This window comes from Tessaracoccus sp. MC1756, from assembly GCF_014164735.1.
Lineage (GTDB): Bacteria > Actinomycetota > Actinomycetes > Propionibacteriales > Propionibacteriaceae > Arachnia.
Genome location: NZ_JACJFZ010000005.1, coordinates 1 through 218,248 on the forward strand (window position 1 = coordinate 1; position 218,248 = coordinate 218,248).

Genomic DNA, 218,248 nt, shown 5'->3' on the forward strand with positions numbered 1-218,248 from the left:
GCACCCATCACCGGCGTGCACTCCAGCGCCGAAAGGCCCTCGAGCGGATCCGTCACCTGGACATCAGTCAGGGTGACGTTGCCGGTGTTGGTCACCAGGAACGTGTACGTGATCACGTCATCGACCGCGTCATAGGTGGCCACGTCGGCCGACTTGACGATGGAGATCGCGGGCGACTGGGTCGCCGGGACGGTCTCGTCGTCGGTGTCAGTGACATCCTCGCCCACCGGCGGGGTGCCGACGGTGGTGGCGGTGTTGTCCACAGAACCCGCGTCGAGATCAGCCTGGGTCACCGAGTAGGTGGCCGAGCACTCGAGCGACTCCCCCGGAGCCAGCGTCGTCGGCTGCGCCGGGACGCACGTCAGGTCTGAGAGGTTCGGCAGCGGATCCGTGATCGTCACGTTCGTGAGGGTCACGTTGCCGGTGTTGGTGGCCACGAACGTGTAGGTGATCACATCACCCACCGCGTCGTAGCTCTCAACGTCAGCCGTCTTGACCAGCAGGATCGCCGGCTCGACGGCAGCCGTGACTGTCTCATCGTCGGTGTCGGTCACCGGCTCACCCGCGGGCGGGGTGCCCTCGGTGGTGGCCAGGTTGTAGACCGAGCCGGCGTCGAGATCAGCCTGCGTCGCCGCGTAGGTCGCGGTGCAGGTCATAGTGGCACCCGGAGTCAGGGTGGAACCCTGAACCGGGGCGCAGACCAGCGCCGAGAGGCCCTCCAGCGGATCGGAGATCGTCACATTGCTCAACGTCACGTTGCCGGTGTTGGTGGCCACGAAGGTGTAGGTGATCTCGTCGCCCACGGCGACGTAGGTCGCCACATCCGCCGTCTTGACCAGGTCGATGTCGGGCAGTTGGCTGGCCGGCACCGTCTCGTCGTCGGTGTCGGTCACCGGCTCACCCGCGGGCGGGGTGCCCTCGGTGGTGGCGGTGTTGTCCACAGAACCCGCGTCCAGATCAGCCTGGGTCACAGTGTAGGTGGCCGAGCACTCGAACGAGGCCCCGGGCGCCAGCGTCGTCGGCTGGGCCGGGACGCACGTCAGGTCCGACAGACCCTCCAAGGGATCCGTGATGACCACATCGGTGAGCGTCACGTTGCCGGTGTTGGTCGCCACGAACGTGTAGGTGATCACATCACCCACCGCGTCGTAGCTCGCCACATCGGCGTCCTTGGTCAGCTCGATCGCAGGCGACTGGGCGGCCGGGACGGTCTCATCGTCCGTGTCGGTCACCGGCTCACCGACCGGCGGCGTGCCGACGGTGGTGGCTGTGTTGTCCACCGAACCGTTGTCCAGGTCGGCCTGGGTCACCGTGTAGGTGGCCGAGCACTCGAACGAGGCCTCGGGCGCCAGCGTGGTGGGCTGCGCCGGGACGCACGTCAGTGCCGAAAGCCCCTCCAGCGGATCAGAGATCGTCACATCGGTGAGCGTCACGTTGCCCGTGTTGGTGGCCACGAACGTGTAGGTGATCACATCACCCACCGCGTCGTAGCTCTCAACATCCGCCGTCTTGACCAGATCGATGTCGGGCAGTTGGCTGGCCGGCACCGTCTCGTCGTCGGTGTCGGTCACATCGTCGCCGACCGGCGGGGTGCCGACGGTGGTGGCAGTGTTGTCCACAGAACCCGCGTCCAGATCTGCCTGCGTCACGGCATAGGTGGCGCTGCATTCCATGGTCGCGTTCGGAGCGAGGGACGAGCCTTGAACCGGAGTACAGACCAGCGCCGAGAGGCCCGGCAGCGGGTCAGAGACGGTCACATCGTCAAGCGTCACGTTGCCGGTGTTGGTCACCTCGAAGGTGTAGGTGATCACATCACCCACCGCGTCATAGGACTCCACATCGGCGGTCTTCACGATCATGATCGACGGTTCGGTGGCCGCAGTCACGGTCTCGTCGTCGGTATCGGTCACCGGCTCACCCACGGGCGGGGTGCCCTCGGTGGTGGCGAGGTTGTAGATGGAACCACGGTCGAGGTCGCCCTGGCCGATGGTGTAGGTCGCGGTGCAGGTCATGGTGGCATCCGGAGCCAAGGTGGAACCCTGGACCGGGGCGCAGACCAGCGCCGAGAGACCCGGCAGCGGATCGGCGATCGTCACATTGCTCAACGTCACGTTGCCGCTGTTGGTCGCCACGAAGGTGTAGGTGATCACATCACCCACCGCGTCGTAGGTGGCAGGATCAGCCGACTTGACCAGGGTGATCGCAGGAGATGCATCGGCCGGGACGGTCTCGTCCGCGGTGTCCGTCACAACGTCGCCCACCGGCGGGGTGCCGGTGGTGGTGGCGGTGTTGTCCACCGAACCGTTGTCCAGATCGTCCTGGGTCACCGAGTAGGTGGCCGTGCAGGTCATGGACGCTTGCGGAGCCAACGTGGTCGGCTGCGCCGGGACGCACGTCAGGTCTGAGAGGTTCGGCAGCGGATCCGTGATCGTCACGTTCGTGAGGGTCACGTTGCCGGTGTTGGTGGCCACGAACGTGTAGGTGATCACATCACCCACCGCGTCGTAGCTCTCAACGTCAGCCGTCTTGACCAGCAGGATCGCCGGCTCGACGGCAGCCGTGACTGTCTCATCGTCCGTGTCGGTCACCGGCTCACCCGCGGGCGGGGTGCCCTCGGTGGTGGCCAGGTTGTAGACCGAGCCGGCGTCGAGATCAGCCTGCGTCGCCGCGTAGGCCGCGGTGCAGGTCATGGTGGCACCCGGAGCCAACGTCGTCGGCTGCACCGGGACGCAGGTGAGCTCGGACATGCCGGGAAGCGGATCAGAAATCGTCACATTGCTCAACGTCACGTTGCCGGTGTTGGTGGCCACGAACGTGTAGGTGATCACGTCGCCCACCGCGTCGTAGGTCGCCACGTCGGCGTCCTTGGTCAGCTCGATCGCAGGCGACTGGGCGGCCGGCACCGTCTCGTCGTCCGAGTCGGTCACCTCGTCACCGACCGGCGGGGTGCCGGTGGTGGTGGCGGTGTTGTCCACCGAACCATTGTCCAGGTCGGCCTGGGTCACCGTGTAGGTGGCCGTGCACTCGATCGAGGCCTCGGGCGCCAGCGTGGTGGGCTGCGCGGGATCACACGTGAGGCCCGAGAGACCCGGGAGCGGATCCGTGATGACCACGTCCGTGAGCGTCACGTTGCCCGTGTTGGTGGCCACGAACGTGTAGGTGATCACATCACCCACCGCGTCGTAGGTCGCCACGTCGGCGTCCTTGGTCAGGTCGATCGCAGGCGACTGGGTGCCGGGCACCGTCTCGTCGTCGGTGTCGGTGACATCCTCGCCCACCGGCGGCGTACCGACGGTGGTGGCGGTGTTCTCGACAGAACCGTTGTCGAGATCTGCCTGGGTGACGCTGTAGGTGGCAGAGCACTCCATGGTCTCCTGCGGAGCCAAGGTGGCGCCCATCGCCGGCGTGCACTCCAGCGCCGAAAGGCCCTCGAGCGGATCAGTAACCTGGACATCAGTCAGGGTGACGTTGCCGGTGTTGGTCACCAGGAACGTGTACGTGATCACGTCATCGACCGCGTCATAGGTGGCCACGTCGGCCGTCTTAACGATGGAGATCGCGGGCAACTGGGTCGCCGGGACGGTCTCGTCGTCGGTGTCAGTGACATCCTCGCCCACCGGCGGGGTGCCGACGGTGGTGGCGGTGTTGTCCACAGAACCCGCGTCGAGATCAGCCTGGGTCACCGAGTAGGTGGCCGAGCACTCCATCGAGGCCCCGGGCGCCAACGTCGTGGGCTGGGCCGGGTCACAGGTCAGTGCCGAGAGGTTCGGCAGCGGATCAGAGATCGTCACATTGCTCAGCGACACGTTGCCGGTGTTGGTGGCCACGAACGTGTAGGTGATCACATCACCCACCGCGTCATAGCTCGCCACATCGGCGTCCTTAGTGAGCGAGATGGCCGGGAACTTGTCGCCGGTGACCGTCTCGTCGTCCGTGGCCGTCACAGCCTCACCCGCCGGCGGCGTGCCGGTGGTGGTGGCGAGGTTGTAGATGGAACCACGGTCAAGGTCGCCCTGGCCGATGGTGTAGCTCGCGGTGCAGGTGATGGTGGCATCCGGAGCCAGGGTGGAGCCCTGGACCGGGGCGCAGACCAGCGCCGAGAGGCCCGGCAGCGGGTCGGAGATCGTCACATTGCTCAACGTCACGTTGCCGGTGTTGGTGGCCACGAACGTGTAGGTGATCACATCACCCACCGCGTCGTAGGTCGCCACGTCGGCGTCCTTGGTCAGCTCGATCGACGGCGACTGGATAGCCGGCACCGTCTCGTCATCGGTGTCGGTCACCGGCTCACCGACCGGCGGGGTGCCGACGGTGGTGGCGGTGTTGTCCACAGAACCCGCGTCGAGATCAGCCTGGGTCACCGTGTAGGTGGCCGAGCACTCGAACGATTCCCCCGGAGCCAGCGTGACCGGCTGGGCACACACCAGAGCCGAAAGGCCATCCAGCGGGTCGGCGATCGAGACGTTGGTCAGCGTGACGTTGCCCGTGTTCTTCGCCACGAACTTGTAGGTGATCACATCGCCCACTTGGTCGTAGTTGGCAACACCTGCTGTCTTGGTCAGCGAGATGGCCGGCGCATAACGCCCCGTGACAGTCTCGTCGTCGGTGTCCGTGAGGTCATTGCCGCCGGGGTCGGTACCCGTCACCGTGGCGGTGTTGTAGAAGCTGCCCGAGTCGACATCGGTCTGGAGAATGTTGTAAGTGAGCTCAACAATGCAGGTCTCACCCGGTTCCAACTCCTCCGCGCAGAAGGCATCGGTCGCGCCGAGTGCGCCGTCGGTGATGCTCACATCGGTGAGCGTGACCGGCCCGGTGTTCTTCGCCGTCAGCGTGTAGGTGATCACGTCACCTGCAGCGCTGAAAGTTGCCGGGGAGGCCGACTTCGTCAACGAGATGTCAGCGGCACAGATGGACGTCTTGACTGAATCCTGACCACCAATGTTCAAGCTTGCCGTGTTGACAACCTCACGGCACTCTCCGGTAGCGGGAAGGTCGTTCCCAGCGAAGACATGGGTGTAGGTGAATTCGTGCTTCTTACCTGCCTGCGACCACACCAAGGTGCGCTCGGCAGCCGAGTATTCGTCAGCGAGGGACGGGAAGGTGTCCGAGACGACGGCCTGCTTGACCTTCTCGGTCATGTTCCAGTCGGCGGCCGAGAACGGCGCCGCATAGACCGACGGCCGAGACTGGTCAGCCCAGTGCACGGTTGCAGTGTTGACCCCGTCATAGCTCGATGGCTTCTGGTTCCAAGTGCACGAGTAGTCCAGAACGATCTGGCCGGCTCGCGGCACCAAAGCGTTCACTCCTCCGACGACGCTGCAGGATCCGCCGATGCTGGTGGCGTCCGTCACGTTGACGATGGCGTCCTTGTAGTTGTTCGGGTTGACGACGGTGACCTGACCGGTCATCGACCAATTGGAATCCGTTGCCGCGCCCTCGGTGACGGTCACGGTGTAATCGGCCGAGGCCTGGCCGTTCGCGTCCACGTAGACCTCGGACTGGTCGACGGACTTGTCGATGGACCAGGCGTAGGTGCGATCCATGCTGGAGATCACATTCTTCGATGTCTCCAGATCAGCCTGGTTGCACACCTTGGCGTTGGCGCTGTCGTTCTGTCCGGTCTCCACGATGCTCGCGGTGTTGGTGTACTCACGGCACTGCCCAGCGGGTGAGGTGTGGGTCACGTCATACGTGAAGGTCTTGACACCCGCGGTGCCCTGCACCGTCGAGTTCGGGTACTTGGCCGCAAACTCGGCAAAGGTGTCTGCCACCTTGATGGATGCGTTGGCACCCGGCACCGCCGTCGCGTTGTCGAAGCCGTAGTTCGCGCTGGCGGAGGCGTTCCCCGTCTGCCCGTACGGGCTGGTCCAGGAAATGGTCGCCGTATTGGTGCCGTTGGCGACGGCGGGCGCTGAACAGTTCAACGTCACGGTCTTCGTCTGTCCCGCCGCCAAGTTGAACGTGGGCTCATTCACGACACAGGGCGTATCAACGAGCTGCACGTTCGAGATGGGGAACGCATTGTCGTTCTTGATGGTGAGGTTCGTCGTGTACTTCCCGTCGCTGCGCTGACCCTTGGCCGGGGTCACCTTGACCGCGTAGGTGAAGGTGGTGGGGCTCACCGCCGGGTTGGCCACGGTATTGGCCGGAGTCACCGACTTGTCGATTGCCCACGTCCACGCCTGCGTGTAGGTGGGATTGCTGGTCGTCTTCACGATCGTCAGCGGTTTCATCGTTGGGCGGTTCACGAAGGTGCACTTCACGGGCAGTTCGGAAGCCTTCTTCACTTCCACCCCGTCAAAGGTGATGGACGACCCCGATGTGGTGACACCCACTCCCTGACACACCACCGATACAAATTCCCAGCCGGACGTTTGCTTCTCGGAAACGGTGACGTCCTGATTGGGCACCAGTACCGACTTGGACCCGGTGGTGGCGGCCGTAGTCGCGGTTGGGGTCAGCGAGAAGTCGTCCTTCCAGAAGGAAGGAACACCGTCGAGGTTGGTCATGGTCGTGCTGGAATCGAAGCCGAAAGCCGGGACGGTGCCGTTGTAACCAGCGGGCACTTGCACCTGCTTGACAATTTCAAGGCTGCGCACCTGGGTGAGCTGGGCGCAGAGCTGCGACGTCGTCGTCGACCGCTCCTTCGTCCACCACTCACTCTTCGGGGTGCCCGACGTGCAACTGCTCGCGAAGCCGCTGAGCACCATGCGGTAAGGCAACGTGCCACCGGCCCCATCACTGAGGTAGATGATCTGCTCTGGCGACTGAACGGTGATCTTGACGTAGTCGTCCGGCTGGTTGGAGTCGTTCGGCGTCTCCCACAAAGTCCAAGGGAAGCTGAAGATCGGGCTGCTCTGAACACCGGGCAACTGCACCTGCATCGTGCCGGTGTAGCGCTCATCTGCATTTCCAGTGATGGGGTTGTTGTAGTGCTTGATGGTGCCCAGGCTCACCGAAGTACCTAGCGGCAGGTCCGTCACCGACGACGGGGTGAAACCGATGGCGCTCTGCTTGCCTGTGTCGAGCGTGCTGGGGCAGGAGTTGTCGTAGCCATGGGCGGTGAGTGCTTCCTGACCGGGAGAGACCCAACCACTGGAAGTGGAAGTGGCAGCCGGCCGGTACCGGATGCAGTTCGTCGAATCGGACTCTGTCAACCCGTGATGGTCGACAAGTCGCGCCTGAATGCCGCCAACGTTGGCCTGCGGAGCCAGTAGAGCCTTGGGATCCATCATCGGACCCACATTCGCGATCGGCTCAGCCGGCTCCACCGTTTCGGGAGCCAGGGCATCTGAGGTCTTGGCTGGTTCTTCTGGCTTGGGATTACCCCGCTCTTCAGCCGCAGGATCCTCCACAGTCGGCTTCTGCGCGGCTGGCTTCTGCACAGCAGGCGCCGGCTCCGGAAGCTCAGTTGGTTCCTCCACAACTGGTGGCTCCTCCGTCACCACGGGCTCCGGGGTGGTCTCCTCGACCACTTCGACGGGGACCGCTTCGGCGCTGGGCGCCTCCGACGGCGTCTCCTCCGCAGTCACCTGGGCAGTTGTGGGGCTCTCCGCCGCCACTTCGCTGAGGGTCACGGAGCCCTCCTCCAGCGCGATTGCCGCCGGCGATTCGGGTTGGGTGCTCTCGGTATCGGCCTGGGCACCCAGGACCCCCATCAGTGGGAGCACCAGGATGAATGCGGACCAGGTGGAGAGAAGCCTCCACGTACGGCTCCGCCACGAATGATGACTTGTGGTGTGCGACTGCCCAGGCATGTGACTTCCTCTTTCGGATCTCCTGGGGAGCAGCGGCTCTGCGCGCCTTCTGCTTCCCCGGGGATGGCCGAGGGAGGTCATCTCGAAGTCAGAGGAAAAGCAGCCACGGAACTGGCGACAACCAGTTCCACACAACCGTCCCCCGAGGTCGAAAGGTTCCCCCCTTGTTACCCCTTAGAAGGCACTGTAGGGCACCTTTGCGTTTCTGTCTCGGAGACAACGTAAGGAAGTTTCTATTTTTCCCCGTCACTCAGGACTTTCACAAGATCCGTAAACGCCCGCTGCTCGGGTGCCATGGCTCCCATCCTGAGCGCGGAATGTGCCCATGCGCCCGACATCGGGGAAAGAAACTGCACTCGAGCTGCGCGAGACTGTCATCCGTTCAGCCGACAGGCATCTCCGAATTAAGCAACGCATTTACGTAACGTAAGTTACTTTTGTCGCCTCCCGCCGTGACTTTTGTCACAGTGAACCGCCCCTGCGTCATTTGACGCAGGGGCGGCCCTGTTCGATCCAGTCGAGGCCGGACCCGGCAGCCCTCCGGACGGGGACGGGGGACTGGCCCTGTCCGGAGGTCACGCCTCAGCTACGGCGACGCTTCTTGCCTGCCATCGCCGCGGCACCGCCGGCCAGCGCGAGGAGCGCCACACCGGTGAGCACCAGCCCGGAATCGGGACCGGTACCTGTGGGATCACCACTCCTGACCATCGGCTTCGGGGCCGGGGCCATGGGGCGCGGTGCCGGTGCAGGGGTGGGCTCTGCCGGCACCTGGTGATCGTCCTGATCCGTCACGGGCTTGTCGTCAGGCGTGAGGCCTGTCGTCGTCGCCAGGTTGAGAACCTTGCCCGCCGCCACGTCGGCGGCCGTGACCACGTAGGCCGCGGTTGCGGCGCAGGTGGTGGATTCACCCGGTTCCAGCTCTGTCACCGGGCAGGTGACGGAGATGCCCGCAGCCTTCAGCTTCGGATCATCGACGCGGACGTCGGTCAACAGCGTCTCACCGGTGTTGGTCACCGTGAAGCTGTACATGATCCGGTCGCCGAAGCGGACGGGGCCAGCCTTGTCGGCGTGCTTCACCAGGTCGATCCCGGGCGTGAGGACGGGTTCGGACGGGGCAGGAGCCTCGACCAGGGCGTCGTCCTCGTCGGTCACGATCTCGTCATCCGGCGCCGTTCCTTCGACCACTGCGATGTTGTGGATGAACTCGGCATCGAGATCCGCCTGCGTCACTTCGTGCTTCAACTCGATGACGCATTCCTCCCCCGGAGCCAACGACTCGGCGCACAAGGCGTCTTCGACGCCGAGCACTTCGTCGTCGATGACCACGTTGGTCAGGGTGACGTTGCCGGTGTTGGTGGCCAGCAGTGTGTAGGTGATGATCTCGCCAACTTCGGCGTACTCTTCGCGGTCAGCCGTCTTCACCAGCGAGATAGCCGGATTCTGGTCACCCGGAACCGTCTCGTCGTCGGTGTCGGTGACATCCTCACCCTCCGGCGGCGTGCCGACGGTGGTGGCGGTGTTGTCAACGGAACCGTTGTCGAGGTCTGCCTGGGTCACCTCATAGGTGGCCGTGCATTCCATCGACTCCCCCGGAGCCAACGTTGCCGGCTGCGCCGGATCACACGTCAGTTCCGACAGGCCCGGCAGCGGGTCCGTGATCGTCACATCGGTGAGCGTCACGTTGCCCGTGTTGGTGGAGACGAAGGTGTAGGTGATCACGTCATCCACCGCGTCGTAGCTCTCAACATCCGCTGTCTTGACCAGCTCGATAGCGGGCATCTGCTCCGCAGGCACGGTCTCGTCATCGGTGTCGGTCACATCCTCACCCTCCGGCGGCGTGCCGACGGTGGTGGCGGTGTTGTCAACGGAAGCGTTGTCAAGGTCTGCCTGGGTCACCTCATAGGTGGCCGTGCATTCCATCGACTCCCCCGGAGCCAACGTTGCCGGCTGGGACGGATCACACGTCAGGTCGGAGAGGCCCGGCAGCGGGTCCGTGATCGTCACATCGGTGAGCGTCACGTTGCCCGTGTTGGTGGAGACGAACGTGTAGGTGATGAGGTCACCCACCTCGTCGTAACTCTCCACGTCCGCCGTCTTGACCAGGTCGATTGCCGGGAACTGGTCGCCGGTGATCGTCTCGTCATCGGTGTCCGTGACATCCTCACCCTCCGGCGGCGTGCCGACGGTGGTGGCCATGTTATAGACCGAGCCGGCGTCGAGATCTGCCTGCGTCACCGTGTAGGTGGCGGTGCATTCCATCGACTCCCCGGGATCAAGCGTGGTCGGCTGCGCGGGATCGCAGACGAGGGCTGACATGCCCGGCAGCGGGTCGGTGATCGTCACATCCGTGAGGGTCACGTTGCCGGTGTTGGTGGCCAGGAACGTGTAGGTGACGAGGTCACCCACTGCGTCGTAGGTCGCCACGTCCGCCGTCTTGACCAGGCTGATCGCCGGCATCTGCTCTGCAGGCACGGTCTCGTCGTCGGTGTCGGTGACATCCTCACCCTCCGGCGGCGTGCCGACGGTGGTGGCGGTGTTGTCAACGGAACCGTTGTCGAGGTCGGCCTGGGTCACCTCATAGGTGGCCGTGCATTCCATCGATTCCCCCGGGGCCAACGTTGCCGGCTGGGCCGGATCACACGTCAGGTCGGAGAGGCCGGGCAGCGGGTCCGTGATCGTCACATCGGTGAGCGTCACGTTGCCCGTGTTGGTGGAGACGAAGGTGTAGGTGATCACGTCGCCCACCTCGTCGTAGCTCTCCACATCCGCCGTCTTGACCAGGTCGATCAACGGGAGCTTGTCGCCGGTGATCGTCTCGTCATCGGTGTCGGTCACCGGCGGGCCGCTCGGCGGGGTGCCGGTGGTGGTGGCCACGTTGTAGACCGAGCCCGAGTCGAGATCCGCCTGCGTCACCGCGTACGTGCCGGTGCACTGCATCGACTCTCCCGGATCCAGCGTCGTCGGCTGCGCGGGAACGCAGACGAGGGCGGACAGGCCGGGTAGCGGATCAGAGATCGTCACGTTCGTGAGGACGGACTGGCCGGTGTTGGTGGCCAGGAAGGTATACGTGATCACGTCGCCGACCGAGTCGTACGTGGTGGGCGAAGCGGTCTTGGTCAGCGTGATGTCCGGCACACAGACCGTGGCCTCGGTTTCCGAGGTCTGCTGGGTCTGCGTGATGGTTGCCGTGTTGTCGTACACCGCGCACTCGTCGCCCTGGGTGTTGGGCGCGAGGTTCCTGGTGTAAGTGAACGTCGCCGTCGTCCCGGACACCGTGGCGGTGGCAGTGGTGCCCACTGCGGTGACCGAGGTGCCGGCGTCATTGGCCGTGACGGTGCCGAGCGTGGTGGTCGAGCCGTTGAAGGTGTCGGTGACGGTCACGCTCTGGTTGGTCTTGGTCGACGAGCCGAACATGTAGTCGGCCGTGGCGGTGACCGTGGCATCATCTGCGCCGGTCGGGAACGCGGTGGCCCAGTTCGCCTTGCTGACCTTCAGCGTGGCGGTGTTGGTGCCGCTCAGCGGAACATCACCCAGCTGCCCGTTGCTGATGCACGAGTAGTTGAAGGTGCTGGTTCCGATGGGTAGCTCGACATTTCCGGTGCCGGCGGCCACGCCGGTGACGGTGCAGTCCATCCCCGGAGCCAGCTGGTCGGTCAACGAGGCCTTCAGTGCGACATCCGGGTTGCTGACGGTGATGACACCGGTCAGTGAGTACGCCGAGCGCTGCACCTCGACGAGCGAAACCTCAACCTCGTAGTTGGCGACGACCGGGGCCTCGCCTCCCACGTGGTAGGTCACTTCCGTCTCACCGTCGACGGTCTTCTCGATGGCCCACACGTAGGTCTCGTGGAAGGTGGCGACGGCGGTCTTGGTCATGGTGGGGACCTGCGGGTCGACGAACACGACGCTCACGTCGTCGGTCAACCCGACGGTGACCTGCTGTGTGCGGCCCGCCAGGGCGGGCAGCAGGAAGCCGGTGGGCGGCGTGATCTCTTCGATCGTGTACACGCCGTTCTTGGCCTCGTCGAACCGGATGATGCCGAGCGTGTCGGAGTCGTCGCCCGCGCCGTTGTCGGTGACGGTCACCGAGGCGATGCTGCGGTCACGCGGGTCAGGCGAGATGCGGAAGGTCGCCCCGCCAACCAGGTCGCCGTCCATGTCGCGCTTCTCGATGTCCAGGCCAGGGCACGCGTCAACATCGACAGAGCCCGTGAGGAAGTCTTTGAGCTGGGACTTCTCCTGCGAAGAGGCACTCGAACGCAGATAGACGGAGTTGAACGACAGGCGGCCGCACTCGATTTGCCCGCCGTTCTGGCCGATAAGAGCCGTCAGGTCGAAGGTGAACTCTGCCGTGTCGCCTTCTGAGGCGTAGTCGAAGGCGCCGGGCGGGACGGACTTCTCCACCCACGTCGTTCCGTTCCACTCAAACACCGTGGGCTGCGTAAAGCCGCCATTGGTCGATGTAGCCAGGACGAAGCGCAGATCGCCCACCGTGCGGTTGGGCACAGTGGCGTCGTGACTGTTGACCACGTTTGGCTTCTGGTTCAGTTCCAGGTAGAAGCCGCCGTCGCCGCTACCGGAGAAGCGGTTGAACCCAAAATAGAGCGTCGGCTTGCCATCCACGTAGGCGATGTCCACTGCTGCGCTGACCAGGTCGGTGCTCTGTCCCACACCCGCGTCGCTCTGCTTCCAGGTTGACGGCGGATCCGGTTCGTGAGATCCCTGCACGAACACGTCGTCCGTCTCGCTGCCACAGGCGTCGTACACGAACGACGGCGAACCGCTCCAGTTGATCGGCGTCAACGCGTCGACACTGCAGTCCTCTGTTGCCAGGACGCCGATCTCGGCTTCCGGGGCGGCGAGTGGTGCGGTTTCGTCGAGCGCAGGAAGCTCACCCTCGGGAGCCACGGCGACCGACGGGGCCGCCTCTTCCTTCACGGGCTCTTCCGGTGCGGCCTCTTCGGCGGGAGCAGGCGCTTCTTCAACGGGCGCCGCTTCCTCGACCACGGTGGCCGGCTCTTCGCTCACCGGTTCAGGCGCCGGTGCGGGAGCCGGCTCTGGTTCGGGCGCGGTCTCCTCAACCACCTCAACCGGCACCGGCTCCTCTGCCGGCGGTGGCGCCGGCTCTTCGAGCGGCGGCGCCTCTTCACTCACTGACGGTTCCGGCGCTACTGGAGTCTCCTCCGGCGCAGCCTCCGTCAGGGTCACGGTGGGGGATTCCTCGGCCATCGCAGCGACGGCGGGGGTCACCTCCCCCGGCGCGTCAGTATCGGCCTGTGCTCCGAGCATTCCCATCAGCGGGAGTACGAGGATGAACGCGGACCAGGTGGAGACCACTCTCCACGTGCGGCTTCGCCATGGAACATGGCCTAATGTGTGCGACTGCCCAGACATCAATCTTCCCCACTTCGGTCTGCGGGGGCCACGGCTATCGGCGCCGCAGCTGCCCCGGGATCGGCCAGGAGGCGTCTGTCGTACGTCAGGGAATGACCGTTGTGTCAGTAGTTGTCCCCCACGCCGGACGGTGCCCCCCTTTAAACCCTTGTTCAGCACCATATGCCCCCACGGGCCCGTTTGTCGCCACCTTTTGGTAATGAACTTTCAGGCAATTCTTTACGTGCCTGCAAAGGGTTGAGCGGCTGGTCAGCGCATTGTGGGGGGATTGGCGGGCGCAAATGAATCATGGCGGGAAAAAGACGTCGAGCTCGCCCCTCCTACCTCACGGAGTTACGCGCGGCTACGACACGGGGACGGCGGTCACGACGATGTTGTCCGAGTAGATCCAGCCGCGGCTCGTCCGGATGAAATCCCCACCGCAGGTCACCAGGTGGAGCCGGCGTTCGCCGTCTGTTGCGAAGAGCCTGTCCGGGAGCTCGGTCTGGCGGTACAGGTGCACGCCGCTGACCACCCACTCCTGGCGTCGGCCCCGGTCGTCCCAGGTGCTGATGCTGGCGCCCGGTTCGACCTCCCCCAGGTAGTAGAGAGCGCCGCGGTCCCCGCTGTAGACGACATGGCCGGCGAGGAGAGTGGACCCGGTGCCGGCCCGCAGCGGCTGGACGGTGTTGAGAAGGCCCACCTTCGAGAGGTTGCGCGGCAAAGTCATCGCATTGTCCGCAGAGACTCCCTGGTTCACAATGCCGGCATCCACGTAGATCGACGGGATCTGGAGGCGACTGACGAAGCTTCCGCCACCGTCACCATCGGCCGGAGGTTCCTCGACCGGCTCGGTACGCACGAACGGCCCCAGTTCAGCCTTGGCCTCTTCCTCGATCACGAGCGGCTCGACGTCGGGGGCCGCCGACGGCCTGGCCGCGATGGCCTCCTCGGCGCTCATGGAGAACTGCCGGCTGGGTTCCGGGGTCTCCCCCGGCGGACGTTCCTGGAGCCCGGACCAGACGAGGTACCCACCGCCCATGGTCAGTGCCACGGCGAGCAGCACCCACAGGCCTGCCCGCCACCCCCTGCGGCGCGTCGCTCCAGTCACCAACCCAGCGTAACGCGGCGATTGACGGGCGACAGTCGGCCGATCGGCAGAAAATATAGTTGAGCGCAGTTCGCTCAACCCGGGCTTGACTCACCGCGGTCTCGGATTAAACTTGAGTCCAAGAGGCTCAACCCCGAGCTGCACACAGAGAAAGGGAAACCATGGCACGCACGTTTGATCCGTTCCGCGACATGGAGCGCCTGTTCGAGCAGCGCTCCACCTCCCAGCCGGGCATGAACATGGATGTCTATCGTTCGGCCGATCACTTCGTGGCCGAGATCGACCTGCCTGGCGTTGACCCGTCGAGCATCGACATCGACATCGACGACCGCACGCTCACCATCCGCGCCGAGCGCCAGAGCAAGGCCGCGGAGGACACCCAGTGGCTGACGCGGGAGCGCGCCACCGGCACGTTCGCCCGCCAGTTGATGTTGGGACGCGGCATCGACGCCGGCAAGATCGAGGCCGACTACACCGACGGCGTCCTCACCGTCATGCTGCCGGTGGCTGAGGAGTCGAAGCCGCGCAAGGTGTCCGTCGCCCATTCCGGCGGTCAGCGCGAGATCCGCTCGGAAGTTGTCGAGGAGGGCAGCGAGGGCTGATCCCTCCTGCAGGAGTTGCCACGGGGCGCCGCACACCACGTGCGGCGCCTCTTTGTCACCCCCCGCGCAGCGCGACGGGGCAGACTGGAGACATGACGAAGCTCGACGACGCATTCGACGTGGTGGCGCGCGCCGACTTCCTGCCGCCGAAGGTCAAGCCCTTCGCTGATCTGGACAGGGCGCTGGCGATCGGTCACGACGCGACCAACTCGCAACCCTGGACGGTGCGCTACATGCTGGAGCATCTGGACCCGCAACCCGGAGACAAGGTGCTCGACGTGGGCAGCGGCTCGGGCTGGACCACCGCCCTGCTCGCCTACCTGGTGGGTGAGAGCGGCTCGGTCGTCGGCGTGGACATCGTGCCTGAGCTCGTGCAGATGGGTCGCCTGCACATGGACAACCGGTTCCCGTGGGCGCGCTTCGAGGAGGCGGAGGAGGGTGTGTTGGGCTGGCCCGAATCGGCTCCCTACGACCGGATCCTGGTCTCGGCCGACGGCGGGAGCGTGCCGGAGGACCTGGAGGCGCAGCTCGCCCCCGGCGGCCGGATGGTGCTGCCCGCGTCGCAGCGCATCATCATCGTGGAGAAGGACGCCGACGGGAAGCTGACACGAAACGCCGCCGCCGGGATGTTCAGCTTCGTCGAGTTGCGGTAACCGGCTCGGTACTCAGCCGGCGAGGAGCGCCTGCGCGGTGGGCTCGTCGGTGACCAGGGCCGTGATGAGCCGGCCGCGGATCGCGCCGCGGATGGCGCCCACCTTCTCCACACCGCCCGCGACCCCGACGACGTTGCTCATCTCCCGCAACTCGTCCAACCCCAGCCCGATGCGCCGCTCGGACCACGGGGTGGCGACCACCCGGCCCTCCGCGTCGTACCACTCCCCCAGCATGTCGCCCACCGCTCCACGCGCGGCGAACTCTGCCACCTCCTCGTCGGTGGTCACGCCGGCCAGGACAGCCGAGCCGCCGGGGGTCGCCGACCCCATCCCCGTCAGCGTCACGACGGCGGAACGAGCCAGGTCCAACACCTCGCGGACAGCCTGCTCGTCGGCCAGCGCGCTGGCCATCTCGGCGCTCGAGACCAGCAGCGGGGCGGGCACGGTGCGCAGCCGGCGCAGCACCCCCGGGGAGCGGGTGAGCACGTCGTCGATCCCGCTCAGCTCGCCGGCGCAGGCGACGAACTGCACACCGTCGAGCGACTCCTCGGACAGCTCGACCAGTGCACGGGCCACCGAATCACCCCAGGAGACGCCGACGACGGCGCCGGGGTGCAGGTGTCGCCTGGCGTAGGCGGCCAGCGCGGCGGCGACGCGCTCGTTGGTACGCTCGCGCGAGAGCCTGCCCTCAGCGGTGGGGACCACGATGACGTCGGTCAGCCCAGAGGCCTCTTTCAGCCTGGTGGCCAGCTGCATGGCGGCGAGGTACTGCGAGTCCATCTCGATGCGCACGATCCCGTGCTGGCGGGCCGCTTCGAGCAGCCGGCCGACGGTCTGGCGCGAAACGAACAGCCGCTTGGCCACCTGCGCCTGCGTGAGGTCGTCCTCGTAGTAGAGCCAGGCGGCACGCACGACGAGGTCGAGGTCGTTCGGCGTGGGGGTGAGCACCTTGGTGAGCATATGCCCAGTTCGTGCGGACAGCCTTCCTTCGGACGGCAACGCGCCTAGATTTGATCCGTAGCACTCAGAGAAAGGGTGTCCCTCGTGACCCAGATTCCCGCCCTGCAGCATGCCATCCAGTTCGTCGGCGTCGACGAGATCGTGCTGAACACCGAGAAGCCAGTCGACGAGGTCGGCCCGCATCAGATGCTCCTCCAGGTGGAGGCGTGCGGCATCTGCTTCTCCGACACCAAACTGCTCCACGCGTTCGACTCCCACCCCCGCAAGGCCGAGGTGGTCAAGGGCATCGACCTCGACGCGCTGCCGGAGATCCCGTCGTACCACCCCGGCGCCGCTCCGGTCGTTCCGGGGCACGAGCCCGTGGGCCGCATCGTCAAGGTGGGCGACCAGGTCACGCACTTCGCCGTGGGCGATCGGGTGCTCGTGCAGGCCGACTGGAAGCACCTGCGCACCGCCAAGTCGAACGGCGCCTTCGGGTACAACTTCGACGGCGCCCTGCAGGAGTACGCCCTCATCGACGAGCGCTGCGTCGTGGCGCCCAACGGTGAGGAGTTCCTGATCCACGTCTCCGACGGCCCGTCCGCCGCCGCAGTGGGCCTCATCGAGCCCTGGGCCACCGTCGAAGGCTCCTACGCGTGGGCGGAGCGCGACCACCTCAAGGACGGCGGTCGCCTCCTGGTCGTGAGCGACGGCGAACCCACCGGGCTGGACGCGCTCACCTCGGCGCACGTGCCTGCAGAGACCGTCTCCGTGACTCCGGGCGAGGTCGCCTCGCTCGAGGGCCAGGTGTTCGACGACATCATCTACTACGGCTCAGACCCTGAGGTCATCGAGGCCACGGCGCCGCTGCTCGGCACGCGCGCCACCTATTGCCTGGTGCTCGGCGGCGGGACGATCGGCCGCAAGGTGGCCCTCGACATCGGCCGCGTCCACTACGACTTCATCCGCTTCGTCGGCACCACCGGCGACGACCCGGCCGACGGCTACGCCTGGGTGCCGGCCAACGGCGAACTGCGCGCCGGCGACAACGTCGCCATCATCGGCGCAGCGGGCCCGATGGGCATGATGCACACCATCCGCGCCGTCACCTCCGGGGTGGAGGGCATCCGCGTCACCGGCACAGACCTCAGCGACGACCGCCTGACGCACCTGTCGCGCACCGTCGATCCCATCGCCTCCGGGCGCAGCGTGCCGATCACCTACGTCAACACCGGCAACGAGGAACTGCAGCACGGTTTCACGCACATCGCGTGCATGGTGCCCGTCCCGGCGCTGGTCAGCCAGGCCGTGGACCTCGCCGGCGAAGGGGCCATCCTCAACGCCTTCGCGGGCATCCCCGCCGGCACCCTGGGCGACTTCGACCTCCAGGGCATCGTGGAGCGCCGCATCTTCATGCTGGGCACCTCGGGCTCGGATGTCTCGGACATGCGCACCGTGCTGCGCAAGATCGAGGAAGGCATCATCGACACCCACATCAGCCTGGACGCCGTGACCGGCATGAAGGGTTTCCAGGACGCGATCGACTCGGTGATGAACCGCACCAGCGGCGGCAAGATCATGGTGTACCCGATGCTGCACGACCTCGAGCTGACGCGTCTGGTGGACATGCCGGAGAAGCTTCCGCATGTCGCCGCGAAGCTGAACAACGGCGTCTGGACCAAGCAGGCCGAGGAGGCGTTGCTGGCCGGCGCCTAGCCCACGCTAGTGGCCGCGGAGCTGCTCGATCGCCCGGCGTTCACGCTTGGTCGGGCGGCCGGCTCCGCGGTCGCGCACCGCCACGCGGCCCACCATCTCCGGGATGGGTGGCGGCTTCTCGGGCGTCCGGTCGATGTAGGCGGCCTGCGCCAGCGGCGCGCTGACCCGCTTGGCCAGACCGGGGTCCACCACCTCGAGGATCTTCTCGTCCTGGTCCTTACGCACCCGGATGACCTGGCCCGCCACCACATGCTGCGACGCCTTGGGCAGCAGGTCGTTCACCCTCACGTGCCCGCCGCGCACGGCCGAGGTCGCGAGCGAGCGGGTCTTGTACACGCGCACCGCCCACAGCCAGGCATCCAGTCGGGTCATGCGCCGATACTAATCGCCCGGTCAATGGGTGTCGGGGAGGCCCGGTACGGTAGCGACGAGACCTGCCAGAAAGGAACCCCATGACCAGGAAAGCCATCGTCACCGGCCACAGCAAGGGCGTCGGTGCCGCGCTCGCCTCGCAGTTGGAGGCCGACGGCTGGGCCGTGCTCGGCGTGTCGCGCTCTGCCGGCGCCCAGGTGGACCTGGGGTCGGCGTCGGAACTGGCCGCGTGGCTGGAATCCGGCGCACTCGCGGAGTTCCTGGCGGACGCCTCCGACGTCATCCTGATCAACAACGCGGGGGCGGTGTCGCCCATCGGCTTCGTGGGCACGCTGAACCCGGCGGAGATCGAGCGGTCGGTCAACGTCAACGTGACCGCTCCCCTCATCCTGACCGACGCCGTGGTGCGCATGCGGCCGGCAGGGGCCCCGCTGCGCGTGGCGCACGTCAGCAGCGGGGCGGCGCGCCGCCCTCACACCACGTGGAGCACCTACTGCGCGGGCAAGGCCGCCGTCGACATGCACGCCGTGGCGCTCGCCGGGGAGAACCTCGAGGGCGTGCGCGTGGCCTCCATCGCCCCGGGCGTGGTGGACACCCAGATGCAGGAAGCCATCCGCGGCACGGACTTCCCGGCGCGAGACCAGTTCCAAGCACTGAAGGACGAGGGCCGTCTGTCATCGCCAGACGAGGCGGCCCGCAGGATCATCACGCTGCTCAACGGCGCAGACTTCGGTGAGAAGGTCATCTCGGACGTCCGCGACGCCGGTTGATTCACTTCTTGTCGACTGCCTTCTTCAACTCCGCCTTGTTCATCTTCGAGCGGCCCTCGATGTTCTTGCGCTTGGCCTCTTCATAGAGCTGGTCCCGGGTACGGCCACCCGGCCCCTTGTGCGAGCGGAGGCCACCGCGGCGGCCTGACGAGATGTCCTCGCGGGACAACCTGCTGGATTCCTTCGCCTCGCCTGCCCGAGCGCGCTCCTTGTTCACTGTGCGGGCGGCGATCTCCTCAGCCGTGTCCTCGTCCTCGCCGCGCTCCTCGAGGCCCTCCTTGATGTGCTCGTACTGCCGTTCGCGCTTGGCGCTCCATGCCTTGGGGCTCATCTCCACCTCCTGCTCGGTTCCACCAACGCTACGGCGGCGTTCCACGTCCGGCTACCCCCTTTAGCGCGGGCCCGACGGGTGGCTGCGTCTGGCGCGGACGGTCCGCTCCTTCCCCGCGAACGCTCAGGAAGCGGCCGTGCGGGGCGGGGCACCCAACCGGTCGCGCCGGGCCTCGGGAGTGAGCGCCCAGCGCACGATCGTCGTCGAGAAGCGGCCGAGGGGCTGACCGAACAACACGTCGAACCACCGGCCCGCGGGGAGCCGCAGTTCGCGACGCGCCCATGGGGGCAGGGTCGAGATGGCACCGGCTGCCAGCATCCAGTAGCCGGGGCGGGCGGGCCAGGGCACGGGCGGGTTCTTGAGCAGGAAGTCCACGGTGTCGAGGGCGGGCGGAGAAGCGCGCAGTTCGGGCCGGTACTTCTCGATGGCGGCAAGCAACTCAGCTTCCGTTCGCGGCAGGTCGACGGCGCCGAGCATCTCGCCGACGGGGGCCGCCTGCGCGACGTATTCGTCGGTCTCCTGCTGGGTGAGGCGCCGGTCGCCGAAGTGCTGGAAGCTGGCGAGGAAGCTCTGGGTCTCCGCGATGTGGACCCACTCGAGCAGGTGGGGGTCCGAGGCCCGGTAGGGCGTGCCGTCGTCCGTCTTGCCGCGGACGCGTTCGTGCACTGTGCGGATCCGGTCGATGAGCGCCTCGGCGGACGGGATGGGTCCGTAAGTGGTCATCGCGATGAACTCGGAGGTGCGCTGGAGGCGACCCCACGGGTCCGAGCGGTAGCCGGAATGCCCGGCGACGCCGGCCATGGCGGCCGGGTGCAGCGCCTGCAGCAGCAGCGCCCTGATGCCGCCGGCGTACATCGCGGCGTCGCCGTTGACGTGCCAAATGACGTCGTCGCGGCCGTGCCACCGCTCGCCCTCGGCGCCCCAGATGAGGGCGGCCTTGGCGTCGGCGTCTTCTCCCGCGACCCGCGAACGCAGGGTGCGCCCCAGGAGTGACCGGAAGCTGGCGATCGGGTTCATCTCTCCACCCTACGTGGCTGTGGGCGTGGCACGGGCGCGTGGACCCCAGCCCCAGGGGTGGTCTTCGCCCGCACCGCCGCCGGCTGTCACCCGGCGCCGCTAATGTGTGTGGGTAGGAGGAAATCATGAAGATCACCGACAACGGGCCTCAGCCCAACGCGTTCGACATCGAGACCGCCACGCGGGAAAACACCAACTACCGGACGGTCGCCTGGACGGGGAAGTACTTCCAGGTAACCCTCATGTCCATCCCGGTGGGGGAATCCATCGGCCTGGAGATGCACCCCGAGACAGACCAGTTCCTGCGCATCGATGCGGGTGAGGGCAAGTGCGTGATGGGTCCGTCCAAGGACAACCTGGACTTCGAGCAGGAGGTGGAGGACGGCTGGTCCGTCCAGGTGCCCGCCGGCACGTGGCACGACGTCCTGAACACGGGCCAGGAGCCCCTGCAGCTCTATGTCGTCTACGCCCCCACGCACCATGCGCAGGGAACCGTCCACGAGACGGCCGCCTTGGCGGAGGCCGACGAGGAAGCGGGCGGCGACGAGCCGCCGAGCTGGTCGCACCAGCCCGCGCCGGATGCTGAGGACAAGTCGGCCTGACGCCGGCACTTCCACCGCACCATCAGCTGGCGGTCCCGCGCTCGAAAACGAGCGCGGGACCGCCAGTTCGTTCATTCTGTGGACTCCCCGTCCGTGATATTTTGATTAGCTGAGGTAATGAGCTAGGGTAACTTCCGGTCCACGAAAGGAATCCGTGACGAATACCGCACCCACTTCGGCCGGCACCGCAACCGCGCCCCTCGATAAGCCCGCCCTCGCCAACGACCTCCGTCTCGCCTGCCAGCGCATCGCGCGCCGTGTCCGGTTCGAGTCCACCAGCGAGCTGCCTCCCCACCTCTTCTCGGTGTTGGCCCGCGTCAATCGCGTCGGCCCCCAGACCCCCACCCAGCTGGCGGAGGACGACCGCGTCAGCACGCCGTCGATGACCCGCACGCTGAACGCCCTCTGCGAGCGCGGCCTCGTGGAGAAGCGGCCCCACCCACACGACGGGCGCCAGGTGCTCATCCATTCCACGAAGGCCGGTGACGAGGTGGTCCAGGAGACGATCGCGCACCGCGACCTCTGGATGCTCGCCCACATCGATTCCCTCGACGACGACAAGCTGGCGCTCTTGAGGAAGGCCGCCGACCTCCTTCTGGAGGTGTCGCATGCCTGAGATCACCACACGCTGGCGCACGTTCGCCTCGTTCGCGGTGAGCAACTACCGCTTCTTCTTCGTCGGCGCGCTGGTCAGCAACCTGGGCACCTGGATCCAGCGCATAGGGCAGGACTGGCTGGTGCTGACCGAGCTGACGGACAATTCCAGCACCGCGCTGGGCATCGTCACGGCGCTGCAGTTCCTCGCCATTCCGCTGCTCGCCCCCTACGCAGGGGCGGTGGTGGACCGCTTCGACAAGCGCAAGGTGCTCGTCATCTCACAGCTCGCGCTCGCCGCCACCGCGCTGGCCCTGTGGGGTCTGGTGGCCACGGGCACGGTGCAGCTCTGGCACGTCTACGTCTTCGCGCTGATCACCGGCGCCATCACCGCGTTCGACAACCCCGCGCGGCAGTCGTTCGTGTCGGAGATGGTGCCGCTCACACTGCTACCCAACGCGGTGGGGCTCAACTCGACCTCGTTCAACGGGGCGCGGCTCATCGGCCCCGGCCTGGCCGGCGTCCTAGTGGCCGCCGTCGGCGTGGGTCCCACGCTGCTGATCAACGGGCTCAGCTTCTTCGCCTTCATCGCCGCGCTGTTGTTGATGCGCGCAGACGAACTGCACCCCGCGCCCATGGTGAAGGCGCGTGGCGCCGCCATGGACGGCCTGCGGTACCTGGGCGGCCGGCCGGACATCATCGTGTTGCTGGTGGTGGTCTTCATGCTGGGCACGTTCGGCATGAACTTCCAGATCTTCAACGCCACCATGGCCACAGAGGTGTTCCACGCCGGAGCCCGCGAGTTCGGCCTGCTCGGCACGATCATGGCCATCGGCACGCTCGCCGGGGCACTCGGCGCCACGCGGCGGGCGAACCCGTCGCTGCGCACCGTGCTGATGGCCCTGACCGGCTTCGCGGTGAGCACCTTCGCCCTGACGTTCGCGCCCAACTACACCGTCTACGCGCTGCTCCTGATCCCCTCGGGCTTCTTCGCCCTCACGGTGATGACGACGGCGAACGCGGCGGTCCAGTTGTCCACCGCGCCTGAGTACCGCGGGCGCGTCATGGCGGTCTACGTCGCGATCTTCGCCGGCGGCACCCCGCTGGGTGCGCCGCTGATCGGCTGGCTCGGCGAGGTGCTCGGTCCCCGGGCGTCGGTGCTGGTGGCCTCCCTGGCCACGGGCATGGCCGTCATCGGGGTGCTGGCCTGGTTCATGGTGCACGACGGGCTGCGGCTGCACATCGAGCGGGGTCGTCCCCTCCGGATCCGCGCCACCCTGCCGTCCCGCCCCGCCTACGGAGGCGCGCGCTGAGGGTATCGTCGGTACATGGCGATCAGCGCGCTTGACCTGTTCAAAATCGGGGTGGGTCCCTCGTCGTCCCACACGATGGGCCCCATGCGCGCCGGCGCGCTCTTCCGCACCCAACTCCTGGCCAGCCCCGTGGTCGACGACGTGGCCAGGGTCCGCGTCGACCTCTACGGCTCGCTCGCGGCCACGGGGCTGGGGCACGGGACGGACCGCGCCGTCGTCGCCGGGCTGCTCGGATTCCAGCCCCAGCGGGTTGATCCGGACGAGATGAAGGCGGCCGGGGACGCCGTGGTGCACGGCGACGGACTGATGTTCAAGGAGCGCCGGCTGCCGTTCGACTGGTCCACCGATCTGCTGTTCCACCGCGAATCCAAACCCTGGCACCCCAACGCCCTGACGGTCACCGCCCTCGGCGACGACGGGGCCGAACTGATGACCAACACGTTCTACTCCATCGGCGGCGGGTTCGTCGTCGACGAGGCGCAGGCCGAGGCCGGTGAGACCGGGGTGGCGGACGTCACCGTCGAGTTCCCGTTCAGCACCTCGGAGGAGCTGCTGGCGTTGTGCTCGCTGCACGACCTGAATGTCGCCGAGCTGGTGGCCCGCAACGAACTGGCCTGGCGTCCGGCGGAGGAGACCAGGGCGGCCCTGCTGGAGATCTGGTCCGCCATGCGCGGCTGCATCGAGCGGGGCGTGCTGCAGGAGGGCTTCCTCCCCGGCGGGTTGCGCGTCCCGCGGCGGGCGCCGGACCTGTACCGCCACCTCATCTCCCGAGACGACGCCCCCAACCTGATCACCCGCACCTTCTCGGCCATGGACTGGGTCAACCTCTACGCGCTGGCGGTCAACGAGGAGAATGCGGCGGGCGGCTGCGTCGTGACCGCGCCGACGAACGGTGCCGCCGGCATCATCCCCGCGGTGCTGCAGTACTACATGAAGTTCCAGGCCGGCGCCCGGGACGAGGACGTGGTGGATTTCCTGCTGGCGGCCACCGCCGTCGGGGTGCTGCTGAAGATGAACGCCTCCATCTCCGGCGCCGAAGTGGGGTGCCAGGGCGAGGTTGGATCCGCCTGCGCGATGGCGGCCGCCGGCCTGGCCCAGGTGATGGGCGGCTCCCCTGCCCAGGTGGAGAACGCGGCGGAAATCGGGCTCGAACACAACCTCGGGCTGACCTGTGACCCCATCGGCGGGCTCGTGCAGGTGCCCTGCATCGAGCGCAACGCCATGGCGTCGGTCAAGGCCATCAACGCGGCGCAGCTGGCACTCAACGGGGACGGGCGGCACCGCGTGACACTCGACCAGGCCATCCGCACCATGCGCGATACCGGGCGCGACATGCTCAGCAAGTACAAGGAGACCTCTGAGGGCGGCCTAGCCGTCGCCTTCATCGAGTGCTGACGAGCACTGAGCGATTCGCTTAAGCGGCGACCCGCACCGCTCAGCGTCCGCTGCACAGGTCTAGAGTTGGGGCTGAACCCGAGGAGGAACCCCACCCATGCGCGTGCTCGTCACCGGTGGCGCCGGCTACATCGGCTCCCACACCACACTTGCCCTTCTTCAGGATGGTCACGACGTCCTGGTCGTCGACGACCTGTCCAACAGTTCCGAGGAGTCGCTGCGCCGCGTCGCAGACCTCGCGGGGCGCGAAGCCCAGTTCGTCGAGGCCAACGTGCGCGACGCGGTTGCGCTCGACAAGGCCTTCGCCGACTTCCGGCCGGATTCCGTGATCCACTTCGCCGGCTGGAAGGCCGTGGGCGAATCCACCGAGATCCCGCTGACGTACTACCGCGAGAACATCGGCTCCACGATCACTCTGGTGGAGACCATGGCCAAGCACGGCTGCAACCGCATCGTCTTCTCCAGCTCCGCCACCGTCTACGGCGAGGAGTCGGAGCCCCCGTTCACCGAGGACGCGCCCACCGGCGCCACCAACCCGTACGGCCGCACCAAGCACATGCTCGAGCAGATCCTCGAGGACGCCTCGGCCGCCAACCCCGAGCTCTCGGTGGCCATCCTGCGGTACTTCAACCCCATCGGCGCCCACGAATCCGGCCGCATCGGCGAAGACCCCAAAGGCATCCCGAACAACCTGCTGCCGTTCGTGGCCCAGGTGGCCGCCGGTCGCCGCGAGAAGCTGATGATCTTCGGCGACGACTACGCCACCCCGGATGGCACCGGTCGCCGGGACTACATCCACGTGGTCGACCTGGCCGCCGGTCACCTCGCCGCGCTGAACTACCTCGGCGACCACACCGGCTACCACGTCTGGAACCTCGGCACCGGCCAGCCGTCCTCGGTCCTGGAGATCGTGCACGCGTTCGAGGCGGCAGCCGGCCAGGAGATCCCGTACGAGATCGTGGCCCGCCGCCCGGGCGATGTCGCGGAGAGCTACGCCAATGTCGACAAGGCGCACAACGAACTGGGCTGGCACGCGGAGAAGACCGTGGCCGACGCCTGCGCCGACACCTACCGCTGGCAGCACGACAACCCCAACGGGTTCGCTGCCGTCTGACGCAATGCAACTGAACGGGGGCCGGTGTGGATGATCCACACCGGCCCCCGAATCTGTCGACGGTGGCCGTCAGGCGGTGGAAACTGCGGACTTGGCTCCGCGCCGGGTGTCGATGAGACGCACGAGGACGCCCACGATCAAGGCGATCCCCGCGGAAATGAGCGAGCCCTGCAGCACGATCCAGAACATCGCCCACGTCTGCTCGAAGCCCCACATGGTGAGCGCCGCGTCGAGGGCGACGTGACCGGCCACGCCCACGGTGACGATGAGTAGCACCGCGAGCCAGGCGAGGATCCGGCGTGGCGTGTCCCATCCGAGGCGGCCGAGCGCGAGGCCGAGGCCGGCGGCCACCACATAGGGCACGTAGACGATGGCCGCTGAGCCAGTCTGGCCCACCACCGCGGACATCAGCCCCGTGAGCCAGTAGACCGTCGGGAGGTAGAGCAGACCCAATCCGACGGTGAAGGCGATGGGGCCTCGCATGAGCAGCCAGTAGGCCAGCACCGCGTAGCCGGAGTAGGCGGCGACGACGGCCATGGTCATCACCAGCATGGCTGGCGGGCTGGGGCTGAGGGCGTTCCCGGAGAGGTCGACGAAGCTGACCACCACGAGCAGGGCCATGCCCACCGTCGCGACGAACGCCGCCGGGCCGGCCGCAACCGGCCCTCGCTTGGCGCGCCAGATCCTCAGGCCCAGCGCGGTGAAGGCAGCGGCCATGACGACGGCCGAGACCGAGTTGTAGTAGCTGAACAGATTCAGGGCCAGCCGGAACTGCCCGCCCGCAGAGGCGCCACGGAAGGCCTCCCTCACCGCCATGGCAAGGTGCGGCAGGAGCGCCAGCAGCAACGCTGCGGCACCGATGACCAGCGAGCGCCACGGCGCGGTGGCATCGGCGCCGTCCTGCTGGACCGGGTCCTGGTTTCCAGTGGTTGCGCTCACAGGCGAGCCCCCTTCGTCACCCTCACCGTACCTGGGGGGGTGGATAATGCGCGTTCCGGCTGCGTGTCTCTTCGTTCCCATCGGCCCGTGCGCATTCCGGGGGGTGAACGATGGAAGGATGAAGGCATGCCCCGCCCGACCATCAAGGACATCTCCCGCATCGCGGGCGTCTCGCCCACCGCGGTCTCGTTTGCGCTGAACAACCGCCCGGGCGTCTCCGAGTCGACGCGGGCCCGCGTGCTGCAGGTCGCCCAGGAGATCGGCTGGCACCGGAGCGTCGCCGCCGCGGCGCTGTCCGCGGGGCGAGCGCAGGCAGTTGGCATGGTGCTGCCACGACCCACTGGTGAGTCCACGGGCGAGCGGTTCCTGATGCACCTCATCGCCGGGATCGAGGAAGTCCTGACCGCGCACGCGTTGGCGTTGGTGCTCCAGTTCATCGTTTCCCCGGGAGAGGAACTCGAAACCTACCGCCGTTGGCACTTCGAGCGCCGTGTCGACGGGGTGATCCTCACAGACCCCGTGGTGGACGACCCCCGGCCCGCCATCCTGGAAGAACTGACGATGCCGGCAGTGTTGATCGGCTCGCTGCCTGGCAACGAACTGCCCAACGTCCGTGTCGACGACGCTGCGGCCATGCGCTTCATCGTGGACCACCTCGCAGTTCAGGGGCACCGGCGCATCACGCACGTCCCGGCTCCCCCGAACCTGATCCACACCCTCAGACGGTCCGTTGCCTTTGCCGAGTCGTGCCGGGAACTGGGCATCGAGACCCCGCGGATCGAGACCAATCCGGGCAGCATCAACGCCGGCCAGGCCATCACACAGCAGTTACTCATGGCCGACAATCCGCCCACGGCCATCATCTATGACAACGAGGGTCTGATGCTGGGCGGCCTTGGCGCGATCACTGCCATGGGTGTGCGGATCCCGGACGACGTGGCCATCGTGTCCTTCGAGGACTCCACGTTGTGCCGGGTGGCCTCCCCACCGATCACTTCGCTGGCCTACGATCCTGCCGGTCTGGGCGCGGAAGCCACCACTCTGCTGCTCGACCTCCTCGGCGGTGAAGAGCCACGGGAGGTAGTAGTTGCCGCGCCGATGATCCAGGTCAGGGGTTCGACCCAGACCCGGTCATAAGCTGCCCGTCCCGGGGGCGGTCAGTGGCGTGTCTATTGGTCTGCTGGCCGGCGACCTCGGTCCGCTCGTTGAGTTCGATCCACGTGGTGTCGCACCCCGGGCAGCGGTAGACCGGCGCGCCTTCGACCAGCTCGTCGGTCTTGATCGTGCCGCAGGCGTCCTGGCACGGCCATGTGGTGAGGAATCGGGCGCTCATGAGCGTCAAGGCTACAGGCGGAGATGCGTCTTTGCCCCACGGGATTGATTCACTACCATCGGCACATGTTGCAGGAGCCGAAACCAACGCGGGATCTGGCCGCGCTGCCCAAGGCACATCTGCATCTCCACTTCACCGGGTCCCTGAGTGTGCCCGCCCTCCGGCAGTTGGCGGAGGCCCGCGACATGGACCTGCCTCCCACCCTCATCGACGGCGTAGCCCTGGACGTGCCCTACGACAGGCGGGGCTGGAACCGCTTCCAACACCTCTACGACGTGGCCCGCGCCGCCGTCCGGGGCGAGGAGGCGCTCCGCGCGGTGGTCCGCAATGCCGCAGCTGAGGACGCCGCCGAGGGCTCGCGCCGGCTGGAGTTGCAGGTGGACCCCACGTCGTACGCCTCCTCCGTCGGAGGGCTGCAGGAGGCGCTGGAGATCGTGTGCGACGAGGCTCGGCTCGCCTCCGCCAGCTCCGGCGTGCAGATCGGGGTGGTGGTGGCCGCCTCGCGCATCCGGCACCCGCTGGATGCGCGCACCCTCGCGCGGATCGCCGCGCGGCACGCCGGCCAGGGTGCCGGGGAGGTGTGCGCGTTCGGGCTCAACAACAACGAGCGTGAGGGCCGTACCCACGAGTGGGAGGGCGCGTTCCGGATCGCCCGGCGCGCCGGCCTGCCGGGGGTGCCGCACGGCGGCGAGCTGCGGGGGGCGGACCACCTCGAGGAGGTCGTCGAGCACCTGCAGCCCGCCCGCATCGGGCACGGCGTCCGCGCCGTCGAGAACCCCGATCTGCTGAGCCGGATGATCGACCGGGGCATCACCTTCGAGGTGTGCCCGGCGTCGAACGTGCAGCTGGGCGTCTACCGCGAGCCGGACGAGGTGCCCCTGCGCGCACTCCTCGACGCCGGGGCCGATGTCGCTCTCGGCGCCGACGACCCGCTGCTGTTCCTGTCCAGGCTCACGGACCAGTACGTCACAGCGCGCGAGGTCCACGGACTCGACGACGCGGCCCTGGCCAGGCTGGCACGCTCGTCGGTCAACGCCAGCTTCGCGCCGGCCGACGACAAACGCCGCTGGCTGGCGGAGATCGACGACTGGCTCCAGTCACCCCTCGATTGACTCCCCCGAGAACATAACAAGAGCCCCGGCCGAAGCCGGGGCTCTTGCAGGTTGCGATCAGACGATCACTGGGCGACGACCTCGAACGGGACGTACGCGGTGACGGCCTGGTGCAGCTTGATGGCTGCGGTGTGGCTGCCGACCGACTTCACCGGCTTCGGGAACGAAGCGGTGCGCTTGTCGACGGTGGGGCCACCGGCCTTCTTGACGGCCTGAACCAGGTCAGCAGCGGTGACGGAACCGAACAGGTGGCCCGCCTCCGAAGCGCGGGCGGCGACGGTGACCTTGAGGTCCTCGAGCTGCGCGCGCAGTTGCTGAGCGTGCTCGACGCCGCGCACCTCACGGGCGTCGCGCGCCCGCTTGATGCCGTCGATCTGCTTCTCGGTTCCGCGGGTCCAGCGGATGGCCCTGCCCTGAGGCAGGAGGAAGTTACGGCCGTAGCCGTCCTTGACCTCGACGACGTCGCCGGCGATGCCGAGCTTGTCAACGGTGCTGGTCAGAATGAGCTTCATCATGGTGTCTTCATCCCTTCCGATCAGCGGGCGGTCGACGCGTACGGCAGCAGAGCGACTTCGCGCGCGTTCTTCACGGCGATGGCGATCTTGCGCTGGTCCTGGACCGAAAGGCCAGTGACGCGACGGGCACGGATCTTGCCACGCTCAGAGATGAACTTCTTGAGCGTGTTGATGTCCTTGTAGTCGATGTTGGCGACGCGGGTCGTCTTCACCGGCATGATCTTCTTCTTGTTCACAGACTTGCGCTGTGGACCGGCCATTGTGGTGCTCTCCTTCTATTACTGAAAGCCCGTCTTGCGACGGAATGTGCCAGCTAGCCCATGGGAGCTAGATAAGCGATGGATCAGAACGGGGGCTCTTCCGGCTGCGACTGCGCCCACGGGTCATTCCCGCCGCGGTTGCCGCCTCCGGTGTTGCCGGAGCTGGCCCACGGATCGCCCTGCGGGCTACCCTGACCACCACCGGTGTTGCCACCGCCCTGGCTACCCTGCCACTGGCCACCACCGCCGCCGCCACCACTGCCGGAGCGGGTGACGGTTGCGGTTGAGAAGCGGAGGGTGGGTCCGACCTCGTCGACATCGATCTCGAAGACGGTGCGCTTGACTCCCTCACGGTCGTCATACGTACGCGACTTCAGACGGCCCTGAATGATGACCTGCATGCCCTTGCGAAGGGTTTCGGCCACATTCTCGGCGTACTGGCGCCACACGGAGCAGCTGAGGAACAATGCCTCGCCGTCCCGCCACTCGTTGGACTGACGGTCGAGCACACGGGGTGTCGACGCAATCCTGAAGTTGGCCACCGCTGCGCCGTTGGGCGTGAAGCGGAGCTCGGGATCTGCGGTGAGGTTACCGATCACCGTGATCTGGGTTTCGCCTGCCATGTTTCTGATGCCTCCGATAAGTTCGGACTTGGTGACGACGCAGCTGAGGGCCTTGCCGTCGAGGTCTGAGTGAAATCTATCTGTCTACCACTTTGGCCGGTGGCGCCGACAATTTTCCACTCAGTTTTTTTGCTGTGGAAAACTCAGTCCTCGCGGCGCAGCACCTTGGTGCGCACAACCCGCTCGTCGATGGTCATCAGGCGATCCATCTCAGCAACGGTCGCCGGATCCGCAGTCACCTGCAGGACGGCGTAAATAGCCTCGGACTTCTTGTTGATGTCGTATGCGAGCCGACGACGTCCCCAGATGTCCTGGTTGTCGACGGTGCCACCACCCTTGGTGATGACTTCGAGATGCTTCTCGACCAGCGCGGGGACCTGACGCTCGTCGACATCTGAGTCGATGAGCACCATAACCTCGTACTTGCGCATGCTTCAGCCCCACCTCCTTCGGACTAACGGCCGCGAGTCTGTCCCGCGGCAGGAGGGCAAAACTGACCTGGGGTCAGCCAAGGAGCCAGACTACCGGCTGCGGGCTGCCGATCCCAAACCGCCGGACTCTGCGGGAAGGGCTGCTCGACCCGCCGACTGCAGCTTGTCGACGACCCCGCTGGCCTCGATGGCGGCCCAGTAGGCGTCGGCCCACCCCTCGTAGCCGAGGTCGTTGGGGTGGAACCAGTCCCCGGCGGTGTAGCGGTGGTAGCGCCAGGTGCCCGCCTCGCGGGTGGCGCGGTGCAGCGGCACCAGGTGGTGCCTGTGGCGCTCGATGAGGATCGACGCGACGGCGGCCATCTTCTGTGACTGGCGGCCCAACACCGGCACCATGAACCACGGCACGTCGGCAACGAAGGAACCCTCCGGCAGGGCCGCGAGGAGCACGTCCATGTTGGCCTCGAAGGACGCGGGTGTATGGCCGGGGAACACGACGTCGTTGCCGCCGATGTCGAGAGTCACCAGATCCGGCGTGAAGGGGAGCTCACGGAACTGCGGCAGCTGATCGCGGAGGACGTCGGCGCTGGTCGCGCCGCTGACTGACAGGTTGGTGATGAGTACCTCGCGGCCGGTCACCTCTGCGAGCCTGCGACCGATCCGCGGCACATAGCCGTGGTCGACATGGGACGCGCCCACGCCCTGTGCCGCGGAATCGCCGAGCGCCACGTAGTGCAGGGCGTCCTCGCCGCCGTCGGGGGATTCGCCCCAGTGGATGCGGTAGTCGTTGACGTGGCGAATGATCTCGCGCCGGCCCATCAGGTACGACGCCGCCCCGGCGGACACGAGGGTGCCCGCGGCCGCGCCGGCCAGGAGCCCCCACAGCCGCTTCATCGCCGGCCCCGGTACGGACCGGGCAGCACGGGGTTGCCGTCCTTCGCCCAGGCGCGCAACCCGCCGCTGACGGATTCGGCCAGGAGGCCCTTTTCGCGGAGCAGCGCGGCCATGAAGGAGGAGCGCAGGCCCGTGTCGCACATGACGATGATGGCGGCGTCGCGCTCGGCCAGCGGGTCGTCGCCGTGGATGGCGTCCACCGGGTTGTCGTGGAGGGCCCCGGTGTCCACCGGGCGGGCGCCGGGCGCGTGACCCGCCTCGTATTCGATCTTGGTGCGCACGTCGATGAGTACGGCGCCCCTGCTCAGCGCCAGCAGCGTCTCATCGATGCTCAGCCCGTCGTCGGAACGCTTCCCCAGGAAATCCAGCAAACCCATGCGTCCATTGTCCCTCACGCCGGGCTGCGTCAGACAACGCCGAAGAGACCCAGCCCGATGGCGCCGAAGACGAAGCTCAGGCCCAGCGCGAGCAGGACGTAGCCGAGCCAGGTGCGGCGGGCCCAACGCACCGTCAGGAACGGCAGCACCACGGCTGCGGCGAGGGAGATGATCCCGAAGACGCGGTGCCAGAGCGGCGCCTCTTCCACGGCGAAGTCCACGCCGGCGCCGCCCGTGTCAGGGATCAGCAGCGTCAGCAGCCCGGCGAGCGCACCGGGCAGGACCAGCAGTAGCGACAGGAGCCCCAGCGCCAGCGCGCCGGGCCAGGTGCCCCACCAGATCCGCTTCGTCACGCCGTCGAGCTTACGGGCTGGCCGGACCCTCGCCCACCCAAGCGTTGTTGAGTTGTGCAGCGGACAAGCTGCACAACTTCACCCTGCCCGGCGAGCTGAAGCGACGCCGGGTCGAGCGTTGTTGAGTTGTGCAGCGGACAAGCTGCACAACTTCACTCTGCCCAGCGAGTGAGACGACGCCCACCCAAGCGTTGTTGAGTTGTGCAGCGGACAAGCTGCACAACTTCACTCTGCCCAGCGAGGTGGCGGGGCGACGACGACGGGGCGGTCAGTCTTGCGGGATGTGGCCGTTCAGGACCCAGGCGAGGAACTCCTTGAGGTCACCCGTCTCACCGTCGCGGCCGCCGCGGCCGATCACCAGCGGAGCCAGTTGCGGCTGCAGCTTCACGCCCGTGAACCGCGACATCAACCCTCCGGGAACCGTGAGCGAGTAGTAGTTGCCCTCGGTGTCGACGGCGACGGAGTGGTTGGTGCGCAGGTACCAGCCGGTCTTGTCCGTCTTGACGGTGTGCCCGTCCAGCGTGACGGCCTTCAGCGGGCGGGGCGCCAGACCCTGTTCCCGGGCTGCGACGAGGAACTCGTCGATGAGCACCTTTGCGCGGGCGGCCTCATTGCGGGCGTGGCTCGCGTTCAGCTCCGCGCGGATGCGCGCTGCCTTCTGGCGCTCTGTCAGGTGCTCGTCCATCCCCTCAGCCTAGACTCGCCGGTTGGCCCGCCGTCAGATGGAGTAGCCACCGTCGACCAGGATCTCCTGGCCGGTGATGTAGGCCGCCTCCTCGGAGGCGAGGAACGCCACCGCCGCCGCGACCTCCTCGGGCTCACCGAAGCGACGCGCCGGGATCTTGTGCCGGATCTCGTCCGCCGCCTCGGGATCAGTGTGCAGCCGCTTGAGCCGGTCCGTGGCCGTGTACCCGGGCGCCACCGTGTTGCAGGTCACCCCGTCGGCGCCCACCTCGAGCGCCAGTGTGCGCAGATGGTTGGTGACCGCCGCCCGCATGGCGTTGCTCACCGGCAGCGTCAGCGATGGGCGACCCACCGTCAGCGACGTGATCGCGATGACCCTGCCCCAGCCGTGGGCGCGCATGCCCGGCAGCACCGCGTCGACGAGCCGCGCCGTCGACATGAAGGTGGTCTCGAAACCCGCGTGCCACCCCTCGTCGGTGACCTCCGACGGCAGGCCGGGCGGGGGTCCGCCGGCGTTCGACACCAGGATGTCGACCTCCCCGGCGGCCTCGACCGCGGCGCGCACACCGTCGATCGTGGAGACGTCCGCCACCACCCAGCGGGCGCCGACCTGGTCAGCAGCCACCCGCAGGTCCTCTTCGGTGCGCGCGGCGATGGTCACCTCGGCACCCATGTGGCGCAACAACTTCGCCGTCGCGAACCCGATGCCCTTGCTGGCGCCGGTGACGAGGGCACGCTTCCCGCTCAGTGACAACATGCCCCCACGCTAACCCACGAAATCGTGCGTGGGAGACTGAATCGATTGCTTTACAAGGAGGTCCGATGCCGGAGTTTCGCTACGCAGACATGCTGCCCACCGGGGGCGACGACACCCCCTACCGTCTCCTCACCCATGAGGGTGTCGAGGTGGTCGAGGGGCCGGAGGGACGCCAGTTCCTGAAGGTCGCTCCGGAAGCACTGACGCTGCTCGCAGAGACGGCGATGCACGACATCGCGCACTACCTGCGGCCGGCCCACCTGCAGCAGCTGCGCACCATCATGGACGACCCGGAGGCCTCCGCCAACGACAAGTTCGTGGCGCTCGACCTGCTCAAGAACGCCAACATCGCCGCCGGCGGCATCCTGCCGATGTGCCAGGACACCGGCACCGCGATCATCATGGGCAAGCGTGGCCAGCAGGTGCTGACCGAGGGCACCGACGAGCGGCCGCTGTCGCTGGGCGTCTACAACGCCTACACCAAGCTGAACCTGCGCTATTCCCAGAACGCGCCCATCACCATGTGGGAGGAGCGCAACACCGGAAGCAACCTGCCCGCGCAGATCGAGCTCTACGCCGACACCGCGCCCGGGCACGAGAACGGCTACAAGTTCCTCTTCATGGCCAAAGGCGGCGGCTCCGCGAACAAGAGCTACCTCTACCAGGAGACCAAGGCCATCCTGAACCCCGACTCGATGATGACGTTCCTCGAGGAGAAGCTGCGCTCGCTCGGCACCGCGGCCTGCCCGCCGTACCACCTGGCGATCGTCGTCGGCGGCACGTCGGCCGAGTTCGCGATGAAGACCGCCAAGTACGCCTCCGCCAAGTACCTCGACACCCTCCCGACGACGGGCTCCATCGAGGCGCACGGCTTCCGCGACGTGGAACTCGAGCAGGAGGTGCTGGAACTCACCCGCAAGATGGGCATCGGCGCCCAGTTCGGCGGCAAGTACTTCTGCCACGACGTGCGGGTCATCCGCCTGCCGCGCCACGGCGCGTCGCTCCCGGTGGCGATCGCGGTGTCGTGCTCCGCGGACCGGCAGTGCCTCGGCAAGATCACGCCTGAGGGCGTGTTCATCGAGCAGCTCGAGACCGAGCCCGCCCGCTTCATGCCGGACCACGTGGACGAGGACCTCGACGCGGAGACCGACGGCGTGACCGGCACGGGGAAGGGCGCCGTCGTACGCATCGACCTGAACCGGCCCATGACAGACGTGCTGGCCGAGCTGTCCAAGCACCCCGTGAAGACGCGCCTGTCGCTGACCGGCCCGCTGATCGTCGCGCGCGACATCGCCCACGCCAAGATCAAGGAACGCCTCGACGCGGGCGAGGAGATGCCGCAGTACCTGAAGGACCACCCCGTCTACTACGCCGGTCCGGCGAAGACCCCCACCGGCATGGCGTCGGGCTCGTTCGGGCCTACCACCGCCGGCCGGATGGACTCCTACGTCGACCAGTTCCAGGCAGCCGGCGGCTCGATGGTGATGCTCGCAAAGGGCAACCGCTCGCAGGCCGTCACCGATGCATGCGGTACGCACGGCGGCTTCTACCTGGGCTCGATCGGCGGCCCCGCCGCCCGGCTGGCGCAGGACTGCATCAAGCACGTCGAGGTCGTCGAATACGAGGAGCTCGGCATGGAGGCGATCTGGAAGATCGACGTGCAGGACTTCCCGGCGTTCATCGTGGTCGACGACAAGGGCAACGACTTCTTCGCCGAGGTCAACAAGCCCCTGGTGCTCACCATCCCGAAGCGCGAAGGGCTCTGAGCCGCAGCCGCTGAGGCCCGCAGCCACAACGGCAGATGAGAGTCTTCTCATCTGCCGTTCCGCTCCCCTTCATCCTGGCACCCTTCACTAGAGGCAGGAGGCAAGCGCATGGACAGGAAACGCGGGGTGACGGCCGGGCTGGTGGCCGCTGCCGTCGTGGCCGGGCTGCTCGTGGGCTGGCTGCTGGTCGCGCTCGCCGCGCCCCTCGCGCAACCGCCGGCGGAGCCGGCCATCGTGGTCACCGCCGTGCCGTCCCCGGCCAGCACGACGACGACTCCCAGCCCTTCGCCGACGCCCAGCCCCACCGTCGACGCGGCCACCGCGACACCGGAGCTCAGCCCGACGCCCACCACCGCGTCGACGCCCGCGACGACGACTCCCGCGCCCACCCGGACGACCGTGGCTCCGCAGCCCGTCAAGCCCGCGCCCCCGGTCAGGCCGGCACCGGCCCCGTCCACCGATGACGACGATGACGACGACGACGTGGATGACGATGACGACGACTAGGCGTCACGCCAGCCGGTAGCCCATCCCGCGGACCGTCTCGAAGCGGTCCTTGCCCAGCTTGCCCCGCAGGTATCGGACGTAGACGTCGACGACGTTGCTGCCCGGGTCGAAGTCGAAGCCCCACACATTGCTCAGCAGCTGCTCGCGGCTCAGCACCTGCCCAGGGTTGCGCAGGAACGTCTCCGCCAACGTGAATTCGCGGGCGGACAGGTCCACCCACTCGCCGTCCACCTGGGCCTTGCGCGTCCTGAAATCCAGCACCAGGCCGTTGTGCGACAACTGCGTCACGCTCTGCCCGGCCGGCTGGGGCGACTCGGTGCGCAACCGCAGCCGGATCCGCGCCAACAGTTCCTCGAACGAGAAGGGCTTGGGCATGTAGTCGTCCGCGCCGCCCTCGAGCCCGGCCACGCGGTCAGCGACGGAGGACCGGGCTGTCAGCATGATCACCGGCACGACGACCCCCTGCCCGCGGATCTGTTCGAGCACCTCGAAGCCGTCGATGTCCGGCAGTCCGACGTCGAGGATCACCAGGTCGAAATTTCCGTGCACCGCCAGCGTGGCGCCCTCGGACCCCGACGCGGTGGTGTGGGAGGTGAAGCCGGCCGCCTTCAGCCCCTTGGCGATGAATCCGGCGATGCGGGTCTCGTCCTCGATGATCAGGATCGTGCTCATGGGATCTCCATCTTGATGGTCGGTTCGAGTTCGGCGAGCTCCACCGGACCGAGCGGCAGCACCAGGGTGAACCGTGAGCCGACGCCCACTGTCGATTCAATGTCCAGGCGGCCACCGTGCGCGGCCATGATCGACTCGACGATACTGAGCCCCAGCCCCGCGCCCTGTGCGTGGGCCGCGCCTACGCGGCTCCGGCCGAAGCGCTGCCGCACTACGTCCAGCTGATCCGGCTCGATGCCGATGCCCTCGTCGCGGACCCACAGCAGCACCTCACCGCGCTCGAGCGCCGAACCCAGCGTGATGGCCGAGCCAGCGTCGGAGTATTTGACGGCGTTGGCGGCCAGTTGCAGCCAGGCCTGCGTCATGCGGCCCGGGTCGAGGAACGCCTCGGCCGAGGCGATGCGCTCGAGCCGCCACGCGCGGTCGCCCAACGCCCGCGCCTTCTCCAGCACCTGGTCCGTCAGTGTCGCCACGTCGAACCAGCGGGGCTGCACGAAGTCTGACTCCGTGGCCTTCGCCAGCATCAGCATGTCGTTGACAAGCACGCCCATCCGGTCGGCCTCGTCGATGACGAGGTCCCGCGTCTCCCGCACGTCGACGGGGTCGTCGGGGTCGACGAGTTCCATGTGGCCGCGCACCACGGTGATAGGCGTGCGGAGTTCGTGGCCCACGTCATCGAGCAGTTGCCGCTGACCCTCGACGGAGCGCTGCACGCGGTCGAGCATCCGGTTGATGGTGCTGGACAGGGCGGTGAGGTCGTCGCGGCCGCGCACCGGCACGCGCGACGTGAGGTCGCGCTCGTCGATCGACTCCGCGGCCTTGCGTAGTTCCTCGATGGGCCGCAGCAGCCTGCCCACCGAGATCCAGGCGACGAGCACCAGCAGCAGCACGGTGCCGACGGCGACCACGGCGTAGAGCGTCATCGTGCGGCGCAGCTCAGCCTCGACGATGTCGAGGTCGTAGACGTGCACCAGCGCACCCGCCGACCCGGGGTACTGCACGGGCGCCACGAGCACCCGGTAGTTCCCATCCGGGGTGCGGAGGGTGTCGATGCGAATCTGGTTGCCGGCGGCCATGGGCATGAGGTGGCCGACGAGTTCCTCGTCGTTCTCGGGGCGCAGCGGAACGTCCGTGGAAGCCACCCAGCGCACCTGACCGTCCACGACGGCCAACTCCCCCTCCGCCTCGCCGATCACCGTTCGGGCAAGGAAGGTGTGCAGCAGCTCCGACGGCCCGGCGAACGACTGGCCGGTGGCGGGGTCGATGCCATCCGTTGCGAGCACGCGGAGTTCGTCGCGCGTGCGCATCAGTTGGTCGTCGACACCGGTGTGGATGGCGCGGTGCTGCAGCACGGCGACGATGGCGCCGGACGTCAGCAGCGCCAGCCCCGCGAGCAGCACCATCGTGGTGATCAAGCGCGCCCGCAACGTCACCTTGGCGACGAGGTCGGGTTGCTGGGAGATCATGTCCCTATCCTGCCCTGAGCTCGGACCGCGCACGCTCACGCGGTGGCGACCGGCGTGCCCTCGTGCCGGAAGCCGAGCCCGTCACGCATGAGAAACCTCTCACGATTCCCGCGTGGTTCTCCTCATCTGCGACCGGTGTGATGGTCTCAACAACCACTTCGAAGGAGTATTCAGATGGCTCTCAAAACCTCGACCACCTGGCTCGCGGCGGCCGCGTTCGGTGTCGCCGCAGTCGGCGGTGGGCTGCTGGCCTCCGCCGCATCCCCCACACCCGCGCCGGCCGTCACCTCGCCGGCAGTCTCCCCCACTCCCTCATTGGAGCCCATCATCGTGGCGGCCCCGACGGTGAGCGCCAGCCCAGACGCGGACCCCACCACGCCACAGCCCACGCCCGCCCCCACCGTCACCGAGACCATCGTGATCACCGGCACAGACCAGTGCGACGACCTCGACAACAATTACACCTGCGACGACGAGCAGGGCCTGTCGCCCACCGTCGACAGTTCGCCCACCCCGGCTCCGGGCATGGCACCCGCCCCGGCCAAGACGTCCGTCGCCGCCCCCGCGCAGACGAGGGCCACCACCGTCAAGAAGACCACCTCCACCCCGGTCTACAACGGCGACGATGACCGGGACGACGACCACGACGACGATGACTGGGACGACGACCACGACGACGACCGGGACGACGACCGGGACGATGACTGGGACGACGACCGGGACGACGACCACGACGACGACTGAGCCCGCATCGCTCCCTGATCAGGCCGGTCCCGGCGCGTCCCCCAGCGCGCTGCGGGCCGGCCCTCTGTCTGCCCCCGCGCTGCGCGGCCCTAGGATGCAGGGAGTCACAACCCCGGAGGACCGCATGGACGAGACCCGCACCGTCATCGAAGTCGATGCGCCGAAGGAGCCACTCTTCCCCGGTTCCGCGTTGGTGGGCACCGTCCTGTTCCCGATCTTCGCGGTCGTGGCGCTGGTGCTGGCCATCGTCTACGAGATGCCCTGGCTGATCACCTCGTCGCTGGCCATCACCCTGGCCCTCTCGGCGATCCTCATCTCCCAGTACCTCAATCGGCGCGATCGCTCGGGCACCCTGCGCCTGTCGCTGGGTGACGGCGTGACGCGGATCGGCCCGGCGCCGTCGTCGCGGCTCATTCCGCTGCTGCTGACCGGCTTGGCAGGCATCGTGGTGCTCGTCGACATCACCCTGCGCCTGACCGGTTACCTCACAGACGACGGCGGCATGAGCTTCGCCGTCATGCTGGCCCTGATTGTCGGGTGGGGCATCGCGGACGGCTGGTTCGCGTACCGGAACCCGCCCGGTCTGGTGCTCTCACCCAGCCACGTGACCACCGTCGCGAGCATGGGGAAGGAGACCCGCGTACCGTGGGCCCAGCTCAGCGGCGCGCCAGAGATCAAGGGCGCCCGTTTGCTCATCCCCACCGAGAAGACCCAACTCCAGGTGGGCGTGAGCCAGATCGACTCCGACCCCCGGGTGGTGGCGGCCCTCATCGAGGCCTACCGCGGCCGGCCCGCCCGGCAGGGTGAACTCGGCGACGGGCGGGTCGCGCAGCGCGCGCGGTCGCTCACCGTGCGCTGAGCAGGTGATGAAATCTCACCTTGGTAAATCGTCTCTATCTCGCTCCTAGAGCGAGATCGGCGCGTTATCCCAAGGCGAGAACGGGCGCCCTCAGTTACCCAGCCGGTCGTTCACTTCACCGCCCCGCGCTCCCACCGCAGGTCATCGCGTGATCTAATACCTCCGAACGCGGGCTTCGACGGTCGGACTCCGCACAAGGGGGACCATGAGCACCGCCACTGGGTTACGTAGGCTCGGCGCACTCACGGCGAGCATCGTTCTTGCCGCTGCAGGCATGGCGATGGGCTCGACACCGGCGCAGGCAACTGTCGACGTGTACATCACCCCCGGCACGCACACCGTCAACGGACGCGTGTGGCGCACCTCGTGCGAGCCCTATTCCTCCACCGAGCGTTGCCGGACCGAGATCCAGGCGACGGTGGTGAAGTACGAGGCAGGCCGCTTCGTTCCGGTCAACGGCTGGGCGTTCAACAACCTCACCTACAAGGCCTCCCCGCGTTCGCTGTGGACGGGCAACCCGATCGCCGCCAACGGGAAGGTTGAGGGCACCGCGACATGGACCTCGGCGGACGGCCGTCAGTGGCGCACCGAGTGCGACACCGCCGTGACCGGTCAGGGCGGGTGCCGCTCCTACATCGAGGCGAGCGTCATCGCGAAGACCGCCGTCGGCTACGAGTGGCGCACGCAGTGGCTGCTGAACAACATGGTTCGCTTCAGCGCCCCGAAGCCCGCTGCGCCCACGTTCGACTTCATCAAGGACCCGGCTCTTCGCTCCTGCGTCAAGGCGCAGTGGGCCATCAGCTCAACGTCGATGGTGATCTGCGACGCCAAGGGGGTGAAGACCCTGGAGGGTATCCAGAGGCTGGCCGGGCTGACCGGGCTCCAGCTGCTGGACAACGAGATCACCGACCTGAGCCCTCTTGCCAACCACCCGACGCTCAGCCAACTGGACATCACCCACAACCTCGTCGACGACCTGACCCCGCTCGCCGGCGTCCGCAACCTCGAACACCTGAAGGCCTATGACAACCTCATCGAGGATCTCCGGCCCCTCGCCGGGCGCAACCTCTGGACGTTGGACGTCGGCGACAACCTCGTCACGGACCTCTCCCCCCTGGCGGGGATGCGAAACCTGTGGACGCTCGGGCTAGGCCACAACTACGACATCCAGGACATCTCGCCGCTGCGCGGGCTGACGAACCTCACCCAGCTGGATCTCCAGACGAACTCGGTGGACGACCTGACGCCGCTGCGCGGGCTGACCAACCTCACCCGGCTGGACCTCACTGACAACTTCATCGACGACATCAGCCCCCTCGCCGGGTTGACCAAGCTGGGGATGCTGTTCCTGAGGGAGAACTACCTGGGGGACGTGGCCCCCCTGAAGGGGCTCACGTCGCTTGAACACCTCTGGCTGGCCGGGAATCCGTCCATCACCAACCTGGCGCAGCTCAAGCCGCTCGCCGACAAGGGATGCCAGATCGATATCTGGCCCTGAGCCCGTGATCCGGGAGAGCCGGCCTGCGGCGACCTACTGGAACCAGCCGAACATCGTGCAACCGACGGCGAAGACCACCATCGAGACGAACAGCAGGACGGTCAGGATGGCGCTCTCCGCCTCACTGGGCTGCTTGTGCTCCGCCTGATACTTCTCGACGTCGAACTGTTCCCGGTTCTCGGTGCTCACGACATGCCTCCCAATCGGCTGAGATCAGATACGAGTGCCACGCCCAGCACCACGAACACCACCGCCATGAAGCCGGTGTACATCCAGCGCTGGCGGTGGTCCGAGCGCCAGAACCTCTTCATACTGACGATTCCGTTGACCACCGCGTAGACGCACAGTGCGATGCCGATGGGCGCCGCCACCCAGCCCGCGAGGCTGAGCACCGGCACGAGCACCGGGATCAGCAGGTAGGTGATCAGGCAGCGCACCCCGGAGAACATCACGGACACGCGGAAGGCGGCGTGCGCTCCGACACCCGAGGCGCTGTCTGCCTCGGTCACGCCGAGGAGACGGCGCATGAACCGGTCCGGCGCGGCGTTCGAACGGAACCGGGTTGCGGGGGGCGACGATGTCGCCCGGGCCGCGTCGTCGAGGATGCTCACGGCGCTCACGCTACCGCTTCTGTGGCTTCGTCCTCGAGGCTCCGGGCGTGACGCAGGTGGCGCCACAGGCGGATGCCGCCCAGGACGGCCAGGACCACCCCCGCACCGCCCACGAGTACGCCGACGAACAGGCCGATGTAGAGCGGGCTGAAAAGCACTTCCTCCTGCGGGCGCTGGCGCATGACGCCGAGCAGGAAGCCGAGCAGCGGGGCCAGGGCGGCGATGCACACGCCGAGCGTGAGCATCCAGAAGCCGGGCGCGGTGGGCACCAGGCGGACGGGCCGCCCGGTCACGACGGGGTCGAGATCTGTCATCGGGATCATCCTTCCAGGGGGCGGTCGACGACGGCCAGGCCCGGCTTGTGGGGCGGCGGGGCGGCCTCGTCGTCGCCGTTGAATTTCTTCACGGCCTGCACGAGCGGGCCGACGATGTCCATCGGGAGCGGGAAGACGACGGTGGAGTTCTGGTCCGCGCCGAGTTCCAGCAGGGTCTGCAGGTAACGAAGTTGGAGGGAAGCGGGTGCCTCGCTGAGCGTGAGGGCGGCGTCGCGCAGTTCCACCGACGCCTGGAGTTCGCCCCGGGCGCTGATCACCTTGGCGCGACGTTCGCGCTCGGCCTCGGCCTCCCGGGCCATCGCCCGCTGCATCATCTCCGGGATCTCCACGTCCTTGATCTCCACAACCGACGCCTCGACGCCCCACTCCTTCGTCTGCGTGGCGATCGAGTGGGCCAGGTCCTCGTTGAGGTCTGCCCGGTGGGCGAGCAGTGTGTCGAGTTCCGCCCGGCCGACGACTGAGCGCAGCGTCGTCTGCGCGAACTGCGAGGTGGCGACGGCGTGGTTCTCCACGGACATCACCGACAGCACCGGATCTGTCACCCGGAACATCACCACGGCGTTGACGCGGGCGGTGACGTTGTCCCTGGTGATGACCTCCTGCGGAGGAATGGTCAGGGTGACCGTCCGAAGGTCCACGCGGACCAGCTTGTCGAGGAACGGCAGGCGGAACACCAGGCCGGGGCCGAGGGCGCCGCGCAGCCGGCCGATGCGGAACGCCACCACCCGTTCGTACTCCCGGACGATCCGGAAGGAGGAGACGAGGAACGCGACCACAAGGAGGAACGCGAGAATTGCCAGAACGACCTCAGTTGGCATGGTCAGCTCTCCTGTCTGATGCATAGCTGCTGCGTTGGCGGGCCAGGGCTGCGGCCGCAGCCTCGCGGTCCTGCCTGGTCTGATCCGCAGTCCTGACGACCGCGCCCAGGGGATCTGCCGGGGTGTGGCGCAGGAAGAGCCAGAGCGGCACCGATCCCGCGGCGATCAACACTGCGGCGACGAGGGCCAGCACCTGGCTGGTCCAGTTCTCCACCACCAACGCCGTCACGGCCGGCCACACGACAGCCAGCACCGTCACCGAGCAGGCGATGCCGCGGTGGAAGCGCGCGGATTCCGACGAGGGCCACGGGTCCACCGACCGGCGCATCTCGCGTCCGTCGTCGGATTCGGTGCAGCTGTCCTTGACGGGGCACGAGTTACAGACGAGCGGGCTGCCCCGGTACCGCATCACCCGGTTGTCCGGGTCGAAGGACCGCGGGTACAGCCACTGGTCCTCCGGGCAGAGCCACGCGTCGTGACTCTTGTGGTAGACGAAACCGCCGTTGCGGTCGTCCTGCGTGCGGCTCTGTGCCCGCCTGGCGAACGAGTCGATGCCGTAGGCGACCAGCAGGAGCACCAGCCCGTAGCCCGCGCCCAGCCAGGCGGCGATCTCGATGTCGATCATGAAAGGTCCTCATTCTCGGGAGGAACCCGCCTGTCCGAGGCGTAGCGACTGCGGCTGGGCGGCAGCTCGTCGGCGGCGATGCCCGCCTGAACCGGCAGGCCGGTGCGGTCCTCCTTGGCCTCATCGTGCTCGATGACGAAGAGCGTCTCGGGCTCCATGACGGTAACCGTGGCGGGGATCGCGTGGCGGATCCCGCACCAGGCGAGCCACACGAACGGCAGGATGCCGCCGACGAGGAACACCACGTCACCGGGCATGCGCAGCCATTCGAGGATGACGTTGCCGGGCTCGGCGATGTAGCCCAGCGTGCGGGCCTCGTAGTAGCCCTCGTTGACCGAGTGCCACAGCTGCAGCACGCCCAGCGGCAGCAGCGTCGCGAACACCATCCAGGCCAGGCCGATATTGAGGCACCAGAACGAGATCTTCGCCATCCGGTCCGACCACTTCTCCGGCTTGACGATGTAGCGCAGCGCGAAGAGCGCCATGCCGACGGCGAGCATGCCGTAGACGCCCATCATCGAGCCGTGCGCATGGTTGGCCGTGAGCGCGGTACCGATCTGGTAGTACGACACAATCGGCAGGTTGATCAGGAAGCCGAACACGCCGGCGCCCACGAAGTTCCAGAAGCCCACGGCCACCAGGAACATGACGGCCCACCGGTGCGGGAAGGGCGCGCTGCTGCGCGACTCCTGCTTCGAACCCAACTGCAGGAAGGCCCATGCCTCCACCGTCAGGAACGTCAGGGGAATGACCTCGAGGGCGGAGAAGAACGCGCCCAGCGCCATGTGCTCGACGGGGGTGCCCGAGAAGTACAGGTGGTGCATGGTGCCGATCACGCCACCCACCGAGTACAGGATGACGTCGAGGAAGATGATCTGGATGGCGATCTTGCGCCGCACCACGCCCAGCATCACGAAGATGTAGGCGACCATCACGGTGGTGAACAGCTCCAGGAAGTCCTCCACCCACAGGTGCACCACCCAGAAGCGCCAGAACTCGGCGACGGTGAGGTGCGTGCCGTTCGTGGCGAGGAGCCCGACGGCGTAGAAGGCCGGGATGGCCAGGCCCGAGTAGAAGAACAGCCACGGCATGTTGAACTTCGACTCGGAGCGCAGCCGCGAGCGGATGGCGCGGTAGATGATGATGATCCAGATGAAGAGGCCGATCACCAGGAGGATCTGCCAGAACCTCGGCAGGTCCAGGTACTCCCACTGCTGGTCGAAGAAGATCGAGCCCTGTGCCCATTCAGGGCCGAACGTGCTGATCGCCGTGCCGCCCAGCATGCCGAGCACCACCACGGTGAGCGCGCCGAGGAGGCCGTAGGCCAGCCAGTGCTGGCGCTTCGGTTCGCGGCCGGAGATGATCGGTGCCAGGAAGATGGCGGCGGCCAGGAAGGCTGCGGCCGTCCACAGCAGCGACAACTGCAGGTGCCAGGTGCGGGCGAGGTTGAACGGGAGGATGCGGGCCAGGTCGATGCCGAAGAAGCTGTCGATCTCCGCGCGGTAGTGCTCGACGGCGGCGCCGAGTGTCGCCTGCGCCAGGAAGAGCAGTGAGACGACGAAGAAGAACCAACCGGTGGCCTTCTGGGCCTTCGTGATGCCCACCTTGCCGGGCTGCAGGAACGACAGGGTGGGGGTCTCGCTCGACTGCCAGCCGATCTTCTTGCTCCACCTGCCGTACAGGGCGAACAACGCGCCGAGGCCTGCGAGCAGGGCGATCAGCGACATGGCCGACCAGACGAGGATGTCCGCCGTCGGACGGTTGTCGACGCGGGGCTCGGGCGGCCAGTTGTTCGAGTAGGAGTAGTCGTGCCCGGGGCGCTCAGCCGAGCTGGCCCAGGCAGTCCAGCCGAAGAAGGCGGTGAGATCGTGGATCTGGTCCGGATCCGTGATCGCCGAGGGGATCAAGCCGTACTTGGTGGAATCGGTGCCGAAGAAGTCTGCGTAGTGCTGCTTGAGCATCTCGAACGCGCTGATCTGCTCGGGAGTGAAGACCAGCACGCCGGTGCTCTCGTCGTAGCGGTTCTCCCGCATATGCTCGACGGTGGCCGCCGCAGGATCCTGCACGCCGCCGTCACGCAGTTGTTCGGTGACGTGCTCCGTGGCCAGGCGCAGGTACTCGGCCGTGTAGTCAGGGCCGAGGTACGCGCCGTGGCCCATGATGGAGCCGTACTGCTGGAGCCCACGGCGGAGAAAGATCTGTTGCCCGGAGGTGATCTCCTCTTCGGTGAACACCACCTCCCCTGACTCGCTCACCACCTGTTGCGGGAGGGGCATGCCGTCGGTGTAGGTGCGGTAGGCGAGGAAGCCCATCACGAAGAAGCCGAAGACGAAGACCAAGGCTATGCCCTGGACCCATCCTTTGGAGATGACCAGCTCAGCTTTCGACGGCTGTAGATCGGGGTTGTTGTTGACGAGGCTCACTGTGCCCACCACCTGGGTTTCATCTGGGGATGCGGATGACCGCGCGGCCATGATGTGGGAACCCTAGGGCACGAGTGGGTCTTTATTGGCGAAACTTTGGACAAAGTCCCCCGGTCGTTCAGGGTGTGAGCCTGCTCAGCAGTCGCACGGCGTCGTGGGGAGCGTGTCCGCGGGCGTCGTTGTCGAAGTAGACGTACGCGTCCAGCCCCGCGCCCATCCATTCGCGGCACTGCCGCGCCCAGCGGTCCAGCGACCCATCAGGGTACGCGCTGGCGTACAGCTCCTGCTCGCCGTGGAGCCGGACGTAGCGGAAGTCGCCGGTGGCAGCGCGCATGGTGGGCCAGGTACCGGCGCTGTCGGCGATCACCATGGCCACCCGGTGCTCCGCCATCAGGGCGTGCGCCTCCGGGGAGTTGAAGCTGTCGTGTCGCGGCTCCACTGCGTGGCGGACGGGTGATGACGGGTCGACGTCCTCCGACACCTCCAGAAGGACCCGATCGGGCGCGACCTTGTCGTCGTGCCCGGCGGACAGCTCGGCGATCTCCCCGTGGGTGCGCGGCAGCAGGGACAGGAACTGCCCGATCTTCTCGCGGTCGAACGACATCCGGGGCGGCAACTGCCACAGCACGGGGCCGAGCCGCCGGCCCAGCGCCAACACGCCCGAGGCGAAGAAGTTGGCCAGCGCGGTCTCGACGCCACGCAGTTGCAGCATGTGGGTGAGGTAGCGGCCACCCTTGACTGCGAACGTGAACCCCGGCGGCGTCTCCGCCGCCCAGGCGGCGTACGAACTGGGCCGCTGCAGCGAGTAGAACGAACCGTTGATCTCAGCCGAGTTCATCCGCTCGGCGACATAGCGGAGTTCGTCCCGCTGCTTGAGACCCACGGGGTAGAAGTCGCCGCGCCACCCCTTGTAGCGCCAACCGGAGACCCCGACGAAGCACGTAGCCATATCGGGAGCCTACGTCCACGGCCGGCTCCGCACCGTGACATCTGGCGGGTGCGCGATCCGCAGGACTCCGGCACCGCTGCGGCCGAACAGCGGGCAACGACGAGTCCATCAACCCCGAGGGCTGACGAGGCCCCTCCATACCCCATGCCCATCCGGAGCCGCTGTCGGGTTCGAACAAAGTTGGGCGCCCAGGTTTGGTTTACGCGTGGAGCGCCCGAAAATCCCCTGACAACACGGTCGTGTCGTTTTCCAAACGAGCCCCTGACCTGACAGATTGTCGCCAACCCCCAACCGGGGGCTGTTGTCGTGCCAGGAGGTTCGAATGTTTCGACGCATCGCCATCGTCAACCGTGGAGAGGCCGCCATGCGGCTCATCCACGCAGTGCGCGATCTCAATGCGGAACATCCGGACCGGGAGCCCATCGTCACCGTCGCGCTCTACACCGACGCGGAGCGCTCAGCGATGTTCGCCCGCGAGGCCGACGAGGCCTACCCGCTCGGGCCCGCGTCGGAGCGCCCCTATCTGAACCACGACCTGCTCGGCCGCGTGTTGACCGAGGCCCGCGCCGACGCGGTGTGGGTGGGCTGGGGCTTCGTCGCCGAGGACCCCGCCTTCGCGGACCTCGTGGAGTCGCTGGGCATCACGTTCATCGGACCCTCGGGCGACGCCATGCGCAAGCTCGGCGACAAGATCGGCTCGAAGTTGATCGCCGAAGAGGTCGGCGTCCCCGTGGCGCCCTGGTCGCGCGGCGGGGTCGACACCCTCGATGACGCCCTGGCCGCCGCCGACGCCGTCGGCTACCCCCTCATGCTCAAGGCGACCGCAGGCGGTGGCGGTCGCGGCATCCGTCGCGTCGACTCCGCCGCGGACCTCGCCGACGCCTACCAGCGCACCCGCGACGAGGCGCAGCGCGCCTTCGGCTCCGGCGTCGTCTTCCTCGAGAAGCTCGTCACCGGCGCCCGTCATGTCGAGGTGCAGCTCATCTCCGACGGCGACACCGCCTGGGCCGTCGGCGTGCGCGACTGCACGGTGCAGCGCCGCAACCAGAAGGTCATCGAAGAGTCCGCCTCACCGCTGCTGAGGCCCGAACAGAACGACGAGATCAAGGCCTCGGCCGAACGCCTCGCGCTCGCGGTGGGGTACAAGGGCGCCGGCACCGTCGAGTTCCTCTACCACCCGGGCGAGCAGCAGTTCGCGTTCCTCGAGGTCAACACCCGCCTCCAGGTGGAGCACCCCATCACCGAGGCGACCAACGACTTCGACCTGGTCAAGGCCCAGATCCGCATCGCCGCCGGCGACAAGCTCGAGGGCAAGCCCGTCGAGTTCGGCCACGCCGTGGAGGCCCGCCTCAACGCCGAGGACCCGGACCGCGATTTCGCGCCGTCGCCGGGCCTCATCACGCGCCTGGACCTCCCCGCCGGCCCCGGCATCCGCGTCGACACCGGCGTCGCCGAGGGCGACTCCATCCCCGCTGACTTCGACTCCATGATCGCCAAGATCATCGCCTTCGGCCGCTCCCGTACCGAAGCGCTGGGCCGCCTGCGCCGCGCCATGGCCGAGACCACGGTCGTCATCGAGGGCGGCGCCACCAACAAGAGCTTCATCCTGGAACTCCTGGCCCAACCCGAGGTCACCGGCGCCGAGGCCTCCGGCCGGCGCGCCGCCGCCGTCGAGTGGGCCGACACCGGGTGGATCGACCGGGTGCGCGCCGAGGGTGGGCTCGTCGCCGACGAGCACGCCGGTATCGCGCTGGTCGCCGCCGCCATCGAGGGCTACGACGACAACGTCCACGTCGAGACCGAACGACTGCTGAGCACCGCCCACGGCGGCCGCCCCCAGACGCAGCACAAGTCCGGCCTCACCGTCGACCTGAAGCTGCGTGGCGTGGTCCACTCCGTGACCGCCTACGCCACCGGCCCCGGCCGCTACCGCGTGACCGTGGACGGCAACACCGCCGATGTCGCCGTCGAGAAGCTCGACGAGGTGCACGGCCGCATCACCGTCAACGGCGAGCGCTTCCGCCTGGTGACCGCCACACACGGGCCGGTCCACCTGATCGAGGTCGACGGCGTCACCCATCGCGTCTCCCGCGACGAGGGCGGCGTGCTCCGCTCCCCCGCTCCGGCCCTGGTGGTCGCCACCCCCGTGTCCGTCGGCAGCGAGGTAGAGGCCGGCGCCCCCGTCGTCGTGCTCGAGTCCATGAAGATGGAGACCGTCATCCCCGCCCCGTTCGCCGCCCGGGTGAAGGAACTGCACGTGATGACCGGCTCGCAGGTGGAGTCCATGGCGCCGCTGGTTCGCCTGGAGCCCCTCGGCAACGGCAACGGCGGCGTGGCCGTCGACGAGACCAACGCCGTCGACCTCCCTGAGCCCCAGGAGGGCGACGCGGCCACCCGCCTGGCGCGGCTGCGCGCCGAACTCTCGGCGGTCCTCATGGGCTACGACGTCGACCCGGCCGCCAAGACGCTCAAGGCCTACCTGGCCGCCCGCGACGAGGCCCGCGCGCAGGGCATCGACACCCTCCCCGGGGAGATCGAACTCATCGCGCTGTTCGCCGACCTCGCCGAACTGTCGCGCAACCGCCCCGTCGGCGAACAGGACAACACGGAGCTGCGCGTCCACTCGGACCGCGAGCACTTCCACCGCTACCTCACCACGCTCGACGCGGAGCGCGCCGGCCTGCCGGGCCAGTTCATCAACCGCCTGGGCCGCGTGCTCAGCCACTACGGGGTCGACTCCCTCGACCGTGTGCCGGCACTGGAGCAGGCCGTGTTCCGCGTCTTCCTGGCGCAGAAGCGTCAGGCCGCCGACGTCTCCATCGTGCTGGGCATCCTCGACCGCTGGATCGACGAGCCCGCCCCCGACGCCGACAGGGCGGCCTCCGCCCGCGCCGACCTCGAGCGACTCCTGCGCGCCACCCAGCTGCGCTTCCCCGTCATCGGCGACATGGCCCGGTCGGTCAGGTTCCGCTGGTTCGACCAACCGCAGGTCGACGCGGAGCGCGCCTCCGTCCTGGCCGGCTTCGGCGCCGAACTGGAGGCGCTCGTCGCCAACCCTCAGGCCGTCGACTACGAGGAGCGCGTCGCCAAGCTCGCCGGCGTGCACGAGTGGACGGCGAACTACCTCGCCACCAGGCTCGCGCAGGGCGTGCCCGCCCACGAACCCATGCTCGAGGTGCTGCTGCACAAGTACTACGCCGACTACGACCTCAGCAACATCCACCGGTTCGCCGTCGACGGCCGCGCCGTCGTCATCGCCGACTACCTGCTCGAAGGGCGACCCCGCCGCTTCGTCACCACCGTCGGCACCCGCGCAGAACTGACCGACGGCGCCCTGGAGCGCCTGGTCAGCGAGCAGTTCGCGGCCCGCCCCGAGGGCTACGACGCGGTGGCCGAGCTCTACGTGGCCTGGCCGGAGACCCCCGACGAGGAGGGCATCGGCGTCGAGCTGGCCGAGCTCCTCAACACCTGGGCCTGGGATCCGGCCACCCAGCGCGTGGCGGTGGGCGTCTGCCTGGCCGACGGCACCGTCGAGTACCGCGCATTCACCTTCGACGACATCGACGGCGTTCGGACCCTCCGCGAGAACACCAACGTCCGCGCCCTCCACCCCATGACCGGCCGCCGCCTCGACCTCTGGCGCCTTCGCGAGTTCGACACGACGCGGCTCCCCGCCCCCGAGGATGTGCTGCTCTACGAAGCGGTGGCGAAGTCCAACCCGGACGACCGCCGCCTGGTGGCCATCGCGCAGGTGCGCCAGCTGGGCGTGGTCCGCGACGACGCCGGCCGGCTCATCGGCCTGCCCCACGCCGAGCGGGCGGTCTCCAACTGCCTCGAGGCGATCCGCCGCACCCGCTCCGCGCGGGGCTCGGCCGGGTCGAAGCTCGACATGAACCACGTGTGGGTCTACGTGTGGCCGCCCGTCGATCTCACCGTCAACGACATCAAGCCCTTGCAGGACCGCATCACCCCGCTGTCCGACGGCGCCGGCATCGAAGAGGTCCTCTGCCACGCCCGCTTCCTGACCCGCGACGGTGAGGGCGCGGAGGAACTGCAGCCCCTGGCCGTCCGCTTCCACGCCAAGCCCGGCTCCGGTGTCACCACGTCGGTGACGGCGCCGCCGTCCGAGCCCCTCAAACCCCTCGACGACTACGCGGGCAAGGTGCTCCGCGCACGCCGTCGTGGCCTGGTGTACCCGTACGAACTGTCCGCCAGCCTGGCCGGCGAGGGCGGCTCCCTCGTCGAGCTGGACCTGGACGCCGACGGTCGACTGGTGGAGGTGGACCGCGAGCCCGGCCGCAACAAGGCCGGCATCATCTGCGCCCGCGTCACCACCCTCACCGCGCTGCACCCTGAGGGCATGACCCGCATCGTGCTGTCGGGCGACCCGACGAAGGGCCTGGGCGCGGTCGCCGAACCGGAGTGCGCACGCATCATCGCCGCCATCAACCTGGCCGAGGAGATGCGCGTCCCCGTCGAGTGGTTCACGCTGTCCTCCGGCGCCCGGATCTCCATGGAATCCGGCACCGAGAACATGGACTGGGTGGCCGCCGCGCTGCGCCGCATCGTCGAGTTCACGCAGGCCGGCGGCGAGATCAACGTCGTGGTCGCCGGTATCAACGTGGGTGCCCAGCCGTACTGGAATGCGGAGGCCACCATGCTGATGCACACCAAGGGCATCCTCGTCATGACGCCGGATTCGGCGATGGTGCTCACCGGCAAGCAGTCGCTGGACTTCTCCGGCGGCGTTTCCGCGGAGGACAACTTCGGCATCGGCGGCTACGACCGCGTGATGGGCCCCAACGGCCAGGCCCAGTACTGGGCGCCGAACCTGGGCGCCGCCATGGGCATCCTGATGTCGCACTACGACCACACCTACGTCGCCCCGGGCGAGACGGGGCCGCGTCGGGCCGAAACCTCAGACCCTGGCAGCCGCGACATCTCGGACTTCCCGCACCACTGCGACGGCTCGGATTTCGCGACGGTGGGCCAGATCTTCTCCCGCGAGCACAACCCGGACCGGAAGAAGCCGTTCGACATCCGCGCGGTCATCGCGGCGGTGTGCGACCAGGACCACCCGCGGGTGGAGCGCTGGGCGGGCATGGCCGACGCCGAGACCGCCGTCGTCATGGACGCGCGGATCGGCGGCCATTCGGTGAGCGTGCTGGGCATCGAGTCCAAGCCGGTGCCGCGCGCGGGTTTCCCGCCCACCGACGGTCCGGACACCTTCACCGCCGGCACGCTCTTCCCGCGTTCGTCGAAGAAGGCGGCCCGCGCCATCAACGCCGCGTCGGGCAATCGTCCGCTGGTGGTGCTGGCGAACCTGTCCGGCTTCGACGGCTCGCCGGAGTCCATGCGCAACCTGCAGCTCGAGTACGGCGCGGAGATCGGCCGTGCCATCGTCAACTTCCAGGGCCCCATCGTCTTCGTGGTGATCTCGCGCTACCACGGCGGCGCGTTCGTCGTGTTCTCCAAGCAGCTCAACGAGAACATGACCGTGCTGGCCATCGAGGGCTCCTACGCCTCGGTGCTGGGCGGCGCCCCGGCAGCGGCGGTCGTCTTCGCGGGCGACGTCGCGAAGCGCACGGCGGCCGACGCGCGGGTCCGGGAGCTCGAGAACCGCCTGCAGGAGGCGGCGCCGCAGGACCGGGCCCCGCTGCAGCTGGAACTCGCTGACGCCAGGGCCGCGGTGCGGGCCGAGAAGATCTCTGAGATCGCCGGGGAGTTCGACGGCGTGCACTCCATCCACCGCGCCGTCGAGGTGGGCTCTGTGGACCGCGTGATCTCGCCGGCCGAGCTGCGCCCGGCGATCCTCGAGGTGATCGAGGCGCACAGCCGCTGATCTTGCGCGCGCCGAATCTAGATTCAGGGTCCCTGACGACGCCGGATCTAGATTCGGCCCGCGCCCAGGCCCAGGCCCAGGCCCAAGCAAAGTGAAGTTGTGCAGCGGACTCCCTGCACAACTTCACCCGGCCTTGACCCGCACCCCGACGCGGAATATTGAATGTTCAAGTATTGTTGTACCTGACATGAACGTCGACACAGTCGTGATCGGGGCCGGGCAGGCCGGGCTGTCAGCGGCCCACCACCTGCAGCGCCTCGGCATCCACTTCGTCGTGCTCGACGCCAACCCGGCACCCGGTGGCGCCTGGCAGCACCGTTGGGACTCGCTCACAATGCACGACGTGCACGGTGTCGCCGACCTCCCCGGCACCGACGCGACCGCCTGGGACGGCGCGGCCCGGGCCAACGTCGAGGTGCCCGAATACTTCGCTGACTACGAGCGGCGCTTCAACCTGCCCGTCCAGCGGCCGGTGCGCGTCAGCCGCGTGGAGTCGGACCCCGGCACCCGCCACCTGCTGATCCGCACCACCCGCGGCACCTGGCGGGCGCGGTCGCTGATCAACGCGACCGGGACGTGGGACACGCCGTTCATCCCGTACTACCCCGGCGCCGACACCTTCCGCGGCGAGCAGTTCCACACCGCCCGCTACCCCGGGCCGGCCGCGCTGGCGGGCAAGAAGGTCGTCATCGTCGGCGGCGGCGCCTCGGCCGTGCAGTTCCTCGGCGAGCTCGCGGGCCGGGCGGACCTCACCTGGGTCACCCGCCGCCGGCCCGTGTGGCGCAGCACCGAGTTCGATCCCGATGCCGGGCGCGAGGCCGTCGCGCTCGTCGAGGAGCGCGTCAAGCGGGGTCTGCCGCCCAGATCGGTGGTCAGCGTGACCGGCCTGATGCTGCGCGAACAGGAGCAGAAGGCGGCCGCCATGGGTGTCTACGCCGCCCGTCGGCCGATGTTCACCCGCATCGAGCCCGACGGCGTGCGCTTCGCCGACGGATCGTTCCAGCCGGCCGACGTCCTGCTGTGGGCCACGGGTTTCCGGCCCAGCATCGCCCACCTGGCGCCGCTGCGGCTGCGCTCCCCGGAGGGCGGTATCGAACTGCTCGCGCCACGGGATCCGCACACCTTCACCACGTCGGCCGTCGACGGCCGGATCCACTTCGTGGGTTACGGCCCTTCGGCCTCGACGATCGGCGCCACCCGGGCGGGGCGGGTCGCCGCGCTGACCATCCGTGAGCAATTGGATGGGGTCGCCGCCTGATCAGGCCGCATTTCCCGGCGTGTCGCGCCGTGACCCCATCCAATTGCTCACGGTCGTTCCCAGCGGCGGGTCGCAATGTCGGCCACCAGCGCACTGTCGAGCATCATCACGGCCCGACGCAACCCGGTCCCGTCGATACCCTCGGCCGTGTCGATCCGCGGCCGGGTCACGTGCCCGGTGGGACGGTGGGCCACCAGCTCGGCCACGGCGTCGAGGCGCGCCGTCATCTGCTCGCTCAGCATCCGCTCCCTGCGGCCACGCTTCGACATCTCGACGGCGAACGCCTCGTGCTCGTCGATCAGGTCCGGGTCCTCGGTCAGCAGCATCGTGCCGGTGGAGCGCAGCATCTGCAGGCCCCGGCCCAGGTCGCCGCCGCCGAACTCGGCCACGGCGTCGCGGAGGATGGGGTTGTCGTCGCGCACCTGTTCCGCGAGCAGCACTAGGTGGGCGCCCAGGATGCGCTCCTTGCTCCGGGCGTGGGAGTCCTCGGGCGTGAGCCGCACGCGCTCCTGGTCCGGTGCCGACATGGCGGTGGCGTCGAGCAGTTCGCGTCCACGCTCCTCCGGCTGGGCGAGCGTGTCGCGCAACGGGACGGCCTTGATGAACATCGTCCCCGCCAGCGACAGCAGCGTGAGCACGGGCAGGATGATGAAGACCGCCTGCATGGCGTCGCCCAGCGAAGAGCGGAGCAGGTCGGCCAACGGTTCCGGCAGGTAGAGCAGGTCACCGGGATGCAGCACCGCGTTGGGGTTGAGGCCGCCGGTGGGCACCTGCGCCGCCAGCTCGGGGGTCAGCCGCTCCTCGATGCCGCTCATGAGGTGCGTGGTCATGATGGTGCCGGCGATGGCCGTGCCCAGCGTGTTGCCGATGTTGCGGAAGAACTGGAGGGCGGAGGTGGCCACCCCCAGGTCGCGTCGCTGCACCGCGTTCTGCACCGCGAGCACGTAGATCTGGAACGCCATGCCGTAGCCGAAGCCCAGCACCGCGGTGGAGGCCACCAGTTCCAGGCGGCTGGAATCCTCCCCCAGCCGCAGCATCAACAGCGCTCCGATCACCTGCACCACGGCGCCGGCGACGACGAACTCCTTGTAGCGGCCGGTGCGGCTGGTGAGCTGGCCCACGACGATGCCCATGGCGAACAGCACCACGTTCATCGGGATGAGGATGAGGCCCGATTCGGTGGCGGAGACCTGCAGCACGCCCTGGGCATAGACGGGGACGTAGATCAGCACGGCCATCATGGCCATGTTCATGAAGAACGCGCCCGCCGTGGAGAACGTGAAGATCTTGTTGCGGAACAGGTGCATCGGCACGATGGGCTCGTCGGCCCGGTGCTCCACCCAGACGAAGGCGACGCTGAAGACGACACCGACCAACAGCAGCACGATGACCTGCGGCTCGGCCCAGCCGTTCTGCCCGCCCAGACTGATGCCCAGCAGCGCCGCCGACACACCGATGGTCATGGTGGAGATACCCGCGTGGTCGATCTTTCCGCGCACGTATTCCTCGGGGATGTGCAGGTGCCGCAGGATGATCAGCAGCGCGAGCAGGCCCACGGGCATTGAGATGTAGAACAGCCACCGCCAGCTCGACACGTCGGTGATCCAGCCGCCCAGCAGCGGGCCGGCCACCTGCGAGGCGCCCATGACCGCGCCCATGTAGCCCTGGTACTTGCCCCGCTGCCGCGGCGGGATCAGCACGCCGAGGATGGTCTGCGACAGCGGCATGAGGATGCCCATGCCGATGCCCTGGATGGTGCGGGCGACGATGAGGAACCAGAAGCTGAAAGCCATGCCGGAGAGCACGGAGCCGAGCATGAACAGCAGCAGGCCGATGATGTAGAAGCGACGGCGGCCGAAGATGTCGGACAGCTTGCCCGAGATGGGGGTGACCACCGCGCTGACCAACATCACGATCGTGGAGAGCCAGGAATACCAGGCGAGGCCGCCGAGGTCTGCGACGATGCGCGGGATGGCTGGGCCGACGATCGTCTGGGAGATCGAGGCGCTGAACATACCGATCACGAGACCGAAATACGCCCACCGGATGGTCGCGAATTCAAAGGTGGTTGGCTGTCTGGTCACAACCGCCCAATGTACGCCCGGCCCACTCGAGTCCGAAAATCGTTGCGTGGCGCAACGGTGTCACACGGTGCGCACCCAGCGGTCGCCGTCGGGCGCGAAGCCCACCCGGCTGAGGTACTCGCGCAGGTGCTTGTCCGGCCGCTCCACCACGACCCGCTCCAGGCCCAGGTCCTCGAAGATCCCGGAGCGACGGTGGACGAACTCCCCGGGGGTGAAGTCGCGGAAGCGGGGGCTGACCCAGTCCAGTTCGACGACACCCTCACCGTTGCCGTCGTCACGCACCACGGTGACACCGACGGTCTCGTCGCCGCGCACCACCAGCCAGGCGTGGCGGTCGCCCCGTCCGAGGAGTTCGGGCCGGAAGCCGGTGTGGGTGGCGGCCATGTCGTCGGCGTGCACGCTGAGCACCCGCGCCAGGTACGCGTCGTCCGGGCTGACGGGGACCACCTCGTAGACGGCGGCGTCGTGCCGCTCGCGGTAGAGGCGACTCAGCCAGTAGATGTTGATCAGCACGATGACGGCGTTCATCGCCATGAACGGCCACACCTCGATGATCCCGTTGTAGACGGCGGCGATGACGGACCCGGTGAGGTTCATCCAGCGGAACCGGAGCACACTGCCCAGCGTCAGCGACCACACCACCAGGATCGAGCCCAGCCACCCGACGATCTCCAACCACGGCATGCGGATCCCCTTCAGCTCTGTTGCCGATCGATGCTAGCGACGCGCGGGACGCTCGGGGGAAAGCGGGTCGAACCTGTGGGGCAGGACGCCGCACAGGTTCGACAGGAAGGCTCAGCGAACCAGCTCAGGCTTCCGCTCCGTGGCCAACTGCCGGTCGCCCGCCCGGGGGCGCAGCCGGGGCTGCGAGGCGCTGGTCCTGCGGCGCAGGAGGCGCATCGCGTTGATGATGACCACCAGCACGGACGCCTCGTGGACGAGCATGCCGATCGCCATAGTGACGCCACCGAACAGGACGCCGGCCAGCAGGGTGGCCACGGTGATCAGGGCGATAGCGATGTTGGCGCGCATGACCCCGGCCGTGCGCTTGGCCAGTGAGATCGCGTCCGGGATGCGGCTGAGGCGGCTGGTCATCAGCGCGATGTCGGCGGTCTCCACGGCCACCGGCGAGCCGGCGGCGCCCATCGCGATACCGACGTCGGCGAGCGCGAGCGCGGGGGCGTCGTTGACGCCGTCGCCCACCATGGCCACGGTGTGGCCCTCGGCCTGGAGCTTGCGGATGACCTCCAACTTGTCCTCGGGCAGCAGCGACGCGCGGGCGTCGTCGATCCCCACCTGGGCGGCGACAGAATCGGCGACCCGCTGGTTGTCGCCGGTGAGCATCAGGACGCGCTTGACGCCGGCGGCGTGGAGGGAGGCGACGAGTTCGGCAGCTTCCTCACGGACGGTGTCGGCGACCCCGAGCGCCGCGATCACGGTGCCGTCCAGAGCGACGACCAGCGGCGTCTGGCCCGCTGACGACAACTCCTCGACGACAGACCGGGCGAAGCTCAACTCCGCGCCGATCTCCTCCATGAGCGCCAGGTTGCCGACGGCGACCTCGCGACCCTCGACCATCGCGACCACGCCGTGACCGGGCACGGAGCGGACGTGCTCCGGGACGGCTGGGACGGTGATCCCGCGCTCGCGGGCCTCGTCGAGGACGGGCACGGCGAGGGGATGCTCGGAGCCCGCCTCGGCCTGGGCGGCCCAGCGGAGGACCTCGTCGTCGCTGAGGGTCCGGCTGCGGATGTCGGTGAGCCGGGGCTCGCCGCGCGTGATGGTGCCGGTCTTGTCCAGCGCCACCACGTCGATCCTGGCCGCGGTCTCGAGGAACTCGCCACCCTTGATGAGGATGCCGTCGCGGGCGGCGCGGCCGATGCCGGCCACCAGAGCGACGGGCACGGAGATCACCAGCGCGCCGGGGCAGCCGATGACGAGCAGGGTGAGCGCCAGTTCGAGGTCCATCGCGAGGAGGCCCACGACGACAGCCAGCGCGATGATGCCGGGGGTGTACCACTTCGAGAACCGCTCCATGAACTGCTGGGTGCGGGCCTTGGCGTCCTGGGCCTCCTCGACGCGGTGGACGATGCGGGCCAGGGTGGTGTCGGCGCCGACGCCGGTGGCGCTGAGGGTGAGGAAGCCGTCGGCGACGATGGTGCCCGCGTACACCTCTGAGCCGGCCGACTTCTCGACCGGGATGGACTCGCCGGTGATGGCGGCCTCGTCGACGGCGGCCTGGCCGCTGACCACGTCGGCGTCGACGGGCACGCGTCCACCGTTCTTGACGATGACCGTCTCACCGACGCCGACGGTGTGGGCGGGCACCTCGACCTGCTCGCCGTCGCGGATCACCGTGGCGGTGGTGGGCGCCAGCGCGACGAGTTCGGCCAGCGCGGAGCGGGTCTTGGCGAGGGTGGCGTTCTCGAGGGCGTGACCGAGCGCGAAGAGGAACGTGACGGCCGCGGCCTCCCAGTAGTTGGCGATGGCGATCGCGCCGATGGCCGCGACGGCCACCAGCAGATCGATGCCGATGACACCCACGCGCAGCGCGAGCCAGGCCTTCTTGACGACGGGGGCACCGGCCACCACGGCCGCGGCGAGCATGAAGTACTCGCCGACGGACGGAGCGACCTGGCCGAGGACCAGTGCGACGACGATCAGGGCGCCGGAGACGGCGGGGATCGCCCAGCGATGAAGACGGGCATGCATGGCTACCTGACCCCTCAGAAAGCCGACGGACGGGCGGTGTAGCCGACCTTGGCGACGGCGGCGACGAGGTCGTCGACGCTGGTGGCCTGGTCGTCGTGGTCGACCTCGATCCGCGAGGAGGCGAAGTGGACCTTGACGAGGGCGACGCCGGGGAGCTGGCCGACGGCCTTCTCGATCTTGGCGACGCAGGAGGGGCAGCTGAAGCCCTCGGCGCGGAGGATGGTGTGGGTGGTGGTCTGCGTGGTCATGTCGGTTCCTTCTCTTCATTCCGGCGTTGTTGCCGATGAGTTGAAGCTACGACAGAACCGCCACCGGCTCCTTGACCTGCGTCAAGCGCCAACCGAGCAGGCGGGTGCATACTTGAGCCATGTCAACCGGCGATACCTGCGTTTCCCTCGTGCCGATCTTCAAGGGCCTCGACCACACCCAGCAGTTGGAGGTGGCGGGGTTCGCCCGCCCGCTCCACTTCGACGCCGGCGACCAGGTGGTGGCCGCCGGTGACCGCAGCCGCCGCCTCTTCGTGGTGCATTCCGGCCGGGTCCGGGTGGTGCACCTGTCGGAGGGCGGCCGCGAACACGTCGTGCGGGTGCTGAGCGTGGGGGACGTGCTCGGGGAGGACGCCTTCGTCCTGGGCCGTCGGCCCACCCACTACGCCTATGCCGACACCGAGGCGTCGATGTGCACCTTCGACCACGACGACCTCGCCGCCCTGGTGGCCCGCTATCCCGGCATCGCCGTGCGGATGTTGCAGGTCCAGTCGGAGCGGCTGGCCAACGCCGAGCGCATGCTGGCCGCCATGAGCGGCAGCGACGTCGGCGCGCGCCTGGCCAGCTACCTGCTGGATCTGCCCTCCACCTCCGCTCCGGAGGGGGCAGAGGTGGAACTGCCGATGGCCAAGAAGGACGTGGCCTCGCACCTGGGTACCACTCCGGAGACGCTCAGCCGTCAGTTGCGCAAGCTCGTCGACGACGGTGTGCTCGGCCTCCACGGCCGCCGGGGCATCGTGATCCGCGACATCGACGCGCTGCTGGACAGGTCCGGCGCCACGGGCTGAGTCAGAAGTCGCCGGTGCGTTTTACTGCGTGATCTCGTACGCGAGCAGGCGTGCCTTGTCCGCCTTGCTCTCCGAGCCCTGCAGCGCGAGGAGCTCTGCGTAGATGCCTCCGGAGCGCGCCAACTCGGCGGGAGAGCCCACCTCGTCGATGCGGCCCTCGCGGAGCGTCACGATGCGGTCCACCGACGCGATGGTGGAGAGGCGGTGCGCGATGATCAGCGTGGTCCTGCCCACCATGAGTTGCTCGAGCCCGGCCTGGACGGCCCGCTCGGCCTTGGTGTCGAGCGAGCTGGTGGCCTCGTCGAGGATCAGGATGGGGGCGTCCTTCAGCAGCGCCCGCGCCACGGACAGCCGCTGCTTCTGGCCGCCGGACAGCTTGATGCCCCGCTCGCCGATCTCGGTGTCGAAACCGTTGGGCAGGCGGGAGATGAAATCCAGCGCGTTGGCGCGCTGCGCCGCGACGGTGAGTTCCTGGTCGGTGGCTCCGGGGCGGCCGTACTCCATGTTCTCGCGGATGGTGCCGCTGAACAGGTTCGCGTCCTGGAAGACCACGCCGATCGCCTTGCGCAGCGCCACCGTCGGCACGTCGCGGACAGATTGGCCGTGGACGCGGATCTCGCCCTTGGTGGCCGGGTACAGCTTCATGATGAGGTTGACCAGCGTGGTCTTGCCGCCGCCTGATTCGCCGACGAAGGCCACGCGTTCACCGCGGTTGACGGTCAGGTCGATGCCGCGCAGCACCAGGTTGTCGCCGGCGCCATCACCGTCGTCGTAGCCGAAGTCGACGTCGTCGAACGCGATCACCGGGTCGTCGTCGGTCCACTTCACCTCCGCGGTGGGTTCGGCCTCGAGCGCGTTGTTGGGCTCGTCGATCTCCGCCATCACATTGAAGTACTCCTCGCTCCCGACCACGGCGCGCTGGGTGAGGTCCACCCAGTAGCTCATGGAGGTGACGGGCTGGCGGGCCATGGCGGTGAGCTGGATGAGCAACACCATCGCGCCGACGGTGTAGTCGCCGCGGGCCGCCTGGACGAAGATGATGGCGTAGACGCCGAAGAAGACCAGGTCGAGCGCGGCCCGGCGCCAGAAGTCCATTCGGTGCCAGAACGCGGACTGCGACCTGGTGAGGGTGAGCGTGTTGTCGTAGTGCTCGTTGAACCCCTTGAGCTCGCGCTTCTCCGCCACGAAGGACTTGACCACGCGCATCTGGCCGATGACCTCGGCGAAGCGGCCGCCGGCGATGTCGTAGTGGTCGTTCTTCTGCTTCTCCCACACCATCCACCGGCGCGAGGTGATGGCGGTCAGCCACACGAACGTCGGGTAGATGATGATCAGCAGCAGCGACAGCCACGGCGAGTAGAACGCCGTGATGACCAGCACCGCCAGCAGCGTGACGACGGTGGGGAAGAAGCTGTTGGCGAAGGTCTGCAGGAAGTCGGTGATCGAGGTGATGGACCGGTTCAGCCGGCTGACGATCTTGCCGGTCAGTTCGTTGTCGTAGTAGCGCTGTGGCAGGCGCAGGAGCTTGTGGAAGTAGCGACCCGACAGGATGGCGCGCAGCTTCACCGACATCTGGTCGCCGAAGTAGCCGGCGATGTTGGTCAGCAGCGAGTTGGCCAGCGCGATCACCAGCAGCACGACGGCGTACCAGACGAGGTCCGTCCAGGTGCCGCCGTCGCCCGAGGCGATGCTGACGACGGTGTCGGTGGCCCGGCCGATCACGAACGGCGTGAGCAGCGCGGTGGCCGACACCAGGATGGCCCCCAGGACGATGCTGACGTAGAGGGGCCACAATTCCCTGGCCGTTGCCATGATCCGAATGATGCTGCGCACAGCTGAACTCTACGACGACCGACAATTGCCCTGCCCCCAGCGCCGGCCTGACAGGCGACGCGGGCAATCCTGCGGCGCCGACATGGTGGCGTGAGTAGGTTGTGGGCATGCGGACTCTGCGCACGGTCACCCTCAACACGGGCTACGACGACTACTTCACCGTCGGCGACACCGTCTGGGGCGGCGTCTCCCAGATGCACGCCTTCCGTAGCGTCTGTTCAGGGAAGGGCATCAGCTGCGCCCGGGCCGCCGTCGCGTTGGGCGTACCCACGGTCGCCTACGCCCTCGTCGGGGCCGATGACGAGAAGGACTACTCGGGCCGGCTCACGGCGGAGGGGATCGCGCACCGGCTCGTCACCGTGCCAGGCGCGACCAGGCACAACCTCACCCTCATCGATGCCGCGGGCGAAAAGGTGGCGGCACACTTCGTCGCGCAGGGCTTCACCCTCTCCGGGCCGGCCGACGTTCGCCCCCTCGTCGACGCTCTGCTGGCGGATGTGCAGCCGGGCGACATCGTCACCCTCAACGGATCCACCCCCATCGGCCTGCCCGTCACCACGTGGGCCGACGTGGCCCGCGCGGTGCTGGAACGCGGCGCGGAGGTGGTGGTCGATGCGCAGAAGGACGCCCTCGTGGCCGCTCTCGACGTGCCCGGTGTGCTGGCGTTCAAGCCCAACGACGACGAAATCCTGGCCATCCCGGAGGTCGCGGCCGCACCGCAGGAGGATCGGGTCGCCGTCGCGCTGGAGGTCCTCCGCCGCGCGGGGGTTCGGTTACCCATGGTGTCGCTGGGGGCGCGCGGGGTGGCCTATGTCCCGGACCCCCACGGAGCCGCGGAGTACGGCGCGCTGCCCGTCGAGCGACCCATCCAGTCCGTGATGGCAGGCGACTCCTTCGTGGCCGGCCTCGCCTGGGGCCGGCTCGCCTCGGATGAGCCGACGCAGTGGCTGCGGCACGCCCTGGCGGCCGCCGCCGCGCACGTCGAGGGCCGCGCCGGATCCGCCCTCCGGGAGCGCGCGCAACTCAATCTTCCCGCGGCCCGTCTACCATGAGACGGTGATGGTCGGTCGGTTGCTGCGTGCCCTGCTGGCAGCGATGCTGTTGGCGATGGGCCTCGTCGGCACCCCGTCGACGGCCAACGCAGCCTCCGAATACCTCGATGTGGAGATCACCTCCATCTCCACCCCCACGCTCAATCTGGACAATCCCGAGCAGGTCGTCGAGATCCAGGGGCGGCTGACGAACGTCTCCACCACCCCCATCCGCTACGTCAACGTGCACTTCTGGCGCGCCCCGGTGCCCATCCTCACCACCGACGAGCTGACCTCCATCACCGCGAACCTGCCCGTCGGCAACCGGTTGTTCGAAGAATCCGCCGGAAACCTCGACATCCTGACCCGCGACGAGCCGTTCGGCCCCGGCGAGCGCGCCAACTTCACCGTCCGCGCCACCGTCGCCGAGCTCGTCACCGAGGGCCCCTCGCAGGTCCCCCTCGGCCGCGACGACGCGGTCTACCTGCTGGGCGTCCAGGTGCGCGGCATCCCCGACGACGCCGAGAACATGGTGGTCGGCCGCGCCCAGGTCGTCACCCCCGCCACGCAGCAGCCGGTGGGCTCCAGCGCCCTCGTGGTGTTGGCGGGCACCCCCTCGTGGCTGCCGGACGGCACGTTCCTCGACGACTCGCTCACGGAGCAGCTCAGTGGCCGCCTCGAGACCCTCCTCAGCTCCGCCGAACGACCCGGCGTCATCAGCGCCGTGGACCCGGCGCTCTACCAGGCCGTGCAGTGGCTCAGCGCCGAGCACACCGTCGCCGGTGAGGCACGACCCGCCAACGGGGTGGCGCTGCGCTGGGTCGAACGGGTCGACGCCCTGGCCGACGACGGTCGCCTGTGGCGCCTCCCGTTCGCCAACCCGGATCTGGTCCGCGTCGACGCGACCGGCCAGCTGCCGCGTGTGCTGGCCTGGGCGCGCGAGGCCACGCCCGAGGACCTCCTCGAGCTGCCGTCGGTGGCCGTCCTCGACGAGGGCGCCAACACGGATCTGGTCAGCAAACTGGGCGAATTCAGCACCGTGGTGATCCGCAACGCCACCGGCGCCAGCGTCGGCCCGCCCCGCGTGCTCACCGCAGCCCCGCAGGGCGCGGTCACCGCCCTGCCGGCCGGCGTGCAGTTGGCCCGCAAGATCGCCGACGAGCTGCTCGCGCCCCGCCCGCCGTTGTACGTGATCGACACCCCGGAGGCCGCCGCCATCGACAACGAGCTCGCGCCCTACCGCGAGCACGTCCCCGCCACCACCACCCCCGCGGAGCCGCTGCGCTGGGCCGACGCCCAGACGCCGGCGGCCTACCAGGAACTGGTGGCGGCGCTGGACGAACAGACGGGCAACGCCTCGCTGATGGCGGACCTCACCCCCAGCGCCGAGGCCTACGACCTGGCCGCCGTGGGGGCCACCGTCTACTCGAAGGGGTTCCCAACGGAGGCCGCCGCCGTCGACTACCTCAATGCCGCGTCGCCGGCGGAGGTGGACCTCTCTCGCGTGACGCTGCGGGCGGCCGCCAACTACGTGATGGGGGCGCGGGTCAACGAGTTCCCCGCCACGCTCAGCAACGAACTGGACATCCCCATCGTCGTCGGGGTCGAGTTCAGTTCCGACGCCCCGCAGCGCATCAGCGTGCCGGGCGTCAAGGCGGTCGAGGTGCCCGCACGGGGCACCGCCACCATCACGATCACGCCGGAGGCCGCCGCCAACGGTGTCGCCCTGGTGCGGCCCCGGTTGGTGACCGCAGAGGGCCAACTCCTCTCCGAGGGCCCGCCCATCGAAATCACGGCCACCGATCTTGGGCGCGTCGGCTGGATCATCATCGTCGTATCGGGTGCAGTGGTGCTGGGAGGCACCGCGTGGCGCATCGCCGCCGTCCGCCGCGAACGGGCGCGGGCGGATCAAGGCCTTCCGCCGAAGGGGAGCGAGTGAGTCAGGTCAGCAGTACGAAGAGGTTGGTCTCCGCGAGTGCGGTGATGGCGTCGGGGACTCTGATCTCGCGCGTCCTGGGCGTCGTCCGTGTCGCCCTGCTCGCGTTCATCCTCGGTACCGCCACCCGTCAGGCCGACATCTACGGCCTCGCAGACATGGTGCCCAACTCCCTCTACATCCTCTTCGCCGGCGGCGCCCTCAACACAGTGCTCGTGCCGCAGATCGTGCGTGCCATCAAGAAGGACGAGGACGGCGGGGAGGCCTACACCAACCGCATCATGACGGCGTTCATGCTGATCATCACCGCCGTGGCGGTGCTGGTCACCATCGGCGCGCCCGTCGTCGCCCGCATCTACACCTCTGGCTCCTGGCGCGACCCCGGTCTGGCGGCGCAGTACGGCTCCCTCATCGCGCTGATGTTCCTGACGCTGCCGCAGATCTTCTTCTACGGCGCCTTCTTCCTGCTGGGCCAGATCCTCAATGCCCGCGACAAGTTCGGCCCCATGATGTGGGCCCCCATCGCCAACAACGTGGTGGCGATCATCGTGCTCAGCACCTACCTGGTGGTCTGGGGCAACCAGCAGGACCACAGCCAGGCGTTCACCACACCGCAGATCCTCCTGCTGGGCATCGGGTCAACGGCGGGGATCGCCGTGCAGACCCTCGTGCTGCTGCCGTACGTCAGGAAGGTGGGCTTCAAGCTGAGGCCCCGCTTCGACCTCAAGGGCACCGGCCTCGGCCACACCTTCTCGCTCACGAAGTGGACCATCGGCTTCGTGGCCGTGAACCAGCTCGCGCTGGTCGTCGTGCAACGCCTCGCCACCTCGGCCACGGCCACCGGCGAGGGCGCCGGCGTCGTCGCCTACGCCAACGCGCACCTGCTGTGGATCCTCCCCCACTCGCTGATCACGGTGTCGCTGGCCACCGCCATGCTGCCCAGCGCCTCCCGCCTGGCGGCCTCAGGGGACACGGACGGCGTCAGCCAGGAGTTCATGAAGACGGTGCGGCTCGCGTTGATCGTGATCGTCCCAGCCGCCGTCGTGTTCCTCGCGCTGGCCCAGCCCACCACCGGGATCCTGTTCGGGCAGGGCGCCGGCCGATCCAGCTCAGACCTGGTGGCCTGGGCCCTGATGGCCTTCGCTCTCGGGCTCATCCCGTTCACCGTCCAGTTCGTGACGCTGCGGACCTTCTACGCGCTAGAGGACACCCGCACCCCGTTCCTCGTGCAGGTCCTCATCGCGGGGCTGAACATGGTGGGCGCCATCGGCCTGGTCTCAGCCGCGCAGGCCTGGATGGACGAGCCGTCCTCGTGGGTGGCCACCGCGCTCGCGCTGGCCTACTCGGTCGCCTACCTGGCCGGAGTGCTGGTGTCCTGGCGGCTGTTGAAGCGGCGGGTGCCGGGCATCGACGGCGGGGCCATCGGGATGCACATCCTCCGGCTGCTGCTGGCCTCGGCCGTCGGCGGCGTGCCCGCCTACTTCCTTGCCGGTTGGCTGACCCGCCTGATCGATTCCCAGTTCCTGGGCAACGTCGTGGCGCTGGCGCTGGGCGGGCTGCTGATCCTCGGCAGCTTCGTCGGCATCGGCAAGCTGCTGAAGGTGCGCGAACTGACCAGCCTCTCCACCCTGCTGAGCAGCCGCTTCGGACGCCGCGGCCCAGCCACCCCCGGGGCCCAGCCCGCCACGGACGCGCCGCACGGCGACCGTGATGACAGCGCCGCCCGCGACGACGAGGCGCTCGTCATGACGGCCATCACCGGCCCGCTCGACTTCGACTCGGGGCCGCCCACCGTCATCCGTAACCGTCCCCCGATCGTGCAGCGCACGTTCGATGCCCACCCCGCCTGGCCCGTCGACAACGAGGTCGCCGCCGGAGCTGAAGTTGAGGACATCGCCATGGACCGTCATCCCGAACCCGACATCGACGACGACCCCACCGGTCCGTTGGACCTGGAGGGTCTCTTCCGCGAGGAGCAGAAGGGGCAGATCGCCAGCGTCGGCACGCTGCTCAACACGCGCTACGAACTCGTCGAACAACTCGCCGAGCGGCATGGCGCGGAGACGTGGCGGGCACACGACCAGGTGCTGTCGCGCGATGTCGTCGTGCACGTGCTCGCCCCCGGCGACCCCCGGAGCCCAGAGCTGCTCCGGGCCGCGCGCAAGGGCGCCGCCGCCACCGATTCGCGCTTCCTGCGCGTCCTGGACGCGGACGAGACGGTGGACCGCGACCAGGGCATCGGCGCATACGTGGTGGCCGAGTACGCCTTCGGGCGCTCGCTGACGGACCTGCTATCGAAGGGCCCGCTGAGCGCGATCGAGGCGGCCTACATCGTGCGCGAACTGGCAGATGCGCTGGTCGGCGTGCACGCGCAGGGCCTGTTCCACGAGCAGATCACCCCGGACAACGTCATCATCACCACCTCCGGCGCGGTGCGGCTGGTGGGCTTCGGGATCGAGGCCACGCTGGCCCGCGGCGACGCGGAGGACACGGCCTGGTCCACCCGGGAACGGGCCGACGTCGTCGCCCTCGGCAGCCTGCTGTACGCCACGCTCGTGCGCCATTGGCCCGGCGGCGCTGCCTGGGACCTGCCGGCGGCCCCCATCATCGCCGGCGAGACCGCGCCCGCCCACACGGTGCAGGTGGGCATTTCGCCCGCGCTCGACCGGATCTGCTCAGCCACGCTCACGGAGCGCGGCGACCTGAGCGTCCCGCGCATCCTCAGCGCCTCACAGCTCGTCGCCGCCCTCGACGAGGTGCTCGGCAGCGCGGACGCGTCCCTTGACCTGGAGCAGCGGGTGCGCTCGTGGCACGGCCTCGACGACGTTCCGCCCCGCCCCGCCCTGTTCCGCGAGACGGAGGTCATCCGCCGCTCCGACGACGCCGTGGCCGCGCCCCCCACTGTGACGCTCCCTGCCGCCTCGGACGACGACTCGCTCTTCGGCTTCGGCCGGGAGTCGCGCCAGGACGAGGCGCCCGTCAGGGAGGGCGCACGCCCCGGCCGCAACGGTCGCCTCTGGTGGATCCTGCTGGCGCTGGCCGTCATCGGGCTCGCCATCGCACTGGTCTTCAGCCTCTTCGGCGGCAACGATCCGCAGCCGGCGAACCCCACCACCCCCGGCGGGACCAGCGCCATTCCCGTCTCGCCCGGCGAGACGACACCCGGCAACGGGGAGAGCACGGTCGCGTCCGGGCCCATCACCGTGGCAGAGGTGACCGACTTCGACCCGGAGACCGACGGCGGCAACAACGAGGAAGTGCCGGACCGGGCCGCCAATGTCGTCGACGGGGACCCGGCCACCACCTGGCAGACCATGCGCTACCTCCGCAACCCCAAGCTCGGGGGGCTGAAGCCCGGCGTGGGCCTGCTGCTGGACCTGGGCGAGCCGCGCACGGTGAGCAGCGTCACCCTCACGCTGGTGGGCGCCACCTCGGTGGAGATCCGGGTGCCGAAGGGCGAGACCCCATCGATGCGCACCGAGGCCGACTGGGAGATCGTCGGGGCAGACCCAGCCGCCAACGGCACGGCCACCGTCACCCTCACGGAGCCTGTGGAGAGCCAGTGGGTGCTGGTGTACTTCACTGAATTGCCGGCCGTCGAGGGCGGGTTCCGCGCTGAGGTAGCCGAGGTCACGCTGCAGTAACCGGGCAGGTCAGCCGGCCCCGAGCACCTTGTCCAGGTCGTAGCTGAGCGGTTCCTCGAGCTGGTCGTAGGTGCACGACTCCGGCTCCCGGTCGTCGCGCCACCGCACGAACTGCGCCGTGTGCCTGAACCGGTTCCCCTCCATGTGGTCGTACTTCACCTCCACCACCCGCTCCGGCCGCAGGGGCACGAACGACAGGTCCTTCTTCGCGTTCCACCGCGAATGCTGCGCAGAGGTCGGCGTGCGCTGCGCCGCGGCGATCTCCGCCCATGGGTGCGCATCGGATTCGTCGACGAGGGTCTGGATTTCCGCGAACAGCTCGCGCCGCCGTTCCATCGGGAACGACCCGATCACGCCCACCGAGTTGAGCGTCCCGTCGTCGGTGTACAGGCCCAGCAGCAACGAACCGATCGCCTCGGTCTCGCCCTTGTAGAGGCGGTAGCCGGCCACGACACAGTCGGCCGTGCGCTCATGCTTGAGTTTGTACAGGACGCGCTTGTCCTCCTGGTACACCTCGTCCAACGGCTTGGCGATCACGCCGTCGAGCCCTGCGCCCTCGAACTGTTCGAACCACTCCATCGCGGTCGGCTCGTCGCTGGTGGCCTGGGTCAGGTAGATCGGCGGCTTCGCCTTCTTCAGCGCCTTCTCCAGCGCCTTGCGGCGCTCCTTGAACGGCTTCTCGGTGTAGTTGTCCATGCCGAGGGCCAGCACGTCGAACGCGACGAAGCTGGCGGGCATGAGCTTCGACAGCTTCTCGATGCGCGAGGCGGCTGGGTGGATGCGCTGCTGCAGGGCGTCAAAGTTGAGGCGGTCCCCGGTCTCGGGGTCGATCATGATGATTTCACCGTCGATCACCGAGTGGTCCGGGAAGTTGTCGATGATGGCCCCGACCAGCTCAGGGAAGTATCGGGTCATCGGGCGCTCGTTGCGGCTGCCGATCTCCACGTTGTCGCCGGAGCGCCAGATGATCGAGCGGAAGCCGTCCCACTTGGGCTCGAACAGGTACTCGCCCTTCGGCAGCTTCTTCACCGGCTTGGCCAGCATCGGCCCGAACGGCGGCACGACGGCGGTGCCCCACTCGGCGTCGCGCTCGGCCTTGGGCGCGAGGTAGTCGTCGTCGGTCTTGTCCTCGCGGCGCTTCGACGGCGGCACCCGAGGCGGCTCCCCGGGCATCTTGGGGTAGTCGGGCGGGAAGTTGAGCTCGCCCAGGCCGCGCTCGAGGTCCTTCTCCCACAGGGCCAGGGCGCCGTCGATGGTGCCCGCCTCGTCGTCGATGTCGGCCCAGGCGCAGCCGCGCTCCGCCACGATGCCCGGCGCCGTGTGGACGGTGAACTGGTGCGGCTCCACGTCGTCGAGGTCCTCCCAGCGCACGGGCATCGACACAGGGGCACCGGGGAGGGGGCGCGGAGAGTAGGCGGCGGCGATGGTGCGGTCGCGGTTGGCCTGGTTGAAGTCGACGAAGACGCGCTGGCCGCGCTCCTCCTTCCACCAGCTGGTGGTGACCAGGTCCGGCATCCGACGCTCCAACTCGCGGGCAATGCCGATCACGCCGTGCCGCACGTGCTGGAACTCGTGGGTGGGCCTGATGCGGGCGAAGACGTGCACGCCGCGGTTGCCGGAGGTCTTGGCGTAGGCCTTGAGGCCCACCTCGGCCATCACTTCGCGCAGCGCGTGGGCGGCCTTGACGGCGTCCTTGAAGTCGGTGCCGGGCTGGGGGTCGAGGTCGATGCGCAACTCGTCGGGCTTGTCCACGTCGTCCTCACGCACCGGCCAGGGGTGGAACGTGATGGTGCCCATCTGCGCGGCCCAGGCGAGGTCCGCCGGCTCGTCGAAGACCAGCTGCTCGTGCCGTCGGCCCGACGGGTAGGTGCACATGACGGTGCGGAGGAAGTAGGGCGCACCGCGCGGCGGCCGCTTGGAGAAGAACTCCTCGCCCTCGATGCCCTCTGGGAACCGCTGCAGCGTCATCGGCCGGCGCCCGTTCAGGTGCAGGAAGGCGTCGGAGACGGCCAGCAGGTAGTCGGCGAGGCCGCGCTTGGTCACGGCGCCTGCCCCGTCGTCGGGCCACAGCACCTTGTCTGGCGAAGAGAGTTTCAGCTCCCGCTCGCCGTAGGGTCCATCGATCTTGAGGATCACCGGCTCAGCCATGCGCCAAGGCTACTTCCCGAGGGGGCAGAGTGAAGTTGTGCAGCGGACTTGGTGCACAACTTAAGTGTGCCTCGCGCCGGGAGCTGGCGAAACGCAGAACCGCAGGGCCTCCTTGACGGAGGCCCTGCGGCGCAGCGGGAACCAGCTATGAAAGCACAGCCGGAAGGATCACTCCTTCACGTCTTCGTCGACCCACTCGAACGTGCGGGTCACGGCCTTCTTCCACAGGCGGAACTTGCGATCACGCTCGGCTTCGTCCATCGACGGGGTCCAGCGCTTGTCCTCGGCCCAGTTGTCGATGACGTCCTGCTCGCCCTCCCAGAAACCGACGGCGATCCCGGCCGCGTAGGCCGCGCCGAGGGCCGTGGTCTCTGCGACGACGGGGCGCACCACGTCGACACCGAGCATGTCGGCCTGGAACTGCATGAGGGTCTCGTTGGCCGTCATGCCGCCGTCGACCTTGAGCTCAGCGAGCTTCACGCCCGAGTCTGCTTCCATGGCGTCGAGCACCTCGCGTGTCTGGTAGGCGGTGGCCTCCAGGACGGCGCGGGCGATGTGGCCCTTGTTCACGTAGCGGGTGAGGCCGACGAGCGCGCCGCGGGCGTCGGACTTCCAGTACGGGGCGAACAGGCCGGAGAACGCCGGCACGAAGTACGCGCCACCGTTGTCTTCAACCGTGGCGGCCAGCTTCTCGATCTCAGGAGCCGAGGAGATCATGCCCAGGTTGTCGCGCAGCCACTGCACCAGCGAGCCGGTCACGGCGATAGAGCCCTCGAGCGCGTAGATGGCGTCGTTGTCGCCGATCTTGTAGCAGACGGTGGTCAATAGGCCGTTCTCCGACGGGACGACCTCGGTGCCTGTGTTGATCAGCATGAAGTTGCCGGTGCCGTAGGTGTTCTTGGCCATGCCGACCTCGAAGCAGGCCTGGCCGAACGTGGCGGCCTGCTGGTCGCCCAGGATGCCGGCGATCGGCACGCCGGCCAGCATGCCCTTGCCGCGACCCTCGCCGTAGACCTCTGCGGAGCTGCGGATCTCGGGCAGCATCGACATGGGAATGGTCATGTCGGCCGCGATGTCCTCGTCCCAGCTGAGGGTCTTGAGGTCCATCAGCATGGTGCGGGAGGCGTTGGTGACGTCCGTGACGTGTACGCCGCCGTCGGTGCCGCCGGTCATGTTCCACAGCACCCAGGAGTCCATGGTGCCCATGATCAGGTCACCGGCTTCGGCCCGTTCGCGGGCGCCGTCGACATTGTCGAGGATCCACTTGACCTTGGGGCCACAGAAGTAGGTGGCAAGCGGCAGGCCGACGCGGGCCTTGTACTTGTTCTGACCTTCGGCGCCGCCCAGTTCGTCGACGATCTTCGCGGTGCGCGTGTCCTGCCACACGATGGCGTTGTAGGCCGGTTCGCCGGTGTTCTTGTCCCACACGACGGTGGTCTCGCGCTGGTTGGTGATACCGACTGCTGCGATGTCGCCCTGGTTCAGCTCCGCCTGGCTGAGTGCATCCGCCACGACGGAGCGCACGTTGCGCCAGATCTCCTGCGGGTCGTGCTCGACCCAGCCGGCGCGGGGGAAGATCTGCTCGTGTTCCTTCTGGCCGACCGACACGATGGTGCCCTTGTGGTCGAAAACGATGGCGCGGGAACTCGTCGTGCCCTGGTCGATGGCAAGTACGTACTTGTCAGTCATGTGTCTTCAGTCCTTCTCGTCAGTGAGGTTGGATGGATGCGATCAGGCGACCGGCGGGAGCAGGACCATCGCGAGCAGACCCGCGAGGGCGCCACCGATCAGGGGGCCGACCACCGGAACCCAGGCGTAGCTCCAGTCGGAGTCGCGCTTGCCGGGGATGGGCAGGATGGCGTGCATGAGGCGGGGGCCGAGGTCACGGGTGGGGTTGATGGCGTAACCGGTGGGACCACCGAGGCTGATGCCGATACCGACGACGAGCAGTGCCACGCCGAGGGCGCCGAGCCAGCCGAGGTTGGCCGGACCTTCGCCGCCCGCCTCGGTGAACTTGCCGGCCGCGATGACGACGAACACGAGCACGAAGGTGCCGATGGCCTCAGTCATGAGGTTCCAGAGCGGGTTGCGGATCTCAGGTGCGGTCGAGAAGACGGCCAGCTTGAGGTTGGGGTCCGTCTCGGTGTCGAAGTGCTGCTTGTACGACAGCCACACGAGGCCGGCGCCGGCCATGGCACCGACGAGCTGGGCGGCGAAGTACACGAGCACGAGGCCGACGGAGACGGGCTCTCCACCCATTTCCTCAGCGCCGTTGACGAGCAGGCCGACGGTGACGGCGGGGTTGATGTGACCGCCCGATGCGTAGGAGGCGAGGACACCGGCGAACACCGCGAGGCCCCACCCCCAGTTGATGAAGAGGAAGCCCTGGCCGTTGCCCTTGGTCTTGGCGAGCAATGCGTTGGCCACCACGCCACCACCGAGTAGCAGCAGCAGCATCGAGCCAACGGCCTCAGAGAGGAAGATGGTTCCCATGATTTCTCCATTCCTGACTGCAGTGTCAGATAGACGTCTTCCATAGACGCGTTTGACCCCAGCAAAGAGCAAGTTGCACGTCATTGCAACAGCCGTGCACACCTGTGCACAGGTCTTAGACACCGGTGCACATAACTGCGTGCTGAATCGCCGTGCGCCGCGCCCGATTGGGAGAAAGGACGCTGTCAGGGCCGCCTGTCGCGCGGCTGCAGCATGGTGAGCAGCGCCGCCCTCATGAGGTCTCTCTCCTGGGCCAGTTCATCCAGCGCAGCAGGTGGCAGCTCGACGGCATTGTGGCGCGCATAGGCCCGTTCGGCCGCCAGCATGATGTGGGTACAGATCGACCCCACCTGGGCATCGTCGAGCCACTTCGGATCGAACATGATGCGTTCCGCCCCACCGTCGACGTTGAGGATGACGGTGACGCCCTTCGAGCGGCCCCGGGCCGGCACGGCTGGTTCCGTCTGCCGGGTCGCAGCCAGGGCTGCGGCATGCCGCGCGTCGAGGTCCCGGCCGAGGGTGTCGAACAACACCAGCGACCGACGGCTGAGCGCGGGCAGGTCGCGCAGACGCTCGCGCACTTCACGGGGCAGTTCGGGCTCCTCGGGAGCCGCACCGGGTTCTGGCGGTGCCGCCAGCTGGAGGGTCGACAGCATCAGCGCCTCGCGGAACCGGGCCTCCAACGCCGCGGCGTCGGGCACCTTGTGGAACCAGACGGGGCTCAGCCGCACCTTGGTGAGGCGGCCGTGCTCAGACCAGAGGCGCACAATGCCTTCGCGGTCTGAGAACCCGCCGTCGGATTCGTCGATCGCCTCTTCCTCGGGCTCATCGCCGCCGTAGGGTGGCGGCGCGAGCGGGTCCAGGTCGTCGTCGAGTTCGGTCACGTCAGGGAACCTCCGCCACGAAGCTTTCGGTCCAGGCGGCGAGTTCGTCCAGCGTCAAGGTGTCAAACATGTCCCGGTTGAGGAAGAGGCGACCGCTCGCCGAGTTCCCGACGCACCATTGCGCGTCATTCGCCTCGTAGCACCAGACACCGGGGCGCAGTTCTGTCTGCCCATTCTCGAGGCCCTCGCTCCACTCGGCCGCCCGCTCACTCCATGCCCAGGGCGCAACAACGATCCGATCCGCTTTTCCGGCGTCGTACACCGGCTGTCCGAGCAGCCAGTTCAGGGTGAAATCCCCGACGGTCGTGGGGTAATCGTCCTCGCCCAACTCCTCCAGCTGCACCGACCCAGTGGCCGCCGGGTCACTGGACGACCGGGTCGCCGAGGGAGCATCCGTCGACGCCTCAACAGTCCCTGTAGGGCTGGGGGGTGCCGGGCCGTCCGGGGTGCAGCCGGTGCTCACGATCAACAGCGTGACACTGCAGGCGGCCAGGGACCGCAATCCCATCGAAACGGCTCCACGCATTCCTTACCTCTTCACCCCGTCGTTGGTTCCGCCGGGCCGCTGGGCGCCGGCCGGATCGTCCACCCGTGATTCTGCCTCATCCGGATCCGGCACCGAGTCCGTGGGGGCCGGCGGGACAGAGGCCTGCCCACCGCCTGTGGGCCACGTGCCAGGCTGAAGCAACTGAGGAGCCGAGAGGCATTCCGTCACCTTGCCGGCAAGCGCATCGGCGCTGTCTCGGACAGGGCGTCCGAACTGGGCGTCCTGCAGGTTCGTCCGCAACGCCCTCAGAAGATCGAGCGCGTTGGCAACCCGTCGGTAGTGATAGCCCTTGGCGCCAGGCTGCAGACTCTGGACAGCCTGGGTGGTGGCCTTGATCTCGCGCTCCATCACGAGGAAGAGCGCTCGATTGAACAGCGCGAGCTGGCTGATCGCATTGGCCATGCTGGTGGCCAACCCCCGCAGTTCCTCCGTCGCGCCGTCCTGCACGATGCTGCGCGCCGTGTAACTGCTACTTGCTCCGCTGACCCAGCCGGGGATCTGTCGCAGCGCAGTGATCCTGCTGCGCATCTGTGACACCTGGTCGGCCTTGGTGCGCCACCGTCTCGCATCAGCCTCAAGGTCCCCGGGGACATGCCCCACCTCCGTTCGGACGACCGTCATCTGCTCGCGAACGGCCTCAACCTCGCGCTGAAGATCCCGGATGATCTTCTCGCCCTTCGCCTCAAACTCGCGGCGGTCCTGCTGGTAGCCGAAGAGTCCGTGCTCCACGAACGACAGGAACTCGTCCCACCAGTTCACGGAGTCCTTCCGATCCGCCTCCACCGCGGCGTCGACGGCAGCCTTGAGCGCATCGGCGGCTGGCCCGAGCCGGTGGGCCCCCACGCCCTCCGCTTCGGTCAGGGAGAATCCGCTCGGCTGGCCGCCGAATTTGATGAACAACCCGTCAACGAGATTGATCGGCAGAATCATCAGATCATCCCCTTCGCCTGCTGGGCATTGGCCTGCTCCGTGCCCCGGTAGTCGCTGGCCGACGCCCGCAGCATCGACGAGATCGTGTTGTACTCGCCGCCCGCCCCGGAGGACCAGTCAGTGGTGGACGACGTCAGGGAGTTCACACCGAGGTCCGGCACCAGACCGAATTCGGTGGGGACCGGGGTCGACGTCACAGATTCCATCTCACCGGACAGATCCTCCCATTCCTGGGCTGCAGCCTCCAGCTGGGCCGGATCCACCTGATAGTCACCGGTGCTCCCGCCGCCGCCCGAGCCGCCGCCGGACGGTGAGTACGACCCTGGGCCTGTCGGGTAACTGGGTGACGTGTATTGCCCAGAACCCTCGGCGCCGGGCTGCTGGTACGCGGGGAGGGATGAGGGCGCCGGATAGGAGGGTGGCTGATAGCTCGGCGGCTGGTACGGCGAGGGACCCTCTGAGCCGGGCGACGGCGGGACGTAGCCCGGATCGCCCGGGCCGGGGACGTAGCCGGGATCGCCCGGGCCGGGGACGTAGCCGGGATCGCCCGGGCCGTGGACGTAGCCCGAATCGCCCGGGCCGGGGACGTAGCCAGGATCACCCGGACGCGGCACGTAGCCGGGATCACCCGGACGCAGTGAATAGCCGGGCTCCCCGGGGCGGGGTGAATAGCCGGGCTCCCCGGGGCGGGGTGAATAGCCGGGCTCCCCGGGGCGGGGTGAATAGCCCGGCTCGCCGGGCCCCGGCATGTAGCCAGGCTCCCCAGGGCCGGGGACATAGCCCGGATCACCCGGACGGGGCACATAGCCCGGGTCACCGGGCCGCAGGACGTGGCCAGGGTCTCCGGGGCCGCTCCCGTCCGGGCCGAGGCCCGCTGCCATGGGGCCACCCGGACCACCGGGCCCACCGCCCATTGCGGGGGCGCCCGCGCCGCCTCCGGCGAGGCCGCCGCCCATCGACGTGGCACCACCGGGCATGCCGGCTCCGGCCGCGCCGGGGGCGCCTCGCATCATCCCGCCACCCATGGCGCCCGCCATGTCTCCGGGGGCCACGCCACCGGGTGCGCCGGGGCGGCCCGCGCCGCCGGGGCCACCCATCATGGGCGGCATCATCGCCGGGCCGCCGGCGCCCTTCTTGCCCTTGGCTCCGGTGGAGTTGGGGTTGATGGGTGCTTCGCCCAGGTCTGTGTCGTCGATCTCGTCATCTGAATCTGCACGCAGCCCGGCGAAACCGCCCTCGGCGGCCCGCTTCATCAGCTGCTCCCACGCCTCGTCAGCGTCACCCATAGCCATCTCCTCCGGGCATAAACCGCTGCCAAGTTAACCAGCCGTTCGGGTCACGTCACACACCGTTGGCCCGCCGGTGGCGGGGGCCCGTACGCCCACCTGGTTGGAGTATCAGCCGGCGTGGGCCGCCCGGAACTGCGCGGGGGTCAGACGACGCTTGGCGGCGATCGCCGTCACCGAGAAGGTGAGGGCGACGACGCCGAGCAGCAGCGCGACGGAGGCCAGGCCGACCTCACCGGTGCCGTCCGCCATGTGGGTGCGGACCAGCTCGAAACCGTTCTGCAGCGGCGACACCGCGCCGATCGGCGAGAGCCAGCCGACGGCCGAGGAGAGGCCGAGGCCCACCGTCACCACGAGCAGCAGCCCGGAGATCAACCGCCCGATGTTGCCCAGCCAACCGGCCAGGGCGTGGTTGGCCAACGCGAACGAACCGCCCAACAGCATCATCAGCAACACGAGCACCGCGGCGGTGCCCACGCCCAGGCCCAGCACGACCGAACCGACGAGCCCCAGCACGAGGCCCTGGCCCACGACCAGTACCAGCGGAAGCCACACCGTCCGGCCCCAGAGCACGATGCTCGCTGCACGAGAGCTGACGACGTTGCGCGGCACGGGACGCCAGAAGGCGAACGCCGCCAGGGCGCCGAGCCACAGCCCCGCGACGATCAGCAGCGCCGTGGAACCCACCTCCGTGGGCGTGATCAAGTCCTTCTCCTCGGCCACCGGCGACGCAGCGACGCTGGACAGTTGCTTGCGGTCCTCGGCCGAGTAGCTGGGCAGTTCCTCGGCGCCCTTCGTCAGCTCGGTGTTGAACAGCTCGAGACCGTCCGAGAGCTGCCCGGCGCCGGACGACAGTTGGCTGAGCCCCCCGCTGAGAGCTTCGGTGCCCTCCGCTGCCGAGCGCACGCCGGCGGTGTACTGGCCGACGCCCGAGACGTATTCTTCAGCGCCGGTCTGCAGCTGCTGGGCGCCCGAGTCGAGCTGCCCGACCCCGCCGGCGAGGCCCGAGGCCCCGTCGGCCAGGCCGCGGGCGCCGGTCTGCAGCTGCTGGACACCGGCCGGGAGTTGGGCGATGCCGTCTGCCAGGCTGCGGGCGCCGTCGGCCAACTGCGTGACTCCGGTCGGCAGCGCGCCGATCTGTCCCTTGAGTTGCTGGAGCCCGCCGTTCAACTGGGTGGCGCCGTCCGCGATGAGGGGGGCGTTGTCGACGAGGGGCTGGGCCTCGGTGACGATCTGGTCAGCGCCGTCACGCACCTGCGTGAGGGCGCCGCTGAGGACGGCCATCTGCTCGGCGGTCTGCGTCGGCAGTTCGGCGACAAGGGTGTCGACCCCGTCAGCCAGCGCGTCGGCGCCGCCGGCGAGTTGACCCGCGCCGCCCAGCAGCGACAGCCCACTCTGCGGGTCTGGCGTGTTGAGCGCGGCCGAACCCGCGCCGGTGCCGGCCTGGAACCCGCCCTGCACGCCCGCGGCGGCGCCGGCCGCGAACGTCTGGCGGAGCATCTCGCAGGTGGCCGGATCCTCCACCGGGCACGTGAAGGCCTGCGCGATCTGGTCTGCGACCGCGGCGACCTCGGCGGGCATGGGCACGGCGCCGGAGGCGTAGCCCTGCAGGGCCCGGTCCGCCTGGGTGAGGCCGCCGCTGAGCCCGGCAGCGCCGACGGCGGTGGCGCGGGCGCCCTGGGCCAACAGATCGAGCTCCGAGGTGTCGACCGGCTGATTCTCGATGCCGGTGATGATCTGGCTGAGGCCGTCGCTGAGCTGGTCGACCCCACCGACCACCGCGGCGGAACCCTCGGCGAACTCGGGGAGCCCGGCGAGCAACTGCCCGCCCTGGTCCGCCAGTTGCGTCACGCCGTCGACGAGGGCCGGGGTCTGTCCCGAGAACTGCTCGACGCCGTCAGCCAACTGTTCGGCGCCGTCGACGAGGCGGGGCGCCTGACCGGCGAACTGGTCCACGCCGTCGGCCAACTGGTCGGCGCCCGAGGCGAGCTGGCCGGCGCCTGTGTTCAGGGCGCCGACGCCCACGGCGAGGTCGCCCACGCCCTCCGCGAGCTGCGCGCCACCGTCGGCCAGTTTGCCGCCGTTGTCCTTGAGTAGCGTCATGCCGTCGTTGAGCTGGGCGGCGCCGTCGGCCGACTGCTGCGCGCCGTGGGACAGCTGCGAGGCGCCGTCCTCCAACTCGGAGACACCGTCAACGATGGTGCCGAACTGCTCGCCCACGGTGTTGAAGCCCACGTAGATGCCGTCGAGGTACCCCTCGGTGAGCTGCGCGTTGATGGTGTCGGTGGCCATGCGGGCGATCTGCTCGGCCACCTGGGCGTCCGTGACCGGCGCGTTGTCGCTGACCGCCACCTGGATGCCGGCCTGCTCGGCCTTGGCCGCGTCGTTCTCGGACCACGACGTGGCGTTGGCGGAGAAGTTCTCCGGGATGGTCACGACGGCGGAGAACCGGCCGGACTTGAGGCCCGCGGTGGCGCTGGGCGCATCCGCGAGGGTCCAGCTGATGTTGTCGCCTTCGCGATCCACCATGGCGGCCGCGAGCTGACGCCCCATGGGGATGTACTGGTCGCCGACGGTGACCGCCTGGTCGAGATTCACGACGGCGGCCTCGATGCGGCTCTCGCCGCCACGGCCGATCAGGCCGAGCATCAGGCCTGCGGCCAGCAGCGGCACAAGCGCCATCGCGACGATCTGTGCAGGCGTGGGGCGGGTGTTTCTCATGCCCTTGTCTCCTCGTGCAGGGGGGTGGCGACGTTCAGCACGCCGTCGGGGGTCAGGTCGATGAGGTGCTCCGCGCTGGCGGCGCCCAGGAGGACGGCGCCCCGCGGATGGGTGTTCTGGATGAGCTGATCGAGGGCGTCCCGCGCGGCGCCCGGCGTCACCACGTCGACCGAGTCGACGATCACGACGGTGGCCGGACGGGTGCTCGCCAGCGCGCCGGCCACGTCCTCGACATGGGCCAGGTCGAGGTAGGTCACCCGACGGCGGGCCCGGCCGGCCCCTTCGGGCAGCAACGCGCCGGCCACCCGGGCGCGACCGCCGGTGGTCTGCAGCCTGCCGCCCAGTGCCAGGAGGGCGCCGGTGCGGGCACCCACGGGGCCGACGACACCGGCCACCTGGCCCGGCATCAGCCACAGGGTGAGGGGCTCGACGATGCCCTCCACCTCGAGGTCTTCGGCGTGCAGCGCCGACCCGTCGCCGGGCCATTCCTTGAGCGCCATCTCCGTGGAGAGCACCTCGCCCTCCACGTCGAAGGTGGGCAGCAGGCGGTCCAGCCACGCGGGCAGCCACCAGGCGCGGTCGCCGAGCAGCGTCATCACGGCCGGCACCAGCGTCATGCGGACCAGGAACGCGTCGACAGCGACGCCCACGGCCAGCGCGAACGCGATCGATTTGATCGGGCCCATGCCTTCGGGGACGAAGAACGCGAACACGGCGAACATGATCACGGCCGCAGCGGCCACGACCGGCCCCGAGGCGACGAAGCCGCTGCGGATGGCGTCGAGCGCGCTCTTGCCGTGCACGTACTCCTCACGGATCCGGCTGACGAGGAACACCTCGTAGTCCATGGCGAGGCCGAACAGGATGCCCATCAGCAGGATGGGCAGGAACGAGATGACCGGCATGCCGCGCTCCAGGTTGACCAACTCCTTGAGCCAGCCGTGGTTGAACACCAGGGTGGTGGCACCGAACGCCGCGCCGACGCTGAGGAGGTAGCCCACCGTCGCCTTCACCGGCACCCACACCGAGCGGAACACGGCGGCCAGGAGGACCAGCGACAGGCCGACCACCAGCAGCCCGAACGGCAGCAGCGCCTGGGTGAGCTTGTCGCTGATGTCGATCTGGACGGCGGTCATGCCGGTGACGTTGGTGTTGACGTCGTACTCGGCCAGCCACTCGTCGTGCCGGTCCATCAGCGCGCGGGCGAGGACGGCGGTCTCGGGGTCGTCCGGGCCCGTGGTGGGGACCACCTGGATGAGGCCCGTGTCGGCGTTGGGGTTGGGGGTGGACAGCGGCACGGAGGCGACGCCGTCCATCCGCTCGATGTCGGCCTTGAGGTCTGCCATGACGCCGAGCGGGTCCGTCGAGCCGATGATGTCGGCGGTCACGACGAGCGGGCCGTTGACGCCCTCGCCGAAGTGCTCCGCCATGAGGTCGTAGGCGATCCGCGCGGGCTGTTCCGCGCGCTGCTGGCCGGCGTTGGGCAGCGACACCTGCAGCCCCACCGTCGGGATCGTCAACGCACCGAGCAGCACGACGACGCTGATGATGGTGGCCACCGGGTGCTTGGTGGTGACGCCCACCCACCAGGCGAAGGCGCCCGTCCCGGAACGGGACTTCTTCCTGGCCTTCGGCACGCGTTCCCGGGGGCGCATCTTCTCGCCCATGAACCCCATGAGCGCGGGCAGCAGGGTCAGCGCGACGGCGACGGCCAGGGCCACGCCGAGCGCAGCGAAGAGGCCCATCACGGTCAGGAACGGGATGTTGGCCACGGACAGGCCGAGCAGCGCGATGAAGACGGTGAGACCGGCGAACACGACGGCCGACCCGGAGGTGCCGACGGCGCGGCCGGCCGACTCCTGCGGCTCGAGGCCCTGGCGCAACTGGTCGCGGTGCCGCGACAGGATGAAGAGGGCGTAGTCGATGCCGACGGCGAGGCCGAGCATCACGGAGAGGATGGGCGTGGTGGAGTTGATGGCGAAGACCGACGTCAGCAGGAACATCAGCGCCGTGGTGATGCCGACCCCCATGATGGCGGTCAGCAGCGGCAGTCCCGCAGCAACGAGGGATCCCAGCACCACGGTGAGGACGATGAGGGCCACCACCAGGCCGATGATCTCGATGAGGCTCAGCGCGGGCAGTTCGATGTTGTAGGCCTCGCCGCCCATCGCGACCTCGCTGCCCGGCGGCAGCTCCGCCTGCAGGGCGTCAGCCACCTCGGTGATGGGCGCCAGGTCGTCGGCGGTCGGGGTCACTCCGGAGAACCCGAGGCTCAGCTGGATCAGCGCCGCGCGTTCGTCGTCGGAGATGAGTCCGTCCACGAACTCGTTCCAGGGCGAGGTGGCGCCGTCGGCCTCCACCTCGTCGAGCTCGGAGAAGCTGGCGACAGCGTCCTCGATCTGGGGACGGTAGGTCTCGACCGACTCGCCCTCGGGGAGCACGATCACCGCCATGGCCGACAAGGCGGCACCCTGCGGGAACGTCATCCTCAGCTTCTCCAGCGCCTCCTGGGAGTTGGAGGAGGGGATGTCGAAGTCGTTGTTGAAGTTCCCCGACCAGGCCGCGGCCGCGCCGCCCAGACCCAGGAGCACTGCCAGCCAGATGGCGAGCACGGTGAGGCGGCGCCGGAAGCACCATTTACCGACGGCGTAAAGCCAAGCTGACATGAGATTGCCCTATCCTCTGGTGTACCGGCATCAGGATACATCGGTGTACCGATTTCAATACATTCCTGTACCCGTCGCGAAAGTGAGCAACATGACGGTCTTGGACACAGCCCGACGACGGGCCACGCGCGCCCGCCTCGTCGAGGCCGGCATCAGCGAGTTCGGCACCCGTGGCATTGACGCCACCAGCGTCGAGCAGGTGTGTGAGGCGGCCGGCTTCACACGCGGGGCCTTCTACTCGAACTTCTCCAGCAAGGACGACCTCTGCATCGAGATCGCCCAGACCGTGGCCGAGGAGGCGTCGGCCCGGATCCGGGACGCGCTGGCCACCATGCCCGACGAGATCCCGGCGGACAGCATCGTCACGGCCATCCTCGACGTGGCGCACCTGTCCCCCGCACTGCATGCGACGGAGGTGGAACTGTCGCTGCGGGCCGCGCGGGTACCCGAGTTCGGCGAGCGGCTGCGCGCCACCCGCGCCGGGCTGCTGCCCATGTACCTGGAGGTCGCCGAGCAGGCCGCCGCCCGCGCCGGCGTGCGCTTCACCGTCCCGGTCGCCGATGCGCTGGAGATCCTCGAGACACTGCACTACTCCCCCCGCCAGATCGGTTACAACGAGGAATCGAAGCGGCTCATCACCCTCGCCTCGCAGGCCTTCGTCGAGCCGATCGGGACCGGGGCGTGAGCGCCCGCGTCGAACATCTGGTGACCGCCTCCGGCCAGGGCTTCGAGAACAACGTGTGGCTGGTGGGCGACGACACCGAGGCCATCATCATCGACCCGGCCCACGACGCCTCGGCCGTCGTCGAACTCGTGGGCGGGCGGCGCGTCACGCAGATCGTGCTGACGCACGGACATTGGGACCACATCGGTGCGGTGCTGGACTTGGCACCCCTGGTGGGCAGCCCGCCCATCCGGCTCCACGAGGCCGACAGGTTCCTCTGGGACGAGGAGCACCCGGGCGACGACTTCAACCCGCTGCCCGACGGCGAGCACCTCGCCGTCGCGGGGACCGAGCTGGAGGTGCGCCACACCCCGGGCCACACGCCCGGGGCGGTGTCTCTAGTGGCGGAGGATCTCGGCTGCGTCTTCACCGGCGACACCCTCTTCGAGGGCGGCCCGGGCGCCACGCGCTGGGGCTACTCCGGCTTCGAACAGATCATCGGGTCCATCTCCGAGCGGCTCTTCACGCTCCCCGATGAGACGGTGGTCCACACCGGGCACGGACCCTCCACCACCATCGGGGCCGAGCGCCCGCAGCTGGCTGACTGGGTCGCCCGCGGCTGGTGAGCCGCGGTACCCGGGCCCGGCCGGGTAGATTGGCCGCCATGATGCGCAAACTGTTGTGGCTCGTCGGGTTGATCACCCTGGCCTGCGTCGTGGTGGGGGCGGTGGACCGTCGGCAGGCCGCGCGTCGCCGCGAGCTGTGGGCCGAGGCGACCGACTGACACCGGCGTTCAGGACGCGCGGGTGAGGTCTTCCGTCCCGCGTTCGAACGTGGCGTGCCCAAGACGCGCCCCAGCCCCGAACAGCACCGCTGCACAGGCCACGTAACCCACCCCGATGCCGACGAAGGCCGCCGTCGAGAGCCCCGTGGTGGGCAGCACGAAGGCCGCCACGACCCCCGCCGTCACGAATGCGGCGTTGAAGAACATGTCGTAGAAGGTGAAGACGCGGCCCTTGTACTGCTCTTCCACGTGCGACTGGACGATGGTGTCCACACAGACCTTGAACGCCTGGACGGCCAGGCCGACGAAGAAGCTGGTCACGAAGACCACGGGCTTCGCGGAGCTGATGGCCAACGCCGCAGAGGTGGCCGTGCCGAGCAGGAGCACCGCGATCGAGGTGCGACGCAGCCCCAGCCACCGCACCATGACGGGCACCACGGGTGCCGACAGGATGAAGCCGGCGCCGGTGGCCAGGCCCCAGACCGTCAGGTCGGCGAGCGCCAGTTCCGGGCGGTCCGAAGGGTGCCACAGGTGCCTGGCGGCGAGGATGACCGCGACGCTGAGCAGGCCGAACAGCAGCCGTGTGGCGGCCATCAACAGCAGCGCCAGGAGCGCGACGGGACGGGTGCGCAGATGGCGGGCGGCATCTGCCAGGCCGGCCACCACCTCCGTGGTCGAACGCCGCCTGACGACGGTGGAACCCACGCCGCCAGCGGCTGGGTCAACGGGGGCGGGGCCGAGGGCGTCGCGGTGGAAAACGCGGCACACCAGCACCGAGCCGACGAACATCACCGCCGACAACCCGAACACCATGGCATCGGCCCTGTTGGCCCCCAGCGCGTCGCCGAGCGCGAACCGGGCGGCGAAGCCGGCGACCGCGCCGATGACGACCCCGATGGGCCCCACCGTCGGCACGATCGACGACGCCGTGAGGTACTCGTCCTGCTCGACGGTGTGCTGCAGCCCGGCCGACAGCCCGGCCAGCATGAACCGGTTGATGCTCATCGCGACCAGCAGGGCGCCGAACAGCACGACGGCCCAGCCCCCCGTCGTGGCCCCCGTGGCGATGATCACGCCGATGGTGGCGGCGAGGACCGCCCGGGTGAGGTCCGAGTAGAGGGCGACATTGCGTCGCGACCAGCGGTCCAGCAGCGGCGACACGAACGGGCCGATCACGGTGAACGGCAGCAGGGTGAGCGCCAGCACCCCCGCGATCGCCCAGGCGCTGGCCTGCGACTGTGGGGAGAACAGGATGTAGCTGGCCATCCCCACCTGGAGTGTGCCGTCAGCAGCCTGGCTCAGGATCCGCAGGGTCAGCAGCCGACGGAAGGCTGCGTGGCGCCAGAGTCGCCTGAGGGCGCTGATCAGCTGCACGTCAGTAGTCGCCGGCCTCGGCGTGCGCGCGCTCCGCCTTCTCGACGGACCAGTTGGCACCGACCTCTTCCATCATGGCCTCGACCTTCTCGCGGTCGAAGCGCATGAGGGCGTTCTGCGCTGCCAGCATCTCCTCGTACTTGGCGGTGCGCTCGCCCGGCTCGCCCTGGTAGTCGTGGCTCAGGTAGCCGTGGGCCAGGCGGTCCACACGGCGGACGGCGGCCATGAGCTTGCCCTTGGGCGAGACCAGCGACGCCACGACCGTGAGCGTCAGCACGCCGATGATGACGGGCAGTGAGGTGTACGCGTCGAACGTGAACACGTTGACAGGCTCACCGTCGTTGATGAAGAACAGCGCGTTGGTGTGCAGCGCCTCGAGCACCAGCTTGACGCCGATGAAGCCGAGGATGATCGACAGGCCGTACTTCAGGTAGACGAGGCGGTCCAGGAGCCCGTCGATCAGGAAGTACAGCTGACGCAGACCCATCAGCGAGAACGCGGTGGCGGCGAACACGATGTACACGTTGGTGGTGACCGCGTAGATGGCGGGGATGGAGTCGAGCGCGAACAGGATGTCCGTGCCGCCGATGGCCACCATCACGAGCAGCATGGGGGTGAGGACCCGGCGGCCGTTCTCCATGGTGAAGAGCTTGTCGCCGTCGTAGTGGTCCGTGGTGTGGAGGAAGCGCTTGGCGAGGCGGATGATGAAGTTGTCCGCCTCCGAGTCTTCCTTCTCCGGCGCCAGCAGCTTGCCAGCCGTCACGATGAGGATCAGGCCGAAGAGGTAGAAGGTCCAGGTGAAGTTGTCGATCATCGCCTTGCCGGCGAAGATGAAGGCCGAGCGGGCGATCAGCGCGAAGACGATGCCGAACAGCAGCACCTTCTGCTGGTCCGCGCGAGGCACGGCGAAGCTGGAGATGATTACCAGGAAGACGAAGAGGTTGTCAACTGACAACGCCTTTTCCAGCAGATAGCCGGAGAAGTACTCCACGCCCATGGTGGTGCCACCGAAGATCAGCAGGATGACACCGAAGAGGATCGCCACCCCCACGTAGAAGGCCGACCAGATGGTGGCCTCACGCAGGGTGGGTTCGTGCGCCTGCCGCACGTGGAAGAAGAAGTCGAACGCGAGAAGGGCCAGAATGGCGACCAGAGTGATCGCCCAGACCCAGAGGGGCACGTTTGTCGACACGCAAAAGCTCCTGACTGGCGAGAAAGCGGGGTTTCTGCCATCGGTACCCTTCAGGGCCAACGTCGATGACTCATCAAGTCTACCGTCCGGCACCGCCAGCCCGGAAACGCCGGAAGCCACCGCGCGTTCTGCGAGGGCTGTCGTCACCCTTGGGTAGCCTGGGGTGGCGCCGAAGAGGAGGTCCCTGATGCGTCGACTACTGGCCGCGGCACTGACCGCCGTCCTACTCGCCTCGGGCTGCGCCCCGGGCGCCGACGGTGACTCGCCCCAGCCGCAGGAGTCGCCGACGGCCGCAAGCCCAGCCGGTGACCTGCCGGCCGCGGATTCAGCCCTGGCCGAGGTGGCCGCAGCGCTGAGCGCCAAGGATGTCTCCAAGCTCACGATGTCGGCCAGCAACGCCGCGGCGCAGGCCGAGCTTGAGACGATCTTCGCCGGTATGGACGGCATCTACCCCACGTTCGAACCGGGCGAGCTGACGTACCAGGGTGAGGGCGCCGTCGGCACCTTGACGGTGACGTACCCGCTCGGCGTGGACGGCTGGACCTACGTCACGCCCGCCGCGTTCACGCTCCGCGACGACCAGTGGGTGCTCGAGTGGTCGCCGACGTTGGCGCACCCCGAGCTGACGGGGTCCACGAGGTTGCGCTTCACGCAGGAGGAGGCCAAGCGGGGCCCGATCAACGACAACACCGGCCTCGCCCTGGTGGAGGAGCGCGCGCTCTACGAGGTGGGCATCGACAAGGCCGCGCTGGCCGAAGCCGAATGGGCCTCCTCCGCCACCCAACTGGCCACCCTCCTGGGCGCCGACGCGGAGGCCTTCACGGCCAAGGTGCTGGGCGGCGGGCCGCGGGCGTTCGTGATCGCCAAGACGCTGCCCCAGTCGGAGATCCCCGCCGGGGTCGCCGATGTGCCGGGCCGGCACGTGCGGGAGATCCGTGCGGTGCTGGGCCCCAGTTCCACGTTCGCCGCGCCCATCCTGGGCGCGATCGGGGAGCCCACCGCGGAGATGATCGAGGAGTCCGGCGGCAAGCTCACCGTCAACGACCGCGTGGGCATCTCAGGCCTGCAACTGCGCTACGACGAGCAACTCCGCGGCGTGCCGCTGATCCGGGTGGACCTGGTGTCGCGGGCCGCGAAGGAGGGCGAGTCACCGTCGCCCACCCCCATGGAACCCCGCCCGCTGTTCCTCCAGGACGAATCCGTCAGCGAGGGCATCGACCTCAGCATGGACCGCGACCTGCAGGCGAAGGCCGAAGCGGTCCTCAAGGCGCAGCCCGGTCTGGCGTCGCTCGTGGTGATCAACCTGGCAGACGGTGGGCTGCTCGCTGCGGCACAGTCGCCGTCGGGCGGCACCTACCCGCACGCCACGTTCGGCAAGTTCGCTCCCGGTTCCACGTTCAAGGTCGTCTCGTCGCTGGCGATGCTGCGGCACGGGCTGTCGCCGTCGTCGACAGTGCAGTGCCCGCCCACGCTCGCCATCGACACCTACACCTTCGGTAACTACACCGGCTACAGCCACACCGGCGCCATCACGCTCACGGATGCCTTCAAGTACTCGTGCAACACGGCGTTCGTCGCGGGCGCAGACACCGTCACCTCGGACCAGCTGGCCGCTGCCGCCGGTTCGCTGGGCGTGGGCACCGATTACGACGCCGGGTTCACGTCGAACTTCGGCACAGTGGCGCCGAGCAACCGGATCGACCGGGCCGCGTCGATGATCGGTCAGGGCCAGATCACGATGTCGCCGTTGGGCATGGCGGCGGTGGCCGCTTCCGTGGGCGCCGGCCGCACCGTCGTGCCGTGGCTGGTCAAGGGCCACCAGGCGTCGCCGACGGCCGCTCCGCTGGCGGCCGCCGAGGCGCAGAGCCTCCAGGCCATGATGAAGGCGACGGTGGACACCGGCACCGCGCAGTCCCTGAAGGGCAAGATGATCGGCGCCAAGACGGGCACCGCCCAGTGGGGACCGACGGGCAACCAGCAGACGCACGCGTGGATGATCGCCTACAACGACAAGGTGGCGGTGTCGGCGTTCGTGGAGGTCGGCGACAGCGGCGGCACCACCGCGGCGCCCCTGATCACGGCTCTGTTCAGCTGACGAAGGCCGCGTAGTCGGCCTGGAGCACCTCGGCCACCGCTTCGGGGTCCTTCTGGCCGCCGATCAGTTCCTGGAACGCCGCGCCCGCGGTGTCGCCGAAGCTGGGCGTCGCGTAGTCCAGATAGGGCAACAGCGTGCCCCGCTGCGACACGGCCGCAAATTCCACGAAGACGTCGTGCAGCACCCCGGTCTCCGGCGCCAGCTCGCCTGCCCGCAGCACGGGGAGCCCGCCGTTGGCCGCGACCGTCTCCATGGCCCCTTCGTTGGTGATGAAGTCCAGATAGGCGGCCGCGACCTCCGGATGGGCCGCCCTCGACGGGATGGACCACGGGATGCCGGTACCCCCGGTGGTGGCCAGCGCACCGTCGAGGCCCATGGGCGGAGCCATGAAGCGCAGTCCCTCGCCCACGGCATCCTGCAGGTCGGTGGCGAGCCAACTCCCGGCCGGCAGGAAGGCAGCCTTGCCCTCGGCGAAGTGGAGCCAGGCCGAGTCGTAGTCCGTGCCGTTGGGAGAGTCACCCAGGTAGTCCTCCGCACCCCAGGCGGCGAACTTCGTGAGCGCCTCGAGGTTCGCGGCGCTGGTCCAACTGGCCCCCGAGTTGCCCATGCCGAGCTTGATGATGTCGTCCGTGGGCACGTAGGCAGCCTGGAGCGGCCCGAACACATGGAGGGCGGGCCACTTGTCCAGGTTGCCGAGCACCATCGGCTGCAGCCCGTCGCCGCGCGCCGCGTCGAGCAGGGCGAAGTAGCCCTCCCACGTTCCGGGGGCCTCGCCGCCGAGCCTGTCCAGGGTCGCCTGCCGGTAGTACAACCCGACGATCTCCCCCGTCTGCGGCACTCCGTAGAGGTTCCCCTCCCCGAAACTGACCGCATCCGGTGAGTAGCGCATCTTGCCCAGCACCGAGCCGGCGAACCGGTCGTCCCAGCCGTAGGCGGCCGCGAACCCGGAGAGGTCGAGGATCTGACCCGCACGGACGAAGGCCCCCATGTCGGCCCGGGCGTTGTTGACCTGCATCACGTCGGGCACATCGTTGCCGGAGAGCGCGAGTGTGACCTGCTTGCGGAGGTCGTCGAAGGACTGCGACAGTCGCCGGATCGTCACGTTGGGGAACGCGTCCTGGAAGCCCTGGTTCAAGGCCTCCATCGTGGCGTTCTGACCCCCGCGGACCTCCTGGTCCCACACGGTCAACGTGACGTCGCCGAGCGACGCGATGTCAGGGTCCGCGACGGCAACAGGCTGGGAGCTGGCAGTCGGTTCCTGATGGGAGCCGGGCGCGCACGAGATCACGGTGCTGCCTGCGGCAACAGTGAGGAACGTGCGTCGCTTCATGGGTGCCTTCTCAGTGACTGGGCTTCCAAGAATGCCAGCCCGGCGCAGTGCCCATCGGCCGGCGAGGATCTCCTCAGTGAGGGCTGTCCCGATCCATCCGCTTCAGGCCCACCACGCACGCGACGATGCCGGCCAGGAACAGCGCCTTCAGCCAGGACATCTCCTCCTGGCCGGTCAGGGTGGCGTAGGTCACGGTGAGCACCGCCCCGAGGCTGGTCCACACCGCATAGGCCGTCCCCGTAGGGATGTGTTTCATCGCCAACCCGAGGCCGACGGTGGACAGTGCCACCGCCACGAGGAACACGACGGTGGGCCCGAGCCTCGCGAAACCCTCGCTGGCCGACAGCGCGTTGGCCCACACCGCCTCGAGGACGGCGCTGACCAGGAGGACGGGCCAGGCCCAGGACTGCGGCAGCCGCATCACGCCACCACCTTCAGGCCCACGACGCACGTCACGATGCCCACCAGCAGGAGGACCTTCTTGACGTTGGCCGGCTCCGCGCCCGTGGCCATCGCCCAGATCACGGTGAGCGAAGCGCCGGTGGCGGTCCAGACGGCATAGGCCGTGCCCGTCGGCAGCGTGTCGAGCGCCACCCCGAGGCCAATGAGACTGAGGGCGGACGCCACCACGAAGACCATGGTGGGCAGGGGGCGCCGGAGCCCGTTCGAGCGGCCGAGCGCGGTGGCCCAGACGGCCTCCATCACACCGGAGGCGAGCAGGATGACCCAATCCATGAAGACACAACTCCTTCTGCACTGCCCTCACGCGAGGGGGCCAGTCTTGTCTTCACCGGGTACTGATCCGTCGTCCGGGGCGGGTCGCCAGCGCCGAGTCTAAAGGAGTCCAGGGTGCCCACCAAGGTCACCGGCGCTTGATCGGCTAGACTCCGGGAATAGTTGAACCCTAAACATTGTTGGAGTGGGCATGGACCTCGAAACGCTTGAATTCGGCATCGACACATTCGGCGACGTCACGGCGGCCGCCGACGGCACGCTGCTGCCGCACGACCAGGTCGTGCGCAACGTCGTCGATGAGGGGATCCTCGCCGACCAGGTGGGCCTGGACGCCATCGGCATCGGCGAGCACCACCGCGACGACTTCGCCGTGTCCTCGCCGGAGATGGTGCTCGCGGCCATCGCCGCCCGCACCCAGCACATCAAGCTGGCCTCCGCCGTCACGGTCCTCAGCTCCGACGACCCGGTGCGCGTGTTCGAGCGCTTCGCCACCCTGGACGCCATCAGCTCAGGCCGGGCCGAGATCGTGGTGGGGCGCGGTTCCTTCACCGAGTCGTTCCCCCTGTTCGGCTACAACCTGGCCGACTACGAGGAGCTCTTCGAGGAGAAGCTCGCCCTCTTCGCCCAACTCATCCAAGGCGGCAGGCACAGCTGGCAGGGCAAGCTCACCCAGACCCTCAAGGACGTCGAGCTCTTCCCCACCCTTGCCGACGGGCCGCTCAAGACGTGGGTCGCCGTGGGAGGCAGCCCCCAGTCCGTGGTGCGTGCCGCGTCGCACGGCCTGCCGCTCATGCTGGCCATCATCGGCGGTCCCACCGCCCGGTTCGCGCCGTTCGCCGAACTGCACCGTCGGGCCCTCGAGGAACTGGGCAAGGCGCCGCAGCCCGTGGGCTACCACACGTACGGTCACGTGGCGCCGACGGACGAGGAGGCTCTGGAGCAGCTCTACCCCGCGTGGCTCGAGCAGAGCCGCCGCATCGGCGGTGAGCGCGGTTGGGGCCAGATGGGCCGCGAGCACTTCGAGCACGAGGCCGCCCACGGCTCCATGGCGGTGGGTTCTCCGGAGACCGTGGCCCGCAAGATCGCCGACGGCATGAAGGCACTCGACGCCACCCGCTACCAGCTCAAGGTGTCCGCCGGCCGTCTCTCTCACGAGGCGATCCTGCGCTCCATCGAGCTCTACGGCACCGAGGTGGTCCCGCTCGTCAAGGACATGCTCGCCGACGCCTGAGCCGTGAGGATCCCCTCGCCGTACGGTCAGAGGCCGGTGCTAGCGTCGGATCCATGACAGAAACGCCCGCGCGACCAAGCTCGCCCCTGGACCAGATCGCCGACGACTACGTCGAGACCTTGGCCAAGCTCTCCCCCATCGCCGCGACGAACTGGGTCATCCCCGGCCAGGACCATCTCCTCGACGATTTCTCCCCGGCCGGCCTCGACGCCCTCGCCGACGCCACGCGCGCCACGCTGGCGAAGGTGCGGCAGACCGCCCCGCAGGATGAGATCGACGAGGTCACCGCCGCCGCCATGAACGAGCGGCTCGGCCTCGAACTCGAACTCCACGACGCCGGCGAGAGCTACGCCACGCTCAACAACCTCGCCTCGCCGCTGCAGGGCATCCGCGACATCTTCGACCTGATGCCCACGGACACCCTCGAACAGTGGGAGGTCATCGACCAGCGCATGGCCACCGTGCCGACGGCGGTGGACGGCTACATCGAATCGCTCCGTTACGCGGCTGCCCACGCCGACGGCCCGTTCCCTGCGCTCCGCCAGATCGAGCTGGGCGTCAAGCAGGCAGAGGAGCTGGCCGGCGTCGGTTCTTTCTGGACCCGTTTCGCCGAGGGCGCGCAGGTGCCGGACGCTGCCTCCGCCTCGCTGCTCCGCAGCGCTGACGTCGCCCGCGAGGCGTACGGCCGGCTCGCCGGGGCGCTGCGTGAGCTCGCCCCCCACGCCCCGAAGGACGACGCCGTGGGCCGGGAGCGCTACGAGCGGTTCTCGCGCTACTTCCTGGGTGCCCGTGTCGACCTTGACGAAACCTACGAGTGGGGCCGCGAAGAGCTCCACCGCATCGTCGCCGAGCAGGACGACGTCGCCCTCCAGCTCTACGGCGAGGGCACCTCACCGGAGGAGGCCATGGCGCGCCTCGACGACGACGTCAACCGCCAGCTCCACGGCGTGGACGCCCTCCAGCGCTGGATGCAGGAGACCTCGGACCAGGCGGTCGCCGAACTGGCGGACGTCCACTTCGACATCCCCGCCCCGGTGCGCCGGCTCGAGTGCATGATCGCCCCCAGCAACACCGGTGCCATCTACTACACCGCCCCCTCCGACGACTTCTCCCGCCCCGGCCGCATGTGGTGGTCGGTGCCCGAGGGCGTCGAGCGCTTCGGCACCTGGCGCGAGAAGACCACCGTCTACCACGAGGGCGTCCCGGGCCATCACCTCCAGCTGGGCCAGACGATCTACCGCTCCGCGCTCCTCAACCACTGGCGCCGGCTCGCGTGCTGGGTCTCGGGTCACGGCGAGGGCTGGGCCCTCTACGCGGAGCGCCTGATGGCGGACCTCGGCTACCTCGACGACCCCGGAGACCGGATGGGCATGCTCGACGCCCAGCGCATGCGCGCTGCCCGCGTCGTCCTCGACATCGGCGTCCACCTGGGCAAGGAAGCGCCGGAGGAATGGGGCGGCGGCACCTGGAACGAGCCCAAGGCCTGGGAGTTCTTCAAGGCCAACGCCAACATGGCCGAAGAGTTCCTGCGCTTCGAACTGGACCGCTACCTCGGCTGGCCCGGACAGGCGCCGTCCTACAAGGTGGGCCAGCGGCTGTGGGAGCAGGCGCGCGACGAGGCAGCGGCCCGGGAAGGCGACGCGTTCGACGTGAAGTCGTTCCACCGCAGGGCCCTGGACCTCGGCTCCGTGGGCCTCGACACCCTCCGCGAGGCACTCCTGAAGTAGCCGAAACCGTTGCGCCCTGGCCCCGGATGGGCTGGACTAGAGGCCATGACGCGACTCGGCTTCCACGCCTCCCACGAGCAGATCGCCCCCGGCCAGCTCCTGACCGACGTTCAACTCGCAGAACAGGCCGGGTTCCAGATGGCCATGTGCTCAGACCACTTCGTGCCGTGGTCCACGGCGCAGGGCCACTCCGGGTACACCTGGAGTTGGCTGGGCGCGGCGCTCGCCACCACCGGGCTCACGTTCGGCTGCGTCACCGCCCCGGGCCAGCGCTACCACCCGGCCGTCATGGCGCAGAAGATCGGCACGCTGGCCTCCATGTTCCCGGGCCGCTTCTGGACGGCGCTCGCCAGCGGCGAGGCGATGAACGAGAACATCACCGGCGACGTCTGGCCGCGCAAGGAGGTTCGCGAACAACGCCTCGACGCATGCGTCAGCATCATCAGCCGCCTGCTCGACGGTGAGGAGGTCTCCCACGACGGCCTGGTCACCGTGAACTGCGCGCGCATCTGGGACCGGCCTGAGGAACGGCCGCTGCTCATCGGCCCGGCCGTCTCGGCTGAATCGGCCGCACGCATCGCGCAGTGGGCCGACGGCCTCATCACGGTGAACCAGGACCACGACTCCCTCCGCCGGGTCATCGACGCCTACCGGGGCGCCGGCGGGAGGGGCCGACTCGCGCTCCAGCTGCACCTCAGCTGGGCCCCAAGCTTGGAGAGGGCGGAGCACATCGCCCACGAGCAGTGGGCGGGCAACGCGGTGGGCGCACCCCTGACCTGGGACATCGCCACCGTGGAGGGTTTCGACGTGGCGGCGTCCCACATCACCGTCGACGAGGTCCGCCGTGCGGTGCGCATCTCCGACGACCCGGCCCAGCACGTGGCCTGGATTCAGGAGTACGCAGCACTCGGATTCGACGACATCTACCTCCACTTCGTGGGCCAGCACCAGCAGCCTTTCATCGAGGAGTTCGGCTCACGGGTCTTGCCAGAGTTCGCCTGACCTGGCTTCGATGGACCCATGAGGATTACCGATACGAGCGACCTGTGGTGGAAGAGCGCCATCATCTACTGCCTGGACATCGAGACCTATCTGGACAGCGACGGTGACGGCGTGGGCGACCTCGCCGGGCTCTCCCAGCGCATCGACTACCTCGCCCAACTCGGGGTCAACACCCTGTGGCTGATGCCGTTCTACCCCAGCCCGGACCGCGACGACGGCTACGACATCAAGGACTTCTACGGCGTCGACCCACGCCTGGGCAATCACGGCGAGCTGCTGGAGGTCATCCGCACCGCCCACAGCCGCGGCATCCGGGTCATCGCAGACCTCATCATCAACCACACCTCGGACCAGCACCCCTGGTTCGTCGCGTCGCGTCGGAGCACCACCAACAAGTTCCGCGACTACTACATCTGGCGCGACGACGACCCGGGCGACACGTCGGCCGAAGTCGTGTTTCCCGGCGAGGAGGACGGCATCTGGACGAAGGACGAGCGCACCGGCACCTGGTACCTCCACCACTTCTACAGCCACCAGCCGGACCTCAACGTGGCCAACCCGAAGGTGATGGACGAGCTCCTGCGCACCGTTGGCTTCTGGCTGGAACTGGGGATCGACGGCTTCCGCGTCGACGCCGTGCCCTTCCTGCTGCAGAACTCCGAGACCACGACGACGCCCACCCAGTACACGGACCCGCACGACGTGATCCGCGGCATCCGCGACTTCCTGGGCCGCCGCAAGGGCGACGCCATGCTGCTCGGCGAGGTCAACGTGCCGCACGAGGAGCAGCTGAAGTACTTCGGTGAGGACCGCGGCGACGAGCTCCACATGATGTTCGACTTCATCGCCATGCAGGCCTGCTACCTGTCCTTCGCCCGCGAGGACCCGGCGCCGCTCATCAAGGCGCTGTTGGACCGCCCCGAGATCCACCCCACCTGCCAGTGGGCCACGTTCCTGCGCAACCACGACGAACTCACCCTCGACAAGCTGACTGACCAAGAGCGCCAGGAGGTCTTCGAGGCCTTCGGCCCCGAGGAGGAGATGCAGGTCTACAACCGCGGCCTCAAGCGCCGGCTCCCACCCATGTTCGCCGGAGACCCCCGCCGCGTCCGGATGGCCTACTCGCTGATGTTCTCGCTGCCCGGCTCCCCCACGCTGTACTACGGCGAGGAGATCGGCATGGGCGAGGACCTCTCGGCCGAGGGGCGCATGTCCGTGCGCACGCCCATGCAGTGGGACAGCGGCCGCAACGGAGGTTTCTCCAGCGCTCCCCCCGGCAAGCTCATCCAGCGGCCCGTGGCGGACGGCTTCGGCCCCGACCACGTCAACGTCGCAGACCAGGAGCACGATCCCAGCTCGCTGTGGTCCTTCATCCGCACCCTGATCGGCGTGTGTCGACGGCGGCCCGAGATGGGCTGGGGCGACTTCAGCGTGCTGGAGCACAATACCCCCTCCGTGCTTGCGCACCGCCTGCAGTTGGACGACTCCTCCGTCGTGGCTCTCCACAACTTCTCCTCCGACGGCACCGTCGTCTCCCTCACGGACGTGTTCGGGGACGACGACGTGGTGGAGGACCTGCTGGACGGCGAGGCCGTGATCCACCACGAGGGCGGCGCGTTGGAGGTGGCGCTCGACGGCTACGGTTACCGGTGGTTCCGCGTGGCGCGACGGGCCACCTGAGGCACGTCAGGGTCGGCCGCCACTTCCGGCGGATGGCGGGGGCTTGGCGCCGGATCTACGCTGGCTGCCATGACATCCCGCCGCGCGCTGCTCCTCGGCGCCGCGGTGCTGCCCTTGGCCGCGTGCGGGCGATTCGACCCCGGCTTCGACGTGCCCCTGGACGGGCCGGTGGCCTGCCGCACGCCTGAGTCGCTGACCGCCTTCGACACGCTCGGCGGAGCGCCCCTGCGCTACGAGATCACCGGCACCCCACAGAGCTTCAACGCGGACCCGCGCTTCGTCGAGCAGTTGCAGGGCTGGGCCGACGACTGGGTGGCGGTCAGCGGGCTGGGCGCGCTGGCGGCAGTGTCCACCTACGGCGCCCACGTCGACAAGTGCGGGTCCTGGCACGCCGCGGGCCGGGCGTTCGACTTCGGCGTCCTCACCCATGAGGACGGCACCGAGGTCTCCTGCCGCTACGACCTCTACGGGGAGGACCCCACGCGGCTCGCCCTGTACTGGCGGTTGGCGGCGTCGTTGGCGAAGCACTTCAACTACACGCTCACCTACCGCTACAACGAGCAGCACCACAATCACATCCACGTCGACAACGGCGTCAGCGGCTACGAACCGTTCGGCTTCAACGAGGGCTCACGCACGCACGTGACGCTCGTGCAGGGCGTGCTGCGCTGGGTCTTCGGGCGCGACGTACCGGCCCACGGCGACTTCGACGCCACCACCCGCGACGCCGCCCGCGCCCTGCAGCAGGAGTTCGGCATCACGCAACGCCTCAGCACGACGGAGGGCTGGGCAGCGTTCCTCGACGCCGCGGCTAGGGGGTGAGCGTCACCGCCCAGGCCCGCACGGCGGCGGGGTCGAAGTGGTCCTGCTCGCCGTGCTTCATCGACTTCATCAACAGGCGGCGGAAGAAGCCCACCTTCCCGGGGACGTAACGCCCCGCGAAAGACTCGCTGGCCTCCGCACCCGTCAGTTCCACCATCGGCGCGTTGTACGCAAGGGACTGGTCACGCGCGGCCGGGTCCTGGGCGCTGAGGCAGGTGTTGAACACCGCCACCCTGGTGCCTTTCAGGGCCTCGGCATGGGAGGCGGCCCACGTCGTTGCCTCGGAGTACCAGTTGTTGGCGTTGATGCCACTGCCGAAGATCACGAGACCGGCCCCGTCGACGGCGGGCTTGTCCTTGAGGTCGGCCACGCGCACGTCGTGGCCGCCCTCACGAAGGACATCTGCGACGGTGAGTGCGACGTCGCGGGCGGAGGCGGTGCGGGTGGCGTACCCGACGAGAACCGAAGTCATGAACCATAAGATAGTGACGCGGTTGTGCCCGCCGACTCCGGGGTCGCCCCTAACGGGCCCGGGTTCAGTCGAAGATGGGCCCGACGGTGCGGGTGCGCTTCAGTTCGAAGAACCCGGGGTAGGCGGTGACCTTCACGAAACCGTCGAACAGGTCGCCCGCCTCCTCGCCCTTCGGCGCGGGCGAGATGACCGGTCCGAACAGGCTCATGCCGTTGACGCGTAGCACCGGGGTGCCCACCTCGTCGCCCACCGGGTCCATGCCCTCGTGGTGCGAACGGCGCAGGTCGTCGTCGATGTCGCCGGTCTGGGCGATGTCGACGATGTCGGCGTCAGCCCCGACGGCGGCGAGCGCCGCACTGACGGTTTCCGGGGAGCGCTCCTCATCGTTGAGGTGGAACCGGGTGCCGATCTCCGTGTAGAACTCGAGCAGCTTCTCAGAACCGTGGCGCTGTTCGACGAGCAGCGCCGCGCGAGCCGACACCCAGGCCTTGCCCATGAGCTCCTGGTAGCCGGATGGCAGGTCGCGACCGTCGTTGAGGACGGAGAGGCTCATGACGTGGAAGGTGGTCTTCACGTCACGGACCTTCTCCACCTCCAGCATCCAGCGGGAGGTCATCCAGGCCCAGGGGCAAACGGGGTCGAACCAGAAATCAACGTGTGTCGTCATGGCTCCATCTCACCACACCGGCGGATTGACGGAAGCGACGTTCGCCGTCGGCGTCAGGCTCAGCTGGCCAGCGCGTCAGCCGCCTCGGCGTCCGCCTTGGACGCCCACTCCTCGGCGAGCTGTTCCTGGCTCTTGGACGAGCGGACCCACTTGTCGACGATCGCGGCGATGGCGCCGTCGCCCGTGACGTTGGTGGCGGTGCCGAAGGAGTCGATGGCGATGTAGGTGGCGATCATGAGGCCCACCTGCGCGTCTGTGAAGCCCAGCATCGACGACAGCAGGCCGACAGCCGTCATGATCGCGCCACCCGGCACGCCGGGTGCTGCCACCATCATGACGCCGAGCATGAAGATGAACGCGATCATCAGACCGGGCTGGATGGCGCTGCCGGACAGCATCATGACGGCGATCGAGAAGCAGGTGATCTTGATCATGGAGCCGGCCAGATGGATGGTGGCGCACAGCGGCACGGCGAAGGCCGCCACCGGCTGGGACACGCCGTTCTTCAGCGTGGAGCGCAGCGTCACCGGGATGGTGGCGGCCGACGAGGAGGTGCCCAGGGCGGTCGCGTAGGCGGGCAGCATGTTGAGCAGCATCCGGAAGGGGTTGCGGCCGACGACGGCGCCGGCCACCAGGAACTGCAGCACGAGCATGATCCAGGTGAGGATGAACACGAACACCACGACGCCGAGGAACGTGACGATGACGGTGGCCACCTGGCCGCCCTGGGTCATGTTGAGGAAGATGCCGAAGATGTAGATTGGCAGCAGCGGGATGATGATCTTGGCGATCACCCAGTTGACCAGGTCACGCAGTTCGCGGAAACCGCGCAGCAGTGCGCCGCCCTCCACGACGGTGAGCGCGATGCCCACCACGAAGGCGAGCACGACGGCCGTGGTCACGCCGAAGAGCGGCGGGATGGGCAGCTCGAAGAAGGGTGCCAGCAGTGACTCCTCCGGGTTGGTGAGGGACTGCGCGCCGTCGGCCGGCAGCACCCTGGGCAGCACCAGCATGGAGGCGCCGTAGCCCATGAAACCAGCCAGCAGGGTGGAGAGGTACGCCAGGCCGGCCGTGATAGCCAGCCACTTACCGGCGCCGCGGCCGAGGTCGGCGATGGCGGGGGCGATGAGGCCGAGAATGACCAGCGGGATGGCGAATCCGAGGAACTGTCCGAACAGTCCGTTGAACGTCACGAAGATGCGCGTCACCCAGTCAGGCAACACGGTGCCCAGCAGCACGCCCAGCACGATGGCGGCGACGATCTGGGGCAGCAGCCCGAAGGAGAACTTCCTGGGCCTGGTTGTCTCAGCACTCATAGGAGAAAAATAGACGACCCCCTGGGAGATATCCGCATCGGGCCGGCTTGGTGAGAAAGGGCGGGCGCGATTTTACTCCCACCCCACCCCTGAATTCACACCTTTAGGGGCCTGTCAGTGGAAGCCCCAGCGAACTAGCGTCGTTGTACGGCTCTTCAGCCGCGCACCACTACGAGAGGAGTCCCACCTATGTCCTCCCACGATTTCGAGCCTCGCCCCACCGAGCCCCAGGTCCCGGTTGACTCCGGGTACCGCGGGTTCGACGCCGACGCCACAACGCCAGGACGTACCGAACAGGCCGCAGATTCGTTGAAGGGCCCTGCCCGCGACGTCAAGGACACGGCCGCGGAGGCCGGGCGCGACGTCCTCGACACCGCCAAGTTCGAAGCAGGGCAGGTCGCCCAGGAGGCCAAGTTCCAGGGCAGACGTCTCCTTGATGAGGGTGTCGGCGAACTCCGGTCCCAGGCGAACACGCTCCAAGCCAAGCTGGCGGACACGGTCGACGCGCTCACTGAGGAACTCGGTGTGATGTCGGCGAACACCCAAACCGACGGCCCGCTCACCCATTTCGCGGGTGACGCGCACGACTGGGGTCGCCGTGCGTCCTCGTGGCTCCGGGACAACGACCCCGACCAGGTCATGACCAGCGTGCGCCGCTACGCGTCGCGCAACCCGTGGACGTTCCTGGCCATCGCGGCCGGCGCCGGCCTCGTCGTCGGACGCCTTTCCCGCGGACTCAAGGACGCGGCTTCGGATGACGACGTGCCCCGGCTCGCCAGCGACACCAGCGGCTACTATCCGCGCAGTGACGCCCAGGGCTATGCCCTGACCACTCCGGCCGAGACGCCCCTGACGTCCGATTACGGCCGCGAAGTGCCCCCAACCCTGTCCACCGGGCCGGGGGCGCAGCCCAACCCGTGGCAGGGGAACCTATGAGTCACACCCCCGAACAGGCGCAGCGCGTGCACCATGCGGACGACATCGCTCCGCAGCCTGGTGACCACGCGCCCGCGACAGCCTTTGACGAGGCCGGCCAGTACCGCCGAGACGCGGACCCGCGGTCGTTGGGCGAGATCGCCAGCGACGCGCTGGACAACGCCTCGACCCTGATCCGTCAGGAAGTGGAACTGGCCAAGGTCGAACTCAAGCAGTCGGCGACCCGCGCCGGGAAGGGCGCAGGCTTCTTCTCGGGTGCCGCCGTCACCGGCTACCTCGGTCTGTTGTTCCTGTCGCTGGCCGCGTGGTGGGGCATCGCCATCCTCATCGGCAGCTACGCGGAGCCGGCACTGGGTTGGTCCGGCCTGATCGTGGGCGTGATCTATCTCGTGATCGCCCTCATCCTGGCCATGACCGGCAAGTCCGAGTTCACCAAGATGAAGGGTCTGCCGAAGACCACTGAGACCGTCAGCAAGATTCCCGCCGCCGCAACCGGCCATGAGGAGAAGAACCGATGACAGACAACCCCGAAGAGATCCGTCGCGACATCGAGCGGACCCGCACCGACCTCAGCAACAACGTGAACGCACTGGCGGACTCCGCCAACCCGGCACGGGTGGCGCAGCGCCAGATGGACAAGGTCAAGGGCAGCGCCCGCGGCCTCAAGGAGCGCGTGTTCGGCTCTCCCTACGACCCGTACGACGAGGGCATGATGGGCGACGCCAAGGACCGCGTGGGTGACGCCCGCGACACGATGGCCCACGCCGTCGACGACGCCACGCACAAGGTGCAGGAGGCCCCGCACAAGGTGCGGCGCTCCACGCAGGGCAACCCCATCTCCGCAGGCTTGATCGCCTTCGGCCTGGGCGCGCTCATCGGCGGCCTGGTCCCCTCCACCCGCAAGGAGCAGGAGCTGGCCAGCCAGGCCAAGGACAAGGCCCAGCCGCTCATGGACGAGGCGAAGGTCATGGCGCAGGACGCCATGGACAACCTGAAGCCGTCCGCGCAGTTGGCCGCCGACTCCGTGAAGGAGGCGGCACAGGAGGGCACCGGCCACGTGAAGGACGATGCCCAACACGCCGTCGATGAGGTGAAGGGTCAGACGCAGCGCTCTGTGGAGGACGTGCGTTCTGACGACCGCAACCCTCTGTGACGTCTACCGACGCCACGCTGAGCCATGGTGGCCGACCCGCACGTTGCGGGTCGGCCACTATCGTTGAACCATGACTCCTCGCGATGTCGGCGGCTGGTTCCGCACCGCGGTTGACGGCCCCGTCGTGCTCCCTGACACGGGCGCGTGGGGCCCGGGCACGGGGAGTTTCGGGCGCCAGTCGCACGACGACGACCTGCGGGCCGCCGTGGACCTGTTCCGCGGGCGTCCCACCATGGTGCTGACGGGGGCCGGCATGTCCACCGCTTCCGGGTTGCCGGACTACCGCGGCCGCGACGCCGTCCCCCGCTCCCCCATGATGTTCCAGGAGTTCGTGGGCTCAGACCTCAGCAGGCGTCGCTACTGGGCGCGCTCCACTGTGGGCTGGCATTCGTTCGCCTCCGCTGAGCCCAACGACGCGCACCACCAACTCGCCCGGATGGGCCGGCTCACCCCGCTCACCGGAGTGGTGACGCAGAACGTCGACGGCCTGCACCAGAAGGCCGGCTCGCACCCCGTGCTCGACCTGCACGGCACCCTGGCGCAGGTCCTGTGCCTCGAGTGCGGGCTGCAGCTCGACCGTCACGAACTGCAGCTGCGGTTCCTCCAGCTCAACCCCACGTTCGCCGCCCAGCTCGAGCAACTCGCCTCCAACGCGGCGGCCGCCCCGGACGGCGACGCCGAGGTGGACCGCACCCAGGACTTCGTCTATCCCGGTTGCCCCACCTGCGGCGGCATGCTGAAGCCGGACGTCGTCTTCTTCGGCGAGAACGCCCACCGCGACACCGTGGCCGCCGCCAACGCGCTGCTCGACGAGTCCGACGTGTTGATCGTCCTGGGCTCCAGCCTCACCGTGATGAGCGGCCTGCGGTTCGCCCGCCGGGCCGCCCGCGAGGGCAAGGAGGTCATCATCGCCAACGACGGCAGCACCCGCGGCGACGACGTCGCCACCCTCCGGATCCACGGCCGCCTCGAGCCCACCCTGCAGCGCTGGATCTCGCTGCTGACACACTGATCCGCCTAGAATGCGGTGTCACTGACCTCGAAAGTAGGAGCACCCATGGCCGGCGGACTCGCAGCCCTTCTGGACGACATCGCCGCGATCGCGCGTGCTGCGGCCGCCTCCGTCGACGACGTGGCCGCGGCCGCCGCGAGGGCTTCGAGCAAGGCGGTGGGCGTCGTCGTCGACGACACGGCCGTCACCCCCCGGTACGTCCAGGGTTTCTCCCCGGATCGGGAACTGCCGGTCATCTGGCGGATCGCCAAGGGCTCCATCGTCAACAAGCTGGTCTTCATCCTTCCCGCCATCCTGTTGCTGAGCCAGTTCGCGAACTGGGCGTTGACCCCGCTCCTGATGTTGGGCGGCCTCTACCTCTCCTACGAGGGCGTGGAGAAGATCTGGGAGTCCGTGACCGGCCACTCCAAGGCGAAGAAGGCCCCGGCGCTGGTCAAGGGCGCCGACCACGAGAAGACCATGGTCAGCGGAGCCATCCGCACCGACTTCATCCTGTCGGCGGAGATCATGGTGATCTCACTCAACGAGGTGACGGATCTCGGTTTCTGGATGCGGGCCGCCTCCATGGTGGCGGTGGCGCTGGCCATCACCGTGCTGGTGTACGGCGTGGTGGCCATCATCGTCAAGATGGACGACCTGGGCCTCCACCTCGCCGCGAAGCCCAACTCGAAGCGCCTCGGTGAGGGCCTGGTCAAGGCCATGCCCGTGGTGCTCAGCGTGCTGTCCACCGTCGGGATCGCCGCGATGCTGTGGGTGGGCGGCCACATCCTGCTCGTCGGCATGCACGACCTCGGGTTCCACCCCGTCTACACCTTCGTGCACGACCTCGAGGCCGCCGTCGGCGGTGGCCTCCTCGGCTGGTTGGTCAACACCTTCTTCTCGGCCGTCATCGGCATCGTCGCTGGCGCCATCCTCGTGGCGATCATGCACCTCCTCCCGTTCGGCAAGAGCCACGACGAGAACGGGCACCCCGAAGCTGTCGAGGTGCCCGTCGTGCCGTCCGCCGAAAAGACGCGCGTCGTGCCCCGCGCGGAGCCGGGCGGAGCCTAGGCCTTCCCCAGGTCCTTCAGCGCGGGGCCCTCGAGCACGGTGCCGTCTGCCGCGAACCTCGACCCGTGCAGGGGGCAGTCCCAGGACTTCTCCGCGTCGTTCCAATGCACGACGCCCCCCAGGTGCGTGCACACCCCGGAGACCCGGCAGGTGACACCACCGACGGTGCTGGCCGCCACCGGCTTCCCGTCCAGCCGGCCCACGACGCCCTTGCCCTCGCCGGGCGGGTCGTCGGGCAGCGAGCTGAGTTCGCCGCGGAGCCAGTCCTTGGCGAGGTGCCCGGCCACCTTCACGTTGGCGCTCAACGCCTCACCGACGGCGCTGGCGGAGGTGCCGCGATCGGTGAGCGTCTCTGCCCACGGCATGGAACCGCCCAGCAGTTGCGCGCTGAGGTTCAGCGCGGCCGCCACCGCGTTGGTCATGCCCCACTTGTTGTAGCCGGTGGCCACGAAGATGTCGCCGTGCCCGCCGGGCAGCTTCCCCACGTAGGGCACCCGGTCGACGGTCGTGTAATCCTGCGCCGACCACGCGTGGGTCATCTCCAGGCCGGGGAACACCGAATCTGCCCAGGAGATGAGGCTCTGCAGCGCGGCCGCTTCCGAATCTGCGCGGCCGACGGTGTGACCATGACCGCCCACCATCAGCAGCTGCTCCGGGCCGTCATCAAGCGTGCGCAGCGAGTGGGTGGGGCTGTCGGCGCTGAGGTACATGCCCTGCGGGATCTGGCCGCTCGAGACCCGGTGCGCGGTGGCGTAGGAGCGCGAGGGCACCAGCTTGGCGAAGTAGCCGCCCCTGTCGAGCTGCGGGGTGCCGGTAGCGAGCACCACCCGCCCGGCCGTCAGCTCACCGCGGTTGGTGGAGACCCGCACGGGCGAATCGCCCTCCGCGTTGAGCAACCGGGTGTTCTCGAAGACGACGCCGTTGTGGGCGAGGAGTTGACCGGCGAGGGCGTCGAGGACGGTGAGGGGGTGGATCTGCGCCTGGTCCAGCATCGTGAGCGCGCCGGTGGTGGGGAACGGGAGCTCGGTCTGGTCGGTCCAGACGACCTCCTCGAGACCGGCGGCCTGACAGGCCTCCAGTTCCTTGCGCAGTTTGCCCGCGCCGTCGGAGGTGGTGGCGTAGGTGTAGGCCGTGCGGCGTTGGAAGTCGACGCCCTCGGTCTCCAGGAAGCGCACCAGCCACGCCTGGCCTTCGCGCTGGCCCTCGACGTAGGCGCGTAGCACCTTCTCGCTCTGATGTGAGCGGATGCCGCTGAGGGACAGGCCCTGCAGCAGGGAGAGTTTCGCCGTGGTGTTTCCGGTGGTGACGGCCCCGACGCTGCGTGCTTCCACGACGGCGACCGTCAGCCCTGTGCGTGCGAGGAGGAGTGCGGAGGTGAGGCCGGTGAGCCCGGCCCCCGCGACGACGACGTCGTAGTGGGCACCAGCGCTGAACGCCGCGGTGAAATCAGTCTTCGGAGGGTGAGTTGCAAACCAGTAGGACTCCATGTGACATCGTACGCCGGGAAGGAGGCCACGCAGCCGTGATGCGCGAAACCCCTGCTGCTGAAAGACGTCCTGAGAGTTCTCAGTGAGAGCCAGTCGAACAGGCCCTGACGAGCAGCTACTTCTCTCGTGAAACAGATGTTCCTGAGAACCAGATTTGGATTTCTCAGGTTTGGGTGCCTACTATCTCCGGGTCACTCATTCGGAAGGCACCCCCCATATGTTGAAGCGAGCGATCCACCTCCTGGTCGCGGCTGTCATGGCCGTGACGCTGAGTGTGGCCTACGGCGGCGACGCACAGGCGGCCGGCGGCAGCGTCTACACGCAGCCCGGCCACCATCTGGTCAACGGCCGCTACTGGCGCACCACCTGTGAAATGTATTCCCCGGAGGTCGTGCGCTGCAGCACCGACATCTGGGCCACGAGCGTCGTCAACCACCAGGGCCGGTTCGTCACGCACGACGGCTGGGTGTTCAACACGCTCACCTACCTCCCGTCAGACCGCGCCTCCTGGGGCAGCAACCCCCTCGCCAAGGCGGGCAGCTGGACGGGTACCGACGGCCGTCGCTGGAAGACCGAGTGCGACACCGCCGCCACCGGCCGCGGCGCCTGCCGCTCCTACGCGGTGACCACCACCATCGAGACCGCCACGGGCACCTACACCTCGGCCAAGGCCTGGGTCATCAACAACATCGTGCAGTTCTCCACGGCGAGCGTGCCGGCCGTGACCCGGATCCCCGCCCCCGCCCCGGCGCTCAGCTGGGTGCCTGTCGAGAAGCCCATCCCTGACGTCACCGTCGGCCAGCAGGTGGCGAAGGCCGCGCTGACCAAGGTGGGGTCCGCCTACCGGTACGCGAACGCCGGCCCGTCGACGTTCGACTGCTCCGGCCTGACCTCCTGGGCCTACAAGCAGGTGGGCGTGACGCTTCCGCGCACGTCAAGTGCGCAGATCTCCGTGGGGAAGCGGGTGGCCAAGAGCGAACTCCAGCCGGGCGACCTCGTGTTCTACTACAGTCCGATCAGCCACGTGGGCATCTACATCGGTAACGGACAGATCGTCGACGCGGCCAACCCGAGCACCGGCGTTCGGGTAGCCTCCCTCAACTCCATGCCGTTCGCGGGCGCGACCCGCGTCGTGGGTGCCTGAGCGCACCCTCCCCCTGAACGAGCCCATCGCCCTGTCCCCCCACAGGGCGGTGGGCTCTCTCACACCCTCTCGACGTCGATCAGCAGTGCCACGTCGGGGAAGCGGCCGGCCAGCCGGATGCCGACGGTGGCCAACTGGCGGCCGGTCATGACGCCCAGCTCGTAGCCGAGGCCCACGAGGGAGACCTTGTAGCGCGACGCGGGTTCCAGCCCCGGGAGCCGGATCTCCCCGAGCTCCGGCATCATCGGCTCGTCGATCACGGCGAAGGAGAACAGTGCCCGCGCCGGGGTGACCACACCCTTGAGCAGGAGGTGGGGGCTACCCATGTCGACGCGGACCAGGCGGCCGGTGTGGAGCAGTTCACGTACCTGCTTGTAGAAGCCGATGGTGAGCTGCAGCGCGCCGAACTCCTCCTCGGTGGCCTGTGTGAGGTCCCATTCGATACCCAGGTGGCCGAAGAGGGCGGTGGCGGCGCGGAACTCGATGCTGTGGCTGCGGCCCGTGGTGTGTGACTGGCCGGACGCGATGTGGCTGCCCATCAGCTCGAGGGGCAGGAGTTGGCCGGTCCACCAGAGCATGCGCTGGCGCGAGTGGGGATCGATGTTGTCCGAGACCCAGACCCGCTCCACGCGCTGCAGCACCTCGAGATCGATGCGGGCGCCGCCGGAACTGCACGACTCGAACTCCGTGTGCGGGTGCAGTTCCCGCAGCTCGTCGAGCAGCCGGTAGAAAGCGCGGGTCTGCGCGGAGACGCCCGGCCGCCCCGCGTCCGCGGTCGAGCCTGCGTCGACGAGGTCGCGGTTGTGGTCCCACTTCACGTAGTCGACGGCGTACTCGGCGAGGACGGCTGAGACCTGGTCACGGACGTGGCGGTAGGCGTCGTCGACGGCGAGGTTCAGCACCTGCTGGTTGCGCCACTGACCGGGCAGGCGACCCGCGGGCTGGAGGATCCACTCGGGGTGCTCACGCGCCACGTCCGAATTGGGGTTGACCATCTCCGGCTCGAACCAGAGCCCGAACTGCATGCCCCGTTCCCGCACGTGGGCCACGAGGCGATGGAGCCCCTCGGGGTAGGCGTCGGCGCTCACGACCCAGTCGCCGAGGCCGGCGGTGTCGTCGCGCCTGGCGCCGAACCAGCCGTCGTCGAGGACGAAGCGCTCCACGCCGACCTCTGCGGCCCGGTCGACGAGCTGCCGCAGGTGCCCGGCGTCGTGGTTGAAGTAGACGGCCTCCCACGAGTTGAGGGTGACGGGCCGGGGGCTGTCCGGGTGGACCGGGAGCGAGCGGAGGTACCGGTGGAAGCGCCAGGCCTGCGCGTCGAGGCCGGCCGCGTGGTTGAAGTAGACCCAGGGAGACGTGTAGCTCTCCCCCGCAGTGAGGCGTCCCTCGCCGGGGAGCAGCAGTTCGCCGCCGCCCACCACCTGGACGCCCGGCATGACGCGTTCGACGTAGTGGACGTGGTTGCCGCTCCAGGCGGTGTGGACGGCCCAGATCTCGCCGCCCTCGTAGCCGAAGCCACGCTCGCCGACGTGCAGGATGTACGCGGCGTCGTGCCCGGTGCGGCCGCGGCGCCCCTCCCGACGGTGGGTGCCGATGGTGAGGTCGAAGCGCTGGGGCACGCGTTCGGACGCCCAACGGCCGCCGAAGTCGAGCACCTCAGCGGCGCGGTTGGGGATGGGCAGCGCGAGATTGAGCTGGTCGACGGTGAAGGCGTCCTCACCGGTGTTGCCGACGGTGGCCTGTGCCCGGACGAGCCCCTCGGGCAGCAGTTCTACGCGCAGTGTCAGCGTCAACTCCGCGTCCGGTGACGTGGCGGTGAACTCCACCGCGCCGGGACCGGCTGCGGTGAAGCCGTCTTCCACGTCGGCGCCGGCCAGGGTGATCGACGCGAGTTCCCAGACGGGCGTCCACGCGCGGCCGTCGCGGGAGCCGACCAGTCCGGGCGTGCCCATCCAGCCATGACGCGCCTCCGGTACCAACCCGACGCGCAGCGGCACCAGGATGGAGTTGTGCTCGGCCGTGTAGCCGGCGGCGCCCAGCATGGCCTGCACATCCGCTGCCGTGACCTCGCCGATGTCGGCCCCCCAGTGCTTGACTTCAGGCAGCCCGCCGTCGGTGGTCAGCAGCAGCGAGACACCGTCGGCCCGCAGATGAATGGTCGTGGCCATGGGTGGCGCCTCACTCTCGAAGGGGTACCGGACCATCCTATGGATCCCGCGGAGCGGAGGTCGCCGTCATCTGGCCCGCCCGCGGCCCCAGCCGAGAAAATCGGGACGCGGTATTTTTGTCCCCACGGAGCGACGGCATTGTGCCTCTGACAGGGCATGTTCCACTTCCACCGCTAGCCATAGCCATTTCAGAGGAGATAAATACTTTCATCCCAACCCAAAATACGAGTTTCTTGTGTCATGATTGCGTTCCCGGCTGACTTGCGGTAGAGGTTCGCGAACGCCGGGCACCTCTGAGGGAGACACCGATGTCAACGCCCACACATCCTCGTCCCGTACGGCACAGCCGCAGGATCGCGATTGGAATCGCCACCGTGCTGATGGCCCAACTCTGGGCGGCCCCGCCGAGCCCGGTGGCGGCCGCGCCGGGCGACCAGATCGTCTCGGAGAACCAACTCCCCGGCAGTCCCGCCACTGAGTGGGACGTCGACGGGTCCGGGTCAGACACCATCCAGGGCTTCGCCACCGACATCAGCGTCAACGTGGGCGGCACCGTCGGCTTCAAGATCGACACACCCTCCACCGACTACCGCATCGACATCTACCGGCTGGGCTGGTACGACGGGGACGGTGCCCGCAAGGTCGCCACGATCGACAACCCCACCCTGGTCAACCAGCCCGGTTGCCAGCTGGCCGAACCCGCCCCGGTGAACCTGCTCGACTGCGGCAACTGGAGCCAGTCGGCGTCGTGGATAGTGCCTTCCGACGCAGTGTCCGGCATCTACGTCGCCCGGCCCACCCGAGAGGACGTGGGCGGAGATCTCGCCAGCCACATCCCCTTCATCGTGCGTGACGACGCCAGCACCTCAGAGGTGTTCTTCCAGGCCTCCACCACCACGTGGCAGTCCTACAACGCCTACGGCAACTACAACCTCTACGGCTACAGCGGCACCCAGCACGCCCACAAGGTGAGCTTCAACCGCCCGTTCCAGACCCGCGGTACCGAGCCCGAGAACTACCTCTTCAACTCCGAGTACCCCATGCTCCGGTGGTTGGAACGCAACGGCTACGACGTGAGCTACACCACCAGCGTCGACACCGCCCGCCGTGGCAATCTCATCCAGAACCACGACGCCTTCCTCTCCGTCGGGCACGACGAGTACTGGTCGCAGGAACAACGCGACGCCGTCGAGGCGGCCCGCGACGCCGGCACCAACCTCGCGTTCTTCAGCGCGAACGAGGTCTACTGGAAGATCCGCTGGGAGGACGACTTCCGCACCCAGGTGACCTACAAGGAGGGCGCGGCCGCCGGTTCCGACGAGCATTACAACTGCTACAACAACTACCAGTGCGACCCCAGCGACGTCTGGACGGGCCTGTGGCGCGAGGCGCCCGGTTCCACGCCAGAGAACTCCCTCACCGGCCAGATCAGCTGGCGCGACGACACGGTGGCCATGAAGGTCCCTGCCCGCTTCGCCCCGCTGCGGTTCTGGCGCAACACCGCCGTCGCGAGCCTCACCGGCAACGCCGAGGCGACTCTGGCCCCGGGGACCGTCGGCTACGAATGGGATCCCGAACAAGCCGAATACAACGAGTACTACCCGGACGGCCGGATCCTGCTGTCGTCGACGCAGATCAACGGCGAGTTCCACACCATGAGCCTGTACCGCGCTTCGTCCGGCGCGCTCGTCTTCGGCGCCGGCACCGTCCAGTGGCCGTGGGGTCTCGATGCCAGTTCGTCGACACCGCAGGCAACTGAGAACGCGACGCAGCAGCAGGCCACGGCCAACCTGCTCGCCGACATGGGCGCCCTGCCCACCTCGCTGCAGAGCGGGCTCGTCATGCCCACCTCCTCGACGGACGCCACCGGCCCGACGGTCGCCATCACCACGCCCGCCGAGGGCGCCGAGCTTCCCGGCGGCACTGTGAACGTCTCCGGCACCGCTGCCGACACCGGTGGTGTCGTCGCAGCGGTGGAGGTCTCCGTCGACGGCGGCACCACCTGGAACCGCGCCACCGGCACCACCGCCTGGCAGTACTCCTTCAACAAGCCGTCCGCGGGCAGCATCACCATCCAGGCACGCGCCGTGGACGACTCCGCCAACCTGGGCGTCGTCGCGTCCCGCACCTTCGGCACCGCCGACCAGGTGTGCGACGAGGCGACCCCGTGCTCGATCTTCGGGACCGCCGTCACCGGCACCCAGGAGAACGATGCATCAGCAACAGAGCTCGGCATGAAGTTCCGTTCGGACATCGACGGGTACATCACCGGTCTCCGCTTCTACAAGACCACCGGCAACACCGGCACCCACGTCGGCACGCTGTGGACAAGCGCGGGTGTCCCGCTAGCCACCGTGACCTTCGCCGGCGAGACGGCGACCGGATGGCAGCAGGCGTTCTTCGACAACCCCGTCCCGATCACGGCCAACACCACCTATGTCGCCTCGTATCACGCGCCCAACGGCAGCTACGCGACCGGGGCGCCGTTCACCACGGCGATCTCCAGCGCGCCGCTGACCGCACTGGCCGATGGCACCGACGGCGCCAACGGCGTCTACCTGTACGGCGCCGGAGGCTTCCCGACCCAGACGTTCGGGAGCTCGAACTACCTCGTCGACGTGTGGTTCGCCGAGACCGCCGTCGTCGGCCCGGACGTCACCGCGCCCACCGTCATCTCCCGTTCCCCGGCTACCGGGGCGACGGATGTCTCCCTGGGCGCCAATGTCACCGTCGGCTTCAGCGAACGCCTGGAGCCCGCGTCGGTCACCACCGCGACGGTGCTGCTGCGCGACCCGGGTAACGTCACCGTGCCCGCCACAGTGACGTGGAACGAGGCGTCGCGGACAGTGGTGCTGAACCCCACGGAGTCGCTGAACGCCGGAACCACCTACAGCGTCACAGTGCGGGGTGGCGCCACCGGCATCCAGGACCTCGCCGGCAACGACCTCGCCGCAGACGTCACCTGGAACTTCACCACGTTCATCCCGCCGGCAGACCGCCCGGACCCGAACACCGGCCCTGGCGGACCCGTCCTGGTGGTCACGGGGACCGGCTCGCACGGCACCTACCTCGCAGAGATCATGCGCGCTGAGGGCCTCAACCTCTTCGCCGTCGGATCCCGCGCCAGCCTCACGGCCGCCGGCCTCGCCGACTACCAGACTCTGGTGCTGGGCGAGACCTCCCTCACCACGGCCGAAGTCGACGCCATCACCGCCTGGGTCAACGCAGGAGGCGACCTCGTCGCCATGCGGCCCGACCCCGCACTCGCACCTCTGCTCGGCCTGCTTCCCGCAGTGGGCACGCTGGCCAACGCCTATCTGCAGGTCGACACGTCGTCCTCGCCGGGCGCGGGCATCGCCGGCATGACCATGCAGTTCCACGGCACGGCCGACCGTTACACCGCTGCGGGCGGCACCCGCGTCGTCGCGGGCCTGTACAGCTCGGCCACCGCCGCGACCTCGAATCCCGCCGTGACCACGCGGACGGTGGGGACGCTGGGCGGTTCCGCCTCAGCGTTCACCTTCGACCTGGCCGAGTCCGTGGTGCTGACCCGCCAGGGCAACCCCGCATGGATCAACCAGAACCGCGACGGCCAGGACGGCCCCAACCGCGGCAATGACCTCTTCTACGGTGGCGCAGAACCGGACTGGGTGGATCTCAGCCGCGTCGCAGTGCCGCAGGCCGACGAACAGCAGCGCCTGTTGGCCAACCTCATCACCTCAGCGACGGCTGACGCGATGCCGCTGCCCCGCCTCTGGTACCTGCCTCGGGATGAGAAGGCCGCCATCGTCATGACGTCTGACAACCACAACGGTGGCAGCGTCGACGGGCGGTTGGATCAGGAGATCGCCGCGTCGACGGCCAACTGTTCTCTGGGCGACTGGGAGTGCATCCGCTCCACCGCCTACATCTACCCCGGCAACAGCCACATGACGCCGGCGCAGGCGCTCGCCTACGAGGCCATGGGCTTCGAGATCGCGCTGCACCCCAACACCAACTGCACCAGCCCGACCGCAGCCGAGTTCGCCACCATCCTGGCCACCCAGAACGCAGCCCTCGCCAGCACCTACCCGGGCCTCATCGCGCCCAACACCAGCAGGAACCACTGCATCGCGTGGATCGGGTGGACGGACGTGCCGGAGGAACTCCTGAAGACCGGAGTCAACCTCGACACCAACTACTACTTCTGGCCGCCCGAGTGGGTTGCCAACACCCCCGGCATGTTCACCGGTTCCGGTTTCGCCCAGCGGTTCGCCGACGCCGACGGCCAGCTGATCGACGTCTACCAGGCCACCACCCAGATGACCGATGAATCCGGTCAGTCGTACCCGTTCACCGCGGAGACGCTCATGGACCGCGCACTGGGCGCCGAGGGGTACTACGGGGCCTTCGTGGCGAACATCCACAGTGACGGTTCCAGCGAACCGATCAACGCCAACATCGTTGCCGCGGCCAAGACCCGCGGCGTGCCGGTCATCTCCGCCCAGCAGCTGCTGACGTGGACCGATGGCAGGAACGCCTCGTCGTTCACGAACCTCGCGTTCGCCTCCGGGCAGCTCTCGTTCTCCATTGACGTGGCGTCGGGCGCGAACGGCCTCCGGGCCATGCTCCCGGTGGAGGGTGCCCAGGGCACGCTCGAGGGCTTGACGATGGCCGGCCAGCCGGTCCAGACCACGGAGCAGACCATCAAGGGGGTGCGGTATGCCTTCTTCCCTGCGTCCGCGGGCTCCTACGTCGCTTCCTACGGTGAGGACACCGCGGCCCCGGTGATCTCCGACGTCGCGGCCACCCCGGCCACCAACGGCACGGCAGAGGTCAGCTGGACCACCGACGAGCCGGCCACCACAAGGGTCCTCTACGGCACCTCCGCGGCCTCGCTGACGCAGGTGGCCGAGTCGAGTTCCCTCGTGACCGCCCATGGCATCACGCTCCAGGGCCTCGACCCGTCGACCACCTACTACTACCGCGTCGTCTCCGCCGATGCCGCCGCCAACAGCGCGACCTTCCCCGTGACGGCGTCCGCCCCCCTGTCGTTCCAGACGCCGGGCACCATGGCCACCGACGACACCGTCGCCCACTTCGCCGCGGGCACCCACACCGGCACCGCGGTCACCAACCAGTCCGGCGGCGAAGTGACGCTCGCCCCGTCTGTCACGGATGAATTCTCCGGGACGACTCTGCCCGACGGCTGGAACTCCACTGCGTGGGGCACCGGAGGTGGGACCACTGTGTCCACCGGAACCGCCACGGTTGACGGGGCGATCCTGGGCTACGGCACGACTGCTGCGATGTACGGGCCGGGCAGGTCCGTCGAGTTCGTCGCCACATTCGGCGCGACATCGTTCCAACACGCCGGGTTCGGCGTCGACATGAACGACGTCGCCCGGTGGGCGATCTTCAGCACCAACAACAGTTCCACAACGCTCTATGCACGCACCAACAACAATGGGGCCACAGCCGACTTCGCGCTGAATGGATCTCTGATCGGCAGCAGCCACACCTACCGCATCGATTGGCTGCCCACCCAGGTGGTCTTCTGGGTGGACGGCGTCAAGGTGCACACGGCGAACGTCGAAATCACCGGCAACATGCGCCCAGTGGCCAGTGACCTCAACGTGGGCGGACCGGCTCTGGTGCTGGACTCCGCCACCATGTGGCCGCCGTACGTCACCAATGGCGTCTTCGAGTCGCGCATCCACGACGCCGGAGCAGTGGTGACGTGGGGCACTCTGGACTACGACGCCACCCTGCCCCTCGGCACCTCGCTCAACCTCGAGGTCCGCACCGGCAACACCGCAACCCCTGATGGCACCTGGACGCAGTACGCGCCTGTCGCCGACGGCGCCGCCGTGGCCCAGGCCGGCCGCTACCTGCAGTACCGCGCCACCCTGGCCACCACCGATGTGAACGCAACCCCCGTGCTGCGTTCGGTCAACCTGCCGTACACGCAGGGGGCGACGGCTACAACAACCACCACCACCCTCGCGGCGGGCACTCCCACCTACAACAGCGTGCAACTGACCGCCACGGTCACGCCGAACGATGCCGCCGGCACCGTCCAGTTCAAGAACGGTGCCACCAACATCGGCGCGCCCGTGACCGTGGTCAATGGCACCGCCTCCTACACCGCCACCGGGCTCAGCCCAGAGACGCCGTACACGTTCACCGCCACCTTCACGCCGGCGAACGCGGCGCTGTTCACCGCCTCGACATCGGCGCCTCTCCAGGTGACCACCGCCGCGGCGCCCACGATGGCTACCGACAACACGGTCGCGGACTTCACAGCAGGCACCCACGTCGGAACAGTCGTCACCAACCAGGCGGGCGGCGAGGTCACCCTCGCCCCGGCACTGGATGAGGGCTTCTCCGGCACCACTGTGCCCACCGGCTGGAACTCCACCGCGTGGGGCACCGGCGGCGGGACCACTGTCGGCACCGGAACCGCCACCGTCGACGGGGCACTCCTCGCCTACGGCACCACTGATGCCATGTTCGGTCCCGGCAGGTCCCTCGAGTTCGTCGCCGCCTTCGGTGCCGCCGGCTTCCAGCACGCCGGATTCGGCGTCGACATGAACGACGTCGCCCGGTGGGCGATCTTCAGCACCAACCAGAGCACGAACACCCTCTACGCGCGCACCAACAACAACGGGTCCACAGCCGACTTCGCCTTGAATGGATCTCTGATCGGCAGCGAGCACACCTACCGCATCGACTGGCTGCCCACCCAGGTGGTCTTCTGGGTCGACGGCACCGTCGTCCACACCCAGGATGTCGCCATCACCGACACCATGCGGCCCCTGGCGAGCGACTTCAACACCGGCGGACCGACCGTCGTGGTGAACTCGCTCACGATGTGGCCCCCGTACGTCACCAGCGGCGTCTTCGAGTCGCGCATCCACGACGCGGGTACCCCCGCCGAGTGGGGCACCCTCGACTACGACGCGACCCTCCCCCTCGGCACCTCGCTGAACCTCGAGATCCGCTCCGGCAACACCGCAACGCCTGACGCGACCTGGACGCAGTACACGCCCATCGCCGACGGCGCCACCATGGGCCTGACCGGCCGCTACCTCCAGTACCGCGCCACCCTGGGCACCACCGACGCGAACGCAACCCCCGTGCTGCGCTCCGTCAACCTGCCCTACACGGCTGCAGAACCCGCCACCACGACGACGACCACGCTTTCGGCCGGCACTCCGTCGTACGACAGCGTGGAGCTGAGCGCCACCGTCGCGCCGAACACCGCAGCCGGAACCGTCCAGTTCATGAACGGCACCACCGAGCTCGGAACACCGGTGACCGTCGTCAGCGGCACCGCCACCTACACCGCCACCGGCCTCACCCCGAGCACCGACTACACCTTCACCGCGGTGTTCAACCCCACCAACCCGGCCCAGTTCACGACCTCCACCTCCAACCAGGTCCGGGTCACCACCACGGCTGCACCCGCAGTCACCACCACCACGACACTGACGGCCGGCACTCCCACCCACAACAGCGTCACCCTGACCGCCACCGTGGCACCCACCGGCGCGGCCGGCACCGTCCAGTTCATGAACGGCGCCACCGAGCTCGGTGCGCCGGTCACCCTCGTCAACGGCACCGCCACCTACACCGCCACCGGCCTCACCCCGAGCACCGACTACACCTTCACCGCGGTGTTCAACCCCACCAACCCGGCCCAGTTCACGACCTCCACCTCCAACCAGGTCCGGGTCACCACCACGGCTGCACCCGCAGTCACCACCACCACGCTGGCAGCGAGCAACATCACGCACAACAGCGTCACCCTCACAGCCAACGTGACCCCGAACAGCGCCGTCGGCACCATCCAGTTCAAGCGAGACGGCACCAACATCGGCAGCGCCATCACCGTGGTCAACGGCACCGCCAGCTACCTGGCCGCCGGGCTCACCCCCGAAACCGGGTACACATTCACCGCCGTGTTCACACCCACCAACGCGGCCCTGTTCACGACCTCCACTTCAAACGCGGTCCAGGTCACCACGACGGTCGCGCCGCCGACGTCCACCACAACAACCGTGACCGCGAGTCTCCTGACGCACAACAGCCTCACTCTGACGGCCACCGTCGCACCCGCCGGTGCCGTCGGCACCGTCCAGTTCACGATGAACGGAGAGCCGGTCGGCACGGCCAAGACCGTGGTCGACGGCGAGGCTGCACTGCTGGTCACAGGATTGACGCCAGAGACGCAGTACACGTTCACGGCGGTGTTCTCGCCGACGAACCCATCGCAGTTCGCCGCGTCGACATCCGCCCCGCTCCAGGTCACCACTGACCGGGCACCGGCAACGGAAACGAACACGACTCTGACGGCTGGCACTCCCACCCACAACAGCGTCGCCCTGACCGCCACCGTGGCGCCTGACAACGCCATCGGGACGGTCCAGTTCAAGAACGGCACCACCAACATCGGCTCGCCGGTCACCCTCGTCAACGGCACCGCCACCTACACGGCCACCGGACTGACCCCGGAAACGAACTACACCTTCACTGCGGTCTTCGTTCCGACGAACCCGCTGCTGTTCGCCACCTCCACCTCCAGTGAGGTCCAGGTGACAACCAAGGCGGTGCCGGCGGGTGCCACCTCAACCGCGCTCGCGCCAAGCAACGTGACGTTCAACAGCGTCACGCTTACGGCAACCGTTTCGCCCGACACCGCTGCAGGCACAGTCCAGTTCACGAAGGACGGCGCCAACATCGGCGGTGCGGTCACCGTGGTCGACGGAGTCGCCACCTATCAGGCCACCGGACTCAACCCGGAGACGCTGTACACGTTCACCGCTGTGTTCCTACCCGCGAACCCGGCACTGTTCACGACCTCCACCTCCAATGAGGTTCAGGTCACCACCATGGCTGCCCCTGCAGTCACCACCACGACGACGCTCACGGCCGGCACGCCCACCTACAACGGCGTCGCGCTGACGGCCACCGTGACACCCATCGGCGCCGTCGGCACGGTCCAGTTCAAGAACGGCACCACCGACATCGGCACACCCGTGACCGTCACCAACGGCACCGCCACCTACATCGTCTCCGGACTGAACCCGGAAACGGACTACACGTTCACGGCCGTGTTCACCCCGACCAACCCGGCGAAGTTCACGACCTCCACCTCGAACCCGGTCCAGGTCACCACCATGGCTGCACCCGCGGTCACCACCACGACGACACTGACGGCCGGCGCCCCGACCCAGACCAGCGTCGCCCTCACCGCCACCATGGCACCCAACACGGCAGTGGGCACCGTCCAGTTCAAGAACGGCGCCACCAACATCGGTGCACCGGTCACCCTCGTCAACGGCACCGCCACCTACACCGCCACCGGCCTCACCCCGAGCACCGACTACACCTTCACCGCCGTGTTCAACCCGACCAACCCGGCACTCTTCACGGCCTCCACCTCCAACCAGGTCCAGGTCACCACGGAGGCCCCGGCACCGATCGTGGTCACCCAGGTCACTGCGCCGACCTTCGCAGATGTCGCGGACAGCAACGGCGGCACCATGACGATCCCGAGCGTCACCGGAGTCCGCTTCCTGGTCGACGGCGTCGTGACGGCGGCCGGCACTCATAACCGGACCGCCGGCGAGGTCACCATCATCGCCGAGGCCCTGCCCGGCTACGTCATCGCCGATGGTGTCACCACCTCGTGGACCCACACCTACGTCGACTCGCGTGCCCGGGAGACGACCACCAAGCTGGTTGCCAGCACACCGACGCAGAACTCGGTGCTGTTGACCGCCACGGTGCTGCCTGACGATGCCGTGGGCACCGTCCAGTTCCGACGCGGTAACACCACCATCGGTGCGCCGGTGAAGGTGGAGCACGGCGTCGCGACGTTCAACGCGACGGGCCTGCAACCCGGCACGAACTACAGCTTCAGCGCTGTGTTCACGCCGAGCTCGTCGCTGTTCATCGGGTCCACCTCGGGCACCATCAAGGTGACAACCGCCACCACCGCACCCAAGTTCCTGCGCACGGCCCCGTACACCCAGCCGGGCCATCACACGATCAACGGGCGTGAATGGAACACCACCTGCGAGATCTACTCGCAGACCGAGCGTTGCCGCACGGATATCTGGGCAACGGTCGTGGTGATGAAGGACGGCACGTTCATCCGCACCAACGGCTGGGCGTTCAACAACCTGACGTACCTGCCGTTCATGACCCGCGAGGCCTGGGCCACCAACCCGCTGGCGAACACGGGCAGTTGGACGGCCACGGACGGACGGCGTTGGAGGACCGAGTGTGACACCCCGAGCACCGGCCGCAACGGCTGCCGCTCGTACGCCCTGGTGACGGTCTACACCGCCACACCACGGGCCTCAGGTGGCTACCGGTTCAGCCAGGACAACGCGTGGGTGTTCAACAACATCGTGTTGTTCGGCTCCCCCGCCATCCGGTAACCAACCCCCGGCCCGTCCGGACCGGACACACGCATCCCCACCGCAAGCGCGGTGGGGATGCGTCGTTTCGGCCGGCTCGGCTGTCCGGAACAGGGCGCGCTACTCCACCCGGGGCAGCCAGACCCTCATGGTGGCGGGCCCCCGGTTGCCCCACCGGTGATAGGGGATCAGCGCCGTCTGCCGGCGCTCGCCGGAGGCCTCATCGGGCGTCTCCCCGTAGGGCCACTCTGCGTGGGCCGGTTCGGTGAGCCGGATGGTGACGGACGGTTCGGCCCCGCCGACGATCCCGGCGCTGACATCCACCTGGGCCCGGGCCACGTCGGCGCCGAGGTCCGTGGATTCAAGCGCGAAGATCCTGGGGCCCTTGGCGACGGCCACCTGGTGGGTGATCGTGTCGATCCGCGGATCCGGGAAGATCCACCTCGCCTGCATCGGCAGGGTGAGGACGATCTCGTCGCCTGGCCGCACCGCTTCGACCACTGCATAGCCGGGCCTGGCGAGCCGAGGACCGGAGCCGGCGTCCAGGGACGCTTCGCCGGCCCACTCGGGAACCCGCAACTCGACCCGCAGCCCGGAGCTCGGAGCCCGGCGGACGGCCACCCGGACGACGCCGTCCTCCGGATAGCGAGTCGACATCTCGAGCTCGACCGGTTCGCCGTTGAGGACGGTCCGGATCTGGGCCGGCAGGTACTGGTGGATCTGGACCCCACCGTCGTCCGTCGTCGCCACCATCGAACCGAGCGAGGCGAGCGTGCGCGAGACGTTGGTGGGGCAGCAGGACACGTCGTACCAGGGAGCGCGAAGGGACGAATCGGCCCGAGGGCTGGGGACGTCCACCTCCGGCGGCGACCCGGGCGAGCGCCGGTAGAGCGTGTTGGCGTAGAAGTAGCTGTGCCCGTCCTCGGCCGTGGAGGTGGCGAGGATGTTGTAAAGGATGCGCTCGATCAGGTCGGCGAACCGTGCTTCACCCGTCGCCAACAGCAGCCGTTGGCTGACCATCATCGCGGCGACGCCCGCGCAGGTCTCGGAGTAGGACCGGTCCGGCGGCAGCTCGAAGTCCTCGCCGAACGCCTCGCCCGTGTGGCGGGAGCCCATGCCACCGGTGACATAGGTGCGCCGGGCGATGGTGTTGACCACCTGCAGCTTGACCGCCTCCAGGAGTTCCACGTCGTCGAGTTCCACGGCAGCGTCCACCGCGCCCGCGGCGAGATACATCGCCCGCACGGCGTGCCCCCTGGCGACGGTGGCCTCACGCACCGGCACGTCGTCCTGGTAGTAGCTGCGCCCCAACTCGATGTCGGCCAGGCGACCGTGCCCGCGTCGCTCGACGAAGAGTGCGGCCTGCCGCAGGTACCGGTCATCGCCCAGCAGCCGGCCCAGCTCCACCAACGCGACCTCAATCTCGGGGTGCCCCGGGATGGCGTCCCTGCCGTCTTCGCTGAACTCCCGGCAGACGTGGTCTGCGGCGCGGATGGCCATCTCCACGAAGCCGTCCCGGCCGAACGTCCTCGCCCGGGCGACGGCGGCCTGGATGAGGTGCCCGAAGCAGTAGAGCTCGTGCCCCCATTCGAAGTCGCTGTACCGCGGCTCCTGGCCCGGCCGGCCGAACTTCGTGTTGAGGTAGCCGTCCTCCTCCTGAACGGGGAGAATCCGTTGGGCCAGGGACTCGAACCGGTCATTCATCTCGGCCGACCCGGTGCGCCCGTGTTCCCAGGCCATGGCCTCCATCAACTTGTAGACGTCGGAATCCGAGAACTCGCGGCCGCGGCGCTTGTCCGGCAGGGTGCCCTCGACGGCCCAAGTGAAGTTCGCGATCCACCCCACCTTCTCCATCCAGTCATGGGCGTGGGCGATCAGCGTGGAGGCATTCAGCGACTGCCGGTCGGCCCAGAAGCCGCCCGTGATGTCGACGTCGCGGATCCCCAGCGGCCGCCAATGGCCCCTGCTGGGCGCGATGGGCAGGCCGAAAGCGGGCTGGGCGTCGTGGGTTGGGGCACCACGCTTTTGCGGTTGGGACGGCATCCGGCTCCTTTGCCTGCTTGCCGTGAGCTGCCAGGAAAGGGAAAAGGAGACTTTCTTGCGCTCACCTAACTTTCTTTGACGTTAGCACCGGCCCGTTTCCCGAGCAACTGGCTTTGATGCCACTGGGGCCGGTTGCCGCTCACAGGTCCGTCCAGCGACGCCTGACGTGTTTTCATCGTCCTCGAAACTCCTGACTCGCTCAGCAGCACCGGTAGATATGGCAGTCTTTGTATATCCACACAACAAAAGTCGAGTCCCCATGGAGGGTCATGAAAGCCAAGTTGAAGATCGATCCCGCGTTCACGGTGGGACCGGTGCGCCGGCGCACCTTCGGCTCCTTCGTCGAGCACCTCGGGCGCTGCGTCTACACCGGAATCTACGAGCCGGGTCACCCGACGGCGGATGACGAAGGCTTCCGCGGCGACGTGCTGGAGCTCGTGCGCGAAATGGGCGTGTCCACCGTCCGTTACCCCGGTGGGAACTTCGTCTCGGGATACCGCTGGGAGGACGGCATCGGCCCCGTTGAGCAGCGCCCCAAGAGGTTGGACCTCGCGTGGCACAGCCTCGAACCCAACGAGGTGGGGACCGACGAGTTCATGTCCTGGGCGAAGAAGGCCGACATCGAGCCCATGATGGCGATCAACCTGGGCACCCGTGGCGTCCTCGAGGCGATGGACGTCCTCGAATACTGCAACGTGCCGGGCGGCTCTGACTGGGCTGAGCAGCGCAAGGCCAACGGCGCCGAGGATCCGTACCGGGTCAAGATGTGGTGCCTCGGCAACGAGATGGACGGCCCCTGGCAGATGGGCCACAAGACGGCTCACGAGTACGGCCGCATCGCCGCAGAGGCCGCCCGCGCCATGCGCATGATCGACCCCGATCTGGAGCTGGTGGCCTGCGGGTCCTCGAGCCGCAGCATGCCCACGTTCGGTGAATGGGAACGCACAGTCCTCACCGAGGCGTACGACCAGGTGGACATGATCTCCGCCCACGCCTACTACTGGGAAAAGGACTCCGGTCTCCAGGAGTTCCTGGTGAGCGCCGAGGACATGGACCGCTTCATCAACCAGGTGGGCGCCACCATCGATTCGGTCGCCACGGCAAAGAAGACCGACAAGAAGATCGGCATCTCCTTCGACGAGTGGAACGTCTGGTACCTCGACAGGGATCCGTCGAAGCCGCCGTCGGGAGACGACTGGCCCGTAGCGCCGCGGCTCCTGGAGGACAACTACTCCGTGGCGGACGCCGTGGTGGTCGGCAACCTGCTGATCTCGCTCCTGCGTCACACGGACCGGGTCTGGTCCGCCAACCAGGCGCAGTTGGTCAATGTCATCGCCCCGATCATGGCGGAGCCGGGAGGACCGGTCTGGAAGCAGACGACCTTCCACCCCTTTGCCCTGACCTCGGCCAACGCCAAGGGTGATGTCCTGCGCGTGATCATCGACGGCCCCACCATCGAGAGCGAGCAGTTCGGCGCCGTCCAGGCTGTCGACGCTGTCGCCACCTGGGCCGACGACAACGCGGCCATCTTCGTCGTCAACCGACACACCACCGAATCGGTGCCGGCCGAGATCGAGATCCCCTCAGGCTGCACCATCAAGGAGGCCGTGACCCTGCACCACGAGGATCACAACTGGAAGGCCAGCGCCGAAGACGACTCGAGCGTCGGGGTCCTGCCGAACGAATCCGCGCGCCTGGACGGCACGACGCTCACCGTCACTCTGCCGCCGATTTCCTGGACGATGATCACTCTCACCACCAAGTGAGCCCAAGTGAGCCGCCTAGTGGGCCCGAGGGGATTCCCCTCGGGCCCCCTGACGTTTTCATAACAATCACGGAACGCTTCGCGGGAAACGTTGACCGGTCACACCCGCGGCCATTAGCCTCTACCCAGTTAGTTGTTACTCAAAACAAACGGGGTCACGTGGACAGTGCTGTCACGCGCCGGCGGCCCTAAGGCAAGGCCATTAGAGCCGAAGGGCCGATGGTCACGATCAAGGAGGACCACTGAAAATGACCAAGCTCCTCTATTCCAAGCGCCTGGCTCCATACCTGTTCATCCTGCCCTTCCTGCTCACGGTGGCGGTCTTCTGGCTCATCCCTGTCATCCAGTCGGTGATCATGAGCTTCCAGGAAGTGGTGTACGGCCAGGCCGAGTTCATCGGCGCCCGCAACTACCAGCGGCTGTGGCGAGACCAGATCTTCTGGAAGGCGCTGTTCAACAGCCTCCGCTACATGGTGCTGACCCTCGTGCTGCTCATCCCCATCCCCATGCTGCTCGCGGTGGTCATCAACAGGAAACTCGGCAGCAAGAAGTTGAAGAACTTCTTCAAGGCGTCGCTCTTCGTGCCCGCGCTCACGTCGGTCGTCGTTGCGGGCATCATCTTCCGTCTCATGTTCTCCGAGAGCGACACCGGCATGATGAACCAGGTCGCGGACTTCCTCGGTTTCGGGCCCGTCCGGTGGCTGCGCAACGACCTGACCGGTCTGTCGGCCCTCCTCCTGTTGGCGCTGTGGCGCTGGACCGGTGTCAACACCATGTACTTCCTCGCCGGCCTGCAGGCCATTCCCGAAGAACATCTGGAAGCGGCCTCCATCGACGGCGCCAACGCCATCCAGAAGTTCTTCTTCGTGACCCTTCCGGGCCTGAAGCCCACCATCGTGTACGTCACGACGATCAGCGTCTACGGCGGCCTGGCGATGTTCCTCGAAAGCTTCATGCTGTACGCGGGCAACAGCTCGCCGAACAACCAGGGCCTCACCATCGTCGGGTACCTCTACCGCAAGGGCATCCAGGAGAACGACCTGGGCTTCGCCTCCGCGGTGGGCGTGGTGCTCCTGGCGCTGGTGCTCGTCATCAACCTGACGCAACTGACCGCAACCGGCACCTTCAAGAAGGAGGCCTGAGATGACCACAGCCACTGATTCGACCCGGATGGCTGAAGCCCTGGGCGAGGAGCCGAGGCAACAGCCCCGCCGTCGGGCCGCTGCGATCCTCCAGGGCACCTTCCTCCTGGTGATCGCTCTGATCTCGCTCATCCCCCTGGCCGCCATCGTCATCGGCACCTTCCAGGACGGCGGTGAGATCATCCGCAACGGCATCTCCTTCCTCGTCGATCCGGCAGACCTCAGCTTCGACAACTACGAAATGCTCTTCACGGATTCGGGTCTGTACTTCCGGTGGTTCTGGAACAGCCTGATCCTGACTGTGGTGCAGGTCGCAGGGACCCTCCTGGTGAGCTCCTTCGTCGCCTACGGCTTCGCCATGTACGACTTCCCTGGCAAGAACGTCGGCTTCATCCTGGTCCTGGTCATGATGACCATCCCGTTCGAGATGCTGATGCTCCCCCTCTACGTCCAGGTGAACAACTTCAACGCCGCGGACCAGTACTGGATCGTCGTGCTGCCGTTCCTGGCGCAGGCCGTCACCATCTTCTTCTTCCGTCAGTACTTCATCGGCATTCCCCGGGAACTGCTGGAGGCCGGCCGCGTCGACGGCGTCTCCGAGTTCGGAATGTTCTTCAGGATCATCGTCCCCATCTCCAAGCCGGCATTCGCGGCCATGGGAATCCTCAACGGCATGATGGTCTGGAACAACTTCCTGTGGCCACTGCTGGTCCTGCGCTCCGCCGAGAAGTTCACCCTGCCGATCGGCCTCAACACGCTGTTGACCCCGTATGGCAACAACTACGAACTGCTCATCATCGGAGCGTTCTTCTCCCTGATTCCGATCCTCCTGCTGTTCCTGGCATTCCAACGATTCTTCATCGAAGGAATGACGGCAGGTTCGATCAAGGGCTAACGGACAGATATCCCCGCAATTAGTAGGAACAACACAAAGGAGTGGACACATGAGAATCCGCAAATTTGCAGCGACACTCGCTGCAGTCAGTCTATCGGTGGTGGCATTGGCCGCCTGTGGCGGCGGGGGTGACGGCACTTCGTCGGAACCGTCGGCCTCGGGCGAGGTCGTCAGCGGCGCGCCCGCACCTGAAGGCGCAACCAAGCTCAGCATGTGGGTGTTCGCCGAACTCCACGCCGCCGTCTACGACGAGATGGCCATCCAGTGGAACGAGGAGAACCCTGACAAGGCGATCGACCTCGACATCACCGTCTACCCGTACCAGGACATGCACGACAAGCTGCTGCTGGCGGCCAACGCCGGCCAGGGCATGCCTGACCTGGTCGACATCGAGGTCAACAAGTTCTCGAACTTCGTGAAGGGCGACAACCCTCCGTTGGCTGACCTCTCCGCCGCGGCGGAACCCTACATCGACGACATCGTCCAGGCCCGTCTCGATCTCTACAGCCGCGACGGCAAGATCTACGGATACCCGACCCACGTCGGCGCCTTCGTCGCGTTCTACAACCAGGAGCTCCTAGAAGCCCAGGGCATCGACTACACGACGATCAAGACCTGGGACGACTTCAAGGAAGCCGGCGTCAAGTACCACGAGGCCACCGACAAGGCCTTCGGCACCGCCAACACCGGCGTGTGGTTCGTCGAACCGCTCGTGACCGCCCAGATGGGTGGTCAGGTGTTCGAGGACGACGGCATGGGCAAGGTGTCCGTGAACAACCCCGAGGCCGTCGAGGCGCTCGAGTTGATGGCCGACATGGAGAAGTCCGGGGCGCTCAGCCCGATCGCGGGCGGCAGCCCGGACGCTGAGGAAGCCTACGGCGCCATCAACAACGGCGACTACGCAGCCATCGTCTACCCCGCCTGGTACACCTCCAGGTTCGTCGACTACATGCCTGACCTTGCCGGTAAGATCGCCATCGCACCGGCACCTCAGATCGAGGGTTCCGAGACGCTCACCATCGGTGGCGGCGGCACGGGTACCGCCGTGTCCGCCAAGTCGGAGAACCTCGAACTGGCCACCGAGTTCAACGCCTTCGCCAAGCTGTCCCTCCCCGCCAACGTCGCGGTCTGGGAAGTCCTCGGCTTCGATCCCGTGAACATGTCGGTCTGGGAAGACGACGCCGTGACCCACAACCCGGAGAACAAGTTCAACAAGTACTTCACCACGAACCTGTTCGACGTGCTGAACTCCGTCAAGGACGGCATCGGTCACTTCAACTCCTTCGCCAACCCGAACCTGCCCGCAGTGGACAACTGGTTCCGCACGGTCACGCTCAACGAGGTGTACGAGAACGACACGCCTGTCAAGGAAGCCCTCGACCAGGCACAGACCGACCTCGAGAACGAGATCGGCGAAGGCTGACCTACTGGCCTCGGGCCACGTCAACAAACAGCAGCGGCTGGGATGAGGAACCCTCATCCCAGCCGCTTACCGTCCGCGCCCGCGCGAAATGTATCGCTACGGGTGTTCGTATGAGCTGATGGCTTGCACCTTCTCGTTCGACGGCGACTGCGGGTCGAAGGCGTGAGCGAGGAACTCTGACACCAACTTCAACGCCAGCTCGCGGCCGATGACCCGCTCCCCGAGGCACAGTACCTGTGCGTTGTTGGACTTGACGAGGCGCTCAACCGAGTAGGAGTCGTGCGCCGTACTGGCCCTGATCCCGGGCACCTTGTTCGCCGCGATCGCGACGCCCATCCCCGTGCCGCACACGAAGATCCCGCGGTCGGCCTCCCCGGCCGCGATCAGGCGTGCGCCTTCGACCGCGAGGTGCGGGTACGCGGTCGGGTCCGTGTCGGCGTTCACGCCGACGTCGATCACTTGATCGACTCGGTCATCTGAGGCCAACAGGGCCGCGATGGCGTCCTTGTAGCCCACCCCGGCCTGGTCTGCTGCCAGCACAATTCTGTATCCCATGTCACTCCTCTTTCCTGAGCGCATCCGAGACAGCCCGAACGCATAGCGCGAACGAGACGGCGCCCGGATCCGGATGGCCGACGCTGCGCTCGGCGAGCGGCCTTGCCCTGCCCTTCCGGGGGCTCAGTGAGACGGTCGCGTCGGCGGCCTCCTGTGCCACCGCGGTGGCCTCCACCCAGGCGTCGGCCACGTTCCTACCGTGTCCGGCGGCTGCGGCCAGCGCGTCGCGGAAGGGGACGGCCGCGTCGATGATGGTCTTGTCCCCCACCTCGGCCTTGCCCAGGGCTGTCATAGCCTCCACATAGGCCTCGATGGAACGGGAGAGCCGGCCCGCATCCACCGGTTCCTCGTTGCCGAGCGCTGCTCCGAGGGCCCGCAACGCTGCACCCCACAGCACGCCCGACGTCCCACCGGCGTTGTCCGCCCAGGCGTCGCCCGCTGCGGCGAGGACGCCGGCGGCGCCCCAACCGTCGCCCAGCGCCGAGTGCGCGGCGGCGGTGGCGTACTCGATCCCGCGCACCATGCCGCGGCCGTGGTCGCCGTCACCGGCGACGGCGTCGATGCGGGCCAGTTCGTCCTCGGCGTCGTGGAGGGCGCGCTTCATGCTCTCGAGAGCGGCGACGGCAGTCTCGGCCACGGCACGCGAAGCCTCGGAGCCCACCACTGGCACCTCGGTCGCCTCGGCCTCCTCGGCCGCCGGCGCCTCGCCCGTGGCCACCCGCTCGGGCGCGAGGCTGCCGCGCTTCCACGCCGGGGTGTCGGCCGGATCCAGCCAGAGCTCCTCGAGCTCCTCGTCGAGCCAGCACAGCGTCAGGGACACACCGCCCATGTCGAGGCTGGTGACCAGTTCGCCCACTTCGGGGCCCACCAGTTCGAGCCCGTGGTCGCGGAGCCGCGCTGCCACGATGCCCCAGAGGAGGAACAACTCCTCGTATTTCGTGGAGCCCAGACCATTGAGGATGGGGGCCACGCGGCCTGACGCGCCGTCAGGTCGTTCCTCGAGCAGTCTGTCGACCATGAGTTCCGCCAGCTCGTTGGCCGGCAGCCAGTCCACGTCCCTGAGCCCCGGCTCACCGTGAATGCCCAGCCCGAAGCCCATCTTCCCCTCGGGGACGGTGAAGTGCGGATGATCCGCTCCCGGGAAGGTGCAGCCGGAGAACGCGAGCCCGATGGTGAAGGTCAGCTCGTTGGCGCGGTTGCCGAGGCGCTCGACCTCATCGATGTCGTGGCCGCGCTCCGCGGCGGCACCCATCACCTTGAACACCACGAAGTCGCCCGCGATACCGCGGCGCTTGTCCTTCTCGTGGGCACCGGCGCTGGCCACGTCGTCGGTGACGATGACCTGGCGCGCGTCGATGCCTTCCGCTAGGAGGCGCTCACCTGCAGTGGTGAAGTTCATCACGTCGCCTGCGTAGTTGCCGTAGGTGTAGATGACGCCGGCACCCGAGTGGGCGGCGCGACCCACCGAGTACGCGTGGGAGGCCGACGGCGAGGTGAAGAGGTTGCCGATGATCGAGCCATCGGCGAAACCGGGGCCGACCACGCCGGCGAAGGCGGGGTAATGTCCTGAGCCGCCACCCACCAGAACCGCGACCTTGGGCTTGGCAGGCCGCTGGGCGCGCACGACTCCGCCTGTGACGGCGCGCACACGATCGGCGTAGAGGTCGACGAAACCTGCCACGGCTTCGTCAGTGAATTCGGCAGGGTCGTTGTAGATGGTGGTCATGACTGGGACTCCTTCCGGGGCCAGACAACGGTGGTGTGGTGGCGGGCGGGCAACGACGAGACGGCGCTCCCCGCGTCGGGCCCGAGCACGAGCTCGGAACCATCGGGCGCCTCGAAATCCGCGTCGACGAAGCGGACGCGCCCCAACTCGGAGCTCCGGACCACGTTGCTGCGGCTCGCATCAGCCGGGAGGTCTGAGACGACGGTGACCGCACCGTCGGCGCCAACCTGGAGGTCGATGCGTCCGCCGTCGATCTGCACGGGGTCCACCTCGCCCTCGAAGTGCCGCGCCGCCCCGAGGTAGACGTTGTCGCGAGCGACGACGGCCTGCTTGACGCCCGTGAAGCGGCGGTGGTCACCGGATCGGGTCTCGGTTCGCTCCAGGTACTCCCCAAAGCTGGCGGGGTGGCCTTCGTACACCGCAGTTCCGTAGCCCACCTTCGCCGCCTCGGGCAGCTCGACCCGGTAGTTCTCGCGCTGCGGGTCGCCGCCGAAGACGTTGCCGATGAAGCGGTCATCGCCCCCGACGATGACGGCGTAGCCGGAGACGCGGGTGCTGTGCGGGCGGTGGTACGGCGTCGCACGGTCCAGGACCGGCTCGATCCGCAGGCTGCCGAGGAACAGGTTCCCGACGTAGGCGCCGCCCTGGCTGAAATTCTCCAGCGAGACCGGGGAGCCGAACACGTTGTGGTCCACGATGTAGGGGCCGTGGCTGACTTCGACGAAGAAGTCGCGGCTGTTGGAATGGAACACGTTGCCGGAGATGCGGGTCCCCTGCGTCTGCCAATCCAGCCACAGGCCGAGCGAGCAGTCGTGGATGTGGTTGCCGATCAACTGCACGTCGATCGGAGCGTGGAGCTTGATGCCACCGATCTCATGGCCATAGAACTGGCGCCGGATGCCGATGTTGTAGATGTGGTTGTCCTCGATGGTGGAGAACACGCACCCCAGGTGCCCGACGACCCCGTTCTGACCGCAGTCGTAGATGGTGTTGCGACGCACCACGTGGGAGCCGATCCGCTCCTTGCTCCAGCCGTAGTCCTCTGCAACGAAGACCGACTCCAGCTGGTACTGGTAGCCCGGCTTGTCCCTTCGCACCGTGGCGAAGTTGTGGCCGGTGGTGCCCTCCTTGCCCAGCGAGATCGCGGAGCACTTCGAGTCGTGCATGACGTTGTCCTCGATCACCCAGCCCTTCGCCCAGTTCGGGCCGACCATGCCGGGTTGGTCCGCCGTCGGGGGCACCCAGGGGGTGGCCGCGTGCCGGATCTCGAAGCCCCGCACGGTGATGTAGTCGACGTGGTTCACCTCGGGATAGAAGACTGATCGTCGAACGTTGATCTCGACCGTCTCTCGGCGGGGGTCCGCCTCGCCGAAGTGGGCATGGATAACGGTCTGCTCATCGTCGACCTCGGCATGCCAGACCATCCGTGTGGTCGCCTCGGTGCCGGCCTGCGGAATGCCGGTCCAGTCATCGACGATGGTCTCCTGCGGCCCGGGCTTCGCGACGGCATCGATGGAGGCCACCTCGAGGAGGGCGGTGCCGTTCAGGTACACCTCACCCAGATGCAGGTCGGGTTCGTCCTGGGAGGGTCGCAGCAGCCAGTCGCCGACGATCACCTCCGCGTAGGGGTTGAAGCCTTGGAAGAGGGTGTTGTCGACGGCGGTGCGCCAGACGCCCTCCCCGACGGGCTCCCAATCAGCGACCTCTTCGGAGCCCGTGAGCACGACATGCTCGCCTGGCGCAGCGGTGAAGGTGATGCGTCGGTTGTTACTGAGTCCGCCGTGCGGGGGCCTGACCCACTCACGGTAGATGCCTTCGTGCACCACGACGGTGTCGCCGGGCAGTGCGCGGGCGGCCGCGGCGTTGACGGTGGCGAGGGGGGATTCGGCGGTGCCTTCATTGGAGTCGGCGCCGAGCTTCGATACGTGGATATCCATGGACGTGTGTTCTCCTCAGTGGATGGGGCCGTTGGCCAGGAAGGTCGCGATCGCCGAGTCGTCCTCTGCGTCGAGCCCTGCCTTCTTCGCCATGCGGTACAGGTTTTCGGCGGCCTGCGCGACCGCGGTGGGGAGCTGGTGGCCACGGGTCAGTTCGCCGACGATCCCCATGTCCTTCGCGATGACGTCGACGCGGGAGCGGAGTTCGGGCTTCTGCCCACGGAGCTGCTGGACCATGCGGGGGCCGCGGTCGGCCAGCATGAACGATGCTGCCGCTCCTCTGTTCAGGATGTCGACGCACAGGTCGAGATCCAGGCCCATCGCGTCGGCCATGGCCAGGGCCTCTGCCGCCGCGGCGGTGTGGATCCCGCACAGCAACTGGTTGACGGCCTTCATGTTCTGCCCGTCGCCGACGCCGCCCATCGCCACGACGGTCGATGCCATGGCGTGCAGGACGTCGTCGGACTGCTGCAGCACCTCGGGCGTTCCGCCCACGGTGATCAACAGGTCGCCTGTCCTGGCGCGCACCGCGCCACCCGAGACCGGTGCGTCGACAGTGCCCACGCCCCTCTCCTGGAGACGTTCCGCGACGTCCTTGACGACGGCTGAACCCACCGTCGAGGTGATGATGACGGCTGAACCCTCGGCGAGCGAGTCGCCGGCCCCGTCGTCGCCGAACAGGGCTGCCTCGAGCTGTGCCCCATCGCGCACGGCGATGACGACATGCGTGGCGTCCGCGACGGCCTCGCGCACGGTGGTGACGGGGAGCACCCCGTCGGCGGCACCGAGGTCGCGGCGCTCGGCGGACACGTCGAATCCGCGCACCTCCCACCGCTCGGCCAAACGTGCGGCGATCGGTAGCCCCATCGCGCCGAGGCCCAGGACTGCAATCACGTTGGTCACTTCGACTCCTTCAGGGAGACGGCCAGCATACGGCGGATGTAGTCGCGGTTCTCCGCGGACACGGACAGCCCGTCGCCTCCATAGTGTTCGACACAGAACGGCCCGTGGAACCCTGCGTCGACGGCGATCTGGATCGCGCGACGGTAGTTGGCGCTGCCGTGAGCCATGGGGGCAGGGAGGCTGACGACGTTGCCCGCGGCGTCCTCGCTGCGGAAGTAGTTCTTCACGTGCCAGTAGTTGGCGTGTGGCATGCAACGCTCGACGGCGGTGAGGAAATCCTCGATGGGGCGGTGCAGCCGGTAGAGGTTGCCCAGATCCGGATTGAGGCCGACGTTGGCGAGGTCGATGTCCTTCACGAGGCGCACAGCCGACTCCGAGGAGCCGAGCAGAGTGTCCTCGTACATCTCCAGCGACATCTCGAGCCCGAGTTCCGCTGCATGGAGGCCGAGTTCGCGGAGCCGGGCGACCGCCATGCTCCACGTCTCATCGTCGGTGGCATCGACGGGGCCGGGCGCCGTCCAGAACCAGAACGCGTCTCGCTGCTCGGGGGTCAGGGGGCGATGCAGGCCGAAGGAGACGACCTTCGTGCCGATGGCCTTGGCGGCCTCCAGCACCCGGTGTGAATAGGCGAGGTTGTCCTCCCCCGCCTCCGGGTCGATCACGCTGCGACGGATCGCGGACACGCCGATGGGGTTCAGGCCAACGTCACCCAGGACACCGCGCAGTGCGTCGAGACGGGCCTCGTCGAGGTCGCCGATGCGCAGCCAGTTGTCGGTGAGGTCGACCTCGGTGAACCCTTCGCGGGCCACTTGGTCCAGTTGACTCCGCCAGACCTCCGGATCAGCCTCCTGGGAGTCCGGGAAGGGCAACATGGCAGCGGCGATGGGCCAGGATGTCGACGTTGGAAACTGAGAGGTGCTCATGGTTTTCCTTTGTGATGGGTGGTGGTCTTACTTGCCGAAGCCCGCGGTCATCCCCGAGATCAGGTGTCGCCTGCCGACGACGTACAGAGTCAGGGGCGGCAGCGCCGAAAGGACGATCGCGGCCATCATCGCGGGCACGTTGATGGTCAACTCACCTTGGAAGGTCCACAGGGCCAACGGCAGGACCCGGGTATCGGGCGACTGGGTGAGCACGAGGGGGAACAGGAAGTTGTTCCACACGTTGACGCCGTTGTAGATCGCCGCGGTGCTGATCGCCGGCACGCTGAGCGGCAGCACGAGACGCCAGAGGATCCGGGACTCGCTGGCTCCGTCGAGCCGCATGGATTCGAACAGTTCCGCCGGGATGTCGCGGAGGAAGTTGGTGAAGATGATGATGGTGATGGGGATCGCGAACGCGGCCGACGGCAGGATGATCGCCAGCAGTGTGTCGTACAGCTGCATCCGGGTGATCATGTAGAAGATCGGGATGATGGCTGACTGCACCGGAATCGCCAGCCCCAGGAGGAACAGGTTCAGTGAGCGCCGCGACACGGGTGTGTTGTTGCGCACGATCGTGTAGGCGGCGAGCAGCGAGACGAAGAGGGTGAGGGCCACTGCCCCCACCGTCACCACCGTCGAGTTGAGGAAATACCGGGCGAAGCCCATCTCGAAGACGAGGCTGTAGTTCGCCAGCGACGGATCCGACGGCAGGTCCAGCGGCTTGTCGACGAAGAAGTTCTGCTGGCTGCGGAAGCTCGTCACCACGACCCAGTAGATGGGGATGATGACGACGCCCAGCCAGAGGGCGGCGCCTACCCATCCGGGCAGATGGCCCGGCCGAAAGCGCCTTGAACTCTTCATGGTCCGACGGGGCTTTTCAAGCGTTGCCGCAGTCATGGTCACAATCCTTCCTGCTGGCTCTGCATCTTCGTGAAACCAGAGACCTTCGTGAGCGTCAGCGAGAGCACCAGGCCGATGAAGGCGAGAAGTGCCGCGATGGCGCTCGCCTTGCCCATGTCTGCAGCCTGGAAGCCGGTGAGGTACATGTGGAGTGGCAGGATTCGCGTCGCGTATCCGGGGCCACCAGCAGTCAGCACGAAGATCAGATCGAAGTACGTCAGTGAGCCCACCAGCATGAGGGTCGACGACGTCACGATCGTGTACTTCAACTGGGGCAGGGTGATGGAGAAGAACTGGCGCAGGCCGCTCGCGCCGTCAGTGGCCGCCGCTTCGTAGAGCACCTTCGGGATCTGCCGCACGCCCGCCTGGTAGAGGAGCGTGTGGAGCGGGATGAAGTGCCAGCCGATGATCCAGATGACCACCCACAGCACAGTGTTCGGGTCCCCCAGCCAGTTGTGGGACAGGGGCCCGAGCCATTCCATCGCCGTGAGCCCGAAGTTGGGGTCAAGCAGGTTCTTGAAGGTCAGGCCGACGGCTGCCGAGGACAGGAGAAGTGGCAGGAAGTAGATCACGGCCATGAAGGCACGGCTGCGACCCTCCTTCGCCACCCAGACGCCGAGCAGCAGGCTGAGCGGCGTCTGAATCAGCCAGGAACCGATCATGACCTTGAAGCTGAGGCCGACGGTTCCCCACGTCACCGGGTCCTTGAAGACGGCCTCCCAGTTGGAGAACCCCGTCCAGGCGGGCGTGCCCAGCCCGTTCCATTTGGTCAACGACAACCAGACTGCGCCGAACAGGGGCACGATCGCGAACAGGATGAAGAGGCCGGCGGCCGGGGCCAGGAGCCAGAGGCTCGGCCCCGGACGCTTGACGCGTCGGGTCCTCCCCTTGGCTCCCGGCTCCGAAACTGTTGCGGGCATCGTCATGACCGGATGGTGGCGTTCATCGTCTCGACGAACTGCTCCGGCGTCGTCTGCAGCAGGAACAACTGGTCAAGGGCGGTGTTGAGGGCCTGACCCTGTTCCGGTGAGAGCGCCTGGTCCAGCGAGAGCTGGAAGTACGGTGCGTCGGCGACGATGTCGAAGACGAACTTGGAGAACTCGTCGTCGGAGTCGGCCAGCTTCTCCTCGACGATCTTGACTCCCGGGACACCGGAGCGACCGATGATCTCCTCGACGTACTCATCGTTCATGACCTGCTCGTCCAGGAACTGGAGCGCCACCTGCTTCTCCTCGTCCGATGCCGCCGACGTGACGGACCAGAGGTTGGCCGGGTTGCCGGTGACGTTGGCAGGATCCCCTGCGCCGCCTTCGACCTCCGGGAACGTGAAGTAGCCGAGGTTGCCGGCTTCGACGAACTCCGGAGCGGACTTGGCGATGTTGGAGTAGGCGTTGCTGAGCATCAGGATGGCGGCCGCCTTGCCGGTGTAGACCAAGGCGTCAGCCGCTCCGCTCTCGTAGGAGATCGCGGCGTAGTCCGAGACGAAGCCGTCTGCCCGGACGAGGTCCTGGATCTTGGTGGCGGCCTCGAGGATAGCGGGGTCCTTCCACGCGTCGGGCTCGTTGGCCTCGATGGCCTGGAACACCTCCGGGCCGCCCTGACGATCGATCAGATAGGCAAGCCAGGGAAGTTGGGGCCACTTGCTCTGGCCGGCTAGGGCGAAGGGCGCGACGTCGGCTTCGTTGGCGACGTCGACGAACTCCATGAGCTCGCTCCACGTCTCCGGAGGCTCAACACCGAGCGTGCCCATGACTTCCTTGTTGAAGAGGAAGACGACAGGCTGCATGTTGCTGACGGGGACGCCGTAGACGTCGCCGTCGACACTGGCCGCACCCATGGCGGCAGGGAGGTAACGGTCGATGACCTCCGGGTATTCGTCGGCCGTCAGTTCCGTCAGGGACTCAACCAGGCCCTGTTCGACGTAGTCACGTAGGCCGCCGCCGCCCCACCCATAGATGAGAGTGGGTGCCTCGCCCGCGCCGAGTGCGACGCGAACCTTGTCCTTGTAGCCGTTGTCCGGCATCACCTGAAGATCGATCTGCGCTTCGGGATGATCGGCGTTCCAGCGATCCACCGCTGCGATGAACGAATCGGACTGCGAGCTCTGGACCGCCCAGGCGCTCGCGGCAACCCCGCTCTTTCCTGCCGGCGCGTTGGCAGCAGTGGTGTCTTCCGGGTCACCCGGCTGCGCTCCGCCGGAACAGCCTGCACCCAGCAACGCCAGGGAAGCGACGGCGGCGAGGATTTTCTTGGACCTCAACATTGAGTACTCCTTCTAAAGTTTCTCTTGGTATCCGAAACTTTCGCCAGCTTACAACGCTGGCTGCCGTCGCGCAAGCGATTCAGGGAGGATCAATTTCCGTGGGGCGCGGACGAACGGCTCGCGCGGGCCATAGTTGCCGTCTAGACTGTTCGAAACTTTCGAGGAGTTGCCATGACTAACCCCCGCACCGAGACCAAGGCCACTCTGGCGGAGGTCGCGGCCCTCGCCGGGGTTTCGCTCGCCACCGCTTCCAAGGTGGCCAACGGCCGGCCCGACGTGGCGCAGGGGACCCGGGAAAGGGTGGAGCGGGCCATCGCTGAACTGCGGTACGAAACCAGCAGGAAGGCTCCTGACTCCGGCCGCCCATCCATAGCCTTCCTGGCCGATGTCATCACCAGCACCTATGCGATGGAGGTGCTCCGGGGCGCCACGGAGGCAGCGGAGGAACTGGGGGTGGACCTGGTCGTCGAACGCACGCACCGGAGCACCGATCCCGACGGCACGCCGACTGCTGCAGCACTGACGCAACGTCTCCTGTCGGCCAACCGGATCGGTGCCGTCGTCCTTACCGCAGGGGTACGAGGCAGCGCCTACTCGAGCGTGGTCGAGGCGCGGCTGCCGATGGTGGTCATCGACCCCTTGGATTCGGCTCACCCGGACATGATCTCGGTGGGCGCCACCAACTGGCTGGGAGGGCGCTCGGCTGCCGAGCATCTACTGGCGCTGGGTCACCGGGACATCGCCGTCATGTCTGGCCCGGCCCGCTCGCTGAGCGCCTCGGCTCGAATGGACGGATTCCTGTCTGTCTGCCGCAACGCCGGCTCCCCCGTTCGGGATGAGTGGATCAGGAGGGTCCGGTTCGACGCTTCGGAGGCCAACACCGTCGCCGGCGAGTGGCTGAGCGCTGACGCGCGGCCCACCGCCATCATGACCGGCAGCGACACCCAGGCGGTCGGCGTCCTCCGGGCGGCACACACCGCTGGCGTCCACATCCCGGGAGACCTGAGCGTGATCAGCTATGACGACACGCTCCTGGCGTCGTGGGCGACGCCAGCGTTGACCGCCGTGCGCCAACCTCTGGCTGACATGGGACGCCGGGCGGTTGAGACCGCCTATCTCATCCACCGGGGCAAACAGCCCGAGGCACGTCATATCGAGCTGACGACCACACTGGTGCTGCGCGAATCGACCGCGCCCCCGGGCCGACGGTCCAGTGGTCAGGTCGCCCTCGACACCTCCACGCCGCCTCGGTGAACCACACAATTTCTTCCGCCGCCTGGGCCCAACCAGCGTAGAACTGTACCCCAGCACCACGGCTGCAACCCCGATGGATACCCTGTCGCCCGTGTGGACCGGCAGCGCGGAGGGGGGCTGATGCCGTAGGGCGATCAAACTCGGCTGGCAACACGAAGGTCCCGGCAGCGCAGCGCTGCCGGGACCCCTTTGCCTGTCGTGGCTACTTGAACCGAACGAGGTTGTTGAACACCCATTGATCAACTTGGTGGAAGGTAGCCGATCCCTTGGACACAGGTTCCCAGACCTTCGTCCAGATGAAGCTGCGGCAGGCGTTGCGTCCGGTCGTGGCTGTACCGCACTCGGTCGACCACCTGCGCCCGTCAGGGCTGGTCCAGGCACCGGTATTGGCGAGGGGGTTGCCGCCCCACGTCGCGCGGTCCATGGGCAGGTAGGTGAGGTTGTTGAAGGCCCATCCCCCAACCCACTGCGGCTTGTTGTCGACGAGTTTGACCTGGTGGGCCCAAATGTCGGTGCGGCAGCGGGTGGTCTGGGAGTACGGCTCACACCTGGTGAACCATTCGCGCCCGTTGACCGCGTGGTGGCCGGGCGTCGTGTAGACGTCCACGGGCACGCTCGGAGCCGCGGAGGTCGATGTCGTCCGGGTGGGCGTCGCGGTCACGGTCACGGTGCGCCCAGGCGTCGTCACGGTCGGAGCCGTCACAGTCTGCGTCGCCGTCGCCGTAACAGTCGGAGCCGGAGCCGTGACAGTCTGCGTCGCCGTCGCCGTCGCCGTAACAGTCGGAGCCGGAGCCGTCACAGTCTGCGTCGCCGTCGCCGTAACAGTCGGAGCCGGAGCCGTCACAGTCTGCGTCGCCGTCGCCGTAACAGTCGGAGCCGGAGCCGTCGCAGTCTGCGTCGCCGTCGCCGTCGCCGTCGCCGTAACAGTCGGAGCCGGAGCCGTCACAGTCTGCGTCGCCGTCGCCGTAACAGTCGGAGCCGGAGCCGTGACGGTGGCCGTCGCCGTTGCCGTCACTGTGACCGTGGGCGTGCTCGTGGGAGTCACCGTCGGTTGCGGGCCGCCGTTCTCTCCCACAGACAGGGCGACGTCCGTGGTGACCGACCTGCTGCCAGCGCTTACCGAGAGGACCCCGGTGTAGTCGCCAACAGGCAGAGCTCCCGTGATGGCGACGCGGAACAGCCCGTTGACCTGACGTCCGTCGAACTTCCCGCTGTCGAGCACGTAGGGACGGTCCACCGAGACCGTGACCGGGACCTCTTCTCCGTTCAGGAGCAGCGATGCCGCGACGTCAGTGAGGGCGGTCGCGGGGATGGCTGCCACCGCGATGTCGCCGACCGCCTCATCCTCGGAGATGCTCTCTCTCGCGAGGGCGGCGATGTCGGCGCCCCACGTCGCGTCGCCATAGAAGAAGTTTCGTCCCTGGGTTGTGAGCGAGGTGGCCACGTCCTTCAACCTGACCCTGAAGTCTGCGAGGTCCTTCGTCTCCTGGGGACTCCACGCCACCTCGGCGGTGGCCATGAGCCGCGGGTACATGAGGAACTCAGCAGCGGGCAGGGAACGCAGATGCTCCGACCAGAGCGGGGCCTCCACGCCGACGACCTTGTCGTCGCTGTCGAGACCCACGTAGGTCAAGGGGTTCCAATCGTAGAAGCCGTTGAGGCTGCAGGGACCGCCGCAGCCCCACGTCGGGCCCGTGACTCCGGTTCCGGGGACCTGCGGCAGGTAGGTGCGGTTGTAAGGCGACAGGAGCGCCTTGCCGTTCTTCGCGTTGACGAAGTCCCGCGTGGCCTCCGTCCCGCCGGTCCAGTGCTGCACGATCGTGCCTTCGGGCAGTTCGGCGGCCGCAGCCCCCACAGCCTCGTTCCACACGACGGGGGTCGCGTCGAGATCGTTGACGATCTGCCCGGCCCGTTGCATGAACTTCTGGTAGGCGGTCGCGGTGGTGTTGTGGGACTCGTCGCCACCGATATGGAGGTAGCGCTGGCCCCCGACCCGCGTGGAGTTCTCGGCGACGATCTGCTTCAGGACGTGCGTCAGAAGGGTGTAGGTGAGCTCGTTCTCGGCGTCGAGGCTGGATTCGCCCACGGACGTCGTGGTGTTGGGCGGAGCCGCGACGGTGCCATCGCGCTGGTCTGCGGGGAGGGAGGAAAAGCTGCCAGAGGTGTTGAGCTGGGGAATGGCATGGAGCATGGCGTTGGAGTGGGCGGGACCGTCCACCTCGGGAACGATCGCGACGTGCCGGGCATCGGCGTAGGCGACGATCTCCGCGAAATCGTCCGCGTCGTAGTAACCGGGGCGCCCGGGGATGTCGGTCCAGTTGGTGGGCGCCACAGCGGTGCCACCGGAGATCCTTGCCAGCAAGGAGTAGTCGAGGGGGTCGTTGACTGCTCTCATCTCGTTGCTGATGGCGATGCGCCAGCCCTGGTCATCTGCGAAATGCATGTGGAGGACGTTGAGCTTGTACTGGGCCATCTGGTCGATCATCGCCTTGACCTCGTCCACAGGGTAGAACGAGCGCGCGGAGTCGAGCATGAAGCCGCGCCACTCGTAGCGTGGAGCATCCGCGATCTCCACCCCGGGAACCGTCCAGTCGGCACTGATGGGTTCAGGCGAGTGGGCCCAAGGGCCGAGGAGCTGGAGGAGGCTCTGGACGCCGTAGAACAGTCCCGCTTCCGTGCCGGCCGAGATCGTGGCGCCGTCAGTGGAGACGGACAGTGTGTAGCCTTCAGCCTCGTTGACCGCCGGCACGAGTTCCAAGGCGATGCCCTGTCCCGACGAGACGACGGGGAGCGGGAAGCCTGTTGCCGTGCGCAGGGTCCGCGCCAGGTGCTGCGCGGGAGCGAGCGACTCGCCGGTGGCGATGATTGCCGCGTCCGACGTCAAGCTGTAATCCCCGTTGGACCCTTCAACGATCGAAGCGGGTGCGGGGACGATGGTGCTGCGGAACGGCTCGACGGGCTCGATGATGGGCCCGTTGAGCGTGCCGAAGACCTGCAGTTCCCACAGTGCCGTCCCCCAGGGCGCGCTGCGGCCGTGGGTGGTCACCTTGATGAACCGGAACCCGTCGACGGACCCGGCCCACCGCGTCCAGCCGCCCTGTTGGCCCGGGCCGTCCGCCTCGCCCTGGATCTGCGTCCACGTGGCGCCGTCCACGGAGCCGCTGATCGACCACCGCAAGGGGTAGGTGTTGCCCCAGTGCGCCTTGATCTCGGAGACCTTCGCGGTGTTACCCAGATCCACCTGGATCCAGACACTGTCGGCGCTGTTCGAAGACCACCGTGAGGCATCCACGGCGTTATGCACAGCACCGGAAACGGCGCCTTCCGGGCCGGGGTTGCCGTCGACGGCGAGCGCTGCACCCCACCTGTCGGGCAGTTCCTCACCGGACGAGGTGACGGGGCGCGCCAGCGCGATATTACTGACGGGCTCCACGATCTGGGGTTCCCCGAAGACCTGGAGTTCCCACAACGAGATGCCGTACGGCTGGCTCCGGCCATTGGTGGTCACCTTGACGTAGCGGACACCCTCAGACGCTCCCGACCAGTCGGTCCATCCACCCTTCACACCGGGTCCTGCTGAGTCGGTGAGGAGATTGGTCCACGTCAGCCCGTCCATCGACACACTCACGGTCCACTTCGTGGGGAAGGTGTTTCCCCAGTGAGCCTTGACCTGGCTGATGGACGCCGGCTCGCCCAGGTCAACCGACAGCCACACGCTGTCGGCGGAGTTGGCCCCCCACCGCGCGGCGTCAGTGGCATTGTGGACGGCGGGGGCGACCATGTCACCTTCTGGACCGGAGTCGCCGTCGACTGCGAGTTCAGGTCCCCAACGGCCGGGTACCTCCTGGCCTGAGGCGGTCACTGGGCGGTCAACGGCGAGGTTGACGGATGCCGCGGTCGCCTGCTGCATGACTGGCATCAATGCCAGCGAGACAGCGAATGCGGCGAGCAGCGATACGCCAACTGTCCTGGAGCGGCTGAAGGACATAGGTGTGTTCCAATCATGATGAACGTGGTTCCGGGGCATCCGCACAGTAGGCACTGAGGGTCCACCGCTACCGCAGCAATTCACAAATGGTCACTCCACGTGGGCGATTCAGGGCGGGCCCCAGCCTGACGAGGGGCCCCGGCTATCACCACGTGGCAACTCGGGTGCGGCATTCACCGACGTCCGGGTTCCCTCAGCCACAGAGGAGGAGGGCAGCCTTCCGCGAATTCAGAGCCAGCATGCTGCCCAGTGGTGAAGTCGGAGAACCTCAGCCGCCCGTTGGCGCCAGGCTTTCAGCGGAAAATAGTAAAACCCCCTAGTCGCCTAGGGGTTGATTGGTGGGCCTAGCTGGACTTGAATCAGCCGCCAAGCGCTTTCGACTCTTCATGGAGCGGGACAGGGTTCTGCACGTAGAAGCGCAACCTTTCGGGGTTTGACTAGGGCTCGCGTCACCACGTCCGGACCGTAGTTAGGATAGGACGCACGAGGCACAGCGGGCATAGCCGGACTAAGATTTGTCACCAATTTGTCACCGCTACGAGGGGGGAAGGCATGAGTGAGAAGACCATGGGAAACGTCCGGGAGCACCGGCGGCGTTTCTATCCGCAGTATATGAGGCATGGGCAGGTACACACTGCCGGACAAGGGTTCGCCAGTGAGAAGCTGGCGTGGGATTGGCTCAGGCGAGAGCAAGCCCTCATCACGGAGGAAGCACTCACCGGCAAGGCCGTTTGGACGCCGCCAGGTCAGCGCCGCGGCAGCGCGCCAGAGGGCGACGCGCAAGGTGCCATCACTCTGAGGGAGCACGCCCTGTGGTGGATCGAGCACCGCACTACTCCTCGGGGAACACCTCTGGCACCGAGAACTCGGGCCGAGTACGTCAAGTACCTTGACGGCCGCCTCGCTCCGCTCGCCGCCCTGCCGCTCGTCGATCTGACACGCGCACATATCGACCAGTGGTGGAAGACCAACGAGGACAGCCACGCCATCCGCGCCCATGCGTATGCCTTCATGAAGTCGGTCTTCAAAGATGCCGTGGACCGCGAATTGGTCCTGGAGAATCCTTGCAGGGTGGATAATGCCAGCCGTCGCGTCAGCCAGCGGCCAAAAGCTGTGCAGAACGAACTGATCACCTCGCTGTCCCACGCGGACCTCGCCGCTCTGGCCGACGCCATGGACGCCCCACGGTGGCGAGCCTTCGTCTTCTTCTTGGCCTACACGGGCCTTCGACCTGGCGAGGCACTGGCGCTGACTCGCGGAGATCTCCAGCAACGTGTGGGCACGGAGGGGGTCCCACGGTGGGTGGTCAGCGTCACCAAGGCAGTGACCTCTTCACGCGACAAGGGACAGCACCTCAAAGGGCCGAAAACTGCGGGATCCATCCGCTATGTTCCTCTGCCGCCCCATCTGGCCGAAATCCTCGAGGGTCACCTCGGTCGGTACAGCGCAGCTGGCAAAGAGTCGCTCGTGTTTCCTGGCACCTACTCCAAGAACCCCTATGGGACGACAACCCAGGTTCTCGGAACATCTCCAAAAGTAAGAAGAGGACGTAACCGCAGTGAGGTGCCGCGACAACCGACAGGGTTCTACGCTGCACGGCTCGCCATCGGGAAACCCGATCTCCGCCTCTACGATCTCAGGGCCTGGGCTCGCCATGCCTGGCGCATGGCCGGCATTTCCGATTTCGACTGCGAACTCCTGCTGGGCCACGAACTTCCCAGGGTGGCCGGAGCCTACGCGACCCTAGATCGCGCTGCCCTGTGGCCTCTGTTGGACCGGCTCTCCGAGCAGGCAGGATGGAATCCGCCACGAAGGGCTCAGGCCGAGAACGCCGATCCGGACACTTCCGCCCTGGCCCACATCCTGAACGCCATGGGGCCTGCTCAGCTGGCTCGAACTCTCTCGGCCTTGCCGGAGGGCCAACGTGCGGAGGTACTCCCGCTGGTGCCACCGCAACACTTGGCAGCCGTCTTTTCACACCTGACCGCTGGGCTCTCCCAATCCGGTGCGAAGCCTCCCGGTGTTTGAGACAAGTGCCTTAGGCGACGCGGCGAATCAACGCGACGACATCGGCGGTCCTGAGCCTGAGAACCCGGGTGCGGCCGATCGTGTAACACGGGAGCTGACCCCTCGCCGTCAAGCGCTTCAAAGTTCGCTCGCTGGCGGTCGTGATCTTCGCCGCAGTCGGATAGCTGACGTAGAGACCGTACTGATCAACCAACTCCTGAACCTCTGCTGAGATCTTCCGACGCTGAATGAGTGACTGGGACATGGCAAGTCTCCTCGGGGTAGAGATGTGCAGCAAGGCATTTCCGCCGAGCAGGCCAGAGGTCTCAACAGAAGTGCCGTACACCTCTAGAACCCCCACTCGGCAGGCCTGCGGCTGTCGGCGCCGGTCGAAAACTGAACGATTTCGCCGGTGAAAAGTGAACACTCGACGACGATCGGAGAGTGATCACCTTGGAGGACTGGGCACTGATCAGGAGGCTTGCCGCGGAGGGTGAGCCGCATGCGCGGATCAAGGTGAGGTTGGGGATCTCGAGGACGACGGTGGTGAAGGCGGTGAAGTCGCAGGCGCCGCCGAGCTATGTGCGGACACCGGTTGAGACGTCGTTTGCGGTGTTCGAGCTGCGGGTGCGTGCTCTGCTGGCGGAGTTCCCGGATATGCCGGCGACGGTGATCGCGGAGCGGGTCGGCTGGACGGGGTCGAGCTCGTGGTTCCGGGACAACGTGGCCCGGCTGCGGCCGGAGCATCGCCGGGTCGATCCCGCGGACCGGCTGTCCTGGGCGGCTGGGGATGCGGCTCAGTGTGACTTGTGGTTCCCGCCGCGCAAGATCCCGTTGGAGAACGGCACGAGTGCGTTGTTGCCGGTGTTGGTGATGACCGCCGCCTACTCCCGCTTTGTGCTGGGCAGGATGATCCCGACCAAGACGACCGAGGACCTGCTGCTGGGCACCTGGCAGCTGCTCCAACTCCTCGGGCGGGTGCCGAGGCGTCTGATTTGGGACAACGAGCGGGGCATCGGCCGGGGCCCGCACCGGGCCGAAGGAGTGCCGGCGTTCATGGGAACGTTGGCCACCAGGCTGGTGCTGCTGCGCCTGCGGGACCCTGAGTCGAAGGGGATCGTGGAGCGGCGCAACGGCTGGTTCGAGACCTCGTTCATGCCGGGCCGTAGCTTCGCCTCACCGGCCGACTTCAACGACCAGTTCACCGACTGGCTGGCCACGGCGAACCAGAAGGTCGTACGGACCACCAAAGCCAGGCCGACCGATCTGCTGGAGAAGGATCGGGCGGCGATGCTGGCCCTGCCGCCGGTGCCGCCGGTGGTGGGCTGGCGCAAACAGGTCCGCCTCGGGCGGGACTACTACGTCAGCATCGCCCGCAACGACTACTCCGTCGACCCGACCTGGATCGGGCGCATGGTCGACGCCCACGCCGACCTCGACCAGGTCCAAGTCCGTCTCGATGGCCGGCTGATCACCGAGCATCCCCGGGTGTGGGCACATGGCCTCACGATCACCGACACCAGCCATGTCGACACCGCGAGAAGGCTGCGGCAGGAGTTCCAGCAGCCGCGCACCCAGGCCGCCAGCGACGGTCTGGTCAGGGATTTGGCCGACTACGACCGGGCCTTCGGTCTCGAGAGCCGGGAGGTGTCCTGATGGCCACCAAGACCACCGATGCGGTCAAACAGCTGACCTACCTCGCTGGAGCGCTCAAAGCACCACGCATCCTCGATGTTGCCAGCCGATTGGCTGACCAGGCTAGGGATGCCGGCTGGACCTTCGAGGACTACCTGGCCGCGGTCCTGGAGCGGGAGGTGTCGGCCCGGAACGCTTCCGGCGCCGAGATCCGGATGAGGGCTGCCGGGTTCGGAGCCCGCAAGACGTTGGAGGACTTCGACTTCGACGCCCAACCCGCCGTCCGGAACCAAGTCGCCGCATTGGCGTCGGGCGGGTTCCTCACCGAGGCCCGCAACGTCGTCCTCCTCGGACCGCCCGGCACCGGCAAGACCCACTTGGCGATCGCCCTCGGCGTGACCGCCTGCCGCCACGGACACCGGGTCCTGTTCGCCACCGCCACCGACTGGGTCACCCGCCTCTCCGACGCCCACCAAGCAGGGAAGCTGGCCGGCGAGCTGGTCAGGCTGCGCCGCTACGGCCTGATCATCATCGACGAGGTCGGCTACCTGCCCTTCGAGCAAGACGCAGCGAACCTGTTCTTCCAGCTCGTCTCGTCACGCTACGAGCACGCTTCCCTGGTGCTGACCAGCAACCTGCCGTTCTCCGGCTGGGGCGGGGTGTTCGGAGACCAGATCGTTGCTGCCGCGATGATCGACCGGATCGTCCACCACGCCGACGTCCTCACCTTGAAGGGAGCCAGCTACCGGCTCCGGAACAGGAGCATCGACACCCTCCCCAGCATCAGAACCACCAGCAGCGAAACCCAGGGCTAGACTGCCCGCAACTGTTCACTTTTGCGGCGGCGAAACTGACCAGTTTTCGAGCGGCATCGACAGCGGCGAATGCCCAGACCCCGAAGGCCCAGACGTCGCCGTCACAGGCCGGCCTCCGCGGTCGCATACCTAGGAACGGGTCCATCACCTTCGAGGGTCGGCTCTCCGCTGGCCGCCGATGACTGAGAGTCAAACAACCATGAGTTACACCGAAAACTTGACAGACCCGGCGCTCACCCCGCCGAATACTCACCAGTGCAGGGTCTTGTGGGGTCGACTGTTGATGCGTTGCTCGACGGCTCGGAGTTCGTCCGCGCTGAAGATGCGTAGATCACTGCCCTTGGGGAAGTGAACCGCCCCGGCATGTCCGGAGTCTCCGGACATGCCGGGGCGGTTCACGGATTCCTCGTCGCGCCTTCACGGCAATCAGCCGGACGGTAGCAGAGCGAACGAGGCCAATCCAACGCAAATGACCGACTTAGCGTTGTGAAGCTCTGGGATCTGAGTTGGTTTGCGCCGATTCATCTGCGTCCCGTCGCCTAGTTGTCCATCTCGATTGAGGCCCCAAGCCCATACAGTGCCTTCCTCGTCAGTCGCGAAGGTGGAGTTGCCACTAGTGCTTATTGCGACTATCGGCGGCAAGTTGTCGATCGCGACGGGCAGGCTTGTCAAGTCGGAGTCCGCGCCGACCCCGAGTTGTCCATGGCGGTTGCTACCCCACCCCCAAACGGTCCCATCGGTCGCCACGGCGTAAGCGGTCGAGCAGCCTGATGCGATCAGCCTGATGTTCTTCAGTCCTGCGACGCGCGCTGGACGCGGAACATGTGCTCCCCGTGCCAGAATCAGTCGGGTCATATCCTGCTGCTTGCCGTTCCCGAGTTCGCCATGCTCGTTGTTGCCCCACGCCCACACGGTCCCATCCTCATGAAGCGCATATGCCGTCTCGTAGGAGGCCGCAATGGCGACGACCCTGCCAGGAATCAGGCTGCGTACAGGTACCTCCCGCGAGGCCACCATCCCAGACATTGATGGCCCCGGGATGAGGATGTAGCCGTCGCCGATCTGGTTTCGCTGCGCATCTCCCCACGCCCAGACGGACCCGCTTTCGTCCAGTGCGTATTCCGTATGGAGGCCTGATGCAACTGCGGTGATCCCCGCAAGTTGACGAACGTGCTTCGGCCGCGTCTCAAGGAAAGTTGCCTCGGTGCCATTGCCACATCGGGTAGCCCACACCGTGCCATCGGAGCGGAGAGCCACGACCGATCCCGCGCCCACGGCGACACTTGTCACCCCGCTCAGGCCGAGAGCGTTGTCCCACGGGCCACCGGACCTGAGTTCATCGTTGCTCAGTGCCAGTCGGTTCGCAGCCCCTGCAGTATCACCCCACGCCGTCAGCGATCCATCTTGCCGACCCGCCGCTACCGTGTTCATTGCTCCGTGGATGCGAAGGGCGGTGCCAACTGTCTCCATCGGCGCAGGTACTAGCCGATGCCGATCGTCACCGATACCGAGCTGCCCTCGGTCTCCAAGGCCCCAAGCCCAGAGGGTCCCATCGTCACGGAGCGCGACCACGGTGCCACCGCCGGTGGCAACCTTCCGAATGCCGGTGAGCCCTTGAGCGGGGATCGCCGTGTACGTTCCGCGAATCCGAGACCCAGGACTGTCAGGAACGTTGTCTCCCTGGCCGAACCAGGTCGCGACCGTACCATCGGCGCGGAGGGCTACGGACCGTTCCCCAGCGATGATGGTCAAGACGTTGTCTAGCCCTTCGACCTTTGCAGGTGGCGGGGGCGTGAAGCTAGCGTTGGGGTGCCAAGCCATCACCGTCCGGTCATTTCGCAGCGCAACCGCGCAACCTTCTCCCATCGACATCTCGAGGATCCCGGATAGCTCGGGGATTCGCACCGGCACCGCGTTCTGACCCTGTTCCGGCCGCCATTTCCACACGTCCCCCTCGCGCGTCAGAGCGTGCACCCAAGGGAACCCATGGCCAGTTCGATCTGTGCACAACTGGATGACATCGGAAGCGAAGTCGAGCCGGACCGGAGTGAGACGATCGTTACGCGAGCCGTCCGCCAGTTGTCCAGATCGATTCGAACCCCAGGCCCAAACGCTTCCATCGGCTGCCAGGGCAAACACTGACTCACCGGCTCGAATGAGACGTACCACCTTGGACAGCGGCTTCATCACTTCGGTCCTCTTGCCAAAGAGTGATCGGCGCGTCCTTCGGATCACAACAGGCGCTGGCGGCGACACAAGCTCGTCGGCCCGGCTCTTGCTGCCGTTCCCGAGTTGACCCGAGTCATTCCTCCCCCAGGCGACGACAGTGCCGTCGCCTCGAATCGCGTGAAACGCGTCACCGGGAACTAGCGCCCCCGACTTCCAGTCCCCTAGGTGGACGATCTGCTTCACGTCCTTGATCTGTGGATCAGGGAAGGGACGTGGGTTATCGCGCACATCTCCAGACCACGTCCACGTCGTCCCGTCCAGACCTGTCGCAATCGGCCCCGGCTCTATCCGAGCCACGCCAGTCAGCCCTGGAATCTGGATGGGCCGGTACCGGTCCAGCGTAGTCCCGTCATTCAGCTGCCCACTTCCGTTGGCACCCCAGCCCCACACTGCTCCGTCCTGCAATGTGGCATAGACAGTGCCTCCGATGACGAAAACGTCCGCGACTCCGGTGAGACCCTCGACGCACCTCGGCTGCTCCTTGGTGAGTTCAGGCTGATAACCTAGAAGACGGTCATCGGTGCTGCCCCAGCCATACACCGTGGGGGGATCTCCGACTGCGTCTTTAGCTGGTTCATGTGAACCGTCCTGCTTCACCGGCTGTGAGAAGGAAATGGGCCTAGAGAAGGCAATTTGTCCCGAATCGTTTCGACCCCAGCCAATCATGGATCCGTCGTTTCTCAATGCGATGTTATGCTCGCCGCCTGCGGCAATGGCTACGACATCACCGCTCACCCGCATGAGAGGCGGGACTTGAGTCTGCCCGTGCTCGTTGTCGCCCCAAGCTTTAACGCCATCGCTTCCGAGTGCAATCGCGTGCCAGTACCCACCGGCGATGGCCAAGTACATCGGACCAGATGGCATCGCAGTGGCACCGTCGCCACCCTCGCCCCAAGCTGCGACGCTTCCATCGCTTCGAAGCGCGAAGCACTGCCAGCCACCGGCACTGATCGACTCGACATCTGACAAGTCTGGGGGGACATCGAGTTGTCCCTTGTCATTCCCACCCCAGACAATGACCTGGCCGTCTTTTGTTAGTGCCATGCTGTGCTCGTACCCGGCGGAAATCGCGATGACATCACACAGATCGACGGGCACCTGGTCATAGCCGGGCGCTTCGCCCCATTGGATCACCGTGCCATCAGATAGCAACGCAAGGCTGTGGCGATGTCCGCCCGCGATGGCCGTAACACCCTTCAGTCCGGGAGGTGGCTCGGCCTGCCGGTAGAGGTTAGCTCCCCACGCCACCACTCCACCGCCCGACGTAAGCGCAAGGCTATGGAAACCGCCACAGGCTACCGCGACTGCCCCATGAGCCGTCCCCGGAACATCGCACTGGCCCTCATCGTTCATTCCGAACGCTGCCACGGTTCCGTCATTTCGGAGACTCAGGCTGTGTGAGTGGCCCGCGGCCACCATCTTGACTGACGAAGACCAGTCGGCTACCTCAATCTGATCTGCACTCGCCAATGCGTCGGAGGCGTAGCCTCCGCTCGGACAACTCGGACCGCCCTCTGCGTCGAGGCCAGCGCTCTCAGGCAACCCGCTCGAAACCGGGATATCTGTGGGCCATCCCGGCCAGAGATTGCTGGCACCGGCTCGGCCTAGCGTTGCGCCGCGGTCAAGGATCGCTGAGACAGCCTCAACGCGCCCCGCATACGCGTCGAGAACATCCGACGCGCTGGAGCGCTCAATAATCCTGAAACACACATTCCAGATGTCGTTCGCCCGGAGGTGACCATTCGGCTGGATCGATACAATTCTTGACTGCGGACTAATCAGGCGATGGAGGTAGTCGGGCATAGAGATCGGGTAGCCCCGAACGAAGTTGACCTCTGCGGGTGCGAGTTCGTCGCCTCGGTGCATCTGACGATCGAGACCAGTGGCGAACAGGATGGTTCCCTCCTGGCCCAGGATGACACCATCTAGTCGTTGGAGGAGTGTCAGAAAGTCGAGACCGAGAAACTGCGACTTGACAAGGTCGATGTACTGCCAAACCAACTGTAGAAGCGGGAGCCGAGAAAGCCGTTCGCCAAGGGCCATCGCGCTCATCCCTTCGAGCCGCCCCGCCCCGCCAATTCCCACCCACGTGGCTTCCTGCCAGCCCCCCAAGGTCAGGAGTCCAGCGAAGGGATCATACTTGAACTGGTCCGCAAGAAGAGGAAATACCGCCGTGTCGAAGGGTGACGCGTAGTTGATGCGGCGACGTGCCTCCATCTCCATGGCCGCAGCAACCAGGAATGCCTCCGTAAGATCGCAAGGTCGCCGCCAACCAGCGGGCAGTTCGCTGTTGCTCGGCTCTTCGAAGCGAACATCGGAACTCTTCATGCGTAACCCTAACCCTCGCCGTCCCCAAGGCGCGCGCCCCGGAGAAATCTTCATTGAGACGTGGCGTCGAAGGTCCGAAGGTCGCCGCATCCGGTTGCCAACCGTGAACCCAACCGCCCTGCATTCCTCTGCCGACCTGACGATGGCACCTGACCCCCGCGCCATACTCATCCCACTGACACTTTCACCAATCCCAGGGAATCCAGAGTATCTACAGGAAGTCGGCGGGCACTCTCTGACTTCAAAACATCTCCGTTTTGCACGGCGCTCGAAACCTGGACGGTTTACGTCACCACAGCGCACTCGGAGGCAAACCCCCGATCAGCCGGGTGCTACCAACCTGATGGCCGGTCACACGTAGGCGGCGGATCCGCGCGCGCGCACTTGGTGAACGGCCCAGGGGACGCCGGCGAGCCGTCTCCGAACACGCCAGCCCAGGAGCTGAAGGGCAAGTTGCTGGTCTGGATCAGGGACCCGACCGCGAGATCATTGGACCCCAACGGCACCGGCCAGACCCTGTGGGCATGCGCTGGAAGCCCGCCCCCCGAACGCCTTCGCCATCACCTTCGCCGACAGCGTGCCCACAGCCCAGAACCAATCAAACCAAAACCGCCATTGACACCGAAAATCGGACAGTCCCACGAGTCCCGTATAGGGTGCCCCTTAGCCTGTTCAATCAATGATCAAGCCGGCCTGTCAACACTGCGGGCCTTAACGCCTAAGGGAGTAATAGGGTCATGGAAATTCGCCAAGGGAGCTTCGCGACGTCGCGAAGAGGCTGGGCAACACGCCTCCCGGTCCTGCTCGGAGTTGCGCTGACTGTTCTGGGGTGCAGCACGGGGGGTTCCGGACTGACGGATGGCCTGAAGAATATCCGCTCTACCTCATTTGAGGCCGAGGGACGTACTAGTTATGCGATTGAGTTGTGTGCTGACAAGATCGATCCGAGTGTGCTTCGCGCCGCCGGAATCGAAGCCGACGGTCCCGTTGACCTTGGAGTGCGAGAAGACACAAGAGTCCAGGTCGCTGAGGATGAGAACGGAACGGTAGCACTCGTTCTGGGAGGCAATCTTGAGTATCAGGCCAACGATGGTGTCTACGAGAACGCTGGTACTTGGCGCTGTGTGGCGTATTACCGTGACGACGAGAACGCTTGGCCACGGGATGCAGTGGTCGAGGTCAGCCGCTAGTCCAACTTCGACGATGGTGTGACTCCGGGAGGGCCAATGGTGGCTCCTCGGGAACTTCTTCGTCCGGCGCGGAGCCAGTTGTGGGGGGTGGGTGCGCAGATGAGGCGGTCGATCAGGCGAGCTGTGGGGGTGGTGGTGCCCGAACTCGTCGCGCACGGCGCTGGTCTGGGCGCCGGAGTCGCTGCACCAGCAGGCGATGGTGAGCATGGGGATAACTGCCACGCTTCGGCGAATCGTCGAGTCAGGTAGTTGAAAAGTAGCGACGTAGCGTCGCGAAATCGCGGCCGTTTGTCCTCGCGTATCAGAGTGGATCGGCTGCGCGGCCCAGCAGGACTGTCCAACGACGCTGCGGTCAGTGCTGGTCGTGCCGCGAGGTGGAACTCATCGAGGAGTGCGTCAATATCGGAGCAGGCCTTTCGAAATCCCGCCCCCACTTTGCTTATGGGTCGATGCTCGCTTGTCGTGCCCGATGGGCGTTGCCACGTGCTTCGTTCGCCCCATCCCGGCTGACGGACGCTCATCTGGTCGTACCCCCAGCTGGTGAAGTGGCACACACCTCTTGCATTCCCGGACCGTTGATCGCGCTACCTGGATCGGGGGCGGGTTCTCATTGGTGTGACGGCGTCTCTGCACAAGCTGACCGCGGGGTCGGGGTATGACTACCTGACCCGGCAGGTTGCTGCGCAGGATTCCACCGAGAAGGGGCACGCGTCGCTGACGAGTTACTACACGGAGAAGGGCGAGGTCCCCGGCCGTTGGGTGGGCTCGGGTCTGGCCGGGTTGGGCGACGTAGCAACGGGGAGTTTCGTTGACGAGACGCAGATGCGGGCACTCTTCGGCGCTGGTTATCACCCGAACATGGCCGCTCGGCTGGCGGCTCTCCCGGTGGGTGCCTCTCGCGAACAGATCCGCGACGCGGCCAGATTGGGGACACCGTTCAAGGTCTTCGAGGCGGCCTCCACCTTCCAGAAGGATGTGGCGGTCCGCTGCAGCCAATGGTCCAGTGCCAATGGGTTGACGCATGATGTGGTGGTGCCGGTGGATGTGCGGGCGACGATCCGTAACGAGCTCGCCACCAGGATCTTTACGGAGCGCGCCGGTCGCGCACCCACGCCGTTGGAGTTGTCGACGGAGGTCGCGCGCCTGTCGCGGAACCCTACGACGGCGTGTGCGGGGTATGACGTGACGTTCACCCCGGTGAAGTCGGTCTCGGCGCTGTGGGCCGTGGCCCCGCAGTCGATGGCGGCCGCGATCGAGGCCGCCCACAATGCCGCCGTCACCGATGCCCTGACCTATTTGGAGCAGCGCGTTCTGTACTCACGGCGCGGTGCCGGCGGGGTCCGGCAGGTCGACGTCCGAGGGCTGATTGCGGCGTCGTTTACGCACCGGGACTCGCGGGCCGGGGACCCGAATCTGCACACACATGTGGCGATCGCGAACAAGGTTCAAGCCTTGGATGGGACGTGGTTGGCGATCGACGGAAGGCCGCTGTTCGCCGGGTTGGTCAGCGTCAGCGAGGTGTACAACACCCACCTCGAAGCCCACCTGACCCACACCCTCGGCCTCCAGTTCGCCGCCGGCGGTGAAGCAGTAGAGGGGAAGCGTTCGGTTAGGGAGATCGTCGGTGTACCGAGCGGGTTGCGTGAGGCGTGGTCAAGTCGGCGGGCAGCGATCGAAGCCCGCCAGGCCGAACTCGCCGTCGAGTTCCAACACCGCCATCTGCGCCCCCCGACCCCGGCTGAGGCCATCGCGCTGGCGCAACAGGCGACCCTGGAGACCCGGCAGGCCAAGCACGAACCCCGGACCCTGGCAGAGCAACGCGACACCTGGATGCGGGAAGCCACTGCGGTCCTCGGCACCGACGGAGTCCACCGGATGCTCACGAACGTGCAGCAGGCAACCAGTCCTGAGATCCCCCTAGATCCTCGGTGGATTGCGCAGGCTGCGGCGGGGATTGTGGAGACGATGGGTCGCTCTCGTGCGTCGTGGAACGTGTGGCACCTCCACGCGGAAGCATCGCGTCAGGCACGCCGCCACGCCAGCACTCCGCAGCAGGCCGCAGCCCTCACCGACCAGCTGTTGGCCGCCGCCACCAGTCGGTGCGTGGCGCTCGACGGATGGGCCGATCCGATCAGTGACCCCGCCGTGCTGCGACGCTCCGATGGTGAGTCGATGTACACCCACGTCGGCACCAGACGCTTCACCTCCCAGGCCGTCATCGACGCGGAACAACGCATCACCGACACCGCCTCCCGCACCGACGGCCGCGCCGCTACCGAGGCCGACGTGTCCCTCGCGCTGCTCCTTTCCACCGCCGACGGTGTCACTCTCAACGCCGGCCAGACCACGCTCGTTCGAGAGATGACCACCAGCAAGCGCCGGGTCCAGGTCGCCCTGGCCGCTGCCGGGTCGGGAAAGACCACCGCCATGGCAGCACTCGCGCGCGCGTGGCGCGAGAGTGGCGGCGACGTCGTGGGCCTGGCTCCCTCCGCGGTCGCCGCCAGCGTCCTGAAGGATCAACTCGGTGACGCCACCACACTGGCCAAACTCGCCTTCGACCTCCACCACAACAGCGGCCCTGGGGACATCGGTCCTGTCGGCCCGGACACGCTGGTGATCATCGACGAAGCGGGCATGGCCGACACCCCCACCCTCGCCACGATCATCGACCACGCCATCGAACGCGGCGCCTCCGTCCGGCTGATCGGTGACGATCAACAGCTGGCTGCGGTAGGTGCCGGTGGGGTGCTCCGAGACCTCGTCACCACGCACGGGGCCGTGCACTTGACCACCATCATGCGGTTCACCGACCCCGCAGAAGCCGCCGCCTCCCTCGCGCTGCGCGAGGGCAGGCCCGAAGCCGTGGGCTACTACCTCGACCACGACCGCATCCACGCCGGCACCGACGAAACCGTCCTCCGCGACACCCTCAACAACTGGCTGACCGACCGCGCCAACGGTTTCGACTCCCTCATGCTCGCCGGCACCCGCCACAGCGTGGCCACCCTCAACCAGTGGGCCCGCGCCCACCGCCTCACCAGCAGCGGCCAGAACACCGCCGAGCAGCCAAACGTCCTCCTTTCGGACGACAACCAGGCATCGATCGGCGACCTCATCGTCACCCGCCTCAACGACCGACGCCTCACCACCAGCAGCACCGACTGGGTCAAGAACGGTGACCGCTGGACCATCACCGCCATCACCCCCGCCGGCGCCATCCACGCCAAGCACCGCGACAACGGACTCACCGTCGAACTGCCCCCGGCCTACGTCGCCAACCATGTCGAACTCGGCTACGCCGTGACCATCCACGGCGCCCAAGGCATCACCGTCGACACCACCCACACCGTCATCACCGGAACAGAGACCAGGCAGCAGCTCTACGTCGCGATGAGCCGCGGCCGCCACAGCAACCACACCTACATCCAAATCGTCGACGCCACCGACGAGAACGCACCCATCCATCCCGCCACGCTGCGACCCACAACCGCCACCGACACAATCGAGGCCGTGCTGGCCCGCGACGGATCCGCCCGTTCCGCAGCCACCGAACAACGTCAGGCAACCGACCCCACCGCCCGCCTCCGACATGCCGTCGCCCGCTACACCGACGCCCTCCACCTCGCTGCAGAACTCCACAACCCAACCGCCGCAGCCGAGCTGGACCGAGACGCCGACCACATCGTCGACGGGCTCACCGCAAGCCCGGCCTGGCCCACACTCCGCGCACACCTGCTGCTTGCCGCCGACGACTCCACCACGCCCGCGCAACTCCTTCGCAACGCGGTCGACCTCCGCGAAGTCGCCAGTGCCACAGACGCGGCAGCCGTCCTCACCTGGCGTCTCCCCACACAACCACCAGGACCACTCCCCTGGCTCCCCGCCATCCCACACGCCCTCACGAAGAAGGACTGCTGGGGTGCCTACCTGACGGCGCGCGCGGACCAGGTCGCCAGCTTCACCGACGAGGTCCGAACCGCGTCCGCAGCGATCGCGCAGCCAGCATGGGCCCTGCCAGGACAACCGCTCAACCCGCACACCATCGCCGATATCGAAGTGTGGCGCGCCGCCGTCGGGGTCGAACCCGACGACCGCCGACCCACCGGCCCACCCCAACTCGGAACCGCCGCCCGACGCCACCAACTCGCCCTCCAGGAACGCCTCGCCACACCGACGGCGGTGTGGACCGACTTGCTGCGCGACATCCGCGACGACATCCCCGGCGACCCCTACGCCACCGCCTTAGCGCACCGCCTCGCCGCCCTCCACACCACAGGCGTTCCCATCACCGCCCTCCTCGCCGAAGCCGTCGCCGAAGCACCCCTCCCCGGCGAACACCCCGCCGCCGCCCTATGGTGGCGACTCACCCGGCACCTCACCAACACACCAGCAGCAGCCGGCATACCCACCTGGGAAGCAGAACTCCCCGGACTCATCGGAATCGAGCCAACAATCGACCTCGAAGCCAGCCCCTGGTGGCCACACCTCGCCACCGAGGTCACCACCGCCCTCACCCACGGCATCCCGCTCAACCAGATCATCACCCCCATCACCGATCTGTCCGGGTTCGACGACGCCTGCCAAGCCCTCCTCTGGCGGACCCACCAACTCACCGCAACACCGCCCAGCGAGGACGAGGAGCCGCCGCACCCTGACCAGATCCCACCAGAGGGAATCGAGGACATCGACTGGTCCACCCGCAACCAAGAACTCGCCAGAGCCGCACGCCTCCGCCTCGCCACCAAACCAGACCTCACCGCCCTCGAACTATCCATCGGCTTCGCCGAAATGGACCGCTGGGCCGACGAACCACACACCCAGCAACGCCTCGAACAACTCCTCGAAGCAGCCACCACCTACTACCAACAGCAACTGCCCGGCAGCTGGAGCGCCAACTACCTGACCGAACGGTTCCGCACCGACCTCTCCGACGACCACCGTTTCCGGATAGGACACGCACCCGCCGGCTGGACGAACCTGGTCAGCGCACTGCGCAAACAGGGCTTCAGCACCGACGAGATGCTCGCCGCCGGCGTCGCCACCACCACCCGCACCGGCAACACCATCGACCGCTTCCGCAACCGCGCCATCATCCCCATCCACAACCAACACGGCATCGTCACCGGGTTCATCGGCCGACGCCACCCAGAGGCAACGGATCAGCAGGGACCCAAATACCTCAACAGCCCCGCGACAGCGGTGTTTCAGAAGCGACATCTTCTCTACGGTGCCGAGCTCCTCACCCCCACTGCCATACCTGTGCTCGTTGAAGGCCCTATGGACGCCATCGCCGTCACCCTCGCTGGCGAAGGCACCTACATCGGCGTCGCACCCCTCGGCACCTCCCTCACCCCAGAACAGACACTCCTACTGCGCAACCATCCGGCAACCCTCCTCGCTACCGACGCCGACCCGGCAGGCGACCACGCCGCTGAAAACGCGTTCTGGCTCCTCGCCCAACACCGTTTTGACCCCCACCGCGTCAACCTCCCCAACGGCAGCGACCCCGCCCAGCTTCTCCACGAGCACGGCGTCGGCCACCTCCGCCAGACACTTGCCGACACCCAACCCCAGGCACGCGCCATGATCCACGACCACACGGAGCAGCCTGCTGGCCACAGTGACGATCGGCTGATCGAAATCACCGCCGCACGGGCTCCCCACCACTGGCCAGGGACCCTCCTCCTGCTGGACTCCAAGAGCGCTGAGCGCCTCGTCAGCAGGATCAACGCGTGGACTGGTGACCCAGGCAGGGCCAGTCGGACCGGGCAGGAACTCAGCCGCACCTGGCGACGCCACGGTGCTGGCCAGCCCCCGTCCACAGGACCTACTCATTACCTCACCGCTCATCGATTCGTCCAGGACGACCCAAACTTGGGGAAATCCTTGCTCCGGTGGCCCACAGGAGCGCCGGACGTTCCTTAGCCGGACCGCTCGAGCCAAAGCGGCGCCGCGCGATGGCCAAGGGCACCAGTGGGGGAGCCTCCACCACCGCTGATCGAGACAGTGGGGGCTCTGCGGTGGCCAGCCGCGACGACCTCAGGGCCAGACCGAGGGCCGCCGACGTCACTGAGCCGCCTACGCAGCGTTGAGATCCCCAACCCGTGGCCTGACATGCATCGGCAGCACCGAGCTCCATTTCGCCCGCACCTCGTCACATCCGGCACAAGGCTATGGCGGCTGCGCGACTCTCACCGGACATTCCGAAGTACTACTCCAAGCACCACATCCTCCTCGAGCGGGCCCACGGCTCATCGAAAGGCGCCCAGTGCTCTCCATACGACGCCGGACAGTGTTAGCAATCTCAGTGCCTTTCCTGCACGGACGTCCTTGGATCCGTCTCGTTGGATCATGCGGCGCGGCGCTGCCGACAGCGACGACGGGTCGGAGGTGGAGCGTGCGCTCTTTGCAGCGATGCCGCACGTTGCGGAGGCGCGCGCTGAGTTCGATACTTCTCAGTTCCCGCTTGGCTCGCTGAGAGTCGCTTCTGGTTCCTTTGTCCACTCGACCTGGAGGACAACCCTGCAGATCCTCTGCTCGCTGTCGACAGCTTCGCTGGCCGGATCTCTGCAACAGCAACGTTAGCGGCGAGCTTCTCTTGCCCTGGTTTGATCGCGTGGGACGAAAGATCGAGGCCTTGGTATGGGTGACCTTCCCACCTGCCTTCTGACGCGCGAAGACGATCCCCGGTCTCCATCGTCGCAGGACCCGGCGGATGCAGCGGGTCCGGGTGGTGGGAAACAAGTCCAGGACCGTCAAGAAATGTCGGGCCCGTGCGATAGATATAGAGCCTGCCCTGCAGGTGCCGGGTGGAAACGGGAGGTTGGACATGGATTTGCGGGATGCGTGTGGAGCGTGGCAGGGCGGTATGTCAGGGGGATCGTCACCAATCCGGGCGGCGGCTCGGAATCTGACCGGCATCAGGCACTACTTCCGGGCTGACTTCATCGACAAGTATGAAGAAGAGGCACGGAGAGACGAGCCCACGACGCAGCGCGCCAGGACGCTCCTGGATGCCCTGGCTGCGAGTCCACTGCGCACGCCGGCCGAATGGGCCGAAGAGTTGAACAGCGGGTCGAGCTGGATCGGTCGCGGCATCAAGAGGGGCACCCAGGATCAGCAGATTCTCCAGTCACTGGCCACAGGCGAGATCACCATGCCGCTATGGGGCGCCAGCTTCGATCCCGACATCGCACGCCACTACGGCGACAGGTTCACCTTCATCCTCCACGGCCCATTCCCAGCCATCCCCGCATGGATCCACTCCGGGATCGTGGCCGAGGAACTTGAGCTGATCTGCGGGGGCCGCTACGAGATCATCGAACCAACCGACTTCACGGCCGAGAAGATCGAAGTCCACCTCCGATTCCTCGAACTCCCCGCCGTCGACGCGACACCAGCCACCGGATCTGAGCACATGTGAGCGACACCCTGGCGCCGGCAGGGATGCTGCTCCTCGACAGTCTCACCGCAGGGACCGCGCAGCAGATGGCCGGAATCCGGGGCACCGGTCTGTCACTCACTGTGGACGTCAAGGCACCCGCCGAGGAGATGTATTACCAGATGGCCTCCTATAAGGGAGACGCCGTACTGATCGAAATCCCTGGCGCCGCCCTGCTTCATCGGGGAGTCTCCGACTTCGACCAGGCGTGGCTCGGCGAGCTCGGCTTCACCCCGCCCGACGACGACATGCCGAACTGGTGGATCGGCATGGAACATGGACACGATCACGCACTCCAGGCAGCAGCCAGGGCGACCGTGAGAGCCCTGGTCGAGGTACTCAACGCCAGACCTCACGAGCTCGCTGAGTCGTTGGGGCTGGAACTGCCGCAAGGCACCCGGGTGCCTGTCGAGGACAACCCGCTGATCGCGGAGCTGCTCATCCTCGACTCCGAGTTCGCCAACACCGTCGTTGAGCGCCAGCGGATGGTGGTCTACCCGCACCAGGCCGAGACAGCCGTGCTCATCCATGGCGACGGGCTCCTCTACGAGGTGCTCTACCTCGGTCCGCCCTACGACGACGGAACCATCCACTGGGACGACTCCGAGCTGTCGGTCTACCTGAAGAGCCGCGAGTCAGGGGTGTCGTTCTCCATGTTCCCCGACCCGGCAGCCATCGCCCAACGGCTCCGGTGCGCTCTGGGCCTGCAACGAGGCCGCGCGAACGTGTGGGCACCCAACCCCTTCAAACGACCTTTCAGACGCGTCTGAATTTGGAGCCGATCTAGCTAGCTAGGCGGGCGACTGGGGACTGCGGCCTGCCTCAACGGTGATTGGGACGACCATGAGGGCGCCACGAGCAGGCGGTCCCCGTGGAAGAGGTCAGGCAACACCTCCGTCGGACAATATGGACAGAAGGGGTTCAATCGAAGCAGCCGGCGGTGCAATCGCCGAGGTCGTTCCTGCCACCTTGACTGGCAGTGCCAGGTTCCGCCGCTTTGGCTGAACTCGGTCTCGTACACATCGACGGACATGCACGTGTGGCCGGTGGCGTCCACCATGGAGGTCCAGTAGGAGACTTCGGGATTCAAGATGGAGGATTGCCCGGCATACCCGCGCGGGGCGTCGGCAACTCCCTCGCGCCAAACCCATGGTGTCTTGACCGGACCGGCTGTGTTTGACCGACGACCAACGAAACCATGGCGGCAAATCTGGTCGCAATTGCGACATCCCCAACGGGCCCAGCGCTATGGTGCGCCCATGGAAGGACTCCAACCATTCTTCGCCCACCCAAAGACCGTTCCGCTGTTGGCAATCACCTTCTGGACGTTCGTCGTGGCGATCGGTACCCAACTGTCCATTGATTGGGCCCATCACAACAACCGGGACGCCTCCGGCTGGCGGCATCTCTGGACTCTCGCAGCGTTCGCGGGGGTCTTTGCAGTGAACGAGATGGCCTTCACCAGTTCGTATCCAGGCCAAACGCTGTCCGAGCTTTCCCACGTCGGTTCAGACACCTACTGGTTGATTTGGATAGGGACGGTTGTCCTGTTCTTCGCCTTGAGGCACCTAATCAAGAGCAGCTGGGCTCCCGTGAAGTCCCGTTCCACAGTTCGCTGACCTTCCGCGACCGCGGAGCCCGTAGGCCGAGCGAATACCGAAGAAGGGCTCCGAGGCCCTCCGAGATTCGTGGCTCCACGTACACCACAGGGACCGGCGAGCCGCCGTCCACAGAACCCCCTACATATCCCGGGGAGACGACTTTCTGTTGGTACATAGTGGAGCCCCTTAGAGTGGTGTAGCCCCCGCAGTGGCCACGGCCGTCGAGGAGGGCAGGGCGGTCACCGTGGGGCTACACCACTCTAGGGGGCTCTACTCGAGGTTCTGGCTGCAGGTGTTCACCGAGCTGAAGAACCGTGGCGTCGAGGACGTGTTCATCGCCGTCTGCGATGGCCTCAAAGGGCTCCCGGAGGCGATCAACACCAGTTGGGAGCAGGCCGTGGTGCAGCAGTGCATCGTCCACCTGATCCGCAACAGCTTCCGGTATGCGGGCCGCCAGCATCGGGATGCGATCGTGAAGTCGCTCAAGCCGGTCTATACCGCTCCGAGTGAGGCTGCGGCGAAAGACAGGTTCGCCGAGTTCGCCGCCGAGTGGGGTGACCGATATCCGGCGATCGTGCAGCTCTGGCGGAACTCCTGGGCGGAGTTTGTGCCGTTCCTCGAGTACGACGTTGAGATCCGCCGGGTGATCTGCACCACGAACGCGATCGAGTCCATCAATGCCCGGTACCGGCGCGCGGTCCGGGCACGCGGGCACTTCCCCAACGAGCAGGCCGCGTTGAAGAGCTTGTATCTGGTGACGAGGTTGCTTGACCCCACCGGCGGCGGGAGGGCACGCTGGGTGGTGAGGTGGAAGCCAGCCCTGAACGCGTTCGCGATCACCTTCGCGGGCCGGTTCGAGAGAACCACTCACTGATGAAATCGCCGGACACCACCCACCGTTAATCAGACAGACCCGCCGCGGGTGAAGAGCGAATGAGAATGACAACCCCCGTTTGGCACCCGCTGTGCTGTTTTGATTTGGCTCCGCCCCCTGGGGGGCTAAGGGCGGGTTTTGGTGCTGTTGGGGCGGCAGGAGACGCTGCCGGTTTGAATGATGTGGGCGTTGAAGGTGCGTCGGTTGTCGACGACGGCGGCGGCGAGTCTGGGGCCTGTGAAGGGTTGTTTGGCTGCGGCGGCGGCCATTGAGGGGCTTCGGCGCGGATGGTGGGTAGCAGCAGCGCGCGGCAGGCTGTCGATCGCAGCGGCTGCCGCTGGCTCGGACATTGCCTGTATGGCGGGGGTGGTTGCGGTGGTCATGCGGTGGCTCCTTCCAGGAGTTAGTCGTAGTCGGCCAGTGACGGCATGGGGCGGGTGACCGCAGCCTGAGCGATGGCGGTGGGCTGGTTGCGGAACCGGTGGTGTGGGGACTGGCCGCCGCAGTAGCCCGGTTCCTCGACTTCCAGACACAGGTCAACAACCCGGACCGCCCCCACATTAAACGCTGGCTCGCCCGGACTCACCGACGCGTTAGAGCAGTCGCACGCCCTTGTGCTCCCCTATGGTGATAGGCCGACGTGTGGGTGTCGGCTCTGGTCCCTGGAGATGACCTGGGTCTAGTGCTGGGGTGGGTGATCAGTCCACTCGCGCGAGTGTCAAGATGGGGTATGAACGCTCTCGCGCGAACCACAGCTGCTTCGCTCACGTTATTGATGCTCGCCGCTACAGCGTGCAGCAGTCGCGGCACGGAGCCCCCATCCCGCTACATGGCGCCCAACTGCTCCCACTTGCTCGCAGCTGCCGTTAATTTCGAACGCTATGGCACCGGCGACATAGATGCGACTCTCCAAGCCTTGACCGAGAACTGCTCAGACGAGTACGAGATCGCGGTGGACTATGTCTCCAACTCCGTTGATAGCAGCTTCCAAAACGGCTCCTGTGACGATCTTCTTGGCTACGGCGTCCGACCAGAGGCGGTCACACTCCTAGAACAAGATGGGACATGCACTTTCGGCGGAACCGACTACCAAGCAGGAGCACCAGCTTGGCCCGAAGGCGGGCTGGGGTGGGATGAGGCTAGAGAATACGTGGGGACGGTTCAGCGGGTGTGCGGCCCACTGATGAGCGGTCGGGAGACGGCCGACGGTACGTTCGTCAACGTTGGCCAAGATTATCCTTCCGCCGACCGCTTCACATTCGTGTTCTGGGACACCTCTCTCGACCCCATCGCCTCGGGAACGACGGTGTGCGGGCAGGGTGAGATCTATCTTTACGAAGGTGTCGCCCAAATGGAGATGCGAGATCCGAGCGCCCTCGAACTCTGGGAATGATGGTCTTCTTGACGTGGCTGACGGTTCGAGGGGCGCCCTCTGTCTAGGATCGGACGGTCCCTACTTGCCCCGGGGGACGTCCGGCCATCTGCTGACAAGCTCGCTCCGACCCGCTAGACCTGTCGCTTAGGCTCAGTTAGCCGCCACACCCTCCTAGGGTCCACGGGTGTCTTGCCACGGCCGCGCCCCGCTCGCGTCGCCAACGACGGACCACGACCGAACGCGGCATGAGCGCGCTTCTACCTGGAAGAGACAAGCTAGGGATTTGTCAGAGGTAGCTGCAACGCTAAAGGTCATGGGCTGGGCAGACGCCCCGGGAAAGGAAACCGACGTGTTGAGTCGAAGGACGAGAGACCGCAGCGGTTGGATCAAGTTGGTCGCAGTGGGCGGCCTCGCCGCCGTGGCCATTTGGACGTGGTGGAGTGGCACGTTCTTCGCGTTGACGGGAATCGTCGCCCAGTGGCTGACGGACATTGCTCTGAATTGAGTTGCGGACCCCGCGGCGGCAGCGGTCGCGAACAACGGGCTCGAGGTGATCGCCCTGGGCGCGGCAAATGCGGACGTTGGGGTGGGACTGGTCCGCTAACGAGATTTGCGAGCGTTCCTCTGGTGGGCGGACCCCACCAAGACGAATGCAGCCGAGTGGTTGTGGGTGCAGCCCGATACCTTTGGGTTGAACAGCACGGTCGGACTGAAGACCCGCGCTAGCGACAGGAGCGGCAATGCACAGCGAGATCGAGCTCGTGAATGACGGCGACGGCCTTGCCATCATCGGCGCGCCGATGGATGTCGAGCGGTTCTTCCTCTCGACCGGCCTCGACAAGACTCCCTCGCGACAACTCGACCTGCACTGGCTCTCTTCGGCGACGGGAGCAGGAGGAACTGCGTCACAGATCGGTGCCGATCTCGCGGCGAACTCCGGACGCTGGGTCAAGCTGACCGCCGAGTCTGCTGAGAAGGTGAAACAGTTCGGACTGATGCCCTCCAAAACGCCCGGCGTCAGCCACGCAATGATTGGACAACCGGGAAACATCAAGCAGTGGCTCCAGCTCTCACACGCCCCATCCGCCCTTCTCAGCGGACCTCTTGCCCTCACTGCGTTGTCCACACTGATGCAACAGCGCGCGATGCAACAGCAGATTGACGAGATCGTCGACTACCTCCAGGAAATCAATGAGAAGGTCGACGACCTCCTCCGCGGTCAGAAAGACGCGGTATTGGCCGACATGATCGGCGTCGACCTGATGGTGGAAGAGGCGATGACCGTCCGCGATCATGTCGGCCGCGTTTCCGACGTCACATGGTCGAAGGTGCAGTCGACCGCAGTCACGATCGCACGCACCCAGGCCTATGCGCTGCGCCAGCTCGACGCCATCGCGGAGAAGCTTGAGAAGAACAGCGGCCTGAGTGAGATCACCAAGGCGACGAAGAAGGCCGAGCCGCAGGTGCGGGAATGGCTGGCCGTCATTGCGCGCACCTTCCAGCTTCAAGAAGGCATATCGGTCCTCGAACTTGACCGCGTGTTGGATGGGTCCCCAGAGGAACTCGACCGGCATCGGCTCGGGCTGGTCGCCGCGCGCCGCAATCGCCTCGAACTCATCGGCCGCAGCACGGCGCGCATGCTGACACAGATGGACGAGACCGTCCGCCGAGCCAACTCAAAGGTTCTATTCAACCCGTTCGACTCCCCCGCCGCGGTGAGGTCCAGCAACAAAATCACGGACGGCGTCCTCGATCTCCGAGGACGGCTCGGGATCGACTCGAGACATGAAACAACAGACGCGAAACGCTGGGTCCTTGCTGCTTCCGAAGTTCGCGACAAGGTCGTCGCGTCCACTTCAAACGCAGTCACTGTCGCCCAACGATTCGGGGCGGACAGCTTCGACCGGGCAACTGAATCGTTCCGTGCCGTCGACATTGACGCCGACGGTATCCCGGACAAACCTCGGGCGACCGCTGCGGCCCAAGAAGCTGGCGCGGCGATCAAGGGCACAGCAACTGGAGTCGCCGACACCATCGGGAAGATCTTCAAGCGCAAGCACGCCAACACGACTTCCCCTGAAGAGCCGGATCCTCAGACGCCAATCGAGGAATCCTGACCCTCACGACCTGCGGCATGTCCGGGTGCATCGTCCGCACGTTCTCGATAGTGACGGCCAAGTCTGGATCACTCTCGGGCCCGCGGACCATGGTCGTCGCCAGCATCTTCCCGCTGGACATATGGAGCGCTCGCAAAAGGGTGGACCCAGGTTGGGCGGATATAGATGCCCTGGTTGTCCGGCTCCATAATGAGATCCGTCCTCGTGATGTGACCGACCCCCCGTGCAAGACTGAACACCGTGAGGCCCGCTCCAACCAGAGCTAGCGTCGCGGCTGGCGTATCAGGGATTTCCGGGGAGACTTTCAGGAGTTGGCCAGCTCCCAAGACGAACATGCCGTACCCCAAGGATGTTCCGAAGCCGATGCGCAAGGGCTTGAAACCACCCTTCGACCAATGGGCCATTGAATCTGTGTAGGCGCGCAAGGGGACAACGCCATGTTGAAATGCGCGGACTATCCGGGCACGCTCGGCTGTGAGGAAAACCCAGTCACGCACCGAGAATCCAAGAGCTCCGATCAACGCGACGAGGGTGACCATAGTGTCCGGCCAGAAAGGTTGCTGACCTGTCACAATCAGCACGGTCCCGCCGAGCAGCGTGAACGCCACCGTGAAGGCCACCGGCACGATGAATCGGCCACCGTGCACGGCATCACGTGCGACCAGCTTCGCTAGGGTGGCGCGATGCAGGCTAGTGAGCACGGGATCAGGGTCTTCAGCGTCCAAATTGGCGCGTAGAACCGCCTCGAAACTGCGGACTCTCGCCCCACTAGTGAGCTCCTCCAAGCCTCGGGCAATCGCAATCAGGGACGCCGCCCCGCCAACGAGGGCAATCAGGAGCATGATGGTCGACTGTTCCATGCAACACATCCTGCCCAACTCCTGGCTGTCTTTGTCGATCGCGCGGAAGGCGACACTTGAGGCTGCTGGCCGCCACGCACGGAGAGTCTGGAAGGCTTGCCGCATGGCACACTACGGATGTGTCACGTACGTCTATCCCGACGGCCGCCATGACGAGCGGGAAGTATGGATGATCGGGCCCGCTATAGACCAGTACTACATCGCGGAGAATGGCGAGCGGTATCGCATCGTTGAGCCTCTGGAGCGTCGATCAAAAGCGCGGCGCGATTTGGCCCGTATGGCGTGTATGCCTTCCTAGAGCCTGCCGTGGCCGTCGACACCGGATCGGAAACCCTCGCCGGGTACTACCTTCCCGCCCACGCCTGAGGTCGCCTCTCCCAGATCGCCGGGTCAGCGATCAGTGGAACCCTAGCCGAACCTCGACGTTGTGGTTCTGTGAGGGTCCCGCCCCTGGTCCGCTCTTCGCTCGGGCCGCCATCGGCTTCGCTCGTTAGAACGGCAGCGCGGGGCACATGCGGCATGTCAGGATGTTGGAGCCCGGTCCTCTGCGCGAGGTTCAGGGGCCTCGCCGTTGGCGACCCCGTCGATCCAGTCGTTCGCCTCGTCCGACAGGTATAGCCCGGCTGGACCGCTCTGGCCGACCCACCATGCCTCGATGCTGATGACGCCACCTGCCCGGGTGATTTCATCGACCAGGGCGGCCGGGACCTCGTCACCGTTGTTTTCCATCAGATAGTCGCGGGACTGCTGCCGCAGCTTCGGCCACCACGCTTCGATACTCATGCCCGACATCATCCATCACAGCGATGCGAGGCGCCAGACGCGGCATGAGAGCGAATGTCTGGCGCCGCCCTTGGCCGTATGGGAATCGCAGATCGGCGAAGAGCAGTGGCTGGGCGGCGCCTCAGGTGGCCTGCCTTTGTGGCATTTGCCCCCCGTTCAGCGGGTGAGCAGCCGGAAGCACAGCGGTGTCTCCTCTCCGGCAGAATCGGACAGTCGGCAGAATGGGCTGTCACGATGCGGCGAGGAGCGGGAACTACTGAGCATGAGAGAGCTTCCCCCGCCGCGAGATCAGGAATGGCTTGAGAGCCTATTCAACCTCTACTCGAAACGAGTCAGGGCCTTTGCGATCCGACGCGTGGGCCCGGATGCGGCTGACGATGTGGTCTCAGAGGTGTTCAGCATCGCTTGGAAGCGTCGCCCCAATGTCCCCGAGCCTGCTCTTCCCTGGCTGCTACGCACTGCCCATCACGTGGTTTCCCACGAACGCCGGGGACTGGCACGGCGCCTCAATCTCCGAGACGCAATCGCCGGGGCGCTGGCAGACACGCCCAAGGCCGCAGCCGACGCCTCCAGCCGAGTCCTGGCCGAAAGCGTGCTCAGCCAGCTCTCCTCCACAGATGCCGAAATCCTCCGGCTGACGGCCTGGGAGGGGCTGACTCCACAAGAGATAGCCGTGGTCCTCGACCTCAGCGATACAGCCGCTCGTACTCGACTCAAGCGTGCCAGGCAGCGCGCCCAGCAGCTGCTCAATGACTCCGGTCCAGCTCTCACACTCGCCGTGGTCACCCCCCACCTTCAAGGAGAACCGACATGACCGACATTGACACCCTGCTGAGGGCCGCTGACCCTGCTGCCGGCGTCCCTGACTACAGCGACGACGAACGCCGCCACATCCTGGTCACCGCGATCGCGCCCACGACACCGGCCAAACGTCACGCGGGGTGGCGGATCGGCGCGGTGGCAGCGGCCGTGGTGATGGTGACCGCCGTCGGCGTGAGCAACCTGGTCGGAACAGGCGCCACAGCGCGCGCGGATCAGATTCTGACCGAGGCTGCCATCAACGCCGTCGACCCGCCGGCGACGGCGGACCAATACTGGAAGATGACCGGGACTGCCGACTACGGCACCGGAGAGGTGTGCGGCGAGAGCTTCACCGAAACGCACTACCTCGCGGTGGATGGGAACCGGCCTAGCTGGTACGTCGAGAGCTATGACACCACACCTGGCTGCCCGCCGCTGGGCGAGGACCGGATCTGGACCCTGACCAAGAGCCCCAACGCCATGGTCGACAGCTGGCGTTGGCCGAGCCCCGCGTTCCTCGCTTCGCTCCCCCGCGACGCAGAGCAACTGCGCTCGCGGCTTTACGCAGACGCGGCGGGAGTAGGGGCGTCCTCCACCGACGCCGGCGTGTTCGTCCTGATTGACTACGCGCTGACCTACGGAGCCCCCCCGGCCGACCTACGCTCCGCCATGTTCGAGGTACTCAAGGACGTGCCAGGCATTTCGGTTGCCGACGAAATGGTCGTCGATGGCCGCGACGTCGCCCTGTTCACCCTTCAAGGCGGTGAGGTCACTGAGATGCTGATGATCGACCCGGAAGCCGGGCAGCTGGTCGGCTTCCAAGGCGTGCAGAATGAACGCAAGGTCACCTACGAGCGATTAGTGGTCGACACGGTTCCCGAGGAAGTTCAGGACGCCGCGGACATGTTGGACTGCGAAGTCGGCTTCGACGACACGATCAACCCAGCGGGCGATCTCATTTGCCGCTGAGACGAGCCTCAAACTGGGTGAGGGCTACCCGTCGGGACGGCCCTCACCCTCGCCCTGGGGAGAATCAAACTCCCCGCCAGCGGCAGATCCGGTCGTTCAGGATCTCCCGGGCAGATTGCGCTTTAGGTGGTCGAGGGAGGGGTGCACGCCTTCGGTCTCCATCACACGCATCCACTTCTGGTTCGGCATGAACAACAGCGTTGAGGAGTCCCGTTTCTGCATCATGTTGGTGTGGAGGAGGAGCCTCTCGAGTTGGTTCAGCTCGCGGAGGAATGCGATGGCGGCCGCGGTGCCATCCAGTTCCCGCCCCGCACTAGATCAGTGAACTTGTTGAGTCGTCCCACGGCGTTGGACCGTCGAGGCGGCGGAAACCCTCGATCACCGGTGCCGTGAGTTGGTCGAGCGCAGCCAGAGGGCGGACATTAGCGACCGCAGTGGCGCCCCTCGGCTCTAGGCGCTCGAGGTTCCGGGGCCGCCACGAGCCAGGGGCGTACTTAGTCCATGGCGGGTGTCAGACGTAGCGAGCCGATCAGCGCGCCGACCCGAGCATAGTCGACCAGCCCGCGGTCGAACTCCGCACGACCGGTCGCGCTCGGTGAGAAGTCGGCCCGGTAGGGCTCCGCAAGGGCCGCCTGCGCCTCAGCGATCGAACTGAAGGCGCCAATAGCGACTGCGGCGTACATCGCCGAACCGGTCGCGCAGACCTCAGTCGCGGTCGACACCATGACATCTGTGCCGAGCCCGTCTGCGAGTGCCTGACAGATCATTGGCGAGTTTCGAACCACGCCACCGATCAAGAGGACACGCTCGATTCGGGCGCCCGCCTCGGAGAGCCCCGCGAAGATCGCCTTGCTACCGAGCACCGCCGCGTGAACCAGCGACCGGTAGAGGTCGGCGGCGTCGTGGCCGATCCGCAGGTTCACCAGCGCGGCGCTGGCCCGGTCATCGAGGTTTGGGTACCTGCGACCGTTGATCCAGTCAAGGGCGACAATCCCGGAGGACCCTCGGGCCAAAGCTTCCCTCTCCAGTGTCGGCAGCAGCCGGTCGCGGCTCGCGGCGAGCATCACCTCGACCTCGTCCGCTGGCAGCCTGCCCGTCAATTGATCTCGCCAGATCTCCTCCCAGGGCGAGGCCAGCACCCTCGCGTACCACGCGAACAGGTCACCGAAGGCTGCCTGACCGGCCTCTCCGCCGAGCCAGCCGGGGAGAATCGAGTCCTCCGCCACACCACTAAAGGCGCGAGTGTCGCGTCCCTCGATACTTGCGTAATCGGTGAGGAACATGTCCACGGTTGACGTCCCGACTACCTTGACCAGGGTGCCCGGTCCGATCCCGGCGCCGACGGCTCCCGCATGAGCATCCAACGAACCCACAGCAACGACCGTCGATGTGCTCAGCCGCAGTCGCTCGGCCCACTGGGGGGTGAGCGTCCCGACCGGGGTCCCAGCAGGAGCGGGGGGCGTCCGGAACGTCCTCGCGACCTCGGCCAGGTGCGGGTCCAGCCCGGCGAGCGTCGAGCCAGGAACCATGCCGCCGAGGCGGCGGTTGAACAGCACCTTGTGGCCGGCGGCGCAGGCATTGCGGACAAATGCGTGCGCGTCGTGGGCACCAACCAGCAGGTTGGTGATCCAGTCGGAGTGCTCCACCCAGGACCTGGCGTGCTCTCGGATCGCGCCGCTCGTCCGCACGCCGTGCAGGATCTTGGCCCACCACCACTCCGAGCTGTACTCGCCTTGATATGTGGTGAAGTCGACCTCCCCGGCGGCCAGAGCGGAGTTCACCTCATCGGCGGCGGTGGAGGATGTGTGGTCCTTCCAGAGCCAGAACATGCAGTCCGGGTCATTCTCATGCCCCGGAAGCAGGGCTAGCGGCACTCCGTGGCGATCGGTCGGGGCCGGAGTGGAGCCGGTCGAGTCGATCGCGAGGGCTGAGATGGCGCCCTCCCCCAGTTCAGCGGCGACGTCGGCGAAGAGACGGTCGAGCGCCTCCAAGTGGTCGAGCGGATGCTGCCGGAACTGCTGGCGCTCCGGCTGGCAGAACTCCCCGGCGGCCCAGCGCTCAAAGGGCTGACTGAGGGTCAACACACACTCTCGCCGAGCGAGGTCCCAGACTCCAACCCGGACCGAGTCCGTGCCGAAGTCCACACCGGCGACGAGGTAATCCTGGCTCATGGCGCTCCTTCTGAAATGTGGGTGGACGATCAACGCCTCCGAATCGAGCGATTGTGACGGGGAGGGGTGGCCCCCAGGCCACGCCTCCGAGGTGCGGGTCGCGACCTGGCTCGATCGGATCAGGGCAACAGGGCAGTCACCAAAGGGTGTAACCGCCGTCGACAACCATCACCGAACCAGTAGTGAAGGTGGAGGCGTCGCTAGCCAGATAGAGCGCGGCGGGCGCGATCTCTTCGGTGCTGGCGTAGCGCTGCATCGGGACCTCGTCGATCCAGTAGTGCCGGTACTCGGGCTTATCGATGTCAGCAATTTCGGTCTTCACGTAGCCCGGCGCCAGCGCGTTGACCCGGACCTTGTGCTGGGCCCATTCGGCAGCCAGCGAGCGGGTCAAGTGGTGCACGGCGGCCTTGCTGATCCCGTAGGGCGAATGCCACTGCGGTCGGTTGATTATCAACCCTGACATCGAGCCGATGTTGACAATCGATCCACTGCGGCGTGCGACCATGTGACGTCCGACGACTTGGCAGCAGGTCCAGACAGCCTTGAGGTTCACATCGAAGAGCCGGTCCCAATCCTCGTCCGGCAGGGTCAGAGCGTCGGCGTGGAAGCCGATACCGGCATTGTTGACGAGGACGTCGATGTGCCCGAACTCTTCGATGACGGTACTGACCATCGCCTCGACCGATGCGCGCTCAGCTACGTCAGTCCGGACGGCGACGGCGGCGCCCGGGCCAATCTGGTTTAGGGCCGCGACGGCCTCCTCATTGCGGGCCTCGGTGCGGGCGGCGACCACCACCGTTCCTCCGGCCTCCACGAAGGCCTGAGCGATCCCTCGTCCGATGCCTCGGTTGGCGCCGGTGACAACCGCCACCTTGCCCTCCAGGGAGAACTTGTCGAGCATTGTCATGAAGTTTCCTTCCGTTTGATCAAGTGCCGGCGTTGGCACGTAGATGTTCGAACCACGCCGCGACGGCGAGACGGGCGGCTCCAAGGGTGGTCCCGTCTGCTCCAACGCGCGCGGGGACCAGATGCAGACGCCGCGTGGCCAGCGGCAGGACTCGGTCGTAGACCATCTGCCGGACACCACTGAGGATCAACTCTCCCGCAGCGGCGACCGAGCCGCCGATGACGATCACCTCGGGGTTGAGCAGGCTAGTGGCCGAGGCTATGGCTTCGCCGATCCTCCGACCCCCCGCGCGCAGTGCCGCCAGCACATCTGGATCTCCGGCGTTGGCGAGGCGGACGATCGCGCTGGTGTCGGTCGCCCGGTCATCGTTTAGGTCGCGGACGATCGCCCAACCAGCGGTCAGTGCCTCGACGCACCCGCGATTGCCACACCGGCACAGCGGTTCACCGTGTCCATGCACCTGGCTGTGACCGATATCCCCGGCCGCTCCCTGGGCACCGTGGTAGAGCCTGCCGTTTGTAAATATGGCGGAGCCGATGCCGGTGCCGACCTTCACGTAAAACAGCGAGTCTGCCTCGGGCCAATATTGGGCCTTCTCGGCCACAGCCATCGCATTCACGTCGTTCTCGACTAACACCGGGACACCGAGCCGCTCCTCGAGCCAGGTCTTGGTGTCGAATCCGTCCCAGCCCTGCAGCACCGAGTAGCCAGTCACCATCCCAGCGACATAGTCGACTGGCGCAGGCAGGGCGAGCCCGACAGTGACAAGGCGCGACCGTCCGCCCTCGTGTCCGGCGACCATTTCGTCAATGATCGCCGCGAGCTGGCTCAGGATCTTCACTGGGCCGGCCGCAAGGGCGATGATGACCGCGCGCCGCGTCAGCACCCGGGGATCGAGGGAACAGAGCATGATCTGAGAGTGGCGCTCGCCGATGTCGACGGCAGCGACGACACCGTAATCCCCGTCCACTTCCAGCAGACGTGCCGGGCGGCCACCGGACTGCTCTGCGCGCTCGGACTCCCGCACTATCCCACTGTCGAACAACCGCTCCAACCTAATTGCGAGTCCACCGCGAGACAAGCCGAAGTCGCGCTGCAAGCTAGCCCGCGTGCTGGGGGCTCGCCACAGTCGTGCAGCCAGCTCTAGGTCCTGAGCGTCCAGATTGCTCAGCTGGTCTGCCGGACGACGACGTTCGGTCCCGGTCATGCCAACAAGATAACCGCCATAATGCGCAACATCAACATAAATCTCAAAGTTTTGCTTGACAGAGCGCAAATCTGGGACCACGCTGGTACCACCCCGCGAGGCACGCTGGGCACTTCAACGGAGAGGTGGAAGACATGAGCAGATGGACGGGCCGCGCAACGCTGGGCGCCCTTGGATCTGGGATCTTGGCGATCACGCTGGGACTGGCAGGATGCGCGAGCCCGGGAGATCCGGCAGCGACCGGCACTGCTCCCGCGCCCGAGGACAAAGTCGTGATCGGCATTGTTGAGCAACAACTGGGGAATCCGTTCTTTGGCGCGATCCAGGAGACGGCGAAGGCCACCGCCGAGGCCGCCGGCGCGCAGGTGATCGTTGCCAACTCGAAGACCGCTGGCGACTCGGAGACGCAGGTCACCGCAATTCAGGACATGATCAACCGCAAGGTCAAGGGAATCGTCGTGGACCCGGCCAACGCCACCGCGTTGGTGCCCGTGATCAAACAGGCTCGCGATGCTGGGATCCTAGTGATCGCGGTCAACACACAGACTGATCCGTTCGACGCCGTCGATGCAACTTACGAGACCGACAACCTCGAGGCTGGACGGCTGATCGGCGCCTGGGCGAAGGCCACGCTCGGCGATAAGGAGGCCAAGGTCGCCCTGCTCGACTACGACCTCACGGACAAGACTGCGAAGTTCCGACACGATGGTTTCTTGAAAGGCTTCGGGCTGACCGAAGAGTCCCCGGAGATCGTTGGCCAGAAGGAGACCACCGCCAGTGTCGACGGCGGACAGGCAGCAATGGAGAACATGCTGCAGGCCCACAAGGACATCAACGTGGTCTACGGCATCAACGAGCCAATGTCCCAAGGCGCCTTCGCCGCCGCAAAGGCGCAAGGTTTGGAGTCGGGCATTCTTTTCACCGGAATCGATGGCAGTTGCTCAGGCGTTCAGGCCGTCAAGAACGGGGAGATCGGCGCCACGGTCGCCCAGTTCCCGACCTACATGGGCCAGAAGGCCGTCGAGGCGATCCTCCAGTACGTCAAGGACGGCTCCAAGCCAAGCGGGATCATCAACTCGGGCACGATCCTGATCACAGATCGCCCAGCCGACGGGATCGAGTCCAAGGACACCGCCTGGGGCCTCGAGAACTGCTGGGGCACTAAGTGACCCCGTCCCCGGCGGCGGCTGGCATCGACACCGATGCCAGCCCCACCGGGGCGGCCCGGTTCGGGCAGGCCATCGCCCAGGCCACGAGGGGCGGGGTGCTCGGACCGCTGGTCGCCCTGTTGGTCGCGACGATCCTGTTTTCGGTGCTCACTGACACCTTCCTCACCCCGAGCAACATTGCGCTGATCCTGACGCAGTCAGTTGTAATCGGCATGCTGGCCCTCGGTCAGACCATGGTGATCCTGACGTCCGGCATCGATCTGGCCAACGCGGCGGTGATGGTGCTCGCCTCGGTGGTGATCGCCAACATCGTGAAATCGGCGTCCAACGGGGTCGTCGCGCTGTCAGCCGGCCTCGCGGTCGCCCTAGTCTTGACAGGGGTCTCCGGCCTGTTGGTCAGCCGAGTGAACCTTCCTCCGTTCATCGTCACCCTCGGAATGCTGACCGTCGTCACCGCCGCGGCCCGGCTCTACACGGGTTCCAGCAGCATCCCAGTGCAAAACGACCTGATCTCCTGGCTGGGCATCCCGATCGTGATTGGCGAGTTCCGGTTGACCCTCGGCGTCTTCTTCTGGTTCGGCGCTTACCTAATCGCCTGGTACGCACTCACCCAGACTTCCTGGGGCACCCACGTGTTGGCTGTCGGGGACGATCCCGAAGCTGCCCGCCTCGCTGGAATCAAGACCAAGGCGGTGCTGCTCAGCGTCTACCTGGTCGCCGGAGTGTGCTACGCGGTCGGTGCCTGGCAGGCCCTTGGCCGGATCCCGAATGCCGACCCCAGCGGGTACGCGTCCGGTAATCTTGACTCGATCACTGCCGTGGTCATCGGCGGTACCTCGCTGTTCGGCGGTCGCGGTGGCGTAATCGGCACCCTGCTGGGCGTGCTGATCGTCACGGTGCTGCGCAACGGCCTCACCCAAGCCGGCATCGACTCGCTCTACCAGGACATCGCCACCGGAGTGCTCGTGGTCGCTGCGGTGCTCGTCGACCAGATCACCAGGCAGGCGAAATGAGCACCCCGGTTGTTGCTGCGCGTCAGCTCGTCAAACACTATGGCGCGGTCACGGCGCTGGACGGGTCCGACTTCGAGGTCTTCGCCGGCGAGGTGCTCGCCGTGGTCGGTGACAACGGAGCTGGCAAGTCCACGCTCATCAAGGCCCTGACCGGGGCGGTCGCACCTGACTCGGGCGAGATCCTCGTCGACGGTGTGCGAGTGCGCTTCAACTCCCCCATCGACGCTCGACGCCATGGCATCGAGACCGTCTACCAAACCCTAGCTGTCGCTCCGGCGCTCGACATCAGCTCCAACATGTTCCTCGGCCGCGAGCAGCGCCGTCCGGGGATCCTCGGCTCAGTCTTCCGCAAACTCGACAAGCCAGCGATGCGCCGGCAGGCGGCTGCCACACTCGCCGAACTCGGGATCACCACTGCCAAGTCGGTCCGACAGCAGGTGGAGACGCTCTCCGGTGGACAGCGCCAGGCAGTGGCAGTCGCCCGGGCCGCGGCCTGGGGCAGCAAGGTGGTCGTGCTTGACGAGCCCACAGCCGCCCTCGGCGTTAGGGAGTCCGCCCACGTCCTCGACCTGATCCGCCGGATCCGCAACCGCGGTGTCGCAGTAATACTAATCAGCCACAACATGCCGCAAGTGTTTGAGATCGCAGACCGCATCCACATCCATCGACTCGGTCAGCGTGTCGCGCTGGTGCGACCTGGCGAAGTCTCGATGACTGATGTGGTTGCGATCATGACCGGCGCCAAGGCAGGAACCGAAGGCTTGGTGGACGCCGATCTCCCGACCAACGAGGACGGCTGAAGGGCCTGTCGAAGCACCGAACTGGCTTGCCCGCCAACGGCGCGTTACCCGGACACACACCCTTCATCGAGTCAATGCGCGGTGACAAATTGTTCAGTCAGCGCCCCGGAGGGAGGTGGAGCAGTCCGAGCACGCAGGGATGTTTGGGACGGTTCCCGTCACCCGGAGCAGGACTTTCGTCGTGAATCGGGCTGGTTGTCGACGGCGCTCGAAACACCCACATCGCGGTCACCATTGGCGGCAATTGAGGGCGGTCGGCTTGCGAGACTGGCCCGCCGATGACTGGCACACCGACATCTTCTCGTGGAATTGTCCGGCCTTCGGCGAGTCCATCAACTCCTTGATCAGGGATATCGGCATTTTGGCGGTGATGCCCTGCTCCAAGACGATCAGGCACACTTGGACGCCGCCTCTTGGACCTCTGGCCTCAGTGGGGCCGCGCCGACGAGCAGGCACTGAGCCGACTCACGGCCGATCTGGTGCCCAACCGCGATGACCTTGCGCGCCGAAGCGAAAGCGCGCGGCTGCGAAGTCGACTAACCGGTCATTCGCGGCATGAGCACGAGTCCCCACCGCGAACTCGCCGACTCTTAGCAAGACAGGCAAGGCCCACTCGGCAGAGGACGCTGCCCGGCGTCCGACTACAGCTAGCTAGCAGTTCGCCGCCAGGCAACGCCAGTTCTAGCCGGGGATGTTGCGAGGATCGTTGCCAGGCGAGATCGTGTCTTTCCCGCGGATCGATCCGTCGCGCCCGTGGATGTTCAACTCCCCGCCTCCCTGATTCCCTAGGTAGTCGCGAGCAGCATTGATTGCCTCCCGTTGAGTGCTGTGCACTGAGGAGGCGCGGCTGGCGCCCTCCTTGCCAGCCGCCCATCCATCGGGACGCGGCGTGACGTGGTAATTGGGCATTTGCATTCAGCCTTTCATCGAGTTAGGAGCAACAGTTCAGGAGAGTCCACCCGAACCGCCCGGAAGCACTCACTTCGGACGGTTCAGGCCGCGGCTCACCCCTGCCTTACCTCAGGTTGAAAGTCTTCCCGCACTTGCCACACGCGATGAGTCCGGGGCTGTACCCCCCGATCCGGAACTTGGTGTGGCAGTGGGGGCACGTGACGGTGTAGCCACCGGGGCGGCTCTTCATAGCGGATTCCTATCTGGGCCTGGGGCCCGCTCGTGGAACCAGTACGAAGCCTCCCCGGCGAGCGCAGTTCTGCTACCCTCCGCTTGTCACCCTGGAAAGTGAGCATGAGAGCCCGGATCGGCGATGAGCCCGATCACGGGCTCTTCGTGTTCCACTATCCATTATCACGTACGTGCGGACGAACCACAAGGGTGCAACTACTACATGTCGTGCCGTTTCCGGCGTGAAGCCACCACATGTAGTAGTTCGGAAAGCATGACTCAGTCAGCACTCGAGGGACCCGCGAACGCGGCGACGTTCGAATAGGACCGCCTGAGGTCGCTACAGGCCTTCAGTGGCTGTACCGAATCTTCTACGAATCGAAGGCAGGCACCTCCCGCTCACAGCGTGTCGCAGCCGTTGGCGACGGGGTCGCTACGGAAAGCTATGGCGCTGTCCGGACGTCTGCTCCTCGGCAGGATCGTCCGCTCGGTCCGCGGCAATAGCGGACGTTGCATGCCAGTTGTCGACTGATGCTGGAGGACTCGCGGTTGAGACCAACTCAGGTCGATGACAACGTCTCTAGCGTAAGCCGAGCTAAGCGCTCGGTCTTCGTACCGTTCTTGAAGAGAGCCGCAATGTATCCACCGTATTCCTCTTCACCGATATTCCTCATTGCTTCCAGTGTGGGGAGGGTCATTGTCTTAGCCTCATCCAAGACAGGACGCCAATCAGTCGCGTGGTGTTCGATACCAGACAAGTCCAGACGGCGGAATACCACGTACGAGATCAGGCGGTTACCGTGAATAGAGTATCCCTTGGAGCGATTATCCAAGCCTTTGCGTTCCAGCTCGAGTTGCGAATCGATTGCTCTGAGAATCTGTACGCTGCGCCAAACGCGTAGGTAGTTCGTCGACGAGTTGAACAGGAGTTTGTACGGCGTCCTGGAGGTGTCGTCCCAAAGCTTGCTGACCTCTCTCTTCGCCTGCGTAGCGAGAGAAGCAGAATGTGCGCATGCAAGGGCGACCGCTGCCTCAACGAACTCGCACCCCTTGTCCGTGTCCGGCCTCTCTTCACCGCTGCGGATCGTGTATGTCAGCCCATCGACAGAGAAGTCGTCTCTCAACCGAGCCTGTTCTCGGTCGAGGCCCACGAAGTCGCGGCCACCGATCAGGTTTTGCGTGTTGGTAGCCCGCGTAACGCGTTTTGCGAAGTCCTCGTCCGCAGACTCGAGGGAAATGAAGCGAACCATGACGCGCACCGCCTCTAGTTCGTCCTGCTTACCCTGCCTTAAGGCGCGCGTGAGGGTCCCTACCGTTTGGGCTCCATTAACGATACTTACCCCCTTTACCCCGAACGTCCCTTGACGCCGCTCAGGACCACCGGCAGGCGCCTTATCGATCGACTCACAAAGCGCTGTCACACCGTTGTTGAAATACCAGAAGTTCTCTGGCGTTTGCGTTATCGTTTCGAATACGGAGTTGTTTACTTCCGAGTTTGGAAGAACAACACGGACGTTCCGCGCCAAGAGGAAATCTCCGTGATCCCGTAACCACCCCGCGATCTCAGATCCTCGCACATGTCCATAAATGGCATCGGGAGGACCCTCAAGGCGTCCCCAGTCTGACAGATCGACCGTTAAGTCAATTTGACTGGAACGGGTCTCATCAACCAGCAGCTTGTAAATGACTCCCTGGTTAGCGTAGGTGACCGTCGCGACCTCTGTAGGATCATTCAGCGTCGCGACATATTCATCCATATGCCCACGCACTTCCTCGGCGACTGCCGGGGTTCCCATGGATGCGAAGATCACCTCGATCCGCAAGTCGGTGTTGAGGAGGATCCGATCCAGTTCAGATTCTCGACTCTTGACTTTCTCGTTAAATCGATCCCACTTTCCCGTCACTAGGTCGGCTAGGCCTTTCTGAAACTTCATCATCTCATCGAGCGACGGGCCATTCTTCCCGGTCTCTGACCACTTGGCCTGAACCACGAACAGCCGAGGCGGATCCGAATCGACGATTGCAATAGCATCGACGCCGTTGTCTCCAGGCCCATCTGTCACTGCCTGAGCGGCTGCCTCCTCGTCGAGACCAGCTAGTTTGGTTAGCACGAAGGCGGCGAGCGCCCTTGTGAGTCTGGATTGTTCCACCTGCTCGGGACCGTGGGCAGCGAGGTCAGTCACATCGACGTGCGGATACGTCGTGTCCTTCAAGCGCCGCTTCACCTGCGCGACGTGCAAGTCACCCACGTTGTCCTCTTTCTGAAACGCGAGCGAGCTTTCATACGTAGTCGCCCATCTTTCCGGCGACCCCACCATAGTCCCCGGGGGTCCGCAAGGCTGGCCACACGCCCTGGAACGGTGACGTCTTCCTTGGGCACCCGTGGAAACCCGATGGGCAGACCCGGGGGTTGAGTCGCTCATCAGCATCCGCTCGCCGGCATGTCCGGACGCTCCATTCCTTGGAGGGACGAAGAGTCATGGCAAGCAAAGCTCACAACTTAATGAGTCTCCGGACACGCCCGGGTGATCATCGCGCTTATTGGGTCTATTCAGTTGTTGCGGGATGATGCGCTGGGGGCCCAAGGCTCTGCGCGCCACGAGCTATCGCAACGGGTCAAGGGACGGGGTGGCGTGAAGCACAACCTGCGGGGGCTGCGAGGCGGATGCTGGCCGGTGTGGCGGTTCGTCAGTACGCCCTGAAACTAGATGGCCTACGGTACGAGAGGCACCAGGACCTCGCCAGAGACCTGAATGTCACCTTCAACGTTCTACTGAATGAGGCATTGGCCCATGCGTTGGGTGCTGGGAAGCGAGTCCGGAGTGGTGGGAAGGCCTTTGTCCGAGCTGTAGGGCTCGCTTTGTGCAAGCGGACATGACAGCCTCCTTGTAGACGGACAAGGACTTCCCTGCTGACGGACAGTTGATCTCCCTGTCTGAGGCCATCGGGACCCCAATCGTGTCGGTCCCACGAATGAGGCGTCCCTCCGGTGTTTGCTCGAGGTCTTCGACCACCGCGATCGCCTCACAGCTGGGGAGACCAGACTGTCTGCTCATCGTCTCCGGACAAACACTCATAGCTGGAACCCCAACTCCGACAAAGTGTCGGAGTGCGGTGGCACGATGTTGTCCAGTTCAGAAGCTGAGTTCTAGGGGGAGAGTGCGGGATGCGCACGGCGCAAAGGCGGCAGCAGCCGATCCGGTTTGTTCACTGGGTCGGGTTCCTCATGGTGGCGGGGTCGTTCGCCTTGGTGCTAATGGGCGGCGAGCCGGGGCCAGCATTCGGAGTCACGGGCACGATCCTGATCATCACAGCGGTCTATCACGCAGCGCGCGGGAGTTCCTGGTTGCAGGTGTTGACTGCCTGGTTCTCCCAGTCGCCGATCCTGCTGGGTTTCCTCACCGGTGCTGCCTTCTTCACCATCGGGTGGGTCATTCCGTCGCCGGCTCCTGAGTCGGTCGTTCCGCAACCTGCCGCAGAGACCGCGCCGATGTTGCCTGTGGCGTCAGTGTCCGCTGAGACCCCGACACCCACCCCCACCCCGTCGCAGAGCCCCAGCCTTCGTGTCTCTCCCTCTCCCAGCCCTTCACCTGCAGCCAGTGTGTCCGCGGCCGTCAGCACCCCATCGGCAGCGGTGTCACCGAGCGCTGAGGCGTCACCGGCGTCGGGTCAGGCCGCGGTGCTGCTGTCCGAGTTGGCGATCAAGGGAAGGGCGCCGAAGACCGGTTACAGCCGCGACGAGTTCGGGCAGCGCTGGGCGGATGTCGACCGGAACGGGTGTGACACCCGCAATGACATCTTGGGCCGCGATCTGACCAGCATCACGTACAAGGCGGGCACCCGTGATTGTGTGGTCCTCACCGGGGACCTGGGTGATCCGTTCACGGGTTCGCTGATCAGCTTCGTGCGCGGCAACGACACCTCCCGCCTGGTACAGATCGACCACGTTGTGGCTTTGGGCGATGCATGGCAGAAGGGTGCTCAGCAGTTGGATCTGGACACCCGGACTGAGTTCGCCAACGATCCGCTCAACCTGCTCGCGGTTGATGGTGCGGCCAATGCGCAGAAGGGTGACGGCGACGCAGCCACCTGGCTGCCCCCGAACAAGCCGTTTTGGTGTGACTACGTCACCCTCCAGATCGCGGTCAAGCACAAGTACGGCCTGTGGGTCACTCAGGCCGAGCACGACGCCATGGCCCGCATCCTGAACGCGTGCCCCGCCCCGGTAGCCACAGCCAGCCCTGAAACGACGGCAGCTCCCGCTACCGCAGTTATGTCGCCGACACCGGCTCCGGTGACTGCATCGAGTAAGCCAGCGGGTCTCGTGGCAGCCGCCCCTCAGTCGGCAACTGCCACAACCCATGCCCCCGCACCTATCGCTGAGATCCCCGCCCCGCCGGCCGACGCGTACTACAAGAACTGCGCCGCAGCCCGCAGCGCCGGTGCAGCACCCCTCTACGCCGCCGATCCGGGCTACCGCAAAGGCCTCGACCGCGATGGGGATGGGGTCGCTTGCGAGTAGCCGGGCCCACTCTGGCGAGGAAGCTCATTTTGCTTCGGGGGGCATGGCCTCCTCGGGGAGGTTCAATCATTGGTGCTTCTTCACTTGGGCGGAGAAGGTTCGGCCACTGGTGGGACGGCGCGACAAACTCGAAGGGCTGACGCCAGAACCGCTGCGACGGGGTAGAGCCTCGAGGCGGACTCTGGGTCTAGGTCGTCCAGAGGCTTCAGATCGGCGGGAGTGCCCATGGCCGTGAGATCGACTTTCGATTGAGGTTGCGTTTGGTGCACCCCTCCACCACATCCGGGGCGGTTCAATACCGTCAAGCCAACGTCGCGAATCTCGCCCAGTCGGTGTACTCCCATTCCCACCTCCTGCAGACACGCTCACGGGGAACTTGGTCCTTCAATGGGTCGAGCAAAGCAAGCTGCGCGTCAACCCCGTCACCAATGACCAATGCGAGAAGGTACCGCTGCGAGGCTGCAACCATGACCGACAACTCATTGTTCGTGAGAGAGAACCGGCTGTTCCGGGACTCGACCTTCTTGACCTCAATGTGGACGGGGTCGCCATCGGGGCCTGTTCCTTCCAAGTCGTAGCCGGCATTCTGCCGTGATACGTCGGTCAGGCTCCAGCCTTGACCGTTGAGGTATTCCATTGCAGCAACCTCTGCGACCCTCCACCTCGTCATCGTCCCGCCGAACGTCGCGGAACGATTGGCCAACTCCCGGGCGGGGGTTGACGCCTGATAGGTGGGCTTCAAGATCCGTGCCGGGGGCTGCTTTCCTACGACCTCTTGTTCCCGCTGCGAGAGTTGACGCCCCTGTGTGCGGGCAGATTCCACCAGCCTTGTGGCCAAGCGCGTCCGAGTCTTGTCGCTGAGTTTCGTCGCTTCGGGTCTCGTGATCAGTTCGCTGGTGCGGAGTGTGGGGCCAGAGAACACCGTGCGCAAAGCCCTGGCTTGCGACACCTTCGTCTCGTCGTAAAGGGCTGGCGGTGCCCCCTCTGGAAAAACCGTCTTCACGTCCTCCTCCTCCATCGCGACTTCACTGAAAGAGAATGGCCATGTCCGCCCAGCGAGTGCGGCCTTGGTTGCTGCGAGCAGCCTTCCGGGGACCGTCGAATCGCCCCCGAGGGCAATAGTGCGCAGATCCTCGCCGCCGAGTAACAGATCCCAGATGTGCTTGAAAGCCGCCCCCTCGGTGTCCAAGAGAAAGTCAGCGAATAATTGCCCAACCGACTCGACCACGGCTTCCGTGCTGGGATCCCGCAGGACCGCATGGGTGCGTGAAGGATCTGTCAGCAGGTTCCCCGAAGCAATCGCAGCAAATCCGAGCTCGTCGTCAAGTGGCAGGAAGCAAGCGAGTCGGCCCCTATGGCCGGCCAGTGCTTCCGCCCGTGAATCCATCGGGATTAGAAGAACGGAGTCAGCGGATGACTTTCGCTGGAACTCCGCTATCGAGCCATCGACGGTGAGCAAAACACTGTCGCCTCGATGTTCACTTTGGATGGTGATCTCACGATCGGGATATCGAAGAACGGCCTTGGTCACGTTCCTGAGGAAGAGGAGCGCGATGGGGTCCAAATTGAGTTGGTCATCGGCGTAGTGGCCAAGGCTCAGGGTGAACTCCGCGCCTGATCCCTCAGCTCCCGCGATAACCCGAGCCGGAACCCGCAACAGGGGAGTCTCCTCCGGCGAGGTGCCCAAGAGTTGGGCTGACTCGTTCCTGTCAAACAAGATCCTCACACCGGAAGAACCGACCGTCACTCGGTCGGCGACGGACGCCACCGCCTTGAAGCCGATACCGCGGTAGCCGATTGTGTCACCACCGCGCTGCTTGGCGGAGTTGGCAGACCGGCACAACGCTTCAAAATCCTCGTGCGTGAACGCTCTGCCATCGTTCCGCCACACCAACTCATTGGGCTTGGAGAGATCCGCCTCTACCTGGCGAGCCCCCGCATCGTCCGAGTTCTGCAACAACTCGTACAGAACCCTTGCCCGGTACGTCTCAGCCAACAGAGACTCGATGTTGGCCATCTCTCGGAAGAGCCCGGGTGCTTGGGCGTGCTCTCTGAGGAGCTGCCGCTGAAGTTCCTCGACACCTAACCGCAGGTTCACAGCGCATCATCCTGAAGTCGGACGACCACGCGAGCAGGCACCCCTGGAAGATCGGACACGTCGAAGGAGTATGACGAGGCAGATGTTGCTGGCCGGGAGGGAATCCGGCCACCTTCGGCAAGCCTGATCTTATTCGCGTAACTCTCTCGGCTGTCGAGGAGGAACCCGGCCTCATCAAAGACCTCGATCACCATACGAGGCGACCAGAGTTTGAACGCATGGCTTCGCTCGGAGGTGAGATTGCCGCCCCCATAGGAATCCTCGGCACCCTCAAGGGCGGGGGAATCCTCGAGTGTGCCGATGGCATGAGTACTTCGTGCGATGACTTCTAGGTTGTCTTCTCCGCGGATGCCTACGATTAACTCTGTGAGCCTCGTCTGCACGCCTCGGCCCGTGGTCTCATCGATCAGGTCATGTTGCAGATCTACCCAACCTAGAGAAGGCGTGAGCTTGAAGTCATCCGCATCGTGCCAATCGACACCGCCCAGCCACACATAGAGATCCCCTGGGGCAAGGGGTTCGTCGGATTCCCAGAGGCCCGACTTTATGGCCACCATCTTGGGAGCCCCGGTTTCACTCAGTAGGAAAGGTCGAGGTATAACGCCGTAACTGGACAGTGGTCCTTGTTCACGGCTGCGGAGTTGCCAGAGGACGGTTGGGGTGTCCTTGCCCGTGTGGCGCACTTGCCAATCGTCTGGATGAAACCGCAGCTCGAGTGATACGGCCACCTCGCGAATGTGCTCGTCTGCGACGGAGATCGAGACCAAACGGGCTTGGGGAGCAACTAGTTCCCAACCGAGTACGGAGAGTGCGATTTCGTCGACGTCGACCTCAATCGCCTCGATGGCTCTTTGCAATCTATCCTCCAAGGTTGTTGCGCTCAGGCTGGTCCCTGTATCTCACCAGCACCACCGGCAGAGGCGCAATAAACCGCCCCTGAGACGCTCCAGTTTCAGCACTCTTACACGGCTTTACGGCTCTCGGGCGAGGGACCCGAAGTGCTGGCTTGTTCCGTGAGCTGCAAGAACTCCACGGTTTGCTCTGCATCACAAACTAGGACAGTCGCGCACATTCGGATCTCTGGACTCGCGGTAACGGAGACGACGTAGTCATTCCAGTCGCCATCCCACAGGTGCAGATCCGGGTGCTCTTCGCCGAACCAGTCCCATTTGTCCATGAATCCACTCAAGCTCAGCCACACGTCGAAGGTGCAGAACGCGATGCTGGTCAAGGGGTCGATCGGTCCGACCTCCAAGGCGGATGGCCCGTCAACACTGTCAAGCTCCCAGTCGTGACCCGTGGGATGGGCTTTGGGCATGGTCTACATCCTTCCAGCAGGACCTCACGGCCCCACACATTGGATGTCACCTATTCATGCAGCAGTCCCGGTGCACCCGGTGGTCCTCTCCCCGGACGAGTTTCAACGTGACGCTTCTCCTGTCAGACCGTCCATGTAGATTCCTATGAACGGTGGCCGGCGAGACAGCGTCCGATGACTTGCCGGGAACGACTGCCACCTCTACATCAGTACTCGAGGGCCCATGAAGCAAATACGTCCGCCGTTACCAACGGCCGCTCCGAACCACACCACCGCTGTGTGCGTCGATTTCGAGTCAGATCATCACGCCATCTGCCCTTCTGGCCCGCAGAAATGATGTTCCCCACTTCCGAACCGGTTCGGCTCCGAGACGAACTGGATCTAGCTCCCTTACTTGCCTATCTGCGATCCGAGTTCCGGGTCCGTCCGGTAGTCATCCTCACCACCCCGGTCGGCCAACAAGCCCCCCATGTGGCGCCCGACAAGATCGTCAAAGTCGGCATGGGGCGGGTCGATGTCGTAGTGATGGCCGGTGACAACATCACCCACAGTTTCGCCCGGCAACTCGCTTCGGAAGAGGCAAGCGTGTTCCGCGGAGCGTGCCGGGTCTACCCGCCCGGTGCCTTATGGGAAGCGGACCCGCGGTCGGTCCCCCTCCACCTAGCTCGCACACCGCAGGAAATCGCAGCGTTGCCGGAGCGCTTGCTGGCCAACGTGACCCGCGAACTGCAGAAGCTGGAACAACGCCCGGACCCCGCCGGGGTAGCGGCAACGGCGAACACAGCGAACAGCCGCGGCCTTACGGCGCCGCGCACCTCTATGGGCGCCGCTCGCGGACCAAATCGTCTCGCGGTGGAAGTGACCACCGTCGGACAGGCGGAGGCGCTCGGCAGCTACTTGCGTGACCCGAACCGCGAAGTACCCGTTGTGGTCGTGACCAGGGCAGCTGGCATCCCCTTCTCCTACGCAGACGTGTCTACCCTCCGAGACGACCTTTCTGGCCTTGCCGAAGTGTTCGAGATCGCGACGCCCACAGCCAGCTGGGCCTTCACGGCGACTGTGCCGGACAAGTGCCAGGTTTACGGCGGCGCCGGCCGGGTCTATCCACTCGGCACGGAATGGGAAAACGACCCATACCTATCTCCACTGCGTTTCGCATACGGGCGCGGAGACCGAGATGACATCACACGCCACCTGGTGGCCGATGCCATGCGAGTCGTCTCGACCACCGGTTCCATTGCTGTTGATCCCGGAATCACCGCACCCGTAACGGTCGAAGGTACTGTCGAAGGTGTCGTGGCAGACCGCGCCGTGGTCAGGACCGATGATGGGGGATTCGCTGTCGCTTGGCCTGAGCTGGTCGTCCCAGGTGAGCCCGCCGAGCGCATCTTCGCGAAGGGCATGCGGTTAGACGGCCAGATCGATCCAGACAGTCGTCGCCTCGATGTCCGCACCCCACGTCTATCGCGAGTCGATGCGCTGCGCAGCTACCACCCCGACGCCACGGTGCTCGTGCGCGTCGCGGCAGTCGCCTCCAGCTCCTGCAGGGTGGAGCTGTTCCCGGGAGTCAACGCAGACATCAACAATGCCGATGTCGCCGACGCCCAGGTCGACCTCCTCGAACTCATGACCGTGGGTGAAGTCCTTCCCGCTCTCATCGTCGAGCGCGGTCCAGGCGTAGAAGAGTGGCTGCTATCGATCCGGGAAGCAGGAGAACCGCAAGCTGCAGTTCCGGCGCCGAGCCTCCTGCCGGGCGGTCCCGCCTGGCTCGTGCCCCGGAACGAGCAACCGCTAGTGGACACACCGCTTGAGCGTGCCGCAGGAGACGAAGAAGACAGCGAAGCATCGACAGACGGGTCAGCGACTGAGCAGGCCTTGCGTCGCGAAAACCGCCAGCACATCAGCCGCGTTCGAGAACTCGAAAACCGAACCGCCCAACTCGAATCACAACGCGACCTCGCCCGCAAGCAGCTCAGAGAGGCGTTGCGCCGCCGTGCCCGCGACGGTTCGACTCACACAGACGACAGTGCCCTGTTCGAGGATGAAGCCGATCAAATGACCTTCGAGATCAACCTCGCCTGGGCACGCACCACCCTGCCAGCCGAAAAGAATGATCGCCCACTTCGTCGCTGGACCTACAGCCCACACTTCTTCGACACTCTCAGATCAGCCGCCGGGATCTCCCGGGAAAAAGTCATCGAGGTCATCGTCCATGTGCTCACCGGCCGTGACACCGACCTCAAGTCCCGAGAACTGCACCAACTGCGCAGCGGCAAAGGCGGTGACGACGCGCCCATCACACGTGACAACGGCGAAATCTGTTGGCGGGTCAGCCTTCAAAGCAAGACCCCGAGCGCCAGACGGCTGCACTACTGGTCCTGTGCCGACGGGTCCGTCGAACTCGGCAGCGTCAGACTCCACGACGACTTTCGTCCGTGACCCCGACCTCTGCGTTGAGCGCTGCCTGTCAGGGATGCAAGTCCGTCGCTGTGACGACGCTACGGTCACCAAACTTGAAGAGCGCCAATTCCAACCATCCTTCCGGGAAAAACTCATCCGCGTTGTGGTTGTCTCGGCCTAAGGTCTTATACCTGAACGGTTTCAGTGCCGAACGAAGCACCCCTTCAAGGACCGACGCATCGGACAGGTGCACCGTTAGTTCTCGCAACAAGGCGGTCTGGCCCGTCGGATCGATATCCGACTCCCCGTCTTGAAGAGAGATCAGTCGCGTAAGCGTGCCACTGGTGCCGTCGAACCGTACACCTAGTTCTACTCCGGCCGCGGGGCGGGCGGTGGGCCGTACCACCAGATGCATGTTTTCTTGCTCGAAATGTTGTTTCGGAAACCGTGCCTTCAACGTGTACAAACGGTCTCCGATCAACACTGGGTCTGACCAGTCGACCGCTTGACGCACGTAGCTGATGCGTCTCCTACCGACTCTCGCGAACGCCATTCGCCCGCTCGGGTTCAGGATCAAGGGATACATGAGCAAGCGGTGAAGGCGGACGGTCGTCGGGGCACCGTCTGCGTCCGCCTGTGTCCATATCGTCATGTCCACGTCGACGTCAGGCACGAGGGACGGGTAGGGATCCCAAGAAGAGCCCACCTGCCTCAGCCGTGCGAACGTTCGTTTGTTCGACGCCAAGTAAGGGCTCGCCAGCGCGCGCCCGAGGCCGTCGGCGACAGGCGCGAGCAGGGGCGGGGGTGCGCCCACGGCGAATCTGTAGGTTGTCTCGCCCTCTTCATCGAGCTCGGCCACGATATGCACCCCCAAGAGCTTCTCATCCGTCTCGCTTTTCTCTTCCATCAATGCGTCAAAGCCGGAGACCAACCCCTGCCGAGCGTCGGCCACGTCGTCCATGCTGTCCGCCAACATGTCCAGGAGCTCGGCCACCAACGTTGACTCAACCGTTCGTGCGGAACCTTGCCAGTCCTGCAGAACCTCAGCGAAATCTGACCCGCGTATGTCATTGGCCGGACCTAACGTGGCCGCAGCGAATCCTCGTGCTTCCTCCGTGAACGGTTGCGACCCCACTGAAACTAGACGGGAATCACAAAGCAACGCAGTGGCGCTCAGATGCTGAGGCGAAGCCCGCACATGGAGTCCTTGACTCAGTAAACTCTGAACTCCCAGCAGATGATCACGATAGCCCCATCCGACCACATCCGGCTTGAGGGACGTGACGATCACTACGTCCGTTTGCGTGGCGTTGGCGAGCAGACCAATCAACAGCGAATCGACGCAGGGTGAAAATATGACGATCGAGTTCTCTGCCTCCCCGATCCTTCGCGCCCAATGCTCGTATGCATCTCTCGCCAAAAAACACCTGTCAAGCTCCGTTGCCATACGCCGCACCTTAGTGGTTCACAGCCCCCGGTAGCAGGCCCTATGAGCGCGGCGAGTCTCGGGGTGATTGAGAGATTCTTCTGTCCGGACAGCACCTTTAGGAAGGGATACTTCGTGGGATGGACGTCCTCAAGGCCAACGGCACGTAACTAGCTCGCGCCACTCGCCGGCGCCGGTCAGACGAGGTGAAAGGTCAACTCGCCTGGTCGTTTGAGGAACTCAATCGAGCAGACCCTCTGAATTCGTCGATCGGCTGGTTCGCAGACGCCGTCGAAAGACGCCTCCAACACCCCTCACACATGCCGGGGAAATCGAACACCAAGAGCTTCCGTCGCTCATAGAAGGCCGCACCGCGACATGCACGCTCATCGGCAGTTGCGGACGTTTTGACCTCGGCATGACAGGGCATGCTCGGGGGGTCGCGGCTGGGTTGAGAGACTCCGACCCTGCAGATGGGCGCCGCCGTTCGTGGCCGACCCGTTCCGGTGCTCGCCCGGCCGTAACACGTTCACAGTGCTAGGAGCGTTACAAGGCTTCAGTGCACCGTCGATGCCCGACTGCAGGCGGCGCGGGCCGGCCATGGCTGGTGTTTGGCTTCGCAGCCGCGGCGTTGCTCGCGGGTGCGTTCGAGGTAGCTGGGCAGGGCGTATCGGTGCCACTCCTCCATCGCTGCAGGGTCGGTCGACTCGCCCGCAAGGTATCTGCTGGCGGCCAAACTGCCGAGCTGGTGCACAAGGCTGGGGTGTTGTTCCCAGCATTGCGGGGTCAGATCGCTGCTGAACCAGGCATGTTGACTGTTGAGCCACACGACACATGATTGGAGCCAAGCCCCCGTCTCTCGGAGAAGGACAGGGTCGCTCACGGTCGTGAGGTCCCAGATTCTTGGGAGGACTTCTCCTGTGGCGAGGATGTTCGCCGCGCCTTCGCCGCCCCTGCCGAGAAGGGCCAGGTCGACGAGGGCAAGTTGCATGGCCTCCGTCGGTAGCGGAAAGGGCATCAGCGCGTTGTTCATACGATCTCTGCCTCGTTGCTGAGACCCAACTGTCGGGAGTGGTGCAGCGCCAGGGCTTCCTTGTCGGCCGGTCTGACGCCCGCAGGGTGTTGGGCGGCCACGGTCTTGAGCCGCGCGTCGCGCTGTTGGCTGAGGAGCCGTCGGCCACTTGTGCCGTCGATGGCTCGACGGAGGCGGGCGAGGATGGGTTTGCCGTTCTCAGCGATGACCAGTGCGCTTCGGCTGGGGAGTTCTCGCAGCTGTTCTGGCCGGATGACAGGGACATCTTCGCCGTGGGTGGAGAAGGACCGGTGTCCGCCCAGTTGGTGGTTGCGTCTGGTGACGCGCTTGGATCCGAGGAGGTCGCTGATCTCTTTGTTGAAGCTTGCGTCTTTCGACCCGCCGAAGACGACAAGGGTGTTGGTGAGGTCCTTGATCGAGCGAGCCTGTTGTTCGCCGAAGACGCGGACGAGCTGGCGCCAGGTCTGTGATGCCCAGATGAAGGAGATGCCCATGGCTCGTTCGTTGGCCATGCGGGTGGCCAGGGTGGGCAGTGGCGCGGTGGAGGGGAGCTCATCGAGGCAGGCGAGCATGGGTGGGCAGAGCCGGCCAAAGCCTCCCTGGTGTGCGAGGTGGAGAGCGGTGTCGAGGACGTGTTCGGCGACGGCGGTCATCAGGGGTGAGGCGGAGACGTAGGGGTCTTCTCGTCCGAGGAGGTAGATGGTGCCGTTGTTGCGGATGAGGTCGGCGATGTCGATCGCCGGTCGGCCGGGGCTGGGTACACAGCGTTCGCGGCGGTCGCGGGTGGCGAACAGAGCTAGTGCTTGGTCGACCGTGGATTTGGTGTTGCCGGAGGTGCGTTCATCTGCGTTGCTAATGGCGCCAGCGAGGAGTCCGTACCAGTTGGGTTCGGCGTAGGGGTGGGTGCGCAGGATCTCGCCGGGCAGGGTTGCGGTACGGGGGTTGGCCGCCCAGGCCAGGACGTCGTTGAGGCTGAGGCCAGCCAGGGCTGCTGCGTGGAAGTAGCACTGGATCACTTTGGCGGCTTCGGCGGCGTAGAAGCGTGCTGCGTTGTCGCCGTCTCCGGTGTTCTTCAGGGTGCCGGCGCAGAAGGCTTTGGCTCTCTTCTCGGCGACGGTTGCTTCGATGCAGCCGGCGATGGGGTCCCAGATCAGTTCGGGGAGGCCAGGGGCGGCACCGAAGGGGTCAAGCACGGCGACGGGGCCTTTGGCCTGGCGGGCTGTGATAGTCAGGAGGAGGTCGTCGGGTTTGGTGAGGGTGACCAGCGCCGCCCCGGGTGCCTGCAGGAGGGCCGGGGTGAGCAGGTCGAGGGTTTTGCCGGAGCCTTGGGGGCCGATGACTCCGGCGGTGCGGTCCCAGGGCTGCCACAGGTCGACGCCATGCGGTACTTGGCTGCGCCCGATCCGCCACCCGACGGTGCTGGGTTCGAACTTCATCGCGGGCCCTTCGCGTACAGGTCGGGGCGGATGACGGCGCGGTGGGATCGGAGCCGTGCGGTGCCGAGCAATTTGGCGGCTTCTGGGGCCCTAGCCATCCCGCGATGTCTGGTCGCGGCGAGGTGCCGGCACATCGCCCACACCGTTGCAGCGATGACGGCACCGCAGATCAGTGCGGCAATGATCCACATCAGCGCCCCGGGGTCGGTCGTGGCGTCCGGCTCGAGGCCAGCGAGCGTGTCGCCGCGAAGGATGGACCAGGTGCCGGCGACGAGGTCCGAGCCGGGCGGCCAGTGCCACCCAGCCCCGGCCACAAACAGTGCCACGCTGCGGCCTGCTTGCAGAGAGAGGATCGCGAGGAGGGCGGAGCCGACCAGCATGCCGACGGCTGGTTCCCAGGTCCATACGTAGCTGTCTTGGTGTTGCGACTGTGTCATAACCTCAAGAACCCCATCCGGGATCCGTTACCGCGTCGCCGCTGGTGGGGTCGAGGCCCAGGCTTCGGAGCCATTCCAGTGGGTCGACCAGGGTGCCGTTGAGGCGTACTTCGAGGTGTAGGTGGTCACCCGAGACGTTGCCGGTGGCGCCGACGGCGCCGATGACTTCCCCGGCCTGGATGGTCTGTCCGGGGTGGACGAGGATGCTGGATTGGTGGGCGTAGAGCAGTTCGGTGCCGTCTGTGGTGGTGAGTGTGGTGTGGAGGCCGTAGGGGCCGCCGCGGCTGACCTTGGTGATGGTGCCGGCGGTGATCGCTTTCAGCGCTGTGCCGGTGGGGGCGGCGAAGTCGAGGCCGGTGTGACGTTTCGTCCAGTAGGGGCCGGTTTGGCCGTAGCGGGCGGTGAGTCGGTAGTTGTCCAGCGGCAATACGACCGGACTGGTCGTGGTGTTGCCGTGGACGGAAATGTGGACGTGGTCGAGGTGGGCTGCGCTGGGGTCTGCTCCGGTGTAGCAGGCGGCGGCGGTGCCGCAGCGGCGCCAGCCTTGGTCCGCGCGGTCGGTGGACCAGAGGTGTTCGCGCCAGATCACGTAGGTGACGCCCAACGGGGCGGCGTTGGTCTTGGCCCAGTCGGCGATTTGAGTCCCAAGTTCTATCCCTCCCGGACTGAGGTAGTTGGGGATCATGATGTCGACGGCGCGTCCGGTGCCGTGGTCGCGGGGGTCGCCGGGCCGCATCCCGAGCAGTGTGAGATCGGGCCAGCGTGCGTGGACGCAGCGCATCACGCGCAGCGCGTCGAGGGTCTGCCCGGCCTCTGCTCTCAGGCCGGTGGGTGCGCAGTCGAGGTCGGGGTCGAGGGTGCCGCACAGGATGTCGCCGGGCTGCTGGTTGTCGAAGCGGGCCACCAGCGCGCGGGCGGGGGGTTCATATCTAGCGTAGGCATCGGGGTGGGCGCTGATCTGCACCGCTTGTGCCGCCTGGGCAATCGTGAGGGTTTCCCAGTCGTCGATGTCGGCGAGTCCGGGGATGTGCCATCCGGCGCGGTTGGTGTGTCCGGTGAAGAAGGTTCGGGCCTGGTACCGGTCGTCGCCGAGGATGCGCAGGTTTTCGGCCTGGGTGGCGCCGTCGGCGTACCACCCGACCAGGGAGCGCTGCTGAAACAGGCCGAAGTCACCGTCCTGGTTGGGTCCGGCCATCGCCGAGGGGTCGGCACCGAGACTGGATTCTTGCATGGCGGTCGCGATACCCACAACGGCCCCGTGCGGGCCGGTGCCCTCCTCGAGGCTGACCTGATAGATCAGTGCCGCCCGGTCCACCTGGGCGTCGTCAAGCTCCACCGCCGAGGTCACTGGGTCACCGGTCGGGTCGAGGCAGCGGGCGGTGATGTCGAAGCTTTGGGCTTGGGGGGCGAGGAGCCCGCCGGCGAAAAGCAGGATGATGCCCAGCGGTGCCACGAGCTGCAGGGCGGCCAGGGCGGCGATCAGTGTCTTCATGGGTCAGGTGAGGGCTTGGTTGGTGTTGGTCAGGGGCAGTTCGAGGTCGGGGTGGAGGGTGAGGTGGACTTTGTGGAGGCGGGGTCCGACGCAGATCAGGGCTCTGCCTTTGCCGCCCATGGCCCAGCCGGTGACGGCGTCACGGGCTACGGGCCCGAGGTCGAGGAGGTGTTCCAGGTCGTCGGCGACTTCGGCGTCTTGTCCGAAGAGGACCTTGATGTCGCCGAGGTGGAGCAGGTCTTGGGCGATTTGTTGTGCCTGGGATCCGGCCTGGCCGGCGCCGAGGTAGTCGGAGGGTTTGTGGGCGTTGGCGATCTCGATGTCGCCGTGGGAGCGGGACAGTCGTAGGTCGGCGTCGAAGGAGGTTACGGCGCCGGTGCCGAGCCGCAGTTGGCGCCACACCTCGTCGCGCACGTTGATCCGGCGCCGGCCCCCGAGGTGGCGCATGGCGCTGCCCCACGAGTTCAGACACATCAGCGCCATGCCGATCGCGTCATCGCCGAGGGGTTCCAGCCGCGACAGCGACAGGGATTGGATCGGGGCGTTCCAGTCGATGTCGATGGTGGTGGGGGCGTCGAAGATGCCGGCCAGGGCGCCGGAGATCAGCTGCCCGACCGCGTCCCTTAGTAGCCGGGTCTGGTGCAGGAACTCCTCCCGGTTCGGGAACCTCAACTTCTCGATCAGATCTGGGTCGGGGGATTGGAGGGCGTGCCAGATCTGGGGGATGACGATGGGTGCCAGTTCTCGGGCGTCGGTGGTGGCGTGGCTGAGGTGCTGGAGGACGGTTGTGAGGATCTGTTCCTCGGTGGGGCCGACGGGGACCTTGGTTTGGCCGAGGCTCTGTGACCCGATCAGGGAGCGGAGCAGCACGACCCAGCGGCCGAAGATCACGGCGGTGCGGCGGCGCTGCTCGTCGACGTTCAGGGTGTGCCAGCCGGTGGCGAGGGGTCCGGGGTCGAGGGGGTTGAGGCGGGCGGGCATGCCGGGGCCGATGGCCCAGGGTTCGACGCCGAAGTGGCGGCACATCGGTTCGTATTCGTCCTTGGGGTCGCCCAGGATCAGTGCCTGGTAGCCGAGGGCGAACATGCGGTTGAGGAAGGCTTTGACCCAGGCTGATTTCCCGCGGCCGGGTTTCCCGAAGATGAAGATGTTGGGGTTGGTGACCGGGACTGTGTCGTCGAGGACCCAGCCGTGCGGGTCGACGTAGAAGGTGGTGCCGTTGGCGATGTCGGTGCCCATCGCGGCCCCGGTCGGGGGCAGCGGGCTCGCGGTCAGGAACGGCCACCAGATCCCGACCTGGTCGGAGGTCATCCGGTAGCTCTTCACCGGTGGCCGCGACGCCACCCACCCCGCCCCAGCATCAGCTCGCCCCCTCCAGGACGGTGCGGAGGTGAACTCCCGGGCTGCGCGTTCAGGATGGGTGGGGGCGCGTTGGGGGAGGCGGTGGCCGAAGTCGGACAGGAGGGTGGCGATGTTGCGGGCCATGGTTCATCGTCCGTTTCTGGTGAGGCTGATGCCCAGCGGGATGGTGGCGGCCACGAAGGCCAGGTCCTGGCTCATGTCGAGGCGTTGGGGGGCCATGGAGCCGCGGCGGATCGCGGCGTCGAGGCGGCGGCCGAACTCGGCGATGGGGGCGGTGTTGGGCACGGTGGCCGAGCAGACGGCGTAGGGGTGTGTCATCGCTGCACCCATGGCCAGTTGGGCCTCTGCGTGGTCGAGTTTGTGTTTGCGGTGCATGTCTTTTGCGCCGGTGCGTACCCCGAGCCGGTCCCGCAGTCCTTGGCCGAGGCTCTGCCCGAACTCAGCCTGGGCGGCTTTCCGGTCCGCGACGGTCTGCTTCTCGATCGGGAACACGACGGTGACGCAGCGCCGCTCGAACGGATCGCTGGGGGCCAGCACGTGGCCCCAGATGCCCATGGTGGCACCACGTTCGGGCAGCTTCACTGTCGAGGTGACGGTCTGCCATGCATCGTGGGAGTAGTGCCGCACCGCGGTGTAGGCCTGGCTGGGACCGGCCAACGCCCACGGTACCTCTCCCGCCACCGCGGAATTGGTCGTCGCTTCAGCGGCGGCAGTGACGAGTGTTGCGCGGTCGCCCGGGGCGAATCCCAGACGGACCGTCTCGGCCAGTTCGGGGGAGGTGAGCCAGGTCACCGAGCGTGCGCCGATCGGGCCGGTGAGGATGGCCCCGATCTCGGTGGCCAGGGACAGGATGGTGTTGAGGCGTCCCTGCCTCGAGCCGCCCATGTGGCGGGCCTCTCGCCCCAGCCGCGCTTCGGGGATGACGATGGTCATGAAGGTTTCGGTGCGAATGCCGGCCTGAGACCAGCGCAGCTGCTCAATCTGGGTGGCCACGCTCGTGACCGGGGCGTCCGGGTCGAGGTTGGCGCGCAGCCACAGTTCGCGTTCGGTGCAGTCGTCCGGAGTGGCGCGCACCATGAGGTGGATCTCGTCGACGAGTTCGCCGCGGGCGGCGGCGTCGATGAGTTCGGTCAGTGCGGCGGCGTAGCGGTTGCAGGTGTCATCGGTGGCCATGGCGATGCCGTCGTGGTCGACCCGCGCGGTGACGGCCCACGTCCGGGCCGCGGAGTTCTTGATGATGGCCACCCGCCGCTGATCCCACCCCACTGGTGGGCCGTCGAGGACCTCCACCCCCGCCAGCGCACCGGGCAGGTCGACCGCATCCAGATCACGGAGCGACCCGGTAGCGGCTTTGGACCGGAACTGGAGCCAGCCGGCCAGCCCTGCGGGGGCGAAGGCGCCGGCTGCGGTGAGCCAGCCGACCGCGGAGCGGCCGCCCAGGGGCACCACGGTCAGTGCCAGGACCAGTAGCCACACCGCTGCCCAGCCGAGGCTGGCCAGCCAGCGTTGCTGGCTGATCGTGATCCAGGTCGGGAACGTGGCCACCGACAAACCGACCAGCTGCGGGATGCTCAGTCCCCAGATCGCCCCGGCTTTGGGAACGGTGTACGTGTCAAAGACTCTCGCCGCCATTGCGGTCCTCCGCTTCCTTCACCGGGACCGGCACCCCGCGCCGGCCCTGTTCCCGTGTGGTTCGATCAGGTCGGCGTGAGGGGGTTACCCGCACGTCATGGGACGGGTCGTACGGGTAGGACTGATCACCCACACCCATCGTCGAGTTGGAGTCGGCCACGACCCCGGCCGCCATCGCCCCGGTCCTCTGGAACCCGTCCACCAACTTCTTCGCCCCAAGAACAACACCGGCAGCCACCAACCCCACCGGCCCAGCAGCGCCCGCTCCTCCAGCGACACCGGCAGCGGTTCCGCCACCACCGGCACCGGCAGCGGTGGTCGTGCCCCCGACTGCGACCGATCCTGTAGCCGTCGCCAGACTGGACGGCGCCACTCCAACGCTGCGGCTCTGACTGGCAGTCTCCGAACCCAGGGAAGCGGGGTTGCTGAGGTTGCCGGCGACGTTGTTTGCCCCGTCGGAAACGCGGCGCGGCGCCGCCAGCCCGGCGCGGAAGGAAGCGCCACTGCTGGTGCCCGGGTCTACAAACGCCAACATCCGAAACAGCCCCACCGGTGACAGGGCGGCCACCACGATCATCACCACGCTCGGCAGGGCCAAGGCGATGGCTTCCTGCCCGGAGTCCTCCAGGCCGAGCGCCACGCCGGAGGCCAGCTGGACCCCGGTGCCGAGCATCAACGTCATCAGCAGCGGCGCGAACGCTGCGGCGTGGAACCAGCGAAACGCCTTCCAGAACCAGGCCTCGAATGGCTTGTACATCAACCCCGCCGCCGCGAGGGGGGCGGTGGCGGAGATCACGATCAGTGACACCGCTCGGCCGAGCATCACCACCAGATGTGCCAACGCACCCAGCCACAGCAACAGGCCCATCAACAACAACACCGTCGCCGTCGACCCCGACACCACCGACTCACTCAAGCTCAGCGTGTCGGGCTGCCACTGGGAGATATCCTCGGTGCCGAGCAGGGTGCGGCGAAGCGCCGTGTTGAGACCGGCCACGGCGGTGACCAGCGCCGCGCCGTAGACGTACCACAGGCTGCACACCAGCAGGAATTTCACCGATCCGGTCAGGGTGGCGCCGAGTGAGGCGGCATCGCGGCGCACCACGGTGGAGATCAGCTGCACGATCAGCAGCACCAACGCGAGACCCAGTGCGAGCCATAACGTGATGCCGTAGACCGACAGCAGCGAGGAGCCGCTCTCTGGGGAGAGGTTGGGGGTCAGGAACCAGTCGCCCAGAGAGAGGATGACCCGCATCAGCCACAGGCCCGCGTTCCACACGGCAAGGCAGATGCTGGTCCACGCGTCGACGAAGATCTTCCCGCCGGCTGACGCGAGGTCGGCGAACATGTCGGAGATGCCGTCCCACACCGCTCAGCCCTCCACCCAGCTGCGCCACCCGGCCTGTACTGCCAGGTCGGTGCCTGGCCACGTTGACGGGGCGGGCACTGGGTGTGAGCCGGCCGCGATCACCCACTGCTGCCCCGTCCAGGCCATGCGTTCGCAATGCCCGTATGCCATCCGTGCCTGGTCCCGGTATGTGTAGGTGATCTCCACCAGCACGCAGGCCACGTGCCAGTCAGCACCGTCGGAACCCTTGATCTGCGCCGCCGCCGGCTCCACCCGCAGGCTGGCCCCCGGCTCCAAACCATCAGTCAGTTGGCCGGCGCGGAGGAACCCCTGGATCAGTACCATCACCGGCCACACGTCAGCCGGATGTGGGTCCTCGAACCAGGCGGCCTGCACGCGCCGGGCGTGGGCCAGATCCATGCTGCTCAGGACGGACCACAGGATGTTGCTGAGCTGTCCCGCAGCGCCTTCGGGGGTATGGGGGTAGCCGGCGGGCACCCCCTCGGCACCGTTGGACGTGGCGTGCGGAATCGTGATCGTGGGAACATCCCCCAGGGATGGTGTGCCACCCTTGGCGGCCTCTGGGTCGGTTTTCATCATTGCCGCGGCGGCGATGCGGTCACGTTTCGACACCTGAATTCGCTGCGCGTCTGCAGCTGGGTTTTCTTCACCGCTGGCTGGGGGTGTGAGTGCGAAGTGGATCGCTAGCCCGAGCCCGGAGACCAGCACCAACGCGATGCCTACCACCGCGGCGAGGAGCGTGACGTGTGCTCGGGCTTCCCTGGTGGGGTTCACCGGGCCACGCAGCCATCGCCGAGGAATCCGGCCAGGATCCCGGGAATGACCAGATACAGCAGCGCAGCCCCCAGCACGACGAACACCCCGATCAGGCCGCCCTTCGACACATGCGGCATTGAGAACACCTTGCCCAGGATGACCGCGGCAACCGCCGCCAGCACGCCTGCGGGGAAGGCGATCCACACCAGCGCCCAGCTGAACCAGCCCAGGAACTGGTCAACGAGGTTCTGGGCCCCATCTGGGGCCACCGGGCACACCTTCCCGCGCGCGCCGTCAGGGTCCGCCATCGGCATTAGCAGGGCAGCTGCTGAGGTGAGCTTGAACAAGACAAGAGTGATCATGAGGTTTCCTTCAATCTGAGGGCAAGACATGCAGCTGACTGCTGCAAGGAACGAGGGAGCGGATCGGGCGTCAACCCAGTCAGCGACAGACGCGGGCATTCGGGCATCACATGCATCGCCCCGGCGGCGACGGCAGCCCGCAGCGCAGGACCTGCCGCGCCGAGCAGCTCGCGGGGCAGCCGCCGGCCCGCCCGGGTGATCACCGGGATCACCAACGGCACCGAGTTCATAGCCTGCAGGCAGGCATCGAGCCGGCGGATAGCAGGCACCGAACAGGCAGCCACCACCACGACGCGATCCACGACTTGCTGGGGAGTCTCCCCGGTCCAGGCACCCAGATCGAGCACAGCGTGGCCATCGACATGGGGGGGCTCGGCTGCGGCATCCAGGCGTCGGGCCAGTTCCAGGTTCCCGCGTACACCTACGCGCCACCCGTCGCGGTCGCCGAGTTCGTTGGTGGCGGCACCGGCTAGGCCGGAGGCATACGGCGGCGCGAGCTCAAGCAGACGTGAGGCCGAGAGCGCCTCAGCCACAGCGAGCGCCACGATCGTGGTCCCCACTCCCCCGGATACGCCCAACACCCCCACCGCGCCAACACCAACGGCGACACTCTGCACGTGTCGATCCGCGACCACCCGGGCGATGGGAACGCTCTGGCCGACGTACGCGGTGCGGAGCTCGGCCAGCGACAACCCCGCAACGCTCATCGCTTCGACTCCAACGCAATCTTCAGCTCGACTGGCGAGACGTCAAGCAGACGGTGGCGGGCCTCCAGAGCCGCGCGGAGCCTCGCGACCCAGAACTCGAGCTGGGCGCAAGCCTCCACATCCGCCTTAGCGGCGAGAATCAACTGCTGGGTCTGGTTATCGGGCATGGGTTCCTCCTGGCTGCGCTCTCACTCTTAGAACCCCGCCCATCCCGGCCTACAGCGAAAAGCACTACGCAGCAGGACGAGCAGCCTGACGCAACTGCTTCAAGGCCCGGATCGCGCGGGACTGCACGACATCCGCCGACTCCCCCGGCCGTGCCAGCTGGAGACACGCCGACCGGGCAGTGATCCCCGCACTCGACCTAGCCGTGATCCCGTGCTCGGCGGCCGTGACAGCCAACGCCACAAGCAGGTCCAGGTCCTCCCTGGGCAACCTCGCCTCGGTGAGCGCCCACCAGTACAGCTGGCTCGACTGCAGCGGCACCTGCCCGGCATGCCGGTCCACGACGAAATCAAGAACATCAGGCGCCACAACTGCGCGTTCCCGCCAGACACGTTCCGAGGCTCGGCCCCAGCCGAACTCCCGATCCAAAGCCCGGCCCACCCGCCGGGCAACGCCCTGCGGGATCCAGCCACGCAGCGGGGCGTCCCAGGGGTACTGGACGACCTCACTCCAGACATACCCAGCGGCCACCTGCTCCACATGGCGAAAATCACGGGTCCTCGTAGACCTGGCAGAGACCACCGACTCGCAGGCCGGCAACACCAAGAACACCAACGCAGCAGTGGCCTGCGCGCGCGACTCCGGCTCCAGCATGAGGCGCCCCAAGGCGAGAAAGACCTCTCGGTCCTCCTGCCACGGGACCGTCGCACGCCACGATGCAACATCCTGCGCGCAGGTGAAATGAGCCAACACGCCTTCCGGGCGTGTCCATTCTGGCCAAGTCTCGTCCGAGGCCTGGAAGAGAGATTCGATGTTGAGGGCTGAACGAACGCTCATCGCGTTTCCTTTCACGAGGTTGCCCCGAACCTCGCGAACACACATCCCCATCCTGATACCTCCCCTGGCACATACGCCGGGAGAACGCCAAGGGGTACCCGGGCTTGACTAGGGCGAAGACAGCTACCCCCGAAAGCGACTTGACCCAGAGGAACGGCGTGGGTGCCGATCGCCGACCAGCGATGGGCGGTGACTTACCGGCAGGAGTCGATCGCCACCGTAGATGCACTGTCAATGAGCGACTGACGGCGGACCTGCCGTCTGGGCTCGTCCGGCCCAATGGCGGAGTGTGCCCCAAGCTCTCGGCGCACCGATCCGTCTTCGTTCTTCCCGACATGCAGCGGTGCGTGCCCGGAACGTACGCTCAAGGTCACGCTAGACGTGTTCATGGACGTATATCGGGGGAGAGACCGGGAACGCAGGGACGCGGTCGTCAGGCTTCGCGATCGACATCGCTCGCCCGCAACGCTCCCATTGCTTCAGCAACATAAAAGGCGCGGGTCGCCTCAAGCAGCATCTCCTGAGCGCGATGATCTTGTTCGCCAGGCGGGGCGTGTCGTTACTCCTGGGCTGGTTCTTCCGCAGACGCCCCTCGGTCGGGTGGCTACTCCGCTGCATCCGGATGGATGATGGGAGCTGCTGCCCACCACCGTTTACCTGAAATCTCACTTGTTGCGACTTGGGCCGGAACGTGTCGCCACCTGCTGTCCGTCCTCTAGATTTGCACTCGGGGGGCGAGCATGACTGAGCGGGCTGCTGGCGACGATGGCGCTGGTGCATCACAGCGAGCAGTTCTCAGGCACGCGTGGCGGGTGGCGTCCGAGATCGTCGACCGGCGTCCATGGCTGGATATCAGCTGGATCACGATCGACGACCACGACCACCTGGTCGTGCACGATGGTCCCCACGGTGCAGCGCTCCATTTCGATGATGAACTAGGCCCAACCTGGGCGCCTCGAACCTCATCAGAGACGCCTCTGCACTGGGACGAGGTGCTCGAGGTCAACCAGGACGATCCGACCACACGGGTCGCCTGGTCTGAGCACTGGGGGCCCGCGGGCGGGAAGCAGTTGAGCGGCAAGACCATCACCTACTCGCTGATCGCTCACCTCCTCGACAGCGAAGGGGTCGCGGCTCTGCCGGCGAAGGTCGTGCACGACAGTGACGAGTCCGCCAACGCCCCCGGTTCCGCCTTCACTCTGATCGACAGCTTCACCACCTTGCGCCCGACAGTGCAGTGGTACGTCAGTCAGCTGGCCAGCGCCTCGTGGGGAGCGGGAGCGGTGTGGCACGAGCCTCTGTGGCTGATCACCCGCGACGGCCAGCCCATCCTCGTCCTCGACGAAGCGGGCCATGCCCACCTGACGATGCCATCGCTCGGCGACGTCATCGCCGTGATGGCCTGCGTCGCCGACCTCGGTGGGATACCTGACCCCCACGGCTTCAACCTCGTCGACGCGGTGCATCGACTGGATGGAGATGTCGCGACACTCGCTACCCACGTCCTCCATGGACCGGACTCCGTCCTCAGGGCAGTCAAGTCGCCGCCCCCCGCTCCCGCTCAACACCACTCCGGCAACAACCCTGAGGAAACAGTGCAAAACGAATCCGGCGCCATCCCGTGGCCAGATCTCCTGAGAAACCTCCATTCCGTGCTCAGAGAGGCCATCCAGAACTGGGAGTCCGGCGGTGACTGCTTCGTCCCGCCGGGGAACCACGGGATTCACCCTCGGCCGGAGTTTGACCCCGACCTCACTCGTCGCCTCTTCGAGCAGGGACGCAACGAGTCCGCGCTAGATGCCGTCATCCCAGCCATCGACAAAGGAGCGCCGTGGTGGCTACTCCAGATCCGCTTCATCACGATGGCACGCCTGTACGCCAAGCTCGGCCAACGCGAAGACGCCGTCGAATCGCTGCTGCGGTCCCTTCAGATATATGACAGGGCCGAAGCGGACTACGCCTTACGCAGCCTGTGGGATTTCGCAATGCTCGACGAGGCCATGCCGGGCACCGAGCGAACCGCGGGAGAGCCCCCCGCATGGGTCTGGGCACAGATCACCATGTGGTTCGCCCGACTCATCAAGGACCTCCGACAAGGATGGTACGGACTCGAACAGGACGAGAAGCTGCACAGACTCGTGACCGCAGGTCGAAGAGATCCCGACTGGTGCTGGATTCTAGCGCAATTTCCTTCACGGCAGCCGCTGCCGCCCACCGAGACGAGCCCGTCATCCAGCGGTGCAGCGGCAACTGCCAGCCAGCTAATTGAGCAAGGCGCAACGATGAGGGAGCTCGCATTTAGCGAGTCGAGCGAGCTCGGCCCCGACGGCGAACCGCGACACGTCACGATGATGGCCCTCCGCAGGCTTCTGGACCTCTGGCGGATCATCACGGAGGCAGCCTGGGAGCTCGACTCCACAACTGCGCCGTATTGTGAGGGCGTACCGTCTCCTCTCCGTCGGGCGCTGAGTCAGTTCGAGTCCGCTGCGGCCATCACCTGGCGATATGCAGCCCCTTCACTCGGCGGCGATCAGCACTGGTGGGAAACCGTGCCCTGGTGGCATGACCGTCTTCAGTACGTCCCCTGGGAGCCCTCCGCGCAAGTGCTCTCGGCCTTCGTGGCGCGCACGGCGCAGTACCTGCGTGAGAAGGACCGCACCGACGATCATCGCGCTCAGGAGATGCTGCTTGAGGCGACCCGCGCCTTTTTACCATTGGCCGACGACGCTGACCCTGCAGACATCGCTCTCGGATGGTTGGAATCGACGTTGACGGCGCAGATCAGGAGCCACCTGCGCTTCCTGGCGGCTGAGTTCTCCATGGCAGGGTTCGAAGACCTAGCGGCGAAGCTCAGCACCCGTGATGGTAAGGGATCGGCGCGATTCGGTGTCATCCCGCCCGATTTCGGCGAGGTGCTCGACGTCGGTGTCAAGTTGAACCTGAGCATGGCTTGCGACAAGATCAAGCCTCTCTGGGATGGGATCGAGCAGATTCAGCTCACCCGACCGTTGAGCTTCAGCAGGACGGTTGCGGCCCCGCCCATGGAGGTGTGGCGTGCTATCGAGGGCGACCTTCAGGGTCACCCGAGAGCCGTCGGCCTCATCCGTCTCCACGGTGCATGGGAGGGCGCAGCCGTTGAGAGGTACGGTCGATGCTCCCTGCGGGGGCGGGTGTTCGAAGCTGTGACTGGAGAACGTCTGGTCTGGGATTGGTCCCCAAGCGGCGTCACCTGCAGCTCCGTGGTCGAGATCCGGCTCATGCAAGAGGGTGCCGGGACTCGCATCTGGGTCGAAGAGTCAGGGCACCCCAGCGAGAGCTTTCTGGAGATATCTGTACTGGACGGCGGCGCCGACGACCCACGACGTCGCCCCTGGGGATCCTCATACGGCTGGCCCGACGACCGCAGTGAATTCTGGCAGGCATGGCTCACCGAACTGGCCGAGAAACTGAACCCACACCAGCCGAACCCAGATAGGCGGCGTCCCGAGTCCCCCGAGTCAGCTTCGACCCGGACGGCGTCGCAGCCGACGTCATTCGACTCCGACGACGACGGAGACGCCTATGAGAGAACCCCGCGGCGCGAACCGAGCCGGGAGGAGTGGAGGCTTGCATACACCGATTGGCCGGTCGAATTCGGGAAACTCGAACGATGGATCGAGTCTCTCGACGTCCAGCTAGACCGGGACGAGCGCTGGGAGGCGGCAAAAAGGGGGACGCGGGAGCTGTGGGACCCAGAGGATGCCCAGCTGACCGAGGCCCTCGTCCGCGCAACTATGCGGCTAACTCGGCAATGGTACCTAGGCCCAGTCGGCGGTCGGATGCCTTGGTACCAGGATCTCAATGCGGACTATCTGCTCACTTCCATCCTTGTCAGAACGTTATTGACCCAAGGTCGGGTCGACGACGCACGTCGCGAATTCGAAGCCGCCTGCGAAGGGAACGATGGCTCCGCCACGACTATCCTCGTCCAACTCCTCGGCCTCACCCGGGGTCGCATTGCCGCAGCCGAGGGTCAGCTCAGGAACGCGTGCTCGGACTACTGGGAAACCATCGCTTGGGGCACCCGCCCTGATTCAGACCCGGACCTCGTGCACGAGGCGCTGATCGACCTGATGGCTCTAGACACAACTGCCCTGCCCGGCGTTCCATCTCCCTACGACTGGACCGTCATCGCTGATCGGCTGGCAGAGAAACTCAGGCCCGGGCGCCGCGCGCTTCCCTGAGTTACGCCTACGTGCGGAACGGCCCCCTATCTTCAGCCCAGCCACCGCCGGAGTAGGTGAGGCTATTTTCATGGATGGTCTAGGGCTTCCACGATGGGATCGTCAGGTCGGTCGGGGCGGCGCACTGTGAAGGCGATTCGACCGGCCGGCGCAGAGGCGAGCGGGAGCGCGTACGAGAATAGAGTCGCGACGTCTTTCGGGTTCGTTGGATGAGGCAGCATTTTGGGGTCAGTGACGCCTTTGGCGTCGTGGAATCGTGCCGAGGTGCTGTCACCCGCGAAGGTCAGGAGGAACGCCCCACGTGTCGGCACCTTCAGCGCCTTGACGTGCGCATACTCCGGCAGATCGAGGGCGGAGGCGACATAGCCGTCTGTGTCGATCGTCTCGGCGTCGATGCCGCTGGAGACGGCCAGCAGAGCGTCGCGCTGACGGGTCGATGAGCCGGAGAACTGCCAGGGGCGATCTGAGCGCCGGTAACGGCGCATGAGCTTCAGATTGCGGCCTTCGACTACTCGCGTTGGCAGCGAGTCGATCTCCGGAACGATGACCGCCCAGTCCTTGAGACTTCCTTCGGCGATGGCCTTGTGCATGAATGCGATGTAGGGAGCAACCTTGAAGTTGTTCGCCCACCTGAACTGGCTGATGACGTCGATAAGGCCGTCGGCGTCCACAACCCCGTAACGAGCGCGCCAAGGCTTGGGGGCGCCCGCTTCGTTGATGTAGAAGAAGTCGCCGACGGCGGTGGCGGCATCGAGCAGCGGCTGCACGGCACCGAAGTGCTTCTTGTTGACGGCGTCGTCGTGTTCGCCTTGCTGGTTGAAGTCGACGACCTTCCCGCCTTCGCCCTGCTCGGTCAGCTCCGCGTTGTACATCTTGTTGGTGCTGGTCGGCTTGAGGTAGGGAAGGCTCTGGTAGACGAGCGGAGGCACGTCCATCGGTCGGACTCGGGGGCGTCCGTCCTCCTCGAAGCCTTGGAACTTCCTCAACTCGTCGCGGAAATCCTCCTCGTCGCGGACGATGGCCTCGAACGACTTGTGCAGGTCGATCACTGCTTTCCTGGGGGCCGGTACGTTGCGTCCAATGTAGAGCCGGACGAGGTCGCGGTAGCGCGGACGGTAGCCGAACCAGCGGCCCATCTGCATGAGGGTGTCGGCGGCGATGGTTCGGCGTGTGTAGTACGAGATCGTCAGACCCTCGACGGTGAACCCGCGGGAGAGCTTGGCGCCGCCGACGAGGATCTTCCACACGTCGCCGGCCTGGAAGTTGATGTCAGCCTGGAGATAGTCCTTCTCGGCCACGCCGTTGACGATGACGACGGGGTTGACGCCCTGCTGAATCTTGTCGACTGCGTGCCCGATGTAATCACGCAGGGCGTGGAAGTTGACGACGGTCGGAGCCTCCGGCGCTCGGGCCTCGGAGACCGGATGGAAGTCGTCGGTCCACAAATCGTTCAGCCGCTTGAGTCCCGCTGGCAGGTCGTAGCCTGCGGAGTTCCAGACTCGTCGTATATCTGCGGCAAGGGCCTCATGCTCTGCGGTCTTCACGGACTCGTGCACCAGCATCGTGTGGTGGCGAAAGAGCTTCGGACTGCCGAGCGTCGCCGCGCGGAACAGCTTGAGGGCGCCGGACAGGACGTAGGCGTCGAGCGCGGCGAGCACCTCCTTGTCCCGACCTGCGAAGTCGTCCGGGGACGCGACAAGAGACCGGACGAATGCCTTCTCGTTGGAGTTCGCGACCGTCAGTGCTACGGACCCGTCCTTGTCATCCTCGTCCTCTGCCGAGCGGTCGAGGTCGTGGAAGTCGCGACCGCCCATGTAGTCGTCGGGCGGGTCGAGACTCACTATGAAGTCCTTGGGGAAGATGTCCTGGGCGTCGTCGGGGTCGACGAACACGTTGGCAAAGGGGGTTGCGGTATAGCCGACGTACTGCGCGCGCTTGAGTTCGTCGAGCAGCTGGGCGATGAGGCGATTGATCGCGGTGCGTTCCTTCGCCTCGGCGGCGTCCTTCTTCAGACGGGTGGTGTTGATCGACGCTTGGTCTGCCTCGTCGTCGATGATCAGCGCCGGGATCTCCCCCAGATCGGTCTTGGTCGACTGCAGGTCCCGCACGAGCTTCTTGAGCACAGCGGAGTTCTTCTTGACGACGGCGATGCGAATGTCGGGCGTGTGGATGTTCTGCTCGTGGTAAAGCGGCCGCGCCGGGTCGACGAGGTGATCTGTTTGCCGGAAGTCGAGGTACCCGAGGCCAGCCTTGAGAAGCTTGTAATCCTCCTTGGAACCGGTCAGCCGACGGATGCCAGGGAACCCGAGCTCCTTGGGGTCCTTCCCGTAGGAGACGAACCTGCCCTCCTGCCAGTCGACGTCGCCGTCTCCGATGTAGTCGACCGTCGCGATGAGGTCGTGGTTGTCGCGGGCAACCCCGCCGAGGATGTTCTCCTCTCCGATGAGTTCCATGTCCAGACGGCGCTGTGTCTGTCCGCGCAGCAGCTCGATCGTGCCGGTGAGGACGATGACGAGCTTGTAGCCAGCGTCGATCGCCTTGGCGATCACACCGGTGAAGTTGGCGGTCTTCCCGGACTGGACGTGGCCGACGACCAGACCTTTGGACTGGTACGGGTCGCTTCTCGTGGGGTTGGCCAGGCGCTTGACCACTTCGTCGGTGGTGCGGTCTAGCTCGCCAACGGCGTTGGCGCTCCAGCCCTTCCCTTCGAGGACGCCCCGGTAACCGTCCCAATAGAAGGATCTCTTGGCCACCACGTCGCTCGTGTACCAAGGGTCCCAGTCGGCGGGCTTGCCCGAGATCACCACGGCACCGGTCAAGTTGACTGGGAAGGCGTGGTCGATCGCTTCATGCGACTCCGGGGAGAACCCGAGGGCGTCCAGGATTGCCTTCCGGCGGTCGCCGGTGTTCGGCGCAGAGTCCGTTGACCAGGACGGATCTTTCGCGGAGTCCCACTTGGTGAGCTGAATATGGAACTCGTACCGGGCGGGTTCGTTGACGTCCGCCGAGGTGAGCTTTGCGACCAGGTCCGACTCGTTGAACTCCTCTGTGACGCCAGCGTCGTCGAGCTCGAACTGGACGCGCTTGAGCATCGGCTTGGGGCTGGCCTTGGTCATGCTTCGCACTGTGGCGACGACTGCATCGGAGTATGGATCGGTCACGTCAGGCCTCCTGGGCCGAGGGAATGGCAACGAAGGTGTCGAGCGGCTGGCCGGGTGAGCCGGCAGTCCGCCCAGACACGTTCACACGGTAGGTCACGTCACTGACGAGGTCGCTGTGCGGCACGACCGAGCGCAGACGCTCTCGGGTCACCGCCGGGAAGTCGTCGTCCACGAGGTAGGCCGCAGGTGTCGTGCGAAGGACGTACGCAGTGGGGTACATCGCCGCGTCGTCGTCATCCCAGCCTTCAGCGGAGAGGCTGCTCACGAAACGATCACGCGTCCCGGTCAGGCGCTCGCGGATCTCGTGGATCAGTCCGGGAAGTCCGACACCGTCGGGGTTGCCGCCGGCGCGGGTGATCTGGATGGACACCAGCCACAGGGAGCGGCCGGGGCTGGTTTCCAGCTGGCCGGCACCGTGGATCACGTGCGTCCGCGACTCCGCCAGCGTTGTCTTGACCTCGGCGTCGAAGGCCGGGAACGCGTAGTCGTGCTCCTCTGCGAGCGGTCCGAGCCACCAATCGATCACTGTGTACTCGTCGAAGGTGTCGAGGAGTGCGCGAAATAGAAGCAGTTCTCCGACCAGGCCGATCTGCTTCTCCTCGGAGATGCGCGGTTTGGCGGCCAGGAGTGCTTTCATGTTCGTCATCGCGGCGGACGTCGCCGCGGCGAACGTCGCGCCACCACGCATCGCCTGGACCACGGAGATCACCAACCCGTAGGCCTCGGCGTACATGCCGCGCGCGTCCAGCGTGAAGCGCGCCCACTCTTGACCGTTCCGGACGTCGACGCCAGTGGTGACACGACGCAGCGAAGCCGAGTCGAGCACCATGCCCACGCGTGGCGTGAGCACAGAGATCTTCTGGCCGGGGCTGTCGATGGTGATGTCCACCTCGGGAGAGTCGTTGACGTGGTGGACGGTGACCGTCCCGCTGCGGAAGTACCTCTCCAAAGTGTCCGGGCTCAGTTGGTCCGTGGTCATGACGGTCACTCTCCTTGTGCACGCGCTGGCTGCGCCTTGATCGCAGACAGAAGGATGGCCTGCCAGGCGGCGTCCTCCCGCTTCTTCTTGGCACCGCTGCCAGTACCCACGAAGTGGTCTTCGAGCAGTAACAACAGCAGGCTCTTGACGAGAGGGGCGTCGTCGATGTCCAGGCTCCGGTGTCCGACGACGGCCTCACGGAACTTCGCGTTGAGCACGAGGCAGTGGTCCTCGACGTCGATCCTGTAGACCTTCGACTCGGGGAGCACCCGCCACTTGACGTCGATCGGGAAGACGTCGTTGGGCTGGGTGTGGTCACCGAACGCGTCCTTGACGAGCTTCGGAAGGCCGTTACCGGGGAGCGGAGCCTCGATCGGGGTGGCCGACCGCTGCCTGGATATCTTCGTCTCTTGCTTGACGGCCGCACGGTAGGTGGCCAGTGTCGTGCCGTCCGCGCTGCGGGCGTGAACGAGTGCGCTGCGCAGCTCGTCGTCGAAGGTGGTACCTACCTTCTCCGGATTGATGGTGACGTGGTTCTCCAGCTCGACAGTGAGGTCGAGCTCCACCCGGGCGAACGCGAGGTCGACGCTCGGGGACGCCAGTTCGTTCCACCCCCCTGCTTGCAGGAGCCTGTCGTTGCGGTAGATGTACAGTCCTTGGGACTCGACTTCTGATCGGCCGCCCTGCACGAAGCCGGGCCCACGGTCCCGGGGCGGCCACACGTGGAGGCGGGCAGTCCCCGAGGCATCACCGACTACGACGGGCAGATCCTTGGGGAACCCGGGACGCGCGATACCGCGATACCCGAAGGGATCGATCGCCGTGACGGTCCGAGCGGCACCGGGAAAGTCCAGCCAGACGTCGTAGTTCTCGATCCTCAACGACAACTGCCCCCGCTCCAGGATGCGGTGAAGAACCAGCCCGAGGTGATCGATCAGCTTCTGGGTTGTCCGCTGGACCCACGCCGTTTGCTCGGTCTGGTTGGAAGATGTCAGGAACGTCTGAACGTCCTGCCACTCGACGATGGTCCCGGTCTCCATGGGGAAGTCGACGTGAACCTTGGCGAAGTGGTCAGCCGCATCTGCGGTGGAGAACTCCTCCACAACGGGACCTGTGTCGATGGTCTCTCGGCGCAGACGACGACCAACGGGAGGTGATCCGTACCTCTTGGACCACACCAGCAGAGTCCTGGCCTGGCTCAACGATGCCGCCTTGAGGCCGATGCCGAAGTGACCGAGGTCGCGACCTTGGTACTGCCGCCTTTTGGCGTAGGTCATGGCGTCGTCGATTCCGGCGGAATCCATCCCCGACGCGTCGTCGATGACCTGCAGCCCGACCGGCCGTGACCCTTCCATCAGGAACCGCACCAGCACGTGCGACGCGCCGAAGTCGATGCTGTTGTCCACAAGGTCCGCGACGGCCGATTCAAGCGTGTGGTGCCGCCCGATGGCCGACGTGATCGACGGGTCAGGGGGAACGACCCTGGACGCGATCGGCTGAGGTACGGGGTCAGCACCCACTACAGGTCCCCGAATCGGCTGCTGACAACCCCGAGATCCTCAGAGTTCTGCCTGACGGCCCGCACCGTGTTGGGGTCGAAGCCGTCGGCCTTCTGCGCCTCGACGCTCAGGGTGATGTCCAGCACGTCCGGGTCCGCGCCGCGTAAGAGCGCAAGGATTTCCTGGGTGATGGTCTGGAGGTCAACGGACATGTCTCCTGAAGGGTCGACCACGTGCCTGAGGGTGAAAGTTGCGTTGGCCACCTTGGGAGGGGGAGGCTGCGGTGTCGGACCAGGCTGCGGTGGCGGTACGGGGCCGGGGTCCACCGGTCCCGGCGGCGGCAGGCGTTTCTCCTGATCGCGTTTCCGCTGAGCAACCGCGAGGTCGGGGCGCACTACGAGCGTCTTGTCGTCGAAGGGTCCGAACTCGGTCTCCTCCAATGGGACGGCCAGTCCGAAGAAGTCGCCGGTGGTGGAGTCGAAGCCTGTCGCGAGGGCGAAGCCTGTGTCGAGGAACGCGACGTCGAAGAGCGACTCCTCCAGGGCCCGGATGAGCACCGACTTGTCCCGCAGTCGGTGCAGGTACGGATAGCGCGTGTAGTAGGCCCACAACTCCGAGAAGCTAATAAACCCCCGCGTCCACCGCGCGCGCAGGAACTCCTCCACGTCGAGACGGACAACCCGATCGGCTACGTACGAGTGTGCGATGTCGGACGATGCCAGCTTCGCTCCGATGCGCTTGGTGAGGTTCTTCTCCTGCCCGTCGGCGCGGACTTGCCCGACGACGAAGGGGGCCTGGGGGTCGTCCTGCACAGCGTGCAAGCCCCAGATCCACGTGTGCGCGAGGCGATCATCGACCGTGCGATTCGCCGACTCGAGCATGGTCTGGGCCTGCGTTGCGGCCGACTGCGTCAGGTCCAGGCGCGTCGTCTCGTCGAAGATCGAACTCCAGGCAAGGTAAGAGCGCACGGCAGACTCCAAGGTGCCCCACTGCTTCTCGTCGGCGGCCACGGCGACGATGGTGTTGACGTTCGAGCGGGGGGCATTGCCGCGCTGCCGGAGCAGATCGTGGACCCACTTCGACGCGCTGGAGTCCTTGTCCTTGCCGTTGTGGACGTATTGGGGTGGCACGACCACCAAGCGCAGGTAGTCGGCCTCGTCCACGTCGGAGGACGTCTCAGGGTGCACGACGTCCGCGATGACGTCCGTCGAGCCCTTGAACACGCGCTTGAGTCGACCCGCCACCTCCCCGTGCACCGCATCGAGCGACAACTGAGCTGCGCGTTCGGCTGCGAGCCGGTTCAGGGACGGCTGAGTGTCGTACCAGAACCGCCCGTCCTCGGAGTAGTAATGGGAGGACTTCTCCTGCAGACCGTCGAGTGCCGAACCGATGTTGCCCAGGACGTCCCCCGGCATGGCCACCCCGAGCGCGATGCTCTTGCGCTCCTTTCCCTTGAGCGCGGCTTCGAGCGTCGGTGTGGCCTCGACGAAGATCGCCCGAGCGGTCCGCAATGCGAGCGAGCGGTCGCCCAGCGCAGGCCGTTCCTGGTCCACAGTGCGGGCGACGGAGTTGTCCCCGTCGATCTCGGACTGGATGATCGCGTCCCAGGCGTTGTCGAGATACTGCACGATCTCGCTGCGCACAGGCTGAGCGTCCAGCGGGATCGAGCCGGCCATGATCAACGGCGAGGGGTCGTGGCGCTCATAGAGCTGATGAACCACATGGCTCATCAGACGCAGCACGCCACGCGTGCGCTGGAACTTCTCGAGGGTCGACCAGTCGGAGTACAGCCGATCCAGCAGCTCGGGATGAATCGGGTAGGCCGCCTTGATCCGCGACTCGTACTCGAACTGCCCGACACCTGTAGGGAACTCCTTCGGGTGCATCCGGTAGTACTCGGTGAACCGCCGCGCAGCCGCAGCGATGGTCGCGATCGCCTTCGCGTCCGGCTCAACGAACAACCGCTGGCGCACGATCTCATACGACTCGGCCCGCGTCGCCGGGCTCCACTGATAGGCCACGCGGCGGATGACGTAATCCAGGCGGTGCAAAGCGTCGCGACCACGCTGTCCACCGACCTCCAGATCGCTCGCCTTCGCGGCCCCGCGCTCCAGATCGACCTCGTCGGTCTTCATGGGCCGGCCCTCACTGGCCGGCACGGAGACCAACACCAGGGTGCCGGGCACATTCTCCGCGGCCAGGGTCAGGGACTGGGCGAACGTGAACTGGGTCTCGAACAGCCCACCGGGCACGGGGCGCTTCGAGTCGGGTGCGTCGGGGAGCTGACGAGCGTAGGCGACCCACTCGTCGATCAGGACGACGGCCGGGCCGAACTTCGTGAACAGCTCGCGCATCAGGTTGCCAGGGTTCGTGCCGGTGCGGTCGGCGTCCGCGACGATCGCGTAGCCCTCCGCGCCGCCGAGCTGCCAGGCCAGCTCGCCCCACAGCGTTTGCACCACGGTGCCGTCCGGCTTCCGAGATGGTGTCGACGGCGGGATCTCGTTGCCGACGAGCGCGGCCTTGCGAACCCGACGGCCCAGGACGTCGGCGTGCTCGCCGGCCAGCAGGTCCTGCACGCTCTGCGGGAACTCGTGCAGCGGGCGGCCCGAGAACAGGTGCCACACCGCGAGCATCGAGTGGGTCTTGCCGCCACCGAACGTGGTCTGCAGGTTGATCACCGGGTTGGCCGACCCCGAGCCTGCGATCCGGTCCACGGCTCGACGGAGCAACTCTTTCAATCCGTCGGTGAGGTAGGTGCGGCGGAAGAACTCGACCGGGTCTTGGTATTCCCTGGCCGCGTTGCCCTGCACCGCCACCGAGTAAAGGTCCGCGGCGAACTCGGCATTGCTGTAACGCCCCGAAGCCACGTCCGGATGCGGCTTGAGCACCTCCCGCCATGCCGGCAGCTCGGCGTCCGCCGTGCCGGGGAGTGCAGTGGCTGCGCGCACTGCTTTTCGAGTCTGCTGCTCGAAGCTCCCCCGAAGGATGTCCTGCCGTGACGTTCGCACTGCATCCGCCTCGCGGACTGCGCCGATCGCACGCATGACCCGCTCGATGGTGTCCAGTGCGCGTACGGCGTCATCAGGGGGGAAGGGCCTGAAGTGCGCGACGTCGTTGCGCACGTTGCGCAACTCCCCGACGAAACCCTGCTCTCCACGGGACAGGTGATCGTTGAAGATGTAGCCGAGCGAGCCGATCGGCTCGGTGATCATTCGGAACTGGTCCTGCGGATCGGTGCGGGAGTACTCCTTGCCGCGGATGCCCCTCTCGGCATCCTTAGCCGCCAAGAGCATGGTCCAGTCCTGACCCGCGGGCACGAGCTGCGCGGTGACCCGCTCGATGTAAGGATCAAGCACTCCCGACAGCGACTGCAGCGCGCTGCGCACCGCCTCGATGTTGCTGGTCGCCATCACTCATCGCCCCCGAAGTCGAAACTACCTTGGATGGCCGCCCCAAGTCGCACGCGGCCGGCGGCCTCGGTCAGATCCGACCACGAACCACCGAGCAGGTTGAACAACCGCGCGTCGTCAGGGCGCGACTTCTGCGTCATCTCGTACAGGCGATAGGCGAGCCGCTGGACGGACTCGACGTCCACCTCTGACCGAGACCCGGCCGCAGCCATCAGCTTCGCGGCCGCCTGGAGCCCACCATCCTCCGCGGACAACACCCGCGCCAGCTGGAGGGCCACCTCCCAGACCGAGATGCGGTGGTCGGTGACGGGGTTCCACGTCACCGGCAGATCATGCGGACGAACGAGCTGGACGACACCCTCACTCTGCGTGAGCACGCCAGCGTCCGCGAGACCGCGCACAGATGTGTTGTATGCCCGCGCAAGCACATCGGCGTCTCCGAACGCAGCCTTCGCCCACCCGTACTGCTCGTACCACTTCAGGCAGAACCGGGTGTCCGAGTCGAGGTCACCCTCCTCCTCGGCTAGGACCTCGTCGAGCACCTGATTGATCAGCGCGAGGGCGGTCTTGACTGACATATCGGAGCCATCGTTCTCGATGACGCGCTGATAACGCGAGAACACCGCCATGCCTGGGCCGATGGTGGCCTGCGCGAGGTCCACCGGAGCGATTGCGCCCTCGCGCATCCGCTCCAGCGCCCCAGGTAGTTCACGCTTCAGTGCCGTGAGGAATCCTCGGCGCGTGGTCTGCCCTGCGGTCGCATGGCGGGGCCGAAGTACCAACACGATAGAGGAGGCCAGCGCATTGGTACCCGATGCGATCATCCGGTTGCGCATTTCCGTGCGCACCGGCCACGTTGCCGTGATGGCCCATCCCTCGCGAATCATCCCCTCGAGTATCGTGGCCCACCCGGTGCTGCTGATGCCCTCCTGCTCGAGCTCGGACTGCTTGAACGCGTAGAAGACAGTGATTGGGAAGTCTTCCGAGGCCTCCTTGCGTGCCTGGGCGAAGACGTGTTCGAACCCTGCCTCGAAGAACTTCTCCGCACCGTCCCGCCCCCCATGGCGATAAGGGTTCGCGACGAGTTCCTCGGCCTTGGGCACCAGCATGGAAGCGAAGAGGGCTGGATGAACGTCCCTCAGGGAACGACGTAACCAGACGTAGAAGAAGTCGGAGAGATCGGAGTAGCCGATGTTGTCGTAATACGGTGGATCGGTCGACACGACGACTCCGGCGTATTCGCGCTGCGCGGCGTCCGCCTGGATGGCGGCTCCGCCGACGCCAGTGGGTAGGAGCCCTACTGCTCTGGCCAAGATCTCGAAGCTGTCGCCAATCCCACCACTGGTCGATGCGAAGAAGTTCCCCTCGGAGAAGTCCCAGGCCATGGGGATGGCTTGGCGGGCGAATACGCCTCGCACCTGCTCCTTGGACGGGCTGGCATCCCAAGTCGTGATTGAAGAGTGGCGATCGGTGACACGGTCAAGCCCAAGCCCGAGGTAGGTAGCCACAGCATCGGCGTAGGCCTCGGCGCCCGTTCCACCTCCGGCGAGGCGAGCATCTGTGGTGAGCCCTGCGGCGAGAGCATCCTCCAGGACCTTGCGCCGCGCCTCGCGCACAAGGTCACTCAATGTCGTCAAGGCTACGAGCTGCCGGTCGGTGAACAGGTCAGAGAACTTCGTCAGCCCGTACGCGGGGGTCCAGAGGTTGCGGGGGTCATATCCGAGCTTCTGGTGAGGGATCCCTACGGGGCGGTCAACGGCAGATGCACTCCGATGCTCGTCATTCGGCGCGACGTAGATCCGACGTCGGTTCCCCTCAGCGACCATTGCCATCAGGGTCGCCCTCAGCCTTCCGGCCGTGCCTTCCGATTTGATGTAGTCGCTCGGCGCAGATGAGCCACAAGCCACGCAGATTCCGCCAGCTCGACCTGACATCGTGCCATCACTTGGCCCTGTGGGGCCTTTCGCCTTGTCGTGACCGATTGAGAACTCGACGCGCCTACCTGTCGGAGCAGTAGCGTCATCGACGACGGTGGGAACGACGTACGCCTCCTTGTCCTTCTTCTTGCCCAGCCACCATGAGCGCACGAGCGGCATCTCAATGCCGCAGGCCGGGTTCGGGCAGGTGACGGTGCGCGCCCAGATCCAGGCGATAGTTGTTGCGGTCGACGTCTTTCCCGTCTTTTCGTCGACGATGGTTGCGTCGGGGTAGAGGTGCCCGATGCGGTCCTTGGCCTCCTCCCGCATCCAGGCCCCGTACCGGCGCACGTCCTCAGCGAGACCGGTGGCCCGAGGCCATGCGCTGAGTTGCGTCTCGGCGGCGCCTGGGAAGACGGGCGGCCGACCTGCGAACTTCGGCGGGATCTCGATCAGCGCCTTGTTGATCAGCACGGCCACGGGGTTGAGGTCCGACGCTTCGGACTTCAGTCCGAGCCGCTGGGCTTCGAGCGGGATGGTCCCACCCCCGGCGAAGGGGTCGAGAATCGCAGGGGGGTTGCCCACGGTGGACTTGAGGATCTCCTCGTGCGCCTCGCGCAGCAGGGTCTCGTTGTTGATGTTCTCCCACTTGACCAGGCGTCGGATGATCCCGTGCAGTCGCTCGCGCTCGGCCTTTTGCTGTTCTTCTGTCAGATCGGGGTTCGAGGAGGGGTCGTCAACGAGCTGGGCGAAGAGCACGGCCCTCGCGGCAGCGAGCGGCCGGCGGGCCCACCACAGGTGCAGTGTTGAGGGGTGGCCGTGACGGATGGACTTCTCCCGAGCGGACTCAGCGTTGATGTCCTCCAGCGGGATCGAGACCTCGATCAGCTTCTTGCGGATCGGGGCGCCGGGCGTCGTCATTGATGTCACTCCAGGGGATGGGCTGGCCTCGATGCTAGCGGCTTGGCGGAAGATGGGGGCAGAGTTTCGGCGGCGGGTTCTGTGGCCCACACTTGTGCAACGCGAAGGGCGACACCCGAGCACGGCCCCAGCGCGCCCGTTCTGGAGTCAGTAGCGCCTACTTGACAGGTCGGCCAACTCGATCCTGCGACCGACCGAGGTCCCGTTGCCCGTACAGCTTCACGGATACGCACCGCAGCCTGCGGCATGTCCTCGTGCTCCCAAACCCTGAGGACTGTCCACCCCAGGGCGACTAGATGAGCATCGGTCTCGCGGTCCCGTTCGACGTTTCTTGCGAGTTTCGCTGTCCACCACAGGGCGTTGTTCGCGGGTGACGTCTTGTGTTCCGGACACGCGTGCCAGAAGCAGCCGTCGACGAACACGGCGACCTTCGCTCGGGTGAACAGCACGTCGGCCCGTCGTCGCGGCATTCCAGGCAGTGGGTGATCGACCCTGTACCTGAGTCCCAGCTGGTGGAGCTCACGGCGAAGGAACAGCTCGGGCTTCGTGTCCCGTCTGTGCTGCCTGGCCATTCGGGCGGAGGTCGTGGGCAGTACGTGCGTGAGCGGCCCGATCGACGTGGCGCTGGTGCTCGGCGCGGCGTTGGTGCTAGACGTCCGGGGTTGGCTACGCTCAGGTTGTATGTCGCCCACCTCTCTAGCATGCCCGGCACTCTGATGCCCGAGACACCTGATCGGGAGATTCGTATTCTCGACCTGTTTGCCGGTGCGGGCGGCCTGACTACAGGTCTGAGCCTCGCTCCAGGTCTGGCGGTCGACGCGGTCTGTGCGGTTGAGTTCGATCAGTCCGCAGCCGCAACGTACACACTGAACCATGGCGGGAGCATCGAGGACGGTCGGGTAGTCGGCGGATCGGTGTACGCAGGGAGTATCCAGGACTGGTTGGACGAGGTCGAACCGTTCGAGGTGGACCTGGTCGTCGGCGGACCCCCCTGCCAAGGATTTTCGACCCTGGGTAAGCAGAACGTCAACGATGAACGTAACTTCCTGTGGCACCGATACGCCGAGGCGGTGAAGAGGTCGATCCCGCGCTACTTCGTCCTCGAGAACGTGCCCGCGTTCCTTACATCTCCGCAGTGGGATGTGTTCCAGAATGAGCTCGAGTCCGGGATGCTCGCGGATTACAAGATCGAGGTCGCCATCCTCAACGCTGCTGACTACGGAGCTGTGCAAGCACGTAAGCGCGTCATCGTCATCGGGCACCACAAGGACCTTCCCGCTCCAGGCATGCCGACGAAGACACACGAGCACAATCACCGCAAGCTCGACGAGGTCTTCCGGCACATACCTAACGCGGTTGACCGCGTAGGCCTCCCGGATGGAACGGTCGCGTACCGCGGAGCGGACCGTCCGGGAGCTTTCTCGACGCGAGAGCTCCACTTCGGCCGCTTCTACACGGACTTGTCTCTCAAGAGGTTCGCTTCGATCCCTGAGAAGGGAAACCGTTTCGACCTGCCCGACGAGTTACTCGCCCCCTGCTGGCGCAGGCACCGGACCGGGACGGGCGACGTGATGGGACGCCTGTATCTCGACAAGCCATCGGTGACCATCCGTACCGAATTTTTCAAGCCCGAGAAGGGCCGCTATTTGCACCCCACCGAGGACCGAGCCATCACTCACTACGAGGCGGCCCTGATCCAAGGGTTCCCCGAGGACTACCAATGGGTCGGTACGCGCGAGGAGATCGCTCGGCAGATCGGCAACGCGGTGCCGATTCCGCTCGGAGAGGCCATCGGTCGCCAGCTTCAGCAGGCGTTCAGCGGCAGCCTCGAAGCCGCCAGGGGAGATCGAGGCATCGCGGCCGCCTGATCGATGAGAGAGTCGCAGGTGCGCGCCGAGCGTCTCAGGCTGTCTTGACATGCTGATGGCTGTCGCGCATTGTCACGAGCCTTCGCCGGAGCTGACCGACAGCTTCCCGAACCGCGACGAGCGCGACGTAGGCCTTGGCGAGCCAGTTGTGTAGGCATGGCTCGCTGATACAGAAGTCCTTGGCAATCTCGGCGATGGGGCCGCGCCACGACGGGCGACAGCGACCAAACGTCTCGGAACTCCTTGGGATGGTCTTTGGGCATGGTCTGGATCCTTCGTGCAGTTGCCGCCGACAGGACCTCACAGCCCCACCTTTGAAGGTCACCTGAATCGCACTGAGTTTGTTGGAGACTCCTGGTCTTGGAAACGAGGATGGAGTCATGCCGAAGGAACAGGTGCCGGGGAAGCCGACGACGCGTCGGTACTCGGAGGAGGAGAAGGCCGCCGCGGTGCGGATGGTTCGGACCCTGCGGTCGGAGTTGGGAACGGCCCAGGGGACGGTGCAGCGTGTCGCGTCGCAGCTCGGCTATGGGGTCGAGTCGGTGTGGAGCTGGGTGAAGCAGGCCGATGTCGATGACGGCGTCTCCCCGGGGGTGAGCACCGCTGAGGCGGCGCGAGTTGGCGAGTTGGAGCAGGAGGTCCGTGAGCTTCGCCGGGCCAATGAGATCTTGAAGCGTGCCGCGTCTTTCTTCGGGGCGGAGCTCGACCGCCAACACCGGAGATAGTCGCGTTCGTCGACCGGAACAAAGACGACGTCGTGGAGGGCCGAAGGCTCGGGGTCGAGCTCATCTGCACTGTGTTGCAGGTGGCTCCGAGCACCTACTACGCCGCCAAGTCCCGCGCCCCCTCGGCTCGGGCTGTCCGCGATGACGAGATGATCCCCAGGCTCGTGGAGCTCTGGGAGGTGAACTACCGCGTCTACGGGGTCCGGAAAATGTGGAAGACCGCGGTGCGGGCAGGCATCGGGATCGGGCGGGATCAGACCGCGCGGCTGATGCGGGCTGCGGGGATCGAGGGTGCCCGACGCTCGAAGCGGGTGACCACGACTCGGCGGGATCCCGT

154 protein-coding genes, 5 pseudogenes, 1 CRISPR repeat array and 1 riboswitch are annotated in these 218,248 nt (G+C 66.7%); of the genes and pseudogenes, 63 read left to right on the top strand and 96 right to left on the bottom strand.

The window, feature by feature from the left end:
• The 3 genes from H5393_RS11705 to H5393_RS11715 all read right to left on the bottom strand — a co-directional run.
• The coding region (locus tag H5393_RS11705; RefSeq protein ID WP_182766816.1) for a choice-of-anchor K domain-containing protein at window positions 1–7,577 on the bottom strand (7,577 nt) is incomplete at its 3' end.
• Between the two features lie 762 nt (window positions 7,578–8,339).
• Window positions 8,340–13,094 (bottom strand): DUF11 domain-containing protein, encoded by a 4,755-nt coding sequence (locus tag H5393_RS14915; RefSeq protein ID WP_182766817.1) that lies wholly within the window; start codon window positions 13,092–13,094, stop codon window positions 8,340–8,342.
• A gap of 400 nt (window positions 13,095–13,494) precedes the next feature.
• On the bottom strand, window positions 13,495–14,241 hold the full coding sequence (locus H5393_RS11715; protein ID WP_182762971.1) for a sortase domain-bontaining protein: 747 nt from the start codon (window positions 14,239–14,241) through the stop codon (window positions 13,495–13,497).
• Between the two features lie 161 nt (window positions 14,242–14,402).
• Between H5393_RS11715 and H5393_RS11720 the strand changes: the two genes are divergently transcribed.
• Together H5393_RS11720 and H5393_RS11725 are read left to right on the top strand one after the other, a co-directional pair.
• A complete protein-coding gene (locus H5393_RS11720) occupies window positions 14,403–14,843 on the top strand; it encodes an Hsp20/alpha crystallin family protein (RefSeq protein ID WP_076063374.1) in 441 nt (146 codons plus the stop codon).
• 92 nt (window positions 14,844–14,935) lie between these two features.
• Window positions 14,936–15,496: a protein-L-isoaspartate O-methyltransferase gene (locus H5393_RS11725; RefSeq protein ID WP_182762972.1), complete on the top strand. Its 561-nt coding sequence runs from the start codon at window positions 14,936–14,938 to the stop codon at window positions 15,494–15,496.
• A gap of 12 nt (window positions 15,497–15,508) precedes the next feature.
• On the opposite strand, the gene H5393_RS11730 is transcribed toward H5393_RS11725, so the two are convergent.
• Entirely contained in the window at window positions 15,509–16,456 is a 948-nt protein-coding gene (locus H5393_RS11730; RefSeq protein WP_182762973.1) for a sugar-binding transcriptional regulator, read from the bottom strand.
• Window positions 16,457–16,540: 84 nt separating this feature from the next.
• Here H5393_RS11730 and H5393_RS11735 point away from each other — a divergent pair, with 84 nt between their 5' ends.
• A complete protein-coding gene (locus H5393_RS11735; protein ID WP_182766818.1) occupies window positions 16,541–18,151 on the top strand; it encodes an alcohol dehydrogenase catalytic domain-containing protein in 1,611 nt (536 codons plus the stop codon).
• Window positions 18,152–18,157: 6 nt separating this feature from the next.
• Here the strand turns inward: H5393_RS11735 and H5393_RS11740 are convergent, their stop codons facing one another.
• Window positions 18,158–18,523 (bottom strand): RNA-binding S4 domain-containing protein, encoded by a 366-nt coding sequence (locus H5393_RS11740; protein WP_182762975.1) that lies wholly within the window; start codon window positions 18,521–18,523, stop codon window positions 18,158–18,160.
• Between the two features lie 80 nt (window positions 18,524–18,603).
• Between H5393_RS11740 and H5393_RS11745 the strand changes: the two genes are divergently transcribed.
• Entirely contained in the window at window positions 18,604–19,293 is a 690-nt protein-coding gene (locus H5393_RS11745; RefSeq protein ID WP_182766819.1) for an SDR family NAD(P)-dependent oxidoreductase, read from the top strand.
• Between the two features lies 1 nt (window position 19,294).
• Here H5393_RS11745 and H5393_RS11750 read toward each other — a convergent pair whose 3' ends face one another.
• Window positions 19,295–19,624 carry a plasmid stabilization protein gene (locus tag H5393_RS11750; RefSeq protein WP_182766820.1) on the bottom strand — a complete coding sequence of 110 codons (330 nt, stop codon included), beginning with the start codon at window positions 19,622–19,624 and terminating at the stop codon, window positions 19,295–19,297.
• Between the two features lie 123 nt (window positions 19,625–19,747).
• Window positions 19,748–20,641, bottom strand: coding sequence for an oxygenase MpaB family protein (locus tag H5393_RS11755; RefSeq protein WP_182766821.1), 894 nt, complete (start codon window positions 20,639–20,641; stop codon window positions 19,748–19,750).
• A gap of 125 nt (window positions 20,642–20,766) precedes the next feature.
• Between H5393_RS11755 and H5393_RS11760 the strand changes: the two genes are divergently transcribed.
• From H5393_RS11760 to galE, 5 genes are all read left to right on the top strand, one after another.
• Window positions 20,767–21,243: a cupin domain-containing protein gene (locus H5393_RS11760; RefSeq protein WP_182766822.1), complete on the top strand. Its 477-nt coding sequence runs from the start codon at window positions 20,767–20,769 to the stop codon at window positions 21,241–21,243.
• A gap of 154 nt (window positions 21,244–21,397) precedes the next feature.
• Complete coding sequence (locus H5393_RS11765) at window positions 21,398–21,859, top strand: MarR family transcriptional regulator (RefSeq protein WP_182766823.1); 462 nt, start codon at window positions 21,398–21,400, stop codon at window positions 21,857–21,859.
• Window positions 21,852–23,150: an MFS transporter gene (locus H5393_RS11770; protein ID WP_182766824.1), complete on the top strand. Its 1,299-nt coding sequence runs from the start codon at window positions 21,852–21,854 to the stop codon at window positions 23,148–23,150. The genes H5393_RS11765 and H5393_RS11770 overlap by 8 nt, the downstream gene beginning before the upstream one ends.
• 15 nt (window positions 23,151–23,165) lie before the next feature.
• Entirely contained in the window at window positions 23,166–24,545 is a 1,380-nt protein-coding gene (locus H5393_RS11775; RefSeq protein WP_182766825.1) for an L-serine ammonia-lyase, read from the top strand.
• A 97-nt stretch (window positions 24,546–24,642) separates the two neighbouring features.
• Window positions 24,643–25,659 (top strand): UDP-glucose 4-epimerase GalE, encoded by a 1,017-nt coding sequence (galE, locus tag H5393_RS11780; RefSeq protein ID WP_182766826.1) that lies wholly within the window; start codon window positions 24,643–24,645, stop codon window positions 25,657–25,659.
• A gap of 69 nt (window positions 25,660–25,728) precedes the next feature.
• Here the strand turns inward: galE and H5393_RS11785 are convergent, their stop codons facing one another.
• Window positions 25,729–26,598: a hypothetical protein gene (locus H5393_RS11785; RefSeq protein WP_182766827.1), complete on the bottom strand. Its 870-nt coding sequence runs from the start codon at window positions 26,596–26,598 to the stop codon at window positions 25,729–25,731.
• 126 nt (window positions 26,599–26,724) lie between these two features.
• Between H5393_RS11785 and H5393_RS11790 the strand changes: the two genes are divergently transcribed.
• Entirely contained in the window at window positions 26,725–27,735 is a 1,011-nt protein-coding gene (locus H5393_RS11790) for a LacI family DNA-binding transcriptional regulator (protein WP_182766828.1), read from the top strand.
• On the opposite strand, the gene H5393_RS11795 is transcribed toward H5393_RS11790, so the two are convergent.
• Window positions 27,707–27,931: a hypothetical protein gene (locus H5393_RS11795; protein ID WP_182762998.1), complete on the bottom strand. Its 225-nt coding sequence runs from the start codon at window positions 27,929–27,931 to the stop codon at window positions 27,707–27,709. The two genes, H5393_RS11790 and H5393_RS11795, sit on opposite strands and share 29 nt — an antisense overlap.
• Before the next feature lie 65 nt (window positions 27,932–27,996).
• Between H5393_RS11795 and H5393_RS11800 the strand changes: the two genes are divergently transcribed.
• Window positions 27,997–29,043, top strand: a complete 1,047-nt coding sequence (locus H5393_RS11800) for an adenosine deaminase (protein ID WP_182766829.1) — start codon at window positions 27,997–27,999, stop codon at window positions 29,041–29,043.
• Window positions 29,044–29,108: 65 nt separating this feature from the next.
• On the opposite strand, the gene rplI is transcribed toward H5393_RS11800, so the two are convergent.
• From rplI to H5393_RS11845, 9 genes are all read right to left on the bottom strand, one after another.
• Window positions 29,109–29,555 carry a 50S ribosomal protein L9 gene (gene rplI / locus H5393_RS11805; RefSeq protein ID WP_182766935.1) on the bottom strand — a complete coding sequence of 149 codons (447 nt, stop codon included), beginning with the start codon at window positions 29,553–29,555 and terminating at the stop codon, window positions 29,109–29,111.
• A gap of 23 nt (window positions 29,556–29,578) precedes the next feature.
• Window positions 29,579–29,818: a 30S ribosomal protein S18 gene (gene rpsR, locus H5393_RS11810; RefSeq protein ID WP_076063420.1), complete on the bottom strand. Its 240-nt coding sequence runs from the start codon at window positions 29,816–29,818 to the stop codon at window positions 29,579–29,581.
• Between the two features lie 83 nt (window positions 29,819–29,901).
• Window positions 29,902–30,441 carry a single-stranded DNA-binding protein gene (locus H5393_RS11815; protein WP_182766830.1) on the bottom strand — a complete coding sequence of 180 codons (540 nt, stop codon included), beginning with the start codon at window positions 30,439–30,441 and terminating at the stop codon, window positions 29,902–29,904.
• 143 nt (window positions 30,442–30,584) lie between these two features.
• Window positions 30,585–30,872 carry a 30S ribosomal protein S6 gene (gene rpsF, locus H5393_RS11820; RefSeq protein ID WP_076063424.1) on the bottom strand — a complete coding sequence of 96 codons (288 nt, stop codon included), beginning with the start codon at window positions 30,870–30,872 and terminating at the stop codon, window positions 30,585–30,587.
• Between the two features lie 90 nt (window positions 30,873–30,962).
• Window positions 30,963–31,763: an SGNH/GDSL hydrolase family protein gene (locus tag H5393_RS11825; RefSeq protein ID WP_182766831.1), complete on the bottom strand. Its 801-nt coding sequence runs from the start codon at window positions 31,761–31,763 to the stop codon at window positions 30,963–30,965.
• Window positions 31,760–32,140, bottom strand: a complete 381-nt coding sequence (locus H5393_RS11830; protein WP_182766832.1) for a rhodanese-like domain-containing protein — start codon at window positions 32,138–32,140, stop codon at window positions 31,760–31,762. The genes H5393_RS11825 and H5393_RS11830 overlap by 4 nt, the downstream gene beginning before the upstream one ends.
• A 29-nt stretch (window positions 32,141–32,169) precedes the next feature.
• Window positions 32,170–32,493 (bottom strand): hypothetical protein, encoded by a 324-nt coding sequence (locus H5393_RS11835; RefSeq protein WP_182763001.1) that lies wholly within the window; start codon window positions 32,491–32,493, stop codon window positions 32,170–32,172.
• A 268-nt stretch (window positions 32,494–32,761) separates the two neighbouring features.
• Entirely contained in the window at window positions 32,762–33,178 is a 417-nt protein-coding gene (locus H5393_RS11840; RefSeq protein ID WP_182766833.1) for a hypothetical protein, read from the bottom strand.
• 33 nt (window positions 33,179–33,211) lie between these two features.
• Window positions 33,212–33,934 carry an SDR family oxidoreductase gene (locus H5393_RS11845; RefSeq protein WP_182766834.1) on the bottom strand — a complete coding sequence of 241 codons (723 nt, stop codon included), beginning with the start codon at window positions 33,932–33,934 and terminating at the stop codon, window positions 33,212–33,214.
• Window positions 33,935–33,999: 65 nt separating this feature from the next.
• Here H5393_RS11845 and H5393_RS11850 point away from each other — a divergent pair, with 65 nt between their 5' ends.
• Window positions 34,000–35,700 carry a fumarate hydratase gene (locus H5393_RS11850; protein WP_182766835.1) on the top strand — a complete coding sequence of 567 codons (1,701 nt, stop codon included), beginning with the start codon at window positions 34,000–34,002 and terminating at the stop codon, window positions 35,698–35,700.
• Window positions 35,701–35,808: 108 nt separating this feature from the next.
• The gene (locus H5393_RS14760) at window positions 35,809–36,207 is read left to right on the top strand and encodes a hypothetical protein (protein ID WP_182766836.1); all 399 of its coding nucleotides are present in this window, start codon (window positions 35,809–35,811) and stop codon (window positions 36,205–36,207) included.
• Between the two features lie 3 nt (window positions 36,208–36,210).
• Here H5393_RS14760 and H5393_RS11860 read toward each other — a convergent pair whose 3' ends face one another.
• Window positions 36,211–36,879 carry a response regulator transcription factor gene (locus H5393_RS11860; protein ID WP_182766837.1) on the bottom strand — a complete coding sequence of 223 codons (669 nt, stop codon included), beginning with the start codon at window positions 36,877–36,879 and terminating at the stop codon, window positions 36,211–36,213.
• Window positions 36,876–38,345: a cell wall metabolism sensor histidine kinase WalK gene (locus H5393_RS11865; protein ID WP_182766838.1), complete on the bottom strand. Its 1,470-nt coding sequence runs from the start codon at window positions 38,343–38,345 to the stop codon at window positions 36,876–36,878. The genes H5393_RS11860 and H5393_RS11865 overlap by 4 nt, the downstream gene beginning before the upstream one ends.
• Before the next feature lie 174 nt (window positions 38,346–38,519).
• Here H5393_RS11865 and H5393_RS11870 point away from each other — a divergent pair, with 174 nt between their 5' ends.
• From H5393_RS11870 to H5393_RS11880, 3 genes are all read left to right on the top strand, one after another.
• The gene (locus H5393_RS11870; RefSeq protein WP_182766839.1) at window positions 38,520–39,089 is read left to right on the top strand and encodes a hypothetical protein; all 570 of its coding nucleotides are present in this window, start codon (window positions 38,520–38,522) and stop codon (window positions 39,087–39,089) included.
• A 124-nt stretch (window positions 39,090–39,213) separates the two neighbouring features.
• Window positions 39,214–39,948 (top strand): hypothetical protein, encoded by a 735-nt coding sequence (locus H5393_RS11875; RefSeq protein WP_182766840.1) that lies wholly within the window; start codon window positions 39,214–39,216, stop codon window positions 39,946–39,948.
• 205 nt (window positions 39,949–40,153) lie between these two features.
• Complete coding sequence (locus H5393_RS11880) at window positions 40,154–41,446, top strand: leucine-rich repeat domain-containing protein (protein ID WP_182766841.1); 1,293 nt, start codon at window positions 40,154–40,156, stop codon at window positions 41,444–41,446.
• A 33-nt stretch (window positions 41,447–41,479) separates the two neighbouring features.
• Here H5393_RS11880 and H5393_RS11885 read toward each other — a convergent pair whose 3' ends face one another.
• From H5393_RS11885 to H5393_RS11915, 7 genes and pseudogenes are all read right to left on the bottom strand, one after another.
• A complete protein-coding gene (locus tag H5393_RS11885; protein ID WP_158069071.1) occupies window positions 41,480–41,635 on the bottom strand; it encodes a hypothetical protein in 156 nt (51 codons plus the stop codon).
• On the bottom strand, window positions 41,632–42,057 hold the full coding sequence (locus tag H5393_RS11890; RefSeq protein ID WP_198928275.1) for an HIG1 domain-containing protein: 426 nt from the start codon (window positions 42,055–42,057) through the stop codon (window positions 41,632–41,634). Before H5393_RS11890 ends, H5393_RS11885 begins: the two co-directional genes overlap by 4 nt.
• A gap of 5 nt (window positions 42,058–42,062) precedes the next feature.
• On the bottom strand, window positions 42,063–42,371 hold the full coding sequence (locus H5393_RS11895) for a hypothetical protein (protein WP_182766842.1): 309 nt from the start codon (window positions 42,369–42,371) through the stop codon (window positions 42,063–42,065).
• A gap of 5 nt (window positions 42,372–42,376) precedes the next feature.
• On the bottom strand, window positions 42,377–43,210 hold the full coding sequence (locus tag H5393_RS11900; protein WP_182763018.1) for an SPFH domain-containing protein: 834 nt from the start codon (window positions 43,208–43,210) through the stop codon (window positions 42,377–42,379).
• Complete coding sequence (locus H5393_RS11905; RefSeq protein ID WP_182763019.1) at window positions 43,200–43,835, bottom strand: hypothetical protein; 636 nt, start codon at window positions 43,833–43,835, stop codon at window positions 43,200–43,202. The genes H5393_RS11900 and H5393_RS11905 overlap by 11 nt, the downstream gene beginning before the upstream one ends.
• 128 nt (window positions 43,836–43,963) lie before the next feature.
• Window positions 43,964–46,147: pseudogene (locus tag H5393_RS11910) on the bottom strand (nitric-oxide reductase large subunit); the annotation flags it as partial.
• 229 nt (window positions 46,148–46,376) lie between these two features.
• Window positions 46,377–47,207, bottom strand: coding sequence for a DUF72 domain-containing protein (locus tag H5393_RS11915; protein WP_182766844.1), 831 nt, complete (start codon window positions 47,205–47,207; stop codon window positions 46,377–46,379).
• Window positions 47,208–47,529: 322 nt separating this feature from the next.
• On the opposite strand from H5393_RS11915, the gene H5393_RS11920 reads away from it, so the two are divergent.
• Window positions 47,530–53,049: a carboxyl transferase domain-containing protein gene (locus H5393_RS11920; protein ID WP_182766845.1), complete on the top strand. Its 5,520-nt coding sequence runs from the start codon at window positions 47,530–47,532 to the stop codon at window positions 53,047–53,049.
• A gap of 187 nt (window positions 53,050–53,236) precedes the next feature.
• Entirely contained in the window at window positions 53,237–54,307 is a 1,071-nt protein-coding gene (locus tag H5393_RS11925; protein ID WP_182766846.1) for an FAD-dependent oxidoreductase, read from the top strand.
• A gap of 47 nt (window positions 54,308–54,354) precedes the next feature.
• Here the strand turns inward: H5393_RS11925 and H5393_RS11930 are convergent, their stop codons facing one another.
• The 4 genes from H5393_RS11930 to H5393_RS11945 form a co-directional block, all read right to left on the bottom strand.
• Entirely contained in the window at window positions 54,355–56,391 is a 2,037-nt protein-coding gene (locus H5393_RS11930; RefSeq protein ID WP_182766847.1) for an MDR family MFS transporter, read from the bottom strand.
• Window positions 56,392–56,451: 60 nt separating this feature from the next.
• On the bottom strand, window positions 56,452–57,075 hold the full coding sequence (locus H5393_RS11935) for a hypothetical protein (protein WP_182766848.1): 624 nt from the start codon (window positions 57,073–57,075) through the stop codon (window positions 56,452–56,454).
• A gap of 111 nt (window positions 57,076–57,186) precedes the next feature.
• Complete coding sequence (locus tag H5393_RS11940) at window positions 57,187–59,103, bottom strand: cation-translocating P-type ATPase (RefSeq protein ID WP_182766849.1); 1,917 nt, start codon at window positions 59,101–59,103, stop codon at window positions 57,187–57,189.
• Window positions 59,104–59,117: 14 nt separating this feature from the next.
• Window positions 59,118–59,351: a heavy-metal-associated domain-containing protein gene (locus tag H5393_RS11945; RefSeq protein ID WP_076062205.1), complete on the bottom strand. Its 234-nt coding sequence runs from the start codon at window positions 59,349–59,351 to the stop codon at window positions 59,118–59,120.
• Between the two features lie 119 nt (window positions 59,352–59,470).
• Between H5393_RS11945 and H5393_RS11950 the strand changes: the two genes are divergently transcribed.
• Window positions 59,471–60,157, top strand: a complete 687-nt coding sequence (locus H5393_RS11950; RefSeq protein ID WP_182766850.1) for a Crp/Fnr family transcriptional regulator — start codon at window positions 59,471–59,473, stop codon at window positions 60,155–60,157.
• A 21-nt stretch (window positions 60,158–60,178) separates the two neighbouring features.
• Here the strand turns inward: H5393_RS11950 and H5393_RS11955 are convergent, their stop codons facing one another.
• Complete coding sequence (locus tag H5393_RS11955; RefSeq protein WP_182766851.1) at window positions 60,179–61,990, bottom strand: ABC transporter ATP-binding protein; 1,812 nt, start codon at window positions 61,988–61,990, stop codon at window positions 60,179–60,181.
• 107 nt (window positions 61,991–62,097) lie between these two features.
• Here H5393_RS11955 and H5393_RS11960 point away from each other — a divergent pair, with 107 nt between their 5' ends.
• Genes H5393_RS11960 through murJ form a run of 3 tightly spaced genes read left to right on the top strand, consistent with a single transcriptional unit; the run spans window position 62,098 to window position 68,601 of the window.
• Window positions 62,098–63,042, top strand: a complete 945-nt coding sequence (locus tag H5393_RS11960) for a 1-phosphofructokinase family hexose kinase (protein WP_182766852.1) — start codon at window positions 62,098–62,100, stop codon at window positions 63,040–63,042.
• 7 nt (window positions 63,043–63,049) lie between these two features.
• Entirely contained in the window at window positions 63,050–64,960 is a 1,911-nt protein-coding gene (locus H5393_RS11965; RefSeq protein WP_255436508.1) for a DUF6049 family protein, read from the top strand.
• Window positions 64,957–68,601, top strand: a complete 3,645-nt coding sequence (gene murJ, locus H5393_RS11970) for a murein biosynthesis integral membrane protein MurJ (RefSeq protein WP_182766854.1) — start codon at window positions 64,957–64,959, stop codon at window positions 68,599–68,601. Before H5393_RS11965 ends, murJ begins: the two co-directional genes overlap by 4 nt.
• A gap of 9 nt (window positions 68,602–68,610) precedes the next feature.
• Here the strand turns inward: murJ and H5393_RS14920 are convergent, their stop codons facing one another.
• From H5393_RS14920 to H5393_RS12015, 9 genes are all read right to left on the bottom strand, one after another.
• A complete protein-coding gene (locus H5393_RS14920; RefSeq protein ID WP_182763033.1) occupies window positions 68,611–70,749 on the bottom strand; it encodes an ATP-dependent DNA ligase in 2,139 nt (712 codons plus the stop codon).
• 168 nt (window positions 70,750–70,917) lie between these two features.
• The gene (gene glpK, locus H5393_RS11980; protein WP_182766855.1) at window positions 70,918–72,438 is read right to left on the bottom strand and encodes a glycerol kinase GlpK; all 1,521 of its coding nucleotides are present in this window, start codon (window positions 72,436–72,438) and stop codon (window positions 70,918–70,920) included.
• 42 nt (window positions 72,439–72,480) lie between these two features.
• Entirely contained in the window at window positions 72,481–73,242 is a 762-nt protein-coding gene (locus tag H5393_RS11985) for an MIP/aquaporin family protein (RefSeq protein ID WP_182763035.1), read from the bottom strand.
• 185 nt (window positions 73,243–73,427) lie between these two features.
• On the bottom strand, window positions 73,428–74,126 hold the full coding sequence (locus tag H5393_RS11990; protein WP_182763036.1) for a hypothetical protein: 699 nt from the start codon (window positions 74,124–74,126) through the stop codon (window positions 73,428–73,430).
• A 1-nt stretch (window position 74,127) separates the two neighbouring features.
• Window positions 74,128–74,469 carry a hypothetical protein gene (locus H5393_RS11995; protein ID WP_182763037.1) on the bottom strand — a complete coding sequence of 114 codons (342 nt, stop codon included), beginning with the start codon at window positions 74,467–74,469 and terminating at the stop codon, window positions 74,128–74,130.
• 186 nt (window positions 74,470–74,655) lie between these two features.
• On the bottom strand, window positions 74,656–75,603 hold the full coding sequence (locus H5393_RS12000) for a hypothetical protein (RefSeq protein ID WP_182763038.1): 948 nt from the start codon (window positions 75,601–75,603) through the stop codon (window positions 74,656–74,658).
• Window positions 75,603–76,889, bottom strand: a complete 1,287-nt coding sequence (locus H5393_RS12005) for a WXG100 family type VII secretion target (protein ID WP_182766856.1) — start codon at window positions 76,887–76,889, stop codon at window positions 75,603–75,605. The genes H5393_RS12000 and H5393_RS12005 overlap by 1 nt, the downstream gene beginning before the upstream one ends.
• 111 nt (window positions 76,890–77,000) lie before the next feature.
• On the bottom strand, window positions 77,001–79,610 hold the full coding sequence (locus H5393_RS12010; RefSeq protein ID WP_182766857.1) for a YhgE/Pip domain-containing protein: 2,610 nt from the start codon (window positions 79,608–79,610) through the stop codon (window positions 77,001–77,003).
• Window positions 79,607–82,276, bottom strand: coding sequence for an MMPL family transporter (locus H5393_RS12015; RefSeq protein WP_182766858.1), 2,670 nt, complete (start codon window positions 82,274–82,276; stop codon window positions 79,607–79,609). Before H5393_RS12015 ends, H5393_RS12010 begins: the two co-directional genes overlap by 4 nt.
• 91 nt (window positions 82,277–82,367) lie before the next feature.
• Between H5393_RS12015 and H5393_RS12020 the strand changes: the two genes are divergently transcribed.
• Complete coding sequence (locus H5393_RS12020; RefSeq protein ID WP_076062167.1) at window positions 82,368–82,961, top strand: TetR/AcrR family transcriptional regulator; 594 nt, start codon at window positions 82,368–82,370, stop codon at window positions 82,959–82,961.
• Window positions 82,958–83,566 (top strand): MBL fold metallo-hydrolase, encoded by a 609-nt coding sequence (locus H5393_RS12025; protein WP_182766859.1) that lies wholly within the window; start codon window positions 82,958–82,960, stop codon window positions 83,564–83,566. The genes H5393_RS12020 and H5393_RS12025 overlap by 4 nt, the downstream gene beginning before the upstream one ends.
• A gap of 167 nt (window positions 83,567–83,733) precedes the next feature.
• On the opposite strand, the gene H5393_RS12030 is transcribed toward H5393_RS12025, so the two are convergent.
• Both H5393_RS12030 and H5393_RS12035 read right to left on the bottom strand, forming a co-directional pair.
• Window positions 83,734–85,098 carry an MFS transporter gene (locus H5393_RS12030; protein ID WP_182766860.1) on the bottom strand — a complete coding sequence of 455 codons (1,365 nt, stop codon included), beginning with the start codon at window positions 85,096–85,098 and terminating at the stop codon, window positions 83,734–83,736.
• Window position 85,099: 1 nt separating this feature from the next.
• On the bottom strand, window positions 85,100–86,290 hold the full coding sequence (locus tag H5393_RS12035) for a TerC family protein (protein WP_245244050.1): 1,191 nt from the start codon (window positions 86,288–86,290) through the stop codon (window positions 85,100–85,102).
• Between the two features lie 187 nt (window positions 86,291–86,477).
• On the opposite strand from H5393_RS12035, the gene H5393_RS12040 reads away from it, so the two are divergent.
• Window positions 86,478–88,385, top strand: a complete 1,908-nt coding sequence (locus H5393_RS12040; protein WP_255436500.1) for a penicillin-binding transpeptidase domain-containing protein — start codon at window positions 86,478–86,480, stop codon at window positions 88,383–88,385.
• Here the strand turns inward: H5393_RS12040 and H5393_RS12045 are convergent.
• The 3 genes from H5393_RS12045 to H5393_RS12055 form a co-directional block, all read right to left on the bottom strand.
• Window positions 88,378–89,715, bottom strand: coding sequence for an ABC transporter substrate-binding protein (locus H5393_RS12045; RefSeq protein ID WP_182766863.1), 1,338 nt, complete (start codon window positions 89,713–89,715; stop codon window positions 88,378–88,380). The two genes, H5393_RS12040 and H5393_RS12045, sit on opposite strands and share 8 nt — an antisense overlap.
• 73 nt (window positions 89,716–89,788) lie before the next feature.
• Window positions 89,789–90,136: a multidrug efflux SMR transporter gene (locus tag H5393_RS12050; RefSeq protein ID WP_182763047.1), complete on the bottom strand. Its 348-nt coding sequence runs from the start codon at window positions 90,134–90,136 to the stop codon at window positions 89,789–89,791.
• Window positions 90,136–90,450, bottom strand: a complete 315-nt coding sequence (locus H5393_RS12055; RefSeq protein ID WP_182766864.1) for a multidrug efflux SMR transporter — start codon at window positions 90,448–90,450, stop codon at window positions 90,136–90,138. Before H5393_RS12055 ends, H5393_RS12050 begins: the two co-directional genes overlap by 1 nt.
• A 35-nt stretch (window positions 90,451–90,485) precedes the next feature.
• Window positions 90,486–90,544: riboswitch (guanidine-III (ykkC-III) riboswitch) on the bottom strand.
• Window positions 90,545–90,640: 96 nt separating this feature from the next.
• On the opposite strand from H5393_RS12055, the gene H5393_RS12060 reads away from it, so the two are divergent.
• From H5393_RS12060 to H5393_RS12080, 5 genes are all read left to right on the top strand, one after another.
• The gene (locus tag H5393_RS12060; protein ID WP_182763049.1) at window positions 90,641–91,681 is read left to right on the top strand and encodes an LLM class flavin-dependent oxidoreductase; all 1,041 of its coding nucleotides are present in this window, start codon (window positions 90,641–90,643) and stop codon (window positions 91,679–91,681) included.
• A 53-nt stretch (window positions 91,682–91,734) separates the two neighbouring features.
• Window positions 91,735–93,408 (top strand): DUF885 domain-containing protein, encoded by a 1,674-nt coding sequence (locus tag H5393_RS12065; protein ID WP_182766865.1) that lies wholly within the window; start codon window positions 91,735–91,737, stop codon window positions 93,406–93,408.
• Window positions 93,409–93,453: 45 nt separating this feature from the next.
• Window positions 93,454–94,410, top strand: coding sequence for a TIGR03885 family FMN-dependent LLM class oxidoreductase (locus tag H5393_RS12070; RefSeq protein WP_182763051.1), 957 nt, complete (start codon window positions 93,454–93,456; stop codon window positions 94,408–94,410).
• 18 nt (window positions 94,411–94,428) lie between these two features.
• Window positions 94,429–96,090 carry an alpha-amylase family protein gene (locus H5393_RS12075; protein ID WP_182766866.1) on the top strand — a complete coding sequence of 554 codons (1,662 nt, stop codon included), beginning with the start codon at window positions 94,429–94,431 and terminating at the stop codon, window positions 96,088–96,090.
• A 69-nt stretch (window positions 96,091–96,159) separates the two neighbouring features.
• On the top strand, window positions 96,160–96,912 hold the full coding sequence (locus H5393_RS12080) for an extensin family protein (RefSeq protein WP_182763053.1): 753 nt from the start codon (window positions 96,160–96,162) through the stop codon (window positions 96,910–96,912).
• Here H5393_RS12080 and H5393_RS12085 read toward each other — a convergent pair.
• The 3 genes from H5393_RS12085 to H5393_RS12095 all read right to left on the bottom strand — a co-directional run bounded on the left by H5393_RS12085 (window position 96,902) and on the right by H5393_RS12095 (window position 99,367).
• Window positions 96,902–97,384: a flavodoxin domain-containing protein gene (locus H5393_RS12085; RefSeq protein WP_076062142.1), complete on the bottom strand. Its 483-nt coding sequence runs from the start codon at window positions 97,382–97,384 to the stop codon at window positions 96,902–96,904. The two genes, H5393_RS12080 and H5393_RS12085, sit on opposite strands and share 11 nt — an antisense overlap.
• A gap of 64 nt (window positions 97,385–97,448) precedes the next feature.
• Entirely contained in the window at window positions 97,449–98,051 is a 603-nt protein-coding gene (locus H5393_RS12090; RefSeq protein WP_182766867.1) for a DsbA family protein, read from the bottom strand.
• A gap of 59 nt (window positions 98,052–98,110) precedes the next feature.
• Window positions 98,111–99,367 (bottom strand): dicarboxylate/amino acid:cation symporter, encoded by a 1,257-nt coding sequence (locus H5393_RS12095; protein ID WP_182766868.1) that lies wholly within the window; start codon window positions 99,365–99,367, stop codon window positions 98,111–98,113.
• Between the two features lie 189 nt (window positions 99,368–99,556).
• On the opposite strand from H5393_RS12095, the gene H5393_RS12100 reads away from it, so the two are divergent.
• The 5 genes from H5393_RS12100 (at window position 99,557) to H5393_RS12120 (ending at window position 103,518) form a co-directional block, all read left to right on the top strand.
• Entirely contained in the window at window positions 99,557–100,303 is a 747-nt protein-coding gene (locus H5393_RS12100) for a DUF883 C-terminal domain-containing protein (protein WP_182766869.1), read from the top strand.
• The gene (locus H5393_RS12105; protein ID WP_182763057.1) at window positions 100,300–100,821 is read left to right on the top strand and encodes a phage holin family protein; all 522 of its coding nucleotides are present in this window, start codon (window positions 100,300–100,302) and stop codon (window positions 100,819–100,821) included. Before H5393_RS12100 ends, H5393_RS12105 begins: the two co-directional genes overlap by 4 nt.
• Entirely contained in the window at window positions 100,818–101,456 is a 639-nt protein-coding gene (locus H5393_RS12110; RefSeq protein ID WP_182766870.1) for a DUF3618 domain-containing protein, read from the top strand. The genes H5393_RS12105 and H5393_RS12110 overlap by 4 nt, the downstream gene beginning before the upstream one ends.
• Before the next feature lie 70 nt (window positions 101,457–101,526).
• The gene (locus H5393_RS12115; RefSeq protein ID WP_182766871.1) at window positions 101,527–102,468 is read left to right on the top strand and encodes a Sir2 family NAD-dependent protein deacetylase; all 942 of its coding nucleotides are present in this window, start codon (window positions 101,527–101,529) and stop codon (window positions 102,466–102,468) included.
• 45 nt (window positions 102,469–102,513) lie between these two features.
• Window positions 102,514–103,518 (top strand): DUF808 domain-containing protein, encoded by a 1,005-nt coding sequence (locus H5393_RS12120; RefSeq protein WP_182766872.1) that lies wholly within the window; start codon window positions 102,514–102,516, stop codon window positions 103,516–103,518.
• Here H5393_RS12120 and H5393_RS12125 read toward each other — a convergent pair.
• Entirely contained in the window at window positions 103,515–105,005 is a 1,491-nt protein-coding gene (locus H5393_RS12125) for an FAD-dependent oxidoreductase (RefSeq protein WP_182766873.1), read from the bottom strand. The genes H5393_RS12120 and H5393_RS12125 overlap by 4 nt on opposite strands.
• A 217-nt stretch (window positions 105,006–105,222) precedes the next feature.
• On the opposite strand from H5393_RS12125, the gene H5393_RS12130 reads away from it, so the two are divergent.
• A complete protein-coding gene (locus H5393_RS12130; RefSeq protein ID WP_182766874.1) occupies window positions 105,223–106,149 on the top strand; it encodes a C40 family peptidase in 927 nt (308 codons plus the stop codon).
• Between the two features lie 59 nt (window positions 106,150–106,208).
• On the opposite strand, the gene H5393_RS12135 is transcribed toward H5393_RS12130, so the two are convergent.
• Window positions 106,209–108,317 (bottom strand): alpha-galactosidase, encoded by a 2,109-nt coding sequence (locus H5393_RS12135; protein ID WP_182766875.1) that lies wholly within the window; start codon window positions 108,315–108,317, stop codon window positions 106,209–106,211.
• 380 nt (window positions 108,318–108,697) lie between these two features.
• Here H5393_RS12135 and H5393_RS12140 point away from each other — a divergent pair, with 380 nt between their 5' ends.
• Window positions 108,698–118,747: a N,N-dimethylformamidase beta subunit family domain-containing protein gene (locus H5393_RS12140; protein ID WP_255436511.1), complete on the top strand. Its 10,050-nt coding sequence runs from the start codon at window positions 108,698–108,700 to the stop codon at window positions 118,745–118,747.
• Window positions 118,748–118,846: 99 nt separating this feature from the next.
• On the opposite strand, the gene H5393_RS12145 is transcribed toward H5393_RS12140, so the two are convergent.
• Window positions 118,847–120,769 (bottom strand): glycoside hydrolase family 127 protein, encoded by a 1,923-nt coding sequence (locus tag H5393_RS12145; protein ID WP_182766877.1) that lies wholly within the window; start codon window positions 120,767–120,769, stop codon window positions 118,847–118,849.
• Window positions 120,770–121,038: 269 nt separating this feature from the next.
• Between H5393_RS12145 and H5393_RS12150 the strand changes: the two genes are divergently transcribed.
• From H5393_RS12150 to H5393_RS12165, 4 genes are all read left to right on the top strand, one after another.
• Window positions 121,039–122,535 carry an alpha-N-arabinofuranosidase gene (locus tag H5393_RS12150; RefSeq protein WP_182766878.1) on the top strand — a complete coding sequence of 499 codons (1,497 nt, stop codon included), beginning with the start codon at window positions 121,039–121,041 and terminating at the stop codon, window positions 122,533–122,535.
• A gap of 247 nt (window positions 122,536–122,782) precedes the next feature.
• The gene (locus H5393_RS12155) at window positions 122,783–123,676 is read left to right on the top strand and encodes a carbohydrate ABC transporter permease (protein WP_076062119.1); all 894 of its coding nucleotides are present in this window, start codon (window positions 122,783–122,785) and stop codon (window positions 123,674–123,676) included.
• 1 nt (window position 123,677) lies between these two features.
• A complete protein-coding gene (locus tag H5393_RS12160; RefSeq protein ID WP_255436501.1) occupies window positions 123,678–124,571 on the top strand; it encodes a carbohydrate ABC transporter permease in 894 nt (297 codons plus the stop codon).
• Window positions 124,572–124,671: 100 nt separating this feature from the next.
• Complete coding sequence (locus H5393_RS12165; RefSeq protein ID WP_370585984.1) at window positions 124,672–125,994, top strand: ABC transporter substrate-binding protein; 1,323 nt, start codon at window positions 124,672–124,674, stop codon at window positions 125,992–125,994.
• Between the two features lie 96 nt (window positions 125,995–126,090).
• Here H5393_RS12165 and H5393_RS12170 read toward each other — a convergent pair whose 3' ends face one another.
• From H5393_RS12170 to H5393_RS12205, 8 genes are read right to left on the bottom strand one after another with little or no spacing between them, the layout of a single operon-like run.
• The gene (locus tag H5393_RS12170) at window positions 126,091–126,549 is read right to left on the bottom strand and encodes a ribose-5-phosphate isomerase (protein ID WP_182766880.1); all 459 of its coding nucleotides are present in this window, start codon (window positions 126,547–126,549) and stop codon (window positions 126,091–126,093) included.
• Window position 126,550: 1 nt separating this feature from the next.
• A complete protein-coding gene (locus H5393_RS12175) occupies window positions 126,551–128,275 on the bottom strand; it encodes a dihydroxyacetone kinase family protein (protein ID WP_182766881.1) in 1,725 nt (574 codons plus the stop codon).
• On the bottom strand, window positions 128,272–130,212 hold the full coding sequence (locus tag H5393_RS12180) for a right-handed parallel beta-helix repeat-containing protein (RefSeq protein WP_182766882.1): 1,941 nt from the start codon (window positions 130,210–130,212) through the stop codon (window positions 128,272–128,274). The genes H5393_RS12175 and H5393_RS12180 overlap by 4 nt, the downstream gene beginning before the upstream one ends.
• A gap of 15 nt (window positions 130,213–130,227) precedes the next feature.
• Window positions 130,228–131,115 (bottom strand): NAD(P)-dependent oxidoreductase, encoded by an 888-nt coding sequence (locus H5393_RS12185; RefSeq protein ID WP_182766883.1) that lies wholly within the window; start codon window positions 131,113–131,115, stop codon window positions 130,228–130,230.
• A complete protein-coding gene (locus H5393_RS12190) occupies window positions 131,112–132,038 on the bottom strand; it encodes a sugar phosphate isomerase/epimerase (RefSeq protein WP_182766884.1) in 927 nt (308 codons plus the stop codon). Before H5393_RS12190 ends, H5393_RS12185 begins: the two co-directional genes overlap by 4 nt.
• 27 nt (window positions 132,039–132,065) lie before the next feature.
• Window positions 132,066–132,935 carry a carbohydrate ABC transporter permease gene (locus H5393_RS12195; protein ID WP_255436502.1) on the bottom strand — a complete coding sequence of 290 codons (870 nt, stop codon included), beginning with the start codon at window positions 132,933–132,935 and terminating at the stop codon, window positions 132,066–132,068.
• A gap of 2 nt (window positions 132,936–132,937) precedes the next feature.
• Window positions 132,938–133,864 carry a carbohydrate ABC transporter permease gene (locus H5393_RS12200; protein ID WP_220488400.1) on the bottom strand — a complete coding sequence of 309 codons (927 nt, stop codon included), beginning with the start codon at window positions 133,862–133,864 and terminating at the stop codon, window positions 132,938–132,940.
• Window positions 133,861–135,201 (bottom strand): extracellular solute-binding protein, encoded by a 1,341-nt coding sequence (locus H5393_RS12205; RefSeq protein WP_182766885.1) that lies wholly within the window; start codon window positions 135,199–135,201, stop codon window positions 133,861–133,863. The genes H5393_RS12200 and H5393_RS12205 overlap by 4 nt, the downstream gene beginning before the upstream one ends.
• A 171-nt stretch (window positions 135,202–135,372) precedes the next feature.
• On the opposite strand from H5393_RS12205, the gene H5393_RS12210 reads away from it, so the two are divergent.
• Window positions 135,373–136,455: a LacI family DNA-binding transcriptional regulator gene (locus tag H5393_RS12210; protein WP_182766886.1), complete on the top strand. Its 1,083-nt coding sequence runs from the start codon at window positions 135,373–135,375 to the stop codon at window positions 136,453–136,455.
• A 202-nt stretch (window positions 136,456–136,657) separates the two neighbouring features.
• On the opposite strand, the gene H5393_RS12215 is transcribed toward H5393_RS12210, so the two are convergent.
• The gene (locus tag H5393_RS12215) at window positions 136,658–137,143 is read right to left on the bottom strand and encodes a hypothetical protein (RefSeq protein ID WP_182766887.1); all 486 of its coding nucleotides are present in this window, start codon (window positions 137,141–137,143) and stop codon (window positions 136,658–136,660) included.
• A 29-nt stretch (window positions 137,144–137,172) separates the two neighbouring features.
• Window positions 137,173–137,441: direct repeats of the CRISPR family, unit length 26 nt; unit sequence TCGCCGTAACAGTCGGAGCCGGAGCC.
• A 515-nt stretch (window positions 137,442–137,956) separates the two neighbouring features.
• Window positions 137,957–140,482, bottom strand: a pseudogene (locus tag H5393_RS14925) (family 20 glycosylhydrolase); the annotation flags it as partial.
• A 513-nt stretch (window positions 140,483–140,995) separates the two neighbouring features.
• Between H5393_RS14925 and H5393_RS12235 the strand changes: the two are divergent.
• Window positions 140,996–142,471 (top strand): hypothetical protein, encoded by a 1,476-nt coding sequence (locus tag H5393_RS12235; RefSeq protein WP_182766888.1) that lies wholly within the window; start codon window positions 140,996–140,998, stop codon window positions 142,469–142,471.
• Window positions 142,472–142,481: 10 nt separating this feature from the next.
• Here the strand turns inward: H5393_RS12235 and H5393_RS12240 are convergent, their stop codons facing one another.
• Complete coding sequence (locus H5393_RS12240) at window positions 142,482–142,715, bottom strand: hypothetical protein (protein ID WP_182766889.1); 234 nt, start codon at window positions 142,713–142,715, stop codon at window positions 142,482–142,484.
• Window positions 142,716–142,903: 188 nt separating this feature from the next.
• On the opposite strand from H5393_RS12240, the gene istA reads away from it, so the two are divergent.
• Together istA and istB are read left to right on the top strand one after the other, a co-directional pair.
• Entirely contained in the window at window positions 142,904–144,106 is a 1,203-nt protein-coding gene (gene istA, locus H5393_RS12245; RefSeq protein WP_182766939.1) for an IS21 family transposase, read from the top strand.
• Complete coding sequence (gene istB, locus H5393_RS12250; RefSeq protein ID WP_182766890.1) at window positions 144,106–144,900, top strand: IS21-like element helper ATPase IstB; 795 nt, start codon at window positions 144,106–144,108, stop codon at window positions 144,898–144,900. Before istA ends, istB begins: the two co-directional genes overlap by 1 nt.
• A gap of 426 nt (window positions 144,901–145,326) precedes the next feature.
• Here the strand turns inward: istB and H5393_RS12255 are convergent, their stop codons facing one another.
• Window positions 145,327–149,457, bottom strand: coding sequence for a hypothetical protein (locus H5393_RS12255; protein ID WP_182766891.1), 4,131 nt, complete (start codon window positions 149,455–149,457; stop codon window positions 145,327–145,329).
• Between the two features lie 1,805 nt (window positions 149,458–151,262).
• Here H5393_RS12255 and mobF point away from each other — a divergent pair.
• The 5 genes and pseudogenes from mobF to H5393_RS12280 all read left to right on the top strand — a co-directional run.
• Window positions 151,263–156,572: a MobF family relaxase gene (mobF, locus tag H5393_RS12260; protein WP_182766892.1), complete on the top strand. Its 5,310-nt coding sequence runs from the start codon at window positions 151,263–151,265 to the stop codon at window positions 156,570–156,572.
• A gap of 904 nt (window positions 156,573–157,476) precedes the next feature.
• Window positions 157,477–158,070: a hypothetical protein gene (locus H5393_RS12265; RefSeq protein ID WP_182766893.1), complete on the top strand. Its 594-nt coding sequence runs from the start codon at window positions 157,477–157,479 to the stop codon at window positions 158,068–158,070.
• The gene (locus H5393_RS12270; RefSeq protein ID WP_182766894.1) at window positions 158,067–158,858 is read left to right on the top strand and encodes a hypothetical protein; all 792 of its coding nucleotides are present in this window, start codon (window positions 158,067–158,069) and stop codon (window positions 158,856–158,858) included. The genes H5393_RS12265 and H5393_RS12270 overlap by 4 nt, the downstream gene beginning before the upstream one ends.
• 489 nt (window positions 158,859–159,347) lie before the next feature.
• Entirely contained in the window at window positions 159,348–159,707 is a 360-nt protein-coding gene (locus H5393_RS12275; protein ID WP_182766895.1) for a hypothetical protein, read from the top strand.
• Between the two features lie 187 nt (window positions 159,708–159,894).
• Window positions 159,895–160,563, top strand: a pseudogene (locus H5393_RS12280) (IS256 family transposase); the annotation flags it as partial.
• 125 nt (window positions 160,564–160,688) lie between these two features.
• Here H5393_RS12280 and H5393_RS12285 read toward each other — a convergent pair.
• Window positions 160,689–160,946 carry a hypothetical protein gene (locus tag H5393_RS12285; RefSeq protein ID WP_182766943.1) on the bottom strand — a complete coding sequence of 86 codons (258 nt, stop codon included), beginning with the start codon at window positions 160,944–160,946 and terminating at the stop codon, window positions 160,689–160,691.
• Window positions 160,947–161,479: 533 nt separating this feature from the next.
• On the opposite strand from H5393_RS12285, the gene H5393_RS12290 reads away from it, so the two are divergent.
• Both H5393_RS12290 and H5393_RS12295 read left to right on the top strand, forming a co-directional pair.
• Window positions 161,480–161,956, top strand: a complete 477-nt coding sequence (locus tag H5393_RS12290; protein ID WP_182766896.1) for a hypothetical protein — start codon at window positions 161,480–161,482, stop codon at window positions 161,954–161,956.
• Window positions 161,957–162,678: 722 nt separating this feature from the next.
• Window positions 162,679–164,055: a hypothetical protein gene (locus tag H5393_RS12295; protein WP_182766897.1), complete on the top strand. Its 1,377-nt coding sequence runs from the start codon at window positions 162,679–162,681 to the stop codon at window positions 164,053–164,055.
• Between the two features lie 68 nt (window positions 164,056–164,123).
• Here H5393_RS12295 and H5393_RS12300 read toward each other — a convergent pair whose 3' ends face one another.
• Both H5393_RS12300 and H5393_RS12305 read right to left on the bottom strand, forming a co-directional pair.
• Window positions 164,124–164,915: a hypothetical protein gene (locus tag H5393_RS12300; protein ID WP_182766898.1), complete on the bottom strand. Its 792-nt coding sequence runs from the start codon at window positions 164,913–164,915 to the stop codon at window positions 164,124–164,126.
• A gap of 522 nt (window positions 164,916–165,437) precedes the next feature.
• Window positions 165,438–165,698, bottom strand: a complete 261-nt coding sequence (locus tag H5393_RS12305) for a hypothetical protein (protein WP_220488401.1) — start codon at window positions 165,696–165,698, stop codon at window positions 165,438–165,440.
• Here H5393_RS12305 and H5393_RS12310 point away from each other — a divergent pair.
• Both H5393_RS12310 and H5393_RS12315 read left to right on the top strand, forming a co-directional pair.
• Window positions 165,697–166,512, top strand: a complete 816-nt coding sequence (locus tag H5393_RS12310) for an RNA polymerase sigma factor (RefSeq protein WP_182766900.1) — start codon at window positions 165,697–165,699, stop codon at window positions 166,510–166,512. The genes H5393_RS12305 and H5393_RS12310 overlap by 2 nt on opposite strands.
• Window positions 166,509–167,468: a hypothetical protein gene (locus H5393_RS12315; protein ID WP_182766901.1), complete on the top strand. Its 960-nt coding sequence runs from the start codon at window positions 166,509–166,511 to the stop codon at window positions 167,466–167,468. Before H5393_RS12310 ends, H5393_RS12315 begins: the two co-directional genes overlap by 4 nt.
• A gap of 494 nt (window positions 167,469–167,962) precedes the next feature.
• Here H5393_RS12315 and H5393_RS12320 read toward each other — a convergent pair whose 3' ends face one another.
• From H5393_RS12320 to H5393_RS12330, 3 genes are all read right to left on the bottom strand, one after another.
• Entirely contained in the window at window positions 167,963–169,639 is a 1,677-nt protein-coding gene (locus H5393_RS12320) for a ribulokinase (protein WP_182766902.1), read from the bottom strand.
• Window positions 169,640–169,775: 136 nt separating this feature from the next.
• Window positions 169,776–170,546, bottom strand: a complete 771-nt coding sequence (locus tag H5393_RS12325) for an SDR family NAD(P)-dependent oxidoreductase (RefSeq protein ID WP_182766903.1) — start codon at window positions 170,544–170,546, stop codon at window positions 169,776–169,778.
• Window positions 170,547–170,565: 19 nt separating this feature from the next.
• Entirely contained in the window at window positions 170,566–171,573 is a 1,008-nt protein-coding gene (locus tag H5393_RS12330) for an ROK family protein (protein ID WP_182766904.1), read from the bottom strand.
• A gap of 314 nt (window positions 171,574–171,887) precedes the next feature.
• Between H5393_RS12330 and H5393_RS12335 the strand changes: the two genes are divergently transcribed.
• The 3 genes from H5393_RS12335 to H5393_RS12345 are packed head-to-tail and all read left to right on the top strand — an operon-like array spanning window position 171,888 to window position 174,735.
• Window positions 171,888–172,922 carry a substrate-binding domain-containing protein gene (locus H5393_RS12335; protein ID WP_182766905.1) on the top strand — a complete coding sequence of 345 codons (1,035 nt, stop codon included), beginning with the start codon at window positions 171,888–171,890 and terminating at the stop codon, window positions 172,920–172,922.
• On the top strand, window positions 172,919–173,935 hold the full coding sequence (locus H5393_RS12340; protein WP_220488402.1) for an ABC transporter permease: 1,017 nt from the start codon (window positions 172,919–172,921) through the stop codon (window positions 173,933–173,935). Before H5393_RS12335 ends, H5393_RS12340 begins: the two co-directional genes overlap by 4 nt.
• Entirely contained in the window at window positions 173,932–174,735 is an 804-nt protein-coding gene (locus H5393_RS12345) for an ATP-binding cassette domain-containing protein (RefSeq protein WP_182766906.1), read from the top strand. Before H5393_RS12340 ends, H5393_RS12345 begins: the two co-directional genes overlap by 4 nt.
• A 228-nt stretch (window positions 174,736–174,963) precedes the next feature.
• Here the strand turns inward: H5393_RS12345 and H5393_RS12350 are convergent, their stop codons facing one another.
• The 4 genes from H5393_RS12350 to H5393_RS12365 all read right to left on the bottom strand — a co-directional run bounded on the left by H5393_RS12350 (window position 174,964) and on the right by H5393_RS12365 (window position 178,106).
• Window positions 174,964–175,134 (bottom strand): hypothetical protein, encoded by a 171-nt coding sequence (locus H5393_RS12350; RefSeq protein ID WP_182766907.1) that lies wholly within the window; start codon window positions 175,132–175,134, stop codon window positions 174,964–174,966.
• A 282-nt stretch (window positions 175,135–175,416) separates the two neighbouring features.
• On the bottom strand, window positions 175,417–175,650 hold the full coding sequence (locus H5393_RS12355) for a DUF2188 domain-containing protein (RefSeq protein WP_370585985.1): 234 nt from the start codon (window positions 175,648–175,650) through the stop codon (window positions 175,417–175,419).
• A gap of 100 nt (window positions 175,651–175,750) precedes the next feature.
• Window positions 175,751–175,876, bottom strand: coding sequence for an MJ0042-type zinc finger domain-containing protein (locus H5393_RS14930; RefSeq protein WP_182766909.1), 126 nt, complete (start codon window positions 175,874–175,876; stop codon window positions 175,751–175,753).
• A gap of 541 nt (window positions 175,877–176,417) precedes the next feature.
• On the bottom strand, window positions 176,418–178,106 hold the full coding sequence (locus H5393_RS12365) for an AIPR family protein (RefSeq protein WP_182766910.1): 1,689 nt from the start codon (window positions 178,104–178,106) through the stop codon (window positions 176,418–176,420).
• A gap of 1,352 nt (window positions 178,107–179,458) precedes the next feature.
• Here H5393_RS12365 and H5393_RS14680 point away from each other — a divergent pair.
• Both H5393_RS14680 and H5393_RS14685 read left to right on the top strand, forming a co-directional pair.
• A pseudogene (locus H5393_RS14680) lies at window positions 179,459–180,076 on the top strand (HNH endonuclease family protein); the annotation flags it as partial.
• Between the two features lie 54 nt (window positions 180,077–180,130).
• Window positions 180,131–180,379 carry an excalibur calcium-binding domain-containing protein gene (locus H5393_RS14685; protein ID WP_255436516.1) on the top strand — a complete coding sequence of 83 codons (249 nt, stop codon included), beginning with the start codon at window positions 180,131–180,133 and terminating at the stop codon, window positions 180,377–180,379.
• A 301-nt stretch (window positions 180,380–180,680) separates the two neighbouring features.
• Here the strand turns inward: H5393_RS14685 and H5393_RS12375 are convergent, their stop codons facing one another.
• The 3 genes from H5393_RS12375 to H5393_RS12385 form a co-directional block, all read right to left on the bottom strand.
• Window positions 180,681–182,477 carry a sacsin N-terminal ATP-binding-like domain-containing protein gene (locus H5393_RS12375; protein ID WP_182766911.1) on the bottom strand — a complete coding sequence of 599 codons (1,797 nt, stop codon included), beginning with the start codon at window positions 182,475–182,477 and terminating at the stop codon, window positions 180,681–180,683.
• Entirely contained in the window at window positions 182,474–183,334 is an 861-nt protein-coding gene (locus tag H5393_RS12380; protein ID WP_182766912.1) for a hypothetical protein, read from the bottom strand. Before H5393_RS12380 ends, H5393_RS12375 begins: the two co-directional genes overlap by 4 nt.
• A 104-nt stretch (window positions 183,335–183,438) precedes the next feature.
• Window positions 183,439–183,795, bottom strand: a complete 357-nt coding sequence (locus H5393_RS12385) for a hypothetical protein (RefSeq protein ID WP_182766913.1) — start codon at window positions 183,793–183,795, stop codon at window positions 183,439–183,441.
• Window positions 183,796–184,128: 333 nt separating this feature from the next.
• Here H5393_RS12385 and H5393_RS12390 point away from each other — a divergent pair, with 333 nt between their 5' ends.
• Window positions 184,129–186,234 (top strand): hypothetical protein, encoded by a 2,106-nt coding sequence (locus H5393_RS12390; RefSeq protein ID WP_220488403.1) that lies wholly within the window; start codon window positions 184,129–184,131, stop codon window positions 186,232–186,234.
• 28 nt (window positions 186,235–186,262) lie between these two features.
• Here the strand turns inward: H5393_RS12390 and H5393_RS12395 are convergent, their stop codons facing one another.
• The 13 genes from H5393_RS12395 to H5393_RS12455 form a co-directional block, all read right to left on the bottom strand.
• Window positions 186,263–187,642: a hypothetical protein gene (locus tag H5393_RS12395; protein WP_182766915.1), complete on the bottom strand. Its 1,380-nt coding sequence runs from the start codon at window positions 187,640–187,642 to the stop codon at window positions 186,263–186,265.
• A gap of 535 nt (window positions 187,643–188,177) precedes the next feature.
• Window positions 188,178–188,654, bottom strand: coding sequence for a hypothetical protein (locus H5393_RS12400; protein ID WP_182766916.1), 477 nt, complete (start codon window positions 188,652–188,654; stop codon window positions 188,178–188,180).
• On the bottom strand, window positions 188,651–190,090 hold the full coding sequence (locus tag H5393_RS12405; RefSeq protein ID WP_182766917.1) for a type IV secretory system conjugative DNA transfer family protein: 1,440 nt from the start codon (window positions 190,088–190,090) through the stop codon (window positions 188,651–188,653). The genes H5393_RS12400 and H5393_RS12405 overlap by 4 nt, the downstream gene beginning before the upstream one ends.
• Window positions 190,087–190,416, bottom strand: a complete 330-nt coding sequence (locus tag H5393_RS12410) for a hypothetical protein (protein WP_182766918.1) — start codon at window positions 190,414–190,416, stop codon at window positions 190,087–190,089. Before H5393_RS12410 ends, H5393_RS12405 begins: the two co-directional genes overlap by 4 nt.
• Window positions 190,417–190,531: 115 nt before the next feature.
• Window positions 190,532–192,019: a M23 family metallopeptidase gene (locus H5393_RS12415; RefSeq protein ID WP_182766919.1), complete on the bottom strand. Its 1,488-nt coding sequence runs from the start codon at window positions 192,017–192,019 to the stop codon at window positions 190,532–190,534.
• Between the two features lie 3 nt (window positions 192,020–192,022).
• Window positions 192,023–193,504 carry an ATP-binding protein gene (locus H5393_RS12420; protein ID WP_182766920.1) on the bottom strand — a complete coding sequence of 494 codons (1,482 nt, stop codon included), beginning with the start codon at window positions 193,502–193,504 and terminating at the stop codon, window positions 192,023–192,025.
• Between the two features lie 3 nt (window positions 193,505–193,507).
• The gene (locus H5393_RS12425; RefSeq protein WP_182766921.1) at window positions 193,508–195,013 is read right to left on the bottom strand and encodes an SCO6880 family protein; all 1,506 of its coding nucleotides are present in this window, start codon (window positions 195,011–195,013) and stop codon (window positions 193,508–193,510) included.
• Window positions 194,994–196,382, bottom strand: coding sequence for a hypothetical protein (locus H5393_RS12430; protein WP_182766922.1), 1,389 nt, complete (start codon window positions 196,380–196,382; stop codon window positions 194,994–194,996). The genes H5393_RS12425 and H5393_RS12430 overlap by 20 nt, the downstream gene beginning before the upstream one ends.
• 3 nt (window positions 196,383–196,385) lie before the next feature.
• Entirely contained in the window at window positions 196,386–196,994 is a 609-nt protein-coding gene (locus H5393_RS12435) for a hypothetical protein (RefSeq protein WP_182766923.1), read from the bottom strand.
• Window positions 196,995–197,152: 158 nt separating this feature from the next.
• Window positions 197,153–197,500 (bottom strand): hypothetical protein, encoded by a 348-nt coding sequence (locus H5393_RS12440; protein WP_182766924.1) that lies wholly within the window; start codon window positions 197,498–197,500, stop codon window positions 197,153–197,155.
• Window positions 197,497–198,207, bottom strand: coding sequence for a hypothetical protein (locus tag H5393_RS12445; RefSeq protein WP_182766925.1), 711 nt, complete (start codon window positions 198,205–198,207; stop codon window positions 197,497–197,499). Before H5393_RS12445 ends, H5393_RS12440 begins: the two co-directional genes overlap by 4 nt.
• Window positions 198,204–198,374: a hypothetical protein gene (locus H5393_RS12450; RefSeq protein ID WP_182766926.1), complete on the bottom strand. Its 171-nt coding sequence runs from the start codon at window positions 198,372–198,374 to the stop codon at window positions 198,204–198,206. The genes H5393_RS12445 and H5393_RS12450 overlap by 4 nt, the downstream gene beginning before the upstream one ends.
• A gap of 64 nt (window positions 198,375–198,438) precedes the next feature.
• Entirely contained in the window at window positions 198,439–199,209 is a 771-nt protein-coding gene (locus tag H5393_RS12455; protein WP_182766927.1) for a hypothetical protein, read from the bottom strand.
• Between the two features lie 812 nt (window positions 199,210–200,021).
• Between H5393_RS12455 and H5393_RS12460 the strand changes: the two genes are divergently transcribed.
• Complete coding sequence (locus H5393_RS12460; protein WP_220488404.1) at window positions 200,022–203,432, top strand: hypothetical protein; 3,411 nt, start codon at window positions 200,022–200,024, stop codon at window positions 203,430–203,432.
• Window positions 203,433–203,500: 68 nt separating this feature from the next.
• On the opposite strand, the gene H5393_RS12465 is transcribed toward H5393_RS12460, so the two are convergent.
• The 6 genes from H5393_RS12465 to H5393_RS12490 are packed head-to-tail and all read right to left on the bottom strand — an operon-like array spanning window position 203,501 to window position 215,890.
• On the bottom strand, window positions 203,501–206,548 hold the full coding sequence (locus tag H5393_RS12465; RefSeq protein WP_220488405.1) for a Z1 domain-containing protein: 3,048 nt from the start codon (window positions 206,546–206,548) through the stop codon (window positions 203,501–203,503).
• Window positions 206,549–206,594: 46 nt separating this feature from the next.
• The gene (locus H5393_RS12470) at window positions 206,595–207,572 is read right to left on the bottom strand and encodes a PD-(D/E)XK motif protein (RefSeq protein ID WP_182766930.1); all 978 of its coding nucleotides are present in this window, start codon (window positions 207,570–207,572) and stop codon (window positions 206,595–206,597) included.
• Window positions 207,573–207,577: 5 nt separating this feature from the next.
• On the bottom strand, window positions 207,578–209,092 hold the full coding sequence (locus tag H5393_RS12475; protein WP_182766931.1) for an ATP-binding protein: 1,515 nt from the start codon (window positions 209,090–209,092) through the stop codon (window positions 207,578–207,580).
• Entirely contained in the window at window positions 209,092–212,481 is a 3,390-nt protein-coding gene (locus tag H5393_RS12480; RefSeq protein ID WP_182766932.1) for a Swt1 family HEPN domain-containing protein, read from the bottom strand. The genes H5393_RS12475 and H5393_RS12480 overlap by 1 nt, the downstream gene beginning before the upstream one ends.
• Window positions 212,481–215,318, bottom strand: a complete 2,838-nt coding sequence (locus H5393_RS12485; protein WP_182766942.1) for a DUF1156 domain-containing protein — start codon at window positions 215,316–215,318, stop codon at window positions 212,481–212,483. Before H5393_RS12485 ends, H5393_RS12480 begins: the two co-directional genes overlap by 1 nt.
• Before the next feature lie 5 nt (window positions 215,319–215,323).
• On the bottom strand, window positions 215,324–215,890 hold the full coding sequence (locus H5393_RS12490) for a very short patch repair endonuclease (RefSeq protein WP_182766933.1): 567 nt from the start codon (window positions 215,888–215,890) through the stop codon (window positions 215,324–215,326).
• A gap of 144 nt (window positions 215,891–216,034) precedes the next feature.
• On the opposite strand from H5393_RS12490, the gene H5393_RS12495 reads away from it, so the two are divergent.
• Both H5393_RS12495 and H5393_RS12500 read left to right on the top strand, forming a co-directional pair.
• The gene (locus H5393_RS12495) at window positions 216,035–217,186 is read left to right on the top strand and encodes a DNA cytosine methyltransferase (RefSeq protein ID WP_182766934.1); all 1,152 of its coding nucleotides are present in this window, start codon (window positions 216,035–216,037) and stop codon (window positions 217,184–217,186) included.
• A gap of 380 nt (window positions 217,187–217,566) precedes the next feature.
• Window positions 217,567–218,248 (top strand): annotated as a pseudogene (locus H5393_RS12500) (IS3 family transposase); the annotation flags it as partial.

Bases quoted from the DNA above. Each gene is read 5' to 3' on its own strand.
- H5393_RS11720 (WP_076063374.1), top strand. From the start codon at position 14,403: ATGGCACGCACGTTTGATCCGTTCCGCGACATGGAGCGCCTGTTCGAG.
- H5393_RS11725 (WP_182762972.1), top strand. From the start codon at position 14,936: ATGACGAAGCTCGACGACGCATTCGACGTGGTGGCGCGCGCCGACTTC.
- H5393_RS11730 (WP_182762973.1), bottom strand. From the start codon at position 16,456: ATGCTCACCAAGGTGCTCACCCCCACGCCGAACGACCTCGACCTCGTC.
- H5393_RS11740 (WP_182762975.1), bottom strand. From the start codon at position 18,523: ATGACCCGACTGGATGCCTGGCTGTGGGCGGTGCGCGTGTACAAGACC.
- H5393_RS11745 (WP_182766819.1), top strand. From the start codon at position 18,604: ATGACCAGGAAAGCCATCGTCACCGGCCACAGCAAGGGCGTCGGTGCC.
- H5393_RS11750 (WP_182766820.1), bottom strand. From the start codon at position 19,624: ATGAGCCCCAAGGCATGGAGCGCCAAGCGCGAACGGCAGTACGAGCAC.
- H5393_RS11755 (WP_182766821.1), bottom strand. From the start codon at position 20,641: ATGAACCCGATCGCCAGCTTCCGGTCACTCCTGGGGCGCACCCTGCGT.
- H5393_RS11760 (WP_182766822.1), top strand. From the start codon at position 20,767: ATGAAGATCACCGACAACGGGCCTCAGCCCAACGCGTTCGACATCGAG.
- H5393_RS11770 (WP_182766824.1), top strand. From the start codon at position 21,852: ATGCCTGAGATCACCACACGCTGGCGCACGTTCGCCTCGTTCGCGGTG.
- H5393_RS11775 (WP_182766825.1), top strand. From the start codon at position 23,166: ATGGCGATCAGCGCGCTTGACCTGTTCAAAATCGGGGTGGGTCCCTCG.
- galE (WP_182766826.1), top strand. From the start codon at position 24,643: ATGCGCGTGCTCGTCACCGGTGGCGCCGGCTACATCGGCTCCCACACC.
- H5393_RS11790 (WP_182766828.1), top strand. From the start codon at position 26,725: ATGCCCCGCCCGACCATCAAGGACATCTCCCGCATCGCGGGCGTCTCG.
- H5393_RS11795 (WP_182762998.1), bottom strand. From the start codon at position 27,931: ATGAGCGCCCGATTCCTCACCACATGGCCGTGCCAGGACGCCTGCGGC.
- H5393_RS11800 (WP_182766829.1), top strand. From the start codon at position 27,997: ATGTTGCAGGAGCCGAAACCAACGCGGGATCTGGCCGCGCTGCCCAAG.
- rplI (WP_182766935.1), bottom strand. From the start codon at position 29,555: ATGAAGCTCATTCTGACCAGCACCGTTGACAAGCTCGGCATCGCCGGC.
- rpsR (WP_076063420.1), bottom strand. From the start codon at position 29,818: ATGGCCGGTCCACAGCGCAAGTCTGTGAACAAGAAGAAGATCATGCCG.
- H5393_RS11815 (WP_182766830.1), bottom strand. From the start codon at position 30,441: ATGGCAGGCGAAACCCAGATCACGGTGATCGGTAACCTCACCGCAGAT.
- rpsF (WP_076063424.1), bottom strand. From the start codon at position 30,872: ATGCGCAAGTACGAGGTTATGGTGCTCATCGACTCAGATGTCGACGAG.
- H5393_RS11825 (WP_182766831.1), bottom strand. From the start codon at position 31,763: ATGAAGCGGCTGTGGGGGCTCCTGGCCGGCGCGGCCGCGGGCACCCTC.
- H5393_RS11830 (WP_182766832.1), bottom strand. From the start codon at position 32,140: ATGGGTTTGCTGGATTTCCTGGGGAAGCGTTCCGACGACGGGCTGAGC.
- H5393_RS11840 (WP_182766833.1), bottom strand. From the start codon at position 33,178: ATGGACGAGCACCTGACAGAGCGCCAGAAGGCAGCGCGCATCCGCGCG.
- H5393_RS11845 (WP_182766834.1), bottom strand. From the start codon at position 33,934: ATGTTGTCACTGAGCGGGAAGCGTGCCCTCGTCACCGGCGCCAGCAAG.
- H5393_RS11850 (WP_182766835.1), top strand. From the start codon at position 34,000: ATGCCGGAGTTTCGCTACGCAGACATGCTGCCCACCGGGGGCGACGAC.
- H5393_RS14760 (WP_182766836.1), top strand. From the start codon at position 35,809: ATGGACAGGAAACGCGGGGTGACGGCCGGGCTGGTGGCCGCTGCCGTC.
- H5393_RS11860 (WP_182766837.1), bottom strand. From the start codon at position 36,879: ATGAGCACGATCCTGATCATCGAGGACGAGACCCGCATCGCCGGATTC.
- H5393_RS11865 (WP_182766838.1), bottom strand. From the start codon at position 38,345: ATGATCTCCCAGCAACCCGACCTCGTCGCCAAGGTGACGTTGCGGGCG.
- H5393_RS11870 (WP_182766839.1), top strand. From the start codon at position 38,520: ATGGCTCTCAAAACCTCGACCACCTGGCTCGCGGCGGCCGCGTTCGGT.
- H5393_RS11875 (WP_182766840.1), top strand. From the start codon at position 39,214: ATGGACGAGACCCGCACCGTCATCGAAGTCGATGCGCCGAAGGAGCCA.
- H5393_RS11880 (WP_182766841.1), top strand. From the start codon at position 40,154: ATGAGCACCGCCACTGGGTTACGTAGGCTCGGCGCACTCACGGCGAGC.
- H5393_RS11895 (WP_182766842.1), bottom strand. From the start codon at position 42,371: ATGACAGATCTCGACCCCGTCGTGACCGGGCGGCCCGTCCGCCTGGTG.
- H5393_RS11900 (WP_182763018.1), bottom strand. From the start codon at position 43,210: ATGCCAACTGAGGTCGTTCTGGCAATTCTCGCGTTCCTCCTTGTGGTC.
- H5393_RS11905 (WP_182763019.1), bottom strand. From the start codon at position 43,835: ATGATCGACATCGAGATCGCCGCCTGGCTGGGCGCGGGCTACGGGCTG.
- H5393_RS11915 (WP_182766844.1), bottom strand. From the start codon at position 47,207: ATGGCTACGTGCTTCGTCGGGGTCTCCGGTTGGCGCTACAAGGGGTGG.
- H5393_RS11920 (WP_182766845.1), top strand. From the start codon at position 47,530: ATGTTTCGACGCATCGCCATCGTCAACCGTGGAGAGGCCGCCATGCGG.
- H5393_RS11925 (WP_182766846.1), top strand. From the start codon at position 53,237: ATGAACGTCGACACAGTCGTGATCGGGGCCGGGCAGGCCGGGCTGTCA.
- H5393_RS11935 (WP_182766848.1), bottom strand. From the start codon at position 57,075: ATGCCGTGGTTGGAGATCGTCGGGTGGCTGGGCTCGATCCTGGTGGTG.
- H5393_RS11940 (WP_182766849.1), bottom strand. From the start codon at position 59,103: ATGCATGCCCGTCTTCATCGCTGGGCGATCCCCGCCGTCTCCGGCGCC.
- H5393_RS11945 (WP_076062205.1), bottom strand. From the start codon at position 59,351: ATGACCACGCAGACCACCACCCACACCATCCTCCGCGCCGAGGGCTTC.
- H5393_RS11950 (WP_182766850.1), top strand. From the start codon at position 59,471: ATGTCAACCGGCGATACCTGCGTTTCCCTCGTGCCGATCTTCAAGGGC.
- H5393_RS11960 (WP_182766852.1), top strand. From the start codon at position 62,098: ATGCGGACTCTGCGCACGGTCACCCTCAACACGGGCTACGACGACTAC.
- H5393_RS11965 (WP_255436508.1), top strand. From the start codon at position 63,050: ATGGTCGGTCGGTTGCTGCGTGCCCTGCTGGCAGCGATGCTGTTGGCG.
- H5393_RS14920 (WP_182763033.1), bottom strand. From the start codon at position 70,749: ATGGCTGAGCCGGTGATCCTCAAGATCGATGGACCCTACGGCGAGCGG.
- glpK (WP_182766855.1), bottom strand. From the start codon at position 72,438: ATGACTGACAAGTACGTACTTGCCATCGACCAGGGCACGACGAGTTCC.
- H5393_RS11985 (WP_182763035.1), bottom strand. From the start codon at position 73,242: ATGGGAACCATCTTCCTCTCTGAGGCCGTTGGCTCGATGCTGCTGCTG.
- H5393_RS12000 (WP_182763038.1), bottom strand. From the start codon at position 75,603: ATGATTCTGCCGATCAATCTCGTTGACGGGTTGTTCATCAAATTCGGC.
- H5393_RS12005 (WP_182766856.1), bottom strand. From the start codon at position 76,889: ATGGGTGACGCTGACGAGGCGTGGGAGCAGCTGATGAAGCGGGCCGCC.
- H5393_RS12010 (WP_182766857.1), bottom strand. From the start codon at position 79,610: ATGAGAAACACCCGCCCCACGCCTGCACAGATCGTCGCGATGGCGCTT.
- H5393_RS12015 (WP_182766858.1), bottom strand. From the start codon at position 82,276: ATGTCAGCTTGGCTTTACGCCGTCGGTAAATGGTGCTTCCGGCGCCGC.
- H5393_RS12020 (WP_076062167.1), top strand. From the start codon at position 82,368: ATGACGGTCTTGGACACAGCCCGACGACGGGCCACGCGCGCCCGCCTC.
- H5393_RS12040 (WP_255436500.1), top strand. From the start codon at position 86,478: ATGCGTCGACTACTGGCCGCGGCACTGACCGCCGTCCTACTCGCCTCG.
- H5393_RS12045 (WP_182766863.1), bottom strand. From the start codon at position 89,715: ATGAAGCGACGCACGTTCCTCACTGTTGCCGCAGGCAGCACCGTGATC.
- H5393_RS12050 (WP_182763047.1), bottom strand. From the start codon at position 90,136: ATGCGGCTGCCGCAGTCCTGGGCCTGGCCCGTCCTCCTGGTCAGCGCC.
- H5393_RS12055 (WP_182766864.1), bottom strand. From the start codon at position 90,450: ATGGATTGGGTCATCCTGCTCGCCTCCGGTGTGATGGAGGCCGTCTGG.
- H5393_RS12060 (WP_182763049.1), top strand. From the start codon at position 90,641: ATGGACCTCGAAACGCTTGAATTCGGCATCGACACATTCGGCGACGTC.
- H5393_RS12065 (WP_182766865.1), top strand. From the start codon at position 91,735: ATGACAGAAACGCCCGCGCGACCAAGCTCGCCCCTGGACCAGATCGCC.
- H5393_RS12070 (WP_182763051.1), top strand. From the start codon at position 93,454: ATGACGCGACTCGGCTTCCACGCCTCCCACGAGCAGATCGCCCCCGGC.
- H5393_RS12075 (WP_182766866.1), top strand. From the start codon at position 94,429: ATGAGGATTACCGATACGAGCGACCTGTGGTGGAAGAGCGCCATCATC.
- H5393_RS12080 (WP_182763053.1), top strand. From the start codon at position 96,160: ATGACATCCCGCCGCGCGCTGCTCCTCGGCGCCGCGGTGCTGCCCTTG.
- H5393_RS12085 (WP_076062142.1), bottom strand. From the start codon at position 97,384: ATGACTTCGGTTCTCGTCGGGTACGCCACCCGCACCGCCTCCGCCCGC.
- H5393_RS12090 (WP_182766867.1), bottom strand. From the start codon at position 98,051: ATGACGACACACGTTGATTTCTGGTTCGACCCCGTTTGCCCCTGGGCC.
- H5393_RS12095 (WP_182766868.1), bottom strand. From the start codon at position 99,367: ATGAGTGCTGAGACAACCAGGCCCAGGAAGTTCTCCTTCGGGCTGCTG.
- H5393_RS12100 (WP_182766869.1), top strand. From the start codon at position 99,557: ATGTCCTCCCACGATTTCGAGCCTCGCCCCACCGAGCCCCAGGTCCCG.
- H5393_RS12105 (WP_182763057.1), top strand. From the start codon at position 100,300: ATGAGTCACACCCCCGAACAGGCGCAGCGCGTGCACCATGCGGACGAC.
- H5393_RS12110 (WP_182766870.1), top strand. From the start codon at position 100,818: ATGACAGACAACCCCGAAGAGATCCGTCGCGACATCGAGCGGACCCGC.
- H5393_RS12115 (WP_182766871.1), top strand. From the start codon at position 101,527: ATGACTCCTCGCGATGTCGGCGGCTGGTTCCGCACCGCGGTTGACGGC.
- H5393_RS12120 (WP_182766872.1), top strand. From the start codon at position 102,514: ATGGCCGGCGGACTCGCAGCCCTTCTGGACGACATCGCCGCGATCGCG.
- H5393_RS12125 (WP_182766873.1), bottom strand. From the start codon at position 105,005: ATGGAGTCCTACTGGTTTGCAACTCACCCTCCGAAGACTGATTTCACC.
- H5393_RS12130 (WP_182766874.1), top strand. From the start codon at position 105,223: ATGTTGAAGCGAGCGATCCACCTCCTGGTCGCGGCTGTCATGGCCGTG.
- H5393_RS12135 (WP_182766875.1), bottom strand. From the start codon at position 108,317: ATGGCCACGACCATTCATCTGCGGGCCGACGGTGTCTCGCTGCTGCTG.
- H5393_RS12140 (WP_255436511.1), top strand. From the start codon at position 108,698: ATGGCCCAACTCTGGGCGGCCCCGCCGAGCCCGGTGGCGGCCGCGCCG.
- H5393_RS12145 (WP_182766877.1), bottom strand. From the start codon at position 120,769: ATGCCGTCCCAACCGCAAAAGCGTGGTGCCCCAACCCACGACGCCCAG.
- H5393_RS12150 (WP_182766878.1), top strand. From the start codon at position 121,039: ATGAAAGCCAAGTTGAAGATCGATCCCGCGTTCACGGTGGGACCGGTG.
- H5393_RS12155 (WP_076062119.1), top strand. From the start codon at position 122,783: ATGACCAAGCTCCTCTATTCCAAGCGCCTGGCTCCATACCTGTTCATC.
- H5393_RS12160 (WP_255436501.1), top strand. From the start codon at position 123,678: ATGACCACAGCCACTGATTCGACCCGGATGGCTGAAGCCCTGGGCGAG.
- H5393_RS12170 (WP_182766880.1), bottom strand. From the start codon at position 126,549: ATGGGATACAGAATTGTGCTGGCAGCAGACCAGGCCGGGGTGGGCTAC.
- H5393_RS12175 (WP_182766881.1), bottom strand. From the start codon at position 128,275: ATGACCACCATCTACAACGACCCTGCCGAATTCACTGACGAAGCCGTG.
- H5393_RS12180 (WP_182766882.1), bottom strand. From the start codon at position 130,212: ATGGATATCCACGTATCGAAGCTCGGCGCCGACTCCAATGAAGGCACC.
- H5393_RS12190 (WP_182766884.1), bottom strand. From the start codon at position 132,038: ATGAGCACCTCTCAGTTTCCAACGTCGACATCCTGGCCCATCGCCGCT.
- H5393_RS12195 (WP_255436502.1), bottom strand. From the start codon at position 132,935: ATGACTGCGGCAACGCTTGAAAAGCCCCGTCGGACCATGAAGAGTTCA.
- H5393_RS12200 (WP_220488400.1), bottom strand. From the start codon at position 133,864: ATGACGATGCCCGCAACAGTTTCGGAGCCGGGAGCCAAGGGGAGGACC.
- H5393_RS12205 (WP_182766885.1), bottom strand. From the start codon at position 135,201: ATGTTGAGGTCCAAGAAAATCCTCGCCGCCGTCGCTTCCCTGGCGTTG.
- H5393_RS12210 (WP_182766886.1), top strand. From the start codon at position 135,373: ATGACTAACCCCCGCACCGAGACCAAGGCCACTCTGGCGGAGGTCGCG.
- H5393_RS12235 (WP_182766888.1), top strand. From the start codon at position 140,996: ATGAGTGAGAAGACCATGGGAAACGTCCGGGAGCACCGGCGGCGTTTC.
- H5393_RS12240 (WP_182766889.1), bottom strand. From the start codon at position 142,715: ATGTCCCAGTCACTCATTCAGCGTCGGAAGATCTCAGCAGAGGTTCAG.
- istB (WP_182766890.1), top strand. From the start codon at position 144,106: ATGGCCACCAAGACCACCGATGCGGTCAAACAGCTGACCTACCTCGCT.
- H5393_RS12255 (WP_182766891.1), bottom strand. From the start codon at position 149,457: ATGAAGAGTTCCGATGTTCGCTTCGAAGAGCCGAGCAACAGCGAACTG.
- H5393_RS12265 (WP_182766893.1), top strand. From the start codon at position 157,477: ATGGATTTGCGGGATGCGTGTGGAGCGTGGCAGGGCGGTATGTCAGGG.
- H5393_RS12275 (WP_182766895.1), top strand. From the start codon at position 159,348: ATGGAAGGACTCCAACCATTCTTCGCCCACCCAAAGACCGTTCCGCTG.
- H5393_RS12285 (WP_182766943.1), bottom strand. From the start codon at position 160,946: ATGACCACCGCAACCACCCCCGCCATACAGGCAATGTCCGAGCCAGCG.
- H5393_RS12295 (WP_182766897.1), top strand. From the start codon at position 162,679: ATGCACAGCGAGATCGAGCTCGTGAATGACGGCGACGGCCTTGCCATC.
- H5393_RS12300 (WP_182766898.1), bottom strand. From the start codon at position 164,915: ATGGAACAGTCGACCATCATGCTCCTGATTGCCCTCGTTGGCGGGGCG.
- H5393_RS12310 (WP_182766900.1), top strand. From the start codon at position 165,697: ATGCCCGACATCATCCATCACAGCGATGCGAGGCGCCAGACGCGGCAT.
- H5393_RS12305 (WP_220488401.1), bottom strand. From the start codon at position 165,698: ATGAGTATCGAAGCGTGGTGGCCGAAGCTGCGGCAGCAGTCCCGCGAC.
- H5393_RS12315 (WP_182766901.1), top strand. From the start codon at position 166,509: ATGACCGACATTGACACCCTGCTGAGGGCCGCTGACCCTGCTGCCGGC.
- H5393_RS12320 (WP_182766902.1), bottom strand. From the start codon at position 169,639: ATGAGCCAGGATTACCTCGTCGCCGGTGTGGACTTCGGCACGGACTCG.
- H5393_RS12325 (WP_182766903.1), bottom strand. From the start codon at position 170,546: ATGACAATGCTCGACAAGTTCTCCCTGGAGGGCAAGGTGGCGGTTGTC.
- H5393_RS12335 (WP_182766905.1), top strand. From the start codon at position 171,888: ATGAGCAGATGGACGGGCCGCGCAACGCTGGGCGCCCTTGGATCTGGG.
- H5393_RS12345 (WP_182766906.1), top strand. From the start codon at position 173,932: ATGAGCACCCCGGTTGTTGCTGCGCGTCAGCTCGTCAAACACTATGGC.
- H5393_RS12355 (WP_370585985.1), bottom strand. From the start codon at position 175,650: ATGCAAATGCCCAATTACCACGTCACGCCGCGTCCCGATGGATGGGCG.
- H5393_RS14930 (WP_182766909.1), bottom strand. From the start codon at position 175,876: ATGAAGAGCCGCCCCGGTGGCTACACCGTCACGTGCCCCCACTGCCAC.
- H5393_RS14685 (WP_255436516.1), top strand. From the start codon at position 180,131: ATGTCGCCGACACCGGCTCCGGTGACTGCATCGAGTAAGCCAGCGGGT.
- H5393_RS12385 (WP_182766913.1), bottom strand. From the start codon at position 183,795: ATGCCCAAAGCCCATCCCACGGGTCACGACTGGGAGCTTGACAGTGTT.
- H5393_RS12390 (WP_220488403.1), top strand. From the start codon at position 184,129: ATGATGTTCCCCACTTCCGAACCGGTTCGGCTCCGAGACGAACTGGAT.
- H5393_RS12395 (WP_182766915.1), bottom strand. From the start codon at position 187,642: ATGGCAACGGAGCTTGACAGGTGTTTTTTGGCGAGAGATGCATACGAG.
- H5393_RS12400 (WP_182766916.1), bottom strand. From the start codon at position 188,654: ATGAACAACGCGCTGATGCCCTTTCCGCTACCGACGGAGGCCATGCAA.
- H5393_RS12405 (WP_182766917.1), bottom strand. From the start codon at position 190,090: ATGAAGTTCGAACCCAGCACCGTCGGGTGGCGGATCGGGCGCAGCCAA.
- H5393_RS12415 (WP_182766919.1), bottom strand. From the start codon at position 192,019: ATGAAGACACTGATCGCCGCCCTGGCCGCCCTGCAGCTCGTGGCACCG.
- H5393_RS12420 (WP_182766920.1), bottom strand. From the start codon at position 193,504: ATGGCCCGCAACATCGCCACCCTCCTGTCCGACTTCGGCCACCGCCTC.
- H5393_RS12425 (WP_182766921.1), bottom strand. From the start codon at position 195,013: ATGGCGGCGAGAGTCTTTGACACGTACACCGTTCCCAAAGCCGGGGCG.
- H5393_RS12440 (WP_182766924.1), bottom strand. From the start codon at position 197,500: ATGATCACTCTTGTCTTGTTCAAGCTCACCTCAGCAGCTGCCCTGCTA.
- H5393_RS12445 (WP_182766925.1), bottom strand. From the start codon at position 198,207: ATGAGCGTTGCGGGGTTGTCGCTGGCCGAGCTCCGCACCGCGTACGTC.
- H5393_RS12450 (WP_182766926.1), bottom strand. From the start codon at position 198,374: ATGCCCGATAACCAGACCCAGCAGTTGATTCTCGCCGCTAAGGCGGAT.
- H5393_RS12455 (WP_182766927.1), bottom strand. From the start codon at position 199,209: ATGAGCGTTCGTTCAGCCCTCAACATCGAATCTCTCTTCCAGGCCTCG.
- H5393_RS12465 (WP_220488405.1), bottom strand. From the start codon at position 206,548: ATGACCAAGGCCAGCCCCAAGCCGATGCTCAAGCGCGTCCAGTTCGAG.
- H5393_RS12470 (WP_182766930.1), bottom strand. From the start codon at position 207,572: ATGACCACGGACCAACTGAGCCCGGACACTTTGGAGAGGTACTTCCGC.
- H5393_RS12480 (WP_182766932.1), bottom strand. From the start codon at position 212,481: ATGGCGACCAGCAACATCGAGGCGGTGCGCAGCGCGCTGCAGTCGCTG.
- H5393_RS12485 (WP_182766942.1), bottom strand. From the start codon at position 215,318: ATGACGACGCCCGGCGCCCCGATCCGCAAGAAGCTGATCGAGGTCTCG.
- H5393_RS12490 (WP_182766933.1), bottom strand. From the start codon at position 215,890: ATGGCCAGGCAGCACAGACGGGACACGAAGCCCGAGCTGTTCCTTCGC.
- H5393_RS12495 (WP_182766934.1), top strand. From the start codon at position 216,035: ATGCCCGAGACACCTGATCGGGAGATTCGTATTCTCGACCTGTTTGCC.